Genomic DNA, 230686 nt, shown 5'->3' on the forward strand with positions numbered 1-230686 from the left:
CACGCGACGGCGCTCCGTCGCGGGTGACGGCGCGAATTTGCCAATCACAACAACCATTTGCGCCCCGACCGACGGCCGCGCTTTTATCTTGCCATCGCTCCTTCTCCTGCTGAATCCGTCCTCCCGCCACTGCTGACGGTCGTACCTGCGGGACGCCTGGGCCCGTCATTGCGGTAGTCCCGTGCGGGGCACGAAGATCGTGTCGCGCGGGGGATCGGACGGGCGCGCGTCCTGCTCTGCGGTGGGTTCGCCATCGGAATCGCGATCCCCGGCGAACAGCGAACCGCGACGCCAGCCGTCGCGATCGGGCAGCGCGGCGGGAGCACCGCGACCGCCATCGAGCACCCGCAAGGACAGCTTGGCGACATAGGCAATCGTCTCGGCCGGCAGCGCTTTGGCGCCGCGCAGATAGGCTTCGTAGCGACCGGGACCGGCATTGTAAGCGGCGAGGAACCCCGGGTCGCCATAGCGGTCGAGCAGTCCCCGAAGATAAGCGGTGCCGGCAAAGATATTGTCGCACGGGTCGAACGGGTCGGGGCCGAGCGCGTAGCGGGCGCGCAGTTCACCCCAGGTGCCGGGCATCAATTGCATCAGCCCCATCGCCCCCTTGGGCGAGACTGCGAACACCTGCCAGTTGCTCTCGACCGCGATCACCGCGCGGATCAGCGCTTCGGGAATCGCGAAGCGGGCCGACGCGCGGGAGATCGGGGGAGCGAGCGGTGCTGCCGGTCCGCAGGCCGCAGCCACGGGCTGCGCCTGCGCTGCCGCCGGCGCAGACCATGCGATCGGCAGCGCCGCGAGGATCAGTAAGACCCGGCGTGCGATCGCATGGGCCATCACGCGTCTCCGGCGTCGCGGCGGCGCTGGGCGCGCTGCCAGAACAGCAAATGCGGCTGGCCTTCGATGCCCGGGCGGAACAGGTTCGCGCGGATCGCGCGTGGCAGCTGCGGATCGTCGATGACCACTGCGACATAAGCTCCGGCGCGCTCGCCGGTGCGCTTCCAGCCGGCGCCGATCTCGGGTCCCTCGGCGCTTGTGCCGGCATGGACACGATAGTCGGGCGCGTTCCGGATATCGCTTCGCGCGGCCGGGACGATGCTCACCTCTACGTCGATTCCAAGCGTCGTCAGGCGCCCGCGATAGCCGTCGCCCTGCACGGTAAACTCACCGATCCTGATCATTTCACGTTCCTTTTCGTCACTGGTGGGGGAGGGGAATCGAACGGTGCAAGCGCAGGCGACGGGCCGCCCGGGAGCCACAAGGGCTTCAGGACGGCGACGATCGAGCGCGTAGAAACCGGCCCGAAATAGCGTCCATCGAAGCTGTCGGCGGCGGCTGGATTGAGAAGGAACAGCTCGCCGGAGCGCAGCGTCCGGCACCCGCTCCAGCGCGGTAGCGACCGGCCGGCCCGATCCGTCAGCCGCGCGTGCGCCACGACAATTCCGTCGACCGAAACCTTTGTTCCCGTCCGGCAGATGCGCTGGCCAGGGGCGGCCGCGACATGCTTGAGCATGGGCACGCGAAGCGGAAGATAGCCGCGCTCGGCCATCAGCCGCGCGATGCGCTTGGGCGCATGCGCCGCGACCAGATCGCCGCGCCTGGGCGCCGAGCGATGCGCGGCATAGAGCCCGACAGGGACGCTTGCGCTCAGGTTCCAGACCAGCCTTGGTGCCGGTCGCGCGAGCACGGGCAGCAGCAGCGCGCCGATCGCGCAGGTGCCGGTCAGGAGGATCGCAAAGCGGGTCATGCGCCGATCGCGCGGCGCAGCAGCCAGGCGCGATGCCGCGCGTGGGCATAGGCGCGCGGCGCATGGCCGACGATCAGCCGGTTGTGCGCATGGCTCCAATAATCCGGCGCCACAGCGCACGGATCGAAGCCCGAATTTTCGAGCGCGTCGATCAGCGCGAGACCCTGGCGGACGCGGGGCCAGCCGCGCAGATGGAGGAGGATTTCGCCACCGGGGGTGACGCAGGGATGCGTTGCATAGGCTTCGCCGGGCGCGACCGCGCGGATGATCGCGAGCCGCGACAGGATCGTGCCATAGTCGTTCGACGCCCAGCGGACGAAAGCGAAGACGCTGTCCGCCGCGAAGGACAAGCGGCGGCGGCGGCGGTCGAGGATCGCGTCCGAGAGCGGCGCGCCGAAGCGGATCCAGCGCTCGGTTTGCTGTTCGACCCAGGTCAGTTCGAGCGTCGTTATCCCCGTGAAGGGAGAGGCTTGTGCGCCGGAAGGGATAAAGCTGCCGCTCATCGCCGCACCGCGCCCTTGCGGTCGAGCAGGCTCAGATCGATGCGCTTGGGGGGATGGACGATGCCGTGGCCGGTGTCCGAGGTCGAGCGGCGCACGCCCTGGTTGGCCCAGGCGACCAGGTCGTCGACGGCATAGACGACGCGCCCGCCGAGCTTGCGATAGGCAGGCCCGGTTCCATAGCAGCGATGCTTCTCGAGCGTGCGTGCCGACAGGCCGAGCAGGAGCGCGGCGTCGGGGGTGCGCAACAGCGGCTGCACGGGCTGGCTGGTCATTTATAGTCTCCGGCGAGGGCCCGGCGCATGCCGGGGGCCCGTTCCAATCACCGGCTCTCAATGGCGGCAGACGGCGCCCCTCAAGGAGCGGCCAGAGCCGCATCCCGCAAACTGTCGCCCCTATCCGCGCAGCAGCGCGCGATAGCCGCTCGTGGCGAGCGCGCGGGCCTCGGCTACGAGCCGCTGCACCCGCCGCCGCTCGCTCATCGATTTCCACGCGGCCGCGTGCGTGTCGCCGAGCCAGGGATAGACGATGCCGAGCCCGATCTCGCGGTTGCTTGCACCCGCTTGCCAGGCGTCGAGCACGCGCAGCAACAGCGCGAGGCGCTGCTGCTGCAAGGCGCTTGGCCGCAGCGCAGCGGCCGGTTCGGCGATGCTCAGCCCGGCGAACATGCGCCGCGCCGCGTCGCACGCGGCGGTGCGCAGCGTATCGCCGAGCGGCGGTAACAGGATCACAAGCGGCGCGTGGCGCGCGTCCGCCAGGACGCGCAGCCGGTGCCGCACGCCGCGGCAATCGAGCACGATATGCCGCACCCCATCGGTTAAATACTCGACCACGACCGCGGCGTCGGGCAGCGCCGCCACGCCGGCAACGCCGGCGGGCGCAGGCGCCAGCGCGACGATCTGCGAGGCGCATGTCGCGCGCCAGATTGCCGGCGCTGCGCGCACCGACGCCTCGGGATCGAACAGCCGAACCAGCCCAAAGCGGGCCGCATCGCCATCGCGCGCGGCGCTCCAGGCCGCGCGATAGGCCGGGCTCCGACGCAGGAATTCCTGCGCGACATCGGCGCGATCATGCGTCGCGAGCCGGTCGGCGGCATGCGCTGGCAAAGGCGGGCGAACAGCGACGGCGTGGCGCTCCGGTCGGGACCATTCCCGGCCGCAAGGCTCGCGAGCGCCGCTGCATCATCGAAGACCCGCACTGCGCCGGACGTTCTCCCCGCATGGGGATAGCGCCGCGAGTTCCACGCAGCTGCAGCCACGCAAAAGGCGCCCCGCCGCATCCGGCGGGGCGCCCTCGCCTTGGTTCAGTCGTTGCCCGAGCGCCGCGGGCGCGACCAGATCAGGCTCGAGGTCTCGCTGCCTTCGTCATCGAACAGGTTCGCGAAGATGGGCTGGGCGAAGCTCGGATCGTCGAGCTTGACCGAGAGATAGTCGCGGCCTTCGGCGGACTGTTTGGCCCAGGCGGCACCGATTTCGGCGCGGCCGACATAGACCCGGTGGGTGGGTGCGTTCTCGTTAGGGCGGTTGTCCTCGGGGACGATTCGGACGCCCTTGGCCTGGACGCTGAGGGTCACGATCGAGCCCTGATATTCCTCGCCGACCTTCTTGAAGCTGCCGATATTCGCCATGTCACTTACTCCGATATGTCGGGCCGCCCCATGCGGCCGCGATGGCGTCGACCGGCCGGATTGCGATGCCGCCGCAGCGTCAGCCCGCAGCGCAGCGCAGGACTGCGAAGGCGGGCTTTCTTGCCGCGTGAGGAATGGGCGTTCCACCGCGCGCTTGCGCGCGGGGTGGAACGCCCAGGGGAAGAAAGTTCGGCGCAGCAGTTGCGGCAAGGCAGTCGAGGCGCAGCCGTCATCCGGCCAGACCGCCATCAAACGAGGCCGCCGGGGTTGCCCGAAACCGGGAGCAGACAGGCGCACCGGCAGCGACCAGAAGACGCAGGCACCATGCAGGACCCGTTCCCCAGCGCCGGGGCAACAGGCCGCCATCTCCGGCATCCCCCAACCGGAACCTGCCCCTTCCCGGCCTTGCGCGCCGCCGAACCGCGCCGCCGGGCCAAGCCCCCGCCGTCGCCCGACCCCGCCGCCAGGCCGACCCGCTGCCGCCAGCCACCCGCACCAAACGCAAAAGAAAAGGCGCGAGACCCCGCCATCGCCGCTGCCCCGGCACACTCCGCAATGACTGAATTCAAGGCATGGCGACCCTGCAATCGGCGGGCGCCACGAGCGGTGCGGACGCGCACGCGGCGATCCTAACAGCGCCCGCATCGCGCGAGAGGACGGAATGGCGATGGCAGTCTGAGGGATTGTCAGCGCTGCAATCGCACCACGAATTTGCGGGCCGGGCTCAGCGCTGCGACGAAGCTGCCGTCGGGCTGACGGCGGAAGTCGTAGGTCCCGCTCGGCGTGACAAGGGCACCGCGATCGAGCCGGTCACCCGGGAGGATCGAGATGACGGCCAGTCCGTCGGTGCTGGTTTGAGGCAGAGCATCGAACCAGTCGCCCGCAGCGTTGCCGAGGCCCAGCGTGCCGCGGCAGATGCCGTCCGTAATTGCGAATCGCACCGTGCCGGTCACCGGCTTGTCCCCGAAGCTGCCGCTATATTGGCTTGCCCATATCGGGCAGGGCGTTTGCGGCCCGGTGGGATCGGCCTGGAACGGCGCTGCCAGCATCGCGGCGGTTTCGGTGATGTCCGAAACCCAGACGGCGTTCGAGAGCAGCGCTACGCTTTCGCCGCGCTCAGGGTAGAGCATCAACGCACTGCGCGCGCCGATCGCGGCACCGGCATGATGCGCGATCCGTTGCCCGTCGGTGTCTGTTCGGATGCGCCAGCCGAAAGCGATGCGATCTTCGCCCTCCATCACCGGCGTCCCGTCGTTCATCAGGCTCGGCGTCCACATCATCGCCCGCGCCTTTGGTGACAGGAAGCCGTCGCGCATCACCCTTGCGCCGAACAGTGCAACGCCATGCGCCGTCCCGCGAAAGCCCGCACCACCCCAGGAATAGCTGTAATCGTGCGAGGCCGCGGGACGGATCGCGCCACCTTCAAATTCATATGCGACCGTATCGTGCGCCGGATCGGGCGCCAGGTCCGGGCGCAGCGGCAGGTCCTGGATCATCGCGCGCGAGACGAAGGACAGGAACGGCATGTCTGCGGCGCCCTCGATTGCCGCGCTGAGCAACGTGTACCCGTAAGAGCTGTATTGATACCGCGTGCCCGGCGCGAACAGGAGCGGCCGGTTGGCGAAGATCGCGACCGCCTCGTTGACCGAGCCGAAGCGGACCTTTCCGCGCGCGGCATCGACATCCTGATAGTGGGGAATGCCCGACATATGCGCCGCGAGCTGGCGCGGCGTGATATCCGCAGGCCAGCTCAGGTGAAGGCCCGGCAGGTAGCGCTGGACCGGTGCGTCGAGGTCCAGCCGCTTGCGGTCGTGGAGCATGATCGCGGCGGTTGCGGTCAGCAGCTTGGAAACGCTGGCGAGGCGAAAGCTGGTGTCGGGATCGACCGGCAGCTTTCGTTCGAGATCGCGATAGCCGGCAGTGCCGACCCAGATCAGCGTGCCATCGCGCGTCACGGCCGCGGCCATGCCGGGCACGCCGTTCGCTTCGATTTGAGCAGCGAGGATCGCGTCGGCGATGCGGCGCGGTGCGTCCGCATCGGTCTGCGGGGTTTTCGCCAGAGCCGGATTGTTGCATCCGATCGCTGCGAGGGCGATTAGGATGAGCGGGGTGTGGTGCCTTGTCATGCCCCCAAGGCTGTGTCTGAACCGGGCAGCGCGACAAGAAAAGAACGGTGAAGATTGGTGAAATGAGCATCGAACTGTGCCGCTTACGTCACGCAGTGATCGTCGCTGGCGCTGCGCACCGCTTGCCCGACCTTTCGTTTCGGATGCTCGACCTGCTCGTTTCACGGGCGCCCGACCCGGTTGCATTCGCCGACATCGAGCGCATTGTCTGGGATGCGCACGTCACGCGGGAGACGATCAAGCAGCGGGTGACCTTGCTGCGCGAGAGCCTCGCACAGATCGGCATGGACGGCACAGCAATCGAGGCCGTGCGGAACCATGGCTACCGCACCACCCTGGTCATGCGGGAGGCGCAACCGGCACGCGCATGGCCTGTGCGGCGCATGATCGGGCTCGCCGCGACGACGGCGCTTGCCGCGCTGGCAGCGCTATTTCTGACCTGGCAAGGCCGCGACACGGGCGATGCCACCAAGCCGCTGCTCGCGGTGATCGTCGACCCGGCTGCACCTGGCAGCGATACCGTGCAAGCGGAGGCAGTGCGCCGCGACATGGTCCGGGCGTTTTCCAAATTCGGAGGCGTTCAGGTCATCGATCGGCCTCCTTCCCCGGGCGCGGCACCTGCCTATATCGTGCGACTCTCCCTCGACACGTCCGCGAACAAGGGGCAGCTCGCAACCGAGCTTGTCGATGGCGGCACGGGCGTAGTCCTGTTCGCGGAACGCTATCCCGTATCGGCGACCCAGTCGGATCGGGCGGTGCTCCATTTCGCAAATTACGTGCATGCCCATGTGAGCGCGTTTTCGGGCAGCGGGGCCGGGATGTCGGAAGAATCCCGCGCCCGCTACGCCGAAGCCTATCGGCTCTGGCGGCTCGGTGACCGGCAGAGCCTGGTCGGTGCCCGCAACAGCCTCGCCGCGCTCGCGGACGGGGCCGACGCCAGCGTGATGTCGCGCTCGCTCCTCGCGCGCGTGCAATCGGATCTGGTCTTGCGCCATGGCGAGCCGATCGCGCTGGCACGGACAGCCGAGCTCAACATCCGCGCGCTCATCGCGCGGCACCCTGGCCTGGGTGACCTGCGCTATTCGTTGTCCCGCGCGTTGCTGGCGCAGGGAAAGCGGCAGGAGGCGCTCGACGCCCTGCGGGTCGCCCAGCAAACCATGCCGTTTCTATCTCGCGACGTCATGGCGATCGAAGGACGATCGCGCCGTCAGCCGGGCACATCCGACCATTGAGGCACGGTGATCATCCCGGATGTCGGCCTCCGGGGCGCATTCGGATGGATTTCAGCGGTCGAAGCCGGGACACATTGCGGCTGCCTCCTGAGTGAGGGCCGATCCGAGGCGCGGCGTGCGGCCGCAACAAGCAATTGCGCAGATGCTGTGTCCCCGCTCGAAAGTTGCGTGATCACCGAAGCGGAAACACACCGTCCACCGCGCGCCACTCCGCCGGCCGGATCAGCCGTTCATGCTCGATCCGCACCGAATGCAGCGCAGCCTCGATCTCGCGGCGCCAATGTTCGAGGAAGCCGAGCAGCACCGGGAAATCGGGTGCGAGATCATATTCCTGCCAGGCGAAGAGTTGCAGCAGCGACGGCGCATCGGGGCGATAGTAATGAATTTCCGCGAAGGTGAGCCCATAGCCTTCGAGCTGCACAAGAAGCGCGCGGTCGGTCATAGGCGGGCCATCCGGTGTGCGCGCGATTGGTTCAGCGAACGCAGCGCAGAAAAATCCTCGTCGATCAGCCCGTCCCCGGTCGTGCCGGACGGCGGTCGCCAGCCGGATTTGCCCGGAAGCGCGGATGGCTCGCACGCCCAGCGGGCGAGAATGGCGCGCCTGACCTCGGGCTCGAGTCTGGGATGGCGCGCGATGTCGAACGGATGAAGAAAACGGGAGACTGGCTGCGACACGGCTGTCCTCCTTCCCTCGTCGTCGCTCCTTGTGCGGTGGGCGGCTGCGCCCAGTGCCAGGAATTTTGGTCGCTCGTCCGCGATGGTCAAGACCCGCACCGGCGGCCGCGCAGCCCGGTCGTTGGCACTGCATGAAAACGCGTGCCAAAATTTCTCGCTTCGCCTCTTGAACTGAAAAATCGGCTTTCCCAATTCGCCGCCGCCCGGCGTTCGAACGAGCGCCGGAGACATCACATTCATGTTTTGCAACTGGAGGTTATGCATGCATTTCCGCCCCTTGCACGACCGTGTGGTCGTCCGCCGCATCGAGGCCGAGGAGAAGACCTCGGGCGGCATCATCATCCCCGACACCGCGAAGGAAAAGCCGCAGGAAGGCGAGATCGTCGCTGTCGGACCGGGCGCGCGCGACGAGCGCGGCACGCTGGTCGAGCTTATGGTCAATCCGGGCGACCGCATCCTGTTCGGCAAATGGTCGGGTACCGAGGTCAAGATCGACGGCGAGGATCTGCTCATCATGAAGGAGAGCGACATTCTCGGCGTGATCGAGAGGGTCGCCGCGGTCCGCCAGGCGGCGTGACCGCTTCCATCGCCAATCTTCAGGAAGGACACAGAAAGGAGTCAGGCAGATGGCTGCCAAGGAAGTGAAGTTTGCGTCCGACGCGCGTGATCGCATGCTGCGTGGCGTGGATACGCTTGCGAACGCAGTGAAGGTGACGCTGGGCCCCAAGGGGCGCAACGTCGTGATCGACAAGAGCTTCGGTGCGCCGCGCATCACCAAGGACGGCGTCACCGTCGCCAAGGAGATCGAGCTTTCCGACAAGTTCGAGAATATGGGCGCACAGATGCTGCGCGAGGTCGCCAGCAAGCAGAATGACAAGGCAGGCGATGGCACCACCACCGCCACCGTGCTCGCCCAGGCAATCGTCCGCGAAGGCTCGAAGGCGGTCGCGGCCGGCATGAACCCGATGGACGTCAAGCGCGGCATCGATCTGGCCGTGGGCGCGGTGACCCGGGACCTTCAGTCGCACGCGAAGAAGGTCAGCGCCAACAGCGAGATCGCGCAGGTCGCCACCATCTCCGCCAATGGCGATGCGGAGATCGGCCGCATCCTTGCCGAGGCGATGGAGAAGGTCGGCAATGAGGGCGTAATCACGGTCGAGGAAGCCAGGAGCCTCGAGACCGAGCTCGAGACCGTGGAAGGCATGCAGTTCGACCGTGGCTACCTCTCGCCCTATTTCATCACCAACACCGAGAAGCTGCGCGTCGAGCTCGACGACCCGTATATCCTCATCCACGAGAAGAAGCTCTCGAACCTGCAGGCGCTCGTGCCGCTGCTCGAGAAGGTGGTGCAGTCGGGTCGTCCGCTGCTGATCATCGCGGAGGATGTCGAGGGTGAGGCACTCGCGACCCTGGTGGTCAACCGCTTGCGCGGCGGGCTCAAGGTTGCGGCGGTCAAGGCACCGGGCTTCGGAGATCGCCGCAAGGCGATGCTCGAGGACATCGCGATCCTTACCGGCGGCGATGTGGTGAGCGAGGAGCTTGGCACCAAGCTCGAGAATGTCACCGTGTCGATGCTGGGCCGGGCCAAGAAGGTCGTGATCGACAAGGACAACACGACGATCATCGACGGCGTCGGCACCAAGGCCGATATCGACGGCCGCGTCGCGCAGATCCGCCAGCAGATCGAGACCACGACGTCCGACTATGACCGCGAGAAGCTCCAGGAGCGGCTCGCCAAGCTCGCGGGCGGCGTCGCGGTGATCCGCGTCGGCGGCGCGACCGAGGTCGAGGTCAAGGAGAAGAAGGACCGCGTCGACGATGCGCTGCACGCCACCCGCGCGGCGGTCGAGGAAGGCATCCTTCCAGGCGGCGGCATCGCGCTGCTGCGCGCGCTCAAGGCGCTCGAGGGGCTGAAGGCCGGGAATGACGATCAGCAGTCGGGGATCGATATCGTTCGCCGCGCGCTGCGCGCACCGGCGCGACAGATCGCCGAGAATGCCGGCGAGGACGGTGCCTGGATCGTCGGCAAGCTGCTCGAGAACCCCGACTATAACTGGGGCTTCAACGCCGCCACTGGCGAATATGAGGACCTGGTCAAGGCCGGCGTGATCGATCCGGCCAAGGTGGTGCGCACCGCGCTGCAGGATGCAGCCTCGGTCGCCTCGCTGCTGATCACCACCGAAGCGCTCGTGGCGGAGTTGCCGAAGGAGGAGAAGCCGGCATCGATGCCGTCGATCGACTATTGATCTGTGAGGGGCGGGCCTGGCAGTGCCTCGCTCGCCCCATTTCAAGCAACCAAGCCTGAGCCGGCTGGACCGGTCAACGGACCGCAGCGATCCACAGCTGCCCAACCTGCGTTCGGTCGAAGCGCCAGACCTCGACCGCAACGGGCCGCACGGCCCGTTGCACTCTGCTTGTGCCACCGTGCGGCAGATTCTGCGCGTCGCTGTGCGAGGCGTGCGATCAGCGCGCGAAGGGATCATATTCGCGGACGATCAGCGCAGGGTCGCCATCGAACTCGTGCGCCTCGACGACGCCGAACTTGTGCTCCTCGATCCGGAACACGACGACGACCGTCATGAGGGTGCGCGCGAGGCTCCAGGCGTTTTGCTGGGCGAGGTTGAGCGGCATCGGGATGCTCCTGTCCGGGAGCGGGGACCGCCCCCGCTCGACAGGCGCCCGACGGGTCCGGCGCATGGCCGCAATCACCGCCAGCACAGCGCAGCGGCCGCATGCGCAGTATGGCGGACCCTTTACGGGTTGATGGCGTCAGGCCGTGCGCCGGTCCAAGGAAGTGCCTCCAAGAGCGGGGAGGTCACCGTGGCGGCAGCCGTCCCATGCCGCCCCGCCGAGGCAGCCCTGAACAGTGCCCCCCGGATGCCGAAATCGAGAAGCGCCAATGCGTGAACACCCAGTCGCGTTCATGCAGCGGATGCGCCTCATGATCCGCCGGGGATCACGAACACGAGCTCATTTCCTGTTAGAAAAATGCGCCCATATTTCTAACAAGCGCCCCCGTCCAAAACTGCCAAGAGCGGTCGGTTCCACGCGCGTCTTGAGCCGAGCGCCCCCCACGCTCCGGTGGCCACAAGCAGCGACCTTGGCCCAGGCGCAGGACGAAGCAGCCTAAAGTCGCCGCAGGCACGGCGGCATATTGCTTTGCCGCACCGTTTGACAAACCACAGAATGGATTGCCCTTCAGCGCAGGATGCGACGATCCCGCGCAGAGTCGTTCCACCCAAACACCGAGCCAAGCACCCGCCGGCGTAAGGCGGCCAACAAATGGCCGCACCCTCGCACGCGGCCGACCGGCGGCGCGGCGTGCGCGCGGGCCTGTGGGCCAGCCGCCGCGCCGCCCCCCGGCCGCGCGAGTGTGCCACGCGGCAAACAAAGACACGCGACCCCTGGCAACACCGCAGGTGGTGCCAGTGTGCGCTCAACTGATCCCCGCGTTCCAAGCCGGTCGTGCGGAGCGGATCCGCACTGCTCAGCGCAACGTAGGCGTCCGGAATTGGGCCGGATGCCGACGGTATGCTTCGCATTCGCGCAAGTTCGAAAGCGGATGCTCGCCACAGCCACACTGCAACAGAATGAGCAATTTCGTTACACACTAAGGCGTTTAGATTCGGTGGGTTAATCCGGTGGACGCTAAGTCAGCTACAACCCCGATCGCAGCTGTGTGCGACATGAACCCCGATCCTGATAGCTGCACTTAGCGTATGGATCACTGAGCCTTCATCAACGATGGATAATGTACACTATGGCTCCGCTAGGGGCTTTAGTACAGCATGGGCTAACTTTTCGCCCAGAGTGGTAGAGGTTATACACTCAGATCGTGCCGTTACCTCTCCTATATACTGCAGAATGGCCTCCTGATTTCTCTCGATAGAAATTTCCTCTCGTAGTACATTTGGCCGCAGTTTGCGGTTTATCGTGCGAGGCGAGTGTACATTCGTTTCAAATATTTTTAACAGTCCAAGCTCGTTTAGTATTTCAAAGCTCTGTGGATGATAAGGGCCGGGTGAGGCCCGACCCTCCAAAAGCCACATTTGGAAGTCGTCGAGACAGAGATAACGACTTCCGGCTGTATTAATTTCTCGCGCTTGCTCAGGTGTTAAAGAATAAAATTCACGGAAAATGATGGCGTCAGGAGGCTCCAAGTCCTTTAGCTTGCGAACTAAACGAGCATCAGGAGCAATTCTCTCAGCTGCTACTCCGGCAAGAAGTCGTGCGAACATCGTCTGCAGATCGGGCTCATCTTGTTGCGAAGCAGCCTCAAACCAAGCCACCGCGAAACGCTCTGGGATTTTGCTAACATTAAGCGTGATCCCTGCGGCCTGAGCCTCGTCCTGCAGCTTTCTGTGCGTTTCGATTACATTCCGCAGGCGCCATGCGGCGATCCGGTCACCTAAAGCGACACCCCATAGGTCTGTAGTGGTATCTAAGATCGGTGCCACAAGTGATCGTGCAATTTCGATTCCACCCGAATCCATAGTAACATCTACCCATCCCAAAGTGCGCCGGAGCAGTGGTGTCGATGATTGATGCGCAGCCTCGCATCTTGCCGTCGATTTTAAAAGTGCCGAATAGTTCACCGTTGAATTTTGTAGTTGTCATGGGCAGCGGGGCCGACGTCGTTGCGGTCCGCGCAATTTGGTTGCCCAAAAGCACCCAGGCCGGAACCGGCCCAATTCATGTCGTGGCTGGCCCAGGTCCAAAACTTATGCCCTCAATCCTAGTGCCCATTTTGTTGCACTGTCGCGCGTCGCGCAACGAAGGTCCGCTTTCAGGAGGCGCTGATGTCGCGGTGAAAGCCGGATTTTAGGGCGCGTAGCTGTCCGGCAGCTTCCACCGAAAGCGGCCCATCCGCTGTTGGGCCGGTTGCGGACTGTCGGATAAGGAAGTGAGCTTCTACTGAAGCGGACAAGCAACCCGCCGACCGCCCGGGTGTAAACGAGATGATCCGGCCGCAGCCGAATTTGCGCTCATTGGGGCGTGGGTGGCAGGTCCAGATGATCTGGACCAGTTAGAGCAAAAGAGTTGGCGATGCTTACAATGAGCCCCAAGCGAGTATCTGGAGACATTTGGAAACCAGCCACGGCGCTTTGGCGACCGAGCGTGCGCCAAAAGGGGGAACATATCGGATTTGGCAAAGATGCCCGTGCTGCCGACTTCGCGTTCTAAAGATCACCGATCGGCGGAGCCGTCGGCCCGCCGGCCGAGCGTTGCAGCTAGGGGTGCAGATCGGTCAAATTTCCTATATTGAGCATCTAGGATTGGAGATGTCAGTGAACGAGGCCACCTCGAGTGTGATTGAAAGTGCGCCGTCCGTGGTCGAAGGAGTGCCTTTCACCGACGGCCCGGCCCATGACAATGCGTTTTACGACGTTCACGCGACAGCATATGCCGAGCGGACCGGGCTCTCCAGCGGCCCACCGCTGTTGGACGCGTTCATCGCCGCGCTGCCTGCAGGCGGCATGGTTGCCGATTTGGGATGCGGCGCCGGTCGCGACCTCACCAGTCTGCGCGATGTGGGACTGCACTGCACCGGCTATGATCTTTCGCCCGGTCTGGTCTCGCTGGCGCGCGCACGCTCGGGTGCGCCCATTGTCGTGACCGACATCCGCGCGCTCCGGCTTTTGCCGCAATCGCTCGACGGTGCTTTGGCGATCGCGTCGCTCCTCCATCTGACGCGGGATGAAATTCGCATGATACTGGTCCGGATCGCCGAATGGCTGCGTCCCCAAGGGATGTTTCTGGCGACGATGAAGGCGGGGCAGGGCACCGCGATCGACCGGGACGGCCGCGGATTTACCTATGTCAGCGCCGATGAATGGTTATCGTCATTGAACGGCGCCGGATTCGACATTGTACGATGTGCCCTGTCCAGCGCCGATTCCGACATCTCAAGTTCGCCGCACGACTGGATTGCCACCTTGGCACGCAAGCGGTGAGCGGGTTTCGGCCTGGCCGGCCGTTCTGGGTCGTCGTGGCGATGATGGCGCTGCTCGTGATTGCCGTCGGTGTGTTTGTCACGCTCGGCATTGTCGATTCCGTCGGTGCGCCGTCCAAGGAGGCGGCTGATTTCAAGGTTCGGGTGCTCACGAGTGGCGGCTCGGGGTTCGGCTGGAAGGATGTCGCCATCGCCATCACGTCGTTGGCGTCGGCGTTCGTTGCCAGCGCAGCCCTGCTAGTGTCGATGTGGAACACTCAGCGGACGATAGCAAGCGCCGAGGCGGCCGGGCATACGCAACGGCAGCGGGAGACGAACAAGGCCGAGCTCACGCGTCTCGAAGGCCAGATCGCGACGTTCCACATGCCCTATCTGGTCCTCTCCAGAGCGAACAACAACATGGCGCAGGATCTGCGCGATCGGCTGAACGACCCCAACTATCGCATGCTGATGAGCTTGTTCGTCCCTGGATGGCTCTCGTCTTTGTCCCGCGGCGACCAGACGCTGGTGCGCGAAATCTGCGCAACCGGGCTTCGGCTGCGGACATTCATCGAAGAACGAGCGGGCGATGTCGATCCCGCGCTCGCGGATCATCTGGCGCGCGCGGCGGCGCACTTTCGCATCCTCTGGCTTGCCTATCGCAAGCGGTTGGGGACGGACGCCGCGCCGTTCAGGCGCTATGTCTATCCCACCCAGCTCGACCGGGCGCTCCGGGCGGATCTGGCACGTCTTCAGGCGCGGATCGATCTGCTGCGCAGCGAACCCGACACCGCGCACCCGGCGATCGATAAGCTCGTGCTGCCAGCGGATGCGGTGCTGGATTCCTGGCCTGATCCGCCCCGCGTCTAGCAGCAGACAAACGGCCCGCGATCATGTGCCGGTCGAGCCGGACTGGGCCCCAATAAGACCCCCTGCGGCGGACCGGCGCGTCGCACGCCTAGGCGGTGCCGAGATCGGCAGCCGCGTCCGGTGCGGCCGCCGGTTCCGCCGATGGCGCGGCTGCCGCCGCTTCGCCATTGTTCGGGTCAGACGCATCTGCCGCTGGTGCGACATGATCAGTCGTCTCATCACGGGCGTCTTCGAGCGGGTTATGCTCGACCAGAATCTGGCACCAAGGAATCTGCCCCTTGGTTTTCTCCGATCGAAGCGAGCTTTCGATCCCGAAAGCCTGATCGCCGTCGCGTTGACCGTCCCGGCACAGTTTATCGAGCAGCATCTGCTGCTTGTCCGGGGATTTTAGGGACCCGAGATGGGTCGCCGCTTCGGGTTTCAGACTACCCTGGGGCAGCGACAGTATCTTGTCGAGCAACTCGGAGGCGAAGCTGCGACGATAGAGGATCCGCGGTTTGTCGGCGGGGCCGCGCTTTGGGATGACCACGCAGGCGGACTTGCCCTTGAGCGCGATCGTCGTCCGGACAGGTCCATTGATGCCCGCAAACACCACCGATGCCTTGGCGGTCATCGCGAACGCCGGGGCGACCGCCAGTCCGACCCGACCAAGGTCATTGAGCACGCGGCGTTGCAATTCATGCGCGTAGATCGGACGGAGCGTGCCCACCAGCCGATGCGCATCGGTGCCCACATCGTCATATTCGAGCGTTCGAATATCCTTCGCATTCCAGACGATATTGGCGGGCTTCTGCTTGCCGAACTGGATATAGTCGGCGATCGAACTGTCCGGCGCGTTGATCGCTTGGATCGACCCGGCGACCACCATCATGCGTTTGGCGTTTCGCTTCTTGTCGCGAAGGACCAGGTCACAGTCGGGGGTTACCACCGCCAGGATCTCGTCCGGTTTGCCGCTGTGGCGATAGAGGTCGCCCGTTCGCAGATCCATGCCCTCGCGCGCCGGGCGAGCATCGATCCGTGCGCGGAAATACAGTTCGGCGATGCGGTCGGTTGGGCCGTCAAACGCACCCTCGATATCGCCGCCCATATTGTTCTTGGTGGCGCCGGCGTCGAGTAACTTGAAACTGCTATGATCCCATTTCACCGACCGGGCGATGGCATCAGTCAGGACTTCGCCCAGGAACCAGTCCAGATAGCTACTGAAGGGTTGTCCTTCTTCGGCCAGGCGGAACCGCGAGAGATAGGCATAATCCTTCAATTCAAGGTCCGTGATTGTGTCCCACACGCCGGCTACGGCCTTGTCGACACCCGCGCGCCATTGCTGCAGCGCTTCCTCGATCGCACCGGCGAACTTGTGGCACTGGGCGACGTCAAGGAGCGCGTCGGCGGCAGCGCCCTCGACACTGATGCTGCCATCTTCTTCCTCGTCGAGATCATCCTTCGAGATATATTGGAAGCGGCTAGCGAACAGCTTGCTCTGGCCTTGGTTGATCTCCTGCCTAAATTTGTCGGCTTCGCGGCTGACGGCGTGCGACGACATCAGGATAACCGAAGGAACCGAGCCGGGCTTGCCACCCAGCACCTGGCGGAGCACGCCGAGCGAGTCGGTCCGGGCCTTGGTCTCGCGCACTGGGTCAGCTGGCCCTTTGGCGCTGAGCATCGGGTCAAGATAATAGTCGATGAAGATCGCGTCGGGTTTGAGCCGGGCGAAATCGGCCGCGCCGCCATCGGACCCGATGCGCGTCACCGACGTGCCCTTGCACTTTGCCAGGAGGCGCAGCAGCGGCCGCACGCGTCGCAGATTGTCGCCCTTGATTGTCGAAAAGCGCCCCGACGGATCGAACCGTGCCTCGAATTTTTCCACGAACTTGCCGTAGAGCTTGGTGATCACCGCACTCAGATCGTCGCTGGTATAGTCGGTCGCATGGATCGCAGCGATCGCGCCGGCGACTTCCGCATCGCCCAACTGCGCGCGCCGGAAGGTCGTCGCGTTCCCCGCATCTTCGAGGAACTCGAGCACCGGGCCGGCATCGTCATTCCCGATCAGCGGCGGGTCGAACGCATCATCGATGACGACGACCTTCTTGATTTCGCCGCGTTCAATGGCTGCGACGATCCGAGCTTCGTGCTTCATTCCCATCCCCCATGTCCAGGACAAACATGTTCAGGCGTCCCTTCCGCTGTCGTCCTGCATCGCTGTCCAGATAGATTTGCCAGTCATGATGGCTTGCCAGTTCGCGCGAGATGTAGAGGCCCAGACCTCGCCCCTGTGCAGCTGGCTTGGAGCTTATGAACGGCTGAAAGATGACCTCGCGCCGTTCGGGCGCGACGCCCGGTCCGTTATCCTCGATCGTCAGCGCGCGATCGACCGGATCGATCGTAATCCAGATTTCGGGTTTGAACCCGGTTTGAACCCGATCCTGCTGTTTGAGCCAGTAAAGCGAATTGGCGAGTAGGTTTTCGACGATCTGGATCGTCATCCCGCGGACCGCCTTGATCACCATTGGCGTTGGCTCGAAATTGACCTTGATGCGGTGGCGGTCGAACTCGTTTTCGTGAACCTGAAGGATTTCGCTGACCAGATCGGACAGGTCGAAACTGCTCTTCGACTGGCGCTTTTCGCCGGTAAGATCGTCAAACGCCGAAATGCGCTTCTGTAGCGTGGTCAATTGGCTATGCAGCGACCTAAGCGCCGCGTCCCGGTTGCGTCCCTGGCTGTCGGCCAGAAGCTTGAGCGTATAGGTGACCGACCGATCAAGCTCGTGGAAGATGAAGTCGGTCATCAGGCCGATCCCGGCAAGATAGACGAATTTCTCGCGCTCGTCGGTCACTTCCTTCACCGCATCGTCTATCCGACGAACAAGTCCTGCGCATTGGTCGGCCAACCGGTCGACCCCGGTTGCCACACGGTCGACCAGCGCCCGCGCTTTCGGATCGACTCGGTCGCGCAGTTCGTTGACGATCTCCTGCACTTCGTCCTGAGTGTCGCGAAATGCGAGCGCGCGCTCTTCCGCGTCGCGCTTGGTCAGCCGCTCCTGCTCGTCGATCTTGTTGATCAGAGACCGCAGCTCGGTGTGCACGACCCACATCATGATGGTCTTGAGGGCGCTCGCCGCGTCGGAGTCCATCAGCCCTTGCCGGTTGGTCTGCTCGCCTAGCGCCGTATGGGCCGACTTCACCCGCACCCGGCCGATCACCTGTTGCCGGTTCAGCTTGAAGCCGGACGAGCCGAATGCGGCGACGTCCAGCTGCAGCCAGTCGTCCTGCGGCTCGCCATAGGGCAGGACGCGAAAGCCGTATCGATACAGCATCGGGCCGCCCGACCAGTTCGCGACCTCCTGCTTGGTTTCGGACGGCGAGGCGGTGAGGCCGGGTACCTTTTCTACGACCCGCCGATTGAACCAGTAGATGTCGAAATCGAAGTCGCCTAGTTCCTTCAACGCTTGCGGGCGCATCGGCTGAACCTGGATCGCCGCCTGGCCGCGCTTGCCGCGGCGTTTGACCGTCGTCTGAGCGAGTGAATAGAGTTCGGCCCCGCGCTGGTCGATCTTCTCATCGGCATCATAGCGGTGATAGGCGACAATGCCCGTCAGGACCGGCTCGTCGCCCTCGAATTGAAGCCGACCGTGCGCCGATGCGTGCGCTGCATCGAGCAGCGACTGGGGCACCGAGGGCACAATAACGCGCGTGCTGTTATGATAGACCTTGAGCAGCCGGTTGGCCGCGCCCGCATCGAACGGATCGACCATGCGCGCGATCTTGTCGTGGAACATCTCCTGGAAGCGATCGAGATGCCAGTCGCTCTGCAACCCCAGCACGCGGATGAGGGTGCCGCCGTCTTTGGGATTGGACTTCTTCGATCCGACCTGCGGCGTGAACTCGATTTTCGAGATGTCGACTTCCTCGTCATGGGAAAACTTCGACCAGTCGATATCGAGTTCGTTCCAATGGCTGGCACCGGGCGGCGCGGTGACGATTTCCAGCAAATCGCCCAGTCGCATCGTCGACAGCCGGCCGACGCCTTTGTCACCGAGATACTGCGCACCCTGGATATTGTCGGCGCGGCGCGAACGCGTGCCAATCTTGAGAAAGATGTCGGTCAGATCCTCGAGCGTCATGCCGGATCCGAAGTCTTCGACATCGATCCAATTATGCGTCCGGCATGTCTCGCGTAGCCGCGCCTCGAAGGCTTCGGGTGTTTGGTTGCCGTCACCCAGTGCCTTCAGGAAGGCGGCCTTGTCGTCTTCCTTGGCGTTTGTCGGAACCCAGTCGGCAATATTGTCGATCACGTCCGCAACGCTCGCCCGGGTGCGGTCGGGCTTGAGCGTGACGCCGGTGAGCAAGTCCAGCGCCCGGCGCATGTCGTTCTTCGCCAAGAGTATCTGCGCGCTGATCTCGATCGTCTTCGACCCGGCATCGACGCCGTTCTTGATCAATTCGTAAAGCGCTACTTCGTCCGAACCGATTAGTTCTTTCCCCAACTCCAGGATGGTTCGTGCCGAGAAGCTGAAAGATGACATTGAAACTCCGTTTCCACCGATCAGAATTGGAACGCAATCGCTGCTAAAACAAGAATGAACTTAATATCCCGCGGTATGCCGCAGGGGCACTATAAGCTTTCTGCCGCTTGATCCCACGGTTGATCACACTATTTTATGTGCTATCCTACATAAAATTCTGTGGGGCGGCCCGAGTGAATTATGATCAGTTTTTGCAGGAGCTCGCGCGAGCCGGTCTCACCGTGAGGGCGTTTGCAGATCTCGTCGGCATGAAGCCCAATTCGATCACCAATTATGCACATAAGGGCGTCCCCTCCCACCTTGCCATCATCGCCGTGCTTCTTGCCGAAATGGGTAACCAAAGGATCGATTTCCGCAAGGCTTTGGAAAAGGTGCGGCCTACGCCCAAAAAGCCGCGAGGGGGCGCCCAGCCCGGACGTTTCGGCAACGATCCCCAGGCGATGATGGATCTTGCGCAATGACGGCCAGCGACATGCCGCCGTGCGTCTATCTCGACCATCACGCCACCACTCCGATCGATCCGCGCGTGATCGATGCGATGACCGACGCGATGCGGCGGTTCGTCGGGAACCCGAACAGTGTCGAGCACGCCGCCGGTCGTCAGGCGGCAGCGGCCATCGAGGCCGCGCGGTCCGATGTGGCGAAGCTGATCGGCTGCGATATCGACCAGCTCCTGTTCACCAGCTCGGCGTCGGACGCGATCCGCAAGGGTCTGGCGATCGCGCTATCGGATGCGCAAGGTCGGCGCCTGCGCGTGGCCGCGACGGCAGCCGAGCATCCGGCGATGCTCGCAGCACTCGCCGCGCTCGAGGCGGACGGCAGGATAGAGATCGTCCGACTTCCCATCGATCGCCACGGTCAGCTCGCCTTGAATGCCGTCAGGCAGGTGATCGCAACTCGGGTCGATCTCCTCTGCCTGATGATGGCAAATAACGAGGTCGGCACGGTATATCCGGCACGAGCCGTGGTCGAGGCTTCTGTCGATGCGGGCGTGCGGACCCTGATTGATGCTACCCAGGCGGCGGGGCGGCTAGATCTTCATCCCGTCGCGGCCAAATGTGACTTTCTGGTCCTGAGCGGTCATAAAATTTACGGTCCAAAGGGGATTGGAACTCTATTCGTCGCCGCCCCAAATGCCGCCTGCGACCGGATATTCGCTCATGCTGGGACACCCGACGTAGCCGCCATCGTGGGGATGGGCGTTGCCGCGCGTCTGGCGTCCGACCTGCGCGTTGCCGACGCCGAGTCGACGGCACGATTGCGCGATCGGCTCCAGGCCGGGCTGCTTGCGGAGCTTCCCTTTCTTGTTGTCAATGGAGACACCACGAGCCGGCTTCCGTACAGCTTGCACATTTCGCTTCCTGGCATTCCGAATGACGCCGTGCTCGCGCGGGTCGGCCATCGGTTGGCCATATCTACGGGCGCCGCCTGTGCATCGGGGGCGCAACAGCCATCGCATGTACTCAGCGCCATGGGCCTGCCCCAGTCGCTGGTCGACAGCGCGCTTCGCCTCTCGGTGGGCCGCTTCACCACCGAGGCCGAAATCGACCTTGCCGTCGACATCATTGTTGGCGCAGCACTTGCCGTCCAGGCGCTGGGCGTGGAAGGTGCGGCATGCTAACACCCTCGCGCTCCCAGTATCGATTTTCGGGACATGAAAGCTTCGCGTGTCGATATGCTTGGCTGCCCAAAGCCTATCGCGCGCTCAAGAATGATCCGACGATCTTTTCGGACGAGCCGCGCGCGATGGTCGAGCTCGGGCTCGGCAAGAACATGGTTCGCTCGCTGCGATTCTGGGTCGAGGTGGCAGGCATCGCGGCGGCGGACCCCGACCAGCCGCGCGGGCTCATGACGACCGAATTCGCCGACGATCTGCTCGGGCCGGAAGGGGCCGATCCCTACCTGGAAGATCGGCGTACGTTGTGGCTCATCCACTGGCAGCTCTGTTCGCGCAGCGAGAGCGCGCTGTTCGCCTGGGACTATCTTTTCAGTCATTGGTCTTATCCCGAACTTACCAGAACCGAGGCGCTAGCCGCCTTTCAGCGCGAATCAGAGCGCTTGGGCCACCAGCATTCGAAGGTGACGCTGGGACAACACCTTGACGTCTTTCTGCACACCTACCTGAGTGCGCGTTCGGGGAAAACGGCGCTGGAGGATTCGCTTGACGGCCCGCTGGTCGAGCTCGAACTTCTGCAGCCGGCCGGCGAGCGCAAGGACGTGGACGGCCGTTTCGAGACGGTCTACGCGTTCCGGCGAGAGCCGAAGGCCGACATCGCGCCCGCGTTGTTCAATTATTGCGTGCTCGATTACTGGAACCGATTCCACCCGAGCGAGAGCAGCCTTACGTTACGCGATATAGCGCTGGCGCCGGGCTCGCCCGGCCAAGTCTTCAAGTTGCCCGAGGACGACGTGCGGTCGCGGCTCGAGGCGGAACGCCACGGCGATGATGCGCCCTACCATTACCAGCCGTCGGCGGTGCAGGGATTGCTCTTCCGCGGCGCGGGGGCAATTTTGCTTCGGGACGTCTATGCGCAGGAGATCGTCCATGCCTAAGCATTCGAAGTCGATTGCCGGACTGTTCCACGTGCCCGAGCGGTTCGTTCGCTCGGTTCAGCTCGAACGCGATTTTGTGGATCCCGCCGCGCTCGACGACTATATCGCGACCCCGGCGATCGCCGACGCCTTCGCCCGGATCGCCGAGGGGCTTCGCCCGGGCGCGGGCCGGCGCGCCTGGCGGATCACCGGCGACTACGGGGTCGGCAAATCCTCGTTCGCGCTAGTGGTCGCGCAGATGCTGGCGGGCCGAACGAGCGACGGCGTCGCGCGGCTCGCCGGCGGTTTAGGGTGGGATGCGCGTGCGTCGGGCGCGCCCGATTTCTGGCCCATTCTCCTGACCGGCTCGCGCACGTCGATAATCGCGAGCCTGGCCCAGGCGATCGCGGCGGCCGTCATGGCCCGCCGACCGGCGCGTGGCCGCGTGCCGCAAGCGCATGCCGAGCTGATCGAGCGCGCCGCCGACGTCGAGCGGTCCGGCGATGCCGCGGCGCTCGAAGCACTCATCGCGGATCTGCGCGCGCTGGCGGCCGACCAGGGGCAGGGCTTGCTCCTAATCGTCGACGAGGTCGGCAAATTTCTGGAATATGCCGCACGGACCGATGGCGCGGAGGACGTGTTCGTTCTGCAGCGGCTGGCCGAAATGGCGGCGCGGAGCGGAAAGTATCCGTTCGTGCTGCTGACGCTGCTCCATCAGGGTTTCCATGCCTATGCCGAAGCGCTGCCGATGGCATCGCGCAACGAATGGGAGAAGGTCGCCGGTCGCTTCGAGGAAATCGTCTTCGACCAGCCGCTGGCGCATATGGCGGCGCTCGTTGCCGGCGCGCTGCGCGTCGATACTGGACGATTGCCCGCGACGCTCAGATCGGCGGCGGGGGATGTCGCCTCCGCGACCGCCGACATGGGCTGGCTCGCCGGTGGGACGGTCAGTGCGGCTGGCCTGGACGTGACGCGACTCTATCCGATCCATCCAACCGTTCTGCCAGTACTCGTCCGCTTCTTCGCGCGGTTCGGTCAGCACGAGCGCTCACTGTTCGGCTTCCTGCTCTCAAACGAGCCGTTCGGCCTGCAGAGCTTTGCCTCGCGATTGATCGATCCCCACCATTGGTACAGGCTGGATGATCTGTACGATTATGTGCGCGCCTGTTTCGGTCACCGGCTGGCCGGGGCTAGCTATCGCTCGCACTGGCTTCGCATCGTTGCGACGATCGACACCGCCGTCGTCACGTCCGATATCGAACTGCGACTGCTCAAGGCGATCGCGGTCCTCAATCTGATCGATGCGGAAGACCTGCTGCCAACCGACAGGGCGCTCGCTGCTTGCCTGTCACCTTGCAGCACCGGTGACCTCGATGCGGCGCTGGACGTTCTTCGCGCGCGCGGGACGATCTTTCGCCGTAGTGCGAGCGGGGGCTATCGCCTGTGGCCGAATGCCAGTGTGAATCTCGAAGCGGCGCTTGAGCGCGCCGCGCGGGCAGTCGGCGAGGTCCGCAACGTGGCGAGCGCGGTTATAGCCCATCTCCCGGCCGAGCCTGTGATGGCGCGCCGTCACTATCTCGAAACGGGGACGCTGCGCTATTTCGAAGTCCGGTACTGCCAAGCCGAGACAATCGCCGAATGCGCGACAAGGGATAGCCGCGCAGACGGCGTCCTGGTGGTTGCACTCGCCAACGACGCGGCCGCGCGCAGCGCGGCCGCGTCGATCGCCATGTCGCCGACGTTCGCTGGACGCAACGATCTGGTGTTTTGCCTGCCGCCCCCGCTGGCCGGCCTTTCGGGCGAGATACTAGATCTTCAGCTGTGGAGCTGGGTCGAGCAGAACACGCCCGAACTCGCCGAGGATCGTTATGCGGCGGCCGAGGTCGCGCGGCAGATCGCAGCTGCCCGGCGGCAACTCCTGGGCCGCGCCGACACCCTGATCGGGCTGCGTGGCGACGATGTGGCGCTGCACTGTCATTGGCAGGGTGCGCCCGTGCAGGCGTGGGCGACCGCACGCAGCCTCTCGTCCCTGCTCTCGTCCATCTGCGACAGGATCTACGATCAGGCGCCGTTGATCACCAACGAACTCATCAACCGGAACGCGCTCAGCACGCCGGCCGCCGCCGCGCGCATGCGGTTGGTCGAGCGCATCTTCCTGTCGGCAGAAGAAGCCGATCTGGGGCTCAACCCCGACAAGGCGCCGCCCGAAAAGTCGATCTATCTGTCCGTACTCCGGCAAGGCAGGGTCCATGTCGAGACGGCGGGCGGCCATGCCATCCTGCTCCCCGAGGCCGATGATCCGCTGAGACTGGGACCGGCGCTTCGCATGCTGCACGACGAAATCCGCAAGGGGCGCGGCGACCGGGTGGGGGTTGCCGATCTTATTCAAACGCTGTCGCGCCCGCCGCTTGGGGTGCGAGAAGGCGTGTCGCCGCTGCTCTTGGCGATCCTGCTGCGGACCAAGGGGCACGAGCTCGCGGTGTATGAGCATGGCACGTTCCTGCACCGGTTCGGGCCGTCGGACTTTCAGCGCCTCATCAAGGCGCCGCAATATTTCGACGTTCAGCACTGCCAAATTTCGGGCGTCAGGCTCGAGGTCTTCGAAGCGTTGGCCAAATCCATTGCGCAAGATCCCGACAGTAACGCGATCGAGTTGCTCGACGTCGTGCGCCCGCTCTGCCAGTTCGCGGCCCAGCTTCCCGAATACACTAAGAAATCGACCGGGCTGAGCCTGTCGGCGATCGCGGTGCGCGATGCGCTGCTCAAGGCGCGTGAGCCGCTGACGCTGCTGTTCGAGGATCTGCCCGCGGCGTGTGGATTTCGTGGTTTCACGCCCGATACCGATAATGGGAAAGCGACGGGGCGCAAATTCGCCATGCGTCTCCAAGAAGCGATTGACGAATTGCGCCAGGCCTATAGCGCGTTGCTCAAGCGAATTCAGGACAAGACCTCCGAGGCGCTGGGACACGAAAAGGGGTTCGACCGGGTGGCGTTGGCGACCCGTGCCGCGCGCGTCTCGCTCGTGGCACGCAATCCCCGTCTCCGCACCTTTGCGCTGCGCCTGCGCGATCCCGGTCTCTCCGACACCGCCTGGTCGGAGGCGCTGGCAAGCTATGTGGTGGCCAAGCCGCCGTCGAAATGGCTGGCGGCGGACGAGGCCCGATTTGCCGAGGAAGCCGGCGCCTTGGCCGAGCATTTTCGCAAGACCGAGGCAGCCGCCTTTGCGCATCCCGACATGGCGGCGCAACCGGACGCCGTTCGTCTCAACCTGACGCGCGGCGACGGCACCGACCTCGTCGCCATCATCGACGGGACCGGCGGCGAGGACATCCGACAGGAGGCCGATCTGCTCGCGGGACGCTTACCACGCGACGTAGCACTCCGCCGACGGCTGCTGACCGACCTGCTCTGGCGCGAGCTCGCGTCCGATCGTGTCGAGGAGATCGTCGATGGGGCCGCGGATACCGGCGCGCGCGACGTAGCATGACAACCGAACCCGTTCGCCATATTCTCAGCCTCTCGGGTGGCAAAGACAGCGCGGCCCTTGCCATCTACCTGCGCGACCGCGTGCCCGACATGGAATACATCTTCCACGATTCCGACAAGGAACTGCCCGAGACCTATGACTATCTAGCGCGGCTCGAGGCGATATTGGGGAAACCCATTGCCAAGACCTCGCCCGTCGACACGTTCGATCATTGGCTCGCGGTGTTCGGCGGCATGTTGCCGTCGAACCATCGGCGCTGGTGCACGAAGATGCTCAAGCTCAAGCCGTTCGAGGCCTATGTCGGCGACAGCGCCGTCATCAATTATGTCGGCCTGAGGGCAGACGAGAAGCGGGTTGGCTATATCAGCACGAAACCCAACATCACGGCCGTTTATCCGTTCATCGAGGATGGGCTGGTGCGCCAGGATATCATGCAGATCTTGGAGGATTCCGGGCTTGGTCTGCCACCTTACATGGCATGGGGACGATCGCGCTCGGGCTGCTATTTCTGCTTCTATCAGCAGAAGATCGAATGGGTCCGCCTCTATGAGACTCACCCCGATCTCTTTGCGCTGGCGCAGGAATATGAGGAACGCGCGGTCGAGTTCGGCGACCAATTTTACTGGTGCCAGAACGAGAAGCTGGCGGATTTGGCGACCCCGGATCGTCGGGAGCAGATCAAGCGCAACTGGGACGTATCGCAGGCTCGTAAACGCGCCCAGCGAAAAAATCTGGCGCTGGTCGAGACGCTCGGGGGAATGGAGCCCGACGACGATCCGGGCCTTCGCGACGGCTGCCTGATCTGTTCGCTGTGAGTGACCCCGGGGGGGCTGCGACCGGCGACGCGCTTTCGCCTGCTTTGTTCGATCACGCCTTGTCCGAGATGGGGGGCAGGACAGCGTCTAGGGGCCGCGCTCGTTTAGCGACTATGCTGCACGAACGGCAGCCAAAGCGTCGCGGACGACCCCGGAATACATCTCGATTGATCATTTCGATCGCCTGCCGTCGGCGCTTCGTCGGGAGCAGACAACGGTTCTACGGCTTGGAGACCCCTTAAAGCTGACGCCCAGCCGCAGCGCGATCGCGGTGGTTGGAACAGGCGTCGTGTCATCTCGACGACCTTGTTGACGGGCATCCGATTCGAGCGCCTTACCGGTTGCGCCGGACCTGGTGAGGCTAGTCGCGACCGAGGCGAGTATGAATTAACGACAGCTCTCAGGATCGAACCGCGAGGTCGGGAACGACCGATTATGAGGCGCAAAGCTGCCCTAAATCCGCGTCAGCGATCGTAACCGCCCGCGGCCGAGACCCAGTGGGGCTCGGTGCCGCGCAGCGGCATAGAGCGCGGTCGCGCCGAAGGCGCGAGACGCCTGACCAGCTCCGAGACCCAATCGATCAGACGGTGACCTCAGCGCGTAGCTGATCCAATCGCTCCAGGCTCAACGCTTCAACGATATCCCGCAGCCGCCCCACAGAAGCCGCGAGCGCATCCAGATCATCGACGCCGATCTCATAGCTGGGCGAATAGCGTGCCTCGACATAGGCGCGCTTGAGCAATTCGAAGCGGCGCCGATCGACTCGCATGGAGCGAGGCCACGCATCGACCAATCGGGGCTCCTTGTCCTCGGACAGCGAGCGCAGAAACTTGATGTTGTGCGATCGCGGAAAGTAAAGCGTTCGAACCAAGAGGAAGCACGCGTAGGCCGTTTCGGTGGCCTGATGCAGGTTGAACACCGCCTTGTTCCGCCAATCCCGATCGTTCCCCTTGCTGCTCGCAAAGGCGGCCATCTCGATCCAGTTCGCCAAGGAGACGCGCTGCTCGTCAAAATACCCCTGCGCCATCGCCAGCGCATCCGCCGCCGTCAGCGGCCTGGGTGCCGCCAGCGGATGGTTGGGCAGCTCATAGAGCATCACGCCATCGCGCACGATATCGACCCAGAAATACTCGCCGCGCCCGAGCGCCTTGTTCACCTCGTCGAGCGTGTGGACGATGATGTTGACCGGGCGCTGGACAGAAGGATCGTGGAGGATCTTGTCCTCGGCGATGTACCAGTAGCCGGCGATATCGGTCAGGTCCGCATGGCTGACGATGACCAGCAGGTCGAAGTCGGACTGATAGCCATTTTCGGGCTCGTCGACCCAATCGTTGCGCGCATAGCTGCCGAACAGGATGATCTTGAGGATCTTTCCGTTCTTCTTCCAGGGCTGGGTCGCGGTCGCGATCGCCTGCGCAAACTCGGTCATCAGCGTGTCGCGCACGCGGGCGAGCTCGGCCTGCTGGACGTGCGGAAGGTGATCGAGATCGACGCGCATGGTCAGTTCCTAGCCGTGGCGGGAGGGTTGCTCAATGTCTGCAGGGCCGCCCGCCAGCAGATGCCGCATCGCGCGCGCCATCAGCCGTTCGACCTCCTCCACGGTCACGCCAAGCTCGGCGGCGATGGCGGGATAGTCCATGTCGCGGAAGCGCGCGCTTTCGAACACCTGGCGCGCGCGCTCGGGCATGGTCTCGAGGCGGCGGCGAAGTTCAACAAGCTCTGCGTCCATGATCAGTCTCCATCCTGTGCCGGCCAAAGCCGGGCGGGAGAGGCCGAGCGGGCTCGCGCAGGAGGCGGGGTGCACCCGCAGGGCCGGAGCGCAAGCGGAGGACCTGGGGGCCAAGCCCCCAGGTTGCGGCGCGCCGGCGCGGGCCCAGGCCGGACGCGCCCGGCTTTGGCCGGAGCGTTGCGAGGGCGACCCTCATCGCCGGCGATGATCGAGGATCGCGATCCCTGCGACCCGCGCCTTGTCGAACAGATTGTCCTGGATGCCGCCACCGGGGAAGATGATGATCCCGCGCGGCATCAGGGCGATGACGCGGTCGTTGCGCTTGAACGGCGCGGCCGCACGGCTGAACCTCGCAAAGTCCGGCGCGAAGGCGACCTGCGGGACCTTGCGCTCGCGTGCCCACAGAGCGGCGATATGCTCGGCGCCGGTGCGCGACCCGCCATGCAGCAGCACCATCTGCGGGTGCCGGCCATGCACATCGTCGAGTAGCTGCCAGATACGGCGATGATCGTCGTAATCGGCGCCGCCGCTGACATAGATGCGCTCGCCGGGCGGAAGCAGCAGCTTCGCATCGGCATAACGCCGGTCGTTCACGAATTCGCGGCTTTCGATCACGGCCGCGGTCATCGCGCGCCGGTTGAGCATCGATCCGCTGCGCGGCAGCCAGGGCTTGCGCAGATGGTGGCGGAACTGTTCGGCAAAGGCCTCGCGAAATGCCTCCATCGCGTCGCGGCGCTCGATCATGGTGCGCCCTTCGGCAATCGCGGTTTCGAGCTCGACCGACCTGATCTCCGAGCCGTCCTGCTCGCGCTGCAGCCGACGCTGGCCAAGTTCATTGCCATCGAGCTCGCGCTCGATCCGCTCGACCGCACGGTGGAAGACATTGGTGAAGCCCCACAGCAGATCTTCAAGGTCGGGTTCGAGCCGTGTGTCGCCAAGACAGGCGATCATGCAATCGAAGGTGTCGGCGGCGGCGCCCTCGACCAGCCGGCCCTCGGGCAAGGGGCGGGGGTCGAGTTCATCGTCGAACGGTCTGCGCCCGAACAGTTCGAGTTCCTGGAGGAGCTGCGAGAAATGCGAGCCCTGCGGCTCCGCGCAATCATGGTCGGTCATGGCCTGTCTCCTGTCTGCTTGTCCGCGCCCCGCGCGGCCTTCGCGCGACAAAAGGCGGCGGGCGGCGCGGGCGCGCACCGCGAGCGCAGCGGCCGGCGCAGCCGGGAGGCCGAAGCGCAGCGAAGGACGGCGAAGCCCGGCTATTTTGTCTCGCGATGCAAAGCGGGCGCCCGCGCCCGCGGCGGAAAATAGCCGGGCGAAGCCGTTGCGCGCCCGCGCCGTTTGCCGCCCCGTCGCCCTCTGGAAGGCCGGGCGCGGCTCTCGCAGATGGACTGGCCCGCCACGCGCTCGCGGATGCACCAGGTCAGCGCAGGCCGCCCGCGTCCTTCGGCACGAGTTGCGGGCGCAGGCGCTCGACCAGCGCTTCGATCCCGTCGGCGCACAGGTCGCTGTTGAAATCGTCGCGGACTGAATCGAGCGGATGCAGCTCGATCCCGCACGCCGTGGCGCGTTCGGACAGGGCGGCGAACGCCATCGTCCCCGCGCGATCGGCCTCGCGCGCGACATAGAGGCGGCGCAGTGGCGCGGGGAAGGTGAGGGCGGCGAGGTGGTTTGCGGATAACCCTGCGATCATCGGCATGCGCGGCAGACCCATGCGGAGCGACAGGATTGTCTCGACGCCCTCGCCGAAGACCATCACCGGACCTGCTGAACCGAAGCGGACACCATTGCCGAGGAGATTGCCCATCGCGCGGCGCGGCCGTGCGAGCCTTGCCTTGGCGCAATCGGCAGGGTCGAGCCAGGTCCGTTGCACCCCGGTGATCGTGCCGTCGGCGTCGGTGATTGCGGCGATCAGCGCCGGCAATGCCCGGGCCGTATTGGCGGGGTCGTCAGGGCCACGACGAACCCAGCAGCGCGGATGAAAGCGCAGCCATGGCTCGGTGCGCACGCCACAAATCCCGCGCGTCCGCAGATAATGCTCGGCGATCGTCGCGCCGATCGGCCGGGACGCAGCGAACAGCCGCCGCGCCGCTGCGGGCGAGCCGTGCGGCACGCGAGCGGTATCCTCAACGGCAAAGAGCGGCTGCGGAAGCGACAGAAAGCGGCGTGCCTCGGCAAGCGTGTCGGCGAGCGCGCGGTGGCCGCAATGGGCCCCGATCAGGTCGAGCAGATCGCCATGCTCGCCGGTCGCGGCATCGGTCCATTTGCCGGCGGCGCCCTTGCCGCGATCGGGACCTTTCAGCCGGACATAAAGGCTGTGCCCTTTGGAGCCGTGCACATCGCCAGCGATCCAGTAGCGGCCGTCGCGATGGCCGGCGGAGAGATAGTGGCGACACACGGCTTCGGCGTTGCGTGCGAGCTGCCGGGAGATGTCGGAGGCACGGGCCATGACAGGCTCCTGCAAAGATGGGGACCCGCCGCACGACGGGTCCCCGGAGGTGCCCGGCCTATTCGGCGGCGATGGCGAGCGGTGCTTCGTCCCCCGCATCGTCGCCCGGCTGCTCTGCCGCGCCGGTCTCGGCCGGCGCGACCGGCGGCGCGGGGTCGGGCGCGACGGGCGTGCGCAGCGGTTCGGCGAGCCAGCCGCTGTCCGCGAGGATCGCCTCGGCCTCGCGCGCCATGTCGGGCTTCTTGAGGCCGGTAAGCCGGGCGGCAGTCTCCGGACCCTTTGCTTCCTCGACCGCGGCAAGGATCCGCAGCTTGGTCACGCGGCCGAGATAATTGTCGACGCTCGCTGACCAGCCCGCGGCAACCGGATCGAGCCCGGAAGCACGCGCGAGGATGTGCGCGTGCGCGATCCGTCCGGCGACCGCCCGCGCCGACACCCGGCCGCCATTGTAGCGGTTGGCCGGCTCCCACACGGCGTTGATGCCGAACGATGCGCAATGCGCAAACAGCAGCGCCTGGTCCTCGGCGCTCAGGCAAGCGAGCATGTCCCAAAGCTGCTCGGGATCGTCGGGAAGCCGCTCGCCCCAGGCAGCATGGCGCTCGTCGATCGCCCGTGCCGGGAGCGAATCCGACAGACCCGGTGCCTGGGCGGCGAGCGTGCCACCGCGCAGCGCGATGCCGATGCAGCTCTCGGTGCCGCAATAGGCATAGAAGGTGTCGAGCACGACCGCGTGTAGTACAGCAGCGAACGCCACCTGCGGACTGAGCGCGACGGCGTTGCGCAGCGCCAGGGTCCGCCAGCTGGTCAGCTCGGTGACGAGCCGGTCGGGAAGCGGCTTGCGCAGATCGTCCGGATCCTCCTCCTCGTCCGCGCCATCCCCCGCGTCCGCAGCCGGCTCGTCGGGTGCCGCGTCCGCAGCGATGCCGTCCTGGCCAAGGGGCGCGTCCGCCTCGCCGTCGTCCGCGGCGTCGCAAGCAATGACAGGCTCGTCCTCGGGACGGACATAGCCACGATCGACCTCGAGATTGCCAAAGCGGTCGATCGTGACGAACGCGCCTGCGCGCGCCAGCTCTTCGGGATCATAGACAAGCGGTCGCTGGACCAGTCCTGCGATCTCCTCGTCGATCTCAGTCACCCGGACATTGACATGGTCGGGGATGTCGCGCGCTTCGGCCCATTCGGTTTCGAGCGCATCGGCTTGCGCGCGGAGCGCCGCCAGCCGCGCTTCCTGCTCTTCGGTCAGCTCGGTCTGCGCGCCCGCAATCGGACGCATGCCGTCATGATAGCGATAGGGCAGGTCGATCGCGGCGACGATCCATTTCCAGCCCTCCATGCCGATGCGCTCGGCTTCGGCACTAAGCTTGGCGGCGACCAACGTCTCGAGCAGGCCGACATCCTGGAGCCAGCCGCCATCATCATCCTCGAACAGATCGCGCAGCACATAGCCGCCGGCGGCGACATAGGCGTCGAGCCCGACGAAGCGCGCACGCTTGTCGCTCGCGCGCACCGCCTGCTCGGTGAGTTTGCTGCGGATCATCCAGGGCAGCTTGTTGTGGCTCGACTGCAACTGCTCCCAGACCTGCTCCTGCCGTGCATGGTCCTCGGATACGCAGAAGGCCATCAGCTGCTCGAGCGTCATGCCGTCCTCGGCATAGATGGCGTGGAGCGTTGGCGAGACCGAGGCGAGCCGCAGGCGCTGCTTCACCACCGCAGGCGTGGTCATGAAGGTCGCGGCGATCGTCTCGACATCGGTGCCTTGGTCGGCGAGCTGCTGCATCGCGCGGAACTGGTCGAGCGGGTGCAGCGCCTCGCGGTGGGTGTTCTCGGCGAGCGAATCCTCTTCGGCCGAGATGGCGTCATCCTCGCGCACGATGCAGGGGACCGGCGCGGTGCGGGCGAGGCGCTTGCCCTTGACGAGCTGCTGGAGCGCGCGGAAGCGCCGGCCGCCGGCGGGCACCTCGAACTTGCCGGTGGGATTGCCCGCACCGTCGCGCTCGGCGCGCACGGTCAGGCTCTGCAGCAATCCCCGCCGTGCGATGTCGGCGGCGAGCGTGTCGATCGACACTCCGGCCTTGACGCGCCGGACGTTGGACTGGCTCAGCACCAGCAGGTTGAACGGAATGTCGCGCGATGCGCTGAGCGCGATCCTGGCATGCTTGGTCATGGGACTTCTCCATGACGGGCGGCCGGGAGACTCTCTCTCGACCTCCAACCCGTCATGAAGCCGGCGCAGCCCTCTACCTCTGAGGGAGGAGAGGACTGCGCCGGACCCGAACGCGACGCCGGGGAGGATCAGTGGGCTGCGGCCAGGAGCTTGGAGGCCTTGGCCTCGAGATCGAGGCGCGCATCCTGGTGCGGCCGCGCCCGCGCCAGTGCGGTGATCCCCTGGACAAAGTCGAAGATCGAGGCGGGCGGGTGCCCTTCCTCGTCGAGCACCGTCGCGATGATCTTGCCGGTTTCGGCCCTGGAGAAGCCGCGCTTGCGCAGGAAATCCTGGCGATCCTCGTCGGTGCGCGCGACGATCCGCTGCCGGGCCGCCATGATGCCCGTCATGAAGGGCTGGGGCGACGATGTCGCGAAGCGCTCCAGCGCCGGCGCCGCCTCGTGCGCGAAGCGATTGGCGGCGAACTTGGAGTGGCGGATGCTGATTTCCTCGAAGCCCTCGGCACCCCAGATGTTGCGGTTCATGCAGACCGCGCGGAGGTAGAAGCTCGCGATGCCGAGCGTCTTCGCGCCGACCTCGCTGTTCCAGCAATAGAAGCCGCGAAAGAACAGGTCCGGGTCGCCATTGGGCAGCCTGCCCGCCTCGATCGGATGCGCGTCATCGACCAGGAACAGGAACACGTCGCGGTCGCTCGCGTACAGCGTCGTGGTATCCCTGGTCACCTCGACATGCGGGTTGTGGGTCATGGTCGACCAGTCGAGCAGGCCCGGTACCTTCCAGCGTGTATCGCCGGTGCCGTTGCCGGCGATCTTCATCACCGCGGCGACCAGCTCATGGTCCCAGATCCGGCCATAGTCTGGGCCGGTCACGGCCCGCAGCTCGGTGCGTCCATCCTCGGTCTCGAGCGTCTTGATCAGCTCGCCGCGATGGCTGAGCAGTCCGTGCTGGAGGTTGATACCGGCGAGCGGCGCGGGCAGCTCGCGCAGATAGCCCGACGGCGCTCCGACGAGGCTGCACAGCTGCCCGAACGACCAATGGGTCGGGGCAACCGGTTCGTCACGGCCCGGCACGATCAGCGCGAGCCGTTCGGCATTGTCCCGGGCCGCCTCGATGCGGACCGCGCGGGTCTCAACGGTGCGGGTGGTGGCACGCCGCGCGCGTGCCTCGACCGCTGCGTGAAGCTCGCTGAGCGAGAGATAGCGCTCGTCGTCGGGGCGCGAGAACCATTCGGACGCGACGCGGCCGATGCGCGAACCGCGCGAGATGTCGACCTTGTAGGCCCTGGACCGCGAGGGCGGCGCGGGATCGTGATTGAGGACAGTTGCCATGGAAATTCTCCGCGACGGGCGCCGCGAGACTCTCTCTCGGCTCCGACCCGTCACGGCCGAACCGGCCGCACTCTTCCTCTCAAGGGGGCGTTGCGGGGGATTTGCTCCCCCGCAGAAGGGGTAGGGCCAGACCGAAGGGCTGGCCGTCAGGGGAAGGCTTTCCCCTCGAGCATCATTCGGGCACCACGCGAAGATTGCCGCGATGGATCCAGCCCTCGACCGGAGCATCGGACGCATAATCATACACCGCGACACGCGCCCAATCGCCGCGTGCGTCCCGCACTTCCACCCATTGGTCGGGATAGACGATCCTGATCACGAGCCCTTGCCGTTCTGGCGATACGCGCAGATTGGCGCGGCCATGAACATAGCGGATATGCTTGCGGTCGCCTGCATCGCGTGACGCTGCGAGATCTTTGCGAAGGGCTTTGAGTTCCGCGGTCGCTTCTACGATTTCCTTATTGGGCTCGGGCTCAGCTCGAAAGGGGATGAGCTCGGGATAGAGCGCAAGCACACCGGCAATAGCGCCGATGATCCCGACCACACCGGCCATATTGACAGGCGATGTCGCCCAGCTGCCTGCGCCCCGGATCAGACCGATCACGCGCTCGAGAAGTGCCAAACGTGCGGACGGAGGCGCATCGTCATCGTCCAGTACTTCAATCGCATCGAGTACCGAATCGAACAGAGGCCCTTCAACCCGATCAGCATCATACTCGTGGAGCAGGTCCGAGGCCGCGCCGCGCGCAATCTCTCCATCCAGCGCCAGCGACGCAATGGACTGATAACCGGGCCGGTACATCGCCGCAGCTTCGCGTTCGAACTGCGTAAGTATTGACGATGCGGTTAGCCCCTGCGCGGCGGCCAGTACGGAACTGGAAATGCCAAGGCCGAGCATGCGGTTGGCAGTGGTCCAGCGATCCGCGCCCATCTGCGTCAGACCAAAAATCTTGGAGAGGTTGCCAACCGTGTTGAAATACGAGTCGGCGGTGAAAAGCTTGCCGATCGCGTCCTGCTCGCGAAATGCGCGGCCAAGCAATTCGCCGCGGGCAAATTGATCTAGGCGCGTTTGTCCGATCGTCCCCAGGTTGACGCTGTCGAGACCGCGGCTCAGCTGGATCAGCTTGTTGTGGCGGTTGAGGTCGCGCATGACGGAGCCGACACCGAGCGCCTCGGTAATGCGACGTGCGGCATCCTTCTGGCCAGTCTCATAATCGAGATGGTAGCGGCGCGCGCCTGCGAGAAGCCGTTCGCTCGGTTTGGCGTTATCCCCGGCCTCTGCGGGCTCGGGAGCGCTTCCTTCCTCGGCATCGCGCTTCCTGGCGGCGTCGAGGGAGTGGAAAATCGGGATCGCCGCGACGAGCAGCTGTTCAGCGATTGTCTCCAGCCGGTCCGTATCCAGCGCGTCGATGATGGCTGGATCCAGGCCGGGCCTGTCGGTTTGCTCGACATCTTCGCGCGGCGCGACGCGCTCGCGCAACAGGATCCGCAGAAACTGCGCGCCATCCTGCCAGCGGCGCGTGCGTTCGCCCTCGCCGAACCATTTGAGGAAGGAGACGGTGCGGATGCGAACCGAGACTTCGCCGATCCCCGGCAACACTGCCGTTGCCGACTTGAGGGCCTGGGAAATATCGAAGCCCTTGCGCGGAACATCATCGGTCATCCGAACCGCTTAGCACCGGATTTCGGGCGACGGAGCCGGTTTTCATGGCGACTATGGTCGGATTGGCCAGTCAGCCTCGCGGGCCCTTGCACGCGGCAAGAAACTCAGCAGCGAATTTGATCTTCGGTTTATCGCCAATGTCTCCGAACTGGTAAGTGTAGACCTCAACCTCCGCGTCATGGAGCGCCTGCGCCATGACCGCGCGAAGCGGCGGCGAGTCGGGCAGCAGCAGCGCGCGCTTTAGCCCAGGACGCAGTCCGATCAGCGACGGATACAGCATCAGCTGGCCGACGCCCTCGTAGCAATGCATGGCGAACGTCCCGGTTTTGATCTCCACGAGGAGATCGGCGGCCTCGAACAGACTATCGACGGCATAGCCATTGGCCGTGGGCTTGGTCAGCGCATCGCCCAGGCGCTTTCTGAGCGCTTCGAAGACGTAGCCTTGGAGCAAACGCACCGCCGCTTTGCCGCCCTTTCGCTCGACGACGATGACGCGCCCCTTCTCGTCCAGCCCGAGCGTGTAGGGTTTCGGTTCAGGCACGGTTACTTTGCCTCCGCCCGCCGCAGTGCGGGCGCGGATGCAGGCTAGCGTGAAGGCGTTGGTCTGATCGACGATCGCCTTTCGCGATTTAGAAAGGTCGGCGACGACGAACCACTGACGGTTCGAGCGATTGCCGCCCACATTCACGGCGACGGGCTGAAGGCCGGTGAGCGCGGCGAAGTCGGTTTTGATCAACCGGGAGACATTGTTGGGCTGGAGCCATCCTTCGCGCAGCAGAATCAGCGCGCCATCGTCTGACCGTCCGATCGTAGTCAGCTTCCCGCGATCACCTTTGCTAACATCGGGGCGGACTATCTTGACGGTGCCATCGTGCGTTTCGGTGTCGTGGCCGAGCATGACCTGGTCGTCGATCTTGCCAGCGGCCGCCTGGCCGTAATTGGTGAAGAACAGGCCCCCCTGGTTGAGGAGCCATCCCGTCCCTTCGTGACGACTCGCAGACAGCATAGCATCAACCCATCGGCGAAAGGCGGCGTCGCTCAGGGTCTGGTCGAAAAGAAGTTCGATCAAGTTCCACTCCGTTGCTCAGTCCAGCATTCCAGCGATGATGTCGAAGGCAACTGCTCTGACGATCCCGTGACGGCTTTGCCCGAAGCCTTAGCGGGCGCTCGGCTGGCCCCCCGCGCTTCGCCGTGCTCCTGCTATGGAGCAGTGGTGACCTGCAACCGCCCCGAGGCATCGCCGCGCACGGTGACGGTTCCGTCCCATCCGGTCGCATAGACGGCACGGTCCATTGCGAAGGGCGTAAAGTTCCTGGTGCCCGTGGCAATTTGGACCTGCCGGGATGGTCGCCTGCCACTCACCGCACCGTAGAGCAGATCGGTCGTCACCTTGCGCGGATGACCATAAGCCCAGGCAGTCCACTTTTGCTGTGTGGTCCAGGGCCCCATCGAGATGACCGCGATCTGCGGCGAGATCGCGGAGAGGAATGGCGCGGTCGTCCCGTTGGCGGCGCCATGATGGCTGACGAGCAGCACATCGGTGTCGAGCATCGCGGTGCCGGCGTAGCGTGCCAGCAGGTCGGCGATCCCGGCATTTTCAAGATCGCCCGGAAAGAGGAAGGAGCTTTCGCCATAGTCGACGCGAATGACGAGGCTGTGATTGTTGCCATTGTCCATGTCTTCATCGCCCCAGTCCGCCGGGCGAAACTCGGAACCGTCAGGAAGCTCGCGACCGCCGGCGAGGATGCGAACCTTGGGGTCGGTGCCGGCGCAGGCGAGCGGGTCGATCATCGCATCGGTCAGGCCCGCCTTGCCTGCGGCCTCGACATCGCCTTGCGAGACCGGGCGCAGTCCGATCGGCGGCGAGGCTTGCTGGGCATGGCTCAGCATCCATTTGGCATCGTGCCGGCCGGAGCCCCGGGCGATGCCGTTATAGACATAGCCGCCGACCTTGTAGCGCGACGCGACCTTGTCGAGGCTGGTATTGTGATCGATGTGCGTGTGGGTGATGAAGATGGATGCCAACCGACCGCCCAGATCGCTGCGGCGGGCGAAGAAGGCGTCCAGATAGGAGAGCAACCGGGCCTCGGCGGGGTCACCCCGTCCGCCTGCATCAATCAGGATCGCGCCGCAGGGAAATTCCAGCAGTGCTGAATTTCCCTGCTCGACATCGATATAGTGGACCGCGATCTGTCCCGCTGGAAGCAAGGCCTCGGCGGAACCTGCGGGAATGCGCCGCACATAGGTCTGGTAGACCCATCCTTCGCGGCCGTCGGGCAGGCGGACATGGTAATAGCCCGACCGACGGACTCCGTCGTCGAGCAGAACCAGTTCGGTACCGATCGCAGGATAATCGACCCTGGCGCTTCTGCGGTCGGGTTCGGTGCGTACGGTGACATGTCGGGTGACGACAAGATCCTGCGCCTGCGCAAGCGAGGGCATGGCCGCGGCGAACAGAAGCGCGACCAGGCACAAGGTACGGCGAATTCGACGAATCGTGGCGCGCATGACGGGTCTCCCAAGCCGGTACGCAGCACTCCGCGCGACCATCTTCCACTGACATGATCGCGTCAATGGCCGCGCTGGCGATCGGTCGGATTCGGTGCTGATTGCTTGTGGAACATAGAAAGAACATATATAAGGATCGCCGCTTGCTCCGCCTGGCCGGTCTAGCGGCGCGGCAGGTCGAGCAGCTTTGCGACGCTTGCGCAGTTCTGTAATGTGCGGCATCGGTTTGGCTGGATTGCTGCTGTGACGGGGTACACCTGCAGATGATCGGGCAGATCTCATGAACATGATGGCAAAGCTCGGCCCGGCCGGCGGTCCCGCGCTGGCGCCAATTTCTCCCCGGCGCGAGCTTGGGGCTTACGAAGCGCTCTGGCTGGAGCAGGGGGCAACCTTCAAAACCCTGGCGGACAAGTTCGCGAACGATCCGACCGCACTCCCCTCCGATTTCGTAGGAGCGCTGGCGGCTGACCAGTGTGCGAGCGAAACGCTGGCGCTGATGAAGGCGCGTGGCGTCGATCGTTTCGGGGTGCGCATCCATCACGCGGGCGATTACCCGCAGAAGCTGCGCGACGCGCGCCACCCAGTCGAGATGCTCTATTATCAGGGTGCCTGGGAACTGAGCGAGACCCGATCAATTGCGGTCGTCGGAAGCCGCAAGGCGAGCGAAGATGGGGTTCGCCGCGCGCGCCGCCTGGCGCGTGAGCTTGTCGAGCGCAAGTTTACCGTCGTTTCGGGCCTTGCTGAAGGGATCGACATCGCGGCGCACAGGAGTGCCGTGCACGCCGGTGGCCGTACGATCGCAGTGATCGGCACCCCGCTCGGCCTCTATTATCCCAAGGCGCACCGCGAAATGCAGGACCTGATCGCGGCCGAGCATCTGCTGATCTCGCAGGTGCCGGTGCTGCGCTACGATCGCCAGCGGGTACCCCAGAACAAGCTGTTCTTCCCCGAGCGCAATGTAACGATGAGCGCACTGACAGAGGGGACGGTCATCGTCGAAGCCGGCGAAACGTCGGGGACGCTGACCCAGGCGCGCGCGGCGCTTCATCAGGGTCGAAAGCTGTTCATTCTTGACTCCTGCTTTGAGCGCAAAGACATCACCTGGCCCGCGCGTTTCGAGACGCAGGGTGCGATCCGTATCAAGTCGACCGACGATATCTGGACTGCTCTTGGCTGAGCTGATCCGGCTGACGGAGATCGATGCTGACAATATCGATCTTCATGCCCGCCTGACCCTGGCGGACAAGTGCATGTTTCTGTTCGAATATACGTCGGGGCAGGGCTATAGCTTTAGCGCCACCAACAGCCTGATCAGCAATCTCAAAAAGAAGCCCGGCCAGCCCAACCAGAAATACAAGAACCAAGCGATTGCGCAGTGCGCCGGGTACTTCGCGACGGCGTTGCGCGCAGACTGGCTGGACATTGCAACACTGGTGCCGGTGCCGCCGTCAAAAGCGGCCGATCATCCCGATTATGACAACCGCATGGAGCGCATCTGCCGGGGCATCCGTGCCGACCTCGATGTCCGGACTATAGTCCGCCAGAAACGCTCAACCCCGGCTGCGCATGAAGTGGCAGCCGGCGAACGCCCCTCGGTCGAGGATTTGCTGGCGGTCTATGAAATCGATGAAGCGCAGGCCCAGGCAGCGCCCAGGGTCATCGGCATCTTCGACGACGTGCTCACCGCAGGAACACATTATCGCGCTATGCAGTTCATGCTGAGCGAACGCTTCCCCGGGGTTCCGATCTTCGGGATCTTCATTGCCCGGCGGGTGTTCGCGACCGCTGATTTCGACGAATAGCCCGATGCTCCGGGTCCAACCGCATGCCCGAGGATAACGTCACGTGCCAGGTTGCATCCATCGCATCGAGCAACCACGGAATTTGCTGACTCTGCCGAGGTTGATAAGCCGGAAAGGTTGGCCCCGTTAATTCAAAGCACCAGGCCGCGACGAGGCTCCGCTCGACGCGCTGAAGCACTCTGCCACAAGCCGGCCGGCCGCGTTGCAACCAACATACTTCACCTGGATCAGGCAGACTTCGGTGCCCGCTTCTTAGCCGCGCGGCCCTTGTTGCCGAGACCGATCTTTTTCGCCATCGCGCGCCGCGCATCCGAATAGCTCTCTGCGACCATCGGGTAATCGGGCTTGAGATTATAACGCGCACGATACTCTTCGGGCGTCAGGCCATGGGTCGACAGATGCCGCCGCAGCATCTTGTAGGGCTTGCCGTCGATCATCGAAATGATGTGATCCTTCGACGCCAGCGACTTGCGAGCGGTCACGGCTGGCACGAACTCTTGCGCTGGTTCGGCGTCAACCTGGGAGTCATTCGCCACGGAAGTTGCGCCGGACAGTCCGGTCAGCGTCGCATGCATGGTGCGCAAAAATGCCGGGACTTCATCCGCCTGCACGCGGTTATTCTGGTTGCCGAGCCACGCGATCGTCAGTTCGGTTGCAAGCTCCACAGGGTTCATATTCGTGTCGTCGGACATGGCACTTCCCTTTCAAGCCGCGCAGCTGAGGTCTCAATTTACATCCATATTGGATGTATTAAGATTGTCGAGGGGGTAATCCGCACCGCTTGTGCATCGAGAAGCTGCTGCAGTGTTGAGGCCGGTTCTGACCCACAGCGCTGTTGGGAGCGGCGTAATACTGACTATTGCGATCGGTAGTTGCGCCCCTCAAATCTAATTGACGATTAACTTTACTGCCGACAGCGTGCGGAAATAGCGGCGACTCGCCGTTGGAGGGGGTAAATCAATGAAACATCGCGTAATTGCAGCGCTGAGCTGCGCGCTATTGGCAACTGGTGCCAATGCCCAAACTCAGCCGGTTGCGACGACGACCAGCCCTGCGCCTGTTGCTGTAACACCTGCGCCCATGCCGCAGCAGGTTGTTCCAATGATTGCTCCGGCTGAAACGCCCAGCGTCCTGCGGGCTGGTACCAAAGTGCCGCTCAAGATGGCTGAGGCGTTGACGACGAAGGGCAAGAACTTGCGCGTCGGCCAACGCTTCCAGCTTGAAGTCGCGGAAGACATTCGGCTGGGTGAGTATGTCGTGATCCCCGCTGGCACTCCCGCGATTGGCGAGATTACCGAAGTGCGAAACAAGGGAATGTGGGGCAAGTCCGGCCGGATCGGCGCGCAACTCGTGTCGCTTCGCGTGAATGGTCGCCAGATACGCCTGACCGGCAGCTTCGACGACAAGGGCGTCACCGGCACGGCGGGCGTGGTTGCGGCTATTGCATTCGTGCCGATCGCCGGTTTCTTCACGACAGGAACAAGCGCAAACCTCCCACTTGGTGGTGCCGTGACTGGCTTCCTCGACGAGGATGTGCCTGTCGTCTTTGGGGCAGCTCCAGCGCCCGCCCCCGTGGTCGTTGCGGTGCCCGCCGCGCCAGCGCCCGCGCAGCCAGTTCCAGCTGCGCCTCCGAAGGCCCAATGACATGATTGTGCTCGCCACCATTGCCTTGACGATGGCGAGCGCACCGCACTCGGGCGGCACCGATGCAAATGGCTGCCATCGGGACCGCAAGACCGGGACGCGGCATTGCCACACCAGCAAGTCGGCCGCGCCTGCTCCGGCGCGTCGCCTGACTGGTGGGTCTGCATATTATCCGAACAGCGCCGCCGCCCGGGCAGCGGGTGCAGCCCCGGTGCATGCAGGCGATCCGGGCTATAGCCGCAAGCTGGACCGGGACGGCGACGGGGTGGGATGCGAATGAAGGGGACGGCACATGAACCGCAGGCTTTGGTTGGGGGCCATGATCGCACTGGCGGTCGCTGGCATCCCCGACGACGCAGCGGCCAAGGGTAAGAAGCGGTCGTCAGGCAAGCGGCGCTCCGCGCGTCGCGGTTCGAGCGCGAGCGGCACGCGGGGGACCACCGAGAGCGGCGATTGTCCATGCAATGGCGGACGTGTTTGCGTAGGACCGCGTGGAGGGCGCTATTGCATCACGCGTGGCGGGAACAAGCGTTACGGGGTCTAGGTGTTTTATCTGCTTCTCTCCGCTGCACTGGCTGCCGCTGGAACATGTCAGGCAGTCGATGGCGACACGCTTAGATGCAACGGTGAGCGGATCCGCCTGCTGGGGATCGACGCGCCCGAGAAAGGAAAATGCCGAGCAGGCCGCAAATGCGCTCCGGGCGATCCGAAGGCATCTCAGCGCAGCCTCGAGGCGGCGCTGACCGGCAAGCTCCACATCCAGCGTGTCGGCACCGATCGCTATGGGCGGACCCTGGCAGTGGTTCGGGGGGCGAAGGGTGACCTGTCATGCTGGCAGCTCAGGCAGCGCCAGGCGATCTACCGGCGCGACTGGGACAATGGTCTGAGGGTCTTCAAAGCCTGCCCGGCTTCGGCGGTGTTCTGAGGCTGGCGCGGCGGATCAGCAGAGTCCGCCGCAGTGCTTTGCGCCTCTTCCTGGAATTGGCGAACGGACGCGGCGATGTCGCCGAAAGCCATTGCACCTTGGCCGTGAGGGGCAGATTCAGGTCCGGCCGGAGGCACCCGGTGGCCTGCCGCGGTTATGCCGCCTGATCCTGCAGACAACGACGCCTCCAGAACGGGCTCTGAGGCCAGCGACCCTCCATACCATAATAGAACCTGTGGTGACCGAGATAGGCCTGCCAGATGCGGCCCATCCGCTTCGCATAATCCACCGTAGCGCGCTCGTTGCCGGCGAGCAGCGCCAGCGTGGCCTCACCCGCCTCGAGACCTGTTGCGAGCGCGTTGAACAGCCCCTGGGAGGAGAGCGGATCGAACGCCATGGCAGCGTCACCCGCCGCAAGCCAGCCATCCCCGGCGGCGCTCCGGGCAATGGTGTTGGCGGCGCAGACCTGCTGCATTACCGCCTGCGACGGGGCAACCTGTCCGATCGCTGCGGCCAGATGTGGAACGCGCAGTGCTGCCGCCAGCACCCCGTTGCGCAGCATCATGCGCAGTATCCTGCTGTCCGTATCGCAATGGAACGCGATCACCCGTCCGCCGCCGGGCACCATCGCCGTGTACCACCAGCCGTTATGGACTGCGTGGGTGTAGGTTACCGGATCATAGGGCAGGTCTGTCGGCAGCCGCGCATAGATGCAGGCGAGCTGATCGGTGACCAGCTTGAACTGGCCGAATTTGGCGAGCAGCCGCGATCGCCGCCCGCTTGCATCGATCAGTCGTCTGGCGACCACCGTCTCTCCATTATCGAGCGACAGATACCAGCGATTATACGCCCGCACGGCGCCGCTCACGCCTGTGTGCACGAAGACCGCCCCGCGATCGGCTGCGTCGGCGCGAAGGTCGGCTTCGAACCTCGCACGGTCCAGTTGCCATCCGGGCCCGTCGGGGTCGCGCATGGGGTCGAGCTCGACGGCATTATTCGAACCCCAGCGACTGATCTTCAAGAGAGCCTGACCATGTTCGGCCGCGACGAAGCGCGGCCAGGCGCCGATTGACTTGAGGAGCCGGTGCGCGGCGCCCGGCAGGCTTTCACCGATCCGCCACTCCGGCACGGCGACCCGGTCGATCAGTGCCACCGACGCGGCAGGCGCAACGACGCAGGCCGCGCTCGCGCCCGCTGCGCCTGCGCCGATGATCGCAACATCGACTACGATGGGCATCAGCGCCGCTGCGGCGGCAGGCCGTTGGGGAAGCGATTGACCAGCGCGATCCCTGAGAGATCGACCTCGGTCGCCGAACGTTCTCCGCGACGGGCCACGGGGCCGGGCGCTGCGGCCGGAGCCATCCGCAGCATCTGCGTCGCGCGCTTGGCCGGTTCGCTCAGCTGTTCCTCTTCAGGCGTGATCAGGCGCGCATAATCCTCGACTTCGATAAGGGCGGGGAAGTCGGCGTCGCCGGGTCCCTCGCGCACCTCGACCACGCCGAGGAAATCGAAATGGTGGATCATGTTGTTGATCTGATGGGTATAGCCATCGGCCCCCAACGGCTCGATCCATGCCTCGCGATTGGCAAAGGCCTTGCGCCGTTCGGACAGCGGTCGGCTCTTGTCCATCACGATGTCGTAATTCTCCCTGGTCAGCACCTCGTTCGGCACGCGCGCTGGCCAGAAAGACGGGACATAGGGGTCATAGCTTGGCGTGTAACCCGAACGACAGCTGCTCGTGTCGGTCTGCCACGGCACCGCCATCCAGCGCGTGATGCCGCCAGCCTGCTGGCCATAGAGTGGGCCGTTGGGAATGGTGACATCGTCCGGGGTGAGCACCTCGCTCGGCCGAGGTGCGATCCAGCCCTGCGGCGCATGGCGGAACCGGAAGGGCGCCATATACATGGTCGTACTGCGCACCGGCCATGTCATCTCGCAGCCGGGGTGGAAGGCGTCGGCAAGGCAGAATTCGAGCGCGGCGCGGGTGAGCATGTCGCCCTGCTCGGCGAGCGGTACCGCCTCGATGCTGGCTGGCGGCACTGCCGCAGGATCATAATCCGCGTCGAAATTGCCCTCGGACCATTGCCACAGTATCGCCATCTGGCAATCGCTCAGTACCGAATTCTGGCGCGGGCTGGCGACCGGCGGGATGTTCATCGCATCGCCATAGAGCCAGGGCCATGGCACCGGCGAATTGGCGTCGGTCTCGAAATTCCGGAAGTTGTTGTAGATGACCCGGCGCTGCTCGCGATAGGCGGGGCTCGTGCTGCCGAGCCGCGCGATCGCGGCTGGGCTCGTCAGGTCGAACACACCCTCCCAGCCGAACCCGGCGGCAAAGCCGGCATTGACCCATTGCAGCCCCTGCATCCGCTCGAAAATCGGGAGGATGTCGCGGGTGAAGGAGGGGCGGGTAGGGGCGGCGAGCTTGCCCGCCTTGATCGCCACGTCGCGCATCAGGTCCCACATGGTCCGCACCGACTTGCGCTGCGGGCCGTAATTGGGCGGGGCGACCACCACCCAGGCCGGGATTACCTGGATTTCCTCGCCATTCAGCACGACCTTGGCGGTGACGGGGCCATCCGACACATCGTCATACCAGCCTTCGTTGTTGGCAAAGGTGATCGCGGCGCTGCCATCGATGCTTGCCGATACACCCTTGCCGCCAAGCACGGTGAGGCGCTGCTCGGCATCGGTCATGGCTTCGCCCAGATAGACGGGGGTATCGACGAAGCGGCCCTCGAACTTCTTCGCCCGCGCCCTCGCACCCTTGAGCACCTGCGGCTTTGCCTCGATTGCGAGCGACGTGCGGTCGGCGACACCCGGATTGCGCAGCGTGGTCGGCGGCGCATAATTGGCTTCGGGAATGTCGAGCGCGAGCTGGAACCCGTACCAGGCGGCCTTTTGATTGGCGAGCTTGACGGTCCACTCGATCTTGGCGCCGGGTTCCTTGCCGGTCAGCTCGCGCACGATTTCGCCGCGCGCGTTGATGCCATAGATGCGGAAGCGTGCGGCCTGGCGCTTGAGGCGCTTGTCCTTGTCGCGATAGCTGCCCGGCGGAAGGGGCGGTGGATCGGTCACTTCCGGGCCGTAGAAGTATTCGTCGCTGCTTCCGACCCGGGCAATGCCGATCGCCGGGTGGATCACCGCCTGGACAATGCAATCGTCGCGTTCGAGCGGGTCTGCTTCGACCGCTCGGGGCTCGTCCGGGTCGCTGGTAAGTTGGCCATTGGCACGCTGGCGCATCGCGGCGCCGGCGGCATAGGCGCTGCGGCGCACCACGGCGATCGAGGACTGGTCGCTCGGGCGGTTGGCCGGCGGCACGCGCCAGATGTTGAACGAGAGGTTCTGGCCATAGTCGGCCTGTCCCGGCGCATCGATCCGCTGGCGCGGAATAACGAGGGTGGCAATCGGAACGAACCGGCTCTCGGCTTCCGGCCACACGATATTGGCCGCGTCGAGCGGCATGGTCGCGGGATTGGTGCGCCGCTGTACCTCAAGCGTGAAGCGGTAGTCGCGCTCGGCAAGCCGGTTGGTCAGGTCGGTCCTGAGATAATCATTCGCGTCATCTGGCACATCCTCGGCGGCAGTTTCGGGCACGAGGCGATACTTCACCAGCTCGTCGCCGAGATGGAAGGGCAGGATCGCCCAATAGGTGTTCGTGAGGCAGGAGCCGCGCGGCGCGTTCATCGCGTTCAGCACCGCGTTGATGTCGGGGTGCTTGGCGAGATAGGAATCATAGTCCTTCTGGACAACGCCAGCATAGGTGAACTCGACCATCGTCCTGGCGGTGTCGAGAAAGAAGCGGTCGATATTCTGCATGATGAGATCGGCGGTCTCGCCGGTCTCACCCAGGGCGTTCTCGCCCGGCACGCCGAACAGCTTGATGCCGATCCCGCACATGCTGCCAAGGTCGGGGTCGGTCGGCCCGGTATCGCTTGAGAAGCGCATCCATGCCGTCAGCCGCTCATGCGCGAAGATGCCGACACGCCAGTCTTCCGGGACATCGGCGTGCCGCTCGAGCCAGCCATGGGCGACGCCGTGGAGCTTGCGGAACACCGCGCGCTGCGCGGGCGGCGGATTGAGCCGCGTGTCGCGCGCCTGGCCGATATCGACGAACATTTCCTTGAGCCGCGCAGCGGCGTCGGCCGGATCGTCGAAGCATTTCGGGATCGGCAGTTCCTTTTCCATCATCCTCTCCCCAGCAGCGTAGCAAGGCGGGGAGGGTGACCCGATATACTGTCGTCAACAAGCGACAACCGGTCCGATCTGACACCTTCTTAATGTCTATATGTAAAACTACATCGGAAACGGCAATTGATATACAATGCTACGTCAACTCCTTGACGAAGGGCGGCATGTGATATATCAAAGCACATGAATCCGATTAAGTGATATGCAAAACATCATCAATCATGCGATCCTTGAAGAGATCGGGCACAAGCTGCTCGACGCGCGCACGCGCAAGGGCCTCAGCCAGCGCGCTCTGGCCGAGCGCACCGGGGTGCCGCAGGCGCATATTTCAAAGATCGAGCAGGGACGCGTTGATATCCGCTTGTCCAGTCTGGTCGAACTGGCACGCGCGCTCGACCTCGACGTCCAGCTGCTGCCGCGTCAAGCGTTGTCGGCGGTCGAAGGGGCCGTGCGCGCGGTCGAAAGCGAAACTGAATACAGCGCGCAAAGCAGGGCGCTGGCGACGCTCGCGCGGCAGGAGCGAGCGCTGGAGCACATCCAAACGAACCATCCAGATCTGAGTGCGGTGCAAAAACTGCTGCCCACGATCAGGGAATTGAAGCTGTATCCTTATGATGCCGAGCGGCTGAAGGCGTTGGAACGCGCCATTGCGCCTGCGGAGCAGGCGAGGCTGAAGCTCGCCACAGCCGGACTCGACAACACCAAACTCGGACAACTATTCGAGCGCGCGAGCCGGAACCTGCGGATCTTGCGCAACGCGCATGCCCATGGGCTATCGACTGTCGCACCGCCTTCGGCGGTCCCCGCCTATCGTCTGGATGACGGGGACGATGATGACTGAGACGCGCGCGCTCGACATCCACCTGGCCAACCGCAAGGTCGGTACCCTCGTCGCGATCGAGGGCGATCGGACGATCTTCAGCTTCGCCGAGGATTATGTGGCCGACGCGCAGCGGCCGACACTGAGCCTGGGCTATCGCGATACATATGGAGCGCTGATCAACGAACCGCGCGCGCATCGCGTCCGGCTCGAGCCGTTCTTCTCCAACCTGCTGCCGGAAGGTGCGCTCAAGGATTATCTGGCGCGCCAGGTTGGCGTGAAGGCGGTGCGCGAGTTCCAGCTTCTTGCGGCGCTGGGTGGTGACCTGCCGGGTGCCGTACGGGCGGTCCCGAGCGAGGTGGCGCCCACCAATGTGGCGCAGGTATCCGAGGTGGCAGCGGCTATCCCCGAGCGCTTCCGCTTTTCGCTCGCCGGGGTGCAGCTCAAATTCTCCGCACTCAAGAATCAGGGCAAGAAGGGCGGACTGACGATCGCCGTCAGCGGCGATGGCGGCGAGTGGATCGTCAAACTCCCCTCGACCAATTTCGCCAGCGTCCCCGAGAATGAATATTCGATCATGACGCTTGCCCGTTTGGTCGGTATCGACGTCCCGGAAATCGAACTTCTCCCGCTCCACCAGATCGAGGGCCTGCCCGAAGGCATCGATCAGCTCGGCGAAAGCGCATTTGCCATCCGACGCTTTGATCGCTCGCCCGAAGGCAGGATCCATATCGAGGATTTCGCGCAGGTGTTCAGCGTCTATCCCGACGATAAATATGGCAAGGCCAGCTATCGCAACATCCTTGAGGTTCTCGCGGACGCAACCGACGAGCAGAGCGTCGATCAGTTCATCCGCCGGCTGACCTTCAGCGTGCTGATCGGCAATGGCGACATGCACCTCAAGAACTGGTCGCTCATCTACCCTGATGGCAGGCGCCCGATTCTGTCGCCGGCCTATGATCTCCTTTCGACCATCGCGTATTTGCCGGGCGAGCAGGCAGCCCTCAAGTTCCGCCGGTCGAAAGAATGGAGCGACTTCAACGAGGAGACGCTGGTCCGTCTTGCCGACAAGGCACGGATTGCAGCAACACCGGTGCTCAAGGCCGCACGCGAGACAATCGAGCGGTTCGATGCCGTCTGGACGAGCGAGAAAGCGCACCTGCCGATGCCTTCCAGATTGGTCTGTGTGATCGGGAAGCACCGTCGCGGGCTGGTCATCTGAACGCCCCCAGCCATGGTGTGAGCCGAAGCACGAGCCAGGCGCGTTTTACATAGCTGGGCGCTGAGTGGTTTTACTTTGGCTTGATTGATCGGGAATCATCCTGAAGATCACTCTTCGACCGCACGCATCGTGGGACGGAAGCCTTGTCGATGCGCGCTCGATGAAGGTCGTGCAATTCATGCTGCAGAGCGTGTAAGCCGACGGGGCGACAGGAGCAAAAATTGATCGAGGACCAAACAGAGTCCGCTGACGGCGTCGTGCAACATCTGCGCGCTGCCTTGCGCTGTGCCGACGAAGCGGGGATGTCGCTCGTGGCTTGCCATATCGATCACGCGCTTGCCTTGGCGCTTGAGACGAAAGCGGCCGGTCATCCGGCTCGGCCGGTCACAACCTCTGTGATGTAGACATACATGGCAGCCCGCGTTTCGTCCGAAAGCCGCAGATTGATCCGCCTTCGATCCGACGGGTGCGGTTCTCGCAGGATTGCCCCCTGCTCCTCCAGCACGCCAAGCCATCGCAGACCGGTCGTAGACGGCACATTTGCTGCGATGCATGCACACGATACCGAGACTTCGCGGCCTTCGCGCTCGGAAATGAACAGATCCAGCAGGATGTCCCAGGCTGGTTCCTCAAACATGCCGGACAACGCCTGGAAATACTGGCTCCGGCGGCGGCGGGCGGTATAGAGCGCCTTCGCCGCCTCGGTGATCGCTCTTTCTGCCGGCTCGGCCAGGCTGACGACGCCGGTATGGGCCAGCGCCTCCTCCCGGATCGCCTCGACCAGCGAGCGCAGCCGCCGCCAAACCTCGGACTGTTGCTCGCTGCCGAGTGCTCCATTCGAGTGGCTGTGGGTCGTCATTGGATCAGCCCCTCTGCACGCAGGCTCAGGCACCGGTCGTCTGCAACGATCAGATGATCTTGAAGACAAATGCCCAATGGGGCGGACGCGTCGGCGAGGGCACGGGTGAACCGCCGGTCCTGCTCGCTCGCCGACATTTGCCCGCCAGGGTGGTTATGGACCACGAGGAGCGCGGCGGCATTCAGTTCAAGCGCGCGCTTCAGGATCAGGCGTGGTTCGGCCCAGATTCCGGACGGGGTGCCATCGGCGACGACCTCGTCCGTGATGAGCCGATTCCCGCTGTCGAGATAGAGCGCGCGGAGCCGCTCGGTTCTCCTGTCGCCCATCGTCGCGATGAGATAGCGCCGCAGATCGTCGCCGCTCGCCGTTATCGGCGCATCCAGCAGGCGGTTGCGCAGACTGTGCTCCAACAGGCGCTGATGGGCCGCGATGACGCCCGCGACGGAAGGCGATGTGGCCTTGGCGATTGCGGGTGGCGTCGCGGTCAGGACACCAGACAAAGAGCCGAACTTCTCAATCAGCGTTTGGCTGGCGGTGCCCCGTTCGGCGCAGGCGGAGAGAAGCTGCTCCAGGACTTCCGCGTCGCGCCGCCTGCGATCAGCCGTTGATGATGTCGGGTGGCAAACACGAGCAGAACCACCATCCCGTAGCTCCACATCGCCTTCATCACGGCATAGACCACGGGATGAATGGAAAGCTCCATTTCCCGGGTCAGGTGCGCGCCAAGCGCGAGCATCTGAAGTCCTGCCAACCATATCGGCCAAAACCTGTTTGCGCGAAGGGCGACGAGCGTGAACGCTCCAAACCTTGCGACATCGATGATGAGGTGCGTCGGATCGACGCTCACAAACCGGACGTTCAGAGCCAGGTGAAGGATCGGATCGGCGACGACCGTTGCAAGGATCGTCGCGCCGATGATCCTCTCTGGCCCGCCACCGCACCGGATTGCATACAGGCAACCACCGACCGCCAGCGCCAGGAAGAACGAGCTTCGCGAAACGCCGAGAATGAACGGCGCGAGCCCAAGCCTGTCCAGCTGTTCGAGGTTGCTCGCAGTGTAGAACGCGGCGGCCAGAACGAAGGTGGCGAAGCCGGCAAGGATCGAAGGTCGCATGACCCCAGTTCGACCGGCTCCGCCATTCCAGTCAACCCTGCGCGCTTGCGATCGTCAGATGGCGGCGAGGACGCCTGTGCTCGGAAGCGTCCAGCGACGCCTTCCTCGTGCCTTCCTGCGTGAACGGGTGGAGATCGTCGCTGGCGAGCGTTTTATATTGCTGGTGAAGCCGACCATGCGCGCGAAGGACGTTCCCGTTCGAGTCCACCGCCTGGGACAGCGCCTTCCGCAGCAGCAGAATGGTGGGTTGCGCTTCGGATGGACACACCCCCGCTTCGCGACGCTTGCTGACCGTCCCGGCGATCAAATCGGCGATGGCAGCGATTGCGGTTTCGTTCGCCTCCTCGGCCTTGCGAAGGAGGGGCGAAACTTCCGCAGCGATCTCATGGATAAATTCGGACATGCAGCACTCCCCCGCAGTGCGCGAGGGCACCGCAGCTATCTGTTGGCCTGTTGGTGGGGGGCAAGGTTCCGATTTGCCCAGTCACTGGCTGCCATGCCCGCCGCGAGGAGGGTGAAGGCTATCGCCAGCGTGAGGAAGGCTGCCGCTGGAATCAGCGCCAGACGCATCCTCGGGCCTATCGTTCCTGGATCCCACCAGTCTCTCTGCCGGGGTCCTTCCTTGCTTGCCCAATCTGGCGGGGTGTAAGCGGCAATTGCCTCCGCTACTCCTGCTTCCTCGGGTTCGCTCGATTGATCCGACGGCTCGATGGATGCAGCGGGCAGGCTCCAGCCCGCAACGGGTTGCGCTTCATATACGAACCGTTCGTATGGCCCGGGGACGTGCTGCATGACCCAGCGTGCCGCTTCCATCCGGCTCGATACGCCCAGCTGCTGCATTGCCCGCTCAATGAGCGCATCAACAGCGTAACTGGTTACTCCCCTTCGAAGGCCAATCTCCTTGGAAGTGAGATTACACTGAACAAGGCGCAGAACAGCGATCTGCTTGGGTGAGAGCAGCGGCTTTGCACCGGAAGATGTTGATGACGCGGTCAGCATGTTCCCCGCCCGTTAACTAGTCGAATCGGGACGAGACTGCGAGTCCATTTGGTCGAGGAGTCGGGGCTTTGGCTGCGGTGGGAGCGATTCGGACGAACGACCTGCTCACGCGCAAGACCCCGACAAGGCGAGATTCGAACCTCGCCAATCCGCGCCAATATTTCGCTATGCTTTGCTGAGCGCACAAAGCTGTTGCGGCACCAGAATTTCCGCTTCTCTTGCTTCTCCCAACGCCGGGCACCCGCCACGGCGACGGGAGCTGGCAGATGGAAGATTGTACAGGTTTCACGAGCCGACGGGCGCTTCGCCTCGGCGTGATCGTCCCCGCGCTGGTCATCGGCATAGCTGCGCCAACGGCGCGCGCGCAGGACGTGAGCGAGAACCGCAACTGGCAGTTTGCAACGCCCCAGGACCTGGCGGCACGGACGGCGGCGCTCGACCTGATGATGAAGCGCCGCGCCGGTGTTTATGCTGCGCCGGTCTACAATACGACCATCGATCGCCAGTATAATTGCTCGGTTGGTGCGAGCGCGACCGGCAATAGCGGGACGCAGAGCGCCGTTGCAAACTCACCGACAGTCACCGGCACCAGCGCGCATGCGACCGGCAATGATTCGGCCAGCGACGTCGGCGGGGATGCCGCCGTTGGCGTCGAGCAGCACAATGGCGGGGCGGTCGGCGCTGCGGCCGCCGGTAGCACCGCCGCGTCGGTGAGCGGGTCGGCTTTTCAGGCACTCAACTCCGAGCAGCGCAACGCCGGCGTTCAAAGCGCCCGGGTCGAAGGCAGCACCGCATGCGGCTTCGGAGCGCTCAACTGATGCGCCGCGTCCCTGGTCGCTCGCCCGTTTTGCGGGGCTGCGCACTGGTGGCGATTGGCCTGAGCCTCGCGGGCTGCGTCCGCGTTCAGGGCGTCAGGCTCGCGCCGGGCGAGGTGCCAACGCTCATGGGGGCGCCGGTTCGCGACAACCGGACACCGATGGATCCAGCCTTCGCCTGCTTTGCAACATCCCTTGCAACGCTCGGGGTGCGCAAGCCAGTCATCGCGGTCGGCGAGGTGCGCGACTATACCGGCAAATACTCGGTCAACGAGGGCACGGCGATCACCCAGGGCGGGGCGCTCATGGTGGCCTCCGGGCTTGGCAAGCTCGGCGGCGCGATCGTCATGGCCGAGCGGTTCGATCCGAACATCGCCGAGCGCGAACTTGGCTATGTCGATCGCCGCCAGCTCGGTGACGGGCAGGTTCATGTCGTGGGAGGCGAGACAGGCACCAAGGTCGCCTGGCTACCTTATTATGGCGGCACGATTGCGGCCTCGGATTATTACATCGTCGGCGGGATCACCGAGCTCAACTATAATATCCGGTCCGGTGGCGGAGAACTCCGCGTCGGCCAGATCGGTCCCAAGGCACGCACCTACACCCAGTCGGTCGGGATTGACCTGCGGATCGTCGATACCCGCTCGCTGCTCGTCATCCATGCCCTGAGCCTCACCAAACAGTTTTCGGGCTATGAGGTGGGTTTCAACAGCTTCCGCTTCTTCGGATCCGAGCTGTTCGACATCAACCTTGGCGCCAAGGCGCAGGAGCCGCTCCAGCTCGGCATCCGGACCGCGCTCGAAGAGGCAACGCTCCGGCTGGTAGGGGCCGTGACCGGGCGCGATCCCACGCCCTGCCTGTCCGCCCAGTCCTGGCGCGCACCGTTGCCTGCCGCACAGGCGCATTCGCCCGCAAGATCGGCTGCGGCGATTGTGGCAGGCCCGACCGTCAACACGCGCTTCGCGCCATCAGCTCAGCAGATCACGGTCCGGTTCGAGGCAGAATCGGCGAGGTTCGCATCCACATCCGGTGAGCTCGGTGCCCGGATCGCTGCGGCCCGGAAACTGGGGGCGGTCGAGCTCCTCCTGACCGCAGGGGACACCGAGCCCGCCGACCCGGCGCGACGCCATGCGCTCGCCGATCTTCGGATCGCAGCGGTCGTATCGCTTCTGCAAGCAAGCGGGATCGTCGCAGAGAGCATTCGGCTGATCTGGCGACCTGGCCCAACCGACACGCAAATCCATCGCGAGGGCCCCGGCGATCAGCGCATCGCGCGCCTTCGCGTCGGTGCCTCAGCCTTCCTCCCAACCGAAAGGAGGTGATCGCGTCCACCGCTCCGCCTGACTGTTTCCTCTCATCACAGGACGATTCCATGCCCCAGTCATATTATCTGAACCGTGTCCGGCATCAGCTCCGCGCCCGCGCCTGCGGGCTTCTGGTCGGGGTCAGCATGCTTCCTTGCGCCGCATTGGCCCAGACACTGGACATCGAAGCCGATGGCGAGCGCATCATCGCCACCAGCCAGGCCCAGGCGCATTCGCACATCACCAGCGTCGCCCAGCCCGTGCCGTCTCTTACGATCGAGACGCTGTTCAATGCGCAAGTGCGCCTCGCGGCCAATGTGGCGCAGGCCAGAGCGGGTGCCAACGCGCTCGAGACGCGCGTCGAAGACGACCGTGTCGACCGCATGTCGCGCAGTGCCGGCGCGGAGACCCGCGGCGAGGCGTTGCACGCCGATGGGGCCATCGGGTCGGCGGCCGCGCAGGCGATGCGGGGCACCCTCGTCTTCGCACACGCTGCGCAATCGGCACCGGCCGCCACCATTGGGTCTGCCGATCACAGCGCGCTTGCCATCTCGGACACTGTTCAGCGCGCCGACGGGCGCGGCAATGATCATCTCGCCTCGGTCGTCATGGCCGGTTCGGGTGGATTGATCGCCAATGTGCAGGACCAGGACGCCGCAAGCGGCGTACGCGGCATGCTGTCGGGTCCGGTGCTGCTGAGCGCCGATCGCGTGGCGCAGAGTGATGTTGTGGTCACCGCCAATGTCCAGCAGGCATCGGCGATCGTCAACCGCGCCACCCTTGGTCTTGCCGCGTCGAGCCCGGGAGACGCCACGGTGCGGGTCGCCGCTCCGGGTACGCAGGCCGATGGTCTCGGGATCAGCCTGCGTGCGGGCGACGCGATCCTGTCGCGCCAGCGGGCGTCCGGCCTGTCGATCGCGATGACGGGGCAGCCGGGATCCTCGGCGGGAACCCGGCTGCGGTTCAGCGCGCTCGATGAAAGCCGCGTCGCGATCGCGGCCAATCGCCGTTCAGCGCTGAGCGCGGGGAACGACCTGCGCGCTGAGATCGCGATCGACGCGCTCTCGGGGCCGTCCTCTGGCGACTCGGCCGCTGTTCTGATCGATCAGCAGTTTGACGGCCAGGCCTATGCGACCGTGACCGGAGCGGACTACGCCCAGGTCTCTGGTCTTGCCGAACGCACGTCGATGTCGGTCTTGGAAAATGAAATTGTCTCCCGCGCGTCCGGCAATGTCGCCGAGGCCCGGTTGCGGATCGACGGTGCGACGATCGCCGCTGCGTCCGAAGCCGGCCAGCCGCCCGCAGCAGTGATGGTCGGACATGACGGAACGCGCACCACCAGCGCGCCCTATGCGATCCATGTCGATCAGCGGGCAGGCAATGCGAACATCGTCGCCCGGGTCAACGAAGGCGCTGCGATCGCCCGGTTCGAAGACGGGCTGGACGCTTCGCACGTCACGCTGTCCAACAATCTGCAAACTGCCGATGCGGTGGCAAATGCGTCGGTGGGGCGCCTGGAGATCGAAGCGGCCCGGTTCGCGCGTAGCGCCGGGCTGCTCAGTGTCCAGGGCAGCGATGCGGACCTGCTCGCGACCAACGGCTCGGTGGTGGCGCCCGCCGGTGCGACGATCGCGACGGGTCCCTGGATCCGCGACGCGCAATTGCGCATCGCTGGCAACACCATCCTCTCGGCGGCGACCGGCAATCGGGCCGACAATCTGCTCGCGCTCGATGTTGGCTCGGCGGACGATGAACGCGGACATGTGCGCGGAGCAGCAGGTGCGCTGGAGCTGGGCGATGGCACCTCGGCGACGCTGGCGCTGACCGCAGCGCAGCGCTCGGGAAGTCCGTCGCTGCGGCCGCTCGTACAAAGCGACGCGGTCGGACGCTTTGCTGTCACCGGCGAGGGGGTGCTCAAGCGCGATACGCTGCGGATTGTCGATAACATGCAGCAATCGAGCGCCATTGCGAACAGTGGTGCCAATGTACTGATCCTCGATGCCGCCGATCCCGGCGATACCCGAACCGCGCTCGCCGCGTCGCAATATGGCAACGCAACCGTCCTCGCCAATTCGACGATGCGCGCGGTTGCGCCAGGCATGGCCGTGGACTCCTCGGTCGAGATCGCAGGAAACAGCAATCGCGCGATTGCGATCGTGAACGAGGTCGATAACCGGCTTGATGTTAGCGGACGCTTCTCCGGTCACTCCGCGCCCGCATCGGTTGCAAGCGCCGCATCCGGCGCGTCGGCAATGGGCGATCATGTGCTCGCGAGCACCCAGCATTCGGCAGGCACCGTCAGCGCCCGGGCGGTGACCACGCTGGCCGGCTCATCTTCGGGCAATTCCACCCACCCGGACCTTACGCGCGGCGTGCTGGCCATTCGGGACAATCAAACGTTGGCGCAGGCGGCCGGCAACCGCGCGCTCAACGCCGCAGCGATCGATGCCGGCGCGTCGGGCGGGCTTGCGTCAACTCAGGTGAATGTCGCGACCATCGGCGCATATGCGACCGCGCGCACGCTGATCGAGCAGCCTGAGTTTGGCGGCGGGCTGGCCGATGCGTCGGTGCGGATCGAGGGCAATGGCGGCGCGGCACTCGCGCAAGGCAATTATGCCGACAACCGGTTGACGATTTCCGGAGCAGGTCATGTCGGGGTGGAGGCACTGGCTGGGGTCCCCGCAGTTCCGGCGCACGCGACGTCAAAGGCGCTTGTGAGCGATCAGACCAATCATGGATCCGTCGCCGCGCTGGCTTCGGTCTCCGGCGTCCAGGTCCCGCTCAACCGGATCGATGCGGCGTCCGTGACGCTCAGCGGCAATCGTCTCTCGGCAACCGCCTTTGGCAATGGCGTCGCGAATGAGGTCGCGCTTCCCGGCGCGGCGGGCGGGGTCTCCCTCGTCACCCGGCAGACCAATCATGCGCCGATTGTCGCTCAGGTCGCAGGCGGCTTCGGAGACGTCGCCATGGATGCTGTCCGAAATGCGACGATCATGATCGGCGCCAACCAGGTGATCGCGACCGCGACAGGCAATGCCGCGACCAATTTGGTGACCGGGTTGCGCTAGTTCCGGAGCGGGTCGGCTCCCGCCCCCTGGGCCACCCGTTACGGGGGAGGGTCGTCACGTTTCCCCTCGCGTGGCGGCCCTTCCATGGATCTCCGGAGCGGCGCTTTCGATGCAGCCGTAGCGCTGCTCGATCAGCGAGAGGAACCGGGCGAGCGCGGGGTTCCGGTTCGTATCATGCCAAAGTATCGTCTGGTCGATGCGGGTCGCGCCAAAGGCATCATGCACCTCCCGAAGTCGGGTCGCGGCAAATGATGGGAGCGCGCCAGCGGTCACGGACACATGCGCGTCGTCGACGAAACTTGGCAGATTGTCGCGGCTGACCGCCTGGACGGTGATACTGGGCCTCGTGCCGGGACCGGTCATCCGCGCAGCGATCATCGCCGCGATCAGGCTTCCTGGATCGGCCTGTGTCACCAGAAAGGCGAGGCCCCGCAGATCGGTCCAGTATAGCCTTTCAATCTGCGCCAGCCGGTGCCCGCTCGGCAGTCCGACCATCAGCGGTTCGCTCCACAAGGTCAGCGACCGAAGCGCGGGCGATGCGCTGTCCCCCGCAATGATCGCGATATCGATCCGATCGTGATCGAGCGCGCCGAGGAGCATCTCGCGGCCGCCTTCGAGCGCCTCCAGTTTGACCTCCGGAAACGTGGCACGATAGCTGTCGAGAATGGCGCGCAGATCGCCCCCGGCAAGCGAGGCGTGAAAGCCGATCCGCAAGGTTCCGTGATGTCCAGCGGCCAGCGCATGCGCCTCGCACGACAGGCGTTCGAGATCGTCCACGATGGATCGGGCCTGCGCGAGAAAGTGGAGACCGCTCTTGGTCGGGGCAACGCCCTGGGTCGATCGCGTAAAGATCGACAGGCCGAGGCGCTGCTCGAGATAGCTGATCCGTTTGCTCAGCGTCGACTGCTTGACGCGGAACAAGTCGGCGGCCTGACTGAAGCTGCCAGTCTCCGCGGCCGCCAGCGCATAGCGCAGCAGGTGGACCTCGATCATGGCGCATCCCTGTCCGTCTTGCCCCGGTGTGGCGGCGCGCGCCTGTCACTCTGGGAGGCGATGCGGTTCCCCGCAACTACCAGAAATGGTGGGGCGGCATGCGTGGAGCACCAAGGCAGGATTGCGCGTCGATAGCTGCATTGCTGCCTTGCATTGAGCGTTGCGGGGCGGCGAACATCCCGGCGTGCCGTGGCTATGGCACCGAGGCGTGAAACCTCATTTGGGGTTGGCGGATCAGAATGTCGGAAAAGCCGATCGATCCGTCGAACAGCGCCATCACGGCAAGCTGTGCGCGCTTCTGCGATCTCCCATGTTGCCAGATGGCAGTGTGCTACAGCGTGTGGTTAGCCAAACATCCAGCGGGCCGCGTGGAATAAGCTGGCCAGGGCAGATCCGCCCACAAGCACCGCCAGCAGGCAGCCCTCGATCACATCGGCCGTGGCCCGCCAGTCCGGTTTCCACTTCATGCACATATGCAAGCAGAATGCAGACATGCAGCAAAGGGCTGATCGAACCACGCACCGGGCGATCAGCGATGCAGCTTGCCCGTGGACCACAGTGCCTGTTCGCCATTGGCTGCTGGAGCAACGTCGAGCGTGTGAAGCGAGGTGCACCTGGCAGATCGCAAGCCGTCTATGCAGGTGACGCGATCGCGTCGGTTTCCCGATCGCCCACCCTCGCATGCTTGGACAACCGGCGATGAACGCTCTCCGCAACGCGGCCTTGCACGCACCGCAAGAAAGCGTGCCCGTTGAGCCAACAGTTCGGGCGGGCGAGGGCGCTCACATGAGTCCCATCGAACGGAACGACGTCGATGCTCCCCTTGCGAGCAGAATGTGATCGAGGAGCGAGATGCCGCATTCGCGGCCAACGAGAGCCAGGCGCCGCGTCAAGTCGATATCCGCCCGACTGGGCTTGGCGTCCCCACTTGGATGATTATGCACAAGAACCATCGCGCCCGCATTCAGGGCAAACGCGCGATCAAGGATATCGCGGACGCTGAACGGTGCCGAATCGACATCGCCTTCCGCAAGGATCTCGTCGCTCAGGAGACGGCTCTTGATGTCGAGGTAGAGCACACGCACGCGCTCCGTGCGGGCATGTCCCTGGGTGAAGGTCAGATAGTCGGTGAGTTCGCTGCTATCGCCGACCGGGATCTGCTCGGGAACGCGCCACAGTAGTGAATGCTGCAAGGCATCTCCAACGAGTGCGAGCCATCGCGCCGCTTCGATCGGTATGCGCAGATGTGCGGAATGCCGTGCCGCGTCGAATACGGCGGGCAATGATCCGAACCGGCGAATCAGCTTGTCGGCGATGTCGGTCGAACCCGCTGCCACGGGTGCAAGGATGGCAGCCAGGAGTTGTCGGCACCGAGCTTCCTGATCCTGCGCCGGTGCAGAACCGTCGCGACGGCCAGGAGCAGTTGCATCGGGTAGGCCCAGCTCTGGAGGATGATCGCGTAGACGGCACCCAGCATCCCAGGATTCTCCAGGCGTATCCAGTGGCCCGCGACGTTCACAAGATGCATGCTGAACATCGCGATCGGCCAAACCCGGTCGGCGCGCCACATCACGAGGAGCAAGGCAGCCAGTAAAAGGTGATCGACGATCAGGACGCCCAATTCGAGGCGCTGGAACGAGATCGAAGAAGCGGCGTAGAGATAGCCCGTCGCCAATGCCGCTGCGAGCAGCATCGCCGATGTAACGCGCTCGGGCCCACCACCTCGCCACAATGCATAGCCGCATGTGACCCCCAGTATGATGAGGAAAATGTGGGTTCCTGACATGCCGGGGCGCCTCCTTGACGCCCCGGCATAGGCGATTCAGGCGACGGCCCTCAACGGTTCGGGCTGGTCGAGGGGCGCCTCGAATTTCGTCGCGAACTTCGGGGTTTGCTCCATATGGCCATATCCGTCGTCGAGGCCGAGTTCCCCGGGGATTTTCTTCATCAACGGATGCGCTTCGATCATGAGCTGCCGTGCCCGAACCATCAGAGCATTGGCTTCGGACACCTTTTGAAGGGCGCGCAGGCCCGTCGCGAGAGGCACCTCGAGTTCGCCGGCGGCAATCTGCATTTTCGATTGGCAGACTGCGATCTGTAGCGAGGCCTGGTCGACGAGTCTCTCGGACGCGACGAACAGGTCATGGACTTCGCGAGCGGCGCGCATTTGCTGAGCCGTGGGCATAGTAAACCCCCTTATTCCGGCTCCTGCGGGGGAGCCATGTTGCCAACTGCCCGCTCCCGCATTGCCTGAAGGTTCGAAGCGATCGCCCCTACGCCGGCAACAATGATCACCAGCCCAATCGCGAGCGCGACGGAGCAGCCGACCTTGAGCAGCATTGAGTGCTTGACCAATTCGATCCAGGCTGACGCGTGACCCGATGAGACCGGTACGAACGTGGCGTCCCCCATGTCGAAAGAAACCCGCTCGTCCCTTACCTTTCGCGCCATTTCGCCATGCGGTTCGGACGGTTGGAAAATGCCGGAATCTTGGGCGTCGAGAAGCCTCGGCGATCTCAAATGAGATTGTTGAGATTGTCCCGCCTCATGGGCCAGCAGCAATTTCCCGGCGTGCCGCCGGTCCCGCGCTCCGAGTGATTTGGTGGCCGCGGACACGTAGTTGTCGATCGTGCCCTCTTTCAGGGTCACACCCATCCGAAGCATCTCCTTGGTCGAATAGCCCTCGGCGGCCAATCGCAGCAACTGGCGCTGCTGCGGGGAGAGCGACTCAACCGCGCGGGCGAAGGCCTCTGCATCCAGCGACGACGCTTCAAGCATCATGCCTCCTGTGCGTAGCTGGGCAGTAGCGGATGCGTCGAATCGATCCCTGGGCCATGGTCACATGGGTTAGGTTCCCATCCGTGGTGGCGCAATCGATCGCCTGCGCGGGGCGTCCCTGTCTGTTTGCACCGGGGGAACCGGATGTTTGCGTCCGCGACCGGCGAACCGACCAGCTGACGGCAATAGGCTGTCGGCGGTGAGGTAACGAGCTTGACGTTTACCCTCGGGCTGGGCCGGCTTGGCGGCTCAGACGAGTGGCGCAGGCTCTTGTCCCAGCTTAAAGTGGACGGATCACAGAGCCAGACGAGACGCTCACATTGGAACAGAGCCTCATATGACTACATCGTTTACTCGAGCCCTTGCGTTGCTGGCAGTGGTGGCAATCGCAGGCTGCGCGCCGCTTGAAGGATCCTCCGCGACTGAGAATCGCGTCTTGCGTGTCGCGACCTGGAACCTTGAACATCTGGCGGAGTCGAACGGTGCCGGGTGTCGACCCCGGCAGGATGCGGATTATGCAGAGCTGCGCCGTCATGCCGACGCTCTGAACGCGGACGTCATTGCCTTGCAGGAGGTCGAAAGCAAGGCAGCAGCAGAGCGGGTGTTCGACCCGGCCAGGTATGACGTGATCATGTCAGGTCGCCCGCAGAGCACACGCGGCGGCAGTTGCTACGGGGCTCCCGGCCAGTCGATCAGGCATCAGGGCGTGGGCTTTGCGATTCGTAAGGGGGTCAGGTGGGTCCGCAATCCAGACGTAAGCGATCTCGCACTGAACAACCCAGATCTTCGCTGGGGAGTGGACATAACCGTCCTCGGTCCCAACCCGGTCCGCTTGCTTGCCATTCACCTCAAGTCTGGTTGCAACTCCGGTCGTTCTCCAACCGACGCGGACTGCCCAGTCCTTTTTGGGCAATTGCCGGTTCTTGAACGCTGGATCGACGCGCGGGCCCATGCCCGCGAACCCTACGCCATATTGGGAGACTGGAACCGTCGCCTGGCCGCAAAGGGCGATCAGTTCTTTGGCGCGCTAGATCGGCCGAAGCGGAAGGGTGCCGATCTTGAGCTCGCTGACGCGGGCCGGACCGCAACCTGCAAGACTCGGTATCGCGAGTTCATCGATCATGTAGTCGCAGGCCCACAGGTGACTGCGCGGATCGTATCCGGCTCTTTCGCAGAGTATACGTATGGGTTGCCAGAGGATCGTCACCCGTCAGACCATTGTCCCGTCTCGGTGCTCCTTAAGCTGTGACACCCGACGAAGAGCGGTGGGCGGAAGCCCTGGCCATCGAGCGGTTGTATGGCGACGAAGCTGCTGTCTGGGTTGCAGAACGCATTGGTGCTTTGGCACTTGCTGGCGACACGGCGGGAGTGGCGCGATTTAAGGAAATAGCCGCTCGGCTCGTGGACCTGAATCGCCTGCAGTGACGGACGGACGGGACAAAGCGGTCGCCGCACTTGCGCCACGCTGTCCTTCGTTGTGACGCCGCATGCTTCCGCTACGCTGGTAAAAACGGCAGTTGCCGGTTTTCGCTGCGACAACCGTCACCTGTGGCACAAAGGCTCCCGGGTCCCCACCGATGGTCAGGACTCCCGTCTGACCGCCGTCAGGTAGGCGATGCACATGAGGTTCAATTCATGGCGCACCGCTTGAGCTTCATCGGCGGAAAGGTCGCGTTCGAAGACGTTGCGTACCGCGCCGAATATCGTGGTCAGCAAGGTAAGGGTGACGGTGCGCAAATCGACGAAGCTGGCATCCGATGCCGTTGCCAGCATCGCCGCGGTCGTCGCGTCTGTGCGCCGCGCGAATGTCTCGATCAATTTCTCGTTGTCCAGCTCGACAACCGAACGGTAAAGCGCTCGAGTGACTTCCGGGCGATCCATTTTGACCTCCCAGTAGGTCGTGATGATTGCACCGACCATGTCGGCGATCGGTGCGCCCCGTTGAGCTTGGGCGGCCTCGTCGAGCCGATCCGCCAAGGCCGTCAGGTAGCGTTCGTTCAGCGCGTAAAACAACGCCTGTTTGTGCGGAAAATACTGATACATCGTGCCGACGGACACGCCTGCCCGCTTGGCGACGCGAGTCGTCGTCAGCCGGTCGGGCCCTTCGGCGACAAGAACCTGAACGGTCGCTTCGAAAATCGCATCCAGCGTGACCGTCGCCCGAGCCTGAACCGGCCTTTTCCGCGGACTTAGATGGCGGGGGGTGTCGTTGGGCATATGCGAATCCAAAAACTGAAGCTTCCTTCGTATTTAGCTGGCTCGGTATGATCTAGCTTACGGAGTATCGTCATATGGCAGACCAGGGACGAGTCGCGCTGGTGACCGGCGCCAACAAGGGCATTGGCTTTGAGATTGCCCGCAAGCTTGCGGCCGCCGGCGTCTCTGTCCTGCTCGGCTCGCGCGACCAGGGGCGCGGGGAGGGGGCTGCGGCATCGCTTTCCGCCGAGGGCCTTGCAGTGCGGGTGGTGACACTGGACGTGACCGATCAAGCCACCGTCGATGCGCTGGCCGCATTGGTGGATTCAGAGCATGGCAAGCTCGACATCCTCGTCAACAATGCCGGGATCGTCGATGCCAAGGACGGACCGCCCAGTGCGGGTTCGCCTGGCGCCGCGCAACGCATCATGGATACCAATTTCGTTGGCGCGCTCAGGGTCACGCAAGCCATGCTGCCGCTATTGCGCAAATCCAGCGCCGCGCGGATTGTCAACCTGTCGAGTTCCCTTGGATCACTGTCGCTGAACAGCGACCCCTCCTCGCCCTATTACAACGCGCGCCTGATTGGATACAATGCTTCGAAGGCGGCGCTGAATATGCTGACCGTTCAGTTGGCAGCAGAATTGGCCGACACGTCGATTCTCGTGAACTCTGTCAGTCCAGGTTATGTCCAAACCGACCTCACCGGAGGGGCTGGCTTCATGACCGCCGAGGAGGGCGCTAGACTACCGGTCGAGTTCGCGCTGCTGGGCGAGAACGGCTTGTCCGGGCAGTTCGTTGAACCCGGCGGCACGACGGCCTGGTAGTCGCATGGGAGGACGCATGCCGAAAGCCCTTGGTCAAGGAGTGGGCAGTGCTTCCTGCAAAGCTCGCTCACCCAAGCCCGCAGGACCAGCTTTATCGGCGGTACGGTGGTCATGTCTGATGCCGGCATGAGCGTGGCGGTTCCGGGCTGATCTTACCATTGCAGGACCTAGGATCCATTTGCCTGCGCGATGTGGATTTCCAGTCCGGCGGACACCCTACGAGACGCACCGATATTCACCCGCGATCCAGTCGGGCATGCTCAAACCGAAAGCGGAATGATGCCCGTCGCGATCGCCGTAACGAGGAGGATCAGGGACATCATGACCGCGTATTTGAGCGCGAACCGCTGCACGTCGCCGACCTCAACGCCGAGCAAGCCACAGGCAAGATACACCGGTGCAAGCAGCGGACTTAACGAATGAACCGGCTGGCCGAGCAATGACGCGCGCGCAATGGCCTCGACCGGCACGCCAAATGTCGTCGCCGTTTGCGCAACGACCGGAACGATCCCGAAATAATAGGCATCGTTCGACATCAGGAAGGTCAGCGGCAGGCTGAGCAGGCCGGTAATGGGCGCCAGATACGGACCCATTTCCGGGGGCACGCCGGCCAGAATGGAGCGCGCCATGGCGTCGAGCATGCCGGTTCCCTCCAAGATGCCGGTGAAGGACCCGGCTGCGAAGATCAGCGCCACCACCATCACGACGTTGCTGGCATGGGCGTCGATCCGCGCGCGCTGCTCTTTCAGTCGCGGATAATTGATCGTCGCAGCGATGGCGAAGGCAGCCATCATCAGAACCGGAAGCGGTGCCAGCCCGGAGAACATTCCCGCCATCAATCCGAGCGTCAGGAGGAGATTGATCCAAAACAGGTGCGGCTTGCGCTCGGGCGGGTTGTCGAGCGCAACCACCGCGCCATGTTGCATGGCATCGGCAGTCCAACCGAGGCGACGCCGTTCGGATCGCCCCAATTGCCAGGCCAGAACAAAGGCTGCCGCCAAGCCGATTGCCATGGTTGGCAGCATCGGAATGAACAGATCGTGGACCAGGTCCAGCTTCAACGCCGCGGCGGCACGCGCGCTGGGTCCCCCCCATGGTACAAAGTTCATCACCGAGTTGGTGAGCCCCAGCAGCGTCGCCAGGATCAGCGGATTCATGCCAACGCTGCGATAAACCGGCAGCATCGCCGTGATCACGATCAGCGCGGTGGTAGTGCCATCGCCATCGACCGACACCAGCGACGACAGGGCGGCGGTCCCTAGCGCGATCCGGACCGGGTCATTGCCGACGAAATGGAGAATGCGTCGAACCAGGGGATCGAACAGCCCAGCATCCATCATGATGCCGAAATAAAGAATGGCAAATGAGAGCAGCAACGCGATGGGCGCGACGCTGACGACACCCTCGACCACCATCTCGCCGAGGTTGGACCCGGCACCTGCCAGCAGGCCGAACAGGATCGGGATCGCAATCAGCGCGACAGCCGCAGACAGCCGCCGGGTCATGATCAGCAGGATGAAGGTCGCCACAGTGGCGAAACCGAGTATGGCAAGGGTCATGGTCAGCGGATCCAGATTGTGATCGAGTGATGGCGGACACGATTGCAGCATGGTCGCATGCTGCTAAGATCGGGCCGAGAATGGCCCGAAGCACCCCCGCAGATCTGTACGCCCCGGAAGAGAGCCAGCGCGCCGAGCCGGCCACGCTGACGGTACTCACGCGCGTTCGAGAACTGATTGTGACGGGGGAAATGCAGGCGGGCTCGCGGCTTGCCGCTGAAGCAATCGCCAAGGATCTCGGCGTTTCGCGAACTCCGGTGCGCAGTGCCCTGGCCGTGCTCGTAGCGGAAGGCCTGGTCTCCTACCACGTCAATCGCGGCTACACCGTTCGCAATATTGGATTGCGTGATGTGCTTGACGCGATTGAGGCGCGTGCCGTGCTGGAAAGTCGGGCGTGCGGGCTGTCGGTGGACTATGGCTGGGCCGAGGAAGAACTCGTTCAGCTTCGCGCTGCGGTATCGGGTGGCGCGACGATAGTCGCGCGCGGCGCGTGGTCCGAGGAGATTGAGCGCGATTGGTACAAGCTCAATCGCGACTTTCATTCCCTGATCGTCCGGGTATCCCGCAACATCGCGATCCGCACGGCGATCCGGATGACGTTGATCTATCCGGTTTTCGGCGATGTGGCCAGATTGTCCCCGCCCATCGCGGCCTATATCCCGATGCGCCATCGCACCATCCCCCCCGTGCCTCCATCGCATATCGTCGAGTCCCAGTCGGACCATGAGCGGATTTTGGCCGCCATCGTGGACGAGGATGCGCCGCTCGCGGAGCAATCGATGCTAACCCACGTGATCAAGTCCAAAGACCGGCTCGCCGCGTTGGCAACCCGCAGATAAGTGCCTGGCTCGCAGGTTGCGGGCCATGTTGTCAACTTTGAATGCAATTTTGCCCTCTCTTCGGACCAGCATGCGCGCATGACGGGGCGAGGAACATCGTAAAATCCGGATAGATTGATGCAGGAAAGTGATTGTCGTGCCCGAAAGCCCCGGATTTCTGCGCCTTTCCCAAAGGCGCATTGCGCTGCAAAGTGAATCCAAAATTTGACAAATAGGATTTTCCTTTCATTCTAGGGCGATTGGGAATGCCGAACACGGCACCCGTCAAGAGAGGGTGGGAGGAAAGGATGAAGACTCGTTCGTATCGTCTGTTGCCGGGGATCGCGCTCGCAGCCCTGTGCTGCGGCAACCTGGCTCATGCGGCCCAGTCGGAGACGGCGGTGCCCGCAAGCCAGGCAGAGGCTGAGGCAGAGCGGGAAGGTTCTGCTACCACGCAGGAAATCATCGTCACCGCTCAGCGCCGCAGTCAAAGTTTGCAGGATGTGCCGGTGACCATCACCGTATTTGGTGCCGAGCAGATCCAGGAAGCGCGGATCCAGCAGGTCGAGGATGTCGTGCGTGGCACGGTCGGACTCCAGTTCGATGCATTTCCTGCCTCGCAGCCACGCCTGGCGGTTCGCGGCATCGGCTCCTCCGATCGCGGCGCGGCAGGCGACCCCAGTTCGGCAGTCTTTCTCGATGACATCTACCTCGGCCGTCCGGCGGCAATTGCGTTTGACGCGTTCGACGTCGAACGGATCGAAGTGCTCAAAGGGCCGCAGGGCACGCTCTTCGGTCGCAATGTCGTGGGCGGGGCGATCAACGTCATTACCCGCAGGCCCGATCTGACGGGTGTCGATGCCTCAGCCGAGTTGACCTACGGGAATTTCGACCGGTTCGACGCAGCGGGGTTCGTGAATCTGCCGTTCGCCAACAATAGCGGTGCCGTGCGGTTGAGTGGCGCCTATCGCAGCCATGACGGTTATGTCCGCAACGCCTTTCTCGATACGCATGTCGAGGATCAGAAGACCTTGAGCGGTCGCCTCCAGCTCTATGCCGAGCCGAGCGCGAATTTCCGGGCGTTGTTTACTATCGACGGAACGCGTGATCGCGCGACCGGCCCTGCAAATCACGTTCTCGAACGCGATACGAGCGATCCGGCATCGGCGCTCTACAGCGTCTTTCAGGATCCGGACATGACCTACGGGTCCGACGTCGGATATCAGGACCGCGACACATTCGGCATCCGCAGCGAACTGAGTTATGACTTCTCTTTCGCTACGCTGACCTTTCTCGGCTCCTATCGCGAACTGACCTATCATGTCGGCTATGACTTTGACGGTGGCAATCCGACGCCAGGCCAGCCGGGTGAGAATCTCATCAACATTTATGGCGGCAATGACGAGCAGGCGGTTCTGAGTAGCCAGGAGCTGCGCCTGTCGTCACCCGCCGGAAGTGCGATCGACTGGGTCTTCGGACTCTATCACTATAACCAGCAGGTCGAACGGACCGATCTGTTCAACCTGGATGCCCCAGTGATTGCGCCGATTCCGCTTACGGAAATCTATCGTCAGGATTCTTCGCTCGACAGTGTAGCGGTGTTCGGCGACGTCACCGTTCTGCTCAGCGAACAGGTTTCAGTAATCGGCGGCGTGCGCTACACCCGTGACAGCAAGCGCTATCGCGTTGGCAATACCGACAGCATGGTCCCGTTGCGCGGCGACGAATTTTTCGACGTGACCACCGGTGCCAGCTTCGATGCCGTAACGTGGCGCGGCGGTCTCAACTTTAAACCGAGCGCCAACCATCTGCTCTATGCGATGGTCTCACGCGGCTTCAAAAGCGGCGGTTTCCAGGACACGCCTGCTAATGCCGCAGAAGCTGTGCAGGCCTATCAGCCTGAAATCGCCACCCAATATGAGATCGGGCAGAAAAGCAGCTTCTTCGGCGGTCGGGTGATCTGGAACAACACGCTCTTTTACCTCGACTATACCGATCTGCAGACCCGTCAGGTCGATCCATCCACCGGCGCTATCTTTACCACCAATGCCGGCTCGGCCACGATCAAGGGGTATGAGAGCCAGCTCGACGTGCGGCTGGCAGATGGTCTTGCCCTTTCGGCTGCCTATGCGTTTACCGACGCAAGGCTGAATGACTATGTCGAAAACGGCGTCGATCTGTCCGGCAACCGCATCACCCGCACTCCGCGGCACAAACTCTCGCTATCGCCATCCTACCGCCGCGACATTGCAGCCGGGGTCGAGATGACCGTGGCGGCCGACTATCGCTACGAGAGCCTGATCTACGACGACAATGCCAACACACCGCCTGAGATCCGGCCTGCGACGCATTTCGTCGATGCCCGGATCGTGATCGACGGGCTGGCTGAGCGGTTTTCTCTCTCGCTGTGGGGCAAGAACCTGACCAACGAGCGCACCCGCACCTTTCAGGGCACGTTCCTCGGGGCAAATTTCGGCGCCTACAGCCCGCCCCGCACCTATGGCGCAACACTGCGCTGGACCCACTGATAGCAACGTGGATGCATATCCACGTGAATCACATCCGATAGAGGCGGCCCATAATCGGGGTCGGGAGGCATGATGATCGATCAATTCCCCGATGGCGTGAAGGTGCTGGTTCCGACCGGCTCGCTTGGCGCAGGCGTGCGCGAGGACGAGGTGGCCTATGGCCTTGAACGCGGTGCGCACGTCATCGCATCCGACGCAGGCTCGACGGACAGCGGCGCAGCCTATCTCGCCACCGGCAAGTCGAAAAACAATCGCGGTGCGGTCAAACGTGACCTCACCATCCTCATGAAGGCGCAGGCAAAGTCCGGCATCCCGATCGTGATCGGTACGGCGGGGCAGGCGGGGGGCGACCTCAACCTTGAATGGACGCGCGACATCGTTCTGGAGATCGCCGCCCAATTGGGGATGGCGCCCAAGATCGCGCTGCTGCGGTGCGAGCAGGACAAGGCGACGGTCAAACGGATGAACAAGGAAGGGCGGATTCATCCCCTGCCGCCACTCGGGCCGCTCGATGATGCTACAATCGATGCGTGCGATCATATCGTCGCGGCATTGGGCGTGGAACCCTATGTCGCAGCGCTGGAAGCTGGCGCGGACATCATTTTGGGAGGGCGGTCCACCGACACGGCAGTCCTTGCCAGCTATCCGATCTGGAAAGGGGCACCCTGGGGCCCGGCCTGGCATGCGGGCAAGATTGGCGAATGTGGCGGACAATGCATCGAGGACCGCGACGTGTCCGGTGCGTTGCTCATCGTGCGCCACGACGGGTTCGAGGTCGAACCGTTGAACGCCACGTCGCGCTGCACGCCGCACAGCGTATCGGCGCACATGCTTTATGAGAATACCGACCCGTTCCGCCTGACCGAGCCGGGGGGAACGCTCGATGTTACGGATGCGCGATACACCCCGATCGACGATCGCCGCGTGCGTGTGACCGGCTCCAAATGGGAGCGGCAACCCTATACGCTGAAGCTGGAAGGCGCCGGTGGCGGGAAATACCAGACGATCATGCTGGTTGGCATTCAGGACCCCGATGTCCTGTCCGACATTGACGGGTTCCATGACCGTATCCTTGCCGCGCTTTATCAGCGCACGCGCGGCTCGATTCCGGCTGACGAGCTTGGCGAGTTCCATATATCGCTGCGCATGTATGGCTGGAATGCGATGACCGGAGCCCCGGTCCCCACAGGAACGCCGCCACCGCCCGAAATCGGCATGTTGTTCGTCGCGACCGCCGCGACGCAGGAGCTGGCCAACGCCATCGCCCAGGCCTGCAATCCCTATTTTTTCCATTACCCCGCCGTGATGGACAAGGAACTGCCCAGCTACGGCTTTGCTTTCACTCCCGCCGATGTGCCGCGCGGGCAGGTTTACGAGTTCAAGCTCAACCATGTGGTCGCGCTGGAAGATCCGATGGAACTGGTTCGCATCGAATGGATCGATCTGGCCGCATCGCGCGGGAAGCATATGCTGGAGGCGGCCAATGGCTAAGGTCCGCGACGTGTGTCGCCATGTCCGATCGAAAAATGCCGGCCCCTTCTGGGTGACGTTTGACCTGTTCTTCGACGGTCCCGAACAATACCGGGCCTATCATGACAGTCCGGTGCTATCGCCCCAGCTGTTCGCGCAGCTGTACGGCACCGATCCGGCTTTGGTGAAGAAAATCCCGGTGGAGGATCTGGCGATGCTCAAGATCTCCTACCCGCGCGCGACCCCGCAGGGCGGGATGGAGGAACGGGACATGCATTCCGGTCAACAATATGTCCGCCTGCTTGATGTGGAGCTGGACTGATGAGCGGTGGCGCCGGCGGACCGCAAACCCTCCCCGACCTGCTCGCGCGCGCCGCGTCCGACCATGCCGGACGCCCTGCGCTCGACTTCATGGGTCGATGCTGGTCCTGGGGTGAGGTCGAGGCGCAAAGCGCACGCTGTGCCGCAGCGCTCCAGGCAATGGGTGTCGCGCCCGGGGATCGCGTCGGCCTGTGCCTGCCCAACACGCCCTATTTCGTCATCGCCTATTTCGCGGTGCTGCGGATCGGCGGCATCGTGGTCAGTATGAACCCGCTTTATACCGAGCGTGAGATGGCACATCTGATAGCGGATTCGGGCGCGCGTCATCTGTTCGTGATCGATCTGCCCGAAGTCTATAACCGGATCGCGGTGGTGCCGGGCGTGGAGCGGATCATTCTCTGCCCGATTGCCGAGATACTGCCTACCGCAAAGCGGGTCGCCTATCGCTTGTTCAGGCGCAATCAGATTGCAAGACCGGCGCGCGACGAACCTCGCGTGGTCCGCCTCGGTGAACTTGTCGCGACTGCAGCGATGGCCAGACCGGTAGCCGTGGCCCCCGGCGACGTTGCGGTGCTGCAATACACCGGCGGCACGACCGGTTTGCCCAAAGGCGCGGCGCTGACACATGGCAGCCTGGTCGCCAATTGTCTGCAAATGGCGGAATATGACCATGCGCGGCCGCAGCAGCCCGAAACGGTTATGGCGTGCCTTCCCATGTTTCATGTCTTCGCGCTGACAACCGTGCTCAATTATTCGGTACACACAGCGGCCCGTATCGTGCTGCTGCCCCGGTTTGAGTTGCAGCCATTCCTTGCCGCAATGAAGCGAGCCCAGCCCGAACGCCTGTTCGTGGTCCCGACCATCCTGACCGCATTGAACGCGATCGACGCCGAAGAGCTGCCGGCCACCGGCCAGCTTCGCCTGTGCGTGTCAGGTGGGGCGCCGCTGCCGCCAGAGGTTCGGGCGCGGTTCGAACAGCGCACCGGCGCGCGCGTGCTGGAGGGCTATGGTCTTTCCGAAGCATCGCCGATCGTGAGCTGCAATCCAACGACTGGCGAGATTCGCGACGGAAGTGCGGGGGTCGCCTTTCCGGGCACGGTGATCGAAATCCACTGTCTCGAAACCGACAAGATCCTTGGCATCGGGGAAAGCGGCGAAGTCTGTGTGCGCGGACCGCAGTTGATGCAGGGCTATTGGCAGCGACCCGAGGAAACGCGCGAGGTGCTTGTCGACGGTCTCCTGCGGACCGGCGATGTCGGCTATCTCGATGCCGATGGCTATCTGTTTCTGGTCGACCGGATCAAGGATTTGATCCTGTGCGGCGGCTATAATGTTTATCCACGCGTGATCGAAGATGCGCTGTATGAGCATCCCGATGTCGTCGAGGCGAGCGTCATCGGCGTGGCCGACGACTATCGTGGGGAAGCGCCAAAGGCGTTCATCAAACTGCGCGTCGGGGCTGACACCACCCCCGACGACCTGCGTGAATTCCTGAAAGACCGGATCAGCAAGATCGAAATGCCGCGCGATATCGAGCTGCGTGATGAGCTGCCCAAGACGCTGATCGGAAAATTGTCGAAGAAAGAGCTGCGCGACGCGTAGCGCGACGCAAGGAGAAGCCTGTCATGGCAACACAACTCAAACCTCCGCATGCCGGCATGTCCGAGGCCGAATGGAAGGTGCGCGTCGACCTGGCCGCCGCCTATCGGCTGGTGGCGCTCTATGGCTGGGACGACCTGATCTTCACGCATCTTTCCGCGCGGGTGCCCGGTCCGGAGCATCATTTCCTGATCAACCCATATACCCATATGTTCGAGGAGATTACGGCGTCCAGCCTGGTCAAGATCGATATCGAGGGTCGCAAGGTTGACGACTCGCCCGCGCCTGTAAACGCGGCGGGATTCGTGATCCATTCAGCCATACATATGGCGCGTGAGGATGCCGCGGCGGTGCTGCACCTGCACACGCCGCATGGTCAGGCGGTTTCGGCGATGCGGGAGGGGCTGCTTCCGCACACCCAAACCGCAATGATCGCCCGGCACGACGTCGCCTATCATGACTATGAGGGGATCGCGACGAACCTGGAGGAGCGCGAGCGGTTGGTTGCAGATCTCGGCACCCAGCACTCGATGCTGCTGCGCAACCACGGCACGCTTACCCTGGGCGCCAGCGTCGCCCAGGCATTTTTGCGCATGTATTTTCTGGAGCGCGCATGCGAGGCACAGGTGATGATGCTTGCGGCCGGTCGTGACGCATTGATTACGCCGAATGACGGCATTGCCGACGTGGTTCGAGATCAAGTTTCCGGCACGTCGATGGCGATGGCCGCCGAAATGCTCGCCTGGCCCGCGTTGCTGCGCAAGCTGGACCGGATCGACCCCTCGTTCCGTCAGTAACAGGTCCGCTAGCCTCGCTGACGAACACGGCCCCGAACCAGTAACTTACGGCTCGGGGCCAGTTAGCATTTTTTGATCATGCGCAAATTGCGTCGGCGATCGCTTTTCCGCAAGCCTCTGTTCCGGCGGCGCCTCCTAAATCCCGCGTGCGATATTCGGGTCGGGCCAGTACCGCCTCGATCGCCCTGACCACCGCCGCCGCTGCCTCCGGCTCACCGAGATGATCGAGCATCAGCGCGGCCGACCAGATCTGTCCGACCGGATTGGCAATATGCTGCCCCGCAATGTCAGGGGCCGAGCCATGGACCGGTTCGAACAGCGAGGGGAATTTGCGTTCGGGGTTGATGTTGCCGGCCGGGGCAATGCCGATCGTACCGGTGCAGGCTGGACCAAGATCGGACAGAATATCGCCGAACAAGTTCGAAGCCACGACCACGTCGAACCAGTCTGGATGCTGGACGAAATGCGCGGTTAGAATATCGATATGATATTTGTCCCAGCGCACATCGGGGAAATGGGGTGCCATCGCCTCTACGCGCTCGTCCCAATAAGGCATGGTGATCGAAATGCCGTTGGATTTGGTGGCTGAGGTGAGGTGCTTCTTCTCCCGCCGCTGTGCCAGGTCGAACGCAAAGCGCAGCACGCGATCGACGCCGACGCGGGTCATCACTGTTTCCTGCATCACCACTTCGCGCTCGGTTCCGGGGAAGATCTTGCCGCCGATCGAGGAATACTCGCCCTCGGTATTCTCGCGCACCACATAGAAGTCGATGTCGCCGGGGCCACGATGAGCAAGCGGGCTGGGCACCCCGGGCATCAGACGAACCGGGCGAAGATTGACATATTGATCGAATTCACGCCGAAACTGGATCAGCGATCCCCAGAGCGAAATATGGTCGGGCACGCTGTCCGGCCAGCCGACCGCGCCAAAGAAGATCGCGTCATGCCCGCCGATCTGCGCTTTCCAGTCCTCGGGCATCATCTGCCCGTGCCTGAGATAATAGTCGCAAGACGCGAAATCGAACGCGTCAAACTGGAACGCGCAATCGAAGCGTTTTGCCACGGCCTCAAGCACGCGCAAACCCTCTGGGACGACTTCCTTGCCGATCCCGTCGCCGGGAATGACGGCAATGCGGTATGCGTTTGTTTTCGTCATGTCAGCAGCCCCCTGCGCCATCTGTTCCTTCAATCAGGATGGCGCGAAAATCATTGACGTTGGTGAAGGTTGGTCCTGTCGTTACGAGCCCGCCGGCCGCTTCGAAGAAGCGATGGGAATCGCTCCTTTCCAGAGCTTCTTTGCCGGAGCATCCTGCCGCCAGCGCCGCAGCAATCGTGTGTGGCCCCATCACGGCACCCGCGTCGGTGCCCGTGCCGTCAATCCCATCGGTGTCGGCGGCGAGGGCATGGATGCCGGGCGCGCCGTTCAATGCCATGGTCAGTGCGAGCAAATATTCGCCGTTGCGCCCGCCCTTGCCGGATCCGCGAACCGTGACGCTGGTTTCTCCGCCTGACAACAGGATGCAGGGCGGTCCATCTGCGCCCCTGACCTCCAGCGCCAGTGCGGCGTCCTCAGCTCCCAATTCGCGGGCCTCGCCCTCGATATCGCTGCCGAGAATGAGAGGCACATAGCCGGCATTGCGCGCAACGTCGGCTGCTGCCCTGAGCGCCTCGGCGGGACTGGCGATCATGCGGTAATCTGGTTCGGGCAGATCACCCGGCTTGGGTGTTTCGCCTTCCTCGCGCATCAACCAGGATCGGATCGATCCCGCCGGATCGATCCCAAGTTCTGCCAGCACCGCCAGAGCATCCTGCCGACTGGTCGGATCAGCCACGGTCGGCCCGGAGGCGATCGTGCCCGGATTGTCACCCGGCACGTCCGAAATGGCCAAGGTCACGATCCTGGCAGGGTGTGCCAACTGCGCCAGCCGTCCGCCCGCGACCATCGAGAGATGCTTACGCACGCAGTTCATCTGGCTGATCTTGGCGCCGGATCGCAACAATTCCCGGGACAGTTGCTGCAATTCGTCAAGGCTAACGCCGGGCGGAGGCGCGGCGAGCAAGGCAGACCCTCCGCCGGAAATCAGGCAAAGAACTAGGTCATCGGGCTGCAGTCGGCGGAGTAGCGCCAGCATTTCCCGCGTTGCCGCCATGCCGGCAGTATCTGGTATCGGATGGCCGGCTTCACGCACGGCGATGCGGTTGCACGGCACCGCATGGCCGTGGCGCGTAATGACCAATCCTTCGATCGGCCCCCTCCAGTGGCGTTCAACGGCACGCGCCATCGTTGCTGCAGCTTTTCCGGCCCCGATCACGATTGTTCGTCCCGACGGCAAATCCGGCAAAGCGGGCGGAACACACCTGTCCGGTTGCGCCCTGGCAACGGCGGCACTGAACATGTCGCGAAGCAGCCGTTCGGCCACCGAGTGCGATGCCGGATCGCACATGGCCCGATCAGCGCGTGCGACCATCGGCCACCACGCATTCCGGTGGCGGGTTCGCGCCATTCAGCACCGCGACGACCGACCGGGCGGCGACCATGTTGGTTCGCGACAGCCCTTCATGGGTCGACGCAGCCGAATGCGGGGTGGCGATGACATTGGGCAGACGAATAAGCGCGTCGGTCACGGATTTCAGCGCAGGGTCGCTTTCGCTCAGATAGACGTCCAGTCCGGCTCCCGCGATCGCTCCGTTGCGCAACGCATCGAGCAGTGCGCGATCATCGACCAGTCCGCCACGGGCAGTGTTGATCAGAAATGCAGACGGCTTCATCCGCGCAATCTGTGCCGCGTCGAACAGGAAGCGGGTGTCGTCGGTCAACGGTGCATGGATCGAGATATAATCGCTGGCGGCGACCAGCGTCTCCAGGTCGACCCGCTCGACATTTGGTGGTGTGCCTTCTGGCAGTGCGCCATGCGTTGCTGCGATGACGCGACAATCGAACCCTTGAAGTCGCTTGGCGAGGCTGCGGCCGATCCGGCCCATGCCGACAATGCCGACCGTCTTTTCGAATAGATCAGTGCCGGTCAGGATCGAGAAGTCGCCCTCGATCATTCGGCTTTGCGTTTCCCGAAAACGATGGCCGACCGCCAGCATGAGCGCGATCGCATGATCGGCAACAGATGCATCATTGCCGCCCGCGGCAATGCATACGACGCGCCCCAGATCGTGCGCAGCCGCGACATCGACACGCTCATATCCCACCCCGCGCCGCGAGACGACCTGGAGATCAGGCAAGGCTGCGAGCAGTTCGCGGGTGACGCGCGCATGACCGACGATCCAGCCTGCCGCCCCCTGTAACATCGACACCAGTGCTTCATGGGTAAGCGAGCCGTCTGCGACGCCGGTCGGCAGATCCACGACGACGACCTCGCAATCATGCTCGCGCAGATATCCGATCGTCGCCTCATCAAAAAAGCGCTGGGTGACAACGACTTGCCGGGTCGACATGATGTTCTCCGAGATCAGGATGCGACACTCCGGTAGCTGCGGGCAAGGACGCGCGCCAATGCCGAATTCCGATCAAATCATGCACGTAGTGGAGTGCCAATGGCATCGACGAACCGCATGCGCGCTGGACCGCAATGGAAGGGGGTCAGGCGGCTCGCACGCTGGCGCTGATTCGCGACCAAAGCGCTTCTGCAGCCGGTGATTGTCGCGCGCGCGGTCTCCATAGGCGGATTTCGATCTCGATGTCCTCTTCTTCCGCTCCGGCGCGCACGAGCCTTCCTGATGCCAGATCGTCCTCCACCAGACTGAGCGCAGTCCAGGCAACGCCTCGGCCATCGCGCGCCATCGCGGTGAGCACGCTGGCAAGGTGGGAGGAAAAAGCGGGTTGCGCGGCCTTGTCGCGTGGACTGCGTGCAAGTGCAGACGCGAGAATGCGTCCCATTCCCGATTCCGCGGTGAATGCCAGCTGCGGCGCGCTTCGTAGATCGGACGATTGCAATAGAGCTGGCGCGGCTACCGGTAGCAGCCGATCGCTACCGAGTTGCAGAGATCGAAAATCGGATCCCAGCCGGGTTGGTGCGGCCTCATGATGGTGGCAAATGAGGAATTGCGCCTTGCCCTCTATCATTCGGCGCTCGCACGCAACCATATGATCGGCGGTCAAAGCGATCGTCGCGGCGAGCGGTTGCGCCTCCTCGAGCTTTCTAAGCCAGCGCGGGAAAAACGTGAGCGAAAGCACATGGGTCGATGCAAAGCGCAACGTCTCGTGATCGCTGCGGTCGGCGGCACGCGCTACCTCGCGCCCCAATTGCAATCGCCTTAGCGTTTCCTCCGCCGCAAGCTGAAAGCTCTCGCCGGCCGCCGTCAGTCGAATGCGATGCGTCCGCCGATCGATCAGCTCGGCACCGACCCAGTCCTCCAGTGACTTTATCCGTCGGCTAAAGCTGGGTTGGCTCATCCCGCGACTTTCTGCCGCACGCGAAAAACCGCCTTGCTCGATCAGCATCAGGAAGTCTTCGAGCCAGCTAATATCCATTGCCGCGATGTGCTCCTGTTTGGGGACAGGCTAGTCTCGACATGGGTGGCTGGCCAGCGATTGATGCACGAGTTTGCTGGCAACGACCGGTTCCATCAAGACGGCGCTGGAGCAGTCTCGATTGAACCCATATCTGGCCGGATCGCTTGTTTGGACGCTCGCTGAACGCGGGCAGATGGATTTTATCGTCGAGCCTCACCTCAAGGCTCTTTTGCCGCGTGCCGCAGTGGTGCAAGGTTTAGTTGGCGAATTCGCCGATGGAGTGTCGGTCGTTTAGGGGGGCGGTTCCCACTCGCTACGTTGGCTTATGGGGCGCAAAGCGGACCCACATGGTGTCACGCTGCGTCATAAAATCTCATGCCGAATGTGGGGGAAGTGTGGGGAAGACGGTAGCTCGTTTCGAGATTCGTGAAATAAAGCAAATATTTACATGATAATCGGAGCTTCGTGCCGCTCGTTCCTTACCTTACGCGCCATTTCGCCATGCGGTTCGGACGGTTCGAAAATGCCGGCTGTGACGCCCGACGAAGAGCGGTGGGCGGAAGCCTTGGCCATCGAGCGGTTGTATGGCGACGAAGCTCCTGTCTGGGTTGCAGGACGTATTGGTGCTTTGGCACTTGCTGGCGACACGGCGGGAGTGGCGCGATTTAAGGAAATAGCCGCTCGGCTCGTGGACCTGGGTCGCCTGCAGTGACGGACGGACGGGCCAAAACGGTCGCCGCTCTTGCGCCACGCTGTCCTTCGTTGCGACGCCGCATGCTTCCGCTACGCTTCCAACTCAGGGAAGTCTCGCGCACAGGCCCCGGAAGGGGTGTTTAAATCACTGATTGTAAAAGGAAAAATGGTGCTGCCGGTGAGGATTGAACTCACGACCTCAGCCTTACCAATTGCCGTCCTTCGAATGGTCCAGATAGGAGCGGTAAAAATTGGCCGTTTTTTGCCTGGGAGCTTTCGGCGCCGCATCATCGAAAATCGACATTACTCGAAAGAATCCGCTGCGCAGTACGCTCTGGGCCAATCAGCGCAGGCTCCGATTTGATGTCCTACGCATTTGCCCAATCGAGCGAGCGCTCCATGTAGCGCATTTGTGCACTCGCGCTCTTGGCCCGCGCCAGCGCTATCCTGCCCCGCTCAGCACCTCGGTGCACTCGGCCCGGTGGTGGTCTATGATATCCTCCACTCATCACTCAGTGCAGCACCGGCGTCACGAGTTCCAGTCGGTACAGCTCAGCTCAGTTGCGCGTTGGTCGATGCCCTTGTTCCGGTTCACCGCCGCCCGGTTTGTTGCAACCACAGGACCAGCGCCTCCGGTCGGTCGGTCATGATGATCGTGGCGCCAGCGCGGAGGGCGCGTCCCCAGGCGGCGTCGGGATCGCGAAGGGCAAGTTGGTCATCGAGTCCACCGCTCCACTGCGGCCCGGCCGCGACAACCATCACCTGCTTTCCTGCCAGCGCAGGATCGGCGGCGTCGCGCTCGAGGAAGGTCGGGTCGGTGAAGACGATTTCATAGCCGGCGGCGCGATACCGGGCATAAGCGCGCAACCGCTCGGACAGCGGGCGCGCGTCCTGCCAGATGATCGGCATCACCAGCGGCAGGCCGCGCAGGTCGAGCGTATCGATGATGCGGGTGCTGGCCCCCTTGGCGACCGGCGCGTCGGGTATCTTGAAGAAGACAAGGTCGAGCGCGCCCACCTCGCGGACGACCTTGACCGATGCCTCGAAGACCGTCCGCGCATCATGGGCCGGATCGGTCTTGATCTCGAGATTGACCATGATGCCGAGCCGCTTGGCCTCGCGCAGATAGGCGTCGAGCGTGGGCAGCGCCTCGCGCGTCACGAACGCGTCGGGCCCGCCCTTGCGCTCGCGCAGTCGCACGGCGCCGATCTGCGTGGCGGTCAGTTCGTGGATCTGGCCGCTCCCATCGGTCGTGCGATCCAGCGTCCGGTCGTGGATGACGAACGCGACGCCATCGCGGCTTAGTCGCACGTCATTCTCCACCGCCTCAACGCCGAGAGCATGGCAGGCCGCGATCGAGGAGAGCGAGTTTTCCGGCGCCGCGCTCCAGCATCCCCGATGCGCCACAACCAGTGGTCGCTGCGGAGTCGCCTCGCGCCAGCGGGCGGGAATAGCGCTCGCCGCCGGTTGCGCGCCTTCTTGCGCAACGGCGGTGACCGGCGAAACCAGCAGCGCAAAGGCGAGCAGGTGCAGCGGAAGCCTCACTGTTTGATCCTCATACCTGCAAAGTAGCTGCGGCCCGGACGATAGGCGGCCGACAGCGTGTCGGTCGCCAGGCCGGTCTGCTCGACCCAGGCGGCGTCGGTCAGGTTGCGCGCCATGCCGAACAGTTCGAACCCCTTTGCGACCTTCACCCGCATTTGCAGGTCGAGCTTGCCATAGTCATCGACCCACACGTCCGAAACCTGGGTAGTGCCAAATGTGCCGGTGAATGTCTGGCCACGCAGCCGCCAGGCGAGGTTCAGTTCGACCGGTCCGTTGCGATAGTCGATGCTCAGATTGCCCAGCCATTTCGGCTGGTTGCGCAGCCCCCCTACACTGCGGGTCGAGCCGTCGGTGAATACCACCGCCCATTCGCCGTCGAGCCGCGTGTAGTTGGCGCTGAAGCCCAGACCGTCGAACGGCGCGGGCAGGAAGGCGAAGCGATCGACCACGACGCTCGCCTCGATCCCGCGCACCCGCGCGTCGCCGGTGTTGAGCGGGGTTTCTTCGGTCAGCACCGGCACGCCGTCGCTGCCCAATGTCTGGCGACGCTCGACGAATGTCTCGTCGTCCAGTTTCTTGTGAAACGCCGCGACCGAAGCAAAGCCGCCACGGAAATAATAGTCGATACTCGCATCCCAGTTTTGTGCGGTGCGCGGGCGCAGATAGGGATTGGTGCCGCGGATGATCGGATTGCCGTTGCCATCATAGGTGACGGTCTGGCCCATGGCGAAGTCGGCAAAGTCGGGACGTCCGAGCGTTTCGGTATAGGCTGCGCGGATCAGCAGTTCCGGTGTCACCTCATAGCTGGCCTGCACATTGGGCATGACCTCGGTATAATCGAAGCGACGCGTTGCCGGGCGGGTCACGCCGCCCACCGTATCGGCACTGTCATTGGTGTAGCGCGTCTTTTCGACCCGCACGCCTGCCAGCAGCCTGAGGCCCCCCTTTGCGAAGGTGAGCGCGCCATGGCCGTCGAGCACATCTTCGGTGAGCCGATAGTCGGTGGTAGCCGCATCGTCGATCGTCAGCCGCGCGTTATTCTGCATCCATCCCCAATAGGCAGCGCCATCGATGAAGATCGGATCGGTGCCGTTGATCGTCTGGCCCGGGCGCAGCACGCTGGCATAGGCAAGGGTACGGCCGGCGAGCGGGCGATAATTCTCCTGCCGCTGGTCGAAATCACGCTTCAGCCGGCGCCACGATCCGCCGATGCGCACGCCCAAACCCTCGGCGTCGCGATAGCTGTTATGTTCAAAGTCCGCACGCAGGCTGTAGACATGATCCTGCATCGGGCGAAACAGGCGGAAGGCATCGCGATTGTTGCGGTGAACCCAGGCCGCAGGATTGCCGATCGTCGGCGATGTGATCGCGATGCCCGGATCGTCGCGGCCGATATCGTAGCTGCCCGTCAGGCCGGAAAACTGGAAGCGCTCGCCGCGGAACAGGTCTTCCAGATGGTCATAGTCGGTGAACGAACCGCGCAGCGTCAACAGGCTGCGCGCGCCGAAGCGATAGTCGAGCCCGCCCGCCAGCAGCAGCGTCGAGCGGTTCATATCATAGTCTTCGATGAAGCTCTCGGCGGTGCCGCGCGTGAAGTTGCCCGTGCCGCGGGTCGCGCCGGTTACGTTCGGGGCGGTGAAATAGGTGTTCGCCCGATAATAGGTCGCTTCGCTTTCCTGTTGAAAATAATTCGCTGAGACGAATGCATAGAGTTTATCGATCGAGCGGGCCTCGAGCTTGGCATAGGCCGCGTGGTTGCGCGTGTCCTTGTCGTATAAGCCATACCAGCTGCTGCCATTGGGGACGTCGATGCCATTGACCTGTGAGTAGGCGCTGACTTCCTTGACCGAATCCACCCATTTGTCGCGCCGTGCATCGCCGCCGATGACGAAGCCGAACTGATCGTCCGAACCGTAGGTCCGCTTGCCCACCACGCTGACGCGATAGGATGGGCCCCCATCCCCGGACACGCCGTTCTGCTCATAGGTGCCGAGCGCCATGCTGGCTTTGAAATAGGGCTGGATGCCACCATCAAAGGCGCGCAAGGTGCGCATCTCGAGATGGCCGCCAATCGAATTGGCATCCATGTCGGGCGTCACGGTCTTGTAGACATTCGCTTGATGGATCACCGACGCGGGAAACACGTCGAGCTGGGTCCCGCGATTGTTGCGGCTCGAATTCCAGACCGGATTTCCGTCGACATCCATGCTGTTATAGCGCGCGTCGAACCCGCGGATCGTGACGGTCCGGCCTTCCGAGCTGTTGTAGCCGCGGTCCGAGCTGACCCCGACGACGCGATCGAGCACTTCGGCCAGCGACACATCGGGCGTCCGCTCGACCTGTTCGGCGGTCTGCGAATCGACGATTCCCGTCTTCTCGCGCTTCAGCGTCTCGGGTGGGGTGTCGACGGACGCAAGGCCGGTAATGACCACTTCTTCCGCGTCACCGGCAGCACTGGCCGGAGCCTCTTGCGCGGTCAGCGAACCCGTTGCGAAGGGCGCGACCAGCATCGTGGTCCCGATAAGCAGGCGGTGTTGATAGCGTCGCATGATGGTCCCCGGAATGCCTCTGTCGGCATGGCCTCTAGGTCAGCTGTGTGACTCTTTAATTTCACGATGGAACTTAAATAGCGCTTGAGCGGTTCACCGGTGGGCCGTTTAAGAGACGTTTGACGGGGGGATCGTGACCGGCTGGGCGTTATCGACGAGCGAACGACGCGTATTGGAGATCGTCTGGCGACGAGGGCCGATCGCACGCGGCGATATCGCGCACGCTATCCTTATGGGCCCTGCCTCGATTACGCGTCTGATTCGCGATCTCGAAGTACGCGGGCTGGTATTCGACACCGTTCAGCGCGACGGAGCGCGTGGCCAGCCCAGTCGACCGGTCGCGCTGCGTCCCGAGGGCGCGTTTGCCTGCGGGGTGAATTTCTCGCACTCCTATGTCGATGTCGGGTTGATCGACCTGGCCGGTCGGCTGATCTCGAACGAGCGCCTGCCGCTGGACCGGGCGGTGCCGGAGCAGATCGCGGCGGCCGCCCGTAACGGACTTGCGCGCCAGGCCGGGGCGCTCGGCATCACGCTCGATCGGATCGTCGGCACCGGCTTCTCGCTCCCGGGTGACTTTGGCGAGACGCCAGCCTTTCTCAATGCCCATGCCTTTTTCCCGGAGCTTCAGGGGCGCGACTTGCTCGCCGATCTGGCCCCGCTGATGCCACTTCCTGTGTTCATCGAGAATGATGCCTCTGCGGCGGCGATCGGCGAGCGCGTCCATGGTGTTGGTCGTCAGGTCGAGAATCTCCTGTTCATTCATATCGGCCATGGCGTGGGCAGCGGCATGATCCTCGATGGCCGCCCCTATCGTGGCGCGCGCGCCAATGCTGGCGCGCTCGGCGTGCTCTATCCGATGAGCGAGCCACGGCCGTCGGGCCAGGATCTGCTTGAAACACTGCAGGCCGAGCAGGTGCCGGCGGGCGATTTCGATGCGCTGGAAACGCTGTATCCCGAACAATGCCCACCCCTGCGCCGCTGGATCGCGCGAGCGGGAATGCAACTGCGGCATGGATTACATATCGCGGGGCGCGTGCTCGACCCCGACCTCATCATCCTGGGTGGCCGGTTGCCGCCGCATCTGATCCAGGCGTTGCTGACGGCAACCGGCCCGACCACAGTCTTTGCCGAGAGCGCGGCAATCCCTGCGCCGCGCATCGCCACGTCGCAACTCGGCTCTTCGGCCGGAGTGATCGGCGCTGCATCGGTATGCATGTTCCGCACGTTTTTCGAAGACGGCGTGCAGCCCTGACGGTCAAACGGGACGGGGCTGGCGCGCCAGCGCAACGCCGATGATCGCGCAGCAGATCGCGCCCGCCGCCGGCAAAGCCGCCATCAGCGGCACCAATGCCGCGCCGTCGCTGCCGCGATAGTCGATGCGCGCGAGCGCCATGGCGATGAGCAGCCCGCCCCCGGCGAGCGAGACCTTTGCCGTGGCCGCGAACAGGCCATAGCTGATCCCAGCGCGCGCGGCACCGGCGCGCGATACGGTTTCGCTGAACGCCGCCCATTGGACCATTCCGACGCCGCCATTGCCGAGGCCAAAGACGAATGCCGCCGCCGCCGCGGCCACGGGATTGATGCGGCCAAGCAGCCCGAATGCCGCGAGCGCGACGAGCTGTACCAGGCCCGCGATGAGCATCACGGTGCCGCTACGCATCTGTCCGCATAGCCGCAGCCACAATGGCTGCCCGACGACGATACCCAACGCCATCAGGATGATGATCGCGCCGCCCCACCATGCCGAGCGCAGCGTGAACGCCGCGAAATAGGGTTCCAGCTTCCCAAAGGCCGGGGTGAAGAGCGACGTTGCCACCATCACGCCGAGCAGCAGCCAGAATTCGCGCGGCATCGGCGCGCGCGATGGGCGGGGGCGGGGGGCTGCGGTCATGGCGGGTTCGGTATCGCGCAGCATGCGGGCCAGGAGGAATGCGCTTCCCAAGGCGATGATCGCGAAGAGTGCGGCCATGATCAGCAACAGCGTGACGCCGTCGCCACGCCCGCGCACCACGAGCGGACCGACCGCAGCCGCGACGATCAAGGTCGCCGCACCGCTGAACCAGATCCGGGTCGAGGCGACGCGCAACCGGCTCGCGGCGTCGGGGGTGCCGAGCGCCATCAAGGCATTCTGCGGGATGTCATAGGCTGCAAAGGCCAGACGAAAGGCGACGCCGGCAGCGATCGCATAGCCAAACCGCATCTCCTGCGGGAGCCACGCGCCCAGGAAGACCGCGATCAGTGTCAGCGAGCACAATGCGGCACCGACCAGTTGCAGGCGGCCTGCAGAAGACGCCGTGCGCAACCTTTGCTGCAGGCCCACGCCCACAGCGATGTCGATCACCGCGCTGACCAGGAAGCCGGTCGCAATCACGATCCCCATTGCGGTGACGGGCAATCCGACCAGCTCGGTCAGAAAATACGCGAACAGCAATTCGCTGCTATACCAGAACAGGCTCTTGCCAAGGTGCGCGAACCCATAAACCAGCGTGCGGGAGGACTGATGCTTCTCGCCAAGAATGAGCCGGCTCCCGATGGCGCTTCCACTTCGCTCTCAAAGCAGCGCTATTATGACAACTGCATGGCTGCTTCGGGCCGCATTCGGCCCTGTCTGCCAATCCTCCGCGAGCGGCGCTGCATCGCCAAGCGACGGTCCGGACCTGCCTAGGTCGAGGCGGGAAAGAGAAATTCATAGATCGGCAATGTTGCCGCACCCACCGCGCCAGCCTTGGACCCCAGCACCGATCCCACCACTTTGGGCTTGGGCAGAAAATCGTCCATCTCGCAGGTGACGCAGAAATCGGGCTGATCAATTTCGATCGCCAGCGCCTGGTTGATCGAACTCGGTAGGCGCCCGCCGATGATCACTGCCTGGGGGTCGATGAGCTTGACGGCATAGTTGAGCTTGTCGCGCAGTTGTCCACCGGCCCGTTTGATCCATGCGCGACATTCGGGAATCGTGAGCGGATCCAGATTTTCAAGATCCGCGAAGTCCTCAAAGGGATAGCCCGCGTCGCGCAACGTCAGCAACAGATCAAGGCCAGAGGGGCGCGGCTGATCGTCGGGAAAATGATTGCCGATAATGCCGGCGTTGCGGTTGGTCCCGAAAAAGGCCTGACCGTTGAGCACCAGCCCGCCGCCGACTCCATGCCCAAGATGGACGTACAGATAATTCTCATAGTTGCGGCCAGCTCCAAGCGCGCGTTCGCCGACTGTCGCGCAATTGGAATCGCTGTTGACCGACACTGGGTGACCGAGCGCGCGCGAAAACTCGCTCGCCAGGTCGCGATCGCGAAGATCGGCAAACAGAGTGTGGGCGGCGACGTGCTTGCCGCCCCGCGCGAAGTCGCCCGGCAGCGCGAAGCCGATACCAAGGATGCTTTGGTTGTCGCCAGCGCTATGCAGCCGGTCGGGCGCCCGATCGATCCAGTCGCCGACAAGCTGCACAAGCGCCGCGCTGCTCAGTCGATCGATCTCATGGCGGTCGTGAAGCCGCAGATTGCCGCCCAAATCCAGCAGCGCGAACTCGATGCTGGTTTGAGTGAAATTCACTCCCAATGTTAGCGCAGCGTCGCTGTTAATCGATAACGCCTTGAAAGCGTTTCCGCGCGCGCCGGTACGATGCTCGACCTCGCAAACGAGCGACTTCTCGCCAAGCGATCGTGCGATTCGCGACACGGACATTGCGGTAAGTCCGGTCCGACTCATCAGATCTTGCCGCATTACCGGCCCAAACCGCCACACAATGTCCAAAATGTTGCGCTCGCTCTCGTTGAGCACAGGCAAGCCGCTGCTTCTCATAGCCCGACCCTCATTATTGTTGCGCCCTCCGTCAATCCAAATATTCAATAACTCTCCGTTATCAAAATGTCATAATAGATCCGTAGATCCCCGCTTCAGAGCCAGGGCGCGGCCCGGCACGATCGATCACGGAGTTCAGCCATGAAATATGCTATCCGCAGCGCCGCTTCGCTCATCCCGCTCCTGTCCGTCGCGCTTCCCGCCGCAGCGCAGGACGCGCCACCACCGACACAACCTGCTGGTGTGGATGAGATGGTCGTCGTTACCGCGCGGCGCACGGTCGACACGTCGGTCGAGCGGATCAAGCAACAGGCTTCGGTGATCGTCGATTCGATCACGGCGGAGGAAATCGAAAAGACCGGCGATACCAACCTGGCCGAGGCGCTGGAACGTGTCGTCGGGGTCAGCGCCGACAGCTTCTTTTCATCGAGCGATGCCGGTTACGTCACGCTGCGCGGGTTCGATTCGCGCTATAACAGCATGGCGATCGACGGAAACCCGATCTGGTTCAGTAGCCAGAACAACCGCGGGGCGCAGATCGGCCTGTTCCCTTCGGCGATCGTCAAGGAAACCAGCGTCTACAAGACCATCGCACCCGATCAGGATGCGAATTCCGTGGGCGGACATATCGCCCTGCGCACCTTGCGCGCGTTCGATGGCGGAACGCAGCCCTATTTCAAGGCGGGCGGACGGCTAGGCCTTCCTGAACAGGGGAGCCGGGTGAGCGGCCAGCAATCGTACCAGGCCTATGCCGCCGGCAAATTCACCTTCGGTCCCGACAACCGCTTTGGCGCGGTGTTCGGCTTCAATCGTCAGCATACCGCCGATCATGACGATATGGGATCGGTGCTGGGCTATTCGCGGCTGCCGGGCGCCGACGGGCAGACGACCGACATCATCAGCAGCAACGTCTTTTCGCGCCAGAGCGCGGTCGACAAGGAAACGCGCAACACCGCAATCTTCGCCAAGCTCGAAACCCGTATCGAGGACGAGATGTACGCCTTCATCTCCGGCAATCTGTTCGACGAGCGCAAGGTCTATTACATCCAGCGCGCCGGCGCATTCATTGCACCGACGGGCGGCCGCACCGTCACACCTACCGGCCCCGGAACCGCGGATTTCACGAACGGACAGGGACAGATCCGCGAGTTCGACTATATCATCGATCGTAAGGCCAAGGTGCTTGGCGCCGGCCTCGACCTGCGCATCTTCGACAAGGGCGTGCTGGTCCTGCGCGGCAACTATACCGATTATGACAATGACGTCCTCACGCGCAATCTTGGCAATGGGTTCCGGCTGAGCAGTGTCAACGGGTCCTATGACCTCAACGGCGATGTCCCGGTCATCACCCCCTCGGATCCTGCCCGCTACGACAATCCTGCCAACTGGCTGTTCTCCAACTCGGCGACAGGCACCTATATCCGCGAACAACCGCTGCGTGACGATGTCTATTCGCTGAGTGCGAACTTCAACTACAATAACCAGGGCAATGCCCAGGGTCTGGGCTTTTCTGCCGGAATCAGCTGGGTGCGGCTCGACCGAAGCTTCGATGAAAATTTCGTCTATTACAGTCTCAAGCCGGGTGTGACCCTCCGACTCGATCAGATCACCGGGCGCACGATGAAGGACAATGCTGCGGCGCTGATCGACTATAGCGATTTTTGGGCCTTTATGGGCAATTCCGCCAACGCGACCACCACCCCCGGTGCGCAGTTGACCGCCGACTACACGCTGCGCGAGGACATTCTTGGTCTCCATGCCGCCGCCTATTTCGCGCGGGGCCCACTGCGGCTGGTTGCTGGGATCCGCTATGAACATACCACCGACGAAACGCTGACCGGCCAGGTGATCGGCGGCGTCAATCAGCCGCTGCAACGGGTCAACAAATACGGCAAATGGTTGCCGAACGTGCAGGCGGGTTATGACGTTACCGACCGGCTGAAGCTGCGTCTTGCTTTCACCAAGACGCTAGGCCGCGCGGATTTTGCCGATTTCGCGCCCGGCGTGACCACCAGTTTCGATGCGGCCGGCGTCGAAGTGATCAACGGCAGCAACGGCAATCTCGATACACGCATATCGACCAATTATGACGCGAGCCTCGAATATTATGTCGGAGGCGGCCTGCTCGCCGTTGCGGTCTTTCACAAGGACCTGGCCGGGGAAATCTTCCGTCAGCGCACCGAGACGCTCGATGCCGGGGGGATGCTTGAACAGGTTCGAACCGTTCCCCTCAACAACGGCAATGCCCGCGTGACCGGTGTTGAGGTCACCGCTAATAAACGGCGGCTCGATTTCCTGCCCGCACCGCTCGACAAGCTCGGCGTTGCAGCCAATTTCACCTATCTCGACGCGACCTGGGACGTAGTGTTCAATGACGGATCGACTCGTTCGGTTCCGGGGCTTCGCAACCAGCCGAAATGGATGAGCAGCGTGCGGCTGAGCTATGATTTTGGACCGCTTGACTTCAACATCAACTATCGCGGTCGCGGGCGCGCCTTTACCGGGACATTCGGCACGACCGCTGAGGGGGATCGCTACATTCGGCCAGAAAGCTTTCTCGATCTCCAGGTCAACCTTCGCCCGACCGACCAGCTGCGCCTGACCTTCGACGTCAGAAATCTAACGAAGGAGTATCGGACCGAGACGATTGGGCTCGACCACTCACTGTACAATGCGGTCGGTCGGGGCCGCGAGTTCTGGCTTGGCCTGCACTATCGCTACTGAGGCGTGACGCAGCGAAGCACCCCTCCCGAAGAAAGAAGCGGAAGACCGGCCATGAACCATCGCCTCGCAATCAGCTTGATCGGGTTGCTGGCCCTTTTGTCCGCGCCCGCTCGCGCCGTCGCGCCATGTCCGGCAACGGCAGAGGCGTTTCGGGAAATGCGCGCGCGCGTGATGAAGCCGTCCCCCGATCATATCGTCGTGGTCGCACATCGCGCCTGCTTCGCGGCGGCGAGCGAGAACAGCCCCGAAGCGATCGACGCATGCTGGCGACAGGGCGTAGAGGTCGTCGAGAACGACGTCCGCAGGACTCGCGACGGTCATCTCGTAATCTTTCACGACCCAGAAATCTCGCGGATGACCGACCGCTGGGGTTATGTGGCGAATATGACGCTGGCCGAGCTGCGCCAGGCCCATCTCAAGGAACGCGATGGCAGCCACGAAGCCTATCGGGCGAATTTTGTGACCGACCAACCGATCACGACGCTCGAGGAATATCTCGCTGCCGTGAAGCACAAGGTGATGGTGAACTTCGAGATCAAATATTCCGGTCGCGACGAATTCGTGTCGATGTTCGATCAGTCGGTTGCGATCGCGCGCCGCATGGGGGTGCTCGATCACATCATCTTCAAAATTCCCGATACCCGACATCATGGACGATCGAGCAGCCAACATATGTTGAAGGGACTCGCACTTGCTCCGGACGTTCAGATGATGCCAATCATCTGGGAATCGGAAATGCCGATCGCCGATCGCCTCCCATTTTTCGAACCATATCGACCTGTTGGATTTGAAATACCGTTCGAGACGCTTGCTTATTTCGAACCGGTCGCGGCGATTAACGGCCTGGCCGGAAAGCCGGTAATGGCTGTCACCGTACAGCCTTATTGGAGCGGCGGGCTCGACGACAGGCTGGCGATGCGCGCACCCGACGCGGCCTGGGGTCGCCTGATCGATTTGGGCGCTGATCACATTATGACGGATCGGCCAGAAGCGTTGCTGCGGTATCTGGAAAGTCGCGGGGCACGACAACCTCGTCGCTGCCGCTAAAGATGATAGCACCCGCGCGATGCAATACCGGCGGATGTTGTGACCCGCCAAAAATCTATGACCGGCGACTTACAAGATCGAGCTGGAGCGTCGGAGTGGCTCAAGTGGCGCGCAAAGCTGACCTGGATAGTGCCGCATTGCTCCATCAAATCTCATGCTGAATGTGGGGAAAAGTGTGGGGTAGGCGATAGAGTGATTCAGGATTCATCAGGTAAATCAAATCACTATCGGAGAATCGAAGATTCCTCCCGCTCCGCCACTTGCCCGCAAAGGGTCCGAGCCGGACCTCCAGCGCCAGGTTTCGCAGTGTCAGCAGTTGGTGGTCTCGAAAACGGTCGCGGAAAGCGCCAGCGCCGCGAGGTCCGCATTCCTGGCAAATATGAGCCATGAGCTGAGAACGCCGCGGAACAGCGCTCGAAAGATGGACCGCGGCCTCGCCTCGCTGTGCGAACGGCTTCAGGCGGTCGTGGAGGCGGACGAGCAGACACTGCGTACTGTGGAGACGTAGAGGTTCGAGAACCCGCCATTCCGATGTTCTGGTCGGAGTGGTGCCCCTTACCGCAGTCTCGCTGATCGATGCCCATGGCGCACGGAGACCCTCCCGCCCGTCATCGGCGCACCGGGATACCTTTCAGCCTTCATACTGGAGATAGGCGAGCGCCATGGTCGAAAGTTCCGACTTGAGCGTCGCCCAGATCGCGTCGTCAGCCGATTCAGCGGTCGATCCCAGGCCGAATTGGCGGGCTGCCGTGGCGAACACGATGCGGAACACTGAATGGGCGGCGCGCTCGGGATCCTTGGACCGGATTTCGTCGCGGAACGTCAGGATCGCCTTGGCCGAAAGATCGGCCGAGCGCTGCGCGGTCTCACGTCCGGGGGCCGAGACGGCAGGGTCGATCGACGCGCGCTGCATGATCGTGCGCAGCAGCTGCGAATGGGTCGAGAGGAAGTTGCTGTATCCATCCACATAGCGCGGCAGAAATTGGGCAAGCGAGCTGGATTCGCTGAGGAGCCCGGCGATCATCTCGCCCTCCTTCTCGACGATCGACTGCAACTCCTCCGCGATCACGGCGTGGAGCAGCCGGTCCTTGCTCTCGAAGCGCAGATAGATCGAACCGATCGATACCGCGCCGCGCTCGCTGACGTCCTGCAGCGTGAATTCCTCGCTCCCTCGTTCGAGCATGAGCGCCTTGGTCGCATCAAGCATGCGGCGAAACGAAGCAAGGCTGCGGCCCTGGCGGGGCTTACGGCTCAGCGCGCTGGCGGCGAGGGCCTCGGTGGGCGACGGAGCGGCACTTGACATGCCGGGCATAAGGGATATCAAAATAGGAACGTCAATTCTAATTTAGATAACAGCGAAAATTTTGATTCGCGGGGGAGAGGTCATGCGGTTCTCGGTTTTTCTCAATGCTCGTTCGATGCGTCCCGAGGACGACCGCGCATTGATGCACGATCTGGAGCGGCACGCGACGCTCGCCCGCGATCTGAACTTCGACGCGGTGTTCATGCCCGACCACCATTTCAACGGGTATATGCCGCTGGCGAGCGACAGCTTCATCTTCGCCGCCTATCTCGCGGCCAAGCTGCCAGAGATGCACTTTGGCTTTTCCGTGGTCTCGGTGCCACTGCACCATCCGGTCCGGTTCGTCGAGCGGATCAACCTGCTCGATCAGTTGACCGACGGGAAACTGCTCGTCGGGGTCGGTAGCGGCACGACGCCTGAGGAGATGATCGGCTTTGGCGTCAACTACAAGGACGCGGGTGCCGTTGCCGAACGCAACCTGGCGCTGGCCGAGCAACTCTGGGCCAAGCGTATGGAGGATCCGGCAGTCGAGATCGAAAACGGCCCGCATCAGGGGCGGGTGCTGCAGCGGATCGCGCCAGCGGCCTATACGCCCGGTCATGCGCGGCTGATGCCGGTGGCGATGAAAGAATCCAGTGCGCGCCGCGCGGCGACGCATGGCTGGCCCGCGTTCATTCCGGCCTTTACGCCGCCCAAGATTGGCGGGACCGAGCCGTTCGTCCATGTGAAGAAATATTTCGACATCTATCGCGCCATGTTGGACGAGGCGGGTCACGACGCGACGACGATCGCATCGGCGCTCGACTGGACTACGCACACCTATCAGGCGGTGCATGTCGCGGAGACCGACGAACAGGCGCGCGACGAGCTGATGGTTATCCTGCGCCATTATCAGGACGCGATCGAGCGCGAGGCGGAGTTCAACGCACGCGCCGAGTCGGACGATGCCAATCGCAAGACCGATCGCACGCCCAACGCGCTGACCGATGACTGGATCGGCACCTGGTGCCTGTATGGCTCGCCCGAGACGGTGATCGAGCATCTCAAGCCCTATGAGCAGCTGGGTATCGGCAACATCCTGTGCGGGACCCTGACCGGACCGCTGACCGAGGAGCGGCTGCGGCTCGGCAACCAGACGCTTGACCTGTTGTCGCGCAAGGTGATGCCGGCATTTGGCGGCGGTCGTCGCCCGTGATGCGCGTTGTCGGGATTGGCGGCACGTTGCGGGAAGGGTCCTCCAGCGAGCGGCTGGTGCGGGCGACGCTTGACCGCTGCGTTGCGCGCGGGGCCACGGCACAGATGTTCGACGGGCCGTTTCTGGCGCAGCTGCCGCATTATGACCCCGCCGCCCTGGTGCGCTCTCACGCTGAGCGGGAGCTGGTCGAGGCGGTCCGCGCCGCCGATGCGCTCGTGATCGCATCACCGGGTTATCACGGTGGTATTTCCGGGTTGGTGAAAAATGCGATCGATCTGCTTGAAGAGCTGGCGCGGGATGCGCGGCCCTATTTCGACGGGCGTCCGGTCGGGCTGATCGTGTCGGCGGCGGGGTGGCAGGCGACGGGCGTCACGCTCTCCGCTCTGCGCGGCGTGGTGCATGCCATGCGCGGCTGGCCAACGCCGCTCGGCATCGCGGTCAATTCGGTCGAGCAGCGTCCGTTCGATGCGTCAGGAGCGCTGGCCGATCCGGCGATCGCCGCCCAGATCGACATGCTTGCCAACCAGCTGGTGGCGCCGGTGGGGGCGCTCGCCCCCGCTTGACTCGGGTTTCAAATGAATTAGAATATCAGTTCTATTTAATTCCAGATGCGGGATAACCCGTACTGATGTGAGGGAGGGGAATGATGCGTAAGCTCATGTTGAAGTCGTGCCTGTTTGCCGGAACCGCCATGATCGCGGTCGTGCCGGCCGCGGCCCAGGTTACCCAGACGGAAGACGAAATCGTCGTTACGGCGCAGAACCGTAGCGAGAGCGTTCAGGACGTGCCGATCGCGATCAATGTCGTGTCGGGCGAAGCGCTGACGGAAGCCGGCGTTACCGACCTGCGCGAGCTCGATCGCGTCGCGGCAGGCGTGCAGATCACCCAGGATCAGCAGAATACGTATGTTGCCGTGCGCGGCATCGGCACCGCCAGCAATAACGAGACCCAGGACACGTCGGTCACCATCAACATCGACGGCGAGTATATCAACCGCACCACCGTGCTGAATGCCGCGATCTTCGACCTGGAGCGCGTCGAGGTGCTGCGCGGGCCGCAGGGCACGCTCTATGGCCGCAACGCCACCGCCGGCGCGGTGAACTTCATCACCCGCAAGCCGGGCGAAGTGTTCAGCGCCAATGGTTCGGCCAGCTATGGCAATTACGATCAGGTCATCCTGAATGCCGGCGTCGATCTGCCGATTTCGGACGGGGTCGCGATCCGTGCGTCGGGCATCTATTCCAACCGGGGCAAGGGCTATACCTTCCACCCCAACGCCGCCACGCTGCGCACCACCAACCCGCTGGCGGGCAAACCGTTCGTGCCCAATTATCTCGACCGCAGCGGTACGCAGGACATGAAGGCCGGGCGCCTGTCGCTGCGGCTGGAGCCGACCAGCAACCTGACGGCCGATGCGGCAGTCGAATATGTCGACTCCTATGCGCTGCTCGAAAACTATGTCTCGGTGAACTTGCTGGCCGCGGCCAACGCGCCGGGGACAGGGTGCGCACTGAACGGCTTTGTCGATATCGCGCCGCTGATCACGGGATCGCAGTGCTTCCCGCAGAACACCAACTTCCTCGCGAATGTCGATCGCCACAGCTACAATGAGCCGAATTCCGGCGTGGGCTTCCAGTCGATGGAGTCGCTCGCGCTGCGTGGCCGCATCGCTTATGACATGGGTCCGGCGACGCTGACCTATATCGGCGGCTATCGCACTACCGACACGATCGACCAGCCGGCGCTCCCGCCGACTTATGTGTTCCTCGATTTCGGAACCAACGTCGAAACGCACAGCCACGAGCTGCGCCTGAATGGTGAAGCGGGCAAGATCCTCTATCAGGTCGGCGGCTTCTATTTTCAGGAAGAGCTCAACACGACGCGCGGACTGCACAGCCCGCTGATCGGTCCTCTCGGCGGCTATATCAACTTCTTCCGCCGCGCACCGGTGCTCAGCAAGAGCTGGTCGGTGTTCGGCCAAGTCGATATGCCGATCACCGATCAGCTCACCGTCCAGGGCGGCATCCGCTACACCAAGGGTGACCGCGAGGCGGTATTCATCAACTACCCGTTCACCCCCAATGTCGGCCCGGTGCAGTTGACCACCACCCCCGCGCCGACCACGCTCAACCTTGCCCAGTCGGAAGATAATGTCAGCTGGCTGGTCGGCCTGAACTACAAGCCCAGTGCTGACATGCTGCTCTATGCAAAGGTCAGCACCGGCTTCAAGGGCGGCGGCTTCGATGCGGTCGGCGATTATGGGCCTGAGACGAACACCGCCTATGAAGCGGGCATGAAGCTCGATTTCGGGCCGAACAAGCAGCATCGCTTCAATCTGTCGGGCTTCTATTACGATTATTCGGGCCTGCAGAATGCGGTTCTGCTCGACAATGCAGTGGGCAGTCAGATCTTTAATGCTGGTAAAGCGACGATCTGGGGCGTCGAGGCGGAGTGGGACGTCGAACTTAACAAGTTCAACCGCTTCTATGGCAGCTTCAACTATCTCAACGCCAAGTTTGACGATCTGCTCGCAGCCTATGCCGTTGTCTGCGTTGGTTGCAGCGCGAGCAGCGTCGGCGATATCGATCCGGTAACGGCAGGCATTCAGCAGCCGAACCTGGCGGGCAATACACCGCCCATGTCGCCCGAAGTCGTGATCACGCTCGGTTACGACCATATCTTCGATCTGGGCGAGGCCGGCACGCTGACCGCGACTGCGTTCTCGCGGTTCAAGAGCAAATATTTCCTGACGATCTTCAACGAGCGGGACCTGGCGCAGAAGGCGTTTACCCAGACCGACTTCTCGCTGACCTATCGTCCGGAAAACCGCAAATTCTCTGTCGCCGCGTTCGTCCAGAATGTCGAGAATGAACGGCCGATGGTGTTCGGCGCGTTCGTCGCGGCGGGGCCGGATCGCGTGATCAACGCAGGCTTCTCGCGCCCGCGTACCTATGGTGTCCGGGTGGGCTTCGACTTCTGATGCAACCCGCCTTGGGGCGGCCGGAAACGGTCGCCCCATTTTTCTTTAAGGACCCGCCGTGAAGCATTCCCCCTGTGTCGAATGGATTTTAGCCGACGCGCGTGACAGCCTGGGTGACCGGGTCCGCGCGGCCAAGGCGGCCGGCTACGAATATCGCCCGATCCGCCCGTCAAAGGAGTTGCTCGAACTGACGGTGGCGTCCCTTGGCGGCTGAGGCGCAGTCGGCCGGCACGCGCCTCTCGTTCACCGAGCGGCTGAGCTATGGGGCGGGCGATTTCGGCTTCAGCCTCGCCTACAACATGGCGGGCGCGTTCCTGCTCTTCTACTATACCAATGTCGCGATGCTGCCTGCGGCGGCGGTGGGGACGATCTTCCTCGCCGCGCGGCTGCTCGATGCCGTCATCGACATCTTTGTCGGCATCGCCGTTGACAAGACGCGCACGCGCTGGGGGCGCACGCGACCCTATTTCCTGTTCACCGCCATTCCCTATGCACTGGTGTTCATTCTCGTCTTCACCGTGCCCGATTGGTCGCAGAATGCGAAGCTGATCTACGCCTTCCTGACCTTCAAGGCGCTCGGCATCCTGATGTCGCTGGGGTCGATCCCCTACACAGCGCTGATGCCGATGATGACGACCGACACCGGCGAGCGGCTGAAGCTCGGCGGGATGCGCTCGATCGGCACGTCGATTTCGGTGATCCTCGGCACAGCCGCGACGATGCCCCTGGTCGGGCTGTTCGGCGGTGGGGATATGCAGCGGGGCTTCCTTGCCACCGCGATCCTGTTCGCAGGGCTATCGCTGATCGCGTTGTTCCTGCTCTTCCGCAACTGCAAGGAGCGGTATGAGGACAATGCCTCGCCAAGCTTTGCGGTCTTGCCCGCGATCGGCGAGATGGTGCGCAACCGCGCCTGGCTGGTGTGCTTCGTTTTTACCTTGCTCTATTTCGTGCGGTTCGGGACAATGATCTCGCTCACCGCCTTCTTCGCGATCGAGGTGCTGGGCCATCCCTGGATGATCTCGATCCTGCTGCCCGCCATTTCGGGCACGTTGCTGATCGCTGCATTCATCGCGCCGCCGATCCTGGCACGCACCGGTATCCGCAAGGGGTGCTTCGTCGCCTGCCTCATCGCGGTCGCGCTGTTTCTGATGCTGCCGCTGACCGAGGCGAGCCCGCCGGCGTTCCTAGCGCTGTACATCACCGCGTCGGTCGTCACCTCGATCACCATCACCGGCATCTTCACCATGGCGGCGGAAACGGTCGATTATCACGAATCGCGCTTCGGCACACGCAATGAAGGGCTGTTGTCCGCCGGAATTAGCCTGGCGACCAAGGTCGGCATGGCGATCGGGTCGGCGGCGATCGCCTACTCGCTGGGCGCGGCGGGCTATGTCTCGACCGCCGTAAGCGATACCGCGCGCGAGACGATCCGCTGGTCCTATTATGGCTGGCCGGTCGTGCTGCTCGCGCTGCAGGCGCTGGTGGTGCTGGCCTGGCCGATGGAGCGCACGCCGCAGCCTGCCACCGCCTGATTCACTTTCCGGGGAAATTGATCCGATGCGCGTCATGCCGTTACTGCTCGCGACCAGCCTGTTCGCCACTACTGCGTCGGCACAGACCGTGCCGGTCGCCGATATCCCGGTGACGGTGGACAATGTCCCCTATGCGCCGTCCGAAACGGTGCAGCGCGTTGCGACGCCCGCCAATCCCAAGGACGCGCGGCTCAAGGTGCTGATCATCAGCGGCCAGAACAGCTATGAGCATGACTGGACCGGCGTGAACAACCGGCTGCGCACCCAGCTCAAGGACACCGGCCGCTTCGACGTCCGCGTGACCGAGGATTTCGACGACGGCACGCTGGCGATGCTCAAGAAATATGACGTCGTCATCCTCAACTATTCCAGCCGCTGGAATTATGGCGACAGGGATCAGCACATCTGGTCCGACGGCGCGTTCAAGGCGCTTTACACCTATGTCGCCGAGGGCGGCGGGCTGGTCGCCTATCACTCGTCCTTCACCTGGGGGCGGGACATTCCCGAATATCGGCGGCTGCTCGGCGCGGTGATGGTGCCCGGGGTCAGCCGGCGCTCGCCGCCGGACGCGTTCAGCATCGAACTGGTCGATCGCGAGCATCCGATCACCAAGGGGCTGCGCCGCTATCACTGGAACTTCATGGAGGACAAATACACCAACATGGTGTTCGATCCTGCCGCGAAGGTGCATGTGCTGGCGACCGCGATCGACGATCCGGCCGACTATGCCCCTGAGCGCGCCGGGCCCAAATATGATCCCAAGGCCTATGCCCCCGAAAACCTCGCCAAGATGCAGAATATGGGCAAGCCCAACCCGCAAATCTGGGTGCAGGATTATGGCAAGGGCCGCGTCTTCTCGATCACGCTGGGCCACGGGCCGGACACGATCCAGTATGACGGCTTCAAAACCCTGTTCGCGCGCGGCACCGAATGGGCGGCGACGGGAAAGGTGACGATCAAGCCATATGACAAGGCTGCCGGATTTCCCGGCGACTGACGCGCGCCGTCTTCAAAAGGGGGAAGGGGGCGGCACTAACCCGCCCCCTTTTTTGATTGGGCGAATCTTAATTCTATTCTGGTTGAACGCGTCGGGTGCGCGCCGCCGCGATGATCAGCAGGGCAAGCCCCGCGAGTACGGCGTTCTGGGGCAGCGCCGCAACCTCTTCGCGCACGACATGGGCCAATGCGGCGCAGACCTGATTGACGACGACGTAGAGCGCGACGCCTGCAGCGACCCGCGCACGCGCGGGTAGGATCGCGCCAAAGATCACCAGCAGCGCAGCGGCGAGCAGTTCGCTCAGCCCCACCGCGCGTCCCAGCAACTCGGGCAGGGCGGTGGTCCAGGCGTGGTGCTGCTCGAGCACGGCGCGTGGCGCAACGCTTTTGAAATAGCCGAAAAACCCGAACGCGGCAGCCAGCAGCAGCGCGGCAATGCGCGCCACAATCCGAAGTCCGAACGCCATCGCAATCCATCCCCCCACACTTTCGAACTTGACCCGTTCGGCGCTTTATAGAATTAAGGTTCTAATTAGAGCGCGCGGTGGCCGCAAGCGCTGCGCCGCAGATAAAGCGGCCATGCTGCGCGCAAAAAATGCGAGAGGGTCTATGGGTACGATCAAGCGGGGCGTGAGCCTCTACAGCTATCAGAACGAGACGTTTCAGGGGAAGATGACCCTGGAAGATTGTATCCGGACCAGCGCAGAGTTCGGCGCGCACGGGATCGAGATCATCGGCGAACAAAGCTTTTGGGGCTGGCCCGAGGTCGGGGTCGAGGATGCCGCGATCGAGAACTGGCACCAGCTGATCGCCAAGTATGACTGCGTGCCGGTCAGTCACGACTTCATGCTCGACTACAAGCGCTACAAAGGCCGCGAAATGCCGTTCGACGAGCAGGTCGCGAGCGTGCGCAAGGACATCGACTTCGGTGCGCGGCTGGGGATGAAATATATCCGCGCGCTCGTCTCGATCGCGCCCGAAGTGCTGGTTGCCGCCGCGCCCCATGCCGAAGAAAAGGGGATCAAGATCCTGATCGAGGTGCACGCGCCGCTGCACTTCGACCATCCGTGGATCATTCGCCACGCCGAAGCCTTTGAAAAGAGCGGTTCCGACGCGCTCGGCTTCCTGCCCGACATGGGCATGTTCCTGCACGCCTATCCGCCGGTGATGGCGGAGAAGTTCAAGCGGCTGGGCGTCCCCGCCCACATCGCCGACTATATCGTCAAGGCGTATGAGGACCGGATGCTAAGCGAGTATATCATCCTGAACGTCCAGCAGATGGGCGGCGTCGGCCCGGCGATCGCGATGGCTGAAGTGACGCGACACAATGCGGCGTTCGAGCCGAAGCGGATGCTCGACTACATGCCGCGCATCCACAACATCCACGGCAAATTCTATCAGATGGACCCCGACTATGTCGAACCGTCGATCCCCTATGACCAGATCGTCGCGGTGCTGAAGCAGGGTGGCTACGACGGCTATATCTGCTCCGAATATGAAGGAAATCGCTGGATCGAGGACGCCGAGGAGCCGGACAGCGTGGAGCAGGTCCGCCGCCAGCAGGTGATGCTTGCGCAGCTCATCGGCGAGCCGGTCCCGGCCGCTCTGGTTGCTGCATAAGGGAGGATCGGCACCATGATGGACAACAAGATGATCTGCACCGACGTCTTCGAGAATGTGATCGAAGACGGTGCGGCGGTGGGCTTCGCCTTTCTCGGCCGGCTGCCCTATTATCGCGGGTTGGGCCTGTCGATGGTCGAGGATATCCAGGTTAGCGTGGATGGCGAGCAGATCGCGCGTGAGGATGTGCGCTTCTCGGTACGTGGCAAGACCTACACGCTCGACGAGATGGAAACCGTCTATGACGACCGCTGGAACTTCGGGGAGAAGGCGCGGATCATCGCGCTGAAGCCGGGCGGCCTCGCCCCGGGCAAGCATCGGATCGAGTTCGCGGTGCGGATGCGCGTGTCGTACCTGCCGTTCGTCCCGACGACCAAGGACAGCAAGGAACTGGCGCTTGCCGCCTGACCCCATGCGGGCGGTGGCGGCATCGCGCCGCGCTGCCCGCCTGCCGTGCGTCCGCGCGCGGCACAACGGATTGCATTCATGACAGATTTGACTCTCGATCAGGCCGCTTCGCTGACCGCGGGCGGGGCCATGTGGTCGTCGGTAGCGATCCCCCAGGCGGGGATTCCCGCTTTCACGATGAGCGACGGTCCGATGGGCATTGCCAGCGGCAAGGTGGACGAGCGCGACATCGCGCGCCTGTCTCCCTGCGCCACCGCGCTGGGGGCGAGCTGGGACGTCGATCTGACGCGGCGCATCGGGACGTTGGTCGGGCAGGAGGCGGTCGGGCGCGGCGTCGACGCGGTCCTCGCGCCCAACATCAATCTGGCGCGCAGTCCGCTCGCCGGGCGCGCGTTCGAATATTTCTCGGAAGATCCGCTGCTCGCCGGCGTCCTCGGCGCGAGCTGGATCGCGGGGCTGCAATCCACCGGCACCGCATCGGTCGCCAAGCACCTGGTCTGCAACGACAGCGAGACCGACCGCGACACGGTGGACGTTCGCGTCGACGAGCGGACGTTGCGCGAAGTGTATCTGCTGCCGTTCGAGTTCGCGGCGGAGGCCGGATGCGCCGGTATGCTCGCCGCGTATAACCGCGTGAACGGCCTGCACTGCGCCGAGCAGCACCATGTCCTGACGACGGTGGTGAAGGGCGAGTGGGGCTATCGCGGCGCGATCATGAGCGATTGGTTCGGCACGCATTCGACCGAGCCGACGCTGAATGCCGGTCTCGACCTCGAAATGCCCGGCCCGGCGCGTTTTCTTGGGGCAAAGTCGGCAACCGCGGTCGCCGCCGGTAAGGTCGCACGCGCGCGGATCGACGATGCAGCGGCACGGGTCGCCGGGCTCGCACGTCGCGCGACCGGCACGAAACAGTCGCCGCTGAGCGATGCCGATATCGACGCGCTGCTGGTCGAGGCGGCGGCAGCGGGCTTTGTCCTGCTGCGCAACGAAGGCGATCTGCTCCCGCTCTCCCCCAAGGCGATCGGCACGCTGGCGGTCATCGGTCCCAACGCCGCCGCACCCTGTTTCCAGGGCGGTACCTTCGCCAAGATTTCGGTCTCGCCCGATCTGGCCTCGCCGGTCGATGCGATCCGCCAACGCTTTGGTGGCGCGCGCGAGATCCTGTTCGAGCCCGGCGTCGATCCCGCGCCGCGCCTGCCGGGCATGCCGGTACAACCGGCGCGCGATCTGGGCGATGGCGCGACGCGCGGCATGACGGTCGAGTATTTCGAAAGCCGCGACTGCAGCGGCACGCCGCTATCGCGCGAGACGCGCGATACCAATTCCTTGGTGTGGTTCGTCGGCGTCCATGAACAGGCGCGCTTTGCAGCGGGCGGATCGATCCGCGCGAGCGGCGTGTTCACGCCCACCCGCGACGGCGTTCATCGCTTCCATCTCGGTGCCACCGGCGTCTCGCGCATGCAGGTCGACGGGGAAGAGATCGTCGCGACGACCGAATGCCCGCCCGGGGACGTGATGGGAGTGCTCAAGGCGGGGGATTCGGCGGTTGCCGAACGCGCGCTGACCGCGGGCAAGGCAGTCGAGGTCGTGGTCGAATTCAGCTTCGACCCCGCGCGCGTCCACGGCCTGTGGTACGGCATACGCGCGCCCGGCAGCCGCGAGGAACTGCTCGCCGCCGCCGAGGCCGCCGCGCGGCGCGCCGATGCGGTGGTGCTGATGGTCGGCGAAACCTCCGACTCCAGCGTCGAGAGCAAGGACCGGCCCGACACGAAGCTCGCCGCCGACCAGATCGAGCTGATCGAACGGGTGACTGCGGCCAATCCGCGCACGGTCATCGTCGGCAATGTCGGCCATGCGTTCGACACCGAATGGGAGGATCGCGCCGCCGCGCTGATCAGCGCCTGGTACCCTGGCGAAGGCTTTGCCGCGGCGATCGCGCAGGTGCTCGCCGGCGATCGCGAGCCGGGCGGGCGGATGCCGGTGGTGATCGCGCGCGACGAGGGCGACTATCCCGGCTATGCGCTGAAGCCCGATGCCGATGGGCAATTGCCTTATCGCGACGGGGTCCGCTTTGGTCATCGTGGCATCATCGCGGCCGGGCGGCGCGCGCGGCATACGCTGGGCGCGGGGATGGGCTATGCCCGGTTCGCATGGAGCGATGCGGCGATCGAGGATGGGGCGGTTGTCGTCACCGTGCGCAACATCGCCGAACGCGCCGGGAGCGATGTTGTCCAGCTGTATCGCGATACGCCCGAGGTTGCGCTGGTCGGCTTTGCCAAGGTCATGCTGCAACCGGGCGAGGCGCAGCGCGTGCGCATTCCGCTGGTCCGGCGACGGTTCCAGCACTGGGACGATCGCGGGTGGACCGATATCGGCGACACGGCCGCGGTTCGCGTCGCGCGGACAGCCGAAGACGTTGGGTTGGCGCTGGCGGTGGACGTCGCAGCGATCTCTGGCACCGGTCTGTAGCGGGAGAGGGCGATGCGTTTGCGGATGGGGATGATCGGCGGCGGGCCGGGCGCCTTTATCGGGCCGATCCACCGCATCGCGGCCGAGCTGGACCGCGAGATCGAGCTGGTCGCGGGCGTGTTCAGCAGCGATCCCGGTCGCTCGCGCGCGGCCGCAGCCGACTACCGGATGGATCCCGAACGCGCTTATCCTGACCTTGCCGCGATGTTCGCAGGTGAAGCGGCGCGTCCGGACGGGATCGATTTCGTATCGATCGTCAGTCCCAACCACCACCATCTGCCGGCCGCGCGTGCCGCGCTGGCCGCCGGGGTGGCGGTGATGAGCGACAAGCCGATGACCGCATCGCTGGCGGAGGCACGCGAACTCGCCAATCTCGTCGCTCAGGCCGGGCGGCCCTATGCGCTGACCTATACCTATTCGGGCTATCCGCTGGTGCGGGAGGCGCGCGCGCGGGTTGCTGCGGGCGCGATCGGGACGGTGCGCAAGGTGGTGGTCGAATATCCGCAGGGCTGGCTTGCCGGTCCCGCGGAAGGGAAACAAGCCGAATGGCGGGTCGATCCGGCACGCTCGGGTGCGGGCGGGTGCATCGGCGATATCGGGGTTCACGCCTTTCAGCTGGCCGAATTCATCACCGGACTGCGCGTCACGCGGCTGCTCGCGGACCTGGCCGCGGTGGTGCCAGGCCGTGCGCTCGACGATGACTGCGCGATCCTGTTGCGCTTCGACAATGGCGCGCGCGGCGTGCTGCTCGCGTCGCAGATCGAGGTGGGTGAACTCAATGGCCTGCGCATCCGCGTCTATGGCGACAAAGGCGGGCTGGTGTGGCGGCAGGAGACGCCCAACGACCTGACGCTGCACGGCATCGACGGACGGACCGAGATCGTCCGCGCCGGGGATGCGTCGCTCGGGTCCGACGCGCGCGCACGCAGCCGCACGCCGGGTGGGCATCCCGAGGGGTATCTGGAAGCCTTTGCCAATCTGTACCGCGACTTTGCGGCGCAACTGCGCGGCGAGGCTGCACCACTGCTGCCTGATGTCGCCGAGGGGCTGCGCGGGATGGCGTTTATCGAGACCGCCGTGACCGCCAGCCGTGACGAGGCCGGCTGGGTCGATCTGACGATTTGAGGAGCGCGCGATGAAGACGTTGAAGGGACCGGGCATCTTTCTCGCCCAATTTGCGGGCGATGCCGCGCCGTTCAATTCGCTCGACAGCATCGCGGCCTGGGTCGCCGCGCTTGGGTACAAGGGCATCCAGATTCCGAGCTGGGACAAGCGCCTGTTCGACCTCGACCGCGCGGCGGAGAGCCAGGATTATTGCGACGAGGTGGCGGGCATCGCCGCGTCGCACGGCCTGTCCATCACCGAGCTATCGACGCATCTCCAGGGCCAGCTGGTGGCGGTCCACCCGGCCTATGATGCGCAGTTCGACGGCTTCGCGGCCGAGCATGTGCGCGGCAATCCGGTCGCGCGGCAGGAATGGGCGGTGGACCAGGTGAAGAAGGCGGCGACCGCGAGCCGCCGGCTGGGCCTCACCGCCCATGCCAGCTTCTCCGGCGCGCTCGCCTGGCCCTATGTCTATCCCTGGCCGCAGCGTCCGGCGGGCCTGATCGACGATGCGTTCGACGAACTGGCGCGGCGCTGGCGCCCGATCCTCGACCATTTCGACCATGAGGGCGTCGATATCGGCTACGAGATCCATCCGGGCGAGGATCTGCACGATGGCGTGACGTTCGAGATGTTCCTCGAGAGGGTCGGCAACCATCCCCGCGCCAACATCCTCTACGACCCCAGCCATTTCGTGCTGCAGCAGCTCGATTATCTGGCGTTCATCGACATCTACCACGCGCGGATCAAATGCTTCCACGTCAAGGACGCCGAATTCCGGCCGAGCGGGCGGGCAGGGGTCTATGGCGGATACCAGAGCTGGGTTGATCGCCCCGGGCGATTCCGCTCGCTCGGCGACGGGCAGGTCGATTTCGGTGCGATCTTCTCCAAGATGGCGGCGAATGATTTCGACGGCTGGGCCGTGCTCGAATGGGAGTGCGCGCTCAAGCATCCCGAACAGGGGGCAGCCGAAGGGGCCCCGTTCATCGACCGGCATATCATCCGCGTCACCGAACACGCGTTCGATGATTTCGCTGCTGGCGGGGCCGATCGCGCGCTGAACAAGCGCATCATGGGGATCAGCTGATGGCGGCGGCCGAGCGCGCAGGGACCTTGCCGCCGCTTGGCTGGCCGACCCGCTTTGCCTTCATGGCATGCGCCATGCCGGAGCTGATCAAGAGCTTCGCGTGGGACTCATTCGTCCTGTTCTTCTACGCGCAGGTCGTCGGGCTCGATGGCATGTTGCTGGGCGCGGCGCTGGCCATCATCCTCGTCTTCGATGCGGTGGCCGATCCCTATATCGGCGCGCTGTCCGACCGGATGGACCGTGCGCCGCTGGGTCGTCGCCATACGCTGATGGCCGCCGCGGTGGTGCCGTTCGCGGTCGGGATCGCGATGGTGTTCCGGGTGCCTGCAGGTATGGAGCAATGGCAGATCTTTGCCTGGCTGCTGGGCTTCGGGCTGCTCGCGCGGGTTGGCATCTCGTTCTGGACGGTGCCGGCCTACGCGATGGGCGGGGAGCTCACGCGTGAAACCGGTGAGCGCAACATCGTCGCGGTGATGCGCAACATGGGCAATCAGCTGGCAATCCTGACCGTCCCCTACGTCGCCTTCGCGTGGTTCTTCGTCCCCGGCGGCGGGTTCAGCAAGCCGCAGCTCAATCCCGCACCCTATCCCGATTTCGGTCTCTTCATCGCCATTTGCGGTGCGGCGCTGATGGTCATCGGCCTGCTCGGCACGCGTGCGCGGATGCGGACGGTGGAGGCGCTGGACCAAAGCGTGGCGAGCGAAGCACCCGAGACGTTGCTGCAATTGTTCCGGCGGCTGATCGCGGCGATCCGTACCACGCCCAATGTCGGGCTGTTGCTGCTGGTCGCCTTGCTGGTGCTGTTCACCAATTCGGTGGTGAACCAGCTGACGCTGCACCTCGCCACCTATTTCTGGCAGCTCGACGGCAGCTGGACCCCGCGCCTGCTGATCGCCGGGGTGATCGGTTCGCTCGTCGCCATGTTCCTCGCCCCGGCCTGGATGAAGCTGGTCGGCACGCGGACCGCGATGATCTCGGGCCTGGCGGTGTTCTTCGTGCTGCAGGCGGGCGCGGTGCTGCTGCCGCTGCTCGGCCTGTCGCCGCTACCCGCAAGCGCCGCGATCGGGGCGTTCGTGTTCGCGTTTCGCGTGCTCGGCGGGGTGGCCTATGGCCTGTACGTCGTGCCGTTCAACACCGTCACCTATGACATTGGCGACGAGCACGAGGCGAATACCGGCAAGCCGCAACAGGGGCTGGTCGCCAGTTTCATGTTCATCGGGCTTCAGGTCGGCAGTGGGCTGGTCGCGCTGTTTGCCGGGTCGTTCCTCGGCATTATCGACTTTCCCGTCGGGCTGCCGGTCGATCAGATGCCGCAGGACAAGGTGCGCGCGCTCGCCTGGTTCGTCACCGCGCTGATCGTGATCGCGGGCGCGGCAATGGCGTGGCTGGTCGGGCGGTTCGACGTATCGGCCGAAAAGCAGGCGGCGATTCGTGAAAAGCTCGCCGCGCTGCGGTCGGGTCGCGATTAGTCCAGGTCGGCAAAGCCAGCACCAGCGCCGTAGAAGCGGATCGTCCCGTCTTCATTTGGCGCGGTGACTCCGACGCAAAGCTGCACCCCGAAGCGCAGCGGCAGCAGGGCATCGAGCGCGATCGTCGTCAATCGCCGCGCCGACGCCGGATAGAATTGCCGCCATTGCTCGGGCGGGTCGAATGGCACGGCCTCGCTGTCCGGCTCTGTCTCGCGCTCGGTCAGCGGAAAGCGGTCCATCCCGCCGTGCTGAAGTACCAGCCAGTGAATGCGCGCGCCATCGGTTACTTCCCACATCAGTGAGACCTCGGCGAGCGCCTGGTGCCGCCCCTCACGCAGCACAGGGGTGGGCAGGGGGAAGTGAAACCAGGCGTCGCGCCCGGCGCGCAGGCGGAAGCTGGAGAAGAAGCCGCGATGCCAGCCGAATCCGTCCGACCATTCCGCGCCATCGACCTGCGCGAAATAGTCGGTTCCGCGCTCCTGCGGCACGACGGCTGCGGAAGGCAGCCAGATGCGGTTCGCGATCACGCCCATGTCGGGGCGTTCCCCTCGAGCCATTTGATCGAGCAGCCCGCGCTCGGCCGCTGCGGATGGGGCGGAGGATCGCCAGCCAGCAGCGCGTCGGCGGCGCGGCGCATGTCTTCGCCCGTCACGGGCAGGTCGGTGCGCAGTGGCGGCAGGCCCGGTACGGGCGGGCGATTGATCTTGGGTCGGCTGGCATCGAACTGCCCCGCGTAAAACAGGCGCAGGTCGGAATCGAACATGAAAAAATCCGGCGTGCAGATCGCTTCATAGGCGATCGCGACCTGCTGGTCCGCGTCATGGAGATAGGGAAAGGGGAATGCGCGCTCCGCCGCGAACAGCTTCATGTGCGCATAGTCATCCTCGGGAAACTCGACGATGTCGTTGGACGAGATCGCGACGACGCCGATGCCGCGCGCCTGATACTCCTTTGCAAAGTCCACGAAGCCGTCGATCACGTGCAGCACGAACGGGCAGTGGTTGCAGATGAAGGCCACGACCAGCCCCTCGGGACCGGCGACATCCGCCAGCCCAATCGTGCGCCCCTCGGTATCCGGCAGCGCGAAATCGGGCGCGGGGGTGCCCAGCTCCATCATGCGCGATAGTCTGAGCATCCGTGCCTCTCCTGCTAGAAATAGAATATACATTCTGATATCAGCCGGAGTCAGAGCCGGCAAGAACCGGCGCGGAGAGGGTAGAGCATGGGTCAGTCTGGCTGGACACGGCGCGAATTTGGCGGGGGTGTGGCGTTGCTCGCGGCAGTCGTGGGGATGCCTGCGGTCGTCGCAACACTATCGAAACAGGATGAGGCCGACGCGCCGAGCGACCGCCAGCGCACGATGATCCGCGACGTCAGCCAATTGGTGATTCCGCGCACGGCCACCCCGGGCGCAGGCGATGTGGGGGTGGGGGACTTCGTCATCCTCGCGCTTGCCCATGGCCTGGAAAAGAGCCGCGCGCCGATCGTGCGCGACACGGCGCCAGCGAGCGTCAGTGGATACCTGCGCAGCGACGGGAGCCTGCGGCACCTCGACTGGCTGGAAGCGGAGCTCGATCGTGCGGCCAATGGCGACTGGATGGGCAAGCCCGAGGCGCGCCGCGCCGCGATCCTGACGCGGCTGGACGCCGATGCCTATGCCGCGAAGGATCATCCGTGGAAGACGGTGAAGGCGCTGATCCTGACCGGCTATTACACCTCGCAGACCGGTGGTGCGCAGGAGCTGCGCTACGAGCTCACGCCGGGCCGCTTCGACCCCGCAGTGCCGGTCAAGCCCGGCGAGCGCGCGTATTCGAGTGACTGGACTGCGGTGGATTTCGGCTGATGACTGACATGATGAACTTTGACGCGATCGTGGTCGGCTCCGGCATCACCGGCGGCTGGGCGGCGAAGGAGCTGACCGAGGCGGGGCTGAAGGTCCTGATGCTCGAGCGGGGGCCGATGATCGCGCACCAGACCGGATATGTGAACGAGACCAAGGCGCCGTGGGACATGCCGTTTCGCGGCGTCGGCGATGCCGAGAAATATGCGCGCGACTATCCGGTCCAGCGCGGCAACCGCCACTTCACCGAGTTTACCGAGCCGCATTTCGTCAACGACGCCGAAAATCCCTATTCGACCGAGGGCGACACGGCATTCAACTGGTTTCGGAGCTATAATCTCGGCGGGCGCTCGCTGACCTGGGGGCGGCAATCCTATCGCTGGTCGGATTACGATTTCGACGCAAACCGGCGCGACGGCAACGGCACCGACTGGCCGATCCGCTATGCGGACATTGCCCCCTGGTATGACAAGGTCGAGGAGTTCATCGGCGTGTCCGGCGCGGCGGAGGGGCTGGCGCAGCTGCCCGACGGGCGCTTCCAGCCACCGATGGCCCTCAACATCGTCGAACAGGCGGTGCGCGAGCGACTCTCCGCGCGCTGGCCCGAGCGGAGGCTGACGATCGGCCGCACCGCCAATCTGACGCAGGCCAAGGACGGGCGTGGCGAATGCCAGCGCCGTTCGATCTGCGCCCGCGGCTGTTCCTATGGCGCCTATTTCTCGACCCAGTCCTCCACGCTGCCCGCGGCGCAAAAGACGGGTAACCTGACCCTGGTTACCGACGCGGTGGTCGAGAAGATCGACTTTGACCCCGCGACGCGGCGTGTCACCGGTGTGCGCTGGATCGACGGCCAGACCAAGGCGCGCGGGCAGGCGACCGCGCGCATGGTGTTCCTCAATGCCGGTGCGTTCAATTCGGTGCATCTGCTACTGAATTCGGGCAGCGATGCAATGCCGAACGGCCTCGCCAATTCCAGCGGCGTGCTCGGTACGCACATCATGGATCATGCCAGCACCCTGTCGGCGATCGCGCTGTTCCCGGGGTTCGAGCAATGGACCACCTTCGGCAATCGCCCGACCGGTGTCGTCATTCCGCGCTTCCGCAACCTCGATGCCATCGACGGCGCAGGGCATAGTCGGGGCTTCTCGTACCAGGGCGGCGCGCTGCAATCGGGCTGGACCCGCGGCAAGCGCGAGCCGGGGATCGGGGCTGCGTACAAGGATGCGCTGCAGCCGCCCGGGATGTGGCGGATGGTGCTGGTCGCCTTTGCCGACTGCGTGCCGCGCGCATCGAACCGCATCACGTTGGATCGCACCCGGACCGACGCCAATGGCCTGCCGATCCTCAAGGTCGACTTCGCGTTCGGCGCGGAGGAGCATGCCGCGCTGGCGCAGGCCAAGGCCGACGCTGCCGAGATGCTGGGCCATGCGGGGGGCAAGGTCATCATGGGCTTCGACCGCCCCAACCCGGGCGGCAGCGCGATCCACGAAATGGGCGGTGCGCGGATGGGCGCGGACCCGGGGACGTCGGTGCTCAACAAATGGAGCCAGGCACATGACGTCGCCAATCTGTTCGTCACCGATGGCGCGCAGATGAGCTCGTCCGCGTGCCAGAACCCGTCGCTGACCTATATGGCGCTTACCGCCCGCGCGGCGAATGCGGCGGTGGGGATGTTGCGCGAGTGGGTGATCTAGGTCACCCCCCAGTACGACCTCATTTGGACTTGAGCATCCCGATGCTGCCGAGCCAGCGGTGGAAACTCTCGATCCATCCCGCCGACGCCGTGCCCTCACGCCCCAGCCCAAAGCCATGGCCGCCATTGGCGAGCAGGTGGAACTCGATGGGCTTGCCCGCCGCGCGATAGCTGTCGAGCAAGGGCAGGCCGGTCTCGCGGGTCAGCAGGAAGTCGTCCGCAGCGATCGTCACGAACATCGGCGGTGCGCTCGCGGGTACGGTCATCGCGGCCATGTTGGGATAGATCGGCGCGGCAAAGGCAGGCATCGCCGCGCCGCTTTGTTCGATCACCGAGCGCGTGAGGAACCCGCCCGCCGAAAATCCCATAAATCCGATCCGCTTCGGGTCCACGCCATAGCGCGCGGCGTTGTCGCGGACATGCGTCAGCGCGGCGAGACCGTCGGCAAGTGCCTCGGGCGGCGTGTCCTTGGGCGGTGCGAAGCCGACCGTCTCTCCGGCGATCATGCGGTTAAACTTGTCCTGCCACTCCGCATTGTCACGCGGGGTGGGCAGCACGCGATATTTGAGGACGAAGGCGGCGACGCCGTGATTGGCGAGCCAGCGTGCGACCTGCCACCCCTCGGCATCCATCGACAGGCCAAGGAACCCGCCGCCCGGTGCGACGATCACCGCTGCACCGGTCGAGGGGCCGGCAGGCAGTACCGGCGTCAGCGTGGCGTGCGAGACGTTGCGCACCCCGATCGACCCGTTCTGCGTCATCCATTGCTCGCGGTTCGGCGCATCCTTGGGCGCGGTCGGAAGCGTGATCGCGCCCGGCTGGAGCGGTGCCTCGATCACGTCATACCGGAAGCGCGGCGGACCCTGTGCGGCGGCGGACGAGATGGCGAGGATTGCGGCGATGGCGCTCAGGCAAGGGCGGATCATCGCAAGCCTCACGCCGTCGCGGGCTGAAGCGTCGGGCGGCGGTCGACGAGCAGCCATACGGCGACCGCCCCGACGATCCCGACGATCCCGGCGACCAGAAACGCAGCCTGCATCGACCCGACTTGCGCGCGGACCAGGCTGACCAGTAGCGGCGATACGAACTGGCCGAAGAAGAAGCAGGCGGTCCATACTCCCATGCCGCGTCCGCGATGCGCGTAGGGCAGCTTGCGCTGCGCCCAGGCGATCAGCGTGACCACCCCCATCCCCGCGCCGGTCTGCTGCACCATCATGCCGAGGATCATCATGCGCCAGTCGCTGGCAAGACCGATGATCGCGAGGCCGGTGCCAAGCGTGACGAGCAGCGCAAAGAGCTGGCCACGCGAGCTGACCTGCCAGCGACCGAGCAGCCAGAACACGCCCGCACCGACCAGGATGAACAGGCTGGGCAGAGCGGTGATACGTCCGATCTTGCCCGGATCCTTGACCCCCAGCTCCTGCCACACCAGCCCGCCATTGATGATGAAGACATAATAGAGGACCGAAACGAACAGCGTCACGCTGCCGATCGTCGCGAGGACGCGCCACGGGATGCCGCCATCGGCGGTCTCGCCTTCGACGCGCGCGGGTGCGACCTCACGCTGCGGCTCGTACATGTAGCGCAGCATGGCGAGGAAGATCGGGAAGGCGACCAGATAGAGCAGGAAGATGCCGTTCCAGCGCCAGGCAGTGAGTGCCCCGGCAAAGAAGATCATCACCGACGATAGCGCCGGGCCGATCAAGCCCTGCATCGTCAGCCAGTTGCGGCGACTCTTCTCGTCCCAATAATCCGCGATCAGCGTGTTGAGCGTCGTCAGGATCGCCGCCTCGCTCAAGCCCAGCAACAGGCGCGAGGCATAGATGGCGTCGAGCGATTCGAGCAGGAACGGCGCGGAACCGAAGATACCATAGAGCAGGGTCGAGGCGAGCAGCAGGCGGCGGCGCCCGAAGCGATCGACCATCAGGCCGACGAACAGTGCGGTGATCGCAATGGTCAGGCCCGGGGCCGAGACCATCGCCGGTACCTTCCAGCTGGCATTGGGGTCCGCACCGAAATGCGCGATCATCGCTGGCACGGCCGGGAACATCGAGACGATCGCCATGATCGGCAGGAACCCCGCGATGATGACGGTGAACCCCTGGGCGGGGCCGGGCACCCGCGACGAGTCTGACTTGTACAACGCCTTCACTCCCCTCCGGACGGACGCTCTAGGACGCCCGCCACCTCAACATTGCGGTCGTGGATCGCCGCGTTGGGTTGACGCTAAGCGAAACAAGTTCATAATAGAAGCATCATTTTAATTAGGGCTGTGCCGGGGGCGCGCGCCCGAAATTTTCGGGGCAGCAGTCATATGGACCGAGGGGCAGGCGCGCCGCAGGATGGCGTCGCGGCACAGCAGCTGACGGATCGTCAGCGCACGCTCGCCTTCATCACGGTTATGATCGCCTTCGTGCTCGAAGTGGCCGATACGACGATCGTTAACACCGCCTTGCCCGAGATTCGCCGCGCGCTGCATGCCTCGTCGGCGGCGATGCAGTGGATCGTCGCGGGCTATCTGCTGGTGCTGGGTGCGCTGCTGTTGCTCGGCGGACGGCTGGGCGACGCGTTCGGCTATCGCCGCATGTTCCTGATCGGGGTTGGGGGATTCATCGCGACCTCGGCCCTGTGTGGGCTCGCGCAAACACCCGAGCAGCTGGTCATCGGGCGTCTGCTGCAGGGGGCGGCCGGCGCGATGATGGGCCCACAGGTGATGGCAATCGTGCAGACGCTGTTCTCGCCACTCGAACGCGTGGCACGGCTTGCCTGGTTCGGCGTGATCGGGGGGCTTGCCGCGATCCTTGGACCGATCCTCGGTGGCTTGCTGATCGAATGGAACTGGTTTGGCCTTGGCTGGCGGCTGATCTTCCTGATCAACTTGCCGCTCGGCTTGATAGCGCTGTGGCTGGGGTTGCGGACAATCCCGCAGCGCGACGCCGGACGCCCGCTGCAGATCGACCTGCTCGGCGCGGCGCTGTTTGCCGCGGGCTTTGCGGCGCTGCTATTCGCGCTGATCGACGGGTCGGAGCGCGGCTGGCCGGCCTGGGCCGTTCCCTGCGCGCTCGTCGGAGTCGCCTTGGCCATCGCGGGCTGGATCCGGGCATTGGCGCGGCGGCGCGCGGGGCGGGCAGCGATTGTCGAGCCCGCGCTGTTCCGCCTGATCACCTTCCGCTGGGGACTGGTCGCGGTGCTGGCCTTCTCGGCGGGGGCAGCGGGCTTTCTGCTGGTGCTGGCTATCGCGTTGCAACAGGGGCTGGGCAAGTCGCCACTCGATACCGCGCTGGCGCATGTCCCCTTTGGCCTGGGAGTGATGGCGGGCATCAGCCTGATCGGAAAGAAGTATCTACCACGCTTCGGTCGCTGGCTGCTGATCGGTGGTGCGCTGGTGATGATGACGGGGGCGAGCGGCGCGTTGACCCTGATCGCGGGCGGAACCGGCAGCGGCGTTGGCTTCTTCGCGCTGCTCGCGGTCGCGGGGATCGGCATGGGCATGCTGGCGGGGCCGTTGCCGCCGGTTGTGGTCGCCGATGTCGACCGCGCCTTTGCCGGCACTGCCAGCGCGACGCTGCGCACTGCGCAGCAGCTCGGCGGCGCGATCGGCATTGCGGTGATCGGCTCGGCATATTTCGCGGCTGCGGCCCGTACGGGTGGCGCGCTTGCGGGCTTGCCAGTGGCAGGCGCGCTTTTCATCGTGCTGCTCCTACTCGCCATCCTCGCGGCGTGGCGATTGCCGGCGGACATCTTCGGGGTGCGCGAAGAGAAATGTCGCCGGGCATAGCAATATCATTCCCATCCGGGGTGCTCGTTTGCGCCATGATGTGCGGCGCGACACCGAAAGGGTTGTCGCAGCGCGCCCCGGCATTCCACCGGTCGAGCATAATCGGGCGCATCTGCGATATCCACGGTGCGCTTGCGAAGCGGCGGCCGGGGCGCACCGCTTTCCGGCCTTGATCTTTTGGCGAAGATCCGTATCGGGGGAGCGACAAAATAGCGGGATTGAACCCGCTAGGCATACGAGTGCGTCACGCACCACGGGGCCGTAGAATGGGAAGGGATCCTATGTCTGCGGCGTATCAACTATCCTCCTGTATCGAATGGCAGTTTGCCGACGCCGGCGAACTCGATGCGCGCGTGCGGGCGGCCAAGGCGGCCGGCTTTGCGCTGGCCGAATTCCACCTGTGGCGCGACAAGCCGATCGATGCGCTCGCCGCCGCGCTCGACGAAACGGGCGTGCGGCTGACCAGCCTGTGCGTCGATCCGCGCCGCTCGATCGTCGACCCAGCCGAACGCTATGCGATGGTCACGGCGGTGCGCGAGACGATCGCCGCGACCGAAATTCTCGGCAAGCCGAACCTGATCGTCGCCTCCGGCTTCCGGGTCGAGGGGATGAGCGAGGAAGAGCATTACGCCAACGCCGTCACCGCTCTTCGCGCGGCGGCGGATGCGGCGGAGGAGGCGGGCGTCATGCTGCTGCTCGAACCGCTCAACACGCAGTTGTTCGCCACCATGTATCTCGTCAGCACCAAGCTCGGCCTCGATCTGGTCGAAGCGGTGGGCAGTCCGAACCTGCGCCTGCTGTACGACGTCTGGCACAGCGCTGTGATGGGCGAGGATATGGCGGAGGTGCTGGCGGGGCGCGTTCATCTGGTGGCGCACGTCCAGGTCGCAGACATGCCCGACCGCAATGAGCCGGGCACCGGCAGCCTCGACTGGGCCCAGGTCACGCGCACGCTGCGCGACATCGGTTACACCGGGGCGATCGGCCTCGAATATTTCCCGACCATGCCGATGGACGAGTCGCTGGCCCAGTCGCAGCGGATGCTCGCCGACTGACGCCCGACGGGCAGAGCTTCCAACCGCCGTCGCCGACGGCGCATCATGTAGATGGACGACGCGATGAACATCGATCGGATTGCGATCAGCCTGGACCTGATCAACCGCCACTATCAGGAGCCGAACCGCAATCGGTTCGAGAGCCGCTATTTCTGGGAAGAACTCTATCCGCTGATCCGCGCGAGCGGGTTTCGCTCGATCGAGATCCCCTATGAGCCAGTCTGGCAGTTCGGCGGGCGCAGCGGCGTCCCGATGAACCGCTACTGCATCAACACGAAATATGAGTCGGCCGCCCACTATCGCGCCGTGCTGGCCGACAGCGGCGTCGAACAGGTGACGGGCGTGACGTTCGACCCCAATTTGTTCATGCGGAACGACAATCTCGATTTCTTTTTCGGCGCGAGCGGGCATTTCGCGGGTGAGGCGGTGGCGCATGCCGGCGATCTGGGGGCCGACTATTTCGCGATCAGCCCGTCGCCCTATCATGGCCGCGTCACGCATTATCACCCGGATCTGGAGGCAAAGCGCGCGACCTTTACCGAGCGGACGCTTCAGTTGCTGGGCGGTTTGGCGGAAAAGGCTGCTGCGGCGGGCGTCAACCTGGTGCTGCGCAACGAATATTGGAGTCTGTTCCGCGGCGAGCATGTCCTGCCTTTGCTTGACGCGCTGCCCGACAGCGTGAAGCTCGATGTCGATGTGGCGAGCCTGACGATCGCCGGCGTCGATCCGGCGGCGTTCATCGAAGCGCAGCACAGCCGCATCGGCTGTGTGCACCTGACCGACACCCGGTTCGTCGACCCGGGCGATGTGTGGAAGAGCGCGAACCCGGAATTCCCGGAACATCGCGCGACGCAGGTATTCCGCGACCCGGGCACCGGCAATGTCGATCTGGCCAGCATCGTCGGGCTGCTCGATCGCCTCGGCTATGCCGGCCCGGTTGTGTGCAGCGCCCGCCAGACGCGCGACCCCTTCCGCGCGCTGCTGCGCACCCGCGCCCTTCTTAACAAACTACCGAACTAAGCCGGACGGAGCCTCCGCCATGCCCAATATCCGCTACGCCAACATGTGCCACTGGAAGACCATTCCGTATCGGCAGATCGACAATTTTCGCGAATTTTATTATGAGGATAAGACCAACACCGCTTATTACTCGGACTGGGACAAGATCCTGAAATACCAGTCGGCGCTGGGGTTCGACGGGATCGAGATCGCGCCCTGGGATCTGGCGGATATCCTGCCGCTGTTCGGCTCGCCCGAGAATTTCACCGCCTTCGCCAAGGAGCGCGGGGTCGAGGTAATCGGCATGTTCCATGGCGCCCATGCCTCGCATGACGCCGGCCATTTCGACGAAGTCGTGCGCGCGGGGCGCGAGGCGGTGGACACGATCGTCAAGTTCGGCGGCACGTACATGAACACCTGTCCGACGCAGAATTATTGCGGAACCGGGCCGCTGAGCCGGGACGAGGTTCAGCAATGCGCAAAGGCGATGAACGAGATCGGTCGCTATGCCACCGATCACGGCGTCAAGATCGGCCTGCACAACGAGTTCTTCTGTGCGATCAACATCGAGAATCACCGCGAGCTGATCGAATCGACCGATCCGAAGCTGGTTCATTACTGTATCGACACCGCCCAGATTTCGATCATGGGCGAAGACCTGCTGACCTTCTATAACGACTATCACGACCGGATCAGCACCTTTCACCTGAAGGACACCGGCTCGGCGCGCCAGCCCGACAGCGTCCGCTATGCGCGCGATCCCGAGATTACCGACGATGGCACGCGCTGGTTCTGGGAGCCGGGTCTGGGTGAACTCGACCTCAAGGGACTGTACCGGCTGCTCAAGCAGCACGCGTTCAAGGGCTGGATGTCGATCGAGTATGACGGCTCGCCCGATCTGCTCGCCTCCATGGCGCTGACCCGCTACCACCTCGATAACGAACTGCGCCCGATCTACGACTAAGGGGGATCGCCCCGCCGTCGAACTCAAGGGGCGGGGCGGGGCGTGCCCAGGTTGGAATTGGGTTAACACGGCGATCAGTCGGCTTGCGGGTAGTCGAAGCCCTTCTCGATGATGATCTCCGCGATCTTCTCGCGGCTGATCCTGATGAACGCGCTTGCGTCCTCGACCGACGGGATCGCGCTGTCGAACCGTGTCGTCAGGTCAAAGATGGCGCGGACGTCCTCCTTGTGACGACTGATCGAGTGAAAAATCCGGTCCATTCCTGCCGACAGGTTGCGGTAGATGGTCTGGAGCTGGGGATTGCGGGTGGCCTCCGCCAGCAGATCGAAACGGCGCCGGGAGAGCCGGATCCAGTCTTCCGGGTTGAGTTTGGCTTTCCCGATCGCCCGCCGGTGCTCGTGATGGATCGCATCCAGTGCGGCGGCTTGCTCCGGCGTCATGCGTTCCTGAGCCAACTGGATGATCAACGGCGACACAGCGCTCCACACCGTGAAAAAGTCATCCACCGACTTCAGCGTCAGTCCTGCCACGCGGTAGCCGCGCCGGGGGATCGTTTCGACGAGACCGTCGTGATTCAAGCGATCCAATGCCTCTCGCACCGGCATTGCTCCGAACCCGGTCTCCTCTGATATCTCTCGCTCGGTGAAGCGCATCCGGGGCGGCATTTTCAACGACACGATCCGTTGCCGCAGAAGCGCATATGCCTGGTCCGAGAGCGACTGCTTTTGTGTGCTGCGCTCTGTCATCACGCCACTCCAGATCGGCACCGTGCCGTCCCACCCATGCCCCCGCCAACGTGCAATGACAAGATTGCGCCGCTTGACCGGCTCGGCGTCCGTGTGCAACGGTGATATATCACAAATGTGTAGGTGCTGCTGGCTGCCTTGGCCGCATCGCCTCGAAGACTTGGGAGGGGGCGAAATGCCAACGTCGAAAAAGATCCTGATTGTCGGCGCGGGTATCGGTGGCCTGTGCACAGGGGTGGCGCTTGCCCGCATCGGCGCCGAGGTCGACATCATCGATATCAAGCCGGACAATTCGGTGCCCGGCGTCGGGTGGGGGCTGCGCACCAATGGGCTGCGGGCGCTGCGGGAGATCGGGCTGCTCGAACCCACGCTCGCCCTTGGTTTTCCGACGCCGCCGCTGTCCTATTACGACCGCAATGGCCGCCATGTGGTCGATATCCCATATGGGCGCCAGTTCGACGGCATGCCGAACAACGTCCAATTGCCGCGTCTGGGCTTTCTGGAGATGGCCAGTGCTCATGCACTGGGGGCCGGATGCACGATCAGGATGGCGACGACGGCGGTCGACATCGAGCAGGATGCCGACGGCGTCACGGTGGAGCTGAGCGACGGATCGCTGCACCGATATGACCTCGTGCTCGGCTTTGACGGCATCAATTCGAGCATTCGGCGCTATTTGTTCGGCGAGAAGTACGTGCCCACGCCCAGCGGTGGCGTGGCCTGGCGAGCTCCCGTACGCGCCCCGGACACGTTGAAGGGCGCCGTTTTCTGTCACGGTTTCGGCGGCAAGGTCGGGTTCGTGCCGCTCGCTGGTGGCATGATGTACGTAATCGTTACCCATCACGAGCCGGGACGTCCGCGCCACGATCCCGCCGCTTTCCCCGAACTCATGTATCAACGCGCGCGGGCGATGATGGGCGATTCCGTCTTCATGGCGGACGAGATCGCATCGCTGCGCACGGCCGCCAACGTCGCCTACACGCCGCTCGATACCGTCATGGTGCCCTATCCGTGGCATCGCGGGCGGGTGATGATCATGGGCGACGCCGCGCATGCCATGACCCCCTATCTTGGATCGGGCGCCGCGATGGCGATCGAGGACGGCGTGGTCTTTGCGCAGCTCCTGCAGAGCGACGACACGCTCTACGACGTGCAGACCAAGTTCATGGCCCGGCGGTACCCGCGCGTGAAAACCGTGTGGGATATCTCGCTGCAGATGATGCACGAGGAATTCGATTCCGTGACCCCCGAGGCGCTCGACCGTCGTCTGGCGCACCTCGTGAATGAAGAGCCGGCCGCGCTCGACTATGTCCACCGCATTCTGGAAAGCGACTACTGATGACTACGGATCGTATTGCGAAACTGGCCGTCAATGCGGGCGCTTCGATTGGCCCCATGCGGAAGCTTCTCGGCACGACGGGCATCCCTGCGCCGGCCCCCGGCACCGACGGCGTTCCCGACATTCTGGATGTGTGGAAGGCCGCGCATGTGACGCTCGTCCGCTCGTATGACTGGGTTTCGCGGCTCGACACGGTCGACAACCCCACCAGCCTGTTTCCCGACTGGTCGGCCGACCCCAGCGATCCGGCGAACTATAATTTTGCCGGCACCGACGCATGGGTCGGACAGGTGCGTTCGCTCGGCGCCGATATCATGTTCACCATTGCCAGCGAGATTCCGGGGAACAAGCAGCCGGCCCGTGATCTGGCGAAGTACGAGCAAGTCGTCGAGAATATCGTGCGCCACTATGTATGCGGGTGGGGCAATGGGTTCGAAAACGCCATCACGCATTGGGAATTTGGCGATCAGCCCGACTTCGGCAGCCTGCACTTCTCCGGCACGCCCGAAGAATTCTATCACATGTATGCCGCTGCCGCGCACGCGGTGAAGCGTGTCGACCCGAGCCTGAAGTTCGGCGGCCCGTGCATCGCATTCCCGTTGAACGAAGGCCCGTTCCGCGAAGGGTTGCTGACCTTCATCAAGGATCACTCGCTGCCTTTGGATTTCCTGTCGTGGATGTGGTACGGCGACAACTCGCGGGACCCGCTCGATTTCCGCACGATTGCGGCAGAGGTTCGTGCCGTCGCCGACAAGCACGGGTTCAGCGATGCCAGGCTGATGCTCTCCTACTGGAGCATGACGGGCATCCCGACGGCGAAGTTCGAAGACGCTGACAATGCCGCCTTCATCGCCGCAGCTGCCGTCTACATGCAGGATTCGGCGGTTGACGAGGCGATCTTCTTTCGCGCCGATACCGGGGCTGATTTCCACTATAAGTTCAGGGATCCCGCCGGGATTTTCGAGCCCGATGGCGGTGAGAATGCGCGGACCAGCGCGTTCCGCCTGGTCGGGCAAACACTGGCCGCGACGGAACGCCTTGCCGTTGCGGGTGGAGACGAGAACGGATTTACGGCGCTGGCGGGTCAGACCGCAGACGGCAACACCGTTCGCATTCTGATCGCCAACTACGCCATCCCGGACGCCTACCTCATCGCGCGCGATCGCGACGTGTTCGAATTCCAGGTGCCAATCGGCACCGAACGGGTGAACATGTCGTTGAACGTTCCGCCCAGGCGCGTTGACGCCGGGAGCGCGGGATATACGGGCTACACGCTCGACGTCAGCGACTTTCCTTGGGCCCAGGGCCGCTACAAGGTGGCCCGGTACCGCGCGGACGCACAGCATATGGGCGACATGCTGGGATCGTATGAAGGCGAGGGTGGCAGTGTCACCATCGAGAGCAGCCTGCCGGCACCCGGCGTGGAGCTGATCGAGATCACGCGCATCCCTTCATAGGAATAGGCAAGGCGCGTCGAAGCAGCGTCCGCTTTTGAAGGATTGGAGGAGGGGCGGGCACCATGACGCGGATTTGGTCATGGTGCCCGCCCCGTCCTGATGTCACGCGACCGTCAGCGTTTTCGCGTCCGAATTGATCGACGGGAAGGGCATGTAGGAGACGCGCAGCCGCTGAAGGAATTCCAGCTTGTGCTCTCCCGGTGCAAGGCCGCCGCTGCGTTCGACGGTGATCGTCGCCGATGCACCGAACGGCCAGCGCCGGTCGAACGCGGTTTCCATTTCATCCAGGCTGAGCGGGCCATTGCCCTCATCGAAGCGGATCGCTTCGCGCGGGATCGGCTCACCGTCGACGGTCACATCCAGCGCTTCCACCATCGACAGGCCAAGGCCACGATAATAGCCGAGCTTCGCCTCGAATGCGAAGCCGCTCGGCGCGTCAGCCGGGCCGACATTGCGCAGACTGCTGTCCACGATCAGGTACTTGTCGAACATCAGCGGGCTCCCTCGGCTTGAGCAATCAGGCGTTCGAACATGCGGTGCTGCCGTCGCACCTGCTCTCGGCTGTCGACCGCCTGGACGTCCTGGATCCAGCGATTGCCTTCATATTCGCTGGAAAGGTACCCGTCCCATCCCCCGGCGACCAGCTCCGGGATCACTTCATCATAAGCGTGGGTCGGGTCGCGGTCGTCCTCCGTCATTTCGTAGAACTTGGCCTGGATATGCCGGAAATAGGGGATGTAGTCGCGGATCCGCTTTGGATTGGCGAAGGGCTGATGACGCAGGATTTCGGCCATACGTACTTCAGCCGGATTGCCCTTCATCTTCACGGCCACCTCATAGATCGTGTACTCGGCCATGATCTTCTGCTCGTGCTGGTCGACGATGAATTGCGCAACTTCAGGACGGGCGCCCTGGCGAATGAAGCGGTCGCGATAGACCGGCGGGTAGTGCTTCATGAAAATGCCCATGTCGGGCAGCAGGCCGAGATGCTTGGTGCCAAGCCGGTCCGCAACCTCGACCGTACGCAGGATCCAGGCATGTTCCATGTGCCAGGGCGCATGCACCTCCACGCCCATGTGCACTTCGAGCTCCTCGGCATAGGGCACGCACCGTTCGAGGATGTCGGGACGGACAAAGACCAGCACGCGCATGTTGCGGATTCCGAGCCGGTTGCAGAGCACGAGGTCGCGGCGGATCGAGGCGACCTGCTCGTCATCGCTCATCAACCGGTCCTTGCGGACCTTGGTATCCAGGAACATGTCGTAGCAGGTGAGCTCGGTCCCATGCTTGGCCATCAGTTCCTTCCACCACGCAACCTGGCGGTCGTCGATGTTCGGGAAGGTCGGCATGTTCTGTTCGGGGAGGATCTCGATCCCCTTGGCGCCGATCGACGCCGCGAACGCGACGCAGTCCTCGATCGTCATCTGTCCCAGGAACATCTCTTCCTGGAAGCTGTACAGGCTGACGCCCCGTTTCACTCTGGCAGCCATCTCATCTCACTCCGCTGATATATTATTGGTCAAGGCCGGCTTGGCGAACCGAGGCTGCAGCATGCGTCCGGCCGCGGCGCTGGCATTCTCGCGCTGCAAGTCCGGTTGCCGTGCTGCGCAGCGGTGCAGCTACGCACTGGAACCGCTAGCGTGCTCAATCGTCCATTATGCAATGGTCTGCCTCTCCTGATCGGCTCGCCTCGAGAATCGGGCATTTCCGCCGAAGCAAACCGTCGGCAAAGCGCGTATGCACCGAAACTAGTATCACCATTCTGATTTTGTCAAATTTTCGTCGTGCGCGGTCCATCAGTGCCTTCGGCGACCTGAAGTCGCGCTGCGCCGCGGCCACAAGGAATTCGAGGGCCAGCACCCGCAGATCCGGAATTGAACTGGAACTGCTAATATATTACAGAACGGGCCAATTGATACGGGGAGAGGCCGAAAATGTGGAACTTGGCGGCCTATTGGCGCGGACTTCCATTAAAACCGCAGGGCATCGTCGTCGTCCTTGCCGGCTTCCTGCCGATGCTCGCCATTGTCGCGATGGGTCCGGCCGTGCCCACGCTCATCGCGCATTTTGCGAACGACCCCGACGCCCGGGCGCAGGTGCCGGCGCTGATCGGGGCGCCAGGATTGACCATGGCCATCCTGGCACCCTTCAGCGGGCTGCTGGTCGACAAATTCGGGCGCAGGCAGTTGCTGCTGGTGGCGACCGCCTTCTACGCCGTGTTTGGCACGGTGCCGCTGTTCCTCGAAACCTTGGACCAGATTTACATATCCCGCCTGCTGCTCGGCATCTCTGAGGCCGTCATCCTGACCGTCGTCAACACCCTGATCGCGGACTATTGGGACGACAGGGGCCGCAAGAACTGGCTGTTTCTCCAAAGCCTGGTCGGCCCCGTGTTCGGCGGGCTCGTCGGGCTGAGCGTTGGCGAGGCGAGCAAGCTGCAGTGGAACGCGGTCTTTTTCGTCTATCTGGCTGCTATCCCGATCTGGGCAGCCATGATGATCTGGCTGTTCGAACCGAAGAAGGCAGAAAGTGGCGAAGCGTCCGCCGGGCACGCGGTTCCCGCGACTGCCTTTCCCTGGCGGAGTGCGGCCCTCACGGCCCTCGTCACATTCTTCGCCGCGATGCTCTATTACGTGTTCATCATCAACGGCGCGCTTGCCTTCGCCGAGGTCGGTGTGACGCAGCCCGATCGCTATGCGCAGCTGATCGTCGTGCCGACTTTGTTCTTTCTGGTCGGCGCGGTCCTGTTCCGTATCCTCGCTAACCGCAGCTATGCGCTCCAGCTTGGGGTATTTTTCGCGCTGCTGGGGGCAGGGCTGGCGGCGATCGGTCTGGCTGAAACCCCTAGTGCAATGGCAGCGGGCGTCATCGTCCAGCAGACGGCGGCGGGCATGGCGGTACCGACATTGCTGGCATGGACGCATTCGAAGTTCGACTTTGCGCATCGCGGCCGGGCCATGGGAATCTGGACTGCCGCATTCTTCCTTGCGCAGTCACAGTCTCCCAGGCTCGTCCACGTTCTCGATCAGTCCACGGGATCAATGCAGGGCGCGTTCCTGACCGCTGGAATCGTTGGGATCGTGGCGGGCGCGGTGGGGGTTGCGATCGCGCTAGCCTTGCGCAAGCCCCCCCAAGCACTTGCGTTGGAATAATTGCGGTACCGCCGAACGCGCGGGTCTTCGCGTTCTTTGCACCCGACGGATAGAAGGGGCGCAAAACGGACAAATGCAGGCGCGCTTACGCAAACCGAACCCCAATTTTCTGGGGCACCGGCGGGGGCACGCCCTTCAAGAGACGAGTGTCTACTTAAATATATATAAGGAGTTAGCTGACTGGTTCGAATCCCTCCCGTTCCGCCATTTTGGACCTTTTTCAGGTCGCGCTCTGTCCGACTGCTTCCCGATCGAAGTGTAGGGTAAATGGAGCAGGATGCGATCTTGATCGTCGATCTGCGACGATCATGTCGATCGTTCAGGGGCGGCGATGCCGCTGCCCAAAACGCCACGCAGAGCGATCCCTGAGAGATTGTCGATAATGTCATCAACCGACAGACGACCGTCTGGCCGGTGCCAGCGCGCCAGCCAGAGGATGATGCCCATGATCGCGGACGTGGCCATCCGCGTATCCACGTCGGCCAATTTTCCCGTGACCTTGATCTCGTCCAGCGTCCCGCGCACGAAGGCGGAATAGGCCGCCTTGCGCGCCTTGATCAGTGCAGCCTTGTCGGGGCTGAGGGCGCTGGTTTCCTCAAGGATGATCGTTAGCGGGTTGCCGACCGGGGTCGTCACCTGCATCACGCTTTGCAGGTGACCGCGCACGATCGCGGTCAAGCGCTCGACCGGGTCGGCAATCGCCTGCGCCGGAGCGACCACATCCTCCTCCAGCCGCTCCATGCTGAACGACATCAGCGTGAACAGCAGCTCCTCCTTGCTCGCCACGAAGTGATACAGGCCAGCCTTGGTGATCCCGACCGCGTCGGCGATGTTCGCCATCGAGGTCGCGGCAAAGCCCCGCGTGCAAAAGAGCTGCGCAGCATGGACGTAAATCTGCTCGCGCCGTCCGATGATGGCGGGTGTGCCGGTCGTATGTTCCTGCCACATCGCGTCGTTCATCGTCTCGTTCGTAACGGGTCGCTCTGCGCTTTCCTACCCCGAGGCGGCAGGTTTTCCCCTCTGGACAAGCGCGTCGCTGCCAGTTACCTACCGGTCGGTAAGTAGCGTGTAAAGGGCACAGACCCGGTACGCTGCTGGTGAACAGGGAGAGGATAGGGCGATGGCTCGATATGCAACCTTGCTGCTTTGCACGGCGCTGACCGCACCGACGGCGGCGCTGGCGCAGACTGCACCCACCACCGCGACGGATGCGGCGCAGGACGCCACGGATGGCGCCGATGTCGTCGTCACCGCGCGCAAGCGCGAAGAGCGGCTGATCGACGTTCCGACCGCCGCTACCGTATTGACGGGCAGCGCGATCGCCGACCGCGGTGGCGCGACAAATCCGGTCGAGCTGCTCGGCGGCCAGCCCAGCGTCCGTATCCTCGACACCGGTTCGGCGATGACCAATGAGGTGTCGTTGCGCGGTTCGCCGACCACACGCGGCACCTCAGGCGACCCCAGCGTCGGCCTGTTCCGTGACGGCGCCTATATCGGCGGCGGCGGCTTTTCCGGGCGCAGCTTTTCGCGCATCGACCTGTTCGACATCGACCGCGTCGAAGTGCTGCGCGGCACACAGGGCGCGCTCTATGGCCGCAACTCGGTCGGCGGCGCGGTCAACATCGTCTCGGCCAAGCCCGAGTTCGAGAATAGCGGCTTCGTCAATGCCCGCTATGCGATCGAGAATGAGCAGCTCCAGCTGCAGGGTGTGACCAATGTGAAGCTGTCGGACGCGGTGGCGATCCGGGTTGGCGTCGATTATGTGACGCAGGCCGATGGCTTCTTCCGCAACGATTTTCGGGGCACGGTGCTCGACCGCAACGACTCGACCGGGCTGCGCGGGCAGATCCGGTGGAAGCAGGGCGGGACCGACCTGGTCGTGCGCGGCGAGACCTGGCGCGGCTTTGTCCCCGCAATCGCGTTCCGCGCCTATATCGATCCGCCGCGCGCAGGCTTCCCGCGCGGCTATATCCAGCCCGAGCGCACCTATCCCTGGTCCACTGACGCCTTTTCGCGGCAGGAGGTGACAAGCTGGATGGGCGAGCTCAATCAGGAACTCGGCTTCGCCAAGCTCCGCTCCGTGACCCAGTATCGCAAGCGCAAGGCGGACTATGCGCTCGATCTCGACGGGCTGAATCCGGTGCTGCTCGCCCAGCTGCGCGCGGACGGCACGATCACTAGCGCGACCCTTGACGCAGGTCAGGCGCAGGAGCGGGAGGAGGATGCGCAATTCTTCACGCAGGACCTCAACCTGACCGGCGACCTCGGCGACGGCGCGCTCAACTGGCTTGCGGGCGTCGAATATTTCCAGCTGCGCAGCAATTCGGAGCAGCGCACATTGCGCACCCCGACCCTCGCCAATCCCTCGCCCGGCAACCGCCAGCCGCTCCGGACCACGTTCGACAGCTGGGCAGTCTATGGCTCGCTCGATTATGCGCTCACCTCGACGCTCAACGTGATCGGCGAAGTGCGGCAGACCTGGGACGATAAGAGCGCGACCTCGCGCCGCTTCGACCTCGCGACCGGATTGCCCTCGGGCGGCACCGGCTTTGTCGTCGACTTCGCCAACGCCCCCAGCAATTTCAGCTACAATGCGACGCTATCCTGGCGGCCGCAGCCGGCGATGACGCTTTATGGCAAGGTCGGCAGCTCCTATCGCGCCGGCGGGTTCAACCAGGACCTCGGCCCGGCGACCCAGCCGATTCCGATCCCGGCGGCCTATGATGACGAGCGCAGCACGTCGATCGAGCTGGGCGCCAAGGGCCGGATCGCGCGCGGCACCACCTTCGGCATCGCGGCCTATCAGACCTACAGCACCGACATCATCGTCGCGCTGAACAATGGCTGTTTCATCGGCAGCACCGTGTGCAACACTTCGCCCGTCACCTTCTCCAGCAACGCCGGCAAGGCGCGGACCTGGGGTGCGGAGGCGGAGCTTGCGTCGCGCATCGCGATCGGCGCGGGCAATTTGCAGCTGGGGGCCAGCGGCTCCTATCAAAAGGGGCGGGTGACCGACGGGCCGTTCGACGGGCAGCTGCTGCCGCAGATCCCGCTCTGGACCTTCGCTGCCAGCGCCACGCTCAACGCGCCGCTGTCCGGGGACGTGAGCATGCTGGTCAACGTCAACTATAACGGCCAGCGCGGCGGCGTGCATGATCTGGTCGCGCCCGGCGCACCGGCCCCGTTCGACATGGACAAGATCGACCTGCTCAATGCGCGTGCCGCGCTGCGCTTTGGCGGACTGGAGGCGAGCGTGTTCGTGTCCAACCTGACCAACGTCACCTATGACGTGTTCCGCGGCGCGGGTGCGCGACGGCTGAACCCGCCGCGCAACTGGGGCATCCAGCTCGGCTATCGCTGGTGAGGCTGCGCGTCGCTCTGCTCGCCTGCGCGCTGGCGGTTGCGCCCGTTGCGCAGGCGCAGACGGTCAGTCCGGCCTGCGCCGCAGCGGCGGCCTATTCCGACGCGCATCGCGGGCGCGCCGTGCTGATCCTCAAAGACGGTCGCGCGGTCTGCGAAGCCTATGGCGCGGGGACGAGCGCGGAGGACGCGCATCCGCTCTATTCCGGCACCAAGAGCTTTGCCGGGGCGATGGCGGTGCTCGCCGCGCAGGACGGGTTGCTCGACCTCGACGAACCGGTGTCGGCGACTTTGGCCGAATGGCGCGACGGGACCGAGCGGCAGAGCGTCACCATCCGCCAGCTGCTCACCCTGAGTTCGGGCATCGAGAGCGTCGTCGGTCGCCCGCCCGATTATGCGCAGGCCGTCGAGTTGCGTCCGGTTGCGCCGCCGGGAACCCGCTTTGCCTATGGCCCCGCGCCGTTCCAGATTTTCGGCGAGGTGATGCGGCGCAAGCTTGCCGCGCGCGGTTTGCAGGCCGACCCCGCCGAGTGGCTGGTGCAGCGGCTGTTCGCCCCAGCCGGAATCCGGGTCGAGCAGTGGCGCCGCACCCCCGACGGCAACCCGCTGCTGCCGCAGGGCCTGGCGCTCACCGCGCGTGATTGGGCGCGGTTCGGGGAATGGGTGCGGCGGGACGGGACGATCGATGGCAAGCCGTCGCTCGCGCCGCAGCGTCTGGCGGCGTTCCACCAGCCATCCCCGGCCTTTCCGGGCTATGGCCTGACCTGGTGGCTTCCGGCCAAGCTGCAGGCGCTGGCACCCGATCGCATGCCGCGCGCGGTCGGACGGCTCGACTTCGCCGCCGCAGGGGCGCTGCCCGACGATCTGCTGATGGCGGCGGGTGCCGGGGATCAGCGGCTGTATGTGTCCAAGCGGCTCGGCATCACCATCGTGCGCCTCGCGCAGCTGTCGCTGGCCGATGCGAGTGCCGCGCGTGCGGCGGGGGAGGGCTGGTCCGACGGCGCCTTCCTGCGCCTTGCCTTCCAGACGGTCCAGCCAGCGACGGAGTAACACGATGTCCGGAATCAACACCATTCTGACGGTAGGTCGGCGCACCCTGCTCGCTGGCGCCGCAACGCTGGCCGTGTTTCCGGCGGCGGCCACGTCGGCTGCGGCCCCCGACCTGACCCGCGCGTTCGATTATGCCTATCCGCTGTTCGAATTCAGTCGCGCGATGCAGCGGATCGGCCAGCTTGCCGATCCGACGCTGCCGCTCGATCAGCGATTGAACCGCATCTATCACCGCCGCGTCCTCGCCGATGCGACCGCGCGGCAGGTGACCGCCCCCAATAACGACACGATCTACAGCTCGTGCTTTTTCGAGCTGTCGGGCGGGCCAGTGCGGCTGCGCGTACCCGACATCACCGACCGCTATTTCTCGGTCACGCTGATGAACGCCTTCACCGACAATTTCCGCACGATCGGGACGCGCGCGACCAAGGGGCGGGGCGGCGATTTCTGGCTGGTCGGGCCGGACTGGACCGGCAAGCCGCCGGCGGATGCGACGCTGATCCGGTCGGAAACCAACGATGTGTGGATGCTGATCCGCATCCTCGTGTCCGGTCCCGCCGACTTGCCTGCGGTGCGCGCGCTGCAGGACAAGTTTGCGGTTCTGCCTGCCCCCGGGCGCGGCGCGGTGCGCGCACCGAAGGTGCGTGCGGTGGATGGCACCGACGCTGCCCAGATCTTCGATGCTGCGGCGGAACTGCTCAGCCGGTCAAGCGACCGGGTGGGACAGGCGCGGCGCTGGCGGCGCTTTGCCGCTGCGGGCATCCGACCCGGCGGCGCGGGCAGCTTTGCCGCGCTGTCGCCCGCATTGCAGGCGGCGTGGCGCGCCGAAACCCCGCGCTCGATCGCCCGGCTGCGGGAAACCTTTACCGCCGGGGTGCGGCAAGTGAACGGCTGGGGCGCATCGACGACTGAGGTCGGTGCATTTGGAAGCAACGATCGCCTGCGCGCTGCTGTCGCGCTGAGCGGTCTTGCCGCGCTGCCGCCGGACGAGGCGATGTATTTCAGCTCGGTGCGCGACCATCGCGGCGAGCCGCTTGACCCCGCGCGGCGCTATCGCATCCGCATCCCGGCTGAAGGGATACCGGTCGACGGCTTCTGGTCGATCACCATGTATGCCGCCGAGCCCGATGGCCGCTACTTCTTCGCCGCCAATCCGATCCAGCGCTATTCGGTGTCCGAACGTACGCCGGGGCTGATCCGCCGACCCGATGGCGCGATCGACATCATCCTGTCGCGCGAACCGGTGGCGGAGGGTGAGGGCAACTGGCTGCCCACGCCCGACGGTCCGATGCGGGTGTCGCTGCGCGCCTATGTCCCGCGCGCGCCGATCCGGCAGGGGCGCTGGTCACCCCCGGCGATCGAGCAGCTGTGATGGCGGGCCTGTCCCGACGCCGCGTGATCGGCGGCGCGCTCGCCGGCTCGTCGCTGCTGGCGTTTCCCGCCGCCGCGCGGGCGTCGCGTGCTGGACCGGACGCGCCGTGGCGGCATTATGCGGGCAATCTGGCGTCGCAGAAATATTCGGCGCTCGACGCCATCGACGCCAGTAATGTCGCCCGGCTGGGCGTCGCCTGGACGTGGGAATCGCCCGACGCCGAAATTCTCGCCGCCAACCCCAATCTGAAACCTGGCGAGTTCCAGTCCACCCCGGTGTTTGCCGAAGGGCTGCTGATCACCAGCACGGCGATGTCACAGGTCGCGGCGCTCAATCCGGCCACCGGGCAAACGCTGTGGCGCTTCGACCCGCTCAGCTGGAAGCGTGGGCCAACGACGACGAAGGGCTTTCTCCATCGCGGCATCGCGGTGTGGGGCCGGGGGAAGTCGGCGCGCGTGATCCTCGCCACCGGCGACGGGCGGCTGATGGCGCTGGCGCTGCACAGCGGCAAGCCGATTGCGGAGTTTGGCGACGATGGCGTGGTCGATCTGCGCAGCGTCGGGATGGTGCGGCCGGTGCCGGACACGCCGGGCATCTATGGCATCACCTCCCCGCCTCTCGTCGCGGGCGATGTCGTCGTTATTGGCAGCTATATCGACGACCGCGCCGACGGACGGTTGATGCCGCGCGGCGACATCCGTGCCTTCGACGCGCGCAGCGGGCGGCTGCTCTGGGTATTCCACACCATTCCGCTCGATGGCCAATTCGGCGTCGAAAGCTGGAAGGACGGATCGCACCGCCGCACCGGCAACACCAATGTCTGGGCGCCAATGAGCGCCGATCTGGAACTGGGCATCGTCTATGCCCCGGTGTCGACGCCGACCAACAATTTCTACGGCGGCGAGCGGCCCGGTGACGGACTGTTCGGCGACAGTCTGGTCGCGATCGACCTCAAGACCGGCAAGCGCCGCTGGCATTTTCAGACCGTGCATCATGGCGTGTGGGATTATGACCTGCCGGCCGCGCCGATCCTGGGCGATGTCACCATCGCCGGACGCCGCCGCAAGATCGTGATGCAGGTCACCAAACACGCATTCCTGTTCGTGTTCGACCGCGCGACCGGGGAGCCGATCTGGCCGATCGAGGAACGCCCCGTCCCGCAATCCACCCTGCCCGGCGAGCGGACCAGCCCGACCCAGCCGCATCCGACCTGGCCGCTCCCGTTCGACCGACAGGGGATCACCCCCGATGACCTGATCGACTTTACGCCGGAACTGAAGGCGGAGGCACAGGCGGCGCTGGCAGGCTATCTCCACGGCTCGATCTTCACCCCGCCGGGCAGCACGCCGACGATCATCATGCCAAGCTTCGTCGGCGGGGCGAACTGGAACGGCGCGGCATTCGATCCGGAAAGCGGGCGGCTGTTCGTCCCCTCGGTCAATGTGCCCCTGCACATCGCGCTGGATGACAAGGGCAATATCCGCGCGACCGAACAGGCCGAGGTCGAGGTCGCCGGGGCGCGCGTGATCGCACGCGGGCCACGCGGGCTGCCGCTGCTCAAGCCGCCTTATGGCCGCACCACCTGTATCGACATGGCGAGTGGCGACCATCGCTGGATGACGCCGAACGGTAGGGGGATGAGCCGCCTGCCGGCGTTCCGCGCCCTCCACCCCGGCGATGCGGGATCGTTCGGCCGGGCGCAGATCCTGGCGACGAAGACGCTGTTGTTCGTCGGCGAAGGGCCGCAGGACCGGATCACCGCCGAACCCCGGCTGCGCGCGCTCGACAAGGCGAGCGGTGCGGTGCTCGCGACGCTCACGCTCCCCGATTTCATGCTCGGCGCGCCGATGACCTATATGGCCGGGGGCGAGCAATATCTGGTCTTTTCAACCGGCTATCGGCGGCTGCCGCAGCGGCTGGTGGCGATGAAGGTGATGCCATGAAGTTATTTGCGCCGCTCGCGCTGGCCGCACTTGCCCTCGCTACGCCGCTCCGCGCGCAAGAGGTGCCGATCCAGCATTTCGTGATGGTCGAGGTGACTCCGCCGGTCGATCTGATCGCGGTCGATCGCTGGTACATTACCTATCACGCCCCCGAAACGCTGGCGCGCGCGCAGAACCGCCAGACTCGTTACGTCAGCCACCGCAGCTATCGCTTCACCCCCGAAGAGGCCGAGCGGCTCAAGCTGGTCGACGGGCGGCTGACCGAAATCGGCTTTGCCAGCGTCGCGGCGTTCCGCGCCGGGGTGACGGGTGAGGCGATGGCCGCGCATCGCCCGACGCCGCCCGACCCAGCAGTGGCGGCGGGGATCAAGACGCGCACCGTGACAGTCAAGCTACCGGCGGTTGCGATCAAGGACGAGGCCACCCCGGACAAGGCCGTTCCCTATGCGCGCTGGGTCGTGTTTCTCCGCCCCCCCGCCGGGACCGCGGATGCCGATGCATGGGCGCGGGAGGCGCTTGCGCCGCTCACCGCGCTGCCGCAGACTCGCCGGGTCCAGCTCCATGCCGCCGCGATCCCGCGCGGCTACACCCATGTCGCGGTCTTCTGGTATGACGATATCGCAGCGTGGCGCAGCGCGATGGCGGCGCAGGGCACGGCGCTGATCGCGCGCCTCTCCGCGCAGGACAGCGCCGAGGCGCCGACCCGCACGATGCTGGTGGGCGAGCGCCCCGATCTCGACTTCCGCACCGACAAGCGAGTGACTCCGTGACCGCAGGGCCGGTGATCGACCGGCGCACGACGCTCGCGCTGGGGCTGGCGACGGGCCTGCCGGCTGGCATGGCGCGCGCGGCGGCGGCGGGGCCATCGCTGATGGACGATGTGCGGCACTATGCTGCGCTCGGCCCACACCGCACCGGCACGCCGGGGAACCTCGCGACGCTCGACTGGGTCGACGCGCGGCTGCGTGCGGCGGGGTTCACCGTGACGCGTCAGCCGATCCGCTACGCCGACCACGACATCACCCGCGCCACGATTGCAACCGGGGCGGTCCAGCTTGACGGCATCGTCCAGCGCCCTGCCTGCCCGACCGGCCCCGCCGGCCTGTCCGCGCCGCTGGTGCTCGCGGACGAGCCGGCCGATCCGGCGCGGCTGACGGGCAAGATCGCGGTGATCCGGCTTCCCTATGCGCGCCATTCCTCGATCCTCGAAGGGCGCACCGCACGCCCCGTAAAGGCCGCACTCGCCGCCGGATGCGTCGGGCTGGTGTTGGTCACGCGTGGCCCGTCCGGGGAGGCGCTGGCGCTCAACGCCCCGCTCGAACATCCGGTGTCGGCGGTCCCGACTTTGGTCATTGCCCCGCGCGACGCCGCGCCGCTCGTTGCCGCAGCGGCACGCGGCGATACCGGACGGATCGTGGTGGAGGGCCAAGCGATCACCGCATTCTCGGCCAACATCGTCGCACGGCGGCGGGGGCAGGGGCGGGCGATCATCGTCACCACGCCGCTGTCCGGCTGGTTCGGCTGTGCGGGCGAGCGCGGGTCAGGGATCGCCGCCTTTCTGCACTTTGCGCCGCTGCTCGCGCGGCGCTACCCCGATGCCGATCTGCATTTTGCCGGGCTGGTCGGGCATGAGCGCGAATATGTCGGCGGCGACGCCTATGTCGGCGCGCACGCCCCGCCGCCCGATCAGGTGCGCCTGTGGGTCCATCTCGGTGCAGGCTTTGCCGCGCGCGACTGGCACGAGGTCGCCGATGGCGTCCTCGCCCCGCTCCCCGCTGCCGATGCCCAGCGCTACCTGCTCGCGCCCGAAGCGTGGCTCGGGACGCTCAGGCCGCTGCTTGGCGCGCTGCCCGGCTACCAGCAGCCCTATCCCGCGACGATCGAGAACAGCGCGGGGGAGGCCCGCCATTTCATCGAGCGCGGCTATCGCGAGATGGTCGCCACGATTGGGGCGCACCGCTTGCACCATGCCCGGACCGACGATGCGACCGCTGTAGATCCGGGCAGCCTCGAGACAAGCTGGGTCGGCTGGAGCCGTGCGCTGGTCGCGCTGCTTGACCGACATGCGATTACTTGATGCGGACGTCGGGGCAGGCTGAATGGCGTGCGCGGCATCACCTGCACGATGCTCACCCCGTCGCGCTGAACCCAAGCAGCCGTCAATCTGCGAGCCGGTTGTCCCGCCGGAACCATTCGACATAGCGGGCGACGCAATAAGTATTGAGCGCGGTGTGCGTGTCCTGTTCCCAGCCCGATCGATGCGCGCGCGGGGGCATGGCCGCCAGCAGGCTGCGCAGGCGGGGGAAGTCGATCATCGCGGTCAGCGCCGGAGATTTCTGCATCCGGTCAAGATCGGCGAGTAGCGCCGGGCGCGCACGGTCGACCGCCGCCTGGAAATCGGGGAAGGGATCATCATTGGCGCGCCCGCGGAGCTGAAATTCAGCGGGATAGACGTCCTGGAGCGCGGCACGCGCGAGATGCCGGCTATGGCCATCGCGGACCTGTAGGTCCGGGGGGATAGCCAATGCGAGCTCCACCACGCGGCGGTCGTGGAACGGTCGGCTGAGCGTCAGCCCGTGGCGCGCAAAACCGGTCGTGCTCCCGCTGCCGCGCCGAACCAGGTCGATCGCCCACAACAACCCGCCGCGATGGTCCCGGGTCGGTGGCACGCGGCCGGCCTGCGCGATAAAGCCTCGCTGCACCGGCAGTCGCGCACGGCGTCGCGCGGCGTGCCAGTTGCGCAGCGCAGGAGGCAGGAAATGGGGTGCCACATCGTATCGCAGCAACGATGTGAGCGACCGCCCGGTGGTGCGGCGCGCAGCGAGCAACTCGCGCCCAAATCGTTGGTAGGCACCAGCCGCCAGCCAGCGGGCAAGTGCCTGCCGCCCGCGCGGGTTGAGCGTGTAGTCGCCACCATGCCCGTCCATCGCCAGCCCGGCGCCCCCCGACGCCAACGCGGCGCAAAGGGCCGTGTCCACCGGGTCATAGACCGACGGCAGGGTCTGGCGCTCGGTCAGCCGGCGCTGAATATCGGCGATCGGGTCGAGCCCGTCGCGCGTCACCCGCCGGATGTCGAGCCAAGGCATGTCGCGCGCGCACAGATCGACCCAGCGCCCGGCATGGCGAATCGTCCCGGCATAATCGGACGGCATGACCGACGCGGCGGCGACGAGCCGCTGCCCGGATCGCTCGAGCGGATCGCGCGCCAGTCCCGCAATCGCACTGCTGTCGAAACCGCCGCTGAGCAACAGGCCGGGCGGCTTCTCCAGCCCATTCAGCCGCGTTGCCACCGCGTCACCCAGGATCGCGCGATAGGCCTCGACATAATAGGCGTCGTTGCGCCCGACATGCGCGGGATCGGCATGCGGCTCCCAATAGGCGCGGAGTTGCGGTTCGCGCCCCGGCTCGACGATCAACAGATGCCCGCCCGGCAGGCTCTTGATGCCGGTGAACAGCGTCGCGCCGGGGGTGGCGGTGAAATCGCGGGTCAGCGCGTTGCACAGCATCGTATCTTCAAGCGCGCGCGGCACCTCGCTCAGCGCCCACAGCCCCGGCACATCGGGCGCGAAGGCGAGCAGGTCGCGCCCGACATGATAGAACAGGTCGCGCTGACCCATCGGGTCGCGGGCAAGCACCAGCCGCCGCCGCCGCTCGTCCCAGATCGCCACCACGAAGTCGCCGAGCAGGTGGGAGGCATAATCCTCGCGCCAGCGCAGCCAGGCACGCAGGATCAGTGCGCTGTCGGTCATCCGCGCCAGATCGGCGGGCGCGACCCCCAGCGCCGCGCCCAGCCCGCCACGCGCGTCGAGCCGGGCGGAGGCGACCAGGGTGATTCCGGACTGCGCGTCGCAGATCGGCACGCCGTCGGTCCGGTCGATCGCGCGCAGCGGGGCGTGACAGATACCGATGCCAACTTCACCCAGTGCCTCACTGCGGCATCCGCCCGGGGCCAGCGGTGCGAGCCGCTGGGCCATGCGCGCCAGATCGCGCGGCGATGCCGCCGATCCATCGCGCCGCAACAGGCCGAAAATGCCCGCCATGACGGGTCAGGTCTCCGCGACCATGACCAGGCCGCGCGCCGCCATCTTGTCGATAAAGGCATCGACCTCGGCCCGGCAGGTCGTCGGATCGACCTCAAACCGGTCGATCAGCGCGGCGCAGATGGCGTCGGTCGCGCGCGGCGTTTCGATCAACCGCCAGATTTCCGCACCCATTGGGTTCAAGCCGATATAGACGCCGCGATCGATGTTCATCATCATCAGCTCGCCGCCCAGATCGTTGCTGATCCAGTCCCGACTTTGCCCGATCACGCGCATGCCAGTTTCCGTTCGCTGAGTTGATAGCCAAGCCGCGCCATCATCGCGGCATGCGCGCGCTCGACCCGTGCCACCTGTTCCGGCGACAATTCGTCGTGCCAGCCACCGGCCTCGCCGCGCCGGAAAAAGCGCGTCGCATGCTGTGGCCGGGGCGCTTCGCCAAAGCCGAGCCGCTTCTCCTGCGCCCGCACGCGACGGAATTGCGCGAACTCCGCTGCACGCGCGCATTCTGCCGCGCACACAGCCACCCCGACAAAGGCGAGCGCGCGCGCCAGCTCGCCCGCCGCATCGGCGTGCAAATCCTCGTACCGGATCAGGTGAACCGGGATGTCGCGCTGATCGAGCCAGCTCGCCTGAAACCCGCTCCAGTCGGTCACGATCTGGCGCAGCTGGCTCGGTTGGCTGTCGAGCCGATCGGCAAAGCGCGCTGCGGAGTTCGCCATGAAGCCGATCGCTGCGTCATATGGCGCTGCGTTATGATGCGCCAGCGACGCGACGATGGCGCGCGGATCGCGCACGATCAGGATCGCGCCCGCCGCCGCATCCGCGCCGCCCAGCATCGCCTCCCCCGCCGCATTGTGCGTCCAGCCATCATGCGTCTTGACGAAGATCGTGTCGTCGATCCCGGCCGCGCCCGCATCTTCCTCGGGATCGTCGATCCGTGCCATCGCGCGATAGGCGGCGGGGCGGATCAGGTCGCACTCATCCGGGGTCAACAGGCCGGAAGCGACCAATGTGACCCGGTCGAACGGCGCGCGCGCGCTGGCGAGCGCCGGTTCGGTCGGCAAACGGTTGATGTCGGCGGGCCGGTCGGCGCGCAGGTTGGCGAGCAGCAGCCGGAACCAGGTGTTGCCCGACTTGGGATAGGAAGCGAGCCAGATGCGTCGACTCATGCAGCGCGATCCACGCTCAGGCCGAGCGCGCGCCAATGCGCGTGCAGCGTCGCGACAGCATCGGGCATCGCCGCGAAGTCGAGTGGCCGCGCCAGGATCCGGATCTCGACATCGCGCACCAACCGCGCCGCTGCTTCGAAATAGAGCTGCTTCTGATCCATCTCGCGTACCAGCAACGGGCGATAGGCGTTGCGGCGGACGATCAACGCGGCGTCAACCAGATTGGGGACGTGAAGGCCGGGCGCAAACGGCGCGCGCGCTTCTCGCAGCGCATAGATCGCGCCGATCGGCAGCGCACGGCCCTCCACCGCGCGCGGCGCGACATAGAATTTGCGGATCGCGGCGCGGACCTGGGCACCACGGCGTCCGGCGATGCCCAGCCCCTCGGTCGCATCCTCCCACAACCGCATCTGGCGGCCATCGGGATGAACCAATGGACCAGCCCCATCGCACAACTCAATCCGGCAGAAATCGTCGGCGACCAGATCATGCCCGGCCTCGCCAAGCGCGGCCGCCAGCGTCGACTTGCCTTCGCCCGAGGGGCCGCAGAACAGAACGGCGTGATCGCCGACCCGCACCGCGCTGGCGTGCAGCACGATCGCACGGCGCTGATGCAGCAGGATACCGATGCCGGTTCCGGTGAGGAAGATCGCGAGCTCTTCGGACGCGGCACCGGGCTCGACGGCATAGGTCAGCGTGTCGCCGCCATGCATCATCATCCGCACCACGCCGGGAATGCCAAGGATGATGGCGTCCGGTGCCAGAACCCAGTTCGGCCCGATCAGCCGCGCACCCGCTAGCTGCTCGGGAACGTCGCCTGCGCGGACGACGATATCCGCCGTTGCGGCGGGGTCGATTCCGGCAAAGCTGGGCAATGCAATATCGCTGTCCACCGTCAGGCCGGATACGCGGTACGATTTCATCGCCACCCGCCGCGCAGGCGCCCCCCGAACTTCAGAATAATCATTATATCTGAATAACTTACACGATATTTTTTGGATTTCGCGGGTTGACGCGATCGTCGCGATTGCGCAGTATCGCCCCCGAAACAAGTTGGAGGGCACGGGCCATGTCGAATCAGGAACAAGTACCGGAGACTGCGCCGCAGCGCGCGCGCTGGACCACGCCGGACCTGATCGAGGCGGAGATCGGATCGGGGACGCAGAAGTCCTATTCGTCCACCGTCGATCTGTACGTGCCGACGTTCAACCGCACGCTCGGCCCGTCCTGAGCCACACTGCGGCGTCGATCGGTCCACACAGACCCGTTCCAGTTGCATCGTGACCCCCGTCCCGCGCGCCGCCCGCGCCCCATTTCGGGTACGCAGCGCGGCTGGACGGACTTCATAAACTCGGGTTAATCCTGTCGAGAAATGCCGATTTCGGCACTTCCCATACGGGACTGATATGCATCCGATCGAAGCGCGCACGCTGGAGATTTTCCGCACGATCGCCGAAACAGGCTCCGCCACGCGCGCGGCGGAGCGGCTCAATTCGACCCAGCCCAGCATCACCCGCGCGATCGGCGCGTTCGAGACGCATTGCGGGTTCAAGCTGTTCGAACGCGGTCGCTATGGCATGACCCTGACCGAGGCGGGCAGCGCGTTGCTGGAATCGGTCGATCGCAGTTTCGCCGGTCTCAACATGGTACAGGAGGCGATCGGGCAGCTGCGCCTGGGCCTTCCCGGCACGCTGCGCACCGTTGCGGTTCCGGTGGTTGCTGAGGGCGCGCTGTGTGACCTGCTGGCCGAGTTCGCCCGCGCGCACCCGCGTGTTGCGATCAACATCAAGTCCGCCCATCCACAGACCGTCGTTAACGACATTCTGACCGGTGAAGTCGATCTTGGCGCGATCATCGGCGCGCCGCCTCAGGGGTTCGATCTGGCGGCGCGGGTGATCGGCGAACGGCGGATGAAAATCGCGGTGCCGGGCGACCATCGCCTCGCCAACCGCGACCGCATCCATTTTCGCGAGCTCCATGGCGAGGCGTTCGTAATGATGGTCCAGCCGCACAATATCCGGCTCGCGGTCGAAACGATGATGAACGATTTCGGCGTCCGCCCGTCGATCGCGCATGAGGTGTCGACCCAGCGCACGGTGGTCGAATTTGCGCGTCGCACCGGAGCCATCGGCTTTGCCGATGACGAGGTGATCGATTCGGTATCGCGCCGCGACGTGATGGCGATCGAACTCGACCCGCCGACGCGCTGGAACATCAACCTCATCTATCGCCGCGACCGCAAGCAATCGCCGGTATTCGAGACGTTTCTGGGTTGGCTCGACGCACATTGATCCGGGGACGCGTCAGGGCAGTTGGGCCAACGAACGGAATGGCGGCCCGCTCGTTTTACGGGTCAACTGCCTGGTCTAGGTTTCTTCCCGCTCCGCCACGACGTCGCCCGCCTCGCGTTGCATCGCGGCGTGCAGTGCGGGAAGCAGGTCGTCGATCCTGAACGGCTTGCGCAGTACTGCGGTTGCGCCAGCCCGGTTGAGCGCTTCGGTATCGGCAAACCCGCTCGCGAACAGGATCGGGAGGTTCGGCAGGCGCCGTTTGAGCGCGAGTGCCAGTTCCGCTCCGTTCATCCCGGGCATCGCAAAGTCGAGCAGCGCCACGTCGGGCGTGATGCGCTCGATCAGGTCGAGCGCCTGATCGCTCCCGCCCGCCTCGATCACTTCATGGCCGAGCGAGGTCAGCGCCGTCGCAAATATACCGCGCAGATCCACATCGTCATCAACGAACAGGATGCGCAAGCGCACATCCGGAACGGAATTGGTCCGCGCCTCGCCCGAAACCGCGACGGGTTCGCGATTCGTGCGGGGTAGCAGCACGCTGACCGTCGTGCCGATGCCGGGCGTACTCGACAGGCGCACCGTTCCTCCGGCCTGCCGCGCGCTGCCATAGATTTGCGCGAGCCCCAGTCCGGTGCCCTTGCCGACCGGTTTGGTCGTGAAGAACGGCTCCATCGCCCGGCGCAGCGTCGCCTCGTCCATGCCGATGCCGGTGTCGCTGACGGCGATCTCGACATAATCGCCGGGATCCAGTTCGGTGTCGCTGCCGATCTGGCGGGTCGCGGTGGCGATGGTCAGCGTCCCGCCGTCCGGCATCGCGTCACGTGCGTTGATCGCCAGATTGAGAATCATCATTTCGACCTGGGTCGGATCGGCCAGCACCGGCACCGGCACGGCGGCGAGTTTGAGGTCGAGCGCGATCATTGGCCCCAATGTGCGCCGCAGCAGCTCCGCCATCGCCTCGATCACGTCGCACACGCGCAACGGCTGAAGCTGGATCCCCTGGGCGCGGGCAAAGGCGAGCAACTGGCCGGTCAGTTTCGCGCCGCGTTCCGCCGCCTTGAGCCCGTTATCGGCGTAGGACCGAACGCGATCCGGATCCTCGGCGCGGCGTCGGATCAGGTCGAACGCGCCGACCACCGCGCCGAGCAGATTGTTGAAGTCATGCGCGATGCCCGACACCAGCTGACCCACCGCTTCCATCTTCTGGCTCTGCAGCAGTGCTTCCTGCGTCTGGCGCAGCTCGGCGGTCCGGGCTTCGACGCGTGCCTCCAGCGTCGTATTGAGCTCGCGCAACTGCGCCTCGGCCGCCGCGCGTTCGATGACCAGGCGGGTACGCTCGGCGATCTCTTCCATGAAGGCGATCTCGGCCGCGCGCCAGTGGCGCGGCTGACGGTCATTGAGATAGACGATGGTGCGCAGCCGCCCATCCCGTACGAACGGCACGACCAGGATCGCGCGGGTATCGACTTCACGCGCGGTGTCTTGCGTCCGCACTTCGTCGCTGAGGGGCGAATCGAACAGGTCGTCGATCGCAACGGTCGTACCGGCATTGAGTGCGGCAACGATCTTCACGCCAAAGGCCGCGGCCGGAAAGCGGCCGACCAGCGGCGGCACGGTCCCGTCGGTCCAGCACGCGCGGTAGTCGAACTGATCCTCGACCGGGTCGAGGTCGCCATAGCCGGTGCGGGTGACGCCGAAATGCGTACCCATCAGCGCCGCGACCTCCGGCAAGGCCTCCTCTGGTGACTGTCCGCGCAGCAGGTCGGCGATCTTCAGCCGAAGCGCAGTCTTGGCCTCCCGCCGCGCGGTGCGCTGGTAGATGCGCTCGAGCTGCGCTGCGCCAAGGAGGAGCAGCAATACCATGACGGTGATCATGCTGATGGCGATCGCCAGATTGGTCTGGCCGATGCTCGCCGCACCCTGCGCATGATCGGAATGATGCGCGGCGGTGAAGATCGCCGCGCGCATGCCCGAATAATGCATGCCCGCGATCGCCGCACCCATCACCACCGCTGCGGCGGTCATCTGGCTGGTCCGGTGCTCGCGCGTCGCCAGCCAGACCGCTGCAGTCGCCGCGCCCAACGCGATGACCACAGAGAGTGCAACCCAGCCCCAGTCATAGGTCAGGGTTGCCGGCATGCGCATCGCCGCCATGCCAAGATAATGCATTGCGACCACGCCGCTGCCGATGAGCAGCCCGGCCAGCGCGATCCGGCGCACCGTCACCTGCTGCCAGTTGAAGGTCGCCAACCCCGCGCCGGTGAACGCGATCGCGAGCGCGAGCGACAACAGGGTCAGCCCGCCGTCATAGCTCATCGTGAAGCCGGCCATGCTGAACGCCAGCATCGCGACGAAATGCATCGACCAGATGCCGCCGCCCAGCGTCGTCGCCGCGGCGGCAAGCCAGACCCGGCGCACGCGCCCGCGTGACGCGCGAATCCGGCTCGCCAGGCTCAGCGAAACAAAGGAGGCGAAGATCGCGACGGCGATCGACAGGGCTACCAGATAGCCATTGTGCGCGCCGTGCATGATCATCTCCGCACGCTTCCACAGTGGTGGCGACATGGCAACAACGGGCTTGGGCCGGGCAGCTTCGATCAGGGCCACAAAGATATTCACACGCGTGATAGTGAATATTGACAGGGCGCTGCCGCCGCGACATATTCGCCGCAGCAAATCGACGCATGATCGATGGCATCGAGGAGAGGTAAGGATGAGGGCAAGGCTTCTGGCGACCGCCTGTGCGGTCACGTTGTTCACGGTACCGATGTCCGTCGCGGCACAGGACGCCCCGACGACCGGCGACACGACCGCTCAGGCAGATGACGAGGTGGTCGTGACCGCGACCCGCCGCGCCGAGCGCATCCAGGACGTGCCGCTCAGCATCAGCGCATTCCAGCAGGAAGAGCTGACCGAAAAGGGGATCGTCGGATTCGAGGGGATCGCCCGCGAAACGCCGGGCGTCGTGCTCAACCGCCCGACCCAGAATTTCAACAATTTCACCGCGCGCGGCATCGCCACCAACGGCTATAACGCCAATCTGCAAAGCTCGGTCGCGGTCTATATCGACGAGCTGCCGATCTCGACCATCGGCAACACGACCGTGGTCGATCCGACTTTGTTCGACGTCGAGCGCGTCGAGTTCCTGCGCGGGCCGCAGGGGACGTTGTTCGGTTCGGGTTCGCTGTCGGGCGCGATGCGGATCCTGACCAAGAGCCCGAACCTGTCGTCGTTCGACATGGCGGGCCAGGTCGATCTGGCACTGACCGGCAAGGACAGCTTCCGCCAGCGCTACAATGTCATGGTCAATCTGCCGATCGTCAGCGACACGCTCGCGGTGCGCGCAGTCGGCTTCTACCGCAACGAGGATGGCTATCTCGACAATGTCGGGACCGGGATCGAGAATTCGAACAAGCTGATCAACTGGGGCGGCCGCGTCATCGCGCTGTGGAAGCCCAACGACCGGCTGTCGGTGCGGGTGATGGGCTCGTACGAGGACAGCGATCCCAAGGACAGCTCGCTCACCAGTCCGTCGCTGGGGCGTGAGAAGCGTGTGTCGGACCAGCCCGACCGCTTCACCGGCAAGCAGACCATCATCAACGGCACGGTCGAATATGAATTCGACTTCGCACGGTTGACCAGTTCATCGACCTATTCGGATTTCGACCAGAAATTCTATGTCGATCTGGCCGGCACCTTCCCGGCGGGATCCTTCCCCGCCGCGCCGATCGCCTTCGGCCTCGACGCCGACGCCTATGACAAGGTGTTCGTGCAGGAAACGCGGCTGGTCTCGTCGCTCGACGGCCCGTTCGAGTTTACTATCGGCGGCTTCTATATGAATCGCCGCCGAGACGTGGACTATTTCTACCGGTCCAACCCGCAATTCTTGGCGGCGCGCGGCATCACTGGCCTGCCCGATCAATATTATCAGAAGCTCTATACCTATCAGAAGAGCGACGAACTGGCCGGGTTCGGTGAGATCACCTATCGCTTCTCGCCCAAATTCTGGCTGACCGGTGGCATGCGTTATGGCCGCACTTCCGCGCAGGGCTTCACCGAGGCCGGCGGCTACCTCGCCACGGCGGCCGGGTTCAACTATTTCACCTATGCGCTCTACGGAATCCCGGTGAATTTCGGGCCGAGTAACTTGATCCCCTATGCTGCCGTCACCGGCGTCAAGGCGACCGGATCGGCCCCGTCATGGAAGGCCAGCGCGACGTGGAAGCCGAGTTCATCGCTCACCACCTACGCCACCTTCTCGACCGGCTTCCGCGCGCCGATCGTCAATGCGCGTGCCGGTGCCGCCAGCCTGACCGATCCGACCGACATCATCATCCCGTACGGCGCGGAGTCGGACGACCTCAAAAGCTACGAACTCGGTGCCAAGGCACGCTGGCTCAACGGTCGCGTGACGATGAATGCCGCGCTCTACCTGATCGACTGGAGCAACATCCAGGCCCAGGCCAATCGCCGTTCGGACTCGGTGCAGTTCGCGACCAATATCGGCGCGGCGCGCAGCAAGGGGTTCGAGGTCGAGATCGGCGTGATCCCGGCCAAGGACGTGTTCATCGGCCTCAACGCGGCCTATAACGACTCCAAGATCACCAAGCTGTCGACGACGGAGGCAGTGGTGTCGGGCGCGGTGCTCGGTCACCGCCTGTCCGCTCCGCGGCTGCAGGGCGCGGCGTACATCTCCTATGGCTTCGACCTCGGCGACAGCGCGCTCGGCACCTTTGCGATCAACGCGCAATATGTGGGGTCCTATAACAGCTCCTTCCCCAACACGCCGGGCAACCCGAATCTGCGCCTGTCGACCTTTGGCAAGACCGACGAATACGCCAATGTGAACCTCAATCTGGGGGTCAAGAAAGGGTCGCTCTCGGCCAATCTCTATGTCGAGAACCTCTTCGACGATCATTCGGTCGTGTACATCCATCCCGAGGCGTTTCTGGTGAGCCGCTTCGGCACGCTGCGCCCGCGCACCGTGGGGATCCGTCTTGGCTATGGCCTCTGATGCAGCGACGGCCGGTGGCGACACCGGCCGTCCGTCACCCGCGAACCGGCCCTGGTTCGTGCTGGTCACGCTCACCTTCGTCTACATCCTCAACTTCCTGGACCGGCAGCTGATCGGCATTCTCGCCAAGCCGATTCAGGATTCGCTGGGGGTCAGCGATACGCAGTTGGGGCTGATCGGCGGCCTCTATTTCGCGATGTTCTATTGCTTCATCGCGATCCCCGTCGGCTGGTTCGCCGACCGCACCAGTCGGGTCGGGGTGCTCAGCCTCGCCTGCGCGATCTGGAGCGGCGCGACGGTCGCGTGCGGCCTGGCGGCCAACTATACTCAGCTCGTCATCGCGCGCATGACCGTCGGGTTCGGCGAGGCGGGCGGCGTGCCGCCATCCTATGCGATCATCACCGACACCTATCCCCCGGGCAAGCGCGCTGCGGCGCTCGGCATCTTCAACCTCGGTCCCGCGATCGGTGCAGCAGCGGGAGTCGCGTTCGGCGCGGCGATCGCCGAACATTATGGCTGGAGGCTGCCCTTCATCATCGTCGGTGCGGTCGGCGTGGTCACAGCGGCATTCGTGTGGCTCATGATCCGTGAACCGCAAAAGGGCGCGATGGACGGCGCGCGGGCGGCGGGCGCATCGGACAAGGCACCGTTCTGGCCCACCGTCGGCGCATTCCTGTCCAACCCCGTGCTGATGCTCGCGGCTTTGGGCAGCGGCGCGACGCAGTTCGTTACCTATGGCCTAGGCAATTTCGCGGTCCTCTATCTGATGCGCGAAAAGGGGATGGTGCTCGGCGACGTCGCCATCTGGTACGCGCTCGTCCTGCTGGTCGGCATGGGCGGCGGCATGGTGATCTCCGGCCGGGTGGTCGACGCGATGACGCGTAAGGCACGCAGCGGCTATGCGGTCGCTCCGGCCGTGTCGCTCGCCATCGCGATGCCCTTTTACATCGGCTTCGTCTGGGCACCCGCCTGGCCGCTTGCTCTCGCGCTGCTCGCGGTGGTGATGGTGTTCAACTATTTCTACCTCTCGGCCTCGGTCGCGTTGGTGCAGGAAGAGGTGAAGCCCAATCAGCGCGTGCTGTCGGGCGCGCTGCTGCTGCTGATCATGAACTTTATCGGCCTTGGCCTCGGCCCGACCTGGGTTGGGTTCGCGAGCGACTGGTTCAAGGCGCAGGGGGATACACAGAGCCTGCAGAGCGCGCTCTACACGCTAACGCCCTTCTACCTGTTCGCGATCGGCTTGTTCGTCGCGCTCGCGCGGCGGCTGAAGCGCGAGGGGGCGGCGGCATGAAGTGGCTGCTCGCCATCCTAGCACTGGCATTGGGCAGCCCCGCGCTTGCGCAGGCACCGCAGGTCACCGCGCCGGCCGGCACGGTCGAGGGCGTGCAGCAGGGCGGCGTCCGCATCTTCCGCGGTATCCCCTACGCGCAACCGCCGGTTGGCCCGCTGCGCTGGAAGCCGCCGGTCGTTGCCGCAGACTGGCAGGGGGTGCGCAAGGCGACCGCGTTCGGCCCCGCCTGCGTCCAGCCGCGCAACCGCAATGCCGGCATCTACACTAACCCGCTCGACACGGTCAGCGAGGATTGCCTGACGCTCAACATCTGGGCCCCACCGGGGGCCAAGGATCTGCCCGTATTCGTGTGGATCCACGGCGGCGCGCTGGTCGCGGGCTATAGCCACGAAACCATGTATGACGGCGCCCGGATGGCGCAGCGCGGCAACATGATCGTGGTGTCGATCAACTACCGGCTCGGCATCCTCGGCTATCTGGCGCATCCCGAGCTCAGCGCGGAATCGCAGGACGGCGTGTCGGGCAATTACGGCCTGCTCGACCAGATCGCGGCGTTGAAATGGGTTCAGCGCAACATCGCGGCGTTCGGCGGCGATGTCGGCAACGTCACCATCGCGGGCGAATCCGCCGGCGCGCTTAGTGTTATGTATCTGATGGCCAGCCCACAGGCGCGCGGGCTGTTCCACAAGGCGGTGGCGCAGAGCGCGTACATGATCACCACGCCCGAGCTGAAACAGGGCAAGCACGGCCTGCCCTCGGCCGAAGCAGCGGGCAGCCAGATCATGGCAACGCTCGGTGCGCGCGACCTTGCCGGGCTGCGTGCGATGGACGCGGAGAAGCTGACGGTCGAGGCTGCGACCAAGGGCTATGGTCCGTGGGGAACAGTCGACGGCAAGGCGCTGACCCGCCAGCTGGTAGCGACTTGGGACCATGGCGAACAGGCCAAGGTGCCGGTCCTTGCGGGTTTCAATTCGGGCGAGATCCGCTCGCTCCCGGTGCTGCTCCCACCCGCGCCCGCGTCCGCGCAAGCCTATGAAGCGGCGATCCGTGAGCGTTACGGCGACCTCGCCGACCCGTTCCTGCGGCTGTATCCCGCGAGCAATATCAAGGAAGCGATGCTCGCGACCACCCGCGATGCGCTCTACGGCTGGACGGCGACCCGGCTTGCGATCGGCCAAACCGCGATCGGGCAAAGCGCCTATCTCTATCTGTTCGATCACGGTTACCCCGCTGCGGCCGAATATGGCCTGCACGCCTTCCACGCCGCCGAAATCCCCTATGTCTTCGGCACCGCCAGCCGCACGCCGCCCTATTGGCCCAAGGTCCCCGATGACGTGACCAACCGCCGCCTGTCGGATGCGATGCTGGGCTATTGGGCGAGCTTCGCGCGCACGGGCACGCCGGTCGCGGACGGGCAACCGGCCTGGGAAGCCTATGGCAAGGCCGCCAATTACATGGGCTTCGCGGGCAAGCCACTGCCCGGCACGCGGCTGATGCCGGGCATGTTCGCGCTGCACGAAGCGGCGGTGTGTCGCCGCCGCGCGGCGGGCGATCAGCCATGGAACTGGAACACCGGCGTCGCCTCGCCGGTCCTCAACAAGGCGACGGGTTGCCGATGATCGACGGAAGCATGCAGGATTATCCGCTGACGCTGGACAAGTTCCTGCACCACGCCGCCAAATGGCATCCCGATGCACAAGTGGTGACCGCGCGTGAAGGCGGCGGGATCGACCCGATCGGCTATGCCGCGCTGCGCGACCGCGCGCTGGCGGTGTCTTCGCTGCTCACCGGCTTCGGGGTGCGGCAGGGAGACCGCGTCGCGACGCTGGCGTGGAACAGCCAGGCGCATGTCGAGGCGTGGTATGCGATCATGGGCATGGGCGCGGTGTGCCACACGCTCAACCCGCGGCTGACCGCGCAACAGCTCGCCGACATGGTGGTGCAGTCGGGGGCAAAGCTGCTGATCGTCAGCGCCGACCTCCAGCCGCTCGCCCGCGCGATTGCAGAGCGGGTGCCGGGCCTGTCGCTGATGCTGGTGATCGACGGCGTCGCTGATGCTCAATCAGCGACATGCGCCGTCGCCGCGCTCGAGCCGCTGATCGCAACCGCACCCGGCGGAGCGGTGTGGGGAAATTTCGCCGAGACCACGCCGTGCGGGCTGTGCTTCACCTCCGGCACCACCGGTGCGCCCAAGGGCGTGACCTACACCCACCGCGCCAGCTTCCTGCACACTTTGCGCTGCCTGCAGGCCGATGTCATGGCGATCCGCGCCAGCGACAGCGTGCTGGTGGTGGTGCCGATGTTCCACGCCAATGCCTGGGGCCTGCCCTTCGCGCTGCCCGCAGCGGGGGGGCGGCTGGTGCTGCCGGGGCGCCACACCGACGGGGCAAGCCTCGCCCGGCTGATCGCGGCGGCTGACGTGACGATTGGCGTCGCGGTCCCGACCGTGTGGCTGGGCGTGGCCGAGCATCTCGAGGCGACGGGCGAGACGCTGCCCAGCCTTCAGCGGATCATTGTCGGCGGATCACCGCTCGCCCCCGCGCTGATGGAGCGGATCGAGCGCGTGCTCGGCGTCACCGTGCAGACCAGCTGGGGGATGACCGAGCTGTCGCCGTCCGGCACCGTCGCCCCGCCGCACGATCCGCAGCGGACGGCGGCGGTTTCCGGACGCCCCGCGATCGGCGTCGACCTGCTGCTGACCGATGCGGACGGCGTGCCGCTGCCGCAACAACGCGACACCGAGGGCCATCTGCGCGTGCGCGGTGCGGCGGTGGTCGACCGCTATTTCGGGCAGGACGCTCCAGCAACCGACGCCGATGGCTGGTTCGCGACCGGCGACCTCGCCCGGATCGACCGCGACGGCAACCTCATCATCACCGGCCGCGCCAAGGATTTGATCAAGTCCGGCGGCGAATGGATCAACCCTGCCGAGATCGAGGCGGTGGTCGGTGCACTGCCACAGGTATCGCTCGCCGCAGTGATCGGGCGGGAGGATCCGAAATGGGGCGAACGCCCGCTGCTGCTGGTCGAAATGCAGGACGATGCTTTGAGCGACGAAGACCTGCTCGCCCCGCTGCGCGGACGCGTCGCATCCTGGTGGATTCCCGACGCGATCGTCCGCCTTCCCGCAATGCCGCTCGCCCCGACCGGCAAAATCGACAAGAATAGCTTGCGGTCTCAATATGGAAGCGCTTGAGACCTTGTTCGACCCGGGCTGCGGCGATCCGGCCGCATCCGGGCAGCAGGGGAATGACAGCCTAGTGCCAGAGCAGACATCCGAAAAGCCCAAGACCCGCCGCCGCTCGACCAAGGCGGAACAGCGCGCGGAGATGATGGAGCAGATCCTCGACGAGGCGGAATATCTGTTCTCGAAGCACGGGCTGCACGGCGTCACGCTGAAGGACGTCGCCAAGCGCGTCGGCGTCCACCACACGCTGCTCAACTATTATTTCGAGGACAAGAAGAAGCTGTTCGACGCGGTGTTCGCCCGCCGCGCGGTAGTGACCAGCGAAAAGCGGCTCAAGGCACTGAACGATTACGACGCTGTAACCGGCGGAAAACCGACGCTGGAAGGCGCGCTGCATGCCTTTCTCGACACCGATCTCGACCTGTATATCGAGGGCGGCGAGGGCTGGAAGAATTACGGGGCGCTCGGCGCACTCGTTGCCAACACGCCCGAATGGGGCGCGGAGCTGATGGACTCGCACTTCGATCCGGTCGTGCTGCGGCTGATCGAGCTGCTGAAGAAGGCGCTGCCCGATTGCGCGGAGGAGGACATCTTCTGGGGCTATCACTTCGTCACTGGCGCGCTGATGGTCACGCTGGCGCGCACCGGACGCATCGACAAATTGTCGGGCGGACTGTGCCGGTCGGAGGATTTCGCGGCGATCAAGGACCGCATGGCCGTGTTCATGGCTGCAGGCTTCCGGCAGATTTGCGGGAGCCGCGCGCAGGGCAAAGGCTAGCCAACCCGATTGCGCACGGCTAATCCTGTGCATGATATATTCACTCACACGTTAGCGAAGATAAAGGGAGGAAGTTGATGGTGCTCGATGGACGGATCGCGATCGTGACCGGTGCCGGCGGCGGGCTGGGCCGCGCGCATGCGCTCTATCTGGCGCGTAAGGGCGCGCGCGTCGTGGTCAACGACCTGAGCGAGGACGCAGCGCGGCGCGTTGCCGCAGAGATCGGCGCGCAGGGCGGCAAGGCGCTCGCGCTCGCCGGTTCGGTGACCGACGAATGGGCCATGTCCAACATTGTCGCGTCGACCATGGACGCGTGGGGGCGGGTCGATATCCTGATCAACAATGCCGGCATCCTGCGCGACAAGAGCTTTGCCAAGATGACGATGGATGATTTCCGGCTGGTGGTGGACGTGCACCTGATGGGTGCCGCGATCGCCAGCAAGGCGGTTTGGGAGATCATGCGCGGACAGGGCTATGGCCGCATCGTGATGACCACCTCATCTTCCGGCCTGTACGGCAATTTCGGCCAGGCCAATTACGGCGCGGCGAAGATGGCGCTGGTCGGCCTGATGCAAACGCTGGCGATCGAGGGCGAGAAATATGGCATCCGCGTCAACTGCCTCGCGCCGACCGCCGCGACGGGGATGACCGAAGGCGTCTTGTCCGAAGCGAGCCTTGCCGCGCTCGACCCGGCGCTGGTCAGCCCGGGGCTGTTGACGCTTGTGGGAACGGACGCACCGACCCGCGCGATCCTGTGCGCCGGTGCCGGGCATTTCGCCACGGCCAACGTCACGCTGACCGATGGCATCCAGATCGGCGGCGGCACCGATGCCGGCGAAGCCCTCGCAGCGCGCTGGACCGAGGCGAGCGACCGGGCGGGTGAGATCGTGCCCGCTTATGGCTTCGTTCAGGCTGAACGCGAATTGGTGGCGGCCGGTGTTACCGCACCGGCGGTGGCGGTCGCGCGCTGAAACAGGCTCCGATCGGCCTGGGTCGTTAGGGCCTTTAGGCCCTCTGGCCCAGGCTGATCGGCGGCATGCCAACTGCCGATCTCCGCCCGCTGGCCCGGCTTGCGCCTGCGCGGGGTGCGGCATAGGCTCGCGCCATGCGCGACCAGGCGATCCGTTCTACCCTCGCGACCGGCTCGACCCCGATTTTCGCCGATCGCCGCAAGCTGCCGCTCGCCTTCGATCCCGTCCGGTTGCGCGCCGATCTCGACGCGGTCGACCGCGACTGGATCGACCATATGGTGCGGCAAAATTACACCGGGAACTGGTCGGTCCTGCCGCTGCGCCATAGCGCGGGTGCAACGCATCCGGTGATGATGATCTATTCCGATCCGACCGCGACCGAATTTGTCGACGGGCCGCTGCTCGCCGCGACGCCCTATTTCCGGGAGGTGCTGGCGGCATTTCAGTGTCCGATCACTGTGGTCCGGCTGATGCGCCTCACCCCCGGATCGGTGATCAAGCCGCATCGCGACCATGATCTGGCGGCCGAACACGGGGTCGCCCGGCTGCACATCCCGATTACGACCAACCCCGATGTCGCGTTTCTGCTCAACGGGACCCCGGTCACGATGGCGCCGGGTGAGGCCTGGTATCTACGCCTGATGGACACCCATTCGGTCGCCAATCACGGCACCAGTGATCGCGTGCACCTGGTGATCGATGCGCTGGTCGACGACTGGCTGGGCGGCATGCTTGGTTCCTGTTGACCCGCACCGCGCGGCACCAGCGGTGCGAAATGGGGAGCGCATGACGTGACGAGCCAGGGCGCAGACCATCGCCAGCCACCGCACCTTCGGGACGCGATCCTTGCCAGCCCTGCGCTTCAGGAACGGCTGGGCGCGCATTTCCACCCGACGCTGTTCGATGCCGAGCTGCGCGTGATCGCTGCGGACCTAGGGCTGGATCCCGAGCAGGCTTCGATCGCGGCACCCGGACCCGGCGCACCGGTCACGCTCGACCGCTGGCCGCAGATCGGTTGGCTCCCGGCCCGTTCAGTGCCGGGGTCGGGCGCGCCGGCGTTCGATTGGGTCTGGTTCGGCGATCGTCCGTTGGGCGAGCCGATGTTCGAGGCCAGCGTCAGCCGGATGGCGTCGCGCCCGCTCAGCCGCCGGTTTCGCATCCGCACCGGTCTGACCGCGCTGATCGCCGGCGCTGGGCAGGAGGCGACGCTGGAGCCGGACGGGATCGTGTTTCACATGTCCCGCTGCGGATCGACGCTGGTGGCGCAGATGCTGGCCGCAGTGCCGCACCATATCGTCGCGTCGGAAGCAGCGCCGATCGACGCTATGGTGCAATGGTGCACGACATCCGGCGCGCCGCACGACCTTCAGGTCGCGGCCTTACGCGCCGTGGTCGCCGCGATCGGGCGCAACCGCTCCGGGGCCGCCCGACGCTATTTCCTCAAGCTCGACAGCTGGGCGATCCTGGCGCTGCCGCTGTTCCGCGCTGCCTTCCCCAACACCCCCTGGATCTTTCTGTATCGCAATCCGGTCGAGGTCATGGTGTCCCAGCTGCAGATGTCCGGCATGCATTTCGCCGCCGGGCAAGTGCCCGCGCTAGGCGCGATCGACAGCGGCGACTTCCGGTCGATTGAGGATCGTGGCGCGGGGGTGCTCGCCCATTATCTCGACTGTGCGGCCGACCATGTTTCGGCCGGCGGCGGGATGCTGGTGAATTATTCCGAACTGCCCACCGCGATGGAGCAGGCGATTCCCCGGCATTTCGGCTTTTTGCCCGATGCCGACGAACGTGCGGCGATGGCAGCGGCGAGCCGGCGCAACGCCAAAGCGCCCGATCAAGCCTATATCGACGATACGCAGCGCAAGCGCGCCGCCGTAACGCCGGCCATTGCGGCCGCCGTCGCGCGCCATCTCGACGGACCTTATGCCCGCATCGAGGCACTTCGCGCAGCAGCGGCTGCGCTGGCGTAACTGACTTGCGCCTCGCCCATTGGCCGACCCCGGCGGTGATGCTAGAGCCTGCCGAAACACCATATATGGAGGCGGTTACGTGTCGCGCACCGCGATCATCGCGCGAAAATTGGCAGTGGCGCGGCGCCAGCCAGCCTTTGTGTGGCTGTGGCTTGCCCCGGCATGGCTGCTGATCGGCATGTCATCTGCGATGATCGCTCTGTTGCCATTTCGTCGCATCGCACCGTGGCTGGGCGTCAATCTGGGCGCGACCGTGCATCGTCCCGCCGCCACCCCGCAACAGGCCGCCCGCGCGCGGCTGATCGGCCGGGCGGTTTCGATCGCCGCCGGTTACGCCCCGTTCCGGTCCAACTGCCTGCCCCAGGCCATGGCGGCCAAGGCGTTGTGCGCCCTGTGGCGCGTTCCCTGCGCGGTGATTCTGGGGGTCGAGCGGGAGCGGCCCGAAGGAGAATTGCGCGCGCATGCCTGGACCAGTTGCGGCGATGCGACGCCCACCGGTAGTGCACGCAGCTTTGCAACGCATGTGCCGCTATCCTGCTTCGTCCCCGCGACCGTGGCGGCGCAGCTTCAGCGCTGAGCCGGGGGGCGACGCATCGCGGCGGATGGCGCACCGGGGTCCGGAGCGCGGTCGATAAAGCCCAGTCGCGCATAGATTTGGCGCGCCGGATTATCGGCGGACACGTTCAACGTCGCGGGCAGGGCGTGGGCATCGGCAACTGCGAGCCATGCCCCCAACAGTGCGCGCGCCGCACCGATCCCGCGATGCTCTGGAAGCACTGCGATATCGACCAGATGGGTGTCTGCGGCATTCCACGCGATCAGCGCATGGCCGATGGGCGCGCCCGCGCGCAGCACGATTCGGTGCATCGCATCGGGAAATGCACCGTCGTGCCCCGCCCGCTGAAACTGCGCCTGTAGCGCCAGCATCGCGTCGGGCAGCAGGCCGGCCAGCGTCGAGCAGGCGACGGCGCAGTCCAGCAGGAACGCCATGTCGTCGGGCGTGCGCGGGCGGCATTCCAGCGCGCTGCACCGCTCGGCAAAGGCCAGATCGAACGCGGCAGCCAGTTGGGCTTGGATGGCGTTCAACGATCAGCCTCCTCGCCCAGGCGGTCCATGTCAGGCTGCGGCGCGCAGCTCCAGGCGTTCCCAGATCTCGACCAGCGCTGCCGTCAATTCGGCCATCATCTCCGCGCTGTGCGCCGGCCCGGGCGTGAAGCGCAGACGCTCGGTCCCGCGCGGGACGGTCGGATAATTGATTGGCTGAACATAGACGCCATATTCGGCCAACAGGATATCGCTGATCTTCTTCGCCCATACGGGGTCGCCGACCATCAGCGGTACGATGTGGGTCGTACTGTCCATCACCGGCAACCCGGCATCGGCGAACATCGTCTTCAGCCGCCCCGCTGCCGCCTGCTGCCCGTCGCGTTCCTCGCTCGATTGCTTGAGGTGCCGTACCGACGCCAGTGCACCCGCGACCAGCACTGGCGAGAGCGAGGTGGTGAAGATGAAACCCGGCGCATAGCTGCGGATGACATCCACGATCGTGCGATCGGCGGCGATATAACCGCCCATCACGCCGAACGCCTTGCCCAGCGTGCCTTCGATGATGGTCAGACGCGAAGCGGCCGCGTCGCGTTCCGAAATGCCACCGCCGCGCGCGCCGTACATGCCGACGGCATGCACTTCGTCGAGATAGGTCAGTGCGTTATACTTGTCGGCGAGGTCGCAGATTGCGTGCAGCGGGGCGATGTCGCCGTCCATCGAATAGACGCTTTCGAACGCGATCAGCTTGGGCACCGACGGATCGTCCGCCGCCAGCAATTCCTCGAGATGCGCCAGGTCATTGTGCCGCCACACCCGCTTCTCGCACCCCGAGTTGCGGATGCCCGCAATCATCGACGCGTGGTTCAATTCGTCCGAATAGATGATGCAACCCGGCAGCACCTTGGCCAGCGTCGACAGCGTCGCCTCGTTTGAGACATAGCCACTGGTGAACAGCAACGCCGCTTCCTTGCCGTGCAGATCGGCCAGTTCAGCCTCGAGATGGACATGGTAATGGGTGTTGCCGCCGATATTGCGCGTGCCGCCCGATCCGGCACCGACATCGTGCAACGCTTCTTCCATCGCCGCGATCACCTTGGGGTGCTGGCCCATCGCAAGATAGTCGTTCGAGCACCAGACGGTGATCGGCTTTGGCCCGTTATGCCCGGCAAAGCACCGCGCATTGGGGAACATGCCCTTGTTGCGCAGAATATCGATAAAGACGCGATACCGGCCTTCGGCGTGAAGCCGGTCGATCGCCTGGTTGAACACGCGCGAATAATCCACCGCGCGCGGAGTTGCCTCGCTGGTCATCAACCCCCGTTAGCGAAATTTGGGGCGTCGCGCCACTGCGGCAATCACCTAGATTTTCGATCAGGGCGATCGAGCGATCGTTGCGCACCCGCTTGCCCCAGATCAGGGCGCGCGCGGCGCGATCTGCTATGCTGGTTGCACTGCGGAACGGGACTCCGGGCATTTTCCGCAGCTGAGAGACCATAGCGCTCCCGCTTGAAAAAATGGGGAGATTCACGATGGCGCAGAGCGACATCGATTATTTCGCGCAACGCGAACTGGCCGAACGCGACCGGGCGGCCAAGGCGAACGACTCGGGCGCGCGTTATGCCCATCTCGCCATGGCCGATGGCTATGCCAAGCGCGTCAAGGTGATGAGCGAAACCCCGGCGATTCCGCTGCGCTGAACCGCTGCCGGTGTGTCAGAGCGTCTCGATCCGGTCGAGGCCATAGGTCGCCAATGCCGGTACCAGCGCGGGATCGGGCGCGGCGGTGAATACCGCAACGCCGGGTGCGGGGCGCTCGGGCCAGCTCTGCCCCGCCGTCAGATGCGCGATTCGCCGTGCAATCCCCGGCCCGCCATCGACGAAGCGCACGCGATGCGGCGCGGCGGCGGCGAGTTCGGCCTCGACCAGCGGAAAATGGGTGCAGGCGTTGACGATGACGTCGATGCGGTCACCTCCGGCCTGCCCGAACAGGCCATCCAGCACGGCACGATACTCCGCCGAATCGATGACCCCGCCGCGCAGCTTCGCCTCGGCAAGTTCGACCAGCTCGGCGCTGCCATGGCGCAGCACGGTGCAGTCGGCGGCGAAGCGCGCGGTCAGATCGTCGACATAGGGCTGACGCACGGTCGCCTGCGTCCCCAGCACTCCGATTACGCGGGTGAGCGAGGCCTCGGCCGCTGGCTTGATCGCCGGCACCGTCCCGACGATCGGCACGTCGAGCGCGGCGCGGACATGGGGCAGCGCGATGGTCGATGCGGTATTGCACGCGATGACGATCAGCCGCGGCCGGTAACGCTCGGCGAGCCGCCCGAGCAACGCGGGGACGCGCGCGGCGATCTCGCCTTCGCTGCGCGTGCCATAGGGAAATCCGGCGCTGTCGGCGGCATAGACCAGCGGCGCGTTGGGCAGCAGCGCGCGCGCTGGTTCCAGCACCGAAAGCCCGCCCACGCCCGAATCGAAAAAGAGAAGGGGCCGGATGTCGGTCATCGCGCGGCGGGATGGAGCGTGCGCTCGTGCCCGTCAACCTGCCGGACGGTGCGGCTTCCAGTCCGCCGGAATCCCCCGCCGCGAGAAGATAGGTTGGCTGAAGCCGAGAAATTCGTCGCGAGAAACCCTGCCGTCGTCATCCATGTCGATCCGGGCGATCCATGCCGCTTGGCCGGCTTTATCGCGAAGCCAGCTGACCTCTTCGCGCGGGGGCGGGTTACCCTTTGGATAAGGGCGACTGACGCCGAGGCCGGGTGCCTCGGCGCGTTCGATATAGCCCGATCCGTCGCGGTCCATGGTCGCGAAAGAGCCGAGGATAAAGGCGCGAATCTCCTCTGGCGTCCCTGTGCGGGTGGGTGCGCGGACTTGATCCGATGCCGTCACTCGCGCCACTGGTTCGGACGTTTGGGGATTGGGAGGTTCAAGGCCGGTTTGCATCAGGACGAAGCTCGCAATGGCGGCGATGAAGATCATGACGGTTCCCCCAATCCAGGCCGCGGTCCACAAGCGCTGCGGCATGTGGGTCCTTTGTTCCGATGGCGCCGTATCGGAAAGGTCTGACGTCTGGGGTCCCAATTCTGGCTCGGTTCCCTCGGCCTGCGCCAGAATACGCGCCGCCTGCAACGAGGAGGACAGGCCGAGTTTCGTACGCGCCATCTTCAGGCGCTTCTCGACAGCGTGCGGGGATATACCGAGATCGAGCGCCATTTCCTTGGCGGTCTGAGGGATCAGGCGGCGGCGCAGGCACTGCTTCTCGTTTTCGGTCAGTCGAGCAAGCGCCGCGCGCCGCCCATCCTCCATCGTCATGTCTGCCACCCGCTCCACATCGTGACAGCGCTACCCCAAAGGCGCGCCGGTCCAAAAGCCCGGCCGGTTGGTACCCTATGATCGAGATTGTTGCGCCCGATTAGCGAAGACCCTAGCCTTTGTCCAAGCAAGGGGACTCATGCAGACGCAACTCGCCAGTTTCGCGCCGATGCTCGCCATCGCGCTCGGCTATCTTCTCGGCTCGATCCCGTTCGGCGTCGTCCTGACCCGGCTCGCCGGGGCGGGGGATCTGCGCCAGATCGGATCGGGCAATATCGGCGCGACCAATGTGCTGCGGACCGGGCGCAAGGGGCTGGCGGCGACGACCTTGCTGCTCGATCTGCTCAAGGGTGCGGCGGCGGTGTGGATCGCGCAGGCGCTGTGGCCTGGCCTTGGCATGTTGGCCGCGGCAGGGGCATTCATCGGCCATTGCTACCCCGTCTGGCTCAGGTTCAAGGGCGGCAAGGGCGTCGCGACGCTGATGGGCATCGTGCTCGCGCTGCACTGGCCGTCCGGCATTGTGTTCGCGGTCGTGTGGCTGGGGCTGCTGGCAACACTGCGAATCTCGTCGGTGGCGGGGATGGCGGCGGCGATCAGCGCGCCGGTCAGCGCGGCGTTGATGAACCGGTTCGATCTCGTGATGCTGCTGGTCGTGCTCGCGCTGATCGTGCTGTGGAAGCATCGCGAGAATATCGAGCGGCTGATGGCCGGGACCGAGCCGCGCATCGGCCGCAAGCATGGCTGACGAGGCCGCGCGCCTCGCCCGTCTCCGTCTGATCCGGTCGCCACGAATCGGTCCGGTCACCTATCGCCAGCTGATCGCGCGCTTCGGCGACGCACAGGCGGCGCTCGACGCGCTTCCGGCGCTGGCACTGCGCGGGGGCGGTCAAACGCCGACGCTGGCCGATCCCGCACATGCCCGGCGTGAACTGGCGGTGGTGGCACGGCTCGGCGCACGCCATGTGTTTCTCGACGATCCCGACTATCCCGCCTTGCTGGGTGAGCTTGAAAATGCGCCACCCGCGCTGATCGTGCGCGGCGATATCGGGCTGCTGGCGCGGCCGTGCGTGGCGATGGTCGGGGCGCGCAATGCCTCGGCCGCCGCATGTCGCTTTGCCCGGCAACTGGCGCAGGGGATGGGAGAGGCAGGGGCGACCGTGGTCTCGGGCCTTGCGCGCGGCATCGACACCGCCGCGCATCACGGATCGCTCGCCAGCGGCACGGTGGGCGTCATCGCCAGTGGCATCGACATCGCCTTTCCGCCGGAAAATGCCGAGCTCCAGGAACAGGTTGCGCAGCGCGGTCTGCTGATCGCCGAACAGCCGCCCGGCGCCGAACCGCTCGCGCGCCATTTCCCCTCGCGCAACCGCATCATCGCCGGCCTCGCGCAGGGGACGGTGGTGGTCGAGGCCGCGCCGCGTTCCGGTTCGCTGATCACCGCGCGGATCGCGGCGGAGGCAGGGCGGGAGGTGATGGCGGTCCCCGGCTCCCCGCTCGACCCGCGTGCACAGGGCTGCAACCTGCTGATCCGCGAGGGCGCGACATTGGTTCAGGGGGTCGACGACATCCTCGAAATGATCCGCCCGATCGATGCGCGCGCCGTGCGCTCACCGGTGTCGGGCTTCGGTGCCGAGCCGGGCGCCGAACCTGATGCAGCCGAGCGCAGCCGGGTGGAGGGGCTGCTCGGCCCCGTCCCGGTCCCGGTCGACGAACTGATCCGCCAGTCCGGCCTGCCCGGCGCGGCGGTGCAGCTGGTGCTGCTCGAACTCGAACTCGCCGGCCGGCTGGAGCGGCACGCCGGCGGGCGCGTGAGCCTGATTTGAGCAAGAGCGATCCGGATCGGCTGGAGGTTGCCGAAATCCTTCGCGAAGCCTCGGCGCTGATCGGGGCGCATCCGCTCGCCTTCATTCTCGCTACCGCGATTTACACCGGGTTCGGTGTCTGGATCGACGACCAGAACCCGTCATGGAGCGCGCAACTCACGATGCTGATCGCCCCGGTCATCGTGCAGGGGCTGCTGCAATATCTCCTGCTCCGCAATGCCTTTGGCGGTGCGGCGGGCGGCTGGGTCGGGCGCGCGCTCGCCCCGGTGATCGTCATCACGCTTCAGCTCGGCCTGTGGACGGTGATCGGGCTGGGCTACATGCTCCTGCTGGTGCCGGGTCTGTATCTCGCGGCCCGGACGTCGGCGGCGCTCGGCATGGCGACGGTCGAGCACAGCGGTTTGTTTGCCAGCATCGCCGGAAGCTGGCGCCGCACGCGCGGGTCGGTGTGGCCGCTGGTGATGGTCCATGCCATCCTGCTGTTTCCGATCGTCGCGCTGTTGGCCGGACTATTCGCTGCGGCCCTTATGGGCCAGGGCATCGCCTATGAATCGATCGAGTTCAGGGTAACCACCAACCTTGCGTTCGGCGTTGTGACGATGGCGGGATGGGCGGTGGTCGGTGCGGTCTATCGGCTGACCGATCCGTCGCGCGGGGCGCATGAGGATGTTTTTGGCTGATTCTGCACGCGCAACCGGCGCTGCGATGGCAGGCTTCACCCCGCCGCCATGCGTGCGTTCGCCTCACGCAGCGTGATTGTCCCGCACGACAATGCGAGCGGGTAGAGAATTTCATTCTCGATCCGCACCCGCGCCGACAGCGCCGACAGGACGCGCTTGCTCGCCTCGACGAACAACTCGCGGTCGCTTTCGATCTCGTCGGCGGTCCATTCGTCGACATAGGCGCGCCATTCGGCCGCAAGCTGGTCGAAATCGCCCATCGCAATCTCCGCCGCCTCGCGCTGCGCCATGTCGCCCTTGGCCAGAAGGTGCGGGTACACCTCCAGATCCTCGGTCGCGAGATGGGCGGCAAGTTCGGTGTCGAGCCCCACGATCATCGTGCGCAGCATCGTTGGCGAAGCGCTCGCAGCCGCCTGCAACAATGCGTCGCCGCGCGCGCTGATCTGCGTATGTTCGTCAATCAGCCGTTCGACCGAAACCATTCACCAACCCTCCTCTGCCGACTCGTATAGGGGGTGGTGGTTAAGAGGGGGTGGCGTTCCGCTTGACGCCCGCTATTCAGCCTCCCCATCCTCGCGCGTACACGTAAGGAACCGCCAAACCTCATGCAGCTCGTCATCGTCGAATCGCCCGCCAAGGCGAAAACCATCGAGAAATATCTGGGCAAGGACTATCGCGTCCTGGCGTCCTACGGTCACATCCGTGACCTGCCGCCCAAGGACGGATCGGTGCAGCCCGATGACGGCTTTGCGATGGAGTGGGAGACCTATCCGGACAAAGCCAAGCAGCTCAAAGCGATCACCGACGAGGCGAAGAAGGCCGATCGCCTGATCCTCGCGACCGACCCTGATCGCGAGGGGGAGGCAATCAGCTGGCACGTTCAGGAAGTGCTGGCGAAGAAGAAGGCGCTCCCCAAGGAGGTCGAGCGCGTCACCTTCAACGCGATCACCAAGGCGGCGGTGCTGACCGCGATGGCCGCGCCGCGCCAGCTCGATACCGATTTGATCGACGCCTATCGCGCGCGCCGGGCGCTCGACTATCTGGTCGGCTTCACCCTCTCGCCGGTGCTGTGGCGCAAGCTGCCCGGCGCCAAGTCGGCGGGCCGCGTCCAGTCGGTCGCGCTGCGCCTGATCGTCGAGCGCGAGCGTGAGATCGAGCTGTTCAAGGCCCAGGAATATTGGTCGGTCACCGCGCATCTCGAACATGACGGCACCGCGTTCGACGCGCGCCTGACGCGGTTCGAGGGCAAGAAGCTCGACCGGCTGTCCATCGGCACCGAAGGCGTGGCGATGCGCGCCAAGGCCGCGGTCGAACAGGGCCGCTTCACCGTCGCCAGCGTCGAGACCAAGCCGGCGATGCGCAACCCGCCGCCGCCCTTCACCACCTCGACCCTGCAGCAGGAGGCGGCGCGCAAGCTCGGCTTCTCCGCCAGCCACACGATGCGGATCGCGCAGGCGCTCTACGAGGATGGCGCGATCACCTATATGCGCACCGATGGCGTGCAGATGGACGGCAGCGCCATCGACGCCGCACGCAAGGCGATTCACGACCGCTATTCGGGGGCGTACGTCCCCGACAAGCCGCGCCAGTATCAGACCAAGGCCAAGAATGCGCAGGAAGCGCATGAGGCGATCCGCCCGACCGATTTCAGCAAGGATCGCGCGGGTTCGGGCGACCACGCCAAGCTCTATGAGCTGATCTGGAAGCGCGCGCTGGCGAGCCAGATGGCGTCGGCGCGGATGGAGCGCACCACCGTCGAGCTCGAAGAACCGACGGGTCAGGACGCGCTGCGCGCCACTGGCCAGGTCGTGCTCTTCCCCGGCTATCTCGCGCTCTATGAAGAAGGCCGCGACGATGAGGGCGATGAGGACAGCCGCCGCCTGCCGGTGATCCGTCAGGGCGACACGCCGGCCAAGAAGGGCGTCGACGCCGAACAGCATTTCACCCAGCCGCCGCCGCGCTTCTCCGAAGCTTCGCTGGTCAAGCGGCTCGAGGAACTCGGCATCGGCCGCCCCTCGACCTATGCCTCGATCATTCAGGTACTCAAGGACCGCGCCTATGTGCGGGTCGAAAAGAACCGCTTCTTCGCCGAAGAAACCGGGCGGCTGCTGACCGCCTTTCTCGAACGATTCTTCGAGAAATACGTCAATTACGACTTCACGGCGGGGCTTGAGGAAGAGCTGGACGATGTGTCCGGCGGCCGCGCCGGGTGGCAGGCGGTGCTCGCCGCCTTCTGGCGCGATTTCCAACCGCGCACGGCGGAAGTCATGGAGCAAAAGCCGAGCGAGGTGACCGCCGAGCTCGACAAGTTCCTCGAACCCTATCTCTTCCCCGACAAGGGCGATGGCTCCGATCCGCGTCTTTGCCCGTCATGCGGGGTGGGCAAGCTGGCGCTGCGTGGCGGCAAGTTCGGCGCGTTCGTTGCCTGCTCCAACTATCCCGACTGCAAGTTCACCCGCCGCTTCGGCCAGCCGGGCGGTGAAGATGGCGGCGATAGTGGGCCGGAAGTGATCGGGCAGGATCCGGAGACGGGCGAGGATATCTCGCGCCGCTCGGGCCGGTTCGGGCCGTATATCCAGCGCGGCGAGGGCAAGGAGGCGGCGCGCGCGTCGATCCCCAAGGACATTCCCGAGCTGGATCTGGACTGGGCGGTCAAGCTGCTCAACCTGCCGCGCACGATCGGCAATCACCCGGAAACGGGCAACCCGATCACCGCGTCGATCGGCCGCTATGGCCCCTATCTGGCGCATGACGGCAAATATGCGCGACTGGCTTCGACGACCGAAGTGTTCGAAACCGGCATGAACGCTGCCGTGGTCAAGCTGGCCGAAGCGGCGGCGGGCGGCGGGCGTCCGCAGCGCGGATCGCGCGAGCCGCTGAAGGTGCTGGGCGCACACCCGGTGTCGGGCGCGGAGATCAAGCTGATGGAGGGGCGCTACGGCGCATACCTCACCGACGGCACGACCAATGCGACGCTGCCCAAGACGGTCGATCAGGCGGCGCTGACGCTCGACGAAGCCGTCCAGCTCATCGACGCCAAGGCCGCTGCTGGCCCCGCCAAGAAAAAGGGCGGACGCAAGGCTCCGGCGAAGAAGGCTCCGGCAAAGAAGGCCGCGCCGAAAAAGAAGGCGGCGGCGAAGAAAGAGTAGGTCGATCCTCCCCTGCAAGGGGAGGCGGCAGCGCGCAGCGCTGACGGAGGGGTGTCGCGCTATCGAGAGGGGAATACCCCTCCACCACGCCTTCGGCGCGGTCCCCCTCCCCTTTCAGGGGAGGAACTTTGGGCGTTACGCCGCCCGAAGCGAGGTCATCTGCAGCCAGGCGCGCGCCTGTTTCTGGGCTTCGATGATTTCGCGCGCGGTCATGTCTTCCGCAACTTCGGCGCGCATATAGGGCGCCTCGGTGCTGCCCCCGAGGGCGGCGATGTTGAACCATTTATGCGCTTCGATCAGGTCCATTTCGACGCCCGATGCGCCGCTCGAATAGACCATCCCGAGCTCATAGGCCGCATCGACGCTTCCGCGCGCCGCATCGGCCAGCCGACTGTCGATCAGGAACTGTGCGCTCTTAATGCTGTTGCCCATGACATTGCCCCACTTTTGATCGCTCTCATCATGACAGCGAGCTTGGGGCATTCATGGTAAGCAAATGGTTAACGCGATTTACCGTTCAATCCGGGGCCGCCACCGCCACATTGTCGATCAGCCGCGTGCCGGCGATGCGCGCGGCGGCGAGCAGGCGGCGGAGCTGGCCCGCGACCGGTGCGCCTAGGCTGGCGGCATCGACCAGCTCGACATAATCCACTTCAAAACCAGCAGCTTCCAGCGACGCACGCGCGGTGGAGAGCGCAGTGGTGGGATCGTCGCCCTTCTCGATTGCCCGCACCGCGACGCCCAGCGCGCGGGGCAGGGCCACCGCGGCGGCGCGATCCTCGGGCGCGAGATAGGCGTTGCGCGAGGACAGGGCGAGGCCGTCATCGTCGCGCTGGGTCGGCACGCCGCGCACGTCGATGTCGAAATCCAGGTCGGCGACCATGCGGCGGATTACCGCCAGCTGCTGGAAATCCTTTTCCCCGAACAGCGCGACATCGGGCTTCACCTGGTTGAACAGCTTGGCCACCACCGTCGCGACCCCGTCGAAATGGCCGGGGCGCGCGGCACCGTCGAGCGGCTCGCTGACGCCAGCGACCGAAATGTTCGTCGCATGCCCCTCCGGGTACATCACCTCGACCGGCGGCATCCACAACAGGTCGACCCCCGCCTCGGCCAGCATGCGCGAATCCGCCAGCTCCTTGCGCGGATAGCGGGCCAAGTCCTCGTTCGGCCCGAACTGCTTGGGGTTGACGAAGATCGACACGACCACCCGCTGCCCAGCCAGCTTCGCCTGCGCCACCAGCGCCATATGCCCGGCATGCAGCGCGCCCATGGTGGGCACGAAGGCAATCCGTTCCCCATTGGCGCGGAATCCCGAAACGGCATCGCGAAGGTCGGAGAGCTGACGGATGGTTTGCACGCGCACAATGCCTTGGATATGGAACGAAGCGCGGCCTTCTATGGGGGGCAGGCCGGCTGTTCAATCAGGGAAGTTGAGTGACCGACGCAACGAACTCGCTGCACGTGATCGTCTTCGCCAACGAAAAGGGCGGGACCGGCAAATCCACGACCGCTGTCCACACCGCAATCGCGTTGGCGATCAAGGGCGCGCGGGTGTCCTGCTTCGACCTTGACCACCGCCAGCGGACGATGGGCCGCTATCTCGACAACCGGCTCGAAACGATGAACCGCGCCGGGCGGCCGCTGCCAATGCCGCGTTTCGAAACCCATGATGGCGAGAGCATCGCCCGATTTTCCGAATCGCTCGAGCGACTGGGGCAGGATACCGACTTCCTGATCATCGACACGCCCGGGCGCGACGACAAGTTCGGGCGGATCGCGATCACCAATGCCGATACGCTGGTGACGCCAATGAACGACAGCTTCGTCGATTTCGACCTGATCGGACAGGTCGATCCCGACACCTTCCGCGTGACCCGGCCTAGCTTCTATTCCGAGCTGATCTGGGATTCGCGCAAGCGCCGCGCGAAGGCGGACGGCCAGACGATCGATTGGGTGGTCCTGCGCAACCGCATGCAGCATATCGAGGCGCGCAACATGAAGCGCGTGTCGGAGGCAATCGACCAGCTTGCCAAGCGCGTCGGCTTCCGCGTCATCCCCGGCCTGTCGGAACGCGTCATCTATCGTGAGCTGTTCCCCAAGGGCCTGACCATGCTCGACAGCCGCGAGTTCGGTGAAATGGGCCTCGCCCATGTCGCCGCGCGACAGGAATTGCGCGAGATGATGGCGGGCCTCGCCCTGCCCGAGGTCGAAGCGGCAATGCCGCTGTTCGCATGATCTTCAAATTCCTGATCGGCGTGCTGCTCGCCTGGCTCGGCTGGCGGCTATGGCATGGCTGGGGCCGTCCGCTGCCCGGCACGCCCAAGCCGGCCCCGGCCCCCGCCGCGCGCGATCCCGAAGAGGCTGCCGCCTATGCCATTCTCGGCGTGGCACCGGGCGCCGATCCGGACGAGATCCGCGCCGCGCACCGCCGCCTGATCACCAGCGTCCACCCCGATCGCGGCGGCTCGCCCGAGCTGACGCGCCAGGTCAACGCCGCGCGCGACATGCTGCTCAAACCGAAGCTCGACCCGAAAAACTGAAACGCATTGCCATTAGCCGCGTTTGACGGTTGCACTTTGCGTAACGCGCGCGAAATGAAGCGCGTAGAATTCCCTGGAGGCCCAATGACCCATCGTTTCGATCCGACCTCGCTGCGCGAATATGACATTCGTGGAATCGTGGGCAAGACTTTGGGGCCGGACGATGCGCGCGCGATCGGGCGCGGCTTTGCCACGCTGCTGCGCCGCGCTGGCGGCACCCGCGTTGCGGTCGGTCGCGACGGGCGTGTGTCCTCGCTCGAGCTTGAGGCGGCTTTGGTCGAGGGGCTGACCGCATCGGGCTGCGATGTCGTGCGCATCGGGCTCGGGCCCACGCCGATGCTCTATTATTCCGAAGCGACGCTAGAGGTGGATGGCGGCATCCAGATAACCGGCAGCCATAATCCCGGCGATTATAACGGCTTCAAGATGGTGTTTCAGCACCGCCCATTTTTTGGCCAGGACATCCAGACGCTGGGCAAGATGGCGGCCGAGGGCGACTGGGAAGAGGGCGAAGGCACGATCGGCGACGCCGACATCCTCGACAATTATGTCGGTCGCCTGCTCGCCGGCTATTCGGGCGGCACGTTCCGCATCGGCTGGGACGCCGGCAATGGCGCTGCTGGCCCGGTGATCGACAAGCTGGTGCAGCTGCTGCCCGGTGAGCATCACACGCTGTTCACCGATGTGGACGGCAATTTCCCCAATCATCATCCCGATCCCACCGAAGAAAAGAATCTGGCGCACCTCAAGGCGCTGGTCGCGGAGAAGAACCTCGATTTCGGATTGGCGTTCGATGGCGATGGCGACCGGATCGGCGCGATCGACGGGCAGGGCCGCGTGATCTGGGGCGATCAGCTTCTGTCCATTCTGGCTGAACCTGTCCTCAAAAAGGACCCCGGCGCGACGATCATCGCCGACGTGAAGGCCAGCCAGGCACTGTACGACCGCATTGCGGAACTCGGTGGCCAGCCGCTGATGTGGAAGACCGGCCACAGCCTGATCAAGACCAAGATGAAGGAAACCGGCGCGCCGCTCGCGGGCGAGATGAGCGGGCATATCTTCTTCGCGCAGGACTATTACGGCTTCGACGACGCGCAATATGCTGCGGTCCAGCTGATCAACGCGGTCCACCTGATCGGCCGCTCGATGAGCGAGATCCGCAGCGCGATGCCGGCGATCGTCAACACCCCGGAAATGCGCTTCCAGGTCGATGAAAGCCGCAAATTTGCGGTGATCGACGAAGTGCTGGAGCGGCTCAAGGCCGAGGGTGCCGACGTCAACGACACCGATGGCGCGCGGGTCAACACCCCCGATGGCTGGTGGCTGCTGCGCGCGTCGAACACGCAAGACGTGCTGGTCGCCCGCGCCGAGGCAAAGGACGAGGCAGCGCTGGACCGACTGCTCGCCATGATCGACGCACAGCTTGCCGCCAGCGGGCTCGAGCGCGGGCCGCAAGCGGGGCATTGAGCGCCCGCCGGTTGCGCTAGCGCGGTTTTTTAGTGGGCGGCACCGGCCCGCTCCCCCACCCGGCCACCCAACGACAGTGTATTCTATGGGTGGCCGGGTGTGGGAGCGGGCCGGTGCCGATCCAGCGAAGCTGAAAACGAATCTAGCGCATTTGCGCCAGATCCCATGCCGCGCGCACCTGCGCGGCAAAGATCGGGGCGCTACGCTGAAGCGCTGCCTGCGCATCGCGCGAGAAGCCGGTGTGAAGCTGTTGCCGCAGCCGCGCATCGTCGGCGGCCACGCGCAGCAGTGAACGCACTTCCTGCGGTGCCCGCCCGCTCGCCTGGAGATGTGTGGCCAGCCCCAGAATTGCCCGCGCGCGATCGGGGTCCATCGCCGGACGGCTGATCAGCACCGCCAGCGACCGGCGATACCAGCTTTCGGCCTCATCAAGGCGGCCCTGTTTCGCGATGATGGCAGCGACATAGCTGCGTCCCTTGGCGATCATCGGGTCCGAATCCCCGACCCGCGCGGCGGCGGCCGCCAGCCCCTTGCGGAACAGTGCCTCACCCTCGGCGAGCCGCCCCTGGCTGGCGAGATTGTAGCCGAGATTGGTGTAGGTCACCGCCAGATCGAGCATCCCGCGATCATCGGTCAGCGTCGCGCGTGCCGCCAGCAATGGCGCATAGAGCTTCTCCGCCTCGGCGAACCGGCCCTGATCCTCGAGCATATAGGCGATATCCTGCTGCGCCTGCAGGATTGCGGGGTCCCCCGCGGCCAGGGTGCGGGTCCGCAGCGCCAGCGTCGTGCGCATCATCGCCTCGGCCTCGCGGTGGCGCTCCTGATAGCTCAGGTTCCACGCCAGCGCATAATAGATGTCTGCGACCTCCAGCGGATTCGACTCGCCGCCATCGGCCAGTGCCAGTGCCATGCGATAGAGCGGCTCGCCCTCAGTGAAGCACGCTTGCTGCTCCATGGCGTGGCCAAGGTGGAGATAGGTGCGGACGAGCTGAGGCGTGCGTGCCATCGGCCGTCGGTCGGTGTGGAACAGTGGCGCATAGCGCTCGGCCATCGCGAGATCGCCGGGATCGCGAGCGGCGACCAGCAGCTTGCCCCAGCTCGTCGCGCATTCAAGCGTGGGCTTGGCTGGGTCGCATGCGGCGAGTTCGGCGCGGCGCGCGGCGATATAGCGGGCCCGGGCCGCATCGCCCCCCGTCAGCTCGATACAGCGCGGCGCCCGGGCGGTCGTCGGCAACGCCGACACCCCGGCCAGCGCCGGGCTGGCCAGCGTGAGCGTCAGGAACAGCAACAGGCGCCGCAGGAAATACATGGTGCCATCCTATCGCAGCGCAGTCCGTACACCAGCGACGATCTCTGACTGCGAGGCTGCGCAGGGGTGGCAAATCGCGGCGGAGCGGGCCACATGGGGGCATGGCTCCCTCCGCCCCCCAGATCATCCGCGTCATCGACCTCGAGACCACCGGACAGGCACCGCCGCAGCATGGCGTGTGCGAGATCGGGTGGCAGGATGTCGCGCTGGGCAAGGACGGCCGCTGGGAACTGGAGGGTGAGGGCGGTGCGCGCCTGGTCAATCCCGGTCGCCCGATCCCGCCGCTGACCATGGCGATCCATCATATTCGCGATGAAGATGTCGCCGATGCCGCCTGGTGGCACGATGTCGCGCGCCCGGTGCTCGATCCGTGGCCGCGTCGCGTGGCGCTGGCGGCGCATCGGGCGAGTTTCGAGGAGCAGTTCTGTACCCCGTCCCTGACGCGTGGGGCGCATTGGATCTGCACCTATAAATGCGCGCTGCGGCTGTGGCGCGACAGCCCGGGCTTCTCCAACCAGTTCCTGCGTTACTATCGCATGCCAGAGGGGCTGGAGCATGAACGCGGCCTGCCTGCGCACCGCGCCTTTCCCGACGCCTATGTGACGGCGCATCACCTGCGCGACATGCTCAACGAGGCCAGCGTCGCGCAGCTGATCGAATGGTCGAAACTGCCCGGCCTGCTCCCGCGCGTGCGCTACGGCCCTGATCGCGGAAAAGAATGGAGCGAGATCGACGATGAGTCGCTCGATGCCTTCCTCCAGGATCGCGACGAGGACATCCGCTACACCGCACAGGTCGAGCTTGAACGGCGTCGCGGCCGGGGACCGGAGTTCAAACCGGTCCGCCAGCCGCAGCTGTTTTAAGGAGTTCTGATGCGGAACACGCCTCCGCAGTCAGAAGGGAGTTTTGCCGCAGGCGACGGAGGGGGAGGAGGCGCGGCGGCAAGCGCCCGAAGGGGATCGCCGTCCTCCCCCTCCGTCCGGCGGCGTCTGCGACCTCCCCTTGCGGGGGAGGATCGAGACGCCGCCCGCAGGATCAATATTCGATCCGCGTGCTCTTGATCTTGCGCTTCTCCAGCATGACCTGGACGCTGTCCGGGCCGGACAGATGGCCGGCACCGACCGCCATGAACACCACGCCCGGCTTGTCGAGCCGCGTGTCGATCCACTCGGCCCAACGCGTGTTCCGGTCGGCGAGCAGCATCTTGCTGAGCTCGGGCGAGCTGCGCATCGCTTCGTTCATGATCGCGGCGAGACCTTCGGCATCGCCTTCCGACCATTCGTCGACCATCTTCTGAAACTCAGGTCCGACATTGCCGAGCTGCGTCAGCGTTTCGGTCAGGAACTGGATCTGCGCAGCCTCTGACAGGCTGTCGAAAAAGCCGAACTGCTGTTCGATCGTTTCGACGCCGGAAATTGGCTTGTTCGCCGCCTTGGCCGCTGCCGTCAGCGCGGATTCGGCACCCGATGCCGGGTTATAGCCCGCCTTCATCAGCGCGACGAGCGACAGCTGGTTGGCCGCAAACCACGGCTTCAGCCGGGCAAAGGCTTCAGGCGGAATGCCCGCATCCGCGACCGCCTTGGCGAACGCTTCACGCTTGTCGGCGGGCAGGCGGTCGGCCAGCGCGGGACCGGTCGCGGCGACGCCATATTTCATGATCAGCGGCTGCACGGCAGCCGGATCGGGCAAGTCGCCGATTTCGGTGACCAGTTCGCCGCTCGCGTCGAACGCCGTCTTCACCGCCTCGTCGAACCAGCTGAGGCCGGCCGGCAGCACATGGATCGTGCCGAACAGATAGATGGTGGTATCTTCATCCTTGACGACCCACAGAGCCGGATCGGCGTCCTTGACCTGCGCGGCGGGGGCAGGTGCCGGTGCCTGCTGTGCCAGCGCGGCGGGGGTAACGAACAGCAGGGCGAGCGCCGTTGCTGCACGGGGCAGAAACTTTTTCATGATAACTCTCCGATAACAAGGGGTTAGCTTAGTTCAGGGACGTAATTTCTTGTAGCCATAGGCCAGCATCATCACCACGAAGGTCGCGACGGCGAGCACTTCATGCTGGGGCTCGCGGACCAGCCCGCCACGCCACAGCAAATACCAGTTGGCATAGACGATGAAGTAGAAGTTCAGCGCGGTCGCCGACGCCCATAGATTGTCGCGCCGCTCCAGTTCATCGGTGACCCGCTGATACCGCCAGCTACCATAGACCAACGCGACCGTCGTGATCGCCGACGCGGCGATCGCCCAGGCGGCGGGGATGCCTTCGAGAAATTCGCCGCCCTCCACCTCGAACATCGCCGAGAAGAAGCCGACGACCAGGCCTGCTCCCATCAACGTGAACAGGATGATCCGCTGGCGCCGCGTGCGGGCGCGGGCTGCGGCCAGGCCGTCCTTTATCTCATTCGGCATCGTCGTGCTCCGCGTCATCGAAAATCTCCTCGATGCTCAATTCGAACAATCGGGCGATGCGAAAGGCGAGCGGAAGCGAGGGGTCGTATTTCCCCGTCTCGATCGCATTCACCGCCTGTCGCGACACGCCGAGATGGCCGCCAAGCTCCGCCTGGCTCCAATCGCGTTCGGCGCGCAATACTTTCAGGCGGTTTTTCACAGGCCGTCACTGCTCCATGACATTATGTCATCCACGGATGACTATATGTCAGGGTTGCATGACATGAGTCAAGCGGATTTTTTGCCCTTGGGAATCGCGGCGACGAGCCCTGCGGCTAGCGTCCCGATGCACAGCAGATAGGGGAAGGCGAGCGCGGTCGATCCGAAGGCAAAGGGCTGGAGCAGGAACACAGTGACAAAGCCGGTCAGCAGCGCGGCGATCACCGACGCCGTGTTCCCCCGCGTCGTGAATAGCGCGACGGCATAGACGCCGAGCAGACCGGCATAGGCGAACGCCATCACCGACAGCACGAATTCGAGCAGCGGCATGTCGCTATGCTTCTGCCAGTAATAGCTCAGCACCGCGGTCGCGAACATCGCCACCGCCACCGCGACCATTCCCCAGCGTCCGGCATGGACATAATGCCGATCCTCCGCCCCGCCACGCGCCTCGCGCCACGGGCGATAGAAATCGCTGACCAGCACCGACGACATCGAATTGAGCGCTGAGGTGACGGTCGACACCGCTGCGGCGATCACTCCGATCGTCACCAGCCCGCGCAGCCCGGGAGGCAGCTGGGTCAGGATATAATGGACGAACACCGTGATCTTCTCGCCCGCGAAATTCGCCGAGACGCTGTTGGTGGCCCCCATGATGTCGGGCCGGTCGTAGAAGATGTGCAGCATCAGTCCGATCGTCACGAAGATCGCGATGATCGGCACGCTGCCGAGCGCCGACATGATCAGGCTGCGTGCGCCGGTCTTCGCATCGGGGCTGGCCAGCAGCCGCTGGGTGGTATCCTGATCGAGCCCCGCGCTGGCGGTGTTGAGCAGGAACAGCCCGGTCACTGCGGCGAGCAGCGTGAACGGCTTGGACAGATCGGTCGACAGATCGAACAGCCGCAGCTTGTTGGTGCCATCCGGCGCATTGCGCAGCGCATCGATCAGGCCTGCGTTGTCGAGCGGGATCGCGGCGCGCAGAAAGATCAGCACGGCCACCGCTGCACCGGCATAGACGATGAACTGGACGAAATCGTTCCAGATCACCGACTTGAGCCCCCCGCGCAGCGTGAAGGCGAGGCTGGCGACCATCACCGCCGCCGCCGACAGCACGATCGATCCCGCATCGATGGCGTTGAACCCGACCATCGCAATCGCGATCGCGGCGAGATACACGCGCGCACCACCCGACAGGATGCGCCCCGCCAGATACATGCCGCCCGCCCAACGCATCGCCCGCGCGTCATAGCGCGTCTCGAGCAGCTCATAGACCGTGGCGACACGCAGCGCGTAAAAGCGTGGGATCAGTACATGCGCGACGAAGAACGCCGCCAGCACCGCCCCCACCACTGCGCCCAAATAGCTGTAATCGCTGCGATACCCATAATCCGGGGCGCCCAGAAAGGTCGCGGCGGATTGCTGCGTCGCCAGCACCGACACCGCGGCCAGCCATGCCGGCACGCTGTTCCCGGCGAGGAAATAATCCCCCGCATTGCGCGTCTCGACCCGGTTGAAATGCCAGGACAGCCCGGCCAGCACGGCAAGGTAAAGCCCGACCACCAGCCAGTCGAGCGCGGCGAAATGCTGCATCATCGGCAATGTGTAGCAGAGGTCTTTCCAAGGTCACGCGGCAAGTTGCGGAACGACTCCCCGCTTCAAGCTTTGAATCGGCTTCGCAACAATAAGGATGTCCGATGGCAGCGCGCGCATATTGGCAGGGGCAGATTCGTCTCGCGCTGGTCTCGATCCCGGTCGAAATCTACAGCGCGACCAAATCCGGCGCGCAGGTGGCGTTCCATCAGGTCCACGAACCCTCAGGCAAGCGGATCAAGTACGAAAAGGTCGTCCCCGGCCTCGGCGCGATCGACACCGATGAGATCATGAAGGGGTTCGAGGTCGAAAAGGGCGAATATGTCCTGCTCGACCAGGACGAGATCGACGCGGTGAAGCTCGAATCGAAGAAGACGCTGGAGCTGACCCAGTTCGTCGACGCGCATGAGATCGACGTGCTCTATTATGAAAAGCCCTATTTCGTCGTCCCCGCCGACGACCTTGCCGAAGAAGCGTTCGTCGTGCTGCGTGAGGCACTCAAGCGCACGAAAAAGGTCGGGCTCGGTCAGCTCGCGATGCGTGGGCGCGAATATGTGGTGAGCCTGAAGCCGTGCGGGCGTGGCATGGTGCTGGAAACGCTGCGCTACGCCGATGAGGTGCACAAGGCGCAGGGCTATTTCCGGGACATCCCCGATGCCGAGCCGGACGCGGATCTGCTGGGCCTCGCCGAATCGCTGATCGAGAAGAAGTCGGCGAAATTCGATCCCGCCACATTCCACGACCGCTATGTCGACGCGCTCAAGGGGCTGATCGAACGCAAGCAGAAGCAGAAGGGCAAGCGCAAGATCATCGACGACGACAAGGATGGCGGCGCAGACCCGCGCGGCGGCAATGTCGTCGACCTGATGGCGGCGCTCAAGAAGAGCCTCGAAAAGCCCGGCGCGGCGAAGAAGGCACCCGCCGAAAAAGCTCCGGCAAAGAAACCCGCCGCGAAGAAGCCGGCCGCGAAAGCACCGGCGAGGAAGCGCGCATGATTCCCCTCCCGCTTGCGGGCGGGGCTAGGGGAGGGGCTGTTCGTGGCCTCTTTCCCCAACGCCCAGCGGTGACAGGCCCTCCCCCGACCCCTCCCGCCAGCGGGAGGGGGGAAGAAGAGGCCGCATCCAAAAGCTGGAGGGGAGTATGACCAAACCCGATCCGCTCGAACGCTACAACGCGATGCGCGACTTCGCGAAGACGGCGGAGCCGCGCGGCGCGATCGCGAAGGGCGAAGGGCGGACCTTCATGGTCCAGAAGCATGACGCGACGCGCCTCCATTGGGATTTCCGGCTGGAAGTGGACGGCGTGCTCAAAAGCTGGGCGGTAACGCGCGGCCCCAGCCTCGACCCCGGTGAAAAACGCCTCGCGGTGCGAACCGAAGACCATCCGATGTCGTACGCGACGTTCGAGGGCACAATTCCCAAGGGTGAATATGGCGGCGGCACGGTCATGCTGTGGGATCGCGGAACATGGGCGCCGGTCCCGGGCAAGAGCGCGAAGGATCTGGACAAGGGCCATCTCCACTTCACCCTCGAAGGCGAGCGGATGAAGGGCGACTGGCTGCTGATCCGCCTCAAGCCACGCGGCAAGGAAAAGCGCGAAAACTGGCTGCTGCGCAAGATCGACGATGCCCATGCCGGCGCGACCGACGCGCTGGTCGAGACGGGCCTGACCAGCGTCGCCACCGGCCGCACGATGCAGGAGATTGCGGAGGGCAAAAAGCCGTCGCCCCGGCGCAGGCCGGGGCCGCCATCGTCTAGCGCGAAGGGCAAGAGCGCGAGCGCCCCCCGCCCACGCCGGGGCGACGCCAAGCCCCCCGCCTTCCGCCCACCCCAACTGGCCACGCTGGTCGACTCCGTCCCCGCCGGCAATGGCTGGCTGCACGAGATGAAATATGACGGCTATCGCGCACTGGTCGCGATCGGAAAGGGTGGGCCACGCGTCTACACGCGCAGCGGGCTGGACTGGACCGACAAGTTCACCGGCATTGCTGAGGCCGCTGCGACGCTCCCCGCCGCATCCGCGCTGATCGATGGCGAGGTGGTCGCGTTCAAACAGGGCAAGCCCGACTTCTCGACGCTTCAGGACGCGCTGTCGAACGGCAGCGGCGACCTCGCCTTCTTTGCCTTCGACCTGCTCGAACTCGACGGCGAAGACCTGGCCGATCTGCCCCAGATCGAGCGCAAGGAGCGGCTGCGCACCCTGCTCGACGGCGCCGATCCGCGCCTGCTCTTTTCCGAACATGTGCTGGGCGCGGGCGAGAAGCTGTTCGAGGCGATGTGCCGCGAGGGGCATGAGGGCGTCATCTCGAAGCGCGCCGACGCCCCCTATCGCGGCAAGCGGACCAAGAGCTGGCTCAAGATCAAATGTACGCGGCGGCAGGAATTCGTGATCCTCGGCTGGCTGCCCAGCAGCGCGAGCGGACGCGGGCTGAAATCGCTGCTGCTCGGCGTGCACGAGGACGGCGCGCTGCGCTATGCCGGCAAGGTTGGGACCGGGTTCAACGCGACCAACTCGGCCGATCTGATGGACAAGCTCGCCCGGATCGAACGCAAGACCCCGCCCGCCGAGGTGCCGAAGGTCGCCGCACGCGGCGCACAGTGGGTCTCACCCAAGCTCGTCGCCGAAGTCGCCTTTGCGGAATTCACTGCCGAGAATGTCGTTCGGCATGCCAGCTTCATCGCGCTGCGCGATGATAAGCCTGCCGACGAGATCGTGACCGAAGCCGCCGCCCCGCCGCCGCCTGCGCCGCACAGCGACGTGAAAATCAGCAGCCGCGACCGCGTGATCTTTCCCGATTCGAAGATCACCAAGGGCGACCTCGCCGACTATTACGCCGCCGTCGCGCCGATCATGCTGCCCTGGCTCGCCCATCGCCCGATCAGCCTGGTCCGCTGCCCACAGGGCCGCGCGAAGCAGTGCTTTTTCCAGAAACATGACGCGGGCAGTTTCGGCGCGCATGTCCATCAGGTCGATATTCGCGAAAAGGACGGATCGACCGAACCCTATCTGTGGGTCGACGACGCCGATGGCGTGCGTGCCTGTGTCCAGATGGGGACGATCGAGTTTCACGGCTGGGGCAGCCGGGTGGAGGATGTCGAAAAGCCCGACCGGCTGGTGTTCGATCTCGACCCCGACGAAGGGCTCGACTTCGCCAAGGTGAAGACGGCGGCGGCGGACCTCAAACAGCATCTCGCCGATATGGGCCTGACCAGCTTTCCGATGCTGACTGGGGGCAAGGGCGTGCATGTGGTTGTACCACTGACGCCGCAGGCAGAATGGCCCGCCGCCAAATCCTTTGCCGATCGCTTCGCCCGCGCGCTGGCGCAGGCCGAACCCGAACGCTTCACCGCCAACCTCAAAAAGGCCGATCGCAAGGGCCGCATCTTCATCGATTATTTGCGCAACCAGCGCGGCAGCACGGCGGTGATGCCCTATGTCGCCCGCGCCCGCCCGGGGGCACCGGTGTCCGCGCCGGTCAGCTGGAGCGAGTTGCGCGACGCCGACAGCGCGCAGCTGTTCAGCGTGCGCGACGCCGCCCTGTTGCTGGAACGTGCAACCGGACGTGCGCTCACGGGTTGGGGTCAGGCGGATCAGATCCTGCCGGACATTTAGGCGGCTGAACCGAAAGCTTGTTGCGCGCACCGGCGCGGCCCGTCACAGAAAGACCCGCAAAGGGGGCAATGCATGGCGAGCGCGGCTGCGGATATCGGTGAAGACATGGCGGCGGTCGCGCGGCGCTGGCTGACCGACTATCGCGCGGCGACCCCGGCCACCGACATGCTCTATGCCGCCGGGCTCGACGATCCGGCGTGGAATGCCGTGCTCGAGGAGCTGGCGGAGCGCGCGGGCGACGACCTCACTGCCGCGCGCGAGCGGGCACAGCGCCATGCCGAGGATATCGGCACCGGTTTCCGCATTCCCGGCGAGGGCGAGGAACGGCCCTGGCCGCTCTCGCCGATCCCGCTGCTGATCGAAAAGGCCGAGTGGCAGGGGATTGCGGACGGCGTCGCGCAGCGCGCCGACCTGCTCGAGGCGATCCTCGCGGACAGCTATGGCCCGCAAAACCTGGTGCGCGGCGGCAGCCTGCCCGCGACCCTGCTGACCGGCAGCCCCTATTTCCTGCGTCCGATGATGGGGCTGGAGCCGCCCGGCGGCTGCCATCTCCACTTCGTCGCCTTCGACCTGTGCCGCGGACCTTCGGGGGAATGGCGCGTGCTCGCCGATCATCTGCGCGCGCCCGCCGGGGCGGGCTATGCGCTCGAAAACCGGCTCGCCATCGCGCGGATGCTCGGCGGGTTGCAGGGGCGGCTCAATATCGAGCGGCACGCGCCCTTCTTCGCCGCGTTCCGCGAAGGGATCGCCGCGCGTTGCCGCCGCAGCGACCCGCGCATCGGGCTGCTGACCCCCGGCCGCCTCAACCCCAGCTATGCCGAACAGGCGCATCTCGCGCGCTATCTCGGTTTCCTGCTGGTCGAGGGCGGCGACCTCGCGGTGCTCGACGACCGGGTCTATCTGCGCACCATTGCGGGCCTGAAGCGGGTGGATGCGCTGTGGCGCCGTGTCGATCCGCGCATGATCGACCCGCTCGCGTTCGATTCGCATTCGGCGATCGGCGTGCCCGGCCTGATCGACGCGATGGCGCAGGGGGAGGTGGTGATCGCCAATTCGCCGGGCGCCGGGATGCTGGAGGCACCCGCCTTTGCCGCGTTCCTTCCGCGCGTTTGTGCCCGCATCACCGGGGAGAGCCTCAAGCTCGCCAATATCGCCACCTGGTGGTGCGGTCAGCCGCGCGAATGCGCCGAGGTGGCGAGCGACCTCGATAATATGGTGATCGCGCCCGCGTTTGGCGTTCCGACCAATGTCCTGACCGAAGCGATGCTCGGCTCTGCCATGTCGCCCGAACAGCGCGCTGCGCTGATCGCCGATCTCGATCGCCGCCCACAGGATTATGTCGGTCAGGAAGTGGTGCGCCTGTCGACCATGCCGGTGGTCAGCGATGGTCGGCTGGAGGCGCGCCCCTTCACCCTGCGCGTGTTCGCGGCGCGCGGCGCGGATGGCCGCTGGCACGTCATGCCCGGTGGTTTCGCGCAGATCGGCGACAAGCCTGACGCGCGCGCGGCGGTGATGGGGGAGGGCAACTGGTCCGCCGATGTCGTCATCCATGGCGGCGATCCGGTCGCACCGGTCACCTTGCTCCAGCGCAGCGATTCCACCCAGTTGCGCCGCAACCCCGGCACGCTGCCCAGCCGCGTCGCCGACAATCTCTTCTGGCTCGGCCGCTATCTCGAGCGCGGCGAGGCGCGGCTCGGCGTGATCCGCGCGCTGCTCGGCCATTCGATCAGCGCCGACAGCGGCGCTGCGCTCGCTGCCGACACCGTCGGGCGGCTGGTCGGGCTGGTCGTTCAGGCGGGCGCAGCGCCGCAGCCCGACAGCCTTGGCCGCGCGCAGCTGACCCGCTTTGCCGAGGCGGCGATGGACGCCACCGATGGCTGGTACAGCGTGCGTGCGATCAACCGTCAGGCGCGCGCGATTGGTGCGGTCAGCCGCGACCGGCTGTCCGCCGACATGATCCGTCTGCTCGACGCGCCCTATCCGACGCGCGGCAGCGCGCTCGACCGCGCCGGGTCGCTGCAGCGGCGCTATTCGGCGCTCGCCGGGCTGTCGTCCGAACATATGGCCCGCACCGACGCATGGCGCTTCCACGACCTCGGCCGCCGGGTCGAGCGCGCGGTGGCAACCGTCTCCGCCCTGCTCGCGCTTGGCGATCCGCAAGCGACCAGCGACGACCTGTCGGCCTTGCTCGACCTCGCCGACAGCCAGATCAGCTATCGTCAGCGCTATCTGACCGGCATCGCCCGCGTGCCGGTGATCGACCTGATCGCGCTCGACCCCGGCAATCCACGCGGCATCGCGTTTCAGGTGGCGGCGATCGCCGCGCACCTTGAGGCGCTGCCACGCCTGTCCGATGACGGCATCGCCGAGCCGCAACAGGCGCTGGCGCGCGAACTCGCCGCGATGGTCGCGACGGCACAGGCCGCCAGTTTCGGCCGCGATCAGCTCTACGCCACCGACAACAAGCTCGCCGCGCTCTCCGCAGCCGTCGCCCGCCGCTATTTCCTCCACGGGTCGGAACCGTTGCGCGCCGCCGGGCTTGTGGTCGGCTGATGCGCTACGCCATTCGCCACGTCACCCGGTTCGACTATGCCGAGCCGGTCGGCTTCGCCCGCTGCAACTTGCGGCTGAAACCGATCCACTGGTCGGGGCAGGAACTGCACGATTACAGCCTGACGATCCTGCCCGGCGGCGACACCGCGCCCGCGCGCGCCGAGGCGGGCCTCGCCAATGTCGTGCGGCTTGTGGTGACAGAGGCGGTGCGCAGCCTGACGATCGAAAGCAGCTGTACGATCACCGTCGACCGCCCGGTGCCGATGCCCCGCTTCGACGATCCCACGCTGGCGCAGGTCGCGGCGGAGGCGCGCGCCAGCCGTGATGCGGGCCCGGCCAGCCCCGCCTCCTATCTCTTCCCCTCGCCGCTGATCCCGCTCGACCGCGACATTGCGGCGTGGTGCGCGCAGGAACTGGATCCCGAACGCGGCGCGCTCGAAGCCGCCATCGCGCTCGCCTGTCTTATCCAGAACGAGTTCGCGTTCGATCCCACCGCGACCCTGGTCGACACCCCCCCGCGTGAAGCGTTCCTGAAGCGCGGCGGGGTGTGTCAGGACTTTGCCCAGATCATGATCTCGGGCCTGCGCGCCGCCGGCCTGCCTGCCGCCTATGCCTCGGGCTATCTGCGCACGCTCCCCCCGCCTGGCCAGCCGCGTCTCGTCGGGGCCGACGCGACCCATGCCTGGGTTTTGCTGTGGTGCGGTCCCGAGCGCGGCTGGGTCGGGGTCGATCCCACCAACGGCATCTGGATGGCGAGCGACCATGTCATCATCGCGATCGGCCGCGACTATACCGACATCGCCCCGATCGACGGCATCGTGCTGGGATCGGGCGCGCAGGATATGACGGTTTCGGTGGACGTCGAGCCGCTCGATCAGCCCGCCTGACTTGCAACATCGCCCGTGCGCGCCGATGTAGCGGGCTAACACGCCGAACGATAGCCAACAGGGAAACAACGTGGCCGATCCGTATTCGACATTGGGAATCTCGCGCGGGGCCAGCGAGGATGAGGTGAAAAAGGCGTATCGCAAGCTCGCGAAAGAGCTGCATCCCGACCGCAATCAGGACAATCCCAAGGCCGCGGAGAAATTCGGCACGGTGACGCAGGCCTATGACCTGCTGATGGACAAGGACAAGCGCGCGCGCTTCGACCGGGGTGAGATCGATGGCGACGGCAATCCGACCTCGCCGTTCGGCGCCGGGTTCGGTGGCGCGCGCGGCGGACCGCAGGGCGGGTTCCGTCCGGGCGGCGCGCAGTTCGATTTCGGCGGAGGTGGCGGCGACCCCGGGTTCGAGGATATCCTTGAGGGGCTGTTCGGCGGCCGCGCCGGGGCGGGGCAGCCGGGCGGATTCTCCAGCGGCTTCGGCCGCCGCCCGCCCCCCGCCAAGGGTGCCAATGTCGCCTATCGCCTGCGCGTGCCGTTCGAGGATGCCGCCGCGCTCAAGCCGCAGCGGATCCAGCTGCGCGACGGATCGACGATCGACCTGAAACTGCCCAAGGGCGTCGAGACCGGCACCCAGATGCGCCTGGCGGGCAAGGGCGATGCCGGGCCGGGCGGCAACGGCGACGCGATCGTGACGATCGAGGTCGAACCGCACCGCTTCTTCACCCGCGACGGCGACCATATCCGCCTCGACTTGCCCGTAACGCTCAAGGAGGCGGTGGCGGGTGCCACGGTGCGCGTACCCACGCCCGAGGGGGCGGTGAACCTCAAGGTTCCGGCCGGGTCCAGTTCGGGCAAGACATTGCGCCTCAAGGATCGCGGCTTTCACGGCAAGACCGCGCGCGGCGACCTGCTCGTCACCTTGATGATCGAAATCCCCGGGGCCGACCCCAAGCTCGCCGAGTTCGTCGCCGACTGGACCGATCAGGGGAACCCCCGCGCCCGGCTGGGCGTCTGAACGGGTAACGTGACCGATCCCATCTCCCCCGAATCGCCCGAGGCGCGTCGCCACGGTTTTCACCAGCGGCTGTCGGAACTCGGCGTCACCGATCGGATGATCGTGGTTACGAAGCGGGTGGTGGTTGGGGCCTTCAATGAAGGCTTCACCCATGCCGGCAACCTTGCCTATCTCAGCCTCGTCACGCTGTTTCCCTTCTTCATCGTTGCAGCAGCGATCGCGCGGCTGTTCGGTCGCACCGGCGACGGGCTTCAGGCGGTCAGCGCTTTCCTGCAGACCGTCCCGCCAGAGGTCGCCAATCTGCTGCGCCCGGCAATTATCGAGGTGCTGGAGGGGCGTTCGGGCTCGTTGCTGTGGCTCGGCGCGCTGGTCGGGCTATGGACCACATCGGGCTTCATCGAAACGATCCGCTCGATCCTGCGTCAGGCCTATGGCATTCCTTCGGTGACGCCCTTTTGGCGGCTGAAGCTGGCGGCGATCGGCATGGTGATTGCCTCGGTCATCCTGGCGATGATGGCATTCAGCTTCCAGGTCATCCTGCTCGCCGCCGAACAGTTCATCTGGCGCTTCATCCCTGTCGCGGCGAGCACGGCGCAAATCCTGTCGATCTCGCGGATCGCCCCGGCGCTGGCGCTGTTCGCCGCGATGTATATCCTGTTCTACACGCTGACCCCGTCGCGCTACCGAAAGTCCGCCTGTCCGAAGTGGCCCGGACCCGCCTTCGTCACCGCGTGGTGGATGGGCTGCACCACCGCCCTGCCCGCAGTGATCGGCACGTTCGGCGGCTATGGCCTGACCTATGGCAGCCTCGCTGGCGTGATGGTCGCGCTCATCTTCTTCTTTCTCATCGGCTTTGGCGTCGTTATCGGCGCCGAGCTCAACGCCGCACTGGCAGAAACGCCCGATAACGGGTTAGAGAAGCCGCAAGAGGGACCGGAGGGTAAGACGTGACCGGATTGATGCAGGGAAAACGCGGGCTCATCATGGGGCTCGCCAATGATCGTTCGCTGGCATGGGGCATCGCCAAGAAGCTGCGCGAACAGGGCGCTGAGCTGGCGTTCAGCTATCAGGGCGAAGCGCTGGAGCGGCGCGTGCGCCCGCTGGCGGCGGAACTGGGCAGCGATTTCCTGATCGACTGCGACGTCAGCGACATGGCGGAGCTCGACAAGACGTTCGAGACGCTGGCGGAGCGCTGGCCGACGATCGACTTCGTCGTCCACGCCATCGGCTTTTCGGACAAGAACGAGCTGCGCGGCGGCTATGTCGACACCAGCCTCGACAATTTCCTGATGACGATGAACATCAGCGTCTATTCGTTCGTCGCGGTGGCAAAGCGCGCGAGCGCGATGATGCCGAACGGCGGATCGCTGCTGACGCTCAGCTATTACGGCGCGGAGAAGGTGATCCCGCACTACAACGTCATGGGCGTGGCCAAGGCGGCGCTGGAAACCAGCGTCCAGTATCTCGCGGTTGATCTCGGTCGCGATAATATCCGCGTCAACGCGATCAGCGCCGGTCCGATCAAGACGCTCGCCGCATCGGGCATCGGCGACTTCCGTCTGATCCTCAAGTGGAACGAACTCAACGCCCCCTTGAAGCGTAACGTGACGATCGAGGATGTCGGCGGCGCCGGCCTCTATTTGCTCTCCGACCTCGCCTCTGGCGTGACCGGCGAAACGCATCATGTCGACGCCGGCTACCACGTCATCGGCATGAAAGCCGAAGACGCCCCTGATATCGCGCTGGTGTAATCTCCCTCTCCCCTTGGGGGAGAGGGAAGGGGCCCACGCCGCAGGCGTGGGAAGGGTGAGGGTCAGTGGGAAGAACAAGCTTCTCCAGTGACGACGGCAGCGTAGCCCGCGCACGCGAGCTGCGCCGCAATCGCACCCCTGCTGAAGCGTCGCTGTGGGCCGTGCTGCGGAACCGCGGACTCGAAGGCTACAAATTCCGCTTCCAGCAACGGCTCGGCCCCTATTTTGGCGACTTCGTATGCCAGAGCGCGCGACTGGTCGTGGAAGTTGATGGTGACACGCACTACACCGAAGCGGGAACGGCGGGTGATGCCCGCCGCGACGCCTATTTGGCCCAAGAAGGATATCGGGTTGTGCGGTTCACCAACCACGAAGTGATGACCAACCTCGACGGCGTCGCCGACGCGATCCGATCGGCACTTACCCTCACCCTCCCACCGCCTGCGGCGGCGGGCCCCTCCCTCTCCCCCGAGGGGGAGAGGGGTTTATGATCGCGATCCGCCCCGCCACCGGCGGTGACGTCGCCGCGATCGACGCGCTGTTGCGGCGCAGCTTTCCTGCGGCGGATGAGGCGTTGCTGGTCCAGCGGCTGTGCATCGATGGCGACATGGTGCTGACCCTTGTCGCGGATGACGAGGAGACCGGCGCGCTCGCGGGCATGGTCGCGTTCAGCCGCATGGCGGTGGCCGTCAACGACGTGCCCCTCGCCGCCGTCGCGCTCGCGCCGGTAGCGGTGGAAGCGGCGTATCGCCAGCAGGGCGTGGCCGAGGCGCTGATCGCCGCCGGGCACCAGCATCTTGGCGATGCGGGCTATCTGCTCAGCTTCGTGCTCGGCGATCCGTCTTATTATCGCCGATTCGGCTATGCCGCCGACCTCGCGCGCGGCTTCGACTCGCCCTATGCCGGGGACTATCTGATGGCGCTGGCGCTGCAGGACGGGAAGCTGCCCTGCGGCGTGCGCGGCGTTGCCAGCCATGCCGGTGCATTCGCGGCGCTCGGAGAACAGGCACCGGCATAGCGGGCGTTGCCCGGCCCAGCGCCCTTCTTGCTTCCAAATCTCCGGCGTTTGGGCAAGGGATGACGCCATGAGCTTCAACACCTTCGGCCGCGTGCTGCGCTTCACCACCTTTGGCGAAAGCCATGGCCCCGCGATCGGTGCCGTAGTCGATGGTTGCCCGCCGCGCCTCGACCTCAGCGAAGCCGATATCCAGCCCTTCCTCGACAAGCGCCGCCCCGGCCAGTCGCGCTTCACCACCCAGCGGCAGGAGCCGGATCAGGTCCGCATCCTGTCCGGCGTGTTCGAGGGGCGGACCACCGGCACGCCGATCGGCTTGCTGATCGACAATGTCGACCAGCGCTCAAAGGATTATTCGGAGGTCGCGAGCGCCTATCGTCCCGGCCATGCCGATTACGCCTATGACGCCAAATACGGTTTTCGCGACTATCGCGGCGGCGGGCGCTCCTCGGCGCGCGAGACGGCGATGCGCGTCGCGGCGGGCGCGGTGGCACGCAAGGTGATCCCGGGAGTGACGATCACCGCTTGGGTCGAAGCAATCGGTGGCGACGCGATCAACTATACGAACTTCGACGCGGCCGAGATCGGCAACAATCCCTTCTTCTGCCCCGATCCCGACGCGGCGGCGCGCTGGGAGCAACTGGTCGATGACGCGCGCAAGGCCGGCTCGTCACTCGGCGCGGTGATCGCGTGCGAGGCGACTGGCGTTCCGGCGGGCTGGGGCGCGCCGCTCTATGCCAAGCTCGACAGCGAGCTGGCAGCTGCGATGATGAGCATCAATGCGGTCAAGGGCGTCGAGATCGGCGACGGCTTTGCGGCAGCGGCACTGTCGGGTGAGGCCAATGCCGACGCCATGCGGCCGGGCGCGAATGGCCCCGAATTCCTCGCCAATCACGCCGGCGGCATCGCGGGAGGCATCTCGACCGGCCAGCCGGTCCGCGTGCGCGTCGCGTTCAAGCCGACCAGCTCGATCCTGACTCCGGTCGAAACCATCAACCGCGACGGCGCGGCGACCGAGATCCGCACCAAGGGCCGCCACGACCCGTGCGTCGGCATTCGCGGCGTGCCCGTGGTCGAAGCGATGATGGCGCTGGTGCTCGCCGATCAGAAGCTGCTCCACCGTGCGCAATGCGGCTGATCGGCCGGCCGCTCTGCCGGCGCGGCTGAGGGGCGAGCCGGGCACCTTTGCCGATGGGCTGAGGAACCGCAGTGCGACTTCTGCTGCGCGACGCGCGTTCAACCCGCGCCGTGTAATCAGGAGTATTCTATGCGCCACAAGACGCTGTTCAGCCTCATCGCCCTTGGCGGATCGTCCGCCGCTATCGCCGCGATGGGCACCCCGCAGATCGAACCGCCGCTGCAGAATGACATGACCAACGAAGTCGCACCCGACGACACCATTGCGCCCGAGACGCTGTCCAACCGGACCGACGTCGAGCCGAGCGCCGAGCCGACCGATCCGACGCAGGGCGGGAGCGACACCGCGCCCGAACCCAATTCGACCTTTTACTGACGGTTCGTCCCCGGGCGCGGTCCGCCGCGTCCGGGTTACCTTCAGTCCGCGAACGGATCGCGGACCAGGATCGTGTCCTCACGCTCCGGGCTGGTCGAGACCAGCGCTACCGGGCACCCGATCAGCTCTTCGATCCGCCGAATGTACTTGATCGCCTGCGCAGGCAGCTGCGCCCAGCTACGCGCACCCGCCGTCGATTCGCTCCAGCCCTCGATCTCCTCATAGACCGCGACCGCGCGCGCCTGATCCTGCGGGCTGGGGGGCAGATAATCGTAATGCTTGTCGCCGACGGTGTAGCCGGTGCAGATCTTCAACGTCTCCATCCCGTCGAGAATGTCGAGCTTGGTCAGCGCGATGCCGGTGACCCCGCTCAGTGCGACCGACTGGCGCACCAGCACCGCGTCGAACCAGCCACAACGGCGCTTGCGGCCCGTGACCACGCCGAACTCGCGCCCGCGCGTGCCGAGCAGTTCGCCGATCTCGTTGTCCTGCTCGCTCGGGAAGGGGCCGGAGCCGACCCGCGTCGTGTACGCCTTGACGATCCCAAGCACGAAGCCGACCGACCCCGGGCCAAGGCCCGAACCCGACGCCGCCGCGCCGCTGACCGTGTTGGACGAGGTAACGAACGGGTAGGTGCCATGGTCGATGTCGAGCAACGCGCCCTGCGCACCCTCGAACAGGATGCGTTTGCCCGCTTCCTTGGCACCCTTCAGCGTCAGCCATACCGGCGCGGCATAGGGCAGCACCGACGGCGCAATCTCGCGCAGTTCCGCGATCAGCGCGTCGCGGTCGATCGGCGGCTGCCCGAACCCGGCACGCAGCGCGTCGTGATGCGCGCACAGCCGGTCCAGCTGCGGCCCCAGATCGTCGAGATGTGCCAGGTCGCACACGCGGATCGCGCGGCGGCCGACCTTGTCCTCATACGCCGGGCCGATGCCGCGCCGCGTCGTGCCGATCTTGCCCGACCCGCTCGCATCCTCGCGCAGCGCGTCGAGGTCGCGGTGGAAGGGCAGGATCAGCGGCGCGGTCTCGGCGACCTGCAGCGTCTGCGGCGTGATCTCGACGCCCTGCGCGCGCAGCTTCTCCATCTCGTCCCGGAAATGCCAGGGGTCGAACACCACGCCATTGCCGATCAGCGACAGCGTGCCGCGCACCAGGCCGGACGGGAGCAGCGACAGCTTGTAAACCTTGTCGCCGACGACCAGCGTGTGACCGGCATTATGCCCGCCCTGAAAGCGAACGACGAGGTCAGCGCGGCTGGCGAGCCAGTCAACGATCTTGCCCTTCCCCTCATCGCCCCACTGGGCGCCGATCACCGCGACGTTCGCCAACTATCCGATCCTTTCAGCTTATGCGCGGTCCCCCTAGTCTCCATGGGCGCGCGCGTCCAGCATCGCGCGGTCAGCCGTCCAGCGCGGCACGCACCTTGGCGGCGAGCTGGGCCACACCGAACGGCTTGGCGATCAGCGCGGCGGCGATCCCGGCATCATTGGTGATCGCATTCTCATCGGGGGTATAGCCGCTGGTGTAGAGCACCTTGAGCCCCGGCTGCCGTTCCCGCGCGCGGCGGGCCAGCTCGTCGCCGGTCATCTCCGGCATCACCACATCGGTGAACAACAGCGAAATCGCCTGCTGCCCGCGCGCCATGATGCGCAACGCCTCGATCCCGTCGGGCGCCTGCAGCACGGTGTAGCCCAGTTCGCGCAGCGCCTCGACCGAATGGTTGCGCACCCGCTCTTCGTCCTCGACGACCAGCACGACCTCATCGGGCGATCCGGTGCGCAGCGCCGTCGCGTCCGTCGCCGGATCGACCGCGTCGGGCACCACGTCATGGCGCGGCAGCAGCAGCGTGACGCGCGTGCCGCGGCCCGGCGCCGTGTCGATCGCGACATGGCCGCCCGACTGGCGCGCAAAGCCGAACACCTGGCTCAGGCCGAGCCCGGTGCCCTTGCCCACGCCCTTGGTGGTGAAGAACGGGTCGAACGCGCGCGCCGCCACCTCCGCCGACATGCCCGACCCGGTGTCCGCGACCATCAGCGCGACATAATCCCCCGTCGCCAGGCCCAGCTCGCCCGCCTCGCCCGCATCGAGCGTGCGGTTGGCGGTCTCGATCGTCAGCCTGCCGCCCTCGTGCATCGCGTCGCGCGCATTGACCGACAGGTTCAGGATCACATTCTCAAGCAGATTGGGGTCCGCCAGCGCGGGCGCCAACCGACTCTGCAGCCGCGTCTCGACCGTGACCTTCTCGCCCAGCGTCCGCATCAACAGCTCGATCATGCCGGATACCAGCGCGTTGATGTCGAGCGAAACCGGCGCCAGCGGCTGCTGCCGCGCAAAGCCGAGCAGGCGCTGGGTCAGCGCCGCGGCGCGGGTCGCGCCATCCTTTGCCGCAACGATATAGCGGTCGAGATCGGTCGCGCCCTGCGCGATCCGGCGTTCGAGCATGTCGAGCGAGCCGATGATCACGGCGAGCATATTGTTGAAATCATGCGCGATGCCGCCGGTCAGCTGGCCGACTGCTTCCATCTTGTGCGCCTGGCGCAACCGTTCCTCGGCCGACATCAGCTGGCGCGTGCGCTCCTCGACCGCCTGTTCCAGCTCCTGCCGCGACCGGGTCAGCACCTCGCGCGCATCGACAATGTCCTGAATGTCGGTGCAGGTGCCGAACCAGCGGGTGATCGCGCCATCGTCGTCGCGCACCGGCTGCGCCCGGCCGAGCACCCAGCGATACACCCCGCTATGATGCCGCAACCGATATTCGATATGATAGGGATCGCCGCTTTCGAGGCACGCGCGCCACATGGCCCAGGAGCGCGGCTGATCGTCGGGGTGGAACAAGTCGCTCCACGCGTCGCCATCGGTCGATCCATAGGGGACACCGGTGAACTCGTACCAACGGTCATTATAGTAATCGTGATAGCCGTCGGGCAGGGTCGACCAGACCATCGGGTCGATCGAATTGGCGATTGCGCGGAACTTGGTCTCGCTCTCGCGCAGCGCGATGACGGCGGCGGCGCGCTCGACCGCGTCCCAGCTCGACTGGGCGACCGCCTCGATCAGTGCGACTTCCTCCGGCCGCCATTCGCGCGGCACGGCCTGATTGGCGTAGAGGCTCCCGACCCACGCCCCGCCGCGCATCAGCGGCACGCCGACTGCTGAGGGGGAATAACGCGACAGGTCGCTGCCGACAAACCGTGAATCCGCAGCGGCATCATGCGATACCAAGGTCAAACCTTGACGGTAGATCGCATTGGCGGCGCCCATATCCAGGCGCTGCGTACCCTCCAGCGACGGGAGTTTGCCGGATGACACACAGGGGCCGAACTGAACCGCATCGCCGTCCGCGACCCGGTAGAAGCCGACCCGGTCGATCCCCAGCCGTTCGGCAATCGCAGCCGCGCCGAGCCGCATGATCGCCTCGGGCGAATCCAGCGCACGCTGGCGCCCGGCAAGGTCGAACAGAAAGGCCTGATCCTGGGTCGCCGCCTCCAGATCGGCGGCGGCCTTGCGCGCGGCTTCCTCCGCCTCGCGCCGCTCCGTGACTTCGAAAATAACGCCGGGAAAGCGTATCGCGCGTCCCTCGGCGTCATAGGTGCAGCGGCCCTGCGCAGCGACCCAGCGTACCCGCCCGTCGCGATCGACCAACCGGTACTCGCTGGAAAAGCGGTCGCCGCTGCGGACTGCCTGACGGACTTCTGCCAGCAGGCGCTCCGAATCCGCCGGATGAACATTGGCCAGGAACGATTCACTCGGCCCACCCTTGTCGGCCAGCGCCGGATCGACGCCATAGAGCTGGGCAAGCCGCGCATCGGTGCGCAGCTGGTCCGTCGTCAGGTCCCAGTCCCACACGCCGACGATGTTGGTCGCCTGCAGCGCAAGCTGGAGCCGCTCCTCGCTCTCGCGCAGCCGCTGCTCGGCGACGACGCGCTCGGTGACGTCGTTCGCCTCGATGAAGATCGCGGTCGTGGTCCCTGCGTTGTCCTTGATCGGTTGAAAGACGAAATCGACCAGACGGGTGTCGGCTACCCCGTCGCGAACGAGCTGAACCGGCTGGCCGGTCGCGCGATAGGCCACGCCGGTGTCGAATACCTGATCCAGCAGATCGACGAACCCCTGTTCGATGATCTCGGGCAGCGCTTCCGCAACGGGCTTGCCGATCAGCTCGGCGCGTCCGGTCAGCACATGATAGGCCGGGTTGGTCAGCGCAAAGACATGATCCGGCCCCTCCAGCAACGCGACCGCGCCGGGCGCCTGCTGGAACAACTCGTGCAACCGTTCGATCTCCGCGCGGCGTTCGCGCTGCGACAGCACCGTCGCGGTTGTCTCATTGCCCTGATTGAGGATGCCGCAAACCGTGCCGAATTCGTCGCGGATCGGAGTGAAGCTGTAATTCCAATAGGTTTCCTGCGGCTTCCCGCCGCGTTCCATGTCGAGCCGCTGGTCATAGGTGGCGAACCCTTCACCGGACTCGATAACGCGCGCAAATTGCGGGCCGACCACGTCCCAGATTTCGGGCCAGACCTCGGCACCGGGACGGCCCAGCGCATCGGGGTGCCGCTCCGCCGGAATCGGCGCCCAGGCATCGTTGTAGAACAGCCGCAGCTCGGGACCCCAATAGATCGCGGTCGGCATCTCCGAACTCAGGCAGATGCCCAGGGCAAAGCGCAGCGGTTGCGGCCAAGTTTCTGGCGGACCCAGCGGCGTTGCGGTCCAGTCATGCACCCGAATACGACGACCCATCTCGCCGCCTTGCTCCAGGAATTGAAGCTCGGAATACATGTGTTGAGCGTTGCGGGTTGCGCTCGCGCCTGTCAATGCAGGGGACGAAGGTAATCGACCGAAACCAGCCGGTTAGACGGCAGGCGATCCTTGAGCAGGAGAATCAGCGTGAAACTGGCCAGTCTTAAGCACGGGCGCGACGGTCGCCTCGTCGTCGTGTCGAGCGACCTCGCCTGGTATGCCGATGCCGGCCATATCGTCGGTACGTTGCAGGCGGCGCTCGACGATTGGGACCGCTATGAGGGTGCGTTGCGCAACCTCGCCACCGATCTCGACCATGAAGTCATCCCGCGCGAGCGGTTCCACGAGCGCGAGGCCGCTGCGCCACTGCCGCGCGCGTACCAGTGGGCCGATGGCTCGGCCTATGTGAACCATGTTGCGTTGGTACGGCAGGCGCGCGGCGCGGAAATGCCCGACAGCTTCTGGCACGATCCGCTGATGTATCAGGGCGGCAGCGACGGCTTTCTCGGCCCGCGCGACCCGATCCCGCTGGCGGACGAGAGCTGGGGCTGCGATCTCGAGGCCGAAGTGGTCGTCGTCACCGGCGACGTCCCGCTGGGAGCGAGCCGGGAAGAAGCGCTCGCCAGCGTTCGCCTTGTCGGCCTCACCAACGACGTGTCGCTGCGCAACCTGATCCCGGGCGAACTCGCCAAGGGCTTCGGCTTCTTCCAGTCCAAACCTGCCAGCGCCTTCTCGCCGGTATTCGTGACGCCGGATGCGCTGGGCGACTGGTGGCGCGATGGCAAGCTGCACCGGAAGCTGATGGTCGATCTGAACGGTCAGCCCTTCGGCCGCGCCGAGGCGGGTGAGGACATGACCTTCGACTTCGGCACGCTGATCGCGCACGCCGCCAAGACGCGCGCGTTGGGGGCGGGCACGATCATCGGATCGGGCACCGTCTCGAATCGCGATGCGACAGGCGGCCCGGGCAAGCCGATCGCGCAGGGTGGCGTGGGCTATTCCTGTCTCGCCGAAGTTCGCACCGTCGAAACGATCCGCGACGGCCAGGCAACGACCCCGTTCCTCAAGGCCGGCGACACCGTCCGCATCTGGGCCGAGGACGACAAGCACCACCCGATCTTCGGCACGATCGAACAGACCGTCGGGGGGTAATCGCATTCCTCCCTCAGCTTGCCCGGGGGAGGAATTAAGCTGCGACCAGCCGCGCCATTCGTCGCGTCCGGCTTGCCAAGCATGCGCCGGGCCGTATCATCCCGCTATCACACCATTTCCCAGGGGAAGTTCATGAAGCCCGTATCCGGCGCGATTTTGCTCGCCACCGCCTCGCTCCTGTCGATCCTGCCCGCCGCTGCCCAGACCCCGGCCGCGCCAACCGCAACCGCTACCGTGGATCCAGCACCGATGATCGACACCTGGCCCGGCCCGTTCGACGGCGTTCCCCAGTGGGACAAGGTCACCCCGGCGATGTTCCCGGCGGCGTTCGAGAAGGGCATGGCCGAGGCGCGTGCGGCGTTCGCCAAAGTGCGCGACAATCCTGAGGCACCGACCTTCGCCAACACGATCGAGGCACCGGCCAAGATGACGACGTCGCTGTCGCGCGTCTTCCCGGTATGGGGCGTCTATACCAGCAACCTCGCCAGCCCCGAGGTTCAGAAGATCGCGCGCGAATGGAGCCCGAAGCTGTCGGCCTTCTCGACCGAACTCAGCCTCGACCCCAAGATGTTCGCACGCGTGAAGACGCTCTACGACAAGCGCCAGACGCTCGGCCTCAACGCCCAGCAGATGCGCCTGCTCGAGCGGACCTATCGCGATTACGTCACCTCGGGCGCGCTGCTCAACGAGGCGCAAAAGGCCGAGATCAAGCGGATCAACGGCGAGCTGTCGGTTGCCTATACCGAATTCAGCCGCCGCGTGCTGGCGGACGAAGAGACCGCCATCATCATCGATAGCGAAGCCGACCTTGCCGGCCTGCCCGACAGCTTCAAGGCGAGCCTTGCCGAAGAGGCCAAGGCGCGTGGGGCTGCGGGCAAATGGGCGGTCAAGAACACCCGCTCGTCGATGCAGCCCTTCCTGATGTACGCCACCAACCGCGCGCTGCGCGAGAAGGTCTACAACGCCTATATCAACCGCGGCGACAATGGCGGTGCGACCGATACCAACGCGATCATTGCCAACATCCTGAAGCTGCGTCAGGAGCGCGCCAAGGTGCTCGGCTTCAAGACGCATGCGCATTACCGCATGGACGACACCATGGCCGAAACGCCGGAGAATGCGACCAAGCTGATGATGTCGGTCTGGCCCGCCGCGGTCGGTCGGGTGAAGCAGGAGGTCGCCGACATGCAGGCGCTTGCCGATGCCGAAGCAGCAGCGGGCAAGGGGCCGAAGATCAAGATCGAGGGCTGGGACTATCGCTATTATGCGGAGAAGGTCCGCAAGGCGAAATATGACCTCGATGAGAGCGAGGTGAAGCCGTATCTTGAGCTCAACAACATGGTCAACGCCATGTTCTACGCCGCCGGGCGGCTCTACGACCTTGAGTTCAAGGAAAATACCGGCACGATTCCGGTGTTCCAGGCCGATGTGCGGACGTTCGAGGTCAAGCGCCTCGGCAAGACGGTCGGCGTCTTCTACCTCGATAACTTCGCGCGTGCCGGCAAGCGTTCGGGGGCATGGGCGACCAGCTATCGCAGCCGTTCGGGGCTGCGCGGCGACGATATCGTGCTGGCGTCGAACAACAACAACTTCACCAAGGGTGGCGGCGGCGAGCCGACGCTGATCAGCATCGATGATGCTTCGACGCTGTTCCACGAATTCGGCCATGCGCTGCACAGCCTGCTCGGCAATGTCTATTATCCGGGCCTCGCCGGCACGCCGCGCGACTTTGTCGAATATCCCAGCCAGGTGAACGAAAACTGGCTGCTGACCCCCGATGTGCTCAACCGCTTCGCCAAGCACTACAAGACCGGCGAGGTGATTCCGGCGGCACTGGTGGAGAAGATCGAGAAGGCGTCGACGTTCAACCAGGGATTCGACACGGTCGAATATCTCTCATCCGCCATTGTGGACATGCAACTCCACAATCGCGACACCCCGGTGACCGATCCCGACGCGTTCGAACGCGACACGCTCGCCTCTTTGGACATGCCGCGCGAGATCGTGATGCGGCACCGCCTGCCGCAGTTCAATCACCTCTTCTCCTCCGACGCCTATTCGGCGGGCTATTACAGCTACCTGTGGTCGGAAACGATGGACGCCGACACCTGGGCCGCGTTCGAGGAAAGCGGCAATGTCTGGGACAAGGCCACGGCGGACAAATTCCGGACTATCCTGTTGGAAACGGGCAACGAAACCGACCGCAAGGAAGCGTACAAGGCCTTCCGCGGCCGCGATCCGGACGTCAACGCGCTGTTCAAGCGCCGTGGGTTCCCGACCGGAAACTGACCGCAAAGCGCCGCCGGATCACTCCGGCGGCGTTATTTCCCAGTCGATCGGCTTGAACGACCCGTTGTTCGACTGCAGCGCCGAACAGGCGGTCAGCCCGATCACCAAATCCTCCATCGCCCGAAACACGATCCGGTCCCCCGCCTTGCTGAGCGGCGGATCGACGCGCAGTTCGCCTGTGGTGCCATCGACCGGCACGTTCATGAAGCAGTTGAACGCGGTCGGGATCATGTCCTCCGCGACACCATAAGGCGCCAGCGCGGCGGCGAGGTTGCCGAAGCAGCCGCGATGCGGATCGGTGTCGCCATAGATGATCCGGAACGTGTCCTTCGAACACGGCGTCAGCAGGAAATCATGCCGCCCGACATCGTCGGCCACGATCTCCAGCAACACATTGCTGCGGTTCGAATAGAGTTTGTCGCCTGTCGTCAGATAGATGCGGCTGGCATAATCCAGCGTCCGGCCGGACGAGATCACCTCACCGACATCATCCTTGCGATAGGCAAGCAGGTCGGCGACCTGCTCGCCGGTCGGGTCGGTGACGGTCAGCAGCGCTCCCTTGGGCAGCTCGAACGCGACGCCTGAACGCGGGGCAATCCTATGCGGCATCCTGGGCACCTCCACGGCCGCGGAACGGGCAGCGCCATTCGGGATCGACCACCCGCCCGCTATATTGCCGCGCTTCGGAGACGGTGCCGTGCTGCGCCAGCATCGGGTTGGGCGCGCCCGCCAGCGCGACATCGCGCGCCACGATCGAATCGCGCAGCTTCTCATACCGGCCCTGCGCGCGCAGTTGCTCAAACTGGTCGTGCAGATTGAACACGAGCGCCGGGCGATCGAACCGCCGGGCCGGCCGACTCGCCTGCGGGTGCAGGCCGACCACGAAAAACGCCTCGCCACCGAAGCTGAGCGAGAAATGCGGGTCGCCGGGGTCGTGGCTGACGCGCGGATCGCCCGGTTGCCCCAGCCATTCGTCCTTGTCGGTCAGCGATTGCAGCCGAGCCCAAAGATTCGTCTCGAACGTCGGTTCATCCAGCGCACGGTCCTGTTCGAACAGCACGACGAGAGATTGGAACAGTTCGGGCTCGGCACGGTAACTGGCAGCAAGGTCGTGCAGGTTCGGTAGAATGCGCAGATCGTCCCAGGCCGACCCGATATCCTTGCCCACGACGAAGCGCATGCGATCGCGGCTCAGCGCGGATTTGGCGCCGACACAGGGGAACTCGGTCGATTTGACGAACGCGCGAAAGCGCTCCGCCAGCGGATGCGCAGAGTCATTGCAGGGTTTCAGCATGGCCGCACAACGCGTGAGCGGCCAAGTGGTTCACACGAAAAGGGCCGACCCCATAGAGGCCGGCCCAATTCGATCCGCGTCGTTAGCGCTTAGCGGCGGCAATAGCCCGGCCGGTCGGCCCGGTCGATCTCGCGCCCGGCCAGTGCGCCGACCACGCCGCCCAGGATGGTGCCGATGGTCTTGTCGCCGCGACCGGCAATCGCATTACCGGCCAGGCCGCCGGCGATCGCGCCGACAATCGCGCCGCCCTCGCCATCACGGCACCGGTCCGCCGCGCGCGGGCGATAATGCTGACGGCGGTCACCGCGACGATAATCGCGATGGTCGCGATACCCGCGATAATCGTCGCGCTGATAGCCGCGGTCGTCGCGATATTCATAGCGGCTTTGCGCCGCGGCCTCGGTCGCGGGGACCAGCGCGGTGCCGGTCATCGCCAGCGCGGCGCCGATCAGGGAAAGCTGCTTGAACATGTCGTATCTCCTTGTTCGTCCGATCTCGTTGAACAAGGGATTCGCATAATCGCATTGAGCGATCCCTGAATGCGCCTGTTATGCGTGGTTCAGGATCGTTGCGGAATCGTAAAGGGGGGTGCCGGTGGACCCGTAGCGCCCGAGGGGGAAGTGCCCTGTCCCGGTACGCAACACGGGAAATCGGGCGGGGCGTTCGGATCGCACCGGCATGTCGGGCAGGTCCGCGAAATACGCCGCGGAACAGCTTGGCTGTCGTTTAGCTGAACGGCATCCAACCCAGGCTGAACAAGGCTGTTATCTGAGGTTCAGCTTTGCGGCGCGATTGCGGCCGCTATGAAGAGCGTGATGCGCGTCATCCTGTCGATCCTGCTGATCCTGCTCTTCGTCCCGCAATGGTCGGGTGAGGCACGGCTGCCGCTATTGCCGCGCACCGCGACGATTCAGGCGACACAGGTGGTGCTGGAACCGGGCAATCCGCAGCGCACGCAACTCGGCGGGCTGACCTTCCTCGGCGGGGTCGCGCTTGAGGGGGAGGGGGCGGCGTTCGGGGGCTTTTCGGCGATGGCGGTGGACGGCGACCAGTTCACGCTGCTGAGCGACGGCGGCAACATCGTGTCGTTCGCGATGGGTGCGGACTGGAGGCCGCGCGCCGTGCGCTTTGCCGAGCTTCCCGCTGGCCCGGGCAAAGGCTGGCACAAACAGGATCGCGACAGCGAATCGCTGACGACCGACCCTGTGACCGGACGGATCTGGGTCGGGTTTGAACGGGCGAACGCAATCTGGCGCTATGAACGGGGCTTTGCGCATGCGCAGGCGCACGCGACGCCCCCGGCTCTGGCAAACTGGTCAAGCAACGGCGGGGCCGAGGCGATGGTGCGTCTGCGCGATGGCCGCTTCGTCGTGCTGGCGGAGGACCACAAGGGCGACGCAGCGGGGACGGTGCGCGGCATCATGTTCAGCGGCGATCCGGTCGTTGCCCCGCGCCGCGGTTTCGCGTTCAGCTATCGCCCACCGCGCGGCTTCAAGCCGACCGATATGGCGGAGCTTCCGGATGGGCGTATCGCGATCCTCAACCGGCGCTTTGCGCTGCCGCTGACCTTCACTGCGACGCTCACGGTTGTTCCGCGCACGGCGATTCGGCGCGGGGCGATCGTTACCGGTCGGGAGATCGCCCGATTCGAGGGTGCGGTGCTGCACGACAATTTCGAGGCGCTCGCGGCCGTGCGGGAAGGCAGGGACACGATCTTGTGGATCGCGTCGGACGACAACCAGCTGTTTCTGCAGCGCTCATTGCTGCTCAAATTCCGGCTCGATCGATAGACGGCACCGGGTTCCGACTCGGCGGCAGCGATTAAAACGCCGAACGGCCCGCGTCCCGAAATGGGAGCGGGCCGATCAGAAACCCGGTCGCCGAAGCGAATCAGGCTGCGGCAGTCGCCTTCTTGGCGATTTCGCGCTTCAGGCGGCGCGCGCGCAGCGACAGCTTTTCATCGCCGGTCTTCATCAGCCAGTTGTCGAGGCCGCCATTATGCTCGACCGAGCGCAGGCCGTGCGTCGACACGCGCAGACGGATCGAGCGCTCGAGCGCTTCCGACATCAGCGTCACATTCTGCAGGTTGGGCAGAAAGGTACGCTTGGTCTTGTTATTGGCGTGGGAAACATTGTGACCCACCTGCCGGCCCTTGCCGGTCAGCTCGCAAATGCGCGACATCGAATCGTTCCTAGGTTTCAGCCTGTCCAGCGGCGCTGGGAAAGAGCGGCCCGATAACGGGACAGCGCGATTTCGTCAACCGTGCATCGCCCTGTATCGCACCGTGCGTGCAACCCCTATGGTCAACAATGCGTTATTTCGCAAACGATTCGAACAGGGAGATCGGACTCGATGCGTGGACTTCTGGCAATTCTCGGCCTCGCGGCCGTGGTAATCGTAGTGCTGATGTCGCTTGGCATGCTGAGCGTCGACATGAAACCGGGCGCGCTCCCGACCGTGAAGTTCGAGGGCGGGAAGGCCCCGACCGTTGCGGCGGACGTCGGTGATGTCGGGATGGGCACCACCAACAAGACGATTCAGGTGCCGACCATCACCATGGAAAACAAGACGATTCAGGTCCCGACCGTAGAGGTCGAGAAGGCGCAGCCGACGCCGGCGGCCAAGTAACCGCATTCAACCGCGGCGCGTCGGCACAAGGTAGCCGACCGCCGCTGTCTGGGGCATAGCAGCGGCATGTTCCCGCTGCCCGAACCCATGCGCGCCGCACTCGACGCCGCGCGCGCCGCCGCTGAGACCAGCGAAGTGCCGGTCGGCGCGGTGGTGATTCAGGGCGATCGCGTGGTCGCGGTCGCGGCCAATGCGCCGCGGACACTGCACGATCCGACTGCACACGCCGAAATACTGGCTATTCGTGCGGCGGCACAGGCGCTCGGGCGCGACCGGCTGGAGGATTGCGACCTGTGGGTCACGCTGGAGCCGTGCGCGATGTGCGCGGGTGCCATCGCCCATGCCCGCATTGCCCGTCTTTATTATGCAGCGAGCGACCCCAAGGGCGGTGCGGTTGAGCATGGCCCGCGTTTCTTTGCTCAACCGACCTGCCACCACCGCCCTGACGTGTATCCTGGGATCGGTGAGGGCGAGGCCGGTGCGCTGCTGCGAGAGTTTTTCGCCGCGCGGCGGTAATCTCCCTCTCCCCGCTTGCGGGGAGAGGGCCGGGGAGAGGGGGCTGTTGTAGCGGCTTCTGCCGATCCGACAGCCCCCTCTCCCGGCGGCGCTTCGCGCGCCACCCCTCCCCGCAGGCGGAGAGCGGGTAAGCTGCTCTCAAGATCAGCGCATGTCGCTTTCCCGAATCGGGACGATCTTGATTTCGACGCGGCGATTCTGGGCGCGGCCTTCGACGGTCTCGTTCGATGCGATCGGCTGGGTTTCGCCATAGCCGAGCGTTTCGAGGCGGGCCGACTCGACCCCGCGCGACACCAGATAATCGGCGACCGCTACTGCGCGCCGCTCCGACAAAGTCTGGTTATAGGCATCCGAGCCCGTCGAATCGGTGTGGCCATACACATCGACATAGGTCTGATTATAGCGGTCGAGCACATCGGCGACCTTGTCGAGCGTCGGGCGGAATTGCGACTGCACCGTCGCGCTGTCAGTCGCGAAGGTGATACCCGACGGCATCGACAGAATCAGGTCGTCGCCGCGGCGGATCACCTCGACATCGGTGCCGGCGGTGCGTTCGCGGATCTCGCGCTCCTGACGGTCCATATAGTTGCCGATCGCGGCACCCGCGACCGCGCCGATCCCGGCACCGACGATCTTTTCGGTCCGGTCACGCCGCCCGCCGACGATATCGCCGAGCAGATAGCCGCCCAGTGCGCCGCCGATGGCGCCGATGCCGGCCTTGGAAATCCGCTGCTCGCCGGTAACCGGATCGGTGACGCAGGCACCCGTCAATGCCAGCGCGGCGACGGCGGGGATCATGGCCCAGTTGGTAGTAAAACGCATAACAGCCTCCTTGAACTTTCGCACGACAAACGGCCCGGCAACAGCCTTGTTCCGCCTGCGCACCGACATGATTTCAATCGGCGGTTGTGAAAGCGGCCTGAATGCGACTATGGGGAGTGCAGGCCAATGGACCCGCTTCCCCCCATACCCTGGATCGATGTCGCGATCATTCTCGCACTGGTCGCGCTCAACGGCGTGTTCGCCATGTCCGAACTTGCGATCGTATCGGCGCGCAAGGCGCGGCTGGAGGGGTTGGCGCGCTCTGGCAAGCGCGGCGCGCAGACCGCGCTCGATCTTGCTGCGGACCCCGGCAAGTTCCTGTCGACGGTACAGATCGGAATCACCCTGATCGGTATCATCAACGGTGCCTATTCGGGCGCCAGCCTGGGCACGCCCGCCGGCGCGCGGATCGCGGCGCTGGGCGTCGAGGCGGAGCTGGCGCAGACGATCGGTTTCGCCATCGTCATCGCCTTTACCACCTATGTTTCGCTGATCTTCGGCGAGCTGGTGCCCAAACAGTTCGCGCTGCGCTCGCCCGAGCCGTTCGCGGTGGTCATTGCGCCGATGATGAAGTTGCTCGCGCGCATTACCGCGCCGGTCGTATGGGTGCTGGACCGCAGCAGCGCGCTGGTGTTCCACCTGCTGCGGCTCAACCGCGAGTCCGAGAATCGCGTGACCGCCGAAGAACTGCACATGATCGTCGCCGAAGCGACCCATTCGGGCGTGATCGAGGAGCATGAGCGGTCGATCATCTCCGGCGTGGTGCGCCTAGCCGACCGCCCGGTCCGCGAAGTGATGACCCCGCGCACCGATGTCGACTGGATCGACGTCAATCTGGACGAAGCGGCAATCCGCGCCGCGCTGTCGGCGACTCCGCATACGCGGCTGCCGGTGGCTGACGGTTCGGTCGATGCGGTCATCGGCGTGGTGCAGGCGCGCGATGTCGTGACCGCGCTGATCGAAGGGCGTCCGCTCGATCTGCGCGCGCTGGCACAACCCGCGCCGGTGCTGCCCGATCAGGTCGATGCGATGGACGCGCTGGGCGCGTTGCGCCGCGCTGCGGTGCCGATGGGCTTCGTCCATGACGAATATGGACATTTCGAGGGGATCGTGACCCCTGCCAATCTGCTCGCGGCGATTGCGGGTGAGTTCTTGTCCGATGTCGATGCGGGCGACAACCCGTCAATCACCGTGCGTGAGGACGGATCGCTGCTGGTGTCGGGCCAGCTTGCCGCAGATTCGCTGGCCGATCGGATCAAGATCGATCTGCCCGAGGATCGCGATTATGCAACCGTCGCCGGGCTCGCGCTGGCGGTGCTCAAGCGCTTGCCGAATGAGGGCGAGAGCTTTGTCGAACAGGGCTGGCGCTTCGAGATCGTCGATATGGACGGCCACAAGATCGACAAGCTGCTGCTCAGCGAAGTTGCGGATTAGGGCTCCGCGTCGCGTTCCTCAGCCGCGCGTTCAGCCTCCTCGCGCGCTTGTTTCCGCTGACGACGCAGCCGATTACCCCACCAGAGAATGGTGATCGCGCCCGCGGCAAGGATTGCGATCAATATCATGTGCGAGACCGTCACCCAGGCGAATGTCTCGGCAATCCCCGCCGGCGGAACATAAGGTTTTTCGTCCATCGGTCATGCCTCCCCGCGTCATTGCATAGGCGAAATGCGCGAATAGGCCGATCGGGCCCATCAGTCCTTTGATGCGCTGCGCACCTCCTGCACCGCCGCCAGCTGGGCGAGCTTGAGGAATTCGTTGCGCCAATAGCCCTGGGGGTTGCCCGCAAGACCGCGGATCGCGGCATAGCTGTAGCCGCCGAGATATTTGTCGCCGCGCAGCTTCTGACCGAACGCCGCGACGGCGACAGCGAACGCCATGTCGCCGCTCGGTGTCGGGGCTGCGCGCAGGAGCGATGCCGGAACAGGCTTTTCGATCAGGCGCGACGCGACTTCGCCAGGGAGCTTGTAGCGCAGTTTGACGAACGCCAGCTCCCGTCCCGACGCGGTCGGCGCGGACGGGCGATTGCCGTCATAGCGGCGATCGGGCAGCCAGCCCTTGCCGCCCGCCGGCACGACTTCATAAATCGCCGTCACTTGATGCCCCGCGCCGATATCGCCGGCATCCACCGCATCATTGTCGAAATCCTCTTCGGCCAGCGCGCGGTTCTCGTACCCGATCAGGCGATACTGGCTGACCTGCGCCGGGTTGAACTCGACCTGCACCTTCACATCCTTGGCGATGGTGAACAGCGACGCGCTGAGCTCGTCGTCGAGCACCTTCTGCGCCTCCATGGCGCTGTCGATATAGGCATAGTTGCCATTGCCGAGATCGGCGATGCGCTCCATCAACGCCTCGTTGTAATTGCCCTCACCAAAGCCGAGCGTGGTCAGGGTGACGCCGCTGTCGCGATATTTCTTCACCATCGCCTCCAGCGCCTTGTTGTCGCTGACCCCGACATTGAAATCGCCATCGGTGGCGACGAAGATGCGGTTGATCCCACCCTTGATGAAGTTCGCGCTGGCGATGTCATAGGCGAGCTGAAGCCCCGCAGCGCCCGCAGTCGACCCACCCGCTTCGAGGCAATCGAGCGCGGCGCGGATATGTTTGGGGTTCGCGGTCGGGTCGAGCACGACGCCCGCCGCACCGGCATAGACGACGATCGACACGCGATCCTTCGGCGTAAGCTTGTCGGCCAGCATCGTCAGCGCGCGCTTGACTAGGGGCAGCTTGTCGTCGCTGCTCATCGATCCCGAAACATCGACCAGGAAGACGAGGTTCGCCGCCGGGCGGCCCTGTGCGGTCACGTCATAGCCACGCAGCCCGAGGCGGACGAGGCGGGTGTCGGGGTTCCACGGGGTCTGCGCAACGTCGGTGGTCACGCTGAACGGCTGTTGCCGAGATGCGGGCAGCGGATAGTCGTAGCGGAAATAGTTGATCATCTCCTCGGTCCGCACCGCCTCGGCGGGGGGAGTCTGCCCCTTTTGCAGGAAGCGGCGGACATTGGAGTAGGCGCCGGTATCGACATCGACCGAGAAGGTGGAAACGGGCGCGGTCGCGACCGACTGGACGGCGGCAACCTCTTTGCCTTCATAGCGTTCGCGGTTGTCAGCGGAGCCATAGGGGGCGGTTGCGGCATAGCCTGGCGCGCTCCGCTTTGCAGCATAGTCGGCGGCGGAACCGGGCACGATCGCCTGGGGGGCTGGCGCGGACATGGCGGGCGGTGGGGGCGGTGCAGGCGGTGCGAAATAATGCCGCGGCGCGGGGCCGCCCCGTGGTCGCGAAGAAATGGCACCGGGCCGATAGGCGCTACTGCCGGTTTTGCACCGCACGGGGGAGTCGTTGCCGGCGCTCGGCGGCGCGGGTCTGCGGACTTGAGGCGCGCTGGCGGGTGGCGGCGCGGCGGCTCCGAGCAACAGCGAGAGCGAAACGAGGGCGGCGGTGCGCTTCATGGAGCTTCCCCTTTTGGTCGCATTAGGCGAGCCAAGGGGTGCGCCGCTCGCGATGAGCCGCAGATGAACAAGTTATATTGTTACATGGTTTGACTGAAAGTGTCAGAAGCCGCCGTCGCCCCGGCGCAGGCCGGGACCGCCCGAGGCCAGTCCTTACCTTTCCATCTGGCGGCCCCGGCCTGCGCCGGGGCGACGGCCGGGGTCAGCCCCGCTCGCGTGCCACTTCGCGCCAGCCGATGTCGCGGCGCGCGAAGCCGCTGGGGAAGTCGATCGCATCCACCGCGCGATAGGCGGCGGCCTGGGCATCGGTGACGGTGGCACCGGTGGCTGTGACGGTGAGGACGCGGCCCCCGGCTGCGACGAGCGTGTCGCCATCGCGCTTGGTACCCGCCTGGAACACCTTCGCGCCGGCCGCTTCGGCTGCCGCGATGCCGCGAATTGCGCCGCCCGACTCGGGCGTTCCTGGATAACCTTTGGCCGCCATCACCACGGTGAGCGCAGTGTTCTCCGAGAAGCGCGGCACGGCGCGGTCGGCAAGCTCTCCCGCCTCGGTCGCCAGCATCAGTTCGAGCAGATCCTCATCCAGCCGCATCATCAGCACTTGGCATTCGGGGTCGCCGAAGCGGGCGTTATATTCGATCAGCTTCGGCCCGGTGCGGGTGAGCATCAGACCGGCGTAGAGAACGCCCGAATAGGGGGTGCCGGCCTTGGCCATTCCCGCGATGGTGGGCTTGATGATCGTTTCGATCGCCTCGGCCTCCAGCGCGGGGGTCAGCACCGGGGCGGGGCTGTACGCGCCCATTCCGCCCGTGTTCGGGCCGGTGTCGCCGTCGCCGACACGCTTATGGTCCTGCGCCGAGCCGATCGGGAGATAGTTCACGCCGTCGGTCAGGACGAACAGGCTGGCTTCCTCGCCGTCCAGAAACTCCTCGATCACCGCTTCACCGCCAGGCTTTTCGAAGATCGCGGCGATCGCGGCCTGTGCCTCGTCTTCGCTCATTGCGACGGTGACGCCTTTGCCGGCAGCCAGCCCGTCCGCCTTGATCACCACCGGACGGCCGAAGTCGCGCGCCAGCACTGCGCGGGCAGTGTCGAGGTCGCGGACCCGGACATAGCCTGCGGTCGGAATATTTTCGCGCGCACACAGATCCTTGGTGAAACCCTTCGAGCCCTCGAGTTGGGCAGCGGCCTGCGACGGGCCGAACACCGGCAGTCCGGTGGCGCGCAGCGCGTCGCTCAGGCCATCGACCAAAGGCGCTTCGGGGCCGACCACGACAAAGCCGATCGCGTGGGCGCGGCAGAACTCGATCACCGCTGCATGATCGGTCAGCGAAACATCGTGGCACGTCGCGTGATCGGCGATTCCGGGGTTGCCGGGGATCGCATGCAGGCTATCGAGCCGGGGCGATTGCGCGAGCTTCCAGGCGAGCGCATGTTCGCGGCCACCCGACCCAAGCAACAGGACGTTCATGTCAGATCCCTTCGACGATATCGATATGCCCCGGCTCGTAGCCGAGGGGCGGGAAGGGGACAATGACGCGCCGCTCAGCATCGGCGAATTGTCGCAGCGGCTGAAACGGATGGTCGAGGGCGAGTTCGGCCATGTCCGGCTGCGCGGCGAGATTTCGGGCTATAAGCGCGCGGCGTCGGGCCATGTCTATCTGGCGCTGAAAGATGCCGATGCGGTGATCGATGGCGTCATGTGGCGTGGCGCGGCGGACCGGCTGCCGTTCCGCCCGCAAGACGGGATAGAGGTCGTCGCGACCGGCAAGCTGACAATCTATCCCGGCCGCTCGAAATACCAGATCGTGATCGAGCGGATGGAGTTGGCTGGCGAAGGCGCGCTGATGGCGCTGTTCGAGAAGCTGAAGGCGCAGCTGGCGGGCGAAGGGCTGTTCGACGTGTCGCGCAAGCAGCCACTGCCGTTCGCGCCGAAGGTGATCGGCGTCGTCACCTCGCCCACCGGAGCGGTGATCCGCGACATTCTGCACCGCCTCGCCGATCGCTTCCCGACCCGCGTCCTCGTGTGGCCGGTGAAGGTGCAGGGCGATGGCGCTGCGGCTGAGGTCGCGGCGGCGGTGCGCGGATTTGATGCAATGCCTGCCGATGGGCCGGTGCCGCGCCCCGATCTGGTCATCGTCGCGCGCGGCGGTGGGTCGATCGAGGATTTGTGGGCGTTCAACGAGGAGCCGGTGGTGCGTGCGGTCGCGGCGTGCCGCATCCCGGTGATCTCGGCGGTGGGGCATGAGACCGACACGACCCTGTGCGATTTCGCCGCAGACGTGCGGGCGCCAACCCCGACTGCGGCTGCCGAAATGGCGGTGCCGGTTCGGGCGGACCTCAGTCATCATGTCGCGACGCTGGCGCTGCGCACCGAACGCTGTGCGCGGCGTTATCATGAGCGCGGCAATGAGCGGTTGCAGGCGCTGGTGCGCGTGCTCCCGCGTCGCGACGCGCTGCTCGGGCCGCAGCGGCAAAAGGCGGACGACCTTGCCGCGCGACTCGATCGCGGGCTGGAGCGGCGGGTGACCGTCGCGCGAGGGATCCTCGACCGCGCCGGCGGGGCGCTGCGCCCCGCCGTTCTGGAGCGCAAGCTGGAGGGGTTGCGCCACCGGCTTGAGGGCACGGGCAAGCTGCTCGATGCGGTCAATCCCGACAATCTGTTGCAGCGCGGTTATGTCCGGGTCGGTGCCAAGGCGACCGGCAAGGTGATCGCGAGCGCGGCTGACGCACGCGCCGCCGGGGCACTGACGCTCCAGTTCGGAGACGGCACCGTGGACGCGCGGGTTGAGCGCGGCGGCGGCAAGCCCTATGCTGGGGACAAGCCCGAACAGCCCGGCCTGTTCTGACCCGCCCCAACCGCAAGAGTGAGCGTAGCCATGTTGATGTCGTCCAATTCCGCCCGCCCGGCACGGCTTCATTATATGGCGAACGGTTTTCGCGTGCTCTCATCGGGCGATCATGTCGTGTGCGCGGTGAGCGGGGAGAATATCCCGCTGGATGCATTGCGCTATTGGAGCGTCGCGGACCAGGAAGCCTATGCGACCGCCGAGATCGCAACCAAGGCGATGAGTGCGGCGTGAGGAGGGTCGGGGGGGCAATCTTCGCGGGCGCTGCATTCGCGCTGATGGCCGCTTTTGGGGGAGTGGCCGCTCCGACGGCGGCGTCTCCGCCGCAAGCGGCACAGTCGCGCACCGCATTCCGGTTCGACGGGCCGATGATCCAGGGCGGCACCCTGCTCGGCACCGCACCCGCGCTGACCAGCCGGGTGACACTTGACGGTCGCGACGTGCGGGTTGCATCGGATGGACGGTTCCTGATCGCGTTCGATCGCGATGCTGCGGCCAGCGCCGAGTTGGTCGCGACGCGGGTCGATGGCAGCCTGTTGCGCCAGACGCTGACGATCCAGCCGCGCGCCTGGCGGATCGAACGGCTGAACACGCTTCCGCGATTTGCCCAGCCCAGCGCCGAGTTTCAGCGCCGTCGTCCTGCCGAACTGGCGCAGATCAATGCGGCGCGGGCCAAGTCGCACGATGTGCATGGTTGGCGACAGGATTTCATGTGGCCGGTGACCGGGCGCATCTCCGGCCTGTTCGGGTCACAGCGCATCTACAAGGGCGAGCCGGGCTCCTATCATTCCGGCATCGATGTCGCGCGCCCGACCGGCACGCCGATCATCGCCCCCGCCGACGGCGTGGTTGTGCTTGCCGCGCAGCTGCCGTTCACGCTCGAGGGCAAGCTGCTGATGCTCGACCATGGCATGTCGCTCAACAGCGCCTTCCTGCATTTGTCGCGGATCGACGTGAAGGTCGGCGACGTGGTGCGACGCGGTCAGAGGATCGGCGCGATTGGCACCACCGGCCGCTCGACCGGCCCGCATCTCCACTGGGGGATGAAATGGGGCAATGCGCGAATCGATCCGCTGCTGATCGCCGGGTCGATGCCTGTAACGGCGGACTAGTGCTGCCTGCCGGAAAACGACTCTAGGACCGCGCCGACTACACGCCATATGTGACGTTTTTGTCACGGCATGACGACTTTGCGACAGCCGGCGTGCCAAGCTCTTGTGCGGTGCATCGTTGCAGACGTATCGATACCCAATCTGCGCGGCGTTCGTCGTGCGTGAACGATGGGGCGTCCAGCGCGATGTCCCGAAAAACGGGGAGCTTCCAATGGTATCAAATGTTCGCAGGCACCTGCTTACCTCGACCCTGCTGATCGGCACTGTGGTCGCAACGCCGGCCTTCGCCCAGACTGAAGAGGCTCCGGCCGAGGGTGAGGCGATCGTCATCACGGGTTCGCGCATTCTGCGCCCGAACCTTGAAGCGAACAGCCCGGTCACCAGCGTCACCGGCCTTGAGACCACTCAGAACGCCGACGTCACGCTCGACACGTTCCTGAACACGCTGCCGCAGGTCAATCCGGCCGGCACGACCACGTCGAACAACCCCGGCAACGGCGGTCAGTCGAACATCGACCTTCGCGGCCTGGGCGCCAACCGCAACCTGGTGCTGGTCGATGGCCGTCGCCCGATGGTGTCGGCGTCGAACCAGACGGTCGACCTCAACACGATCCCGCAGGGCCTGATCGAGCGCATCGATGTGCTGACCGGCGGCGCGGGCGCGGCCTATGGTGCCGACGCGGTCGCAGGTGTCGTCAACATCATTCTGAAGGACGATTTCGAGGGCGTCGATCTGCGCGCCAACTATACGAACTCGATGCCGCAGACCGACGCGCGCGAATATCAGATCAGCGGCACGATCGGCGGCAACTTCGCCGATGATCGCGGCAACTTCGCGCTGTCGGTCGAATATGCCGAGCGTCAGGGCCTGATCAAGGCGCAGCGTCCGTTCGCGGCGCAGGCGACCTCGACCACCGGTTCGTTCCCGACGGGCTCGCTCGTCAACAGCGCGACCAATTCGTACAGCCAGGCGGTCGTCAACTCGATCTTCACCGCCTATGGCGTGCCCACGGCACAGCTTCCGCGCACCAACCAGCTGGCGTTCAACTCGGACGGTACCCTGTTCGGTGTCGGTACGTTCAACTCGCCGGTCGACGTTGTGAACTTCCGCTATGGCCTGGATTCGCCGGCCAACCCGAACCTCAACTATTTCCCTGACTTCTATTCTTACAACTTCGACATCGTGAACATCCTCGTGCTGCCGCTCGAGCGCTATTCGGCGTTCACCCGCGGCAACTACAAGCTGAACGATGCGTTCGAGTTCTTTGTCCAGGGTGCATATACCAACTACCAGTCGGCGACCGCGCTGGCGCCGACCCCGGTCAGCACGGGTATCGTCAACACGACCAGCACCGCGTCGGCTCTGAACGCCCGCTCGCCGCTCGTCGAGGTTGGTCAACGGATCACCGGCTTCGTGGTGCCGGTCACCAACCCGTTCCTCCAAGCTTCGCCGGATCTGGTCGCGCTGGTCAACTCGCGCACCGGGGATGACCCCTTGCTGGCCGGATCGGGTGCCGCCGAAGGCGTGCGCATTGGCTATCGCTTCCTTGGCACCGGCCTGCGCGAGCAGCAGTTCGAGAACCAGGTCATTCAGGGCTTGGCCGGTCTGCGTGGCGAGTTCGCGCCCAACTGGCGTTACGAGGCCTATTATTCGTGGGGCAAGACGGTCATCGACCAGCGCGCCACCGGCAACGTCAACGTCCAGCGCGTGCAGCAGCTGCTCGAAGCGCCCGATGGCGGCGTCAGCCTCTGCGCTGGCGGGTTCAATCCGTTCGGTATCCAGCCCTTCTCGCAGGCGTGCGTGGATTTCGTCGACGAAGTCGGCGTGACCAAGACCACCTTCACCCAGAAGGTGGCTCAGGCCTATATCACCGGTCAGCTCGCCGAGCTGCCGGCTGGCCCGCTCTCGGTCGTGTTCGGTGCCGAAAAGCGTGATTTCCGCTACGAGTTCGATCCCGGCGCACTGTTCGGTCCGATTGCCGGCTTCAACACCAGCACGCCCGACCTCGGCACGAACAGCTTCCTCGACTTCTTCGGCGAAGCGTCGATCCCGATCCTCAAGGACGCTCCTTTGGCCGAAAGCCTTGAGCTGACCCTGACGGCGCGTCACTCGAAGAGCGACTTCAACGATATCCAGAACGGAATCGATGGGTCGCCGTCGAACGACTGGTCCTATGGCGGCACGCTGACCTGGTCGCCGGTGCGTGAGCTCCGCTTCCGCGCCAGCTATCAGCATTCGGTGCGCGCACCGAACTTCGGTGAGCTGTTCTCGGGCGGCGGCAGCTTCCCGCAGATCTTCGATCCGTGCTCGACCAACTCGAACTTCCGCGCGACGCGGGGTGCGACTGGCGCTGCCCTGTGTCAGGCGACGGGTGTGTCGGCAACGACGCTCAACACCTTCGTCGCAACGCCGGGTGCGCAGGCCTTCATCACGGTGACGGGCAACCCGAACCTGAAGCCTGAAAAGTCGGACGCGTTCACCGCAGGGTTCGTGTTCAACGCGCTCGGCTTCACTGGGTCGATCGACTATTACAACATCAAGGTCAGCGACACGATCTTCTCGCCGGACGTGAACGAGATCATCGCATCGTGCTATGGCTATAACGACATCAACCCGAGCCTGAGCACGACCAACCCGTATTGCGGTGGCCTGTTCCGCTCGAACAACAACATCGCGGCGATCTTCCTGCCGCCGTCGCTGGGTGGTGACTCGAACGGCTATTTCCAGGCGGTCAACCAGGGGTCGCTCAAGACCTCGGGCATCGACTTCCAGCTGGGTTACAACCTGCCGACCGAGTTCGTTGGTCCTGAATCGTCGATCAACTTCAACCTGCTCGTCAACTATCTGTTCGACTTCAAGGTCACTGGCCTTGGCGGTCTGCAGACCGACTATGCGGGCACCGCTTCCTATTTCGGCGCTGGTCTCGGCACCAGCTTCCCGGAATGGAAGGGGACGATGAATGTCGGCTTCAACCTGAACAAGGGCCTCTCGCTGCAGAGCCGCGTGCGCTACATCGATGCGATGGAAAACCGCGCGTCGCGTCAGTTTATCGGCGAGACGTTCACCGGTCCGGGCTCGGTCTGGTATTTCGACTTCGCCGTGCAGGGCCAGGTCGAGAACATGACGCTGCGTCTGGGTCTGAACAACGCGTTCGACCGCAAGCCGCCGACCTATGCACCGAACGTGCAGTCGGGCACCGATCCGTCGACCTACGACGTTATCGGTCGCCGCTTCTATGTGTCGGCACGGCTCAAGTTCTGATCCGACCGGATCAGCAGCTTTGGAAGGGCGAGGCGATTGCCTCGCCCTTCTTTTTTGGGGCAAGGTGCGTGCATCGGTTTGACAGCAAGCACGCGTGCAGCCCTCGGCATGATCGCGCGGCGCGGGTTCGGGTAACGGCATGAACATCCAGCAGACTCTGCAACAGGCCGCGGCGCTTTTCGGTCGCGGAGATCCGGCCGGGGCGCGACAATTGGCCGAACAGGTGCTCAAGGTGGCACCGAACAACCCCGCTGCGCTGCAGATCGCGGGCATCGCGCATTGCCAGCTTGGCGCGCCCAAGATGGGCGTGCCGCTCCTGCGTCGCGCACTCAAGGCGGGCGGCGACAATCCCGGATCGCGTTTCAATCTCGCTCGCGCACTGGTCGATGCGGGGGAACTTACCGAAGCCGAGGCGATTGCCGGCGCACCCGGGCAGCCTGATGCGATGCGCCGCCTTCACGCCGATATTCTCAAGGCGCTGGGGCGTCCCTGGGAGGCGGCAATGGCCTATCAGCAGATCGTGGACGCCACTCCGCAGGACGCGGACAGCTGGAACAATCTGGGTAATATCCGGCACGAACTGGGTGAACTCGAAGCGGCCTTAGCTTCGTTGCAGCAGGCGCGGGTGCTGCGACCGGATTCAGCAGTGATCTACACCAACATCGGTCGCGTCCTGGCGTCGATGTCGCGCTATGATGATAGCGCGGTTGCCTTTCAGGAGGCAGTGCGGCTCGATCCGCGCAATCCCGCCGTGCTGATCGAATTCGGGCACGCGCTGACCCGCCTCGATCGCTCGCGCGAGGCGCTCGTCGCCTATGCGGATGCCGCGCGAATCGACTCGACCAACCCAGAGACGTTTGTCGCCATGGGTCTTGCGTTCATGGACCTGGAGGATCGCGCTCGCGCGGAGCAATCCTATCGCTTTGCGCTGAATGCCCGGGCGGATTTCGGTCCAGCGTTGCTCAATCTTGGTATCCTGCTCGAACAGGGCAATCGCATTTCAGAGTTGGAAACATTGCTGCGCCAAGCGGAGGCGCGCGGTGCGAACGGCGCGGACATCGATTATCTCAAGGCGATGGTGCTGCGTCGCCAGGGCCAGCTCGACGCCGCGCTGACCCTCGCGCGCGATGCCCGTTCGGCATCGATCAATCCGGCGGTGCGATCGCATTTTGTCGGCCAGGTCGCGGACCAACTCGGCGAGACCGGACTGGCCTTCGCCGCGTTCGAAGAGATGCACTGGGCGATGGCGCAATCGCCGCTTGGGCAAGGGGTCGATCGGCGCGCCTATCAAGCCGAGGTCGAGCAGCTGGCGGCGCGGACCACGTCGGATTGGTTCGCGCGCTGGCCCGCCATCACCCTGCCGAGCGAGCCGGCGTCGCCGACATTCATGGTCGGCTTTCCGCGGTCCGGTACGACGCTGCTCGACACGATCCTGCTCGGGCACCCGTCGGTCCATGTGCTGGAGGAAGTGCCGATCCTGGCACAGGTCGCCGACGAATTGGGCGGCTTCGATCGGATCGGCGAGATTGACGAAGATGAAGCAGTCCGGTTGCGTGGACGTTATTTCGAGGAATTGGCACGGGTGGCCCCGGACTCCGGCGGCAAGCTGATCGTCGACAAGAACCCCCTGTCGATGATGCGCGCGCCACTGATCCACCGACTGTTTCCGGACGCCCGCATCATCTTTGCGATGCGCCATCCGTGCGACGTGGTGCTGAGCTGCTTCATGCAGAATTTCAAGCTGACCCAGGCAATGGCGAGCTTCCTCGACCTGACCAGCGGCAGCCTGCTCTACGATCGGGTGATGGCCTATTGGCAGCAGTGTCGCGGCATCTTCCCGCTGAATGTGCACGAGGTGCGCTATGAGGCGATGATCGAGGATGTCGAGGGCATTGTGCGTCCGGTGTTCGACTTTCTGGGCCTCGATTGGGATCCGGCGGTGCTCGACCATCAGCGCACGGCCAAAGCGCGCGGCTTCATTCGCACGCCGAGCTATGGTCAGGTGACCGAGCCGATCTACACGCGTGCGACGGGGCGCTGGGAACGCTATCGCCCGCAACTGACGCAGATCCTGCCGATCCTTGAGCCGTGGGTCGGAGAATTCGGCTATGGTAGCACTGCGCCGGTCGAACTTGGTGCTGGCGGTTGAACTTGTCTGTGAAGTAGCTAGCCTAGCAACACTTGTACATTTTTGCGGAGTCGCCCGATGATCCTCGCCACTGTCGCCCTGTTCACCGCGGGTCTGTCGGACGATCCCGCCAAGCAGGATCCGCAGCAGCGCGTGTGCAAGCAGCAGAAGCAGACCGGCACGCGCTTCACCAAGTCAACGTGCCGCACCCGCGCGGAATGGGAAGCGATTGCCGAAGAGGCGCGCCGTACCGCTGCCGAGGCATTCAACAAGCCGGTCATCAACCTCGAAAAAGGGAACTGATCTGCTAGATCGCCTGATCAGCCGGGCGCCATGCCCGTCCCGATCCACTCCGGATCAGGCTGATCGAGGTCATAATATTCAAAGATGAGGTGCACGCGATCGGTGGTCCCGGCATTGGTCACCGAATGCACCCCCATATTGTCGACCTCGACCGCCTCCCCGATTGGCAGATGATGTCCGGCGTCGCCGGTGAAGAAGGTGACGGCTTCATTGGTTTCGAGCGGCACGTGAATCTTGTGCGGCCATTTCGCGGCGGGATTGGCGTCGCGATGCGGGCGGATTACGCCACCGGAACGCATTCGAGCGAGCATGACGCGCGGAAAGGCACCGCGCGCATAGCCATAGGGCGCGACTGCAGCCTCCAGCACCGGATCGATCAGCGGCCGCCACTCCGCCCATAGCGGACGATCATGGCTGCGGCGCCAGTCGTCCACCCCGTCGACGAAGCGGAACACGATGTGGCGGGTCGAATCGAGCGCCTCGAACCGGTTCGGCTTGCCCGCATTCTCCGCGTCCCACAGTGCCTCCGGGATCGCGGCGACGGCAGCGCGCAGCGCGGATATATCGACCGGCCCTAGCCGGCGGATGGATTGGGTCTTGCGGGGGTTGGGATACATCGCGGCGGCCCTCAGAATTCATAGCCGAACAGTTCGATGTCGCGGGCATAAAGCCGCGCCACGCCGTCGATCAGTGCCTGGTCGTAATAGCTGCGATAATCCCGGTGCTCCGACGTGTTGGCGCGACCGAGTGGCGTCGACGCAATGCCGATACGGGCGCAGATCGCGTCATAGCTGCCCTGCATATCCTCGACCCGGCCGAGATGATCGGCGAGCATCGTTCCATCCGGCGCGGTGACGAAGCTGTGCTGCGGGCGGAAGATGACGTGATGATGGGGCGGGGCGGTGAACAGGAAATGGCGCATGACGCCCTGGGGGTCGTGCTTGAACGTCCCCTGCTGGCTGGTCGCGAACGCGCAATAGGAGACGAAGCGGTCGAACGGATTGCGCACGAACGCGAATTTGAAATAATCCGCAAACCGCTCTTCACCCAGCGCCGGGCGCAGTTCGGCGAGGCTGATATGACCATGGCCCAGCCGGGCCAGCTCGGGCGCGGCCATGCGCTTCTCGACGAACAGTCGGACCTGTTCCTCATCCTCATCGCCCAGATGCGCCCGTAGCGCCTGACGGACCGAGTGGGTGCCGGTCTTGGGGATAGCCGTGAAGACGAAGCGGTGGCGGTGCGACAGGATCATCGGATCAGGACGCCAGCGCGACGCGTGCCTGCGGCGCCGGGTTGGGCGCCGCGACGTCGAAGATCAGTTCGGTCAGCGCCCGGATCAGCGGCACCTGGTTGCGCAAGGGCAGGCTCCCGCCGCCGCTCCCCATCAGATCCTGGCGCAGTCCTGCGATCAGGCGGCGATATTCCGGAAGTCCGGCGGGGTCGGTCTCAAATTCGCACCAGGCCGATGTCCAGGCGGCAGTGAACCGCTCAAGCCGGTTGAGCACGCCGTCGAGCCGCGGGTCTGGCACCGCATATTCGGCGAGAAAGGCGATGTGGCAGCGCACTTCCCATGGCGACATGATCTTGTTCATGTCGACTTTTTCGAAGCGCAGTGGGCGCGGGGCGCGCTGCGCCGGTGACGGCGCGCCATTCTGGGCCTGGTCGATCAGATCCCACATCTCTTCGCCATCGACCGTGTCGAGCACGAGATGGACCCGCTTCTCACTGCCGCCATTGTGGACATTGTGCATGCGGAATGAGTCGAACAGCCAGCAGCTGCCGGCCTCCATATGGACGCTCTCGTCGCCGCAGGTGAACAGCACGCGCGGGTTGGTGATCACCGGGATGTGGATGCGCATATGCGTGCGCCAGTGATAATTCACATCGACATGCGGTGGCACGCTGGCGCCCGGGCCAAGGCCCATCAACCGGCTGCGGCCCCAGACCGCGCCGATGTCCGCCATCACCTCCATGATGTAGGGGCTAGCGCGCAGATGGTCGGTCGCCCCCATCTGCCCGGTGAAGCCATTGGTCATCTGACCCTCGGGCGTCACCAGCAGGACTGCATCGTTGCCGGGATAATTGCCCGGATGGGGCAGCCATGCCGTGGCGGGGAGCGCACGGATTTCGGCGGCAAGCCGCTCGGCATCGAAGGATTTGTGGAGCTTCAGGAAAGGCTGCTTCAGGCGCATGGCGCATGTTCCGTCATTGGGCGCGGTGAATCAAGGGAGTGCGCGCAGCCAGCCGGTGACGGACAGCCGGGGCCCGCCGGCCCAAGGCGTCACCTGGCTGACGCTGTGCGGTTGCGGTACCGCAAACAGGCTGAGCGTGTTGAACGCCGGGACATAGCCCTCCGCAATGCCGCCGCTGCCACCGTGGAACAGCAGCAGCCCGCCCCATTCGGCGCGCCAGCGGGAGGTGAGGCCGAAGACATAGGCGGCGCGCCGATTCTTGCCCGCGACGCCATCGTCATGCCCGGTCAGGAAATCGCCTTTTTCGTATTTGGTCGCCTGCGCGTCCGCGAAATTGATGTCCGCGGCGCCGGTGACCCGCGCCAGCAGATCGAGTAGCGGCGCGCTCGCCATGAATCGCGCAAACGCAGCCAGTGGATCGTCGAGCGCGGCGCGCGCTGCGGCCTCGTCGGGTACCCGGATCGACTGGTAGCGATATTGGAAGCCATCGCGCGCGGCCGCGTTCATGACCTCCTCCAGCCGCGCGCGCTGCGCATCGGTCAGCGTCGCGAGGACCGCGGGAACCGACTCATACACCTTCTCGCCGGCATTCATCACCTGCCGCCAATCATCGCGGGCGAGCAGGTGCGCGGCGAGTGCAGTCGCGTCCGCCTCATCCAGAAACGGCGCGATCTGCACCCGGCCGGTGCGGGCGAAACGCTCGGCCAGCGTTTCGACATCGATCGACGGGGCGAGATTGAAGTCGGCCTCGCTCATGCCGGGGTCAGCACCAGGCCGCCGTCACCCTCGCTCACCCTGACGGTCGCGCCGTCCTTGACCTCGCCACGCAGGATCGCATCGGCGAGCGGGTCCTGAAGGTAGCGCTGTACCGCGCGCTTGAGCGGGCGTGCGCCGTAAACCGGGTCGTAGCCAACGCGACCGAGCCAGTCGCGCGCCTCCGGCGTCAGGTCGAGCGTGATCTTGCGGTCCTTGAGCAGCTTGCCCAGCCGCGCGACCTGAATATCGACGATCGGTGCCATTTCGCTGCGGCCGAGGCGGTGGAACAGCACGATTTCGTCGAGGCGGTTGAGGAATTCGGGGCGGAAGTGGCCGCGCACGATTTCCATCACCTGCGGCTCGACGGCGGACACGTCCTGCCCGTCCTCGAGCTGCGTCAGGAACTGGCTGCCAAGGTTGGAGGTCAGCACGATGATCGTGTTGGTGAAGTCGACCGTGCGGCCCTGCCCATCGGTCAGGCGACCATCGTCGAGCACCTGGAGCAGGATGTTGAAGACATCGCCATGCGCCTTTTCGACCTCGTCGAACAGCACGACCTGGTAGGGGCGGCGGCGGACGGCTTCGGTCAGCACGCCGCCTTCCTCATAGCCGACATAGCCGGGAGGTGCGCCGATCAGCCGGGCGACCGAATGCTTCTCCATGAACTCGCTCATGTCGATGCGCACCATCGCGCTCGAATCGTCGAACAGGAATTCGGCGAGCGCCTTGGTCAGTTCGGTCTTGCCGACGCCGGTCGGGCCGAGGAACAGGAATGACCCGAGCGGACGGTTCGGATCCTGAAGCCCGGCGCGGCTGCGGCGCACGGCGGTGGAGACGGCCTTGACCGCCGCCGCCTGTCCGATCACCCGCTTGCCGAGTTGTTCCTCCATCGCGAGCAGCTTCTCGCGCTCGCCCTCCAGCATCCGGTCGACGGGGATGCCGGTCCAGCGGCTGACGACGCCGGCGATGTCGTCGGCGGTCACTTCCTCACGCAGCATCGCGACGCCGGTGGTGGCCTGCGCCGCCTCCAGCTGCTTGGTCAGCGACGGAATCGTACCGTAGTTGAGCTCGGCCATCTTGGCGAGGTCGCCGGCGCGCTGGGCCTGTTCGAGTTCGAGCCGGGCGGCGTCGAGCGCTTCCTTGATCTTGGCCTCACCCGCGATCTTGTCCTTCTCCGCCTGCCAGCGGCCGGTCAGTTCGGCGGATTGCTGCTCCAGATTGGCGAGTTCGTGGCGAAGGTTACCTAGACGATCGTGCGAGGCGGCGTCGGTTTCCTTGGCGAGCGCCATCTCTTCGATCTTGAGCTGAACGATGCGGCGATCGAGGTTCTCGATCTCTTCGGGCTTGCTCTCCACCTCCATGCGGATGCGGCTAGCGGCCTCGTCCATCAGGTCGATCGCCTTGTCGGGCAGGAAGCGGTCGGAGATATAGCGGTTGGACAGGGTCGCCGCCGCGACGATCGCCGCGTCGGTGATCCGAACCCCATGGTGCAGCTCGTATTTTTCCTTGAGGCCGCGCAGGATCGAGATCGTGTCCTCGACCGTCGGCTCGCCGATGAAGACCGGCTGGAAGCGCCGCTGCAGCGCGGGGTCCTTTTCGACATATTTGCGATATTCGTCGAGCGTGGTCGCGCCGATGCAATGCAGTTCGCCACGCGCGAGCGCGGGCTTGAGCAGATTGCCGGCGTCCATCGCGCCTTCGCTTTTGCCCGCGCCGATCAGCGTGTGCATCTCGTCGATGAACAGCACGATGTCGCCCTCGGCACCCTTGACCTCGTCCAGCACGCCCTTCAGCCGCTCCTCGAACTCGCCGCGATATTTCGCGCCCGCGATCAGGCTGCCCATGTCGAGCGCCATCAGCTTGCGGTTCTTGAGCGTGTCGGGGACGTCGCCATTGGCGATCCGCAACGCCAGCCCCTCGGCGATCGCGGTCTTGCCGACGCCGGGGTCGCCGATGAGGACGGGATTATTCTTGGTGCGGCGGGCGAGGATCTGGATGGTGCGGCGGATTTCCTCGTCGCGGCCAATCACGGGGTCGAGCTTGCCGTCCTTCGCCGCCTGCGTCAGGTCGCGCGCGAATTTCTTGAGCGCATCGTAGCGATCTTCGGCCCCGGCGGTGTCGGCGGTACGGCCGCCGCGCAGCTGGACGATCGCGGCGTTGAGCGCTTCGGGCTTCACCCCGGCGGCGGCGAGCGCGCGTCCGGCATTGGTGGTGGAGGCGAGGGTCAGCGCGAGCAGCAGCCGTTCGACCGTGACGAAGCTGTCGCCCGCCTTGCCCGCAATCTGTTCGGCCTGGTCGAGCACGCGCACCGCGTCATTATCGAGTCCGGGCGCCTGTTGCGCGCCGCTGCCGGTGACGGCGGGGACGCGAGACAGCGCGGCGTCGGTTTCGGCGACCGCGCGCTTGGCATCGCCGCCTGCCGCCTGGATCAGCCCGGCGGCCATGCCCTGTTCGTCTTCGAGCAGCGCCTTGAGCAGATGTTCGGGGCTGATCCGCTGATGGCTCATGCGGATTGCGACGGTCTGGGCCGACTGGAGGAAACCCTTGGCGCGGTCGGTGAACTTTTCGAGATTCATGATCGTCCCTGTATTCTTTCGCCGCTAACATGGTGTTGTATTTCTGCAACACAAGTACGACGGCGCAATTCTGTGTCGCGCGCCCCGATGCTGCCGCGCCAAACCGACAGCGGCAAGTTGGGAAAACAACGCAGGGTTGCGCGGTTTCGGCAGGCCGGTATGTTGTTGCGGTCGATACCTTCCACCTAGGAACCCTTCGCGTCATGAAATTAGCTTTTGTCAGCCTGACTGCGCTTGCGGTCGTGCTCAGTGCCCCAGCGTACGCCCAGCAGGCACCCGCGCCGTCCGTGGCGGCCGTGCCTGTCGCCGATCTCGTGAAGCGCGTGGACATTCCCTATGAGCAGTTCGTGCTGGCCAATGGTCTGCGCGTCATCGTCCATACCGATCGCAAGGCGCCGATCGTCGGCGTTGCCGTATGGTATGATGTCGGGTCGAAGCACGAGCCCAAGGGCAAGACCGGCTTTGCCCACCTGTTTGAGCATCTGATGTTCAATGGCTCCGAAAATTCGCCGGGCGAGTTTTTCGAGCCGCTGAAGGAAGTCGGTGCGACCGATTACAACGGCACCACCAATTCGGACCGCACCAATTATTTCCAGACGGTGCCGCGTGCGGCGCTGGACCGCGCGCTGTTCCTGGAAAGCGACCGCATGGGCTATCTGCTCGGCGCGGTGACGCAGGGCAAGCTGGATGAGCAGCGCGGCGTGGTGCAGAATGAGAAGCGTCAGGGCGATACCCAGCCCTATGGTCTGCTGCGCTACAAGATCACCGAGGGGCTGTTCCCCGTCGGCCACCCCTATCATCACTCGACCATCGGTTCGATGGCGGACCTTGATGCGGCCAGCCTGGACGATGTGAAGAACTGGTTCCGCCAATATTATGGCCCGAACAACGCCGTGCTGGTGCTGGCCGGCGATATCGACGCCAAGACCGCCAAGCCGCTGGTCGAGAAATATTTCGGCGCGATCAAGGCTGGTCCCAAGACCGCCGAGCCGACGGTGACGGTCCCGACGCTGGCCGAGGCCAAAGCCGAGGTGATGAAGGATCGCGTTGCGGTCACCCGCATCTATCGCATGTGGGCGGTACCGGGGATGCGCGACGCGGAGTCGACCGTGCTCGACGCGTCGATCGGCGTGCTCGGCGGCCTCGCCAGCTCGCGGCTCGACAATATCTTGGTCAAGCAGGAGAAATTGGCGGTCGGCGTCGGCGCGTTCAACCAGAGCCTCGCGCAGGCCGGCATGGTGCTGATTTCGGCCGATGTTCGTCCGGGCGTCGATGCGGCGACCGTGGGCAAGCGGCTGGATGAGATCATTGCCGATTACCTGAAGAACGGTCCGACCGCCGAGGAGCTGGAGCGGTACAAGACGCGCACGGCATCGTCGCGCATCCGTGGCCTTGAATCGGTCGGCGGGTTCGGCGGCAAGGCGGTGACGCTGGCGTCGGGCGCGCTCTACATGAACGACCCGGGCTATTATAAGAAGCAGCTCGCCCAGCTGGCGGCGGTGACGCCGCAGCAGGCGCGCGATGTGACCGCCAAGTGGCTGTCGCGCCCGGTTTATTCGCTGACGATCGAGCCGGGGCCGCGCGCAGCCTATGCCGAAGCGGCAGGAACGCCGAAGGAAAAGGCGAAGGTCGCCGACGAAGTGGTGAAGGGTACGCGCGGCGCGCTGCCCGGTGTGGCCGAGGTCAAGGATATCGACTTCCCGGCGGTGACGCGTAGCAAATTGTCGAACGGGATTGAGCTGGTCTATGCCCAGCGCGACGCCGTTCCGGTGACGCAGGCGATCATCACCTTCGATGCGGGCACCGCGTCGGACGTGGCGAGCGCGCTCGGCACCGAGGGCATGACCCTGTCGCTGATCGAAGAAGGCACCAAGACCCGCAATTCCGTTCAGATCGCCGAGGCGCAGGAGCGGCTGGGTGCCGGGATCAACGTCGGCAGCAGCGCCGACCGCGCATCCATTTCGCTGTTCACGCCGAGCCCGAACCTCAACGGCTCGCTCGAACTGATGGCGGACATCGCCCGCAACCCTAGCTTCCCGCAGCCGGAGATCGAGCGGGTGCGCGGCCAGATGCTGGCGCAGATCGCACAGGTTCGCGCCAACCCGGCCGGCCTTGCCCAGATGGCGATGCCTGCGCTGATCTATGGCAAGGATTCGCCCTATGCGAAGACCGCCGCGATTGGCGGTGACGCCGAAGCGGTGAAGAAGCTGACCCGCGACGATCTGGTCAATTACTACAAGGCGTGGATCCGCCCGGACAAGGCGAAGATCTTCGTCGTTTCGGACCGTCCGCTGACCGAGGTGAAGGCTGCGTTCGAGGCGAAGTTCGGCGACTGGAAGGGTGAGGGTGCCGCCGGCACCAAGGATTTCGCCGCCAAGCCGCAACAGGCCGCGCCGAAGATCCTGCTGATCGACCGGCCCGATTCGCCCCAGTCGCTGATCCTGGCCGGGCAGATGACCCCGGTCGACCCGTTCGGCGACCCGATCGCGCTGGGCACCGCGACCGAAGTGCTGGGCGGCGACTTCCTGTCGCGCATCAACATGAACCTGCGCGAGGACAAGGCGTGGTCATACGGCGCGCGCGGCGGCCTCAGCCGGCTCGAGCATGCGGTGCCGTTCATCGTGTCTGCGCCGGTGCAGGCCGATAAGACCGGTCCGGCGATCGCCGAAATCCAGAAGGAGCTGCAGGGCTATCTGGGCGACAAGGGCATCACCAAGGCCGAGTTCGACCGGTCGGTGGTGAGCGCGATTCGCCGTCAGGCGGGCCAGTATGAAACCGCCGGTGCGGTGCTTGGCGCGATGCAGTCGAACGACTTCCTGCGCCGTCCGGACGACTATCAGGAGCAGATCGCGAAAAAATATCGCGCGCTGACAATCCCGCAAGTTGACGCTGCGGCACGCGCGGCTCTCGACCCCGCCAAGCTGGTCTGGGTCGTGGTCGGTGATGCATCGAAGGTTCGGGCACAGCTTGACAGCCTCGGCCTGCCTGTCGAGGTGGTGAAGCCCGAAGACGTCGGCCCTAGTGCCGGCGGCAAGTGAGGCGCAACGGATTACAGGAGAGCAGAGCATGGCGAATGTCGATGGAAGCTGGGATACCGTAACCCACTCACCGATGGGTGCGCAGAAGGCGACGCTGACCGTCACCAGCGATGGCGACAGCTTCACCGGCACCTATGCCGGCGCGATGGGCACGACCGATATCAAGAATGGCAAGGTCGATGGCGACAAGCTCAGCTGGTCGCTCGATATCACCGTGCCGATGCCGATGACGCTGACGTGCGAAGCCACGGTCGATGGCGACACGATCAAGGGCAACGTCACCGCGGGTGCGTTCGGCAGCTTCCCGATGGAGGGCACGCGCGCCTGATCGCGTGAGTGTCTGAACCGAAATGGCCCGCTTTCCGCGAGGGAGGCGGGCTTTTTCGTGGGCCCGGGGCAACTCCCGGCGGCTGAGGCGTTCTTTCCTCAATAGAGGGAGATTTCAGATGCTACGTGCCGCCTTCATCTGCGCGATCATCGCGCTTGTGCTCGGCCTGCTGGGCTTTGGCGGGATCGCCGGATTTGTCTGGGATATCGCCAAGATTCTGTTCTTCATTGCGCTGGCCGTGGCCGCGCTGTTCCTGATTCTGGGCGTGACGATCTACAAGAAGGTGACCTGAAGCTAGAGCCTATTCGGGCTGGCTAGAGACGTCGTGATTGCCCTGGCGTGTCCGCTGGCAAGGAGGGGGTCGCGGCGCGTAGCGGCGCTACGCGCAAGATCTGCGACGCAGACCAGCGGGCGCGCCAGGGCAACCCCGAAGGGGCGGGTGCCTTTTGGCGCATTGCGTCGTCCCTCGTCGGTCACGATGCTTTGGCATCGCTCCCTCCTCGCTCCTCGCCCTGCGCCAAAATCCGCTCCGTCCCGCTGCCTCTAGCCAGCCCGAATAGGCTCTAGCGCGTCACCCGCGTGACATGGCCCATCTTGCGGCCGGGGCGCGCCTCGTGCTTGCCGTAAAGGTGCAGGTGCGCGCCCGGTTCGGCGAGCAGGTCGTGCCACGCATCGACAGCGTCGCCGATCAGGTTGCGCATCTCGACCGCGTTGCCGGTCAGCGCCACGGGGCCGAGTGGAAGGCCGAGCACCGCGCGGACATGATTTTCGAACTGCGAAGTTACGGCGCCCTCGATCGTCCAGTGGCCGCTATTGTGGACGCGCGGGGCCATTTCGTTGAACACCGGGCCGTCGGGCGTGGCGAAGAACTCGCAGGTCAGCAGGCCGACATGGTTCAGCCGATCCGCGAGTTGCGTTGCGAGCATGATCGCGGCGGGGGCGTGTTCGAGGATCGCGGCGGGGGCAGGCGCGGTCGAGCGGTCGAGAATACCGCCGACATGCTCGTTATGCGGGGTGGGATAGGCGATGCTCTGGCCATCCACGCCGCGGACCAGCAGCACCGAGAATTCATGGGTGAAGGCGACCAGCCCTTCGAGCACGCATTCGCGCTCGCCAATCGATGCCCATGCGGCATCGGCTTCGGCGGGCGAAGCGAGGCGGACCTGGCCCTTGCCGTCATAGCCCTCGGTCGCGGTCTTGAGGATCGCGGGGGTGCCGATCGCGGCGAGTGCGGCGTCGAGATCGGCGCGCGAGGCGACCGGGTGCCACGGCGCGGGGCGACCGCCGCATTCCTCCGCGAGGCGCTTCTCGTTCCAGCGGTGCGCCGCGGTTTCGAGCGAGGCATGGCCGGGGCGGACCGGCGCGTGGGCGGAGATCGTCGCGACGGCGAGCGCGTCGACATTCTCGAACTCATAAGTGACGACTGCGCAGTCGCGGGCGAAGGCGGCGAGCGCGGCTTCGTCGTCATAGGCGGCGCAGGTGAAGGCGGCGGCGACGTCACATGCCGGGCCGCTTTCGGGTGCATAGATGTGACAGCGATAGCCGAGCTGCGCGGCGGCGACCGCGATCATCCGGCCGAGCTGGCCGCTGCCAAGGATGCCAAGGGTGCTGCCGGGCGGAACTGCGGTCATTCGGGGTCCGTTGCGACGCTTTCGGTCTGGCGCGCGCGCCATGCCTTGAGCCGGTCGGCGAGGTCCGCGTCGCTGGTGGCGAGGATCGCGGCGGCGAGCAGGCCGGCGTTGATCGCGCCCGCCTTGCCGATCGCCAGCGTGCCGACGGGGATACCGCCTGGCATCTGAACGATCGAGAGCAGGCTATCCATGCCCTTCAGCGCCTTGGATTCGACCGGCACGCCGAGCACGGGAAGGTGGGTCATCGCCGCCGCCATGCCGGGCAGGTGCGCCGCACCGCCTGCGCCCGCGATCACGACCTTGAGGCCGCGATCGGCTGCGCCGGTCGCGTAGTCGTAGAGCCGCTGCGGGGTGCGGTGCGCGGAGACGACCTTGGTCTCATACGGCACGCCAAGCGCGTCGAGCGTCTCGGCTGCGTGGCGCATCGTCTCCCAATCGGAGGTGCTGCCCATGATGATGCCGACCAGTGGTGCGTCCGCCATTCGCCTGCCCTGAAAGCTGCGGGAAAGCGTCCCCCTAAAGGCGTCGCGCTTTGGACGCAATGCGCGGGAAGCACCGCGCGGAAGATCGGCTATATCAGCGCGTATGACCGACGCGATGCTCTCCGACGACGAAGCCTGGGATGCCTTCCAGCGCCGTGACCGTGCCTATGACGGGCGGGTTATCGCGGGGGTGCTGACCACCGGCATCTATTGCAAGCCGAGTTGCCCGGCGCGGCATCCGTTGCGTGCCAATGTCCGCTTCTTCCCCGATGCGGCGAGCGCGCGGGCAAGCGGGCTGCGCGCATGCCTGCGCTGCAAGCCCGATGAGGTCGGGCGCGAGCGGGTGGCGGTGGCGCGGGCGGTCGCCTTGCTGGAGGGGGCCGAGGAAGCGATCGGGCTCGAGGCGCTCGCGGTCGAGGTCGGTTACGCGCCGCATCATTTCCAGCGATTGTTCAAGCGCGCGACCGGGGTGACGCCGGCCGCCTATGCCCGTGGGGTGCGCGCGCGACGCGCGGCCGCCGCACTCGAAATGGAGGGAAGCGTGACCGATGCGATCTATGAAGCGGGCTATTCCGCGCCCAGCCGCTTTTACGAAACTGCCGCCGACCGGCTGGGCATGACGCCGAGCGCGTGGCGCAACGGTGGGGCGGGGGTGACCATCCGCTGGACCGTCGCGCCGACCAGCCTGGGGCCGCTGCTGATCGCGGCGACCGACAAGGGGCTGTGCCGGGTGGCGTTCGACGAGGACAGCCTGGCGCTCGCCGCGCGGTTTCCGCGGGCGGAGATCGTCGCTGGCGGCGCGGCGCTCGCCGATCTGGCGGAGCGCGTGGTGGGCGAGGTTGAACAGCCGGGGCGGCACACCGACCTGCCGCTCGACGTGCGCGGGACGGCGTTTCAGGAGGCGGTGTGGCAAGCGCTGCGCGCAATCCCGCCGGGCGAGACGCTGAGCTACACCCAACTCGCCATCGCGGCGGGGCGGCCCGGCGCGGTGCGCGCGGCGGGGACGGCATGCGGGGCGAATAGCGTTGCCGTCGTCATCCCGTGCCATCGGGCGCAGCGCAGCGACGGCAGCATGGGCGGCTATGCCTATGGGATTCAGCGCAAGAAGGTGCTGCGCGCGCGGGAAGGGGTGGAGGACGCCTAATCGATGGCGCGGCGCATGCGGAAGGTGCCAGGGCCGTATCCGCCTGTTTCGACGATCGCAAAGCCCTGTGTCGTCCAGAACGCCTCGGCGCTGTTGACTGCGACGAGCGTGATGTCGCGATACCCCGTCGACCGCGCGTGTTCGATGACAAGCGCCGTCGCTGCGCTACCGGCACCCTGCCCGCGTGTTTCGGGCAGCAGCGCAATGTCGTGAAGGTAGAAGCTGTCGGCATCGGGCGGAATAGTCCCGAGCAGCGCGCCCAGCGCGGGCGATGCCGCGCGGTGCCAGGGATGGGCGACGAGCAGCCCGGCGACGGTATCGCCCTGCTGCCAGACGAAGCAGCCGGTCGGCCACAGCGTCAGTCGCTCTGCATAGACCTCGACCGGCTCGGCATAGCGGCCGTGCACCAGCGTCGAAATCTCCGCGACCGCCGGCAGGTCGGCGACCGTCATCGCGCGCCAGCCCATTTCAGCCTGCCGGCTTGCAGCTATAGACCAGTCGCTCGTTGAAGACCTGCGGCAGGGCGGTGCGGATCGATTGCTGGCGCGTGGCGAGGTCAGCGCGTGCTGCGGGATCGGTCGAGCATGCCTTGACCTTCACGTCCGCGCGGCGCTTGCGTGCGATATCCATCTGCGCTGCGGAGAGGAGGTAGCGTGTCGTCGAATAGGTCCGCGTCGTCGGGGCATATTCGAGCACCGACACCGTTGCCTCGTCATCCGGAACCAGGATGCGCTGCCAATTCTGCCCGGACTCGGCATATTGGGTGCGGCCGTTGACGCAGCCATCGGGGTTGATGTCGATCGCCACATCCTTGGTATCCGACACGGTGACGCGCGACCGGACCGGGTCGATGGTGCAGGTCATCTTGCCGAGGCCGCCCGGCTGGGCGACCGGTGGCGGCACGGCGACGCGCGCGGCACCATCGATAGCGGTTGGATCGAATTCAGGGCGCAGCACGAAGGTTGCAACCGACGCGACGATCAACGCGCCGCCGCCGACCGCGGTCATGATCGCCTCACGCTTCTGCTCGCGGATCAGCAGCAGCCCCGCGACCCCGAGCACGAATGCACCGATGACCAGCAACAGCGCGGCCCCGGCCATATAGTTTTCGCGCGTCACGATATTGTCGCTGCGCGCCTGTTGAATGGCATCCTCACGGTCTGCGGCGGCCTTCGCTGCGGCCTCCCGCGCGCGTTGTTCGTCGGCCACGCGCGCCTGTTCGGCGGCGGTGCGGTCCTGTGCCAGCCGTTCGGCGATGCTGGTGCAGGTGACGCCGTTCGACGGCATCGGCTGCTTTGCCTCACGCAGGAAGGCGGCAACTTCCTCGTTGCTGATCGCAAAGCCGAAGCTGGCATCGCCATCGTCGGCGCGGGTCAGCGCGGCGTTGACGCCAAGCACGCGGCCGCACGGGTCGAGCAGCGGCCCGCCCGAATTGCCGCGGGCGATCCCCGCGGTGTGGAGCAGCACCTTCACCCCCTGAAGATCGCGGCGGCCCGAGAACACGCCCTGCGAGCGGACCGGGGTGAGCGGGGTGATGAAGTCGGCCGCAGTGCGCGCGGTGGCCAGATCGACATTGCCCGGATAGCCGAGCGCGATCATCGCATTCCCCTCGCTGATCGGCCCCGAGTAAAAGGTCAGCGCGGGCAGGCGGATGCCGGTAAATTCGATCAGCGCCAGATCGCGGTCGCTATCGATCGCGATCAGGCGGCCCTGGAACGATTTGTCGCCCTCCGACGGAACGACGCCGATCAGGACGTTGCCGGGATAGCGCTCGGCCGCCTCAACCACATGCGCATTGGTCAGGACGCGGTTGGGGGCGACGGCAAAGCCGCTGCCATGGCCGAACCCGACCACCTCACCTTCGACCGTGGCGATGGTGACGATCCGCACCACGCCGCGCCCGGCGGCGGAGATGTCGTCATCGGCGCGCGCCGGGGCCGAGCCGAGGCCGAGCGCGATGCCCAGCATCGTCAACAAAAACAGCAATCGCGTCACGCTGGCACCTCCGCCCGCCCTGTTTCGCGAAACCGGGCGGGCGGCGCAAGCATACTAATTGCCCGCAGCGGGTGCCGCTTTGCCGTCGCGCTTCGCGAGCAGCCGCACCAGCATTTCGCGCGGCGTTTCCGCATCGTCCTCGTCATCAACCTCGCGATACTGGCCGCGGAATTTCTCCCGCTGACGCTTGGCCTTTTCGCTTTCGTCTTCAAGGCCATAGGCAAGCGGAGCCAGCGTATCGATGGCGTCCTGAATCATCCCGCGTGCTTCGTAATCCTTGACGACGAGCAAGCGGAGCGAGTTTTCGCGCGGGATCAGGTCCAGCGCATGCGCCAGCGCATTCTGCGCGCTCGCGGGCGGCAGAACGCCGCGTCGTGAATAGCTTTCATAGAAAGCGCGAGCAAAGCGCGGCTCGTTCGGCAACGCCTTCATCGCCGCGCGCAGTCTCGCCCGTGTCGCGTCCCACGCTGTTTCGTCCGTCGATTGGGCCGCGATCAGCGCATCGATCTCGTTGACGCTGCGGAAATAATTGCCCCAGGGGCTGGCCGGATCGAGCGTCAGCAGGCGATCGGCGGCGGCGAGCGATTCGGCACGATTGCCGGCCATGCGTTCTGCATCGGCCAGCACCCGCAGCGCGTCCGGATTGGACAGGTAGGGGCGCGTGACGTTGCGGACGCGATTGGCGAATGTCTTGGCACCCGACACCAGAACGCCCGCGCTCATGCGCATTTCGATGTTCACCAGCGCGCTGGCAGCGGGTGACAGCTTTTCGACGGTGATCGGTCCAGCGGTGAGTTGCGGGTAATGGACGCCCTCGGCGGGGATGCGATTGAGCTTGGAATAAGCGCGCACCTCGCGGTCGAACGCATCCATGTCCCCGAACGCGGCAAGGGCATCGCCGAACGACTGACCGGCGTTGATCCGGCGCAGATAGTCCTTGAGCTTGGTGCGGCCGGCATCGGTGCTGTAGAGATAATGCACCGTGATCCAGCCTTGCGAATAGAAGGCAATCCCGGGAAACTTGGACTTGCCGGGGATCGGGTTCATCAACTCCTTGAGCGGCACCCAGTCGAGCCGCCTGAGCGTTTCGGCGCGGTTGGGGAGAAACATTCCAACCTTGGCGATGTTGTCGTCGGTGATTTCGATCGCGCCGATATAATCGGCAAAGCCTTCAACATACCAGGCGGGATAGGCGGCCGGGAAATACTGGAACATGAAATGGTGGGTCAGCTCATGCTGCAGCACCGTCACGGCGCTGAACTGCGTCCGCCCCGTCGCCGAATCCTTCAAATCCTGTCGCGGCATGACCGTGAAGGGGCCGCGCATCGTCGTGTTGTAATAGCCGAGCACGCCGCCCGCCGGATAGGGCAGCGAGTCCGCGACCTCGAGCTGGCTTGGCAGGAAATAGACCTTGATCTTGACCGGCACTTCCTTGAGCCGCCGCGCCCCGGTCATCGTCTGGAGCACGCGGCCGAATTTCTCGAGCGCTTCGACCCGCTCCTTCAGATCCTCGGGCGTGCCATTGCTATAGGCGATGAAGTTGGTGGATTCGGCGCGCGACCATTGCGCCTGTGCCGCGACGGGCAGGATGAGGCCGAACACGACCAGCAATATGCGAAACATCTTGATTGAACCCCCTAGTTCCAATGCGATGATGCTAGGATAGGTTTGTCGGGGTGCGCAAGATCACAGAAAATTGTACGGGTCGACGTCCACCACCACGCGGACCTTGGTCGGCCATTCCAGTGCGCCGAGCCAGTCGCGGATCACGTCCTGAACATCGAGCGCGCGGCGGGCGTGGACCAGCAGGCGGAAGCGGTGGCGGCCGCGCAGCATTGCGAGCGGAGCGGGGGCGGGGCCGAACACCTGCATCGCCTCCACCTTTGGCGCGCTGCGGCCGATCGCGCGGGCGGTGTCGAGCGCTGAGTCCTTGTCCTCGCTCGATACGATGATCGCGGCGAAGCGGCCAAAGGGCGGGGCGCCGGCCTCGCGGCGTGCCTCGGTCTCGGCGGCGTAGAAGCCTTCGGCATCGCCATTGACCAACGCGCGCATGACCGGCGCCTTGGGGCTGTGCGTCTGGATGAGGACGGTGCCGGGCTTTTCGCCGCGCCCGGCGCGCCCGGCCACCTGGCAGATCTGCTGGAAGCTACGTTCCGCCGCGCGCAGGTCGCCGCCCTCAAGCCCAAGATCGGCATCGACCACGCCGACCAGGGTCAGATTGGGGAAATGATAGCCCTTGGTCACCAATTGCGTGCCGACGACGATGTCGATGTCGCCCGCCTCCATCCGCGCGACGAATTCCGCCGCCTTGGCCGGGGACCAGATGGTGTCGGAGGTGACGATGGCGGTCTTGGCATCGGGGAAGAGGGCGGCGACCTCATCGGCGATGCGCTCGACGCCGGGGCCACAGGCGACCAGGCTGTCCTCGCTGTCGCATTCGGGGCAGGCGCGCGGCGTCGGGATGGTGTGGCCGCAATGGTGGCAGGCGAGGCGGTTGATCAGGCGATGCTCGACCATCCACGCGGTGCAATTGGGGCATTGGAAGCGATGCCCGCAGGTGCGGCACAGGGTCAGCGGGGCATAGCCGCGGCGGTTGAGGAACAGCAGCACCTGTTCCTTGCGCTCCAGCGTCGCGTCGATCGCGCGGACCAGCTTGGGGGCGAGCCAGCGGCCGCGCATCGGCGGATCGGCGAGCAGGTCGATCGCCTCGATCGCTGGCATCTCCGCGACGCCATAGCGCCCGGGCAGCTTGAGTTCGGTGTAGCGGCCGAGTGCGACCTGTTGTCGGGTTTCAATCGCGGGGGTGGCGCTGGCGAGGATCACCGGGCAGCCTTCGAAATGCGCACGCATCACTGCGACGTCGCGCGCGTGATAATGGACGCCTTCCTCCTGCTTGAAGCTGGTCTCATGCGCCTCGTCGACGACGATCAGGCCGAGATTGGGATAGGGGAGGAAGAGCGAGGAGCGCGCGCCGACGGTGACCAATGCTTCGCCCGTGGCGATGGCGCGCCAGGCCCGGCGGCGCTGCGACTGGCGCAGGCCCGAGTGCCAGGCGACTGGCTCAACCCCGAAACGGGCGTGGAAGCGTTTGAGGAACGGCTCGGTCAGCGCAATTTCGGGCAGCATGACCAGTGTCTGACGCCCGGCTCGAATTGCCTCCGCTACGGCCTCGAAATACACTTCGGTCTTACCCGATCCGGTGACGCCGTCGAGGAGGAAGGGGTGAAACTGCCGGTCGCGCACCGCTTGGCGCAGCGTCGCGGCGACCGTGTCCTGCTCATCGGACAGTTCAGGCGCGCCGAAGCTTGGGTCCGGGAGCGGATAGGGCGTGTCGAGTGCGACCGTTACCCCCTCGATCGCACCGCTCTTGACCAGCCCGCGGATCACGCCGTCGGAGACATCTGCGATCGTCGCCAGTTCGCGGATCAGCCCTTGGCGGTCGCCAATGCGCTCCAGCGCCTGTTCGCGCTGCGCGGTCATGCGCGGCGGCACTTCGCCGGTAGCGCGATATTCGACGATGGTCTTGCCGCCCTCTAGCGCCGAGGTCGAGCTGAGCGCCATCCGCAGCACCGAGGCGATCGGGGCGAGATAATAGTCGGCGGTCCATTCGATCAGGCGGCGCAGCGGCGCGGGGATGGGTGGCGCATCGGCAACGGCGAGCAGGTTGCGCAGGCGGTTGTCGCCAATCTCCTCCGTCGGCAGCCGCTCCGCTTCCCACACCACGCCGATCAGCTGGCGCGGCCCGAGCGGCGCGACGACGATCGACCCCGGTTCGACCGTCATCCCGCGCGGGACGCGATAGTCGAGCGGGCCGAGCGCGGAGTTGAGGACGATGACGCGGGCGCGAGACATGTTTGCCATATCGGCATTCCCGCGCGGCGTGGGAAGCGCTAACCAGCACTGCAGAGGAGATCGCCGATGCTCATCCCAGCATTGCTGTTGCTTCAAGCCACCACCAGCTGCGCCGCGACTGATGTCGCGCTGCCCGCCAGTCTCTCGGGCTGGACCACGCAGGCCGACGGGTTCGGGATCAATCAGGCGGTAACGCTCGAAGCGGGCGATGTCGCGAAGCTGCCCGGCGTGCCCGCCGGCGCAAAGCCGGGCGGGGCGGTGATGATCGGGTTCCGGATCGAAACGGCCGGGCGCTATGGCGTCGCGCTCGACCAGCACGGCTGGATCGATGTGGTGCCGGGCGTTGCCGGTGGCGCGCCGGTCAAATCGACTCAGCACGGACATGGGCCGGACTGCTCATCGATCGGTAAGATCGTGCGCTTCGACTTGCAGCCGGGGATTTACCGGCTCTACCTTACCGGCCTCGACCAGCCGCGCGCAAAGGCGATGCTCGTCGCACCGCAATAGCGGCTATTCGTCTTCGTGCTGCGGCTTCCCGCCAAGCGCGATGGTCAACTGAAGGCTGAGCGCATGGTCCATCTGGTCGCGCGCGCCGCCTTTGCCGAAGCGATACTGGTTGAGATAGGCGATGTCGGCATTCAGCCCATCGGCCACCGGTAGCGTGACGCCGATCTGGTTGCGCATCCGCTCATAGCCCTTGCGCTGGCCCCAAACGGTGCTGTTGGGCAGATAGAAGCTTTCATGCCCGGCAAAGAGGGCGATGCCCTTGTCGCCCAGCGGATGGTTGTAGCGGACCAGCGGGCGGATGCGGAAGCCGATCTCGTCCCCGCCGGGGTGAAAGCGCTGATCGACGCGCAGGCGGGTCGAGATGCGACCGAAGGTGGCGACCACCTGTTGCCGAAGCCGGTCTTCATCCGCTGCATTGCTGTTCCCATGGGCGGACACGCGGCGATAGCCGATCCCGATCTCGACATTGTCGGCGACCTTGGTGCTGACGATCCCGCCGATTTCGGTGTGGAACAGTCCGTCCATGCGGTCGCTGAACCGGGCAATCCCCTCCAGCGTGACCCGCGACTGATCGTCGAGGCGAATCTGGGCGTTGGTCTGGAGCCAGAACTGCTCATCGACCTGCTGCGCCAAGGCTGGCGCGGCGGCGAACATCGGCACGACGAGAAAGATGGAGCGCATGGGAGTCCGGTGTTAGAGGGCTTCGCGAACAGAGTCGCGCTCCGCATAGCGCGACGTCATGTAACTGTCACATTCCACCGGAGTTCCCCCATGAAGTTCTTCGCCGACACCGCCGACACCAACGATATTCGCGAGCTGGCGGATGCCGGGCTGCTGGATGGCGTGACCACCAATCCGTCGCTGATCCACAAGGCGGGGCGCAACTTCCTGGAAGTCGTCGCCGAGATTTGCGAGATCGTGGATGGCCCGGTGTCGGCCGAAGTCGTCGCGCTCGATTATGACGGCATGATGCGCGAGGCGGAGATCGTGCGGAAGATCGCCGACAATGTCGCGGTCAAGCTGCCGCTGACGATCGAGGGGCTGAAGGCGTGCAAGGCGCTGACCAGCGACGGGACGATGGTCAATGTGACCCTGTGCTTCTCGGCCAATCAGGCGCTGCTGGCGGCAAAGGCCGGGGCGACGTTCATCTCGCCGTTCGTCGGGCGGCATGACGATATCGGGTTCGACGGGATGGACCTGATCGGCGATATCCGCCTGATCTATGATAACTATGCGTTCGAGACCGAAATTCTGGTCGCCAGCGTCCGTCACCCGATCCACATCCTCGAAGCCGCCAAGCTCGGCGCCGACGTGATGACCGCGCCGCCGGCGGTGATCCGCCAGCTGGTCAAGCATCCGCTGACCGACAAGGGGATCGAGGGCTTTATGGCCGACTGGGCGAAGACCGGGCAGACGATCGCCTGAGGGTTGTCGCATCACCGAAAGAAGGGCCGTCCCGGGATGCCGGGGCGGCCCTGCTTCGTTGGGATTACTCTGCGAGGAACGCCTTGACCTCTGCTGCGAAGCGCTGGGGTTGGTCGAGCATGATGAAGTGATAGCTGTCGGGGACCGCGACCAGCCGGGCCGGGGTGCCGGCGTAAGCGGGTTCCCATACCGCCTTGGCCTGTGCCTCGCCAATACCGGCGGCGTAGAGGATGGTGAAGGGCTTGGCGGTGACCTTGCCCAGTTCCGGGCCGATATCGGTGACGATATCCTCGTACAGCGCCTGGGCGACGGCGCGCTGGTCGGCCTTGAGGCCCCAATTGGCAACCTTGATCCGGCCTTCCGCAGTGTTCGACCAGATGCCGCCGGGGTCGCTGGTGACGGTGGGCATCGCCTTCATCCGCTCGGCCGAGGCGATGGTCATGGCGCGGAGCTGTTCGGCGCGGGGCGCGATGCTGGCGGGGGTTGCGGCGGGGTCGAACAGCCTGCCGAAAAAGGGCAGGGTGTCGACCACCAGCAGCCGGCCGACCCGGTCAGGGTGGCGGGCGGCGAGCATCATGCCGATCAGCCCGCCATAGCTGTGGCCGATCACGGCGGGCTGCTTGGCACCGCGCTTCGTTGCGTCGGCAAGGAGGTCGGCGATGATGCCGTCGGTCATGCCGGGCTTGCCATTCTCTCCCAGTGCATCACCGCCGAAGCCGTTGACCTGAACCAGCAGCACCTGCCGGTCCTTGGCGAGGTCGGGGGCGATGCCGTCCCAGACCTGGCGGGGGCTGGACAGGCCGGGGATGAGGTAGAGCGGTTCGCGGCCCGCTTTGGCTTCGCCGAGGGTGACGATCGAGATGTGCTGCATCCGCTGTTCGGCGGCGACCGGGGCCGCCTGGGCATGGCAGTGCTGGGGTGGAGCAAGGAAGGCTGTGGCCATGGCGGCGAGGGCAATCAGGCGGAACATGGTCAATCCTCCTTCGAGGGATTGGTGAAAATGTCTTCGATCGTCAGGCCGAACAGGTCGGCGATCTTGAAGGCCAGTGGCAGCGAGGGGTCGTAGCGGCCGGTTTCGATCGCATTGACGCTCTGCCGCGACACTTCGAGGCGTTCGGCGAGGTCCTGCTGGCTCCATTCCCGCTCGGCGCGGAGGACGCGGAGGCGGTTCTTCATGCTTCCTCCTCCGACTTGCGGTTGCGCAGAGCCGAAACGCACTGGCTGGCGCCCCAGATGCCGCACCAGATCGGGAAGCCCAGCATCGTCGGGAAATGCGGGACGGCGCCGCCGAACTCCAGAAAGCCCCAGATGCTCATGATCGCCAGCAGGCCAGCCAGACCGACCATCATGTGGC

Annotated in this window: 209 protein-coding genes (1 of these 209 only partly in view); 110 read left to right on the forward strand and 99 right to left on the reverse strand. The window is 65.1% G+C overall.

The features are described 5' to 3' along the window. Positions 1–165: 165 nt before the first annotated feature. The 8 genes from ACRYLO_RS17270 to ACRYLO_RS17305 all read right to left on the reverse strand — a co-directional run bounded on the left by ACRYLO_RS17270 (position 166) and on the right by ACRYLO_RS17305 (position 6000). Complete coding sequence (locus tag ACRYLO_RS17270) at positions 166–837, reverse strand: lytic transglycosylase domain-containing protein (protein WP_482661288.1); 672 nt, start codon at positions 835–837, stop codon at positions 166–168. Beyond that, entirely contained in the window at positions 837–1181 is a 345-nt protein-coding gene (locus ACRYLO_RS17275; RefSeq protein ID WP_482661289.1) for a DUF736 domain-containing protein, read from the reverse strand. Before ACRYLO_RS17275 ends, ACRYLO_RS17270 begins: the two co-directional genes overlap by 1 nt. Further along, positions 1178–1747 (reverse strand): S26 family signal peptidase, encoded by a 570-nt coding sequence (locus ACRYLO_RS17280; RefSeq protein WP_482661290.1) that lies wholly within the window; start codon positions 1745–1747, stop codon positions 1178–1180. Before ACRYLO_RS17280 ends, ACRYLO_RS17275 begins: the two co-directional genes overlap by 4 nt. Next, positions 1744–2250 carry a DUF2840 domain-containing protein gene (locus ACRYLO_RS17285; RefSeq protein ID WP_482661291.1) on the reverse strand — a complete coding sequence of 169 codons (507 nt, stop codon included), beginning with the start codon at positions 2248–2250 and terminating at the stop codon, positions 1744–1746. The genes ACRYLO_RS17280 and ACRYLO_RS17285 overlap by 4 nt, the downstream gene beginning before the upstream one ends. Beyond that, positions 2247–2522 (reverse strand): helix-turn-helix transcriptional regulator, encoded by a 276-nt coding sequence (locus tag ACRYLO_RS17290; protein WP_482661292.1) that lies wholly within the window; start codon positions 2520–2522, stop codon positions 2247–2249. The genes ACRYLO_RS17285 and ACRYLO_RS17290 overlap by 4 nt, the downstream gene beginning before the upstream one ends. A 120-nt stretch (positions 2523–2642) precedes the next feature. Next, a complete protein-coding gene (locus ACRYLO_RS17295; RefSeq protein WP_482661293.1) occupies positions 2643–3353 on the reverse strand; it encodes a DNA -binding domain-containing protein in 711 nt (236 codons plus the stop codon). 197 nt (positions 3354–3550) lie between these two features. Further along, positions 3551–3874: a DUF736 domain-containing protein gene (locus ACRYLO_RS17300; RefSeq protein ID WP_482661294.1), complete on the reverse strand. Its 324-nt coding sequence runs from the start codon at positions 3872–3874 to the stop codon at positions 3551–3553. Positions 3875–4560: 686 nt separating this feature from the next. Next, a complete protein-coding gene (locus tag ACRYLO_RS17305; RefSeq protein ID WP_482661295.1) occupies positions 4561–6000 on the reverse strand; it encodes a serine hydrolase domain-containing protein in 1440 nt (479 codons plus the stop codon). A gap of 62 nt (positions 6001–6062) precedes the next feature. Between ACRYLO_RS17305 and ACRYLO_RS17310 the strand changes: the two genes are divergently transcribed. Next, positions 6063–7232: a winged helix-turn-helix domain-containing protein gene (locus ACRYLO_RS17310; protein ID WP_482661296.1), complete on the forward strand. Its 1170-nt coding sequence runs from the start codon at positions 6063–6065 to the stop codon at positions 7230–7232. Positions 7233–7404: 172 nt separating this feature from the next. On the opposite strand, the gene ACRYLO_RS17315 is transcribed toward ACRYLO_RS17310, so the two are convergent. Both ACRYLO_RS17315 and ACRYLO_RS17320 read right to left on the reverse strand, forming a co-directional pair. After that, positions 7405–7674, reverse strand: coding sequence for an usg protein (locus tag ACRYLO_RS17315; RefSeq protein ID WP_482661297.1), 270 nt, complete (start codon positions 7672–7674; stop codon positions 7405–7407). Then, a complete protein-coding gene (locus ACRYLO_RS17320; RefSeq protein WP_482661298.1) occupies positions 7671–8171 on the reverse strand; it encodes a hypothetical protein in 501 nt (166 codons plus the stop codon). Before ACRYLO_RS17320 ends, ACRYLO_RS17315 begins: the two co-directional genes overlap by 4 nt. On the opposite strand from ACRYLO_RS17320, the gene groES reads away from it, so the two are divergent. Both groES and groL read left to right on the forward strand, forming a co-directional pair. Then, positions 8170–8484, forward strand: coding sequence for a co-chaperone GroES (groES, locus tag ACRYLO_RS17325; protein ID WP_482661299.1), 315 nt, complete (start codon positions 8170–8172; stop codon positions 8482–8484). The genes ACRYLO_RS17320 and groES overlap by 2 nt on opposite strands. 49 nt (positions 8485–8533) lie before the next feature. Continuing rightward, positions 8534–10153 carry a chaperonin GroEL gene (gene groL / locus ACRYLO_RS17330; protein ID WP_482661300.1) on the forward strand — a complete coding sequence of 540 codons (1620 nt, stop codon included), beginning with the start codon at positions 8534–8536 and terminating at the stop codon, positions 10151–10153. Positions 10154–10370: 217 nt separating this feature from the next. Here groL and ACRYLO_RS17335 read toward each other — a convergent pair whose 3' ends face one another. Both ACRYLO_RS17335 and ACRYLO_RS17340 read right to left on the reverse strand, forming a co-directional pair. Continuing rightward, a complete protein-coding gene (locus tag ACRYLO_RS17335; protein WP_482661301.1) occupies positions 10371–10538 on the reverse strand; it encodes a hypothetical protein in 168 nt (55 codons plus the stop codon). Positions 10539–11665: 1127 nt separating this feature from the next. Further along, the gene (locus tag ACRYLO_RS17340) at positions 11666–12502 is read right to left on the reverse strand and encodes an Abi-alpha family protein (protein WP_482661302.1); all 837 of its coding nucleotides are present in this window, start codon (positions 12500–12502) and stop codon (positions 11666–11668) included. 693 nt (positions 12503–13195) lie between these two features. On the opposite strand from ACRYLO_RS17340, the gene ACRYLO_RS17345 reads away from it, so the two are divergent. Next, complete coding sequence (locus tag ACRYLO_RS17345; RefSeq protein WP_482661303.1) at positions 13196–13861, forward strand: class I SAM-dependent DNA methyltransferase; 666 nt, start codon at positions 13196–13198, stop codon at positions 13859–13861. Between the two features lie 44 nt (positions 13862–13905). Continuing rightward, positions 13906–14709, forward strand: a complete 804-nt coding sequence (locus ACRYLO_RS17350) for a hypothetical protein (protein ID WP_482661304.1) — start codon at positions 13906–13908, stop codon at positions 14707–14709. A gap of 88 nt (positions 14710–14797) precedes the next feature. Here ACRYLO_RS17350 and ACRYLO_RS17355 read toward each other — a convergent pair whose 3' ends face one another. Together ACRYLO_RS17355 and ACRYLO_RS17360 are read right to left on the reverse strand one after the other, a co-directional pair. Beyond that, on the reverse strand, positions 14798–16843 hold the full coding sequence (locus tag ACRYLO_RS17355) for a hypothetical protein (RefSeq protein WP_482661305.1): 2046 nt from the start codon (positions 16841–16843) through the stop codon (positions 14798–14800). Further along, a complete protein-coding gene (locus tag ACRYLO_RS17360; RefSeq protein WP_482661306.1) occupies positions 16809–19229 on the reverse strand; it encodes a sensor histidine kinase in 2421 nt (806 codons plus the stop codon). The genes ACRYLO_RS17355 and ACRYLO_RS17360 overlap by 35 nt, the downstream gene beginning before the upstream one ends. Positions 19230–19402: 173 nt before the next feature. On the opposite strand from ACRYLO_RS17360, the gene ACRYLO_RS17365 reads away from it, so the two are divergent. Genes ACRYLO_RS17365 through ACRYLO_RS17385 form a run of 5 tightly spaced genes read left to right on the forward strand, consistent with a single transcriptional unit; the run spans position 19403 to position 26063 of the window. After that, a complete protein-coding gene (locus ACRYLO_RS17365; RefSeq protein WP_482661307.1) occupies positions 19403–19690 on the forward strand; it encodes an XRE family transcriptional regulator in 288 nt (95 codons plus the stop codon). Further along, positions 19687–20850 (forward strand): cysteine desulfurase family protein, encoded by a 1164-nt coding sequence (locus tag ACRYLO_RS17370; protein ID WP_482661308.1) that lies wholly within the window; start codon positions 19687–19689, stop codon positions 20848–20850. Before ACRYLO_RS17365 ends, ACRYLO_RS17370 begins: the two co-directional genes overlap by 4 nt. Continuing rightward, on the forward strand, positions 20844–21782 hold the full coding sequence (locus ACRYLO_RS17375; RefSeq protein WP_482661309.1) for a DUF4007 family protein: 939 nt from the start codon (positions 20844–20846) through the stop codon (positions 21780–21782). The genes ACRYLO_RS17370 and ACRYLO_RS17375 overlap by 7 nt, the downstream gene beginning before the upstream one ends. Then, positions 21775–25248: a hypothetical protein gene (locus ACRYLO_RS17380; RefSeq protein ID WP_482661310.1), complete on the forward strand. Its 3474-nt coding sequence runs from the start codon at positions 21775–21777 to the stop codon at positions 25246–25248. Before ACRYLO_RS17375 ends, ACRYLO_RS17380 begins: the two co-directional genes overlap by 8 nt. Further along, positions 25245–26063: a phosphoadenosine phosphosulfate reductase domain-containing protein gene (locus ACRYLO_RS17385; protein WP_482661311.1), complete on the forward strand. Its 819-nt coding sequence runs from the start codon at positions 25245–25247 to the stop codon at positions 26061–26063. Before ACRYLO_RS17380 ends, ACRYLO_RS17385 begins: the two co-directional genes overlap by 4 nt. Before the next feature lie 580 nt (positions 26064–26643). On the opposite strand, the gene ACRYLO_RS17390 is transcribed toward ACRYLO_RS17385, so the two are convergent. From ACRYLO_RS17390 to ACRYLO_RS17430, 9 genes are all read right to left on the reverse strand, one after another. Continuing rightward, positions 26644–27561, reverse strand: coding sequence for a HEPN domain-containing protein (locus tag ACRYLO_RS17390; protein WP_482661312.1), 918 nt, complete (start codon positions 27559–27561; stop codon positions 26644–26646). A 9-nt stretch (positions 27562–27570) separates the two neighbouring features. Further along, entirely contained in the window at positions 27571–27792 is a 222-nt protein-coding gene (locus ACRYLO_RS17395; protein ID WP_482661313.1) for a sigma factor-like helix-turn-helix DNA-binding protein, read from the reverse strand. Positions 27793–27984: 192 nt separating this feature from the next. Beyond that, the gene (locus ACRYLO_RS17400; RefSeq protein WP_482661314.1) at positions 27985–28905 is read right to left on the reverse strand and encodes a DUF2493 domain-containing protein; all 921 of its coding nucleotides are present in this window, start codon (positions 28903–28905) and stop codon (positions 27985–27987) included. A gap of 304 nt (positions 28906–29209) precedes the next feature. After that, entirely contained in the window at positions 29210–30235 is a 1026-nt protein-coding gene (locus tag ACRYLO_RS17405; RefSeq protein WP_482661315.1) for a DUF7146 domain-containing protein, read from the reverse strand. A 58-nt stretch (positions 30236–30293) separates the two neighbouring features. Further along, the gene (locus ACRYLO_RS17410) at positions 30294–32399 is read right to left on the reverse strand and encodes a ParB/RepB/Spo0J family partition protein (protein ID WP_482661316.1); all 2106 of its coding nucleotides are present in this window, start codon (positions 32397–32399) and stop codon (positions 30294–30296) included. A 128-nt stretch (positions 32400–32527) separates the two neighbouring features. Continuing rightward, positions 32528–33727 carry a DUF932 domain-containing protein gene (locus tag ACRYLO_RS17415; protein WP_482661317.1) on the reverse strand — a complete coding sequence of 400 codons (1200 nt, stop codon included), beginning with the start codon at positions 33725–33727 and terminating at the stop codon, positions 32528–32530. Between the two features lie 172 nt (positions 33728–33899). Then, on the reverse strand, positions 33900–35390 hold the full coding sequence (locus ACRYLO_RS17420) for an SH3 domain-containing protein (protein WP_482661318.1): 1491 nt from the start codon (positions 35388–35390) through the stop codon (positions 33900–33902). Between the two features lie 70 nt (positions 35391–35460). After that, positions 35461–36459, reverse strand: coding sequence for a hypothetical protein (locus ACRYLO_RS17425; protein ID WP_482661319.1), 999 nt, complete (start codon positions 36457–36459; stop codon positions 35461–35463). Between the two features lie 131 nt (positions 36460–36590). Beyond that, positions 36591–37898 (reverse strand): MBL fold metallo-hydrolase, encoded by a 1308-nt coding sequence (locus tag ACRYLO_RS17430; RefSeq protein ID WP_482661320.1) that lies wholly within the window; start codon positions 37896–37898, stop codon positions 36591–36593. Between the two features lie 280 nt (positions 37899–38178). Here ACRYLO_RS17430 and ACRYLO_RS17435 point away from each other — a divergent pair, with 280 nt between their 5' ends. Both ACRYLO_RS17435 and ACRYLO_RS17440 read left to right on the forward strand, forming a co-directional pair. Beyond that, complete coding sequence (locus ACRYLO_RS17435; protein WP_482661321.1) at positions 38179–39075, forward strand: DNA-processing protein DprA; 897 nt, start codon at positions 38179–38181, stop codon at positions 39073–39075. Further along, positions 39068–39700, forward strand: a complete 633-nt coding sequence (locus tag ACRYLO_RS17440) for a hypothetical protein (protein ID WP_482661322.1) — start codon at positions 39068–39070, stop codon at positions 39698–39700. The genes ACRYLO_RS17435 and ACRYLO_RS17440 overlap by 8 nt, the downstream gene beginning before the upstream one ends. A 227-nt stretch (positions 39701–39927) precedes the next feature. Here the strand turns inward: ACRYLO_RS17440 and ACRYLO_RS17445 are convergent, their stop codons facing one another. Beyond that, the gene (locus ACRYLO_RS17445; protein WP_482661323.1) at positions 39928–40392 is read right to left on the reverse strand and encodes a Ros/MucR family transcriptional regulator; all 465 of its coding nucleotides are present in this window, start codon (positions 40390–40392) and stop codon (positions 39928–39930) included. Between the two features lie 268 nt (positions 40393–40660). On the opposite strand from ACRYLO_RS17445, the gene ACRYLO_RS17450 reads away from it, so the two are divergent. The 3 genes from ACRYLO_RS17450 to ACRYLO_RS17460 all read left to right on the forward strand — a co-directional run bounded on the left by ACRYLO_RS17450 (position 40661) and on the right by ACRYLO_RS17460 (position 42269). After that, positions 40661–41344 (forward strand): hypothetical protein, encoded by a 684-nt coding sequence (locus ACRYLO_RS17450; protein ID WP_482661324.1) that lies wholly within the window; start codon positions 40661–40663, stop codon positions 41342–41344. A gap of 31 nt (positions 41345–41375) precedes the next feature. Continuing rightward, positions 41376–41624 carry an excalibur calcium-binding domain-containing protein gene (locus tag ACRYLO_RS17455; RefSeq protein ID WP_482661325.1) on the forward strand — a complete coding sequence of 83 codons (249 nt, stop codon included), beginning with the start codon at positions 41376–41378 and terminating at the stop codon, positions 41622–41624. A 264-nt stretch (positions 41625–41888) separates the two neighbouring features. Beyond that, positions 41889–42269, forward strand: a complete 381-nt coding sequence (locus tag ACRYLO_RS17460) for a thermonuclease family protein (protein WP_482661326.1) — start codon at positions 41889–41891, stop codon at positions 42267–42269. Between the two features lie 154 nt (positions 42270–42423). On the opposite strand, the gene ACRYLO_RS17465 is transcribed toward ACRYLO_RS17460, so the two are convergent. Then, a complete protein-coding gene (locus ACRYLO_RS17465) occupies positions 42424–43506 on the reverse strand; it encodes a tryptophan 7-halogenase (protein ID WP_482661327.1) in 1083 nt (360 codons plus the stop codon). Beyond that, positions 43506–46457, reverse strand: a complete 2952-nt coding sequence (locus ACRYLO_RS17470) for a LodA/GoxA family CTQ-dependent oxidase (RefSeq protein ID WP_482661328.1) — start codon at positions 46455–46457, stop codon at positions 43506–43508. The genes ACRYLO_RS17465 and ACRYLO_RS17470 overlap by 1 nt, the downstream gene beginning before the upstream one ends. Before the next feature lie 205 nt (positions 46458–46662). Between ACRYLO_RS17470 and ACRYLO_RS17475 the strand changes: the two genes are divergently transcribed. Beyond that, positions 46663–47301: a helix-turn-helix domain-containing protein gene (locus tag ACRYLO_RS17475; protein WP_482661329.1), complete on the forward strand. Its 639-nt coding sequence runs from the start codon at positions 46663–46665 to the stop codon at positions 47299–47301. Beyond that, positions 47294–48502 (forward strand): type II toxin-antitoxin system HipA family toxin, encoded by a 1209-nt coding sequence (locus ACRYLO_RS17480; RefSeq protein ID WP_482661330.1) that lies wholly within the window; start codon positions 47294–47296, stop codon positions 48500–48502. Before ACRYLO_RS17475 ends, ACRYLO_RS17480 begins: the two co-directional genes overlap by 8 nt. A 367-nt stretch (positions 48503–48869) precedes the next feature. Here ACRYLO_RS17480 and ACRYLO_RS17485 read toward each other — a convergent pair whose 3' ends face one another. Genes ACRYLO_RS17485 through ACRYLO_RS17505 form a run of 5 tightly spaced genes read right to left on the reverse strand, consistent with a single transcriptional unit; the run spans position 48870 to position 51474 of the window. Next, on the reverse strand, positions 48870–49361 hold the full coding sequence (locus ACRYLO_RS17485; protein ID WP_482661331.1) for a MarR family transcriptional regulator: 492 nt from the start codon (positions 49359–49361) through the stop codon (positions 48870–48872). Beyond that, entirely contained in the window at positions 49358–49861 is a 504-nt protein-coding gene (locus ACRYLO_RS17490; protein WP_482661332.1) for a JAB domain-containing protein, read from the reverse strand. Before ACRYLO_RS17490 ends, ACRYLO_RS17485 begins: the two co-directional genes overlap by 4 nt. Positions 49862–49878: 17 nt before the next feature. Next, on the reverse strand, positions 49879–50475 hold the full coding sequence (locus tag ACRYLO_RS17495; RefSeq protein WP_482661333.1) for a hypothetical protein: 597 nt from the start codon (positions 50473–50475) through the stop codon (positions 49879–49881). A 31-nt stretch (positions 50476–50506) separates the two neighbouring features. Then, positions 50507–50878 carry a hypothetical protein gene (locus ACRYLO_RS17500; protein WP_482661334.1) on the reverse strand — a complete coding sequence of 124 codons (372 nt, stop codon included), beginning with the start codon at positions 50876–50878 and terminating at the stop codon, positions 50507–50509. A gap of 35 nt (positions 50879–50913) precedes the next feature. Further along, positions 50914–51474, reverse strand: coding sequence for a helix-turn-helix domain-containing protein (locus ACRYLO_RS17505; RefSeq protein WP_482661335.1), 561 nt, complete (start codon positions 51472–51474; stop codon positions 50914–50916). A gap of 266 nt (positions 51475–51740) precedes the next feature. Here ACRYLO_RS17505 and ACRYLO_RS17510 point away from each other — a divergent pair, with 266 nt between their 5' ends. The 3 genes from ACRYLO_RS17510 (at position 51741) to ACRYLO_RS17520 (ending at position 56661) form a co-directional block, all read left to right on the forward strand. Then, entirely contained in the window at positions 51741–52292 is a 552-nt protein-coding gene (locus tag ACRYLO_RS17510; protein ID WP_482661336.1) for a hypothetical protein, read from the forward strand. A 206-nt stretch (positions 52293–52498) separates the two neighbouring features. Beyond that, positions 52499–53611, forward strand: a complete 1113-nt coding sequence (locus ACRYLO_RS17515) for a CsgG/HfaB family protein (protein WP_482661337.1) — start codon at positions 52499–52501, stop codon at positions 53609–53611. 146 nt (positions 53612–53757) lie between these two features. Then, positions 53758–56661: a hypothetical protein gene (locus ACRYLO_RS17520; RefSeq protein ID WP_482661338.1), complete on the forward strand. Its 2904-nt coding sequence runs from the start codon at positions 53758–53760 to the stop codon at positions 56659–56661. 54 nt (positions 56662–56715) lie between these two features. Here ACRYLO_RS17520 and ACRYLO_RS17525 read toward each other — a convergent pair whose 3' ends face one another. From ACRYLO_RS17525 to ACRYLO_RS17550, 6 genes are all read right to left on the reverse strand, one after another. Next, complete coding sequence (locus tag ACRYLO_RS17525) at positions 56716–57654, reverse strand: LysR family transcriptional regulator (protein WP_482661339.1); 939 nt, start codon at positions 57652–57654, stop codon at positions 56716–56718. 344 nt (positions 57655–57998) lie between these two features. After that, a complete protein-coding gene (locus ACRYLO_RS17530; RefSeq protein WP_482661340.1) occupies positions 57999–58121 on the reverse strand; it encodes a hypothetical protein in 123 nt (40 codons plus the stop codon). 315 nt (positions 58122–58436) lie between these two features. Beyond that, positions 58437–58991, reverse strand: coding sequence for a JAB domain-containing protein (locus ACRYLO_RS17535; RefSeq protein WP_482661341.1), 555 nt, complete (start codon positions 58989–58991; stop codon positions 58437–58439). Further along, positions 58955–59347 carry a hypothetical protein gene (locus ACRYLO_RS17540; protein WP_482661342.1) on the reverse strand — a complete coding sequence of 131 codons (393 nt, stop codon included), beginning with the start codon at positions 59345–59347 and terminating at the stop codon, positions 58955–58957. Before ACRYLO_RS17540 ends, ACRYLO_RS17535 begins: the two co-directional genes overlap by 37 nt. 129 nt (positions 59348–59476) lie before the next feature. Continuing rightward, complete coding sequence (locus ACRYLO_RS17545) at positions 59477–59839, reverse strand: hypothetical protein (protein WP_066663707.1); 363 nt, start codon at positions 59837–59839, stop codon at positions 59477–59479. An 11-nt stretch (positions 59840–59850) separates the two neighbouring features. Then, positions 59851–60432 (reverse strand): helix-turn-helix domain-containing protein, encoded by a 582-nt coding sequence (locus tag ACRYLO_RS17550; RefSeq protein WP_482661343.1) that lies wholly within the window; start codon positions 60430–60432, stop codon positions 59851–59853. Between the two features lie 436 nt (positions 60433–60868). Here ACRYLO_RS17550 and ACRYLO_RS17555 point away from each other — a divergent pair, with 436 nt between their 5' ends. Together ACRYLO_RS17555 and ACRYLO_RS17560 are read left to right on the forward strand one after the other, a co-directional pair. Further along, entirely contained in the window at positions 60869–61681 is an 813-nt protein-coding gene (locus ACRYLO_RS17555; RefSeq protein ID WP_482661344.1) for an endonuclease/exonuclease/phosphatase family protein, read from the forward strand. After that, positions 61678–61857, forward strand: a complete 180-nt coding sequence (locus ACRYLO_RS17560) for a DUF6961 family protein (RefSeq protein WP_482661345.1) — start codon at positions 61678–61680, stop codon at positions 61855–61857. The genes ACRYLO_RS17555 and ACRYLO_RS17560 overlap by 4 nt, the downstream gene beginning before the upstream one ends. 156 nt (positions 61858–62013) lie before the next feature. Here ACRYLO_RS17560 and ACRYLO_RS17565 read toward each other — a convergent pair whose 3' ends face one another. Further along, on the reverse strand, positions 62014–62649 hold the full coding sequence (locus tag ACRYLO_RS17565) for a TetR/AcrR family transcriptional regulator (protein WP_482661346.1): 636 nt from the start codon (positions 62647–62649) through the stop codon (positions 62014–62016). Positions 62650–62723: 74 nt separating this feature from the next. On the opposite strand from ACRYLO_RS17565, the gene ACRYLO_RS17570 reads away from it, so the two are divergent. Continuing rightward, on the forward strand, positions 62724–63455 hold the full coding sequence (locus ACRYLO_RS17570; RefSeq protein WP_482661347.1) for an SDR family oxidoreductase: 732 nt from the start codon (positions 62724–62726) through the stop codon (positions 63453–63455). A gap of 260 nt (positions 63456–63715) precedes the next feature. On the opposite strand, the gene ACRYLO_RS17575 is transcribed toward ACRYLO_RS17570, so the two are convergent. Continuing rightward, entirely contained in the window at positions 63716–65065 is a 1350-nt protein-coding gene (locus tag ACRYLO_RS17575) for a CitMHS family transporter (RefSeq protein ID WP_482661348.1), read from the reverse strand. 29 nt (positions 65066–65094) lie between these two features. Here ACRYLO_RS17575 and ACRYLO_RS17580 point away from each other — a divergent pair, with 29 nt between their 5' ends. The 6 genes from ACRYLO_RS17580 (at position 65095) to ACRYLO_RS17605 (ending at position 72547) form a co-directional block, all read left to right on the forward strand. Further along, positions 65095–65853, forward strand: a complete 759-nt coding sequence (locus tag ACRYLO_RS17580; protein WP_482661349.1) for a GntR family transcriptional regulator — start codon at positions 65095–65097, stop codon at positions 65851–65853. Positions 65854–66140: 287 nt separating this feature from the next. Further along, on the forward strand, positions 66141–68360 hold the full coding sequence (locus ACRYLO_RS17585; protein ID WP_482661350.1) for a TonB-dependent receptor: 2220 nt from the start codon (positions 66141–66143) through the stop codon (positions 68358–68360). A 72-nt stretch (positions 68361–68432) separates the two neighbouring features. After that, positions 68433–69851, forward strand: a complete 1419-nt coding sequence (locus tag ACRYLO_RS17590; RefSeq protein WP_482661351.1) for an acyclic terpene utilization AtuA family protein — start codon at positions 68433–68435, stop codon at positions 69849–69851. After that, on the forward strand, positions 69844–70152 hold the full coding sequence (locus ACRYLO_RS17595; RefSeq protein ID WP_482661352.1) for a DUF4387 domain-containing protein: 309 nt from the start codon (positions 69844–69846) through the stop codon (positions 70150–70152). Before ACRYLO_RS17590 ends, ACRYLO_RS17595 begins: the two co-directional genes overlap by 8 nt. Then, positions 70152–71753: a long-chain-fatty-acid--CoA ligase gene (locus tag ACRYLO_RS17600; RefSeq protein ID WP_482661353.1), complete on the forward strand. Its 1602-nt coding sequence runs from the start codon at positions 70152–70154 to the stop codon at positions 71751–71753. The genes ACRYLO_RS17595 and ACRYLO_RS17600 overlap by 1 nt, the downstream gene beginning before the upstream one ends. A gap of 23 nt (positions 71754–71776) precedes the next feature. Beyond that, positions 71777–72547, forward strand: a complete 771-nt coding sequence (locus ACRYLO_RS17605; RefSeq protein ID WP_482661354.1) for a class II aldolase/adducin family protein — start codon at positions 71777–71779, stop codon at positions 72545–72547. A 76-nt stretch (positions 72548–72623) separates the two neighbouring features. Here ACRYLO_RS17605 and ACRYLO_RS17610 read toward each other — a convergent pair whose 3' ends face one another. The 4 genes from ACRYLO_RS17610 to ACRYLO_RS17625 form a co-directional block, all read right to left on the reverse strand. After that, positions 72624–73703, reverse strand: a complete 1080-nt coding sequence (locus tag ACRYLO_RS17610; RefSeq protein ID WP_482661355.1) for a tartrate dehydrogenase — start codon at positions 73701–73703, stop codon at positions 72624–72626. A gap of 1 nt (position 73704) precedes the next feature. Then, positions 73705–74991, reverse strand: coding sequence for a glycerate kinase type-2 family protein (locus ACRYLO_RS17615; RefSeq protein ID WP_482661356.1), 1287 nt, complete (start codon positions 74989–74991; stop codon positions 73705–73707). Between the two features lie 7 nt (positions 74992–74998). Beyond that, a complete protein-coding gene (locus ACRYLO_RS17620) occupies positions 74999–75994 on the reverse strand; it encodes a phosphoglycerate dehydrogenase (protein WP_482661357.1) in 996 nt (331 codons plus the stop codon). A gap of 145 nt (positions 75995–76139) precedes the next feature. Beyond that, entirely contained in the window at positions 76140–77030 is an 891-nt protein-coding gene (locus ACRYLO_RS17625; protein WP_482661358.1) for a LysR family transcriptional regulator, read from the reverse strand. 73 nt (positions 77031–77103) lie between these two features. On the opposite strand from ACRYLO_RS17625, the gene ACRYLO_RS17630 reads away from it, so the two are divergent. Next, positions 77104–77307, forward strand: coding sequence for a hypothetical protein (locus ACRYLO_RS17630; protein ID WP_482661359.1), 204 nt, complete (start codon positions 77104–77106; stop codon positions 77305–77307). A gap of 237 nt (positions 77308–77544) precedes the next feature. Continuing rightward, on the forward strand, positions 77545–77724 hold the full coding sequence (locus ACRYLO_RS17635; protein WP_482661360.1) for a DUF6961 family protein: 180 nt from the start codon (positions 77545–77547) through the stop codon (positions 77722–77724). Between the two features lie 572 nt (positions 77725–78296). On the opposite strand, the gene ACRYLO_RS17640 is transcribed toward ACRYLO_RS17635, so the two are convergent. Continuing rightward, entirely contained in the window at positions 78297–79250 is a 954-nt protein-coding gene (locus ACRYLO_RS17640) for a glycerophosphodiester phosphodiesterase family protein (protein WP_482661361.1), read from the reverse strand. Continuing rightward, positions 79247–81799 carry a TonB-dependent receptor gene (locus ACRYLO_RS17645; RefSeq protein ID WP_482661362.1) on the reverse strand — a complete coding sequence of 851 codons (2553 nt, stop codon included), beginning with the start codon at positions 81797–81799 and terminating at the stop codon, positions 79247–79249. Before ACRYLO_RS17645 ends, ACRYLO_RS17640 begins: the two co-directional genes overlap by 4 nt. Before the next feature lie 232 nt (positions 81800–82031). On the opposite strand from ACRYLO_RS17645, the gene ACRYLO_RS17650 reads away from it, so the two are divergent. Beyond that, positions 82032–83051, forward strand: coding sequence for an ROK family protein (locus ACRYLO_RS17650; RefSeq protein ID WP_482661363.1), 1020 nt, complete (start codon positions 82032–82034; stop codon positions 83049–83051). A 3-nt stretch (positions 83052–83054) separates the two neighbouring features. Here ACRYLO_RS17650 and ACRYLO_RS17655 read toward each other — a convergent pair whose 3' ends face one another. Together ACRYLO_RS17655 and ACRYLO_RS17660 are read right to left on the reverse strand one after the other, a co-directional pair. Continuing rightward, positions 83055–84332 carry an MFS transporter gene (locus ACRYLO_RS17655; protein WP_482661773.1) on the reverse strand — a complete coding sequence of 426 codons (1278 nt, stop codon included), beginning with the start codon at positions 84330–84332 and terminating at the stop codon, positions 83055–83057. Positions 84333–84460: 128 nt separating this feature from the next. Beyond that, the gene (locus ACRYLO_RS17660; RefSeq protein WP_482661364.1) at positions 84461–85645 is read right to left on the reverse strand and encodes an ROK family transcriptional regulator; all 1185 of its coding nucleotides are present in this window, start codon (positions 85643–85645) and stop codon (positions 84461–84463) included. 93 nt (positions 85646–85738) lie between these two features. Here ACRYLO_RS17660 and ACRYLO_RS17665 point away from each other — a divergent pair, with 93 nt between their 5' ends. Beyond that, complete coding sequence (locus ACRYLO_RS17665; protein ID WP_482661365.1) at positions 85739–88321, forward strand: TonB-dependent receptor; 2583 nt, start codon at positions 85739–85741, stop codon at positions 88319–88321. Positions 88322–88372: 51 nt separating this feature from the next. After that, positions 88373–89368: a glycerophosphodiester phosphodiesterase family protein gene (locus ACRYLO_RS17670; protein ID WP_482661366.1), complete on the forward strand. Its 996-nt coding sequence runs from the start codon at positions 88373–88375 to the stop codon at positions 89366–89368. A 631-nt stretch (positions 89369–89999) separates the two neighbouring features. On the opposite strand, the gene ACRYLO_RS17675 is transcribed toward ACRYLO_RS17670, so the two are convergent. Beyond that, positions 90000–90671: a TetR/AcrR family transcriptional regulator gene (locus ACRYLO_RS17675; protein ID WP_327517367.1), complete on the reverse strand. Its 672-nt coding sequence runs from the start codon at positions 90669–90671 to the stop codon at positions 90000–90002. Positions 90672–90753: 82 nt separating this feature from the next. Between ACRYLO_RS17675 and ACRYLO_RS17680 the strand changes: the two genes are divergently transcribed. The 6 genes from ACRYLO_RS17680 (at position 90754) to ACRYLO_RS17705 (ending at position 97375) form a co-directional block, all read left to right on the forward strand. Further along, positions 90754–91866 (forward strand): LLM class flavin-dependent oxidoreductase, encoded by a 1113-nt coding sequence (locus ACRYLO_RS17680; RefSeq protein ID WP_482661367.1) that lies wholly within the window; start codon positions 90754–90756, stop codon positions 91864–91866. Further along, on the forward strand, positions 91866–92429 hold the full coding sequence (locus tag ACRYLO_RS17685; RefSeq protein ID WP_482661368.1) for an NADPH-dependent FMN reductase: 564 nt from the start codon (positions 91866–91868) through the stop codon (positions 92427–92429). Before ACRYLO_RS17680 ends, ACRYLO_RS17685 begins: the two co-directional genes overlap by 1 nt. Positions 92430–92512: 83 nt before the next feature. Further along, positions 92513–94846, forward strand: a complete 2334-nt coding sequence (locus ACRYLO_RS17690) for a TonB-dependent receptor (RefSeq protein WP_482661369.1) — start codon at positions 92513–92515, stop codon at positions 94844–94846. Between the two features lie 58 nt (positions 94847–94904). Then, a complete protein-coding gene (locus ACRYLO_RS17695) occupies positions 94905–95060 on the forward strand; it encodes a hypothetical protein (RefSeq protein WP_482661370.1) in 156 nt (51 codons plus the stop codon). Continuing rightward, positions 95050–96378, forward strand: coding sequence for an MFS transporter (locus ACRYLO_RS17700; protein ID WP_482661371.1), 1329 nt, complete (start codon positions 95050–95052; stop codon positions 96376–96378). Before ACRYLO_RS17695 ends, ACRYLO_RS17700 begins: the two co-directional genes overlap by 11 nt. Positions 96379–96412: 34 nt before the next feature. Further along, complete coding sequence (locus ACRYLO_RS17705; RefSeq protein ID WP_482661372.1) at positions 96413–97375, forward strand: ThuA domain-containing protein; 963 nt, start codon at positions 96413–96415, stop codon at positions 97373–97375. A 73-nt stretch (positions 97376–97448) separates the two neighbouring features. On the opposite strand, the gene ACRYLO_RS17710 is transcribed toward ACRYLO_RS17705, so the two are convergent. Beyond that, positions 97449–97841 carry a DoxX family protein gene (locus tag ACRYLO_RS17710; protein ID WP_482661373.1) on the reverse strand — a complete coding sequence of 131 codons (393 nt, stop codon included), beginning with the start codon at positions 97839–97841 and terminating at the stop codon, positions 97449–97451. Positions 97842–97983: 142 nt separating this feature from the next. Between ACRYLO_RS17710 and ACRYLO_RS17715 the strand changes: the two genes are divergently transcribed. The 6 genes from ACRYLO_RS17715 to ACRYLO_RS17740 all read left to right on the forward strand — a co-directional run bounded on the left by ACRYLO_RS17715 (position 97984) and on the right by ACRYLO_RS17740 (position 105531). Then, a complete protein-coding gene (locus ACRYLO_RS17715) occupies positions 97984–98994 on the forward strand; it encodes a sugar phosphate isomerase/epimerase family protein (protein WP_482661374.1) in 1011 nt (336 codons plus the stop codon). Positions 98995–99012: 18 nt separating this feature from the next. Beyond that, on the forward strand, positions 99013–99402 hold the full coding sequence (locus ACRYLO_RS17720; protein WP_482661375.1) for a C-glycoside deglycosidase beta subunit domain-containing protein: 390 nt from the start codon (positions 99013–99015) through the stop codon (positions 99400–99402). A gap of 78 nt (positions 99403–99480) precedes the next feature. After that, on the forward strand, positions 99481–101871 hold the full coding sequence (locus ACRYLO_RS17725) for a beta-glucosidase (RefSeq protein ID WP_482661376.1): 2391 nt from the start codon (positions 99481–99483) through the stop codon (positions 101869–101871). Between the two features lie 12 nt (positions 101872–101883). Continuing rightward, a complete protein-coding gene (locus ACRYLO_RS17730; protein WP_482661377.1) occupies positions 101884–102996 on the forward strand; it encodes a Gfo/Idh/MocA family protein in 1113 nt (370 codons plus the stop codon). A 10-nt stretch (positions 102997–103006) separates the two neighbouring features. Continuing rightward, complete coding sequence (locus ACRYLO_RS17735) at positions 103007–104062, forward strand: sugar phosphate isomerase/epimerase family protein (RefSeq protein ID WP_482661378.1); 1056 nt, start codon at positions 103007–103009, stop codon at positions 104060–104062. Continuing rightward, a complete protein-coding gene (locus tag ACRYLO_RS17740) occupies positions 104062–105531 on the forward strand; it encodes an MFS transporter (protein ID WP_482661379.1) in 1470 nt (489 codons plus the stop codon). Before ACRYLO_RS17735 ends, ACRYLO_RS17740 begins: the two co-directional genes overlap by 1 nt. On the opposite strand, the gene ACRYLO_RS17745 is transcribed toward ACRYLO_RS17740, so the two are convergent. Beyond that, entirely contained in the window at positions 105528–106064 is a 537-nt protein-coding gene (locus ACRYLO_RS17745; protein ID WP_482661380.1) for a hypothetical protein, read from the reverse strand. The genes ACRYLO_RS17740 and ACRYLO_RS17745 overlap by 4 nt on opposite strands. Further along, complete coding sequence (locus ACRYLO_RS17750) at positions 106055–106666, reverse strand: thioredoxin family protein (RefSeq protein ID WP_482661381.1); 612 nt, start codon at positions 106664–106666, stop codon at positions 106055–106057. The genes ACRYLO_RS17745 and ACRYLO_RS17750 overlap by 10 nt, the downstream gene beginning before the upstream one ends. A gap of 87 nt (positions 106667–106753) precedes the next feature. Between ACRYLO_RS17750 and ACRYLO_RS17755 the strand changes: the two genes are divergently transcribed. After that, on the forward strand, positions 106754–107374 hold the full coding sequence (locus ACRYLO_RS17755) for a gluconate 2-dehydrogenase subunit 3 family protein (protein ID WP_482661382.1): 621 nt from the start codon (positions 106754–106756) through the stop codon (positions 107372–107374). 11 nt (positions 107375–107385) lie between these two features. Beyond that, on the forward strand, positions 107386–109065 hold the full coding sequence (locus tag ACRYLO_RS17760) for an FAD-dependent oxidoreductase (protein WP_482661774.1): 1680 nt from the start codon (positions 107386–107388) through the stop codon (positions 109063–109065). 19 nt (positions 109066–109084) lie between these two features. On the opposite strand, the gene ACRYLO_RS17765 is transcribed toward ACRYLO_RS17760, so the two are convergent. Together ACRYLO_RS17765 and ACRYLO_RS17770 are read right to left on the reverse strand one after the other, a co-directional pair. Beyond that, the gene (locus tag ACRYLO_RS17765) at positions 109085–109990 is read right to left on the reverse strand and encodes an alpha/beta hydrolase (protein ID WP_482661383.1); all 906 of its coding nucleotides are present in this window, start codon (positions 109988–109990) and stop codon (positions 109085–109087) included. Between the two features lie 8 nt (positions 109991–109998). Beyond that, on the reverse strand, positions 109999–111216 hold the full coding sequence (locus tag ACRYLO_RS17770) for an MFS transporter (protein WP_482661384.1): 1218 nt from the start codon (positions 111214–111216) through the stop codon (positions 109999–110001). Between the two features lie 162 nt (positions 111217–111378). Here ACRYLO_RS17770 and ACRYLO_RS17775 point away from each other — a divergent pair, with 162 nt between their 5' ends. The 4 genes from ACRYLO_RS17775 to ACRYLO_RS17790 all read left to right on the forward strand — a co-directional run bounded on the left by ACRYLO_RS17775 (position 111379) and on the right by ACRYLO_RS17790 (position 115860). After that, a complete protein-coding gene (locus tag ACRYLO_RS17775) occupies positions 111379–112842 on the forward strand; it encodes an MFS transporter (RefSeq protein ID WP_482661385.1) in 1464 nt (487 codons plus the stop codon). Positions 112843–113123: 281 nt separating this feature from the next. Then, on the forward strand, positions 113124–113897 hold the full coding sequence (locus tag ACRYLO_RS17780; RefSeq protein WP_482661386.1) for a TIM barrel protein: 774 nt from the start codon (positions 113124–113126) through the stop codon (positions 113895–113897). Positions 113898–113948: 51 nt separating this feature from the next. After that, the gene (locus tag ACRYLO_RS17785) at positions 113949–114917 is read left to right on the forward strand and encodes a sugar phosphate isomerase/epimerase family protein (RefSeq protein ID WP_482661387.1); all 969 of its coding nucleotides are present in this window, start codon (positions 113949–113951) and stop codon (positions 114915–114917) included. Between the two features lie 19 nt (positions 114918–114936). Beyond that, positions 114937–115860 carry a sugar phosphate isomerase/epimerase family protein gene (locus tag ACRYLO_RS17790; RefSeq protein WP_482661388.1) on the forward strand — a complete coding sequence of 308 codons (924 nt, stop codon included), beginning with the start codon at positions 114937–114939 and terminating at the stop codon, positions 115858–115860. Between the two features lie 74 nt (positions 115861–115934). On the opposite strand, the gene ACRYLO_RS17795 is transcribed toward ACRYLO_RS17790, so the two are convergent. Then, on the reverse strand, positions 115935–116627 hold the full coding sequence (locus tag ACRYLO_RS17795; protein WP_482661389.1) for a GntR family transcriptional regulator: 693 nt from the start codon (positions 116625–116627) through the stop codon (positions 115935–115937). 154 nt (positions 116628–116781) lie between these two features. Between ACRYLO_RS17795 and ACRYLO_RS17800 the strand changes: the two genes are divergently transcribed. Together ACRYLO_RS17800 and ACRYLO_RS17805 are read left to right on the forward strand one after the other, a co-directional pair. Further along, positions 116782–117945 (forward strand): FAD-dependent monooxygenase, encoded by a 1164-nt coding sequence (locus ACRYLO_RS17800; protein ID WP_482661390.1) that lies wholly within the window; start codon positions 116782–116784, stop codon positions 117943–117945. A gap of 56 nt (positions 117946–118001) precedes the next feature. After that, complete coding sequence (locus ACRYLO_RS17805) at positions 118002–119402, forward strand: GH39 family glycosyl hydrolase (RefSeq protein ID WP_482661391.1); 1401 nt, start codon at positions 118002–118004, stop codon at positions 119400–119402. 102 nt (positions 119403–119504) lie between these two features. Here ACRYLO_RS17805 and ACRYLO_RS17810 read toward each other — a convergent pair whose 3' ends face one another. Together ACRYLO_RS17810 and ACRYLO_RS17815 are read right to left on the reverse strand one after the other, a co-directional pair. Continuing rightward, positions 119505–119894 carry a C-glycoside deglycosidase beta subunit domain-containing protein gene (locus ACRYLO_RS17810; RefSeq protein ID WP_482661392.1) on the reverse strand — a complete coding sequence of 130 codons (390 nt, stop codon included), beginning with the start codon at positions 119892–119894 and terminating at the stop codon, positions 119505–119507. Beyond that, entirely contained in the window at positions 119894–120826 is a 933-nt protein-coding gene (locus ACRYLO_RS17815) for a sugar phosphate isomerase/epimerase family protein (protein WP_482661393.1), read from the reverse strand. The genes ACRYLO_RS17810 and ACRYLO_RS17815 overlap by 1 nt, the downstream gene beginning before the upstream one ends. 510 nt (positions 120827–121336) lie before the next feature. Between ACRYLO_RS17815 and ACRYLO_RS17820 the strand changes: the two genes are divergently transcribed. After that, on the forward strand, positions 121337–122554 hold the full coding sequence (locus ACRYLO_RS17820) for an MFS transporter (protein WP_482661394.1): 1218 nt from the start codon (positions 121337–121339) through the stop codon (positions 122552–122554). Positions 122555–122860: 306 nt separating this feature from the next. On the opposite strand, the gene ACRYLO_RS17825 is transcribed toward ACRYLO_RS17820, so the two are convergent. Next, positions 122861–123514, reverse strand: a complete 654-nt coding sequence (locus ACRYLO_RS17825) for a TetR/AcrR family transcriptional regulator (RefSeq protein ID WP_482661395.1) — start codon at positions 123512–123514, stop codon at positions 122861–122863. A gap of 160 nt (positions 123515–123674) precedes the next feature. Between ACRYLO_RS17825 and ACRYLO_RS17830 the strand changes: the two genes are divergently transcribed. From ACRYLO_RS17830 to ACRYLO_RS17855, 6 genes are read left to right on the forward strand one after another with little or no spacing between them, the layout of a single operon-like run. Next, entirely contained in the window at positions 123675–125918 is a 2244-nt protein-coding gene (locus tag ACRYLO_RS17830) for a TonB-dependent receptor (RefSeq protein WP_482661396.1), read from the forward strand. Beyond that, complete coding sequence (locus ACRYLO_RS17835) at positions 125915–126964, forward strand: serine hydrolase domain-containing protein (RefSeq protein WP_482661397.1); 1050 nt, start codon at positions 125915–125917, stop codon at positions 126962–126964. The genes ACRYLO_RS17830 and ACRYLO_RS17835 overlap by 4 nt, the downstream gene beginning before the upstream one ends. Positions 126965–126968: 4 nt before the next feature. Further along, positions 126969–128336 (forward strand): DUF1254 domain-containing protein, encoded by a 1368-nt coding sequence (locus ACRYLO_RS17840; protein WP_482661398.1) that lies wholly within the window; start codon positions 126969–126971, stop codon positions 128334–128336. After that, positions 128336–130279, forward strand: coding sequence for an outer membrane protein assembly factor BamB family protein (locus ACRYLO_RS17845; protein WP_482661399.1), 1944 nt, complete (start codon positions 128336–128338; stop codon positions 130277–130279). Before ACRYLO_RS17840 ends, ACRYLO_RS17845 begins: the two co-directional genes overlap by 1 nt. Beyond that, positions 130276–131049, forward strand: a complete 774-nt coding sequence (locus ACRYLO_RS17850) for a hypothetical protein (protein WP_482661400.1) — start codon at positions 130276–130278, stop codon at positions 131047–131049. Before ACRYLO_RS17845 ends, ACRYLO_RS17850 begins: the two co-directional genes overlap by 4 nt. Beyond that, positions 131046–132356 carry a hypothetical protein gene (locus ACRYLO_RS17855; protein ID WP_482661401.1) on the forward strand — a complete coding sequence of 437 codons (1311 nt, stop codon included), beginning with the start codon at positions 131046–131048 and terminating at the stop codon, positions 132354–132356. Before ACRYLO_RS17850 ends, ACRYLO_RS17855 begins: the two co-directional genes overlap by 4 nt. A gap of 82 nt (positions 132357–132438) precedes the next feature. Here the strand turns inward: ACRYLO_RS17855 and ACRYLO_RS17860 are convergent, their stop codons facing one another. From ACRYLO_RS17860 to ACRYLO_RS17875, 4 genes are read right to left on the reverse strand one after another with little or no spacing between them, the layout of a single operon-like run. Continuing rightward, complete coding sequence (locus ACRYLO_RS17860) at positions 132439–134319, reverse strand: asparagine synthetase B family protein (protein WP_482661402.1); 1881 nt, start codon at positions 134317–134319, stop codon at positions 132439–132441. 6 nt (positions 134320–134325) lie between these two features. Next, entirely contained in the window at positions 134326–134595 is a 270-nt protein-coding gene (locus ACRYLO_RS17865) for a PqqD family protein (RefSeq protein ID WP_482661403.1), read from the reverse strand. Then, positions 134586–135488, reverse strand: coding sequence for a sulfotransferase domain-containing protein (locus tag ACRYLO_RS17870; RefSeq protein ID WP_482661404.1), 903 nt, complete (start codon positions 135486–135488; stop codon positions 134586–134588). Before ACRYLO_RS17870 ends, ACRYLO_RS17865 begins: the two co-directional genes overlap by 10 nt. Next, positions 135485–136411: an HPr kinase/phosphorylase gene (locus tag ACRYLO_RS17875; protein WP_482661405.1), complete on the reverse strand. Its 927-nt coding sequence runs from the start codon at positions 136409–136411 to the stop codon at positions 135485–135487. The genes ACRYLO_RS17870 and ACRYLO_RS17875 overlap by 4 nt, the downstream gene beginning before the upstream one ends. A gap of 146 nt (positions 136412–136557) precedes the next feature. Between ACRYLO_RS17875 and ACRYLO_RS17880 the strand changes: the two genes are divergently transcribed. Together ACRYLO_RS17880 and ACRYLO_RS17885 are read left to right on the forward strand one after the other, a co-directional pair. Then, entirely contained in the window at positions 136558–136719 is a 162-nt protein-coding gene (locus ACRYLO_RS17880; RefSeq protein ID WP_482661406.1) for a hypothetical protein, read from the forward strand. Positions 136720–136894: 175 nt separating this feature from the next. Continuing rightward, positions 136895–137779, forward strand: a complete 885-nt coding sequence (locus ACRYLO_RS17885; protein ID WP_482661407.1) for a LysR family transcriptional regulator — start codon at positions 136895–136897, stop codon at positions 137777–137779. A gap of 75 nt (positions 137780–137854) precedes the next feature. On the opposite strand, the gene ACRYLO_RS17890 is transcribed toward ACRYLO_RS17885, so the two are convergent. Next, positions 137855–140314: an MHYT domain-containing protein gene (locus ACRYLO_RS17890; RefSeq protein ID WP_482661408.1), complete on the reverse strand. Its 2460-nt coding sequence runs from the start codon at positions 140312–140314 to the stop codon at positions 137855–137857. 178 nt (positions 140315–140492) lie between these two features. Between ACRYLO_RS17890 and ACRYLO_RS17895 the strand changes: the two genes are divergently transcribed. The 9 genes from ACRYLO_RS17895 to ACRYLO_RS17935 all read left to right on the forward strand — a co-directional run bounded on the left by ACRYLO_RS17895 (position 140493) and on the right by ACRYLO_RS17935 (position 151567). Beyond that, positions 140493–142793, forward strand: a complete 2301-nt coding sequence (locus ACRYLO_RS17895) for a TonB-dependent receptor (RefSeq protein WP_482661409.1) — start codon at positions 140493–140495, stop codon at positions 142791–142793. Beyond that, entirely contained in the window at positions 142783–144084 is a 1302-nt protein-coding gene (locus ACRYLO_RS17900; protein WP_482661410.1) for a spinster family MFS transporter, read from the forward strand. Before ACRYLO_RS17895 ends, ACRYLO_RS17900 begins: the two co-directional genes overlap by 11 nt. After that, complete coding sequence (locus ACRYLO_RS17905; RefSeq protein WP_482661411.1) at positions 144081–145703, forward strand: carboxylesterase/lipase family protein; 1623 nt, start codon at positions 144081–144083, stop codon at positions 145701–145703. Before ACRYLO_RS17900 ends, ACRYLO_RS17905 begins: the two co-directional genes overlap by 4 nt. Continuing rightward, positions 145700–147280, forward strand: coding sequence for an AMP-binding protein (locus tag ACRYLO_RS17910; RefSeq protein ID WP_482661412.1), 1581 nt, complete (start codon positions 145700–145702; stop codon positions 147278–147280). Before ACRYLO_RS17905 ends, ACRYLO_RS17910 begins: the two co-directional genes overlap by 4 nt. Beyond that, complete coding sequence (locus ACRYLO_RS17915) at positions 147267–148049, forward strand: TetR/AcrR family transcriptional regulator (RefSeq protein WP_482661413.1); 783 nt, start codon at positions 147267–147269, stop codon at positions 148047–148049. The genes ACRYLO_RS17910 and ACRYLO_RS17915 overlap by 14 nt, the downstream gene beginning before the upstream one ends. 77 nt (positions 148050–148126) lie before the next feature. Further along, a complete protein-coding gene (locus tag ACRYLO_RS17920; RefSeq protein WP_482661414.1) occupies positions 148127–149020 on the forward strand; it encodes an SDR family NAD(P)-dependent oxidoreductase in 894 nt (297 codons plus the stop codon). 134 nt (positions 149021–149154) lie between these two features. Next, positions 149155–149766 (forward strand): aspartyl/asparaginyl beta-hydroxylase domain-containing protein, encoded by a 612-nt coding sequence (locus ACRYLO_RS17925; RefSeq protein ID WP_482661415.1) that lies wholly within the window; start codon positions 149155–149157, stop codon positions 149764–149766. Positions 149767–149811: 45 nt separating this feature from the next. Continuing rightward, entirely contained in the window at positions 149812–150990 is a 1179-nt protein-coding gene (locus ACRYLO_RS17930) for a sulfotransferase (protein ID WP_482661416.1), read from the forward strand. 79 nt (positions 150991–151069) lie between these two features. Then, on the forward strand, positions 151070–151567 hold the full coding sequence (locus ACRYLO_RS17935; RefSeq protein ID WP_482661417.1) for a lasso peptide biosynthesis B2 protein: 498 nt from the start codon (positions 151070–151072) through the stop codon (positions 151565–151567). Here ACRYLO_RS17935 and ACRYLO_RS17940 read toward each other — a convergent pair. After that, positions 151558–152076 (reverse strand): GNAT family N-acetyltransferase, encoded by a 519-nt coding sequence (locus ACRYLO_RS17940; protein WP_482661418.1) that lies wholly within the window; start codon positions 152074–152076, stop codon positions 151558–151560. The genes ACRYLO_RS17935 and ACRYLO_RS17940 overlap by 10 nt on opposite strands. Before the next feature lie 30 nt (positions 152077–152106). Next, entirely contained in the window at positions 152107–153348 is a 1242-nt protein-coding gene (hemA, locus tag ACRYLO_RS17945; protein WP_482661419.1) for a 5-aminolevulinate synthase, read from the reverse strand. Between the two features lie 218 nt (positions 153349–153566). On the opposite strand from hemA, the gene ACRYLO_RS17950 reads away from it, so the two are divergent. Next, positions 153567–153734 carry a hypothetical protein gene (locus tag ACRYLO_RS17950; RefSeq protein WP_482661420.1) on the forward strand — a complete coding sequence of 56 codons (168 nt, stop codon included), beginning with the start codon at positions 153567–153569 and terminating at the stop codon, positions 153732–153734. A gap of 15 nt (positions 153735–153749) precedes the next feature. Here ACRYLO_RS17950 and murI read toward each other — a convergent pair whose 3' ends face one another. Together murI and ACRYLO_RS17960 are read right to left on the reverse strand one after the other, a co-directional pair. Beyond that, the gene (gene murI, locus ACRYLO_RS17955) at positions 153750–154541 is read right to left on the reverse strand and encodes a glutamate racemase (protein ID WP_482661421.1); all 792 of its coding nucleotides are present in this window, start codon (positions 154539–154541) and stop codon (positions 153750–153752) included. A 33-nt stretch (positions 154542–154574) separates the two neighbouring features. Then, the gene (locus ACRYLO_RS17960; RefSeq protein ID WP_482661422.1) at positions 154575–155348 is read right to left on the reverse strand and encodes a hypothetical protein; all 774 of its coding nucleotides are present in this window, start codon (positions 155346–155348) and stop codon (positions 154575–154577) included. Positions 155349–155487: 139 nt separating this feature from the next. Between ACRYLO_RS17960 and plsY the strand changes: the two genes are divergently transcribed. The 3 genes from plsY to ACRYLO_RS17975 are packed head-to-tail and all read left to right on the forward strand — an operon-like array spanning position 155488 to position 157851. Then, positions 155488–156093, forward strand: a complete 606-nt coding sequence (gene plsY, locus ACRYLO_RS17965; RefSeq protein ID WP_482661423.1) for a glycerol-3-phosphate 1-O-acyltransferase PlsY — start codon at positions 155488–155490, stop codon at positions 156091–156093. Beyond that, positions 156086–157171 carry a DNA-processing protein DprA gene (gene dprA / locus ACRYLO_RS17970; protein WP_482661424.1) on the forward strand — a complete coding sequence of 362 codons (1086 nt, stop codon included), beginning with the start codon at positions 156086–156088 and terminating at the stop codon, positions 157169–157171. The genes plsY and dprA overlap by 8 nt, the downstream gene beginning before the upstream one ends. Continuing rightward, complete coding sequence (locus ACRYLO_RS17975) at positions 157168–157851, forward strand: hypothetical protein (protein ID WP_482661425.1); 684 nt, start codon at positions 157168–157170, stop codon at positions 157849–157851. Before dprA ends, ACRYLO_RS17975 begins: the two co-directional genes overlap by 4 nt. A 35-nt stretch (positions 157852–157886) precedes the next feature. Here the strand turns inward: ACRYLO_RS17975 and ACRYLO_RS17980 are convergent, their stop codons facing one another. Then, positions 157887–158333: a hemerythrin domain-containing protein gene (locus ACRYLO_RS17980; protein ID WP_482661426.1), complete on the reverse strand. Its 447-nt coding sequence runs from the start codon at positions 158331–158333 to the stop codon at positions 157887–157889. Between the two features lie 123 nt (positions 158334–158456). On the opposite strand from ACRYLO_RS17980, the gene topA reads away from it, so the two are divergent. Beyond that, positions 158457–161000 (forward strand): type I DNA topoisomerase, encoded by a 2544-nt coding sequence (gene topA, locus ACRYLO_RS17985; protein WP_482661427.1) that lies wholly within the window; start codon positions 158457–158459, stop codon positions 160998–161000. A gap of 135 nt (positions 161001–161135) precedes the next feature. Here topA and ACRYLO_RS17990 read toward each other — a convergent pair whose 3' ends face one another. Beyond that, positions 161136–161432 carry an SEL1-like repeat protein gene (locus ACRYLO_RS17990; RefSeq protein ID WP_294016386.1) on the reverse strand — a complete coding sequence of 99 codons (297 nt, stop codon included), beginning with the start codon at positions 161430–161432 and terminating at the stop codon, positions 161136–161138. 85 nt (positions 161433–161517) lie between these two features. Beyond that, positions 161518–162360 carry a pantoate--beta-alanine ligase gene (panC, locus tag ACRYLO_RS17995; protein ID WP_482661428.1) on the reverse strand — a complete coding sequence of 281 codons (843 nt, stop codon included), beginning with the start codon at positions 162358–162360 and terminating at the stop codon, positions 161518–161520. Between the two features lie 77 nt (positions 162361–162437). On the opposite strand from panC, the gene ACRYLO_RS18000 reads away from it, so the two are divergent. From ACRYLO_RS18000 to pgmG, 3 genes are all read left to right on the forward strand, one after another. Continuing rightward, positions 162438–163238, forward strand: coding sequence for a division plane positioning ATPase MipZ (locus tag ACRYLO_RS18000; protein WP_482661429.1), 801 nt, complete (start codon positions 162438–162440; stop codon positions 163236–163238). Beyond that, entirely contained in the window at positions 163235–163543 is a 309-nt protein-coding gene (locus tag ACRYLO_RS18005; RefSeq protein ID WP_482661430.1) for a J domain-containing protein, read from the forward strand. The genes ACRYLO_RS18000 and ACRYLO_RS18005 overlap by 4 nt, the downstream gene beginning before the upstream one ends. 84 nt (positions 163544–163627) lie before the next feature. Beyond that, positions 163628–165010 (forward strand): phosphoglucomutase/phosphomannomutase PgmG, encoded by a 1383-nt coding sequence (gene pgmG, locus ACRYLO_RS18010; protein ID WP_482661431.1) that lies wholly within the window; start codon positions 163628–163630, stop codon positions 165008–165010. 142 nt (positions 165011–165152) lie between these two features. Here the strand turns inward: pgmG and ACRYLO_RS18015 are convergent, their stop codons facing one another. Next, a complete protein-coding gene (locus ACRYLO_RS18015; RefSeq protein WP_482661432.1) occupies positions 165153–166319 on the reverse strand; it encodes a tetratricopeptide repeat protein in 1167 nt (388 codons plus the stop codon). A gap of 101 nt (positions 166320–166420) precedes the next feature. On the opposite strand from ACRYLO_RS18015, the gene ACRYLO_RS18020 reads away from it, so the two are divergent. Continuing rightward, positions 166421–167182 carry an exonuclease domain-containing protein gene (locus ACRYLO_RS18020; RefSeq protein WP_482661433.1) on the forward strand — a complete coding sequence of 254 codons (762 nt, stop codon included), beginning with the start codon at positions 166421–166423 and terminating at the stop codon, positions 167180–167182. A gap of 172 nt (positions 167183–167354) precedes the next feature. Here ACRYLO_RS18020 and ACRYLO_RS18025 read toward each other — a convergent pair whose 3' ends face one another. The 4 genes from ACRYLO_RS18025 to ACRYLO_RS18040 form a co-directional block, all read right to left on the reverse strand. Beyond that, on the reverse strand, positions 167355–168272 hold the full coding sequence (locus ACRYLO_RS18025; protein ID WP_482661434.1) for a TraB/GumN family protein: 918 nt from the start codon (positions 168270–168272) through the stop codon (positions 167355–167357). A 33-nt stretch (positions 168273–168305) separates the two neighbouring features. After that, complete coding sequence (locus tag ACRYLO_RS18030; protein WP_482661435.1) at positions 168306–168728, reverse strand: hypothetical protein; 423 nt, start codon at positions 168726–168728, stop codon at positions 168306–168308. Next, a complete protein-coding gene (locus ACRYLO_RS18035; protein WP_294016370.1) occupies positions 168718–168927 on the reverse strand; it encodes a helix-turn-helix transcriptional regulator in 210 nt (69 codons plus the stop codon). Before ACRYLO_RS18035 ends, ACRYLO_RS18030 begins: the two co-directional genes overlap by 11 nt. A gap of 68 nt (positions 168928–168995) precedes the next feature. Further along, positions 168996–170519, reverse strand: coding sequence for a sodium:solute symporter (locus ACRYLO_RS18040; RefSeq protein ID WP_482661775.1), 1524 nt, complete (start codon positions 170517–170519; stop codon positions 168996–168998). A 101-nt stretch (positions 170520–170620) separates the two neighbouring features. Here ACRYLO_RS18040 and ku point away from each other — a divergent pair, with 101 nt between their 5' ends. The 11 genes from ku (at position 170621) to ACRYLO_RS18095 (ending at position 182862) form a co-directional block, all read left to right on the forward strand. Beyond that, positions 170621–171511, forward strand: a complete 891-nt coding sequence (ku, locus tag ACRYLO_RS18045; protein WP_482661436.1) for a non-homologous end joining protein Ku — start codon at positions 170621–170623, stop codon at positions 171509–171511. 145 nt (positions 171512–171656) lie between these two features. Then, the gene (gene ligD, locus ACRYLO_RS18050; RefSeq protein WP_482661437.1) at positions 171657–174128 is read left to right on the forward strand and encodes a DNA ligase D; all 2472 of its coding nucleotides are present in this window, start codon (positions 171657–171659) and stop codon (positions 174126–174128) included. Between the two features lie 72 nt (positions 174129–174200). Next, entirely contained in the window at positions 174201–176681 is a 2481-nt protein-coding gene (locus ACRYLO_RS18055) for a circularly permuted type 2 ATP-grasp protein (RefSeq protein WP_482661438.1), read from the forward strand. Next, the gene (locus ACRYLO_RS18060; protein ID WP_482661439.1) at positions 176681–177568 is read left to right on the forward strand and encodes a transglutaminase family protein; all 888 of its coding nucleotides are present in this window, start codon (positions 176681–176683) and stop codon (positions 177566–177568) included. The genes ACRYLO_RS18055 and ACRYLO_RS18060 overlap by 1 nt, the downstream gene beginning before the upstream one ends. A 70-nt stretch (positions 177569–177638) precedes the next feature. Beyond that, positions 177639–178583 (forward strand): DnaJ C-terminal domain-containing protein, encoded by a 945-nt coding sequence (locus tag ACRYLO_RS18065; protein ID WP_482661440.1) that lies wholly within the window; start codon positions 177639–177641, stop codon positions 178581–178583. A gap of 9 nt (positions 178584–178592) precedes the next feature. Continuing rightward, on the forward strand, positions 178593–179534 hold the full coding sequence (locus tag ACRYLO_RS18070) for a YihY/virulence factor BrkB family protein (RefSeq protein WP_482661441.1): 942 nt from the start codon (positions 178593–178595) through the stop codon (positions 179532–179534). Further along, positions 179531–180334 (forward strand): enoyl-ACP reductase FabI, encoded by an 804-nt coding sequence (gene fabI / locus ACRYLO_RS18075; RefSeq protein WP_294016358.1) that lies wholly within the window; start codon positions 179531–179533, stop codon positions 180332–180334. The genes ACRYLO_RS18070 and fabI overlap by 4 nt, the downstream gene beginning before the upstream one ends. A 65-nt stretch (positions 180335–180399) precedes the next feature. Further along, entirely contained in the window at positions 180400–180825 is a 426-nt protein-coding gene (locus tag ACRYLO_RS18080; RefSeq protein WP_482661442.1) for an endonuclease domain-containing protein, read from the forward strand. Beyond that, positions 180822–181352 (forward strand): GNAT family N-acetyltransferase, encoded by a 531-nt coding sequence (locus ACRYLO_RS18085; protein ID WP_482661443.1) that lies wholly within the window; start codon positions 180822–180824, stop codon positions 181350–181352. The genes ACRYLO_RS18080 and ACRYLO_RS18085 overlap by 4 nt, the downstream gene beginning before the upstream one ends. Positions 181353–181419: 67 nt before the next feature. Further along, positions 181420–182487: a chorismate synthase gene (aroC, locus tag ACRYLO_RS18090; protein ID WP_482661444.1), complete on the forward strand. Its 1068-nt coding sequence runs from the start codon at positions 181420–181422 to the stop codon at positions 182485–182487. 129 nt (positions 182488–182616) lie between these two features. After that, the gene (locus tag ACRYLO_RS18095) at positions 182617–182862 is read left to right on the forward strand and encodes a hypothetical protein (protein WP_482661445.1); all 246 of its coding nucleotides are present in this window, start codon (positions 182617–182619) and stop codon (positions 182860–182862) included. A gap of 41 nt (positions 182863–182903) precedes the next feature. On the opposite strand, the gene ACRYLO_RS18100 is transcribed toward ACRYLO_RS18095, so the two are convergent. Further along, positions 182904–184193, reverse strand: a complete 1290-nt coding sequence (locus ACRYLO_RS18100; protein ID WP_482661446.1) for an adenylosuccinate synthase — start codon at positions 184191–184193, stop codon at positions 182904–182906. Positions 184194–184263: 70 nt separating this feature from the next. Further along, entirely contained in the window at positions 184264–187641 is a 3378-nt protein-coding gene (locus ACRYLO_RS18105; RefSeq protein WP_482661447.1) for a PAS domain-containing protein, read from the reverse strand. 108 nt (positions 187642–187749) lie between these two features. On the opposite strand from ACRYLO_RS18105, the gene ACRYLO_RS18110 reads away from it, so the two are divergent. Next, positions 187750–188754: a fumarylacetoacetate hydrolase family protein gene (locus ACRYLO_RS18110; RefSeq protein ID WP_482661448.1), complete on the forward strand. Its 1005-nt coding sequence runs from the start codon at positions 187750–187752 to the stop codon at positions 188752–188754. Positions 188755–188886: 132 nt separating this feature from the next. Then, complete coding sequence (locus tag ACRYLO_RS18115; RefSeq protein WP_482661449.1) at positions 188887–191043, forward strand: M3 family metallopeptidase; 2157 nt, start codon at positions 188887–188889, stop codon at positions 191041–191043. A gap of 18 nt (positions 191044–191061) precedes the next feature. Here ACRYLO_RS18115 and ACRYLO_RS18120 read toward each other — a convergent pair whose 3' ends face one another. The 3 genes from ACRYLO_RS18120 to ACRYLO_RS18130 all read right to left on the reverse strand — a co-directional run bounded on the left by ACRYLO_RS18120 (position 191062) and on the right by ACRYLO_RS18130 (position 192807). Beyond that, a complete protein-coding gene (locus ACRYLO_RS18120) occupies positions 191062–191652 on the reverse strand; it encodes a DUF1989 domain-containing protein (RefSeq protein ID WP_482661450.1) in 591 nt (196 codons plus the stop codon). Beyond that, positions 191642–192337, reverse strand: coding sequence for a guanitoxin biosynthesis heme-dependent pre-guanitoxin N-hydroxylase GntA (gntA, locus tag ACRYLO_RS18125; RefSeq protein ID WP_482661451.1), 696 nt, complete (start codon positions 192335–192337; stop codon positions 191642–191644). The genes ACRYLO_RS18120 and gntA overlap by 11 nt, the downstream gene beginning before the upstream one ends. A gap of 89 nt (positions 192338–192426) precedes the next feature. Beyond that, a complete protein-coding gene (locus ACRYLO_RS18130) occupies positions 192427–192807 on the reverse strand; it encodes a glycine zipper 2TM domain-containing protein (protein ID WP_482661452.1) in 381 nt (126 codons plus the stop codon). Between the two features lie 333 nt (positions 192808–193140). On the opposite strand from ACRYLO_RS18130, the gene ACRYLO_RS18135 reads away from it, so the two are divergent. Further along, complete coding sequence (locus ACRYLO_RS18135) at positions 193141–194127, forward strand: esterase-like activity of phytase family protein (RefSeq protein WP_482661453.1); 987 nt, start codon at positions 193141–193143, stop codon at positions 194125–194127. Positions 194128–194227: 100 nt separating this feature from the next. On the opposite strand, the gene rpmB is transcribed toward ACRYLO_RS18135, so the two are convergent. Next, positions 194228–194518 carry a 50S ribosomal protein L28 gene (rpmB, locus tag ACRYLO_RS18140; protein WP_294016335.1) on the reverse strand — a complete coding sequence of 97 codons (291 nt, stop codon included), beginning with the start codon at positions 194516–194518 and terminating at the stop codon, positions 194228–194230. A 171-nt stretch (positions 194519–194689) separates the two neighbouring features. On the opposite strand from rpmB, the gene ACRYLO_RS18145 reads away from it, so the two are divergent. Continuing rightward, entirely contained in the window at positions 194690–194965 is a 276-nt protein-coding gene (locus ACRYLO_RS18145) for a hypothetical protein (protein ID WP_482661454.1), read from the forward strand. A gap of 87 nt (positions 194966–195052) precedes the next feature. Then, positions 195053–195481, forward strand: coding sequence for a nucleoside deaminase (locus ACRYLO_RS18150; protein ID WP_482661776.1), 429 nt, complete (start codon positions 195053–195055; stop codon positions 195479–195481). A gap of 144 nt (positions 195482–195625) precedes the next feature. On the opposite strand, the gene ACRYLO_RS18155 is transcribed toward ACRYLO_RS18150, so the two are convergent. After that, complete coding sequence (locus ACRYLO_RS18155) at positions 195626–196303, reverse strand: YiaD family glycine zipper/OmpA-like lipoprotein (RefSeq protein ID WP_482661455.1); 678 nt, start codon at positions 196301–196303, stop codon at positions 195626–195628. Between the two features lie 126 nt (positions 196304–196429). Between ACRYLO_RS18155 and ACRYLO_RS18160 the strand changes: the two genes are divergently transcribed. Then, positions 196430–197737: a hemolysin family protein gene (locus tag ACRYLO_RS18160; protein WP_482661456.1), complete on the forward strand. Its 1308-nt coding sequence runs from the start codon at positions 196430–196432 to the stop codon at positions 197735–197737. On the opposite strand, the gene ACRYLO_RS18165 is transcribed toward ACRYLO_RS18160, so the two are convergent. The 3 genes from ACRYLO_RS18165 to purD form a co-directional block, all read right to left on the reverse strand. Further along, positions 197734–197934, reverse strand: coding sequence for a hypothetical protein (locus ACRYLO_RS18165; RefSeq protein WP_482661457.1), 201 nt, complete (start codon positions 197932–197934; stop codon positions 197734–197736). The genes ACRYLO_RS18160 and ACRYLO_RS18165 overlap by 4 nt on opposite strands. 60 nt (positions 197935–197994) lie before the next feature. Next, positions 197995–199515 carry a vWA domain-containing protein gene (locus ACRYLO_RS18170; RefSeq protein ID WP_482661458.1) on the reverse strand — a complete coding sequence of 507 codons (1521 nt, stop codon included), beginning with the start codon at positions 199513–199515 and terminating at the stop codon, positions 197995–197997. A 439-nt stretch (positions 199516–199954) separates the two neighbouring features. Beyond that, the gene (gene purD, locus ACRYLO_RS18175; RefSeq protein WP_482661459.1) at positions 199955–201223 is read right to left on the reverse strand and encodes a phosphoribosylamine--glycine ligase; all 1269 of its coding nucleotides are present in this window, start codon (positions 201221–201223) and stop codon (positions 199955–199957) included. Between purD and xseA the strand changes: the two genes are divergently transcribed. From xseA to ACRYLO_RS18205, 6 genes are all read left to right on the forward strand, one after another. Further along, positions 201222–202601, forward strand: coding sequence for an exodeoxyribonuclease VII large subunit (gene xseA / locus ACRYLO_RS18180; RefSeq protein ID WP_482661460.1), 1380 nt, complete (start codon positions 201222–201224; stop codon positions 202599–202601). The genes purD and xseA overlap by 2 nt on opposite strands. 30 nt (positions 202602–202631) lie before the next feature. Continuing rightward, positions 202632–202835: a DUF2093 domain-containing protein gene (locus tag ACRYLO_RS18185; protein ID WP_482661461.1), complete on the forward strand. Its 204-nt coding sequence runs from the start codon at positions 202632–202634 to the stop codon at positions 202833–202835. Positions 202836–202879: 44 nt separating this feature from the next. Beyond that, positions 202880–203713, forward strand: coding sequence for a M23 family metallopeptidase (locus ACRYLO_RS18190; RefSeq protein ID WP_482661462.1), 834 nt, complete (start codon positions 202880–202882; stop codon positions 203711–203713). A gap of 211 nt (positions 203714–203924) precedes the next feature. After that, positions 203925–206975: a TonB-dependent receptor domain-containing protein gene (locus ACRYLO_RS18195; protein WP_482661463.1), complete on the forward strand. Its 3051-nt coding sequence runs from the start codon at positions 203925–203927 to the stop codon at positions 206973–206975. A gap of 139 nt (positions 206976–207114) precedes the next feature. Then, positions 207115–209124, forward strand: a complete 2010-nt coding sequence (locus ACRYLO_RS18200) for a tetratricopeptide repeat-containing sulfotransferase family protein (RefSeq protein ID WP_482661464.1) — start codon at positions 207115–207117, stop codon at positions 209122–209124. 57 nt (positions 209125–209181) lie between these two features. Then, positions 209182–209406 (forward strand): hypothetical protein, encoded by a 225-nt coding sequence (locus ACRYLO_RS18205; RefSeq protein WP_294016314.1) that lies wholly within the window; start codon positions 209182–209184, stop codon positions 209404–209406. A 17-nt stretch (positions 209407–209423) separates the two neighbouring features. Here the strand turns inward: ACRYLO_RS18205 and ACRYLO_RS18210 are convergent, their stop codons facing one another. Genes ACRYLO_RS18210 through clpB form a run of 5 tightly spaced genes read right to left on the reverse strand, consistent with a single transcriptional unit; the run spans position 209424 to position 214930 of the window. Then, positions 209424–210023: an aspartyl/asparaginyl beta-hydroxylase domain-containing protein gene (locus tag ACRYLO_RS18210; protein WP_482661465.1), complete on the reverse strand. Its 600-nt coding sequence runs from the start codon at positions 210021–210023 to the stop codon at positions 209424–209426. A gap of 11 nt (positions 210024–210034) precedes the next feature. Beyond that, on the reverse strand, positions 210035–210658 hold the full coding sequence (locus ACRYLO_RS18215) for a sulfotransferase family 2 domain-containing protein (RefSeq protein WP_482661466.1): 624 nt from the start codon (positions 210656–210658) through the stop codon (positions 210035–210037). 4 nt (positions 210659–210662) lie between these two features. Then, a complete protein-coding gene (locus ACRYLO_RS18220) occupies positions 210663–211598 on the reverse strand; it encodes an aspartyl/asparaginyl beta-hydroxylase domain-containing protein (protein ID WP_482661467.1) in 936 nt (311 codons plus the stop codon). Between the two features lie 30 nt (positions 211599–211628). Continuing rightward, complete coding sequence (locus tag ACRYLO_RS18225; RefSeq protein ID WP_482661468.1) at positions 211629–212354, reverse strand: 2OG-Fe(II) oxygenase; 726 nt, start codon at positions 212352–212354, stop codon at positions 211629–211631. Beyond that, positions 212351–214930 carry an ATP-dependent chaperone ClpB gene (gene clpB / locus ACRYLO_RS18230; protein ID WP_482661469.1) on the reverse strand — a complete coding sequence of 860 codons (2580 nt, stop codon included), beginning with the start codon at positions 214928–214930 and terminating at the stop codon, positions 212351–212353. The genes ACRYLO_RS18225 and clpB overlap by 4 nt, the downstream gene beginning before the upstream one ends. Positions 214931–215133: 203 nt before the next feature. Here clpB and ACRYLO_RS18235 point away from each other — a divergent pair, with 203 nt between their 5' ends. The 3 genes from ACRYLO_RS18235 to ACRYLO_RS18245 all read left to right on the forward strand — a co-directional run bounded on the left by ACRYLO_RS18235 (position 215134) and on the right by ACRYLO_RS18245 (position 218588). Then, positions 215134–217968 carry a M16 family metallopeptidase gene (locus tag ACRYLO_RS18235; RefSeq protein ID WP_482661470.1) on the forward strand — a complete coding sequence of 945 codons (2835 nt, stop codon included), beginning with the start codon at positions 215134–215136 and terminating at the stop codon, positions 217966–217968. Positions 217969–217996: 28 nt separating this feature from the next. Then, on the forward strand, positions 217997–218296 hold the full coding sequence (locus ACRYLO_RS18240; protein WP_294016302.1) for a hypothetical protein: 300 nt from the start codon (positions 217997–217999) through the stop codon (positions 218294–218296). A gap of 118 nt (positions 218297–218414) precedes the next feature. Continuing rightward, positions 218415–218588, forward strand: coding sequence for a DUF1328 family protein (locus ACRYLO_RS18245; protein ID WP_482661471.1), 174 nt, complete (start codon positions 218415–218417; stop codon positions 218586–218588). Between the two features lie 271 nt (positions 218589–218859). On the opposite strand, the gene ACRYLO_RS18250 is transcribed toward ACRYLO_RS18245, so the two are convergent. Both ACRYLO_RS18250 and purE read right to left on the reverse strand, forming a co-directional pair. After that, positions 218860–219927: a 5-(carboxyamino)imidazole ribonucleotide synthase gene (locus ACRYLO_RS18250; protein ID WP_482661472.1), complete on the reverse strand. Its 1068-nt coding sequence runs from the start codon at positions 219925–219927 to the stop codon at positions 218860–218862. Beyond that, on the reverse strand, positions 219924–220409 hold the full coding sequence (gene purE, locus ACRYLO_RS18255) for a 5-(carboxyamino)imidazole ribonucleotide mutase (RefSeq protein WP_482661473.1): 486 nt from the start codon (positions 220407–220409) through the stop codon (positions 219924–219926). The genes ACRYLO_RS18250 and purE overlap by 4 nt, the downstream gene beginning before the upstream one ends. A 103-nt stretch (positions 220410–220512) precedes the next feature. Between purE and ada the strand changes: the two genes are divergently transcribed. Then, positions 220513–221553, forward strand: a complete 1041-nt coding sequence (ada, locus tag ACRYLO_RS18260; RefSeq protein WP_482661474.1) for a bifunctional DNA-binding transcriptional regulator/O6-methylguanine-DNA methyltransferase Ada — start codon at positions 220513–220515, stop codon at positions 221551–221553. Here ada and ACRYLO_RS18265 read toward each other — a convergent pair. From ACRYLO_RS18265 to ACRYLO_RS18280, 4 genes are all read right to left on the reverse strand, one after another. Beyond that, positions 221550–222020 carry a GNAT family N-acetyltransferase gene (locus ACRYLO_RS18265; RefSeq protein ID WP_482661475.1) on the reverse strand — a complete coding sequence of 157 codons (471 nt, stop codon included), beginning with the start codon at positions 222018–222020 and terminating at the stop codon, positions 221550–221552. The genes ada and ACRYLO_RS18265 overlap by 4 nt on opposite strands. Before the next feature lies 1 nt (position 222021). Then, positions 222022–223548, reverse strand: coding sequence for a trypsin-like peptidase domain-containing protein (locus ACRYLO_RS18270; RefSeq protein ID WP_482661476.1), 1527 nt, complete (start codon positions 223546–223548; stop codon positions 222022–222024). Positions 223549–223602: 54 nt separating this feature from the next. Further along, positions 223603–225171 carry a tetratricopeptide repeat protein gene (locus ACRYLO_RS18275; protein ID WP_482661477.1) on the reverse strand — a complete coding sequence of 523 codons (1569 nt, stop codon included), beginning with the start codon at positions 225169–225171 and terminating at the stop codon, positions 223603–223605. Positions 225172–225234: 63 nt separating this feature from the next. Continuing rightward, complete coding sequence (locus ACRYLO_RS18280; RefSeq protein ID WP_482661478.1) at positions 225235–227400, reverse strand: primosomal protein N'; 2166 nt, start codon at positions 227398–227400, stop codon at positions 225235–225237. 66 nt (positions 227401–227466) lie between these two features. Between ACRYLO_RS18280 and ACRYLO_RS18285 the strand changes: the two genes are divergently transcribed. Then, on the forward strand, positions 227467–227907 hold the full coding sequence (locus ACRYLO_RS18285; RefSeq protein ID WP_482661479.1) for a hypothetical protein: 441 nt from the start codon (positions 227467–227469) through the stop codon (positions 227905–227907). Between the two features lie 3 nt (positions 227908–227910). Here ACRYLO_RS18285 and ACRYLO_RS18290 read toward each other — a convergent pair whose 3' ends face one another. Then, positions 227911–228588 (reverse strand): DUF2490 domain-containing protein, encoded by a 678-nt coding sequence (locus tag ACRYLO_RS18290; protein WP_482661480.1) that lies wholly within the window; start codon positions 228586–228588, stop codon positions 227911–227913. A gap of 90 nt (positions 228589–228678) precedes the next feature. On the opposite strand from ACRYLO_RS18290, the gene fsa reads away from it, so the two are divergent. After that, positions 228679–229332: a fructose-6-phosphate aldolase gene (gene fsa / locus ACRYLO_RS18295; protein ID WP_294016281.1), complete on the forward strand. Its 654-nt coding sequence runs from the start codon at positions 228679–228681 to the stop codon at positions 229330–229332. 64 nt (positions 229333–229396) lie between these two features. Here fsa and ACRYLO_RS18300 read toward each other — a convergent pair whose 3' ends face one another. The 3 genes in view from ACRYLO_RS18300 to ACRYLO_RS18310 are tightly spaced (at most 2 nt apart) and all read right to left on the reverse strand, a layout consistent with a single transcriptional unit that may run on beyond the window. Further along, positions 229397–230302 (reverse strand): alpha/beta fold hydrolase, encoded by a 906-nt coding sequence (locus tag ACRYLO_RS18300; RefSeq protein ID WP_482661481.1) that lies wholly within the window; start codon positions 230300–230302, stop codon positions 229397–229399. 2 nt (positions 230303–230304) lie between these two features. Next, positions 230305–230508 carry a helix-turn-helix transcriptional regulator gene (locus ACRYLO_RS18305; protein WP_300492724.1) on the reverse strand — a complete coding sequence of 68 codons (204 nt, stop codon included), beginning with the start codon at positions 230506–230508 and terminating at the stop codon, positions 230305–230307. Next, positions 230505–230686, reverse strand: the end of a protein-coding gene (locus tag ACRYLO_RS18310) for a hypothetical protein (protein ID WP_482661482.1). 235 nt of this gene lie beyond the right edge of the window; only the last 182 of its 417 coding nucleotides appear in the window; its start codon lies off the right edge, out of view — the gene reads right to left on this strand; the stop codon is at positions 230505–230507. Before ACRYLO_RS18310 ends, ACRYLO_RS18305 begins: the two co-directional genes overlap by 4 nt.

The sequence above is a fragment of the Sphingomonas sp. SDUR79 genome (genome assembly GCF_056821745.1).

Coding starts and splice junctions, on each gene's coding strand:
- ACRYLO_RS17270 (WP_482661288.1), bottom strand. CDS start 837: ATGGCCCATGCGATCGCACGCCGGGTCTTACTGATCCTCGCGGCGCTG.
- ACRYLO_RS17275 (WP_482661289.1), bottom strand. CDS start 1,181: ATGATCAGGATCGGTGAGTTTACCGTGCAGGGCGACGGCTATCGCGGG.
- ACRYLO_RS17280 (WP_482661290.1), bottom strand. CDS start 1,747: ATGACCCGCTTTGCGATCCTCCTGACCGGCACCTGCGCGATCGGCGCG.
- ACRYLO_RS17285 (WP_482661291.1), bottom strand. CDS start 2,250: ATGAGCGGCAGCTTTATCCCTTCCGGCGCACAAGCCTCTCCCTTCACG.
- ACRYLO_RS17290 (WP_482661292.1), bottom strand. CDS start 2,522: ATGACCAGCCAGCCCGTGCAGCCGCTGTTGCGCACCCCCGACGCCGCG.
- ACRYLO_RS17300 (WP_482661294.1), bottom strand. CDS start 3,874: ATGGCGAATATCGGCAGCTTCAAGAAGGTCGGCGAGGAATATCAGGGC.
- ACRYLO_RS17305 (WP_482661295.1), bottom strand. CDS start 6,000: ATGACAAGGCACCACACCCCGCTCATCCTAATCGCCCTCGCAGCGATC.
- ACRYLO_RS17310 (WP_482661296.1), top strand. CDS start 6,063: ATGAGCATCGAACTGTGCCGCTTACGTCACGCAGTGATCGTCGCTGGC.
- ACRYLO_RS17315 (WP_482661297.1), bottom strand. CDS start 7,674: ATGACCGACCGCGCGCTTCTTGTGCAGCTCGAAGGCTATGGGCTCACC.
- groES (WP_482661299.1), top strand. CDS start 8,170: ATGCATTTCCGCCCCTTGCACGACCGTGTGGTCGTCCGCCGCATCGAG.
- ACRYLO_RS17320 (WP_482661298.1), bottom strand. CDS start 8,171: ATGCATAACCTCCAGTTGCAAAACATGAATGTGATGTCTCCGGCGCTC.
- groL (WP_482661300.1), top strand. CDS start 8,534: ATGGCTGCCAAGGAAGTGAAGTTTGCGTCCGACGCGCGTGATCGCATG.
- ACRYLO_RS17335 (WP_482661301.1), bottom strand. CDS start 10,538: ATGCCGCTCAACCTCGCCCAGCAAAACGCCTGGAGCCTCGCGCGCACC.
- ACRYLO_RS17350 (WP_482661304.1), top strand. CDS start 13,906: ATGGCGCTGCTCGTGATTGCCGTCGGTGTGTTTGTCACGCTCGGCATT.
- ACRYLO_RS17355 (WP_482661305.1), bottom strand. CDS start 16,843: ATGAAGCACGAAGCTCGGATCGTCGCAGCCATTGAACGCGGCGAAATC.
- ACRYLO_RS17360 (WP_482661306.1), bottom strand. CDS start 19,229: ATGTCATCTTTCAGCTTCTCGGCACGAACCATCCTGGAGTTGGGGAAA.
- ACRYLO_RS17370 (WP_482661308.1), top strand. CDS start 19,687: ATGACGGCCAGCGACATGCCGCCGTGCGTCTATCTCGACCATCACGCC.
- ACRYLO_RS17375 (WP_482661309.1), top strand. CDS start 20,844: ATGCTAACACCCTCGCGCTCCCAGTATCGATTTTCGGGACATGAAAGC.
- ACRYLO_RS17380 (WP_482661310.1), top strand. CDS start 21,775: ATGCCTAAGCATTCGAAGTCGATTGCCGGACTGTTCCACGTGCCCGAG.
- ACRYLO_RS17385 (WP_482661311.1), top strand. CDS start 25,245: ATGACAACCGAACCCGTTCGCCATATTCTCAGCCTCTCGGGTGGCAAA.
- ACRYLO_RS17390 (WP_482661312.1), bottom strand. CDS start 27,561: ATGCGCGTCGATCTCGATCACCTTCCGCACGTCCAGCAGGCCGAGCTC.
- ACRYLO_RS17395 (WP_482661313.1), bottom strand. CDS start 27,792: ATGGACGCAGAGCTTGTTGAACTTCGCCGCCGCCTCGAGACCATGCCC.
- ACRYLO_RS17400 (WP_482661314.1), bottom strand. CDS start 28,905: ATGACCGACCATGATTGCGCGGAGCCGCAGGGCTCGCATTTCTCGCAG.
- ACRYLO_RS17405 (WP_482661315.1), bottom strand. CDS start 30,235: ATGGCCCGTGCCTCCGACATCTCCCGGCAGCTCGCACGCAACGCCGAA.
- ACRYLO_RS17410 (WP_482661316.1), bottom strand. CDS start 32,399: ATGACCAAGCATGCCAGGATCGCGCTCAGCGCATCGCGCGACATTCCG.
- ACRYLO_RS17415 (WP_482661317.1), bottom strand. CDS start 33,727: ATGGCAACTGTCCTCAATCACGATCCCGCGCCGCCCTCGCGGTCCAGG.
- ACRYLO_RS17420 (WP_482661318.1), bottom strand. CDS start 35,390: ATGACCGATGATGTTCCGCGCAAGGGCTTCGATATTTCCCAGGCCCTC.
- ACRYLO_RS17430 (WP_482661320.1), bottom strand. CDS start 37,898: ATGCGCGCCACGATTCGTCGAATTCGCCGTACCTTGTGCCTGGTCGCG.
- ACRYLO_RS17435 (WP_482661321.1), top strand. CDS start 38,179: ATGAACATGATGGCAAAGCTCGGCCCGGCCGGCGGTCCCGCGCTGGCG.
- ACRYLO_RS17445 (WP_482661323.1), bottom strand. CDS start 40,392: ATGTCCGACGACACGAATATGAACCCTGTGGAGCTTGCAACCGAACTG.
- ACRYLO_RS17450 (WP_482661324.1), top strand. CDS start 40,661: ATGAAACATCGCGTAATTGCAGCGCTGAGCTGCGCGCTATTGGCAACT.
- ACRYLO_RS17455 (WP_482661325.1), top strand. CDS start 41,376: ATGGCGAGCGCACCGCACTCGGGCGGCACCGATGCAAATGGCTGCCAT.
- ACRYLO_RS17465 (WP_482661327.1), bottom strand. CDS start 43,506: ATGCCCATCGTAGTCGATGTTGCGATCATCGGCGCAGGCGCAGCGGGC.
- ACRYLO_RS17470 (WP_482661328.1), bottom strand. CDS start 46,457: ATGGAAAAGGAACTGCCGATCCCGAAATGCTTCGACGATCCGGCCGAC.
- ACRYLO_RS17475 (WP_482661329.1), top strand. CDS start 46,663: ATGCAAAACATCATCAATCATGCGATCCTTGAAGAGATCGGGCACAAG.
- ACRYLO_RS17480 (WP_482661330.1), top strand. CDS start 47,294: ATGACTGAGACGCGCGCGCTCGACATCCACCTGGCCAACCGCAAGGTC.
- ACRYLO_RS17485 (WP_482661331.1), bottom strand. CDS start 49,361: ATGACGACCCACAGCCACTCGAATGGAGCACTCGGCAGCGAGCAACAG.
- ACRYLO_RS17495 (WP_482661333.1), bottom strand. CDS start 50,475: ATGCGACCTTCGATCCTTGCCGGCTTCGCCACCTTCGTTCTGGCCGCC.
- ACRYLO_RS17500 (WP_482661334.1), bottom strand. CDS start 50,878: ATGTCCGAATTTATCCATGAGATCGCTGCGGAAGTTTCGCCCCTCCTT.
- ACRYLO_RS17505 (WP_482661335.1), bottom strand. CDS start 51,474: ATGCTGACCGCGTCATCAACATCTTCCGGTGCAAAGCCGCTGCTCTCA.
- ACRYLO_RS17510 (WP_482661336.1), top strand. CDS start 51,741: ATGGAAGATTGTACAGGTTTCACGAGCCGACGGGCGCTTCGCCTCGGC.
- ACRYLO_RS17525 (WP_482661339.1), bottom strand. CDS start 57,654: ATGATCGAGGTCCACCTGCTGCGCTATGCGCTGGCGGCCGCGGAGACT.
- ACRYLO_RS17530 (WP_482661340.1), bottom strand. CDS start 58,121: ATGAAGTGGAAACCGGACTGGCGGGCCACGGCCGATGTGATCGAGGGC.
- ACRYLO_RS17540 (WP_482661342.1), bottom strand. CDS start 59,347: ATGCTGCTCGCAGCGGCATTGGCGACGGGCTATCTCTACGCCGCTTCT.
- ACRYLO_RS17545 (WP_066663707.1), bottom strand. CDS start 59,839: ATGCCCACGGCTCAGCAAATGCGCGCCGCTCGCGAAGTCCATGACCTG.
- ACRYLO_RS17550 (WP_482661343.1), bottom strand. CDS start 60,432: ATGCTTGAAGCGTCGTCGCTGGATGCAGAGGCCTTCGCCCGCGCGGTT.
- ACRYLO_RS17565 (WP_482661346.1), bottom strand. CDS start 62,649: ATGCCCAACGACACCCCCCGCCATCTAAGTCCGCGGAAAAGGCCGGTT.
- ACRYLO_RS17570 (WP_482661347.1), top strand. CDS start 62,724: ATGGCAGACCAGGGACGAGTCGCGCTGGTGACCGGCGCCAACAAGGGC.
- ACRYLO_RS17575 (WP_482661348.1), bottom strand. CDS start 65,065: ATGCTGCAATCGTGTCCGCCATCACTCGATCACAATCTGGATCCGCTG.
- ACRYLO_RS17580 (WP_482661349.1), top strand. CDS start 65,095: ATGGCCCGAAGCACCCCCGCAGATCTGTACGCCCCGGAAGAGAGCCAG.
- ACRYLO_RS17585 (WP_482661350.1), top strand. CDS start 66,141: ATGAAGACTCGTTCGTATCGTCTGTTGCCGGGGATCGCGCTCGCAGCC.
- ACRYLO_RS17590 (WP_482661351.1), top strand. CDS start 68,433: ATGATCGATCAATTCCCCGATGGCGTGAAGGTGCTGGTTCCGACCGGC.
- ACRYLO_RS17595 (WP_482661352.1), top strand. CDS start 69,844: ATGGCTAAGGTCCGCGACGTGTGTCGCCATGTCCGATCGAAAAATGCC.
- ACRYLO_RS17600 (WP_482661353.1), top strand. CDS start 70,152: ATGAGCGGTGGCGCCGGCGGACCGCAAACCCTCCCCGACCTGCTCGCG.
- ACRYLO_RS17605 (WP_482661354.1), top strand. CDS start 71,777: ATGGCAACACAACTCAAACCTCCGCATGCCGGCATGTCCGAGGCCGAA.
- ACRYLO_RS17610 (WP_482661355.1), bottom strand. CDS start 73,703: ATGACGAAAACAAACGCATACCGCATTGCCGTCATTCCCGGCGACGGG.
- ACRYLO_RS17615 (WP_482661356.1), bottom strand. CDS start 74,991: ATGTGCGATCCGGCATCGCACTCGGTGGCCGAACGGCTGCTTCGCGAC.
- ACRYLO_RS17620 (WP_482661357.1), bottom strand. CDS start 75,994: ATGTCGACCCGGCAAGTCGTTGTCACCCAGCGCTTTTTTGATGAGGCG.
- ACRYLO_RS17625 (WP_482661358.1), bottom strand. CDS start 77,030: ATGGATATTAGCTGGCTCGAAGACTTCCTGATGCTGATCGAGCAAGGC.
- ACRYLO_RS17645 (WP_482661362.1), bottom strand. CDS start 81,799: ATGCGACGCTATCAACACCGCCTGCTTATCGGGACCACGATGCTGGTC.
- ACRYLO_RS17650 (WP_482661363.1), top strand. CDS start 82,032: ATGGGCCCTGCCTCGATTACGCGTCTGATTCGCGATCTCGAAGTACGC.
- ACRYLO_RS17665 (WP_482661365.1), top strand. CDS start 85,739: ATGAAATATGCTATCCGCAGCGCCGCTTCGCTCATCCCGCTCCTGTCC.
- ACRYLO_RS17670 (WP_482661366.1), top strand. CDS start 88,373: ATGAACCATCGCCTCGCAATCAGCTTGATCGGGTTGCTGGCCCTTTTG.
- ACRYLO_RS17675 (WP_327517367.1), bottom strand. CDS start 90,671: ATGTCAAGTGCCGCTCCGTCGCCCACCGAGGCCCTCGCCGCCAGCGCG.
- ACRYLO_RS17680 (WP_482661367.1), top strand. CDS start 90,754: ATGCGGTTCTCGGTTTTTCTCAATGCTCGTTCGATGCGTCCCGAGGAC.
- ACRYLO_RS17685 (WP_482661368.1), top strand. CDS start 91,866: ATGCGCGTTGTCGGGATTGGCGGCACGTTGCGGGAAGGGTCCTCCAGC.
- ACRYLO_RS17690 (WP_482661369.1), top strand. CDS start 92,513: ATGCGTAAGCTCATGTTGAAGTCGTGCCTGTTTGCCGGAACCGCCATG.
- ACRYLO_RS17705 (WP_482661372.1), top strand. CDS start 96,413: ATGCCGTTACTGCTCGCGACCAGCCTGTTCGCCACTACTGCGTCGGCA.
- ACRYLO_RS17710 (WP_482661373.1), bottom strand. CDS start 97,841: ATGGCGTTCGGACTTCGGATTGTGGCGCGCATTGCCGCGCTGCTGCTG.
- ACRYLO_RS17715 (WP_482661374.1), top strand. CDS start 97,984: ATGGGTACGATCAAGCGGGGCGTGAGCCTCTACAGCTATCAGAACGAG.
- ACRYLO_RS17720 (WP_482661375.1), top strand. CDS start 99,013: ATGGACAACAAGATGATCTGCACCGACGTCTTCGAGAATGTGATCGAA.
- ACRYLO_RS17725 (WP_482661376.1), top strand. CDS start 99,481: ATGACAGATTTGACTCTCGATCAGGCCGCTTCGCTGACCGCGGGCGGG.
- ACRYLO_RS17730 (WP_482661377.1), top strand. CDS start 101,884: ATGCGTTTGCGGATGGGGATGATCGGCGGCGGGCCGGGCGCCTTTATC.
- ACRYLO_RS17735 (WP_482661378.1), top strand. CDS start 103,007: ATGAAGACGTTGAAGGGACCGGGCATCTTTCTCGCCCAATTTGCGGGC.
- ACRYLO_RS17740 (WP_482661379.1), top strand. CDS start 104,062: ATGGCGGCGGCCGAGCGCGCAGGGACCTTGCCGCCGCTTGGCTGGCCG.
- ACRYLO_RS17745 (WP_482661380.1), bottom strand. CDS start 106,064: ATGGGCGTGATCGCGAACCGCATCTGGCTGCCTTCCGCAGCCGTCGTG.
- ACRYLO_RS17750 (WP_482661381.1), bottom strand. CDS start 106,666: ATGCTCAGACTATCGCGCATGATGGAGCTGGGCACCCCCGCGCCCGAT.
- ACRYLO_RS17755 (WP_482661382.1), top strand. CDS start 106,754: ATGGGTCAGTCTGGCTGGACACGGCGCGAATTTGGCGGGGGTGTGGCG.
- ACRYLO_RS17760 (WP_482661774.1), top strand. CDS start 107,386: ATGAACTTTGACGCGATCGTGGTCGGCTCCGGCATCACCGGCGGCTGG.
- ACRYLO_RS17765 (WP_482661383.1), bottom strand. CDS start 109,990: ATGATCCGCCCTTGCCTGAGCGCCATCGCCGCAATCCTCGCCATCTCG.
- ACRYLO_RS17775 (WP_482661385.1), top strand. CDS start 111,379: ATGGACCGAGGGGCAGGCGCGCCGCAGGATGGCGTCGCGGCACAGCAG.
- ACRYLO_RS17780 (WP_482661386.1), top strand. CDS start 113,124: ATGTCTGCGGCGTATCAACTATCCTCCTGTATCGAATGGCAGTTTGCC.
- ACRYLO_RS17785 (WP_482661387.1), top strand. CDS start 113,949: ATGGACGACGCGATGAACATCGATCGGATTGCGATCAGCCTGGACCTG.
- ACRYLO_RS17790 (WP_482661388.1), top strand. CDS start 114,937: ATGCCCAATATCCGCTACGCCAACATGTGCCACTGGAAGACCATTCCG.
- ACRYLO_RS17800 (WP_482661390.1), top strand. CDS start 116,782: ATGCCAACGTCGAAAAAGATCCTGATTGTCGGCGCGGGTATCGGTGGC.
- ACRYLO_RS17805 (WP_482661391.1), top strand. CDS start 118,002: ATGCGGAAGCTTCTCGGCACGACGGGCATCCCTGCGCCGGCCCCCGGC.
- ACRYLO_RS17810 (WP_482661392.1), bottom strand. CDS start 119,894: ATGTTCGACAAGTACCTGATCGTGGACAGCAGTCTGCGCAATGTCGGC.
- ACRYLO_RS17815 (WP_482661393.1), bottom strand. CDS start 120,826: ATGACGATCGAGGACTGCGTCGCGTTCGCGGCGTCGATCGGCGCCAAG.
- ACRYLO_RS17820 (WP_482661394.1), top strand. CDS start 121,337: ATGTGGAACTTGGCGGCCTATTGGCGCGGACTTCCATTAAAACCGCAG.
- ACRYLO_RS17825 (WP_482661395.1), bottom strand. CDS start 123,514: ATGAACGACGCGATGTGGCAGGAACATACGACCGGCACACCCGCCATC.
- ACRYLO_RS17830 (WP_482661396.1), top strand. CDS start 123,675: ATGGCTCGATATGCAACCTTGCTGCTTTGCACGGCGCTGACCGCACCG.
- ACRYLO_RS17840 (WP_482661398.1), top strand. CDS start 126,969: ATGTCCGGAATCAACACCATTCTGACGGTAGGTCGGCGCACCCTGCTC.
- ACRYLO_RS17845 (WP_482661399.1), top strand. CDS start 128,336: ATGGCGGGCCTGTCCCGACGCCGCGTGATCGGCGGCGCGCTCGCCGGC.
- ACRYLO_RS17850 (WP_482661400.1), top strand. CDS start 130,276: ATGAAGTTATTTGCGCCGCTCGCGCTGGCCGCACTTGCCCTCGCTACG.
- ACRYLO_RS17860 (WP_482661402.1), bottom strand. CDS start 134,319: ATGGCGGGCATTTTCGGCCTGTTGCGGCGCGATGGATCGGCGGCATCG.
- ACRYLO_RS17865 (WP_482661403.1), bottom strand. CDS start 134,595: ATGCGCGTGATCGGGCAAAGTCGGGACTGGATCAGCAACGATCTGGGC.
- ACRYLO_RS17870 (WP_482661404.1), bottom strand. CDS start 135,488: ATGAGTCGACGCATCTGGCTCGCTTCCTATCCCAAGTCGGGCAACACC.
- ACRYLO_RS17875 (WP_482661405.1), bottom strand. CDS start 136,411: ATGAAATCGTACCGCGTATCCGGCCTGACGGTGGACAGCGATATTGCA.
- ACRYLO_RS17880 (WP_482661406.1), top strand. CDS start 136,558: ATGTCGAATCAGGAACAAGTACCGGAGACTGCGCCGCAGCGCGCGCGC.
- ACRYLO_RS17885 (WP_482661407.1), top strand. CDS start 136,895: ATGCATCCGATCGAAGCGCGCACGCTGGAGATTTTCCGCACGATCGCC.
- ACRYLO_RS17890 (WP_482661408.1), bottom strand. CDS start 140,314: ATGATCATGCACGGCGCGCACAATGGCTATCTGGTAGCCCTGTCGATC.
- ACRYLO_RS17895 (WP_482661409.1), top strand. CDS start 140,493: ATGAGGGCAAGGCTTCTGGCGACCGCCTGTGCGGTCACGTTGTTCACG.
- ACRYLO_RS17900 (WP_482661410.1), top strand. CDS start 142,783: ATGGCCTCTGATGCAGCGACGGCCGGTGGCGACACCGGCCGTCCGTCA.
- ACRYLO_RS17905 (WP_482661411.1), top strand. CDS start 144,081: ATGAAGTGGCTGCTCGCCATCCTAGCACTGGCATTGGGCAGCCCCGCG.
- ACRYLO_RS17910 (WP_482661412.1), top strand. CDS start 145,700: ATGATCGACGGAAGCATGCAGGATTATCCGCTGACGCTGGACAAGTTC.
- ACRYLO_RS17915 (WP_482661413.1), top strand. CDS start 147,267: ATGGAAGCGCTTGAGACCTTGTTCGACCCGGGCTGCGGCGATCCGGCC.
- ACRYLO_RS17920 (WP_482661414.1), top strand. CDS start 148,127: ATGGTGCTCGATGGACGGATCGCGATCGTGACCGGTGCCGGCGGCGGG.
- ACRYLO_RS17925 (WP_482661415.1), top strand. CDS start 149,155: ATGCGCGACCAGGCGATCCGTTCTACCCTCGCGACCGGCTCGACCCCG.
- hemA (WP_482661419.1), bottom strand. CDS start 153,348: ATGACCAGCGAGGCAACTCCGCGCGCGGTGGATTATTCGCGCGTGTTC.
- ACRYLO_RS17950 (WP_482661420.1), top strand. CDS start 153,567: ATGGCGCAGAGCGACATCGATTATTTCGCGCAACGCGAACTGGCCGAA.
- murI (WP_482661421.1), bottom strand. CDS start 154,541: ATGACCGACATCCGGCCCCTTCTCTTTTTCGATTCGGGCGTGGGCGGG.
- ACRYLO_RS17960 (WP_482661422.1), bottom strand. CDS start 155,348: ATGACGATGGAGGATGGGCGGCGCGCGGCGCTTGCTCGACTGACCGAA.
- plsY (WP_482661423.1), top strand. CDS start 155,488: ATGCAGACGCAACTCGCCAGTTTCGCGCCGATGCTCGCCATCGCGCTC.
- dprA (WP_482661424.1), top strand. CDS start 156,086: ATGGCTGACGAGGCCGCGCGCCTCGCCCGTCTCCGTCTGATCCGGTCG.
- ACRYLO_RS17980 (WP_482661426.1), bottom strand. CDS start 158,333: ATGGTTTCGGTCGAACGGCTGATTGACGAACATACGCAGATCAGCGCG.
- topA (WP_482661427.1), top strand. CDS start 158,457: ATGCAGCTCGTCATCGTCGAATCGCCCGCCAAGGCGAAAACCATCGAG.
- ACRYLO_RS17990 (WP_294016386.1), bottom strand. CDS start 161,432: ATGGGCAACAGCATTAAGAGCGCACAGTTCCTGATCGACAGTCGGCTG.
- ACRYLO_RS18005 (WP_482661430.1), top strand. CDS start 163,235: ATGATCTTCAAATTCCTGATCGGCGTGCTGCTCGCCTGGCTCGGCTGG.
- pgmG (WP_482661431.1), top strand. CDS start 163,628: ATGACCCATCGTTTCGATCCGACCTCGCTGCGCGAATATGACATTCGT.
- ACRYLO_RS18015 (WP_482661432.1), bottom strand. CDS start 166,319: ATGTATTTCCTGCGGCGCCTGTTGCTGTTCCTGACGCTCACGCTGGCC.
- ACRYLO_RS18020 (WP_482661433.1), top strand. CDS start 166,421: ATGGCTCCCTCCGCCCCCCAGATCATCCGCGTCATCGACCTCGAGACC.
- ACRYLO_RS18025 (WP_482661434.1), bottom strand. CDS start 168,272: ATGAAAAAGTTTCTGCCCCGTGCAGCAACGGCGCTCGCCCTGCTGTTC.
- ACRYLO_RS18030 (WP_482661435.1), bottom strand. CDS start 168,728: ATGCCGAATGAGATAAAGGACGGCCTGGCCGCAGCCCGCGCCCGCACG.
- ACRYLO_RS18040 (WP_482661775.1), bottom strand. CDS start 170,519: ATGATGCAGCATTTCGCCGCGCTCGACTGGCTGGTGGTCGGGCTTTAC.
- ku (WP_482661436.1), top strand. CDS start 170,621: ATGGCAGCGCGCGCATATTGGCAGGGGCAGATTCGTCTCGCGCTGGTC.
- ligD (WP_482661437.1), top strand. CDS start 171,657: ATGACCAAACCCGATCCGCTCGAACGCTACAACGCGATGCGCGACTTC.
- ACRYLO_RS18055 (WP_482661438.1), top strand. CDS start 174,201: ATGGCGAGCGCGGCTGCGGATATCGGTGAAGACATGGCGGCGGTCGCG.
- ACRYLO_RS18060 (WP_482661439.1), top strand. CDS start 176,681: ATGCGCTACGCCATTCGCCACGTCACCCGGTTCGACTATGCCGAGCCG.
- ACRYLO_RS18085 (WP_482661443.1), top strand. CDS start 180,822: ATGATCGCGATCCGCCCCGCCACCGGCGGTGACGTCGCCGCGATCGAC.
- aroC (WP_482661444.1), top strand. CDS start 181,420: ATGAGCTTCAACACCTTCGGCCGCGTGCTGCGCTTCACCACCTTTGGC.
- ACRYLO_RS18095 (WP_482661445.1), top strand. CDS start 182,617: ATGCGCCACAAGACGCTGTTCAGCCTCATCGCCCTTGGCGGATCGTCC.
- ACRYLO_RS18105 (WP_482661447.1), bottom strand. CDS start 187,641: ATGTATTCCGAGCTTCAATTCCTGGAGCAAGGCGGCGAGATGGGTCGT.
- ACRYLO_RS18115 (WP_482661449.1), top strand. CDS start 188,887: ATGAAGCCCGTATCCGGCGCGATTTTGCTCGCCACCGCCTCGCTCCTG.
- ACRYLO_RS18120 (WP_482661450.1), bottom strand. CDS start 191,652: ATGCCGCATAGGATTGCCCCGCGTTCAGGCGTCGCGTTCGAGCTGCCC.
- gntA (WP_482661451.1), bottom strand. CDS start 192,337: ATGCTGAAACCCTGCAATGACTCTGCGCATCCGCTGGCGGAGCGCTTT.
- ACRYLO_RS18130 (WP_482661452.1), bottom strand. CDS start 192,807: ATGTTCAAGCAGCTTTCCCTGATCGGCGCCGCGCTGGCGATGACCGGC.
- ACRYLO_RS18135 (WP_482661453.1), top strand. CDS start 193,141: ATGAAGAGCGTGATGCGCGTCATCCTGTCGATCCTGCTGATCCTGCTC.
- rpmB (WP_294016335.1), bottom strand. CDS start 194,518: ATGTCGCGCATTTGCGAGCTGACCGGCAAGGGCCGGCAGGTGGGTCAC.
- ACRYLO_RS18145 (WP_482661454.1), top strand. CDS start 194,690: ATGCGTGGACTTCTGGCAATTCTCGGCCTCGCGGCCGTGGTAATCGTA.
- ACRYLO_RS18150 (WP_482661776.1), top strand. CDS start 195,053: ATGCGCGCCGCACTCGACGCCGCGCGCGCCGCCGCTGAGACCAGCGAA.
- ACRYLO_RS18155 (WP_482661455.1), bottom strand. CDS start 196,303: ATGCGTTTTACTACCAACTGGGCCATGATCCCCGCCGTCGCCGCGCTG.
- ACRYLO_RS18160 (WP_482661456.1), top strand. CDS start 196,430: ATGGACCCGCTTCCCCCCATACCCTGGATCGATGTCGCGATCATTCTC.
- ACRYLO_RS18165 (WP_482661457.1), bottom strand. CDS start 197,934: ATGGACGAAAAACCTTATGTTCCGCCGGCGGGGATTGCCGAGACATTC.
- ACRYLO_RS18170 (WP_482661458.1), bottom strand. CDS start 199,515: ATGTCCGCGCCAGCCCCCCAGGCGATCGTGCCCGGTTCCGCCGCCGAC.
- xseA (WP_482661460.1), top strand. CDS start 201,222: ATGTCAGATCCCTTCGACGATATCGATATGCCCCGGCTCGTAGCCGAG.
- purD (WP_482661459.1), bottom strand. CDS start 201,223: ATGAACGTCCTGTTGCTTGGGTCGGGTGGCCGCGAACATGCGCTCGCC.
- ACRYLO_RS18185 (WP_482661461.1), top strand. CDS start 202,632: ATGTTGATGTCGTCCAATTCCGCCCGCCCGGCACGGCTTCATTATATG.
- ACRYLO_RS18190 (WP_482661462.1), top strand. CDS start 202,880: ATGGCCGCTTTTGGGGGAGTGGCCGCTCCGACGGCGGCGTCTCCGCCG.
- ACRYLO_RS18195 (WP_482661463.1), top strand. CDS start 203,925: ATGGTATCAAATGTTCGCAGGCACCTGCTTACCTCGACCCTGCTGATC.
- ACRYLO_RS18200 (WP_482661464.1), top strand. CDS start 207,115: ATGAACATCCAGCAGACTCTGCAACAGGCCGCGGCGCTTTTCGGTCGC.
- ACRYLO_RS18205 (WP_294016314.1), top strand. CDS start 209,182: ATGATCCTCGCCACTGTCGCCCTGTTCACCGCGGGTCTGTCGGACGAT.
- ACRYLO_RS18210 (WP_482661465.1), bottom strand. CDS start 210,023: ATGTATCCCAACCCCCGCAAGACCCAATCCATCCGCCGGCTAGGGCCG.
- ACRYLO_RS18215 (WP_482661466.1), bottom strand. CDS start 210,658: ATGATCCTGTCGCACCGCCACCGCTTCGTCTTCACGGCTATCCCCAAG.
- ACRYLO_RS18220 (WP_482661467.1), bottom strand. CDS start 211,598: ATGCGCCTGAAGCAGCCTTTCCTGAAGCTCCACAAATCCTTCGATGCC.
- ACRYLO_RS18225 (WP_482661468.1), bottom strand. CDS start 212,354: ATGAGCGAGGCCGACTTCAATCTCGCCCCGTCGATCGATGTCGAAACG.
- clpB (WP_482661469.1), bottom strand. CDS start 214,930: ATGAATCTCGAAAAGTTCACCGACCGCGCCAAGGGTTTCCTCCAGTCG.
- ACRYLO_RS18235 (WP_482661470.1), top strand. CDS start 215,134: ATGAAATTAGCTTTTGTCAGCCTGACTGCGCTTGCGGTCGTGCTCAGT.
- ACRYLO_RS18240 (WP_294016302.1), top strand. CDS start 217,997: ATGGCGAATGTCGATGGAAGCTGGGATACCGTAACCCACTCACCGATG.
- ACRYLO_RS18245 (WP_482661471.1), top strand. CDS start 218,415: ATGCTACGTGCCGCCTTCATCTGCGCGATCATCGCGCTTGTGCTCGGC.
- ACRYLO_RS18250 (WP_482661472.1), bottom strand. CDS start 219,927: ATGACCGCAGTTCCGCCCGGCAGCACCCTTGGCATCCTTGGCAGCGGC.
- purE (WP_482661473.1), bottom strand. CDS start 220,409: ATGGCGGACGCACCACTGGTCGGCATCATCATGGGCAGCACCTCCGAT.
- ada (WP_482661474.1), top strand. CDS start 220,513: ATGACCGACGCGATGCTCTCCGACGACGAAGCCTGGGATGCCTTCCAG.
- ACRYLO_RS18265 (WP_482661475.1), bottom strand. CDS start 222,020: ATGGGCTGGCGCGCGATGACGGTCGCCGACCTGCCGGCGGTCGCGGAG.
- ACRYLO_RS18275 (WP_482661477.1), bottom strand. CDS start 225,171: ATGTTTCGCATATTGCTGGTCGTGTTCGGCCTCATCCTGCCCGTCGCG.
- ACRYLO_RS18280 (WP_482661478.1), bottom strand. CDS start 227,400: ATGTCTCGCGCCCGCGTCATCGTCCTCAACTCCGCGCTCGGCCCGCTC.
- ACRYLO_RS18285 (WP_482661479.1), top strand. CDS start 227,467: ATGCTCATCCCAGCATTGCTGTTGCTTCAAGCCACCACCAGCTGCGCC.
- ACRYLO_RS18290 (WP_482661480.1), bottom strand. CDS start 228,588: ATGCGCTCCATCTTTCTCGTCGTGCCGATGTTCGCCGCCGCGCCAGCC.
- fsa (WP_294016281.1), top strand. CDS start 228,679: ATGAAGTTCTTCGCCGACACCGCCGACACCAACGATATTCGCGAGCTG.
- ACRYLO_RS18300 (WP_482661481.1), bottom strand. CDS start 230,302: ATGTTCCGCCTGATTGCCCTCGCCGCCATGGCCACAGCCTTCCTTGCT.
- ACRYLO_RS18305 (WP_300492724.1), bottom strand. CDS start 230,508: ATGAAGAACCGCCTCCGCGTCCTCCGCGCCGAGCGGGAATGGAGCCAG.